This is a genomic window from Bifidobacterium thermophilum, from assembly GCF_002846655.1.
GTDB classification, from domain to species: domain Bacteria; phylum Actinomycetota; class Actinomycetes; order Actinomycetales; family Bifidobacteriaceae; genus Bifidobacterium; species Bifidobacterium thermophilum.
In genome coordinates this window covers 230,686-461,371 of record NZ_PCGX01000010.1, presented here as the reverse complement: position 1 = coordinate 461,371, position 230,686 = coordinate 230,686, and the positions used below count along the sequence as shown (strand labels likewise).

At 60.2% G+C, this 230,686-nt stretch carries 190 protein-coding genes, 12 tRNA genes and 1 riboswitch (1 of these 203 cut by a window edge); of the genes, 146 read left to right on the top strand and 56 right to left on the bottom strand.

The features are described from left to right. The 13 genes from CQR48_RS07415 to pstB form a co-directional block, all read left to right on the top strand. Nucleotides 1-707 carry the 3' portion of an IspD/TarI family cytidylyltransferase gene (locus CQR48_RS07415; RefSeq protein WP_244898966.1) on the top strand. 229 nt of this gene lie to the left of the window's left edge, so 707 of the gene's 936 nt are visible here — the last part of the coding sequence; the start codon falls outside the window, past its left edge; it ends in the stop codon at nucleotides 705-707. A gap of 65 nt (nucleotides 708-772) precedes the next feature. Further along, nucleotides 773-1,450, top strand: coding sequence for a pyroglutamyl-peptidase I (locus CQR48_RS07410; RefSeq protein WP_033506057.1), 678 nt, complete (start codon nucleotides 773-775; stop codon nucleotides 1,448-1,450). 144 nt (nucleotides 1,451-1,594) lie between these two features. Beyond that, nucleotides 1,595-3,007: a cell division protein gene (locus CQR48_RS07405; protein ID WP_101452477.1), complete on the top strand. Its 1,413-nt coding sequence runs from the start codon at nucleotides 1,595-1,597 to the stop codon at nucleotides 3,005-3,007. Nucleotides 3,008-3,240: 233 nt separating this feature from the next. Then, on the top strand, nucleotides 3,241-4,578 hold the full coding sequence (locus CQR48_RS07400) for a C1 family peptidase (RefSeq protein ID WP_101452476.1): 1,338 nt from the start codon (nucleotides 3,241-3,243) through the stop codon (nucleotides 4,576-4,578). 158 nt (nucleotides 4,579-4,736) lie between these two features. Then, nucleotides 4,737-5,873: a 3-deoxy-7-phosphoheptulonate synthase gene (locus tag CQR48_RS07395; RefSeq protein ID WP_101452475.1), complete on the top strand. Its 1,137-nt coding sequence runs from the start codon at nucleotides 4,737-4,739 to the stop codon at nucleotides 5,871-5,873. Nucleotides 5,874-6,000: 127 nt separating this feature from the next. Then, complete coding sequence (locus CQR48_RS07390) at nucleotides 6,001-7,299, top strand: 3-deoxy-7-phosphoheptulonate synthase (RefSeq protein WP_244898965.1); 1,299 nt, start codon at nucleotides 6,001-6,003, stop codon at nucleotides 7,297-7,299. 114 nt (nucleotides 7,300-7,413) lie between these two features. Then, nucleotides 7,414-8,109, top strand: coding sequence for a 5'-methylthioadenosine/S-adenosylhomocysteine nucleosidase (gene mtnN / locus CQR48_RS07385; RefSeq protein WP_015451013.1), 696 nt, complete (start codon nucleotides 7,414-7,416; stop codon nucleotides 8,107-8,109). 194 nt (nucleotides 8,110-8,303) lie between these two features. Further along, entirely contained in the window at nucleotides 8,304-9,761 is a 1,458-nt protein-coding gene (locus tag CQR48_RS07380; RefSeq protein WP_052401572.1) for an ATP-binding protein, read from the top strand. Then, nucleotides 9,739-10,443 carry a response regulator transcription factor gene (locus tag CQR48_RS07375; RefSeq protein ID WP_015451011.1) on the top strand — a complete coding sequence of 235 codons (705 nt, stop codon included), beginning with the start codon at nucleotides 9,739-9,741 and terminating at the stop codon, nucleotides 10,441-10,443. Before CQR48_RS07380 ends, CQR48_RS07375 begins: the two co-directional genes overlap by 23 nt. 388 nt (nucleotides 10,444-10,831) lie before the next feature. After that, nucleotides 10,832-11,962, top strand: a complete 1,131-nt coding sequence (gene pstS, locus CQR48_RS07370; RefSeq protein WP_015451010.1) for a phosphate ABC transporter substrate-binding protein PstS — start codon at nucleotides 10,832-10,834, stop codon at nucleotides 11,960-11,962. A 184-nt stretch (nucleotides 11,963-12,146) separates the two neighbouring features. Beyond that, nucleotides 12,147-13,100 (top strand): phosphate ABC transporter permease subunit PstC, encoded by a 954-nt coding sequence (gene pstC / locus CQR48_RS07365; protein ID WP_044091579.1) that lies wholly within the window; start codon nucleotides 12,147-12,149, stop codon nucleotides 13,098-13,100. After that, entirely contained in the window at nucleotides 13,100-14,110 is a 1,011-nt protein-coding gene (gene pstA, locus CQR48_RS07360; protein WP_371836387.1) for a phosphate ABC transporter permease PstA, read from the top strand. The genes pstC and pstA overlap by 1 nt, the downstream gene beginning before the upstream one ends. A gap of 48 nt (nucleotides 14,111-14,158) precedes the next feature. Then, complete coding sequence (gene pstB / locus CQR48_RS07355) at nucleotides 14,159-14,938, top strand: phosphate ABC transporter ATP-binding protein PstB (RefSeq protein WP_015451007.1); 780 nt, start codon at nucleotides 14,159-14,161, stop codon at nucleotides 14,936-14,938. An 855-nt stretch (nucleotides 14,939-15,793) separates the two neighbouring features. Here pstB and CQR48_RS07350 read toward each other — a convergent pair. After that, nucleotides 15,794-16,777, bottom strand: coding sequence for a hypothetical protein (locus tag CQR48_RS07350; RefSeq protein WP_101452474.1), 984 nt, complete (start codon nucleotides 16,775-16,777; stop codon nucleotides 15,794-15,796). Nucleotides 16,778-17,088: 311 nt separating this feature from the next. On the opposite strand from CQR48_RS07350, the gene CQR48_RS07345 reads away from it, so the two are divergent. The 9 genes from CQR48_RS07345 to CQR48_RS07305 all read left to right on the top strand — a co-directional run bounded on the left by CQR48_RS07345 (nucleotide 17,089) and on the right by CQR48_RS07305 (nucleotide 34,469). After that, a complete protein-coding gene (locus CQR48_RS07345; RefSeq protein ID WP_101452473.1) occupies nucleotides 17,089-18,483 on the top strand; it encodes an NCS2 family permease in 1,395 nt (464 codons plus the stop codon). A gap of 635 nt (nucleotides 18,484-19,118) precedes the next feature. After that, the gene (locus CQR48_RS07340) at nucleotides 19,119-23,582 is read left to right on the top strand and encodes a SpaA isopeptide-forming pilin-related protein (RefSeq protein ID WP_180335132.1); all 4,464 of its coding nucleotides are present in this window, start codon (nucleotides 19,119-19,121) and stop codon (nucleotides 23,580-23,582) included. Nucleotides 23,583-23,796: 214 nt separating this feature from the next. Continuing rightward, the gene (locus tag CQR48_RS07335; protein ID WP_101452471.1) at nucleotides 23,797-25,707 is read left to right on the top strand and encodes a SpaA isopeptide-forming pilin-related protein; all 1,911 of its coding nucleotides are present in this window, start codon (nucleotides 23,797-23,799) and stop codon (nucleotides 25,705-25,707) included. Nucleotides 25,708-25,882: 175 nt separating this feature from the next. After that, the gene (locus CQR48_RS07330) at nucleotides 25,883-27,001 is read left to right on the top strand and encodes a class C sortase (RefSeq protein ID WP_101452470.1); all 1,119 of its coding nucleotides are present in this window, start codon (nucleotides 25,883-25,885) and stop codon (nucleotides 26,999-27,001) included. Between the two features lie 231 nt (nucleotides 27,002-27,232). Next, on the top strand, nucleotides 27,233-27,754 hold the full coding sequence (gene rplJ, locus CQR48_RS07325) for a 50S ribosomal protein L10 (RefSeq protein ID WP_015451002.1): 522 nt from the start codon (nucleotides 27,233-27,235) through the stop codon (nucleotides 27,752-27,754). 112 nt (nucleotides 27,755-27,866) lie between these two features. Next, a complete protein-coding gene (gene rplL, locus CQR48_RS07320) occupies nucleotides 27,867-28,250 on the top strand; it encodes a 50S ribosomal protein L7/L12 (RefSeq protein ID WP_015451001.1) in 384 nt (127 codons plus the stop codon). 353 nt (nucleotides 28,251-28,603) lie between these two features. Next, nucleotides 28,604-30,643, top strand: a complete 2,040-nt coding sequence (locus tag CQR48_RS09350; RefSeq protein ID WP_244898964.1) for a variant leucine-rich repeat-containing protein — start codon at nucleotides 28,604-28,606, stop codon at nucleotides 30,641-30,643. Between the two features lie 7 nt (nucleotides 30,644-30,650). Then, entirely contained in the window at nucleotides 30,651-34,265 is a 3,615-nt protein-coding gene (locus CQR48_RS07310; protein WP_180334583.1) for a helicase, read from the top strand. Beyond that, nucleotides 34,266-34,469: a hypothetical protein gene (locus CQR48_RS07305; RefSeq protein ID WP_015450998.1), complete on the top strand. Its 204-nt coding sequence runs from the start codon at nucleotides 34,266-34,268 to the stop codon at nucleotides 34,467-34,469. It begins immediately after the preceding gene. Nucleotides 34,470-34,559: 90 nt separating this feature from the next. On the opposite strand, the gene CQR48_RS07300 is transcribed toward CQR48_RS07305, so the two are convergent. The 3 genes from CQR48_RS07300 to CQR48_RS07290 form a co-directional block, all read right to left on the bottom strand. After that, entirely contained in the window at nucleotides 34,560-35,426 is an 867-nt protein-coding gene (locus CQR48_RS07300) for an SAF domain-containing protein (protein WP_101452468.1), read from the bottom strand. A gap of 265 nt (nucleotides 35,427-35,691) precedes the next feature. Continuing rightward, a complete protein-coding gene (locus CQR48_RS07295) occupies nucleotides 35,692-35,883 on the bottom strand; it encodes an FmdB family zinc ribbon protein (protein WP_015450996.1) in 192 nt (63 codons plus the stop codon). 115 nt (nucleotides 35,884-35,998) lie between these two features. Beyond that, on the bottom strand, nucleotides 35,999-36,718 hold the full coding sequence (locus CQR48_RS07290; protein WP_052307700.1) for a 5-formyltetrahydrofolate cyclo-ligase: 720 nt from the start codon (nucleotides 36,716-36,718) through the stop codon (nucleotides 35,999-36,001). Nucleotides 36,719-36,871: 153 nt separating this feature from the next. Here CQR48_RS07290 and CQR48_RS07285 point away from each other — a divergent pair, with 153 nt between their 5' ends. From CQR48_RS07285 to dapC, 14 genes are all read left to right on the top strand, one after another. Next, on the top strand, nucleotides 36,872-37,549 hold the full coding sequence (locus CQR48_RS07285; protein ID WP_101452467.1) for a GNAT family N-acetyltransferase: 678 nt from the start codon (nucleotides 36,872-36,874) through the stop codon (nucleotides 37,547-37,549). Between the two features lie 276 nt (nucleotides 37,550-37,825). Then, nucleotides 37,826-39,043 carry a hypothetical protein gene (locus tag CQR48_RS07280; RefSeq protein WP_143252506.1) on the top strand — a complete coding sequence of 406 codons (1,218 nt, stop codon included), beginning with the start codon at nucleotides 37,826-37,828 and terminating at the stop codon, nucleotides 39,041-39,043. A gap of 186 nt (nucleotides 39,044-39,229) precedes the next feature. Continuing rightward, on the top strand, nucleotides 39,230-39,523 hold the full coding sequence (groES, locus tag CQR48_RS07275) for a co-chaperone GroES (protein WP_015450992.1): 294 nt from the start codon (nucleotides 39,230-39,232) through the stop codon (nucleotides 39,521-39,523). A 161-nt stretch (nucleotides 39,524-39,684) separates the two neighbouring features. After that, on the top strand, nucleotides 39,685-40,644 hold the full coding sequence (locus tag CQR48_RS07270) for an AAA family ATPase (protein ID WP_033492859.1): 960 nt from the start codon (nucleotides 39,685-39,687) through the stop codon (nucleotides 40,642-40,644). 5 nt (nucleotides 40,645-40,649) lie between these two features. Further along, nucleotides 40,650-44,978 (top strand): transglutaminaseTgpA domain-containing protein, encoded by a 4,329-nt coding sequence (locus tag CQR48_RS07265; protein WP_101452465.1) that lies wholly within the window; start codon nucleotides 40,650-40,652, stop codon nucleotides 44,976-44,978. Between the two features lie 100 nt (nucleotides 44,979-45,078). Next, entirely contained in the window at nucleotides 45,079-46,158 is a 1,080-nt protein-coding gene (locus tag CQR48_RS07260) for a histidinol-phosphate transaminase (RefSeq protein WP_101452464.1), read from the top strand. Between the two features lie 249 nt (nucleotides 46,159-46,407). Beyond that, nucleotides 46,408-46,489 (top strand) — tRNA-Tyr (locus tag CQR48_RS07255). A gap of 1 nt (nucleotide 46,490) precedes the next feature. Further along, nucleotides 46,491-46,562: transfer RNA gene (locus tag CQR48_RS07250), tRNA-Thr, on the top strand. Nucleotides 46,563-46,567: 5 nt separating this feature from the next. Beyond that, nucleotides 46,568-46,641 (top strand) — tRNA-Met (locus tag CQR48_RS07245). Nucleotides 46,642-46,692: 51 nt separating this feature from the next. Next, the gene (gene rpmG, locus CQR48_RS07240) at nucleotides 46,693-46,863 is read left to right on the top strand and encodes a 50S ribosomal protein L33 (protein ID WP_003814458.1); all 171 of its coding nucleotides are present in this window, start codon (nucleotides 46,693-46,695) and stop codon (nucleotides 46,861-46,863) included. A gap of 118 nt (nucleotides 46,864-46,981) precedes the next feature. Further along, entirely contained in the window at nucleotides 46,982-48,181 is a 1,200-nt protein-coding gene (locus CQR48_RS07235; RefSeq protein WP_101452463.1) for a UDP-N-acetylmuramate dehydrogenase, read from the top strand. Between the two features lie 232 nt (nucleotides 48,182-48,413). Beyond that, nucleotides 48,414-50,033 carry an amino acid permease gene (locus tag CQR48_RS07230; protein ID WP_101452462.1) on the top strand — a complete coding sequence of 540 codons (1,620 nt, stop codon included), beginning with the start codon at nucleotides 48,414-48,416 and terminating at the stop codon, nucleotides 50,031-50,033. A gap of 10 nt (nucleotides 50,034-50,043) precedes the next feature. Continuing rightward, complete coding sequence (fdxA, locus tag CQR48_RS07225; protein ID WP_015450985.1) at nucleotides 50,044-50,370, top strand: ferredoxin; 327 nt, start codon at nucleotides 50,044-50,046, stop codon at nucleotides 50,368-50,370. A gap of 157 nt (nucleotides 50,371-50,527) precedes the next feature. Next, nucleotides 50,528-51,706, top strand: a complete 1,179-nt coding sequence (dapC, locus tag CQR48_RS07220) for a succinyldiaminopimelate transaminase (RefSeq protein WP_101452461.1) — start codon at nucleotides 50,528-50,530, stop codon at nucleotides 51,704-51,706. A 159-nt stretch (nucleotides 51,707-51,865) separates the two neighbouring features. Here the strand turns inward: dapC and dinB are convergent, their stop codons facing one another. Then, nucleotides 51,866-53,218, bottom strand: a complete 1,353-nt coding sequence (gene dinB, locus CQR48_RS07215; RefSeq protein WP_101452460.1) for a DNA polymerase IV — start codon at nucleotides 53,216-53,218, stop codon at nucleotides 51,866-51,868. A gap of 119 nt (nucleotides 53,219-53,337) precedes the next feature. Here dinB and CQR48_RS07210 point away from each other — a divergent pair. Together CQR48_RS07210 and CQR48_RS09190 are read left to right on the top strand one after the other, a co-directional pair. Beyond that, nucleotides 53,338-53,425, top strand: a tRNA-Ser gene (locus CQR48_RS07210). A 1,774-nt stretch (nucleotides 53,426-55,199) separates the two neighbouring features. Continuing rightward, complete coding sequence (locus tag CQR48_RS09190; protein WP_155809071.1) at nucleotides 55,200-55,358, top strand: hypothetical protein; 159 nt, start codon at nucleotides 55,200-55,202, stop codon at nucleotides 55,356-55,358. Between the two features lie 91 nt (nucleotides 55,359-55,449). Here the strand turns inward: CQR48_RS09190 and CQR48_RS09185 are convergent, their stop codons facing one another. Further along, a complete protein-coding gene (locus CQR48_RS09185; protein ID WP_143252748.1) occupies nucleotides 55,450-55,734 on the bottom strand; it encodes a hypothetical protein in 285 nt (94 codons plus the stop codon). Nucleotides 55,735-55,926: 192 nt separating this feature from the next. Between CQR48_RS09185 and CQR48_RS07205 the strand changes: the two genes are divergently transcribed. From CQR48_RS07205 to rpsI, 5 genes are all read left to right on the top strand, one after another. Beyond that, entirely contained in the window at nucleotides 55,927-56,568 is a 642-nt protein-coding gene (locus CQR48_RS07205; protein ID WP_015450981.1) for an IMPACT family protein, read from the top strand. Between the two features lie 158 nt (nucleotides 56,569-56,726). Continuing rightward, nucleotides 56,727-57,506, top strand: a complete 780-nt coding sequence (locus tag CQR48_RS07200) for an AbrB family transcriptional regulator (protein ID WP_371836386.1) — start codon at nucleotides 56,727-56,729, stop codon at nucleotides 57,504-57,506. 73 nt (nucleotides 57,507-57,579) lie between these two features. Further along, a complete protein-coding gene (gene malQ, locus CQR48_RS07195; RefSeq protein ID WP_101452459.1) occupies nucleotides 57,580-59,745 on the top strand; it encodes a 4-alpha-glucanotransferase in 2,166 nt (721 codons plus the stop codon). A gap of 254 nt (nucleotides 59,746-59,999) precedes the next feature. Next, nucleotides 60,000-60,449 carry a 50S ribosomal protein L13 gene (gene rplM / locus CQR48_RS07185; protein ID WP_015450978.1) on the top strand — a complete coding sequence of 150 codons (450 nt, stop codon included), beginning with the start codon at nucleotides 60,000-60,002 and terminating at the stop codon, nucleotides 60,447-60,449. A 21-nt stretch (nucleotides 60,450-60,470) separates the two neighbouring features. Continuing rightward, complete coding sequence (gene rpsI / locus CQR48_RS07180) at nucleotides 60,471-60,962, top strand: 30S ribosomal protein S9 (protein WP_015450977.1); 492 nt, start codon at nucleotides 60,471-60,473, stop codon at nucleotides 60,960-60,962. A gap of 144 nt (nucleotides 60,963-61,106) precedes the next feature. Here the strand turns inward: rpsI and glgX are convergent, their stop codons facing one another. Then, nucleotides 61,107-63,758 (bottom strand): glycogen debranching protein GlgX, encoded by a 2,652-nt coding sequence (gene glgX, locus CQR48_RS07175; RefSeq protein ID WP_101452457.1) that lies wholly within the window; start codon nucleotides 63,756-63,758, stop codon nucleotides 61,107-61,109. 283 nt (nucleotides 63,759-64,041) lie between these two features. Between glgX and adhE the strand changes: the two genes are divergently transcribed. Continuing rightward, nucleotides 64,042-66,774 (top strand): bifunctional acetaldehyde-CoA/alcohol dehydrogenase, encoded by a 2,733-nt coding sequence (gene adhE / locus CQR48_RS07170; protein ID WP_015450975.1) that lies wholly within the window; start codon nucleotides 64,042-64,044, stop codon nucleotides 66,772-66,774. A 238-nt stretch (nucleotides 66,775-67,012) separates the two neighbouring features. Next, nucleotides 67,013-67,693 carry a TetR/AcrR family transcriptional regulator gene (locus tag CQR48_RS07165; protein ID WP_180334582.1) on the top strand — a complete coding sequence of 227 codons (681 nt, stop codon included), beginning with the start codon at nucleotides 67,013-67,015 and terminating at the stop codon, nucleotides 67,691-67,693. A gap of 14 nt (nucleotides 67,694-67,707) precedes the next feature. Here the strand turns inward: CQR48_RS07165 and CQR48_RS07160 are convergent, their stop codons facing one another. Continuing rightward, nucleotides 67,708-68,766 (bottom strand): alpha/beta hydrolase, encoded by a 1,059-nt coding sequence (locus tag CQR48_RS07160; RefSeq protein ID WP_015450973.1) that lies wholly within the window; start codon nucleotides 68,764-68,766, stop codon nucleotides 67,708-67,710. 441 nt (nucleotides 68,767-69,207) lie between these two features. On the opposite strand from CQR48_RS07160, the gene rpsJ reads away from it, so the two are divergent. The 31 genes from rpsJ (at nucleotide 69,208) to CQR48_RS07005 (ending at nucleotide 85,745) form a co-directional block, all read left to right on the top strand. After that, entirely contained in the window at nucleotides 69,208-69,516 is a 309-nt protein-coding gene (gene rpsJ / locus CQR48_RS07155) for a 30S ribosomal protein S10 (protein WP_003827292.1), read from the top strand. Nucleotides 69,517-69,533: 17 nt separating this feature from the next. Continuing rightward, nucleotides 69,534-70,184 carry a 50S ribosomal protein L3 gene (rplC, locus tag CQR48_RS07150; RefSeq protein ID WP_015450972.1) on the top strand — a complete coding sequence of 217 codons (651 nt, stop codon included), beginning with the start codon at nucleotides 69,534-69,536 and terminating at the stop codon, nucleotides 70,182-70,184. Nucleotides 70,185-70,188: 4 nt separating this feature from the next. After that, on the top strand, nucleotides 70,189-70,854 hold the full coding sequence (gene rplD, locus CQR48_RS07145) for a 50S ribosomal protein L4 (protein WP_101452455.1): 666 nt from the start codon (nucleotides 70,189-70,191) through the stop codon (nucleotides 70,852-70,854). Nucleotides 70,855-70,859: 5 nt separating this feature from the next. Then, entirely contained in the window at nucleotides 70,860-71,156 is a 297-nt protein-coding gene (gene rplW, locus CQR48_RS07140; RefSeq protein ID WP_015450970.1) for a 50S ribosomal protein L23, read from the top strand. A gap of 35 nt (nucleotides 71,157-71,191) precedes the next feature. After that, nucleotides 71,192-72,022 carry a 50S ribosomal protein L2 gene (rplB, locus tag CQR48_RS07135; protein ID WP_015450969.1) on the top strand — a complete coding sequence of 277 codons (831 nt, stop codon included), beginning with the start codon at nucleotides 71,192-71,194 and terminating at the stop codon, nucleotides 72,020-72,022. A gap of 15 nt (nucleotides 72,023-72,037) precedes the next feature. After that, nucleotides 72,038-72,316 (top strand): 30S ribosomal protein S19, encoded by a 279-nt coding sequence (gene rpsS / locus CQR48_RS07130; RefSeq protein ID WP_015450968.1) that lies wholly within the window; start codon nucleotides 72,038-72,040, stop codon nucleotides 72,314-72,316. 16 nt (nucleotides 72,317-72,332) lie between these two features. After that, nucleotides 72,333-72,692: a 50S ribosomal protein L22 gene (gene rplV, locus CQR48_RS07125; RefSeq protein ID WP_015450967.1), complete on the top strand. Its 360-nt coding sequence runs from the start codon at nucleotides 72,333-72,335 to the stop codon at nucleotides 72,690-72,692. A 2-nt stretch (nucleotides 72,693-72,694) separates the two neighbouring features. Beyond that, nucleotides 72,695-73,513: a 30S ribosomal protein S3 gene (rpsC, locus tag CQR48_RS07120; RefSeq protein ID WP_015450966.1), complete on the top strand. Its 819-nt coding sequence runs from the start codon at nucleotides 72,695-72,697 to the stop codon at nucleotides 73,511-73,513. A 6-nt stretch (nucleotides 73,514-73,519) separates the two neighbouring features. Beyond that, entirely contained in the window at nucleotides 73,520-73,939 is a 420-nt protein-coding gene (gene rplP, locus CQR48_RS07115; protein WP_015450965.1) for a 50S ribosomal protein L16, read from the top strand. Beyond that, nucleotides 73,939-74,196, top strand: coding sequence for a 50S ribosomal protein L29 (rpmC, locus tag CQR48_RS07110; protein ID WP_015450964.1), 258 nt, complete (start codon nucleotides 73,939-73,941; stop codon nucleotides 74,194-74,196). Before rplP ends, rpmC begins: the two co-directional genes overlap by 1 nt. Before the next feature lie 2 nt (nucleotides 74,197-74,198). After that, entirely contained in the window at nucleotides 74,199-74,465 is a 267-nt protein-coding gene (gene rpsQ / locus CQR48_RS07105) for a 30S ribosomal protein S17 (RefSeq protein WP_015450963.1), read from the top strand. 70 nt (nucleotides 74,466-74,535) lie between these two features. Then, nucleotides 74,536-74,904 (top strand): 50S ribosomal protein L14, encoded by a 369-nt coding sequence (gene rplN, locus CQR48_RS07100; RefSeq protein WP_015450962.1) that lies wholly within the window; start codon nucleotides 74,536-74,538, stop codon nucleotides 74,902-74,904. Beyond that, the gene (gene rplX, locus CQR48_RS07095; RefSeq protein WP_015450961.1) at nucleotides 74,905-75,240 is read left to right on the top strand and encodes a 50S ribosomal protein L24; all 336 of its coding nucleotides are present in this window, start codon (nucleotides 74,905-74,907) and stop codon (nucleotides 75,238-75,240) included. After that, entirely contained in the window at nucleotides 75,237-75,809 is a 573-nt protein-coding gene (gene rplE, locus CQR48_RS07090; RefSeq protein ID WP_015450960.1) for a 50S ribosomal protein L5, read from the top strand. Before rplX ends, rplE begins: the two co-directional genes overlap by 4 nt. A gap of 1 nt (nucleotide 75,810) precedes the next feature. Then, the gene (locus CQR48_RS07085) at nucleotides 75,811-75,996 is read left to right on the top strand and encodes a type Z 30S ribosomal protein S14 (RefSeq protein WP_003808046.1); all 186 of its coding nucleotides are present in this window, start codon (nucleotides 75,811-75,813) and stop codon (nucleotides 75,994-75,996) included. 88 nt (nucleotides 75,997-76,084) lie between these two features. Beyond that, on the top strand, nucleotides 76,085-76,483 hold the full coding sequence (rpsH, locus tag CQR48_RS07080) for a 30S ribosomal protein S8 (RefSeq protein ID WP_015450959.1): 399 nt from the start codon (nucleotides 76,085-76,087) through the stop codon (nucleotides 76,481-76,483). A 17-nt stretch (nucleotides 76,484-76,500) separates the two neighbouring features. Then, nucleotides 76,501-77,040 carry a 50S ribosomal protein L6 gene (rplF, locus tag CQR48_RS07075; RefSeq protein WP_015450958.1) on the top strand — a complete coding sequence of 180 codons (540 nt, stop codon included), beginning with the start codon at nucleotides 76,501-76,503 and terminating at the stop codon, nucleotides 77,038-77,040. A gap of 1 nt (nucleotide 77,041) precedes the next feature. After that, entirely contained in the window at nucleotides 77,042-77,413 is a 372-nt protein-coding gene (gene rplR, locus CQR48_RS07070; RefSeq protein ID WP_015450957.1) for a 50S ribosomal protein L18, read from the top strand. Further along, entirely contained in the window at nucleotides 77,410-78,138 is a 729-nt protein-coding gene (gene rpsE / locus CQR48_RS07065; protein WP_015450956.1) for a 30S ribosomal protein S5, read from the top strand. The genes rplR and rpsE overlap by 4 nt, the downstream gene beginning before the upstream one ends. Next, nucleotides 78,138-78,320 carry a 50S ribosomal protein L30 gene (gene rpmD, locus CQR48_RS07060; protein WP_015450955.1) on the top strand — a complete coding sequence of 61 codons (183 nt, stop codon included), beginning with the start codon at nucleotides 78,138-78,140 and terminating at the stop codon, nucleotides 78,318-78,320. The genes rpsE and rpmD overlap by 1 nt, the downstream gene beginning before the upstream one ends. A gap of 2 nt (nucleotides 78,321-78,322) precedes the next feature. Continuing rightward, on the top strand, nucleotides 78,323-78,781 hold the full coding sequence (gene rplO / locus CQR48_RS07055; RefSeq protein WP_015450954.1) for a 50S ribosomal protein L15: 459 nt from the start codon (nucleotides 78,323-78,325) through the stop codon (nucleotides 78,779-78,781). Nucleotides 78,782-79,010: 229 nt separating this feature from the next. Then, nucleotides 79,011-80,348, top strand: coding sequence for a preprotein translocase subunit SecY (gene secY, locus CQR48_RS07050; RefSeq protein WP_033491826.1), 1,338 nt, complete (start codon nucleotides 79,011-79,013; stop codon nucleotides 80,346-80,348). 200 nt (nucleotides 80,349-80,548) lie between these two features. After that, the gene (locus CQR48_RS07045) at nucleotides 80,549-81,109 is read left to right on the top strand and encodes an adenylate kinase (RefSeq protein ID WP_044091629.1); all 561 of its coding nucleotides are present in this window, start codon (nucleotides 80,549-80,551) and stop codon (nucleotides 81,107-81,109) included. A gap of 156 nt (nucleotides 81,110-81,265) precedes the next feature. Continuing rightward, nucleotides 81,266-81,484: a translation initiation factor IF-1 gene (infA, locus tag CQR48_RS07040; RefSeq protein WP_015450951.1), complete on the top strand. Its 219-nt coding sequence runs from the start codon at nucleotides 81,266-81,268 to the stop codon at nucleotides 81,482-81,484. A gap of 20 nt (nucleotides 81,485-81,504) precedes the next feature. After that, on the top strand, nucleotides 81,505-81,618 hold the full coding sequence (gene rpmJ / locus CQR48_RS07035) for a 50S ribosomal protein L36 (protein WP_003814578.1): 114 nt from the start codon (nucleotides 81,505-81,507) through the stop codon (nucleotides 81,616-81,618). Nucleotides 81,619-81,743: 125 nt separating this feature from the next. Continuing rightward, nucleotides 81,744-82,121: a 30S ribosomal protein S13 gene (gene rpsM / locus CQR48_RS07030; RefSeq protein WP_015450950.1), complete on the top strand. Its 378-nt coding sequence runs from the start codon at nucleotides 81,744-81,746 to the stop codon at nucleotides 82,119-82,121. A 77-nt stretch (nucleotides 82,122-82,198) separates the two neighbouring features. Beyond that, nucleotides 82,199-82,597, top strand: a complete 399-nt coding sequence (gene rpsK, locus CQR48_RS07025) for a 30S ribosomal protein S11 (protein WP_015450949.1) — start codon at nucleotides 82,199-82,201, stop codon at nucleotides 82,595-82,597. A 79-nt stretch (nucleotides 82,598-82,676) separates the two neighbouring features. After that, nucleotides 82,677-83,675 (top strand): DNA-directed RNA polymerase subunit alpha, encoded by a 999-nt coding sequence (locus tag CQR48_RS07020; RefSeq protein WP_015450948.1) that lies wholly within the window; start codon nucleotides 82,677-82,679, stop codon nucleotides 83,673-83,675. 77 nt (nucleotides 83,676-83,752) lie between these two features. After that, the gene (gene rplQ, locus CQR48_RS07015; protein ID WP_015450947.1) at nucleotides 83,753-84,400 is read left to right on the top strand and encodes a 50S ribosomal protein L17; all 648 of its coding nucleotides are present in this window, start codon (nucleotides 83,753-83,755) and stop codon (nucleotides 84,398-84,400) included. 194 nt (nucleotides 84,401-84,594) lie between these two features. Continuing rightward, nucleotides 84,595-85,494 carry a tRNA pseudouridine(38-40) synthase TruA gene (gene truA / locus CQR48_RS07010; RefSeq protein ID WP_101452454.1) on the top strand — a complete coding sequence of 300 codons (900 nt, stop codon included), beginning with the start codon at nucleotides 84,595-84,597 and terminating at the stop codon, nucleotides 85,492-85,494. Nucleotides 85,495-85,659: 165 nt separating this feature from the next. Beyond that, nucleotides 85,660-85,745 (top strand) — tRNA-Ser (locus CQR48_RS07005). A 677-nt stretch (nucleotides 85,746-86,422) separates the two neighbouring features. Here CQR48_RS07005 and CQR48_RS07000 read toward each other — a convergent pair. After that, entirely contained in the window at nucleotides 86,423-87,238 is an 816-nt protein-coding gene (locus tag CQR48_RS07000) for a hypothetical protein (RefSeq protein WP_101452453.1), read from the bottom strand. A 159-nt stretch (nucleotides 87,239-87,397) separates the two neighbouring features. Between CQR48_RS07000 and nusA the strand changes: the two genes are divergently transcribed. The 5 genes from nusA to ribF all read left to right on the top strand — a co-directional run bounded on the left by nusA (nucleotide 87,398) and on the right by ribF (nucleotide 94,682). Next, on the top strand, nucleotides 87,398-88,462 hold the full coding sequence (gene nusA, locus CQR48_RS06995; protein WP_101452452.1) for a transcription termination factor NusA: 1,065 nt from the start codon (nucleotides 87,398-87,400) through the stop codon (nucleotides 88,460-88,462). A 193-nt stretch (nucleotides 88,463-88,655) separates the two neighbouring features. Then, complete coding sequence (gene infB, locus CQR48_RS06990; protein ID WP_101452451.1) at nucleotides 88,656-91,454, top strand: translation initiation factor IF-2; 2,799 nt, start codon at nucleotides 88,656-88,658, stop codon at nucleotides 91,452-91,454. A 235-nt stretch (nucleotides 91,455-91,689) separates the two neighbouring features. Further along, entirely contained in the window at nucleotides 91,690-92,265 is a 576-nt protein-coding gene (gene rbfA, locus CQR48_RS06985; RefSeq protein WP_044091633.1) for a 30S ribosome-binding factor RbfA, read from the top strand. Further along, on the top strand, nucleotides 92,258-93,262 hold the full coding sequence (gene truB / locus CQR48_RS06980) for a tRNA pseudouridine(55) synthase TruB (RefSeq protein ID WP_101452450.1): 1,005 nt from the start codon (nucleotides 92,258-92,260) through the stop codon (nucleotides 93,260-93,262). Before rbfA ends, truB begins: the two co-directional genes overlap by 8 nt. Nucleotides 93,263-93,371: 109 nt before the next feature. Continuing rightward, a complete protein-coding gene (gene ribF / locus CQR48_RS06975) occupies nucleotides 93,372-94,682 on the top strand; it encodes a bifunctional riboflavin kinase/FMN adenylyltransferase (RefSeq protein WP_101452449.1) in 1,311 nt (436 codons plus the stop codon). Between the two features lie 35 nt (nucleotides 94,683-94,717). On the opposite strand, the gene radA is transcribed toward ribF, so the two are convergent. Further along, nucleotides 94,718-96,142, bottom strand: a complete 1,425-nt coding sequence (gene radA, locus CQR48_RS06970) for a DNA repair protein RadA (protein ID WP_101452448.1) — start codon at nucleotides 96,140-96,142, stop codon at nucleotides 94,718-94,720. 102 nt (nucleotides 96,143-96,244) lie between these two features. On the opposite strand from radA, the gene CQR48_RS06965 reads away from it, so the two are divergent. Then, nucleotides 96,245-96,883, top strand: coding sequence for a hypothetical protein (locus CQR48_RS06965; RefSeq protein WP_015450937.1), 639 nt, complete (start codon nucleotides 96,245-96,247; stop codon nucleotides 96,881-96,883). A 114-nt stretch (nucleotides 96,884-96,997) separates the two neighbouring features. After that, the gene (locus tag CQR48_RS06960; protein ID WP_004268639.1) at nucleotides 96,998-97,087 is read left to right on the top strand and encodes a 30S ribosomal protein bS22; all 90 of its coding nucleotides are present in this window, start codon (nucleotides 96,998-97,000) and stop codon (nucleotides 97,085-97,087) included. Between the two features lie 444 nt (nucleotides 97,088-97,531). Here CQR48_RS06960 and CQR48_RS06955 read toward each other — a convergent pair whose 3' ends face one another. From CQR48_RS06955 to CQR48_RS06935, 5 genes are all read right to left on the bottom strand, one after another. Continuing rightward, complete coding sequence (locus tag CQR48_RS06955; RefSeq protein WP_180335131.1) at nucleotides 97,532-98,845, bottom strand: O-acetylhomoserine aminocarboxypropyltransferase/cysteine synthase family protein; 1,314 nt, start codon at nucleotides 98,843-98,845, stop codon at nucleotides 97,532-97,534. Nucleotides 98,846-99,078: 233 nt separating this feature from the next. Continuing rightward, the gene (rpiA, locus tag CQR48_RS06950) at nucleotides 99,079-99,777 is read right to left on the bottom strand and encodes a ribose-5-phosphate isomerase RpiA (protein WP_015450935.1); all 699 of its coding nucleotides are present in this window, start codon (nucleotides 99,775-99,777) and stop codon (nucleotides 99,079-99,081) included. A 311-nt stretch (nucleotides 99,778-100,088) separates the two neighbouring features. Next, nucleotides 100,089-101,969 carry an ABC transporter permease gene (locus CQR48_RS06945; protein WP_101452447.1) on the bottom strand — a complete coding sequence of 627 codons (1,881 nt, stop codon included), beginning with the start codon at nucleotides 101,967-101,969 and terminating at the stop codon, nucleotides 100,089-100,091. Nucleotides 101,970-101,980: 11 nt separating this feature from the next. After that, nucleotides 101,981-102,790, bottom strand: a complete 810-nt coding sequence (locus CQR48_RS06940) for an ABC transporter ATP-binding protein (RefSeq protein WP_244898962.1) — start codon at nucleotides 102,788-102,790, stop codon at nucleotides 101,981-101,983. Between the two features lie 260 nt (nucleotides 102,791-103,050). After that, complete coding sequence (locus CQR48_RS06935) at nucleotides 103,051-104,166, bottom strand: ribonuclease H family protein (protein ID WP_101452446.1); 1,116 nt, start codon at nucleotides 104,164-104,166, stop codon at nucleotides 103,051-103,053. A gap of 263 nt (nucleotides 104,167-104,429) precedes the next feature. Here CQR48_RS06935 and CQR48_RS06930 point away from each other — a divergent pair, with 263 nt between their 5' ends. Both CQR48_RS06930 and CQR48_RS06925 read left to right on the top strand, forming a co-directional pair. Then, nucleotides 104,430-105,521, top strand: coding sequence for a zinc-dependent alcohol dehydrogenase family protein (locus tag CQR48_RS06930; RefSeq protein WP_101452445.1), 1,092 nt, complete (start codon nucleotides 104,430-104,432; stop codon nucleotides 105,519-105,521). Nucleotides 105,522-105,827: 306 nt separating this feature from the next. Beyond that, a complete protein-coding gene (locus CQR48_RS06925; RefSeq protein WP_101452444.1) occupies nucleotides 105,828-106,274 on the top strand; it encodes a MerR family transcriptional regulator in 447 nt (148 codons plus the stop codon). A 505-nt stretch (nucleotides 106,275-106,779) separates the two neighbouring features. Here CQR48_RS06925 and CQR48_RS06920 read toward each other — a convergent pair. Beyond that, nucleotides 106,780-107,526, bottom strand: a complete 747-nt coding sequence (locus CQR48_RS06920) for a GntR family transcriptional regulator (protein WP_101452443.1) — start codon at nucleotides 107,524-107,526, stop codon at nucleotides 106,780-106,782. 199 nt (nucleotides 107,527-107,725) lie between these two features. Further along, nucleotides 107,726-109,090 (bottom strand): aspartate aminotransferase family protein, encoded by a 1,365-nt coding sequence (locus tag CQR48_RS06915; protein ID WP_101452442.1) that lies wholly within the window; start codon nucleotides 109,088-109,090, stop codon nucleotides 107,726-107,728. A gap of 344 nt (nucleotides 109,091-109,434) precedes the next feature. Here CQR48_RS06915 and CQR48_RS06910 point away from each other — a divergent pair, with 344 nt between their 5' ends. Genes CQR48_RS06910 through CQR48_RS06890 form a run of 5 tightly spaced genes read left to right on the top strand, consistent with a single transcriptional unit; the run spans nucleotide 109,435 to nucleotide 114,650 of the window. After that, nucleotides 109,435-110,823, top strand: a complete 1,389-nt coding sequence (locus CQR48_RS06910; protein ID WP_180335130.1) for an amidase family protein — start codon at nucleotides 109,435-109,437, stop codon at nucleotides 110,821-110,823. Further along, the gene (locus CQR48_RS06905; RefSeq protein ID WP_101452440.1) at nucleotides 110,810-111,760 is read left to right on the top strand and encodes an aminoglycoside phosphotransferase family protein; all 951 of its coding nucleotides are present in this window, start codon (nucleotides 110,810-110,812) and stop codon (nucleotides 111,758-111,760) included. The genes CQR48_RS06910 and CQR48_RS06905 overlap by 14 nt, the downstream gene beginning before the upstream one ends. Nucleotide 111,761: 1 nt before the next feature. Beyond that, a complete protein-coding gene (locus CQR48_RS06900) occupies nucleotides 111,762-112,727 on the top strand; it encodes a choline kinase family protein (protein ID WP_101452439.1) in 966 nt (321 codons plus the stop codon). Nucleotides 112,728-112,760: 33 nt separating this feature from the next. Next, a complete protein-coding gene (locus CQR48_RS06895) occupies nucleotides 112,761-113,087 on the top strand; it encodes a hypothetical protein (protein WP_101452438.1) in 327 nt (108 codons plus the stop codon). A gap of 6 nt (nucleotides 113,088-113,093) precedes the next feature. Beyond that, a complete protein-coding gene (locus CQR48_RS06890) occupies nucleotides 113,094-114,650 on the top strand; it encodes a sodium:solute symporter family protein (RefSeq protein ID WP_101452437.1) in 1,557 nt (518 codons plus the stop codon). Nucleotides 114,651-115,516: 866 nt separating this feature from the next. Here CQR48_RS06890 and pgm read toward each other — a convergent pair. After that, nucleotides 115,517-117,166 carry a phosphoglucomutase (alpha-D-glucose-1,6-bisphosphate-dependent) gene (gene pgm / locus CQR48_RS06885; RefSeq protein WP_414625612.1) on the bottom strand — a complete coding sequence of 550 codons (1,650 nt, stop codon included), beginning with the start codon at nucleotides 117,164-117,166 and terminating at the stop codon, nucleotides 115,517-115,519. Between the two features lie 641 nt (nucleotides 117,167-117,807). Between pgm and CQR48_RS06880 the strand changes: the two genes are divergently transcribed. Both CQR48_RS06880 and CQR48_RS06875 read left to right on the top strand, forming a co-directional pair. Then, nucleotides 117,808-119,952 carry a glucose PTS transporter subunit IIA gene (locus CQR48_RS06880; RefSeq protein WP_101452436.1) on the top strand — a complete coding sequence of 715 codons (2,145 nt, stop codon included), beginning with the start codon at nucleotides 117,808-117,810 and terminating at the stop codon, nucleotides 119,950-119,952. Between the two features lie 26 nt (nucleotides 119,953-119,978). Beyond that, nucleotides 119,979-120,860 carry a PRD domain-containing protein gene (locus tag CQR48_RS06875; RefSeq protein ID WP_101452435.1) on the top strand — a complete coding sequence of 294 codons (882 nt, stop codon included), beginning with the start codon at nucleotides 119,979-119,981 and terminating at the stop codon, nucleotides 120,858-120,860. An 87-nt stretch (nucleotides 120,861-120,947) separates the two neighbouring features. Here CQR48_RS06875 and CQR48_RS06870 read toward each other — a convergent pair whose 3' ends face one another. Beyond that, nucleotides 120,948-122,183: a diacylglycerol/lipid kinase family protein gene (locus tag CQR48_RS06870; RefSeq protein WP_425513413.1), complete on the bottom strand. Its 1,236-nt coding sequence runs from the start codon at nucleotides 122,181-122,183 to the stop codon at nucleotides 120,948-120,950. A 144-nt stretch (nucleotides 122,184-122,327) separates the two neighbouring features. On the opposite strand from CQR48_RS06870, the gene serS reads away from it, so the two are divergent. The 3 genes from serS to CQR48_RS06855 all read left to right on the top strand — a co-directional run bounded on the left by serS (nucleotide 122,328) and on the right by CQR48_RS06855 (nucleotide 125,849). After that, complete coding sequence (gene serS, locus CQR48_RS06865) at nucleotides 122,328-123,614, top strand: serine--tRNA ligase (protein WP_015450904.1); 1,287 nt, start codon at nucleotides 122,328-122,330, stop codon at nucleotides 123,612-123,614. A 110-nt stretch (nucleotides 123,615-123,724) separates the two neighbouring features. Then, nucleotides 123,725-123,809 (top strand) — tRNA-Ser (locus tag CQR48_RS06860). Between the two features lie 1,344 nt (nucleotides 123,810-125,153). Beyond that, nucleotides 125,154-125,849, top strand: coding sequence for an HAD family hydrolase (locus CQR48_RS06855; protein ID WP_101452434.1), 696 nt, complete (start codon nucleotides 125,154-125,156; stop codon nucleotides 125,847-125,849). A gap of 89 nt (nucleotides 125,850-125,938) precedes the next feature. Here the strand turns inward: CQR48_RS06855 and CQR48_RS06850 are convergent, their stop codons facing one another. Together CQR48_RS06850 and CQR48_RS09345 are read right to left on the bottom strand one after the other, a co-directional pair. Continuing rightward, nucleotides 125,939-126,631 (bottom strand): LuxR C-terminal-related transcriptional regulator, encoded by a 693-nt coding sequence (locus CQR48_RS06850; protein WP_015450902.1) that lies wholly within the window; start codon nucleotides 126,629-126,631, stop codon nucleotides 125,939-125,941. Continuing rightward, nucleotides 126,628-128,295 (bottom strand): ATP-binding protein, encoded by a 1,668-nt coding sequence (locus CQR48_RS09345; RefSeq protein ID WP_244898961.1) that lies wholly within the window; start codon nucleotides 128,293-128,295, stop codon nucleotides 126,628-126,630. Before CQR48_RS09345 ends, CQR48_RS06850 begins: the two co-directional genes overlap by 4 nt. A 113-nt stretch (nucleotides 128,296-128,408) precedes the next feature. On the opposite strand from CQR48_RS09345, the gene CQR48_RS06840 reads away from it, so the two are divergent. Both CQR48_RS06840 and CQR48_RS06835 read left to right on the top strand, forming a co-directional pair. After that, on the top strand, nucleotides 128,409-130,277 hold the full coding sequence (locus CQR48_RS06840; protein WP_101452433.1) for a PspC domain-containing protein: 1,869 nt from the start codon (nucleotides 128,409-128,411) through the stop codon (nucleotides 130,275-130,277). Then, complete coding sequence (locus CQR48_RS06835) at nucleotides 130,274-130,975, top strand: hypothetical protein (RefSeq protein WP_101452432.1); 702 nt, start codon at nucleotides 130,274-130,276, stop codon at nucleotides 130,973-130,975. Before CQR48_RS06840 ends, CQR48_RS06835 begins: the two co-directional genes overlap by 4 nt. Nucleotides 130,976-131,111: 136 nt before the next feature. On the opposite strand, the gene CQR48_RS06830 is transcribed toward CQR48_RS06835, so the two are convergent. The 7 genes from CQR48_RS06830 to CQR48_RS06800 all read right to left on the bottom strand — a co-directional run bounded on the left by CQR48_RS06830 (nucleotide 131,112) and on the right by CQR48_RS06800 (nucleotide 141,932). Next, complete coding sequence (locus CQR48_RS06830) at nucleotides 131,112-132,803, bottom strand: alpha/beta hydrolase family protein (RefSeq protein ID WP_101452431.1); 1,692 nt, start codon at nucleotides 132,801-132,803, stop codon at nucleotides 131,112-131,114. Nucleotides 132,804-132,895: 92 nt separating this feature from the next. Next, complete coding sequence (locus CQR48_RS06825) at nucleotides 132,896-133,609, bottom strand: DUF4125 family protein (protein WP_371836384.1); 714 nt, start codon at nucleotides 133,607-133,609, stop codon at nucleotides 132,896-132,898. A gap of 293 nt (nucleotides 133,610-133,902) precedes the next feature. After that, on the bottom strand, nucleotides 133,903-136,068 hold the full coding sequence (locus CQR48_RS06820; protein WP_425513415.1) for a DUF4037 domain-containing protein: 2,166 nt from the start codon (nucleotides 136,066-136,068) through the stop codon (nucleotides 133,903-133,905). 109 nt (nucleotides 136,069-136,177) lie between these two features. Beyond that, nucleotides 136,178-138,292, bottom strand: a complete 2,115-nt coding sequence (locus CQR48_RS06815; RefSeq protein WP_101452428.1) for a DUF2207 family protein — start codon at nucleotides 138,290-138,292, stop codon at nucleotides 136,178-136,180. A 743-nt stretch (nucleotides 138,293-139,035) separates the two neighbouring features. After that, a complete protein-coding gene (locus CQR48_RS06810; protein ID WP_101452427.1) occupies nucleotides 139,036-140,322 on the bottom strand; it encodes a hypothetical protein in 1,287 nt (428 codons plus the stop codon). Between the two features lie 676 nt (nucleotides 140,323-140,998). Then, a tRNA-Pro gene (locus tag CQR48_RS06805) sits at nucleotides 140,999-141,075 on the bottom strand. Between the two features lie 71 nt (nucleotides 141,076-141,146). Beyond that, nucleotides 141,147-141,932 (bottom strand): SMI1/KNR4 family protein, encoded by a 786-nt coding sequence (locus CQR48_RS06800; RefSeq protein ID WP_101452426.1) that lies wholly within the window; start codon nucleotides 141,930-141,932, stop codon nucleotides 141,147-141,149. A 155-nt stretch (nucleotides 141,933-142,087) separates the two neighbouring features. Here CQR48_RS06800 and lysS point away from each other — a divergent pair, with 155 nt between their 5' ends. Beyond that, on the top strand, nucleotides 142,088-143,776 hold the full coding sequence (gene lysS, locus CQR48_RS06795) for a lysine--tRNA ligase (protein ID WP_101452425.1): 1,689 nt from the start codon (nucleotides 142,088-142,090) through the stop codon (nucleotides 143,774-143,776). A gap of 147 nt (nucleotides 143,777-143,923) precedes the next feature. On the opposite strand, the gene CQR48_RS06790 is transcribed toward lysS, so the two are convergent. Next, complete coding sequence (locus tag CQR48_RS06790; protein WP_101452424.1) at nucleotides 143,924-145,342, bottom strand: ATP-binding protein; 1,419 nt, start codon at nucleotides 145,340-145,342, stop codon at nucleotides 143,924-143,926. A 365-nt stretch (nucleotides 145,343-145,707) separates the two neighbouring features. On the opposite strand from CQR48_RS06790, the gene menA reads away from it, so the two are divergent. Together menA and CQR48_RS06780 are read left to right on the top strand one after the other, a co-directional pair. Next, nucleotides 145,708-146,646: a 1,4-dihydroxy-2-naphthoate octaprenyltransferase gene (menA, locus tag CQR48_RS06785; RefSeq protein WP_101452423.1), complete on the top strand. Its 939-nt coding sequence runs from the start codon at nucleotides 145,708-145,710 to the stop codon at nucleotides 146,644-146,646. Between the two features lie 101 nt (nucleotides 146,647-146,747). Beyond that, nucleotides 146,748-147,485 (top strand): phosphoglyceromutase, encoded by a 738-nt coding sequence (locus tag CQR48_RS06780; protein ID WP_015450890.1) that lies wholly within the window; start codon nucleotides 146,748-146,750, stop codon nucleotides 147,483-147,485. Between the two features lie 251 nt (nucleotides 147,486-147,736). Here CQR48_RS06780 and phoU read toward each other — a convergent pair whose 3' ends face one another. Continuing rightward, nucleotides 147,737-148,423, bottom strand: coding sequence for a phosphate signaling complex protein PhoU (gene phoU, locus CQR48_RS06775; protein ID WP_015450889.1), 687 nt, complete (start codon nucleotides 148,421-148,423; stop codon nucleotides 147,737-147,739). 247 nt (nucleotides 148,424-148,670) lie between these two features. Between phoU and CQR48_RS06770 the strand changes: the two genes are divergently transcribed. Then, nucleotides 148,671-149,957: a sensor histidine kinase gene (locus CQR48_RS06770; RefSeq protein ID WP_205827628.1), complete on the top strand. Its 1,287-nt coding sequence runs from the start codon at nucleotides 148,671-148,673 to the stop codon at nucleotides 149,955-149,957. A 167-nt stretch (nucleotides 149,958-150,124) separates the two neighbouring features. Here the strand turns inward: CQR48_RS06770 and CQR48_RS06765 are convergent, their stop codons facing one another. Then, nucleotides 150,125-150,379 carry a DUF2530 domain-containing protein gene (locus CQR48_RS06765; protein WP_015450886.1) on the bottom strand — a complete coding sequence of 85 codons (255 nt, stop codon included), beginning with the start codon at nucleotides 150,377-150,379 and terminating at the stop codon, nucleotides 150,125-150,127. A gap of 74 nt (nucleotides 150,380-150,453) precedes the next feature. On the opposite strand from CQR48_RS06765, the gene manA reads away from it, so the two are divergent. Then, nucleotides 150,454-151,881, top strand: coding sequence for a mannose-6-phosphate isomerase, class I (gene manA / locus CQR48_RS06760; RefSeq protein ID WP_244898960.1), 1,428 nt, complete (start codon nucleotides 150,454-150,456; stop codon nucleotides 151,879-151,881). Nucleotides 151,882-152,340: 459 nt separating this feature from the next. Here manA and serC read toward each other — a convergent pair whose 3' ends face one another. Continuing rightward, on the bottom strand, nucleotides 152,341-153,483 hold the full coding sequence (serC, locus tag CQR48_RS06755; RefSeq protein ID WP_101452422.1) for a phosphoserine transaminase: 1,143 nt from the start codon (nucleotides 153,481-153,483) through the stop codon (nucleotides 152,341-152,343). A 375-nt stretch (nucleotides 153,484-153,858) separates the two neighbouring features. Between serC and CQR48_RS06750 the strand changes: the two genes are divergently transcribed. Beyond that, nucleotides 153,859-154,815 (top strand): CHAP domain-containing protein, encoded by a 957-nt coding sequence (locus CQR48_RS06750; protein WP_015450883.1) that lies wholly within the window; start codon nucleotides 153,859-153,861, stop codon nucleotides 154,813-154,815. Here the strand turns inward: CQR48_RS06750 and CQR48_RS09030 are convergent. Then, nucleotides 154,802-154,996, bottom strand: a complete 195-nt coding sequence (locus CQR48_RS09030) for a hypothetical protein (protein WP_143252504.1) — start codon at nucleotides 154,994-154,996, stop codon at nucleotides 154,802-154,804. The genes CQR48_RS06750 and CQR48_RS09030 overlap by 14 nt on opposite strands. Before the next feature lie 47 nt (nucleotides 154,997-155,043). On the opposite strand from CQR48_RS09030, the gene CQR48_RS06745 reads away from it, so the two are divergent. Together CQR48_RS06745 and CQR48_RS06740 are read left to right on the top strand one after the other, a co-directional pair. Then, nucleotides 155,044-155,802, top strand: a complete 759-nt coding sequence (locus tag CQR48_RS06745; protein ID WP_180335129.1) for a C40 family peptidase — start codon at nucleotides 155,044-155,046, stop codon at nucleotides 155,800-155,802. Between the two features lie 209 nt (nucleotides 155,803-156,011). Continuing rightward, entirely contained in the window at nucleotides 156,012-157,049 is a 1,038-nt protein-coding gene (locus CQR48_RS06740; RefSeq protein WP_015450880.1) for a universal stress protein, read from the top strand. Nucleotides 157,050-157,150: 101 nt separating this feature from the next. Here the strand turns inward: CQR48_RS06740 and CQR48_RS06735 are convergent, their stop codons facing one another. Continuing rightward, nucleotides 157,151-157,564 carry an OsmC family protein gene (locus CQR48_RS06735; RefSeq protein ID WP_015450879.1) on the bottom strand — a complete coding sequence of 138 codons (414 nt, stop codon included), beginning with the start codon at nucleotides 157,562-157,564 and terminating at the stop codon, nucleotides 157,151-157,153. 288 nt (nucleotides 157,565-157,852) lie between these two features. On the opposite strand from CQR48_RS06735, the gene CQR48_RS06730 reads away from it, so the two are divergent. The 3 genes from CQR48_RS06730 (at nucleotide 157,853) to CQR48_RS06720 (ending at nucleotide 160,013) form a co-directional block, all read left to right on the top strand. Continuing rightward, the gene (locus CQR48_RS06730; RefSeq protein ID WP_180334579.1) at nucleotides 157,853-158,653 is read left to right on the top strand and encodes a thymidylate synthase; all 801 of its coding nucleotides are present in this window, start codon (nucleotides 157,853-157,855) and stop codon (nucleotides 158,651-158,653) included. A gap of 49 nt (nucleotides 158,654-158,702) precedes the next feature. After that, nucleotides 158,703-159,392: a dihydrofolate reductase gene (locus CQR48_RS06725; RefSeq protein WP_015450877.1), complete on the top strand. Its 690-nt coding sequence runs from the start codon at nucleotides 158,703-158,705 to the stop codon at nucleotides 159,390-159,392. A gap of 84 nt (nucleotides 159,393-159,476) precedes the next feature. Continuing rightward, complete coding sequence (locus tag CQR48_RS06720) at nucleotides 159,477-160,013, top strand: low molecular weight protein-tyrosine-phosphatase (protein ID WP_015450876.1); 537 nt, start codon at nucleotides 159,477-159,479, stop codon at nucleotides 160,011-160,013. Between the two features lie 683 nt (nucleotides 160,014-160,696). Here CQR48_RS06720 and CQR48_RS06715 read toward each other — a convergent pair. The 3 genes from CQR48_RS06715 to CQR48_RS06705 all read right to left on the bottom strand — a co-directional run bounded on the left by CQR48_RS06715 (nucleotide 160,697) and on the right by CQR48_RS06705 (nucleotide 163,742). Continuing rightward, nucleotides 160,697-160,768, bottom strand: a tRNA-Glu gene (locus CQR48_RS06715). 133 nt (nucleotides 160,769-160,901) lie between these two features. Beyond that, nucleotides 160,902-161,807 (bottom strand): tRNA (guanosine(46)-N7)-methyltransferase TrmB, encoded by a 906-nt coding sequence (trmB, locus tag CQR48_RS06710; RefSeq protein ID WP_180335128.1) that lies wholly within the window; start codon nucleotides 161,805-161,807, stop codon nucleotides 160,902-160,904. Nucleotides 161,808-161,846: 39 nt separating this feature from the next. Then, a complete protein-coding gene (locus tag CQR48_RS06705; RefSeq protein WP_180335127.1) occupies nucleotides 161,847-163,742 on the bottom strand; it encodes a glycoside hydrolase family 13 protein in 1,896 nt (631 codons plus the stop codon). A 178-nt stretch (nucleotides 163,743-163,920) separates the two neighbouring features. On the opposite strand from CQR48_RS06705, the gene CQR48_RS09245 reads away from it, so the two are divergent. The 5 genes from CQR48_RS09245 (at nucleotide 163,921) to CQR48_RS06680 (ending at nucleotide 167,286) form a co-directional block, all read left to right on the top strand. Continuing rightward, nucleotides 163,921-164,973 (top strand): DUF4190 domain-containing protein, encoded by a 1,053-nt coding sequence (locus tag CQR48_RS09245; RefSeq protein WP_101452420.1) that lies wholly within the window; start codon nucleotides 163,921-163,923, stop codon nucleotides 164,971-164,973. A gap of 137 nt (nucleotides 164,974-165,110) precedes the next feature. Next, nucleotides 165,111-165,184, top strand: a tRNA-Asp gene (locus CQR48_RS06695). 45 nt (nucleotides 165,185-165,229) lie between these two features. Beyond that, nucleotides 165,230-165,302, top strand: a tRNA-Phe gene (locus tag CQR48_RS06690). A gap of 708 nt (nucleotides 165,303-166,010) precedes the next feature. Beyond that, nucleotides 166,011-166,748, top strand: a complete 738-nt coding sequence (locus tag CQR48_RS06685; RefSeq protein WP_015450872.1) for a hypothetical protein — start codon at nucleotides 166,011-166,013, stop codon at nucleotides 166,746-166,748. 160 nt (nucleotides 166,749-166,908) lie between these two features. Next, nucleotides 166,909-167,286 carry a hypothetical protein gene (locus CQR48_RS06680; RefSeq protein ID WP_101452419.1) on the top strand — a complete coding sequence of 126 codons (378 nt, stop codon included), beginning with the start codon at nucleotides 166,909-166,911 and terminating at the stop codon, nucleotides 167,284-167,286. Nucleotides 167,287-167,418: 132 nt separating this feature from the next. Here the strand turns inward: CQR48_RS06680 and CQR48_RS06675 are convergent, their stop codons facing one another. Further along, entirely contained in the window at nucleotides 167,419-168,636 is a 1,218-nt protein-coding gene (locus CQR48_RS06675) for a helix-turn-helix transcriptional regulator (RefSeq protein WP_015450870.1), read from the bottom strand. Between the two features lie 354 nt (nucleotides 168,637-168,990). Between CQR48_RS06675 and fucO the strand changes: the two genes are divergently transcribed. After that, nucleotides 168,991-170,142, top strand: a complete 1,152-nt coding sequence (fucO, locus tag CQR48_RS06670) for a lactaldehyde reductase (protein WP_101452417.1) — start codon at nucleotides 168,991-168,993, stop codon at nucleotides 170,140-170,142. 143 nt (nucleotides 170,143-170,285) lie between these two features. Here the strand turns inward: fucO and CQR48_RS06665 are convergent, their stop codons facing one another. Next, nucleotides 170,286-171,233, bottom strand: coding sequence for a glycosyltransferase family 2 protein (locus tag CQR48_RS06665; protein WP_015450868.1), 948 nt, complete (start codon nucleotides 171,231-171,233; stop codon nucleotides 170,286-170,288). Between the two features lie 105 nt (nucleotides 171,234-171,338). Between CQR48_RS06665 and CQR48_RS06660 the strand changes: the two genes are divergently transcribed. The 11 genes from CQR48_RS06660 (at nucleotide 171,339) to CQR48_RS06610 (ending at nucleotide 183,785) form a co-directional block, all read left to right on the top strand. Next, the gene (locus CQR48_RS06660) at nucleotides 171,339-172,943 is read left to right on the top strand and encodes an AI-2E family transporter (RefSeq protein WP_101452416.1); all 1,605 of its coding nucleotides are present in this window, start codon (nucleotides 171,339-171,341) and stop codon (nucleotides 172,941-172,943) included. Continuing rightward, nucleotides 172,943-174,169, top strand: coding sequence for a glycosyltransferase family 2 protein (locus CQR48_RS06655; protein ID WP_101452415.1), 1,227 nt, complete (start codon nucleotides 172,943-172,945; stop codon nucleotides 174,167-174,169). The genes CQR48_RS06660 and CQR48_RS06655 overlap by 1 nt, the downstream gene beginning before the upstream one ends. Before the next feature lie 147 nt (nucleotides 174,170-174,316). Continuing rightward, entirely contained in the window at nucleotides 174,317-175,792 is a 1,476-nt protein-coding gene (dacB, locus tag CQR48_RS06650; RefSeq protein WP_044282242.1) for a D-alanyl-D-alanine carboxypeptidase/D-alanyl-D-alanine endopeptidase, read from the top strand. A gap of 63 nt (nucleotides 175,793-175,855) precedes the next feature. Continuing rightward, complete coding sequence (gene tilS, locus CQR48_RS06645) at nucleotides 175,856-176,959, top strand: tRNA lysidine(34) synthetase TilS (protein ID WP_101452414.1); 1,104 nt, start codon at nucleotides 175,856-175,858, stop codon at nucleotides 176,957-176,959. Beyond that, nucleotides 176,946-177,509: a hypoxanthine phosphoribosyltransferase gene (gene hpt, locus CQR48_RS06640; RefSeq protein ID WP_015450863.1), complete on the top strand. Its 564-nt coding sequence runs from the start codon at nucleotides 176,946-176,948 to the stop codon at nucleotides 177,507-177,509. The genes tilS and hpt overlap by 14 nt, the downstream gene beginning before the upstream one ends. Further along, nucleotides 177,506-179,560 carry an ATP-dependent zinc metalloprotease FtsH gene (ftsH, locus tag CQR48_RS06635; protein WP_044091698.1) on the top strand — a complete coding sequence of 685 codons (2,055 nt, stop codon included), beginning with the start codon at nucleotides 177,506-177,508 and terminating at the stop codon, nucleotides 179,558-179,560. Before hpt ends, ftsH begins: the two co-directional genes overlap by 4 nt. Nucleotides 179,561-179,564: 4 nt before the next feature. Then, nucleotides 179,565-180,596 (top strand): dihydroneopterin aldolase, encoded by a 1,032-nt coding sequence (locus tag CQR48_RS06630; RefSeq protein ID WP_101452413.1) that lies wholly within the window; start codon nucleotides 179,565-179,567, stop codon nucleotides 180,594-180,596. Continuing rightward, on the top strand, nucleotides 180,593-181,276 hold the full coding sequence (gene folE / locus CQR48_RS06625) for a GTP cyclohydrolase I FolE (protein ID WP_257468041.1): 684 nt from the start codon (nucleotides 180,593-180,595) through the stop codon (nucleotides 181,274-181,276). Before CQR48_RS06630 ends, folE begins: the two co-directional genes overlap by 4 nt. A 19-nt stretch (nucleotides 181,277-181,295) precedes the next feature. Beyond that, complete coding sequence (folP, locus tag CQR48_RS06620; protein ID WP_101452412.1) at nucleotides 181,296-182,159, top strand: dihydropteroate synthase; 864 nt, start codon at nucleotides 181,296-181,298, stop codon at nucleotides 182,157-182,159. A gap of 67 nt (nucleotides 182,160-182,226) precedes the next feature. Continuing rightward, nucleotides 182,227-183,249 (top strand): dihydroneopterin aldolase, encoded by a 1,023-nt coding sequence (gene folB, locus CQR48_RS06615; protein ID WP_101452411.1) that lies wholly within the window; start codon nucleotides 182,227-182,229, stop codon nucleotides 183,247-183,249. Next, nucleotides 183,249-183,785 carry a DUF3180 domain-containing protein gene (locus CQR48_RS06610; RefSeq protein ID WP_101452410.1) on the top strand — a complete coding sequence of 179 codons (537 nt, stop codon included), beginning with the start codon at nucleotides 183,249-183,251 and terminating at the stop codon, nucleotides 183,783-183,785. The genes folB and CQR48_RS06610 overlap by 1 nt, the downstream gene beginning before the upstream one ends. A 189-nt stretch (nucleotides 183,786-183,974) precedes the next feature. Here CQR48_RS06610 and CQR48_RS06605 read toward each other — a convergent pair whose 3' ends face one another. The 3 genes from CQR48_RS06605 to ettA form a co-directional block, all read right to left on the bottom strand. Beyond that, a complete protein-coding gene (locus CQR48_RS06605; RefSeq protein ID WP_101452409.1) occupies nucleotides 183,975-184,928 on the bottom strand; it encodes an acyl-CoA thioesterase in 954 nt (317 codons plus the stop codon). Further along, nucleotides 184,915-185,082 (bottom strand): hypothetical protein, encoded by a 168-nt coding sequence (locus CQR48_RS09175; RefSeq protein WP_168983664.1) that lies wholly within the window; start codon nucleotides 185,080-185,082, stop codon nucleotides 184,915-184,917. Before CQR48_RS09175 ends, CQR48_RS06605 begins: the two co-directional genes overlap by 14 nt. Nucleotides 185,083-185,404: 322 nt before the next feature. Next, a complete protein-coding gene (gene ettA, locus CQR48_RS06600; protein ID WP_015450854.1) occupies nucleotides 185,405-187,081 on the bottom strand; it encodes an energy-dependent translational throttle protein EttA in 1,677 nt (558 codons plus the stop codon). A 600-nt stretch (nucleotides 187,082-187,681) separates the two neighbouring features. Between ettA and CQR48_RS06595 the strand changes: the two genes are divergently transcribed. From CQR48_RS06595 to CQR48_RS06585, 3 genes are all read left to right on the top strand, one after another. Further along, a complete protein-coding gene (locus CQR48_RS06595) occupies nucleotides 187,682-188,554 on the top strand; it encodes a sulfite exporter TauE/SafE family protein (RefSeq protein ID WP_101452548.1) in 873 nt (290 codons plus the stop codon). 289 nt (nucleotides 188,555-188,843) lie between these two features. After that, nucleotides 188,844-190,964: a DEAD/DEAH box helicase gene (locus CQR48_RS06590; protein ID WP_101452408.1), complete on the top strand. Its 2,121-nt coding sequence runs from the start codon at nucleotides 188,844-188,846 to the stop codon at nucleotides 190,962-190,964. 84 nt (nucleotides 190,965-191,048) lie between these two features. Beyond that, nucleotides 191,049-194,801 (top strand): DEAD/DEAH box helicase, encoded by a 3,753-nt coding sequence (locus CQR48_RS06585; protein WP_101452547.1) that lies wholly within the window; start codon nucleotides 191,049-191,051, stop codon nucleotides 194,799-194,801. Nucleotides 194,802-194,957: 156 nt separating this feature from the next. Here the strand turns inward: CQR48_RS06585 and CQR48_RS06580 are convergent, their stop codons facing one another. Then, on the bottom strand, nucleotides 194,958-195,536 hold the full coding sequence (locus CQR48_RS06580) for a pyridoxamine 5'-phosphate oxidase family protein (protein WP_101452407.1): 579 nt from the start codon (nucleotides 195,534-195,536) through the stop codon (nucleotides 194,958-194,960). Between the two features lie 554 nt (nucleotides 195,537-196,090). Then, nucleotides 196,091-196,199: riboswitch (TPP riboswitch) on the top strand. Between CQR48_RS06580 and CQR48_RS06575 the strand changes: the two genes are divergently transcribed. Next, on the top strand, nucleotides 196,193-197,053 hold the full coding sequence (locus CQR48_RS06575) for a TenA family protein (protein ID WP_101452406.1): 861 nt from the start codon (nucleotides 196,193-196,195) through the stop codon (nucleotides 197,051-197,053). Its footprint overlaps the riboswitch before it by 7 nt. Before the next feature lie 215 nt (nucleotides 197,054-197,268). Here CQR48_RS06575 and CQR48_RS06570 read toward each other — a convergent pair whose 3' ends face one another. Then, nucleotides 197,269-199,137: a DUF262 domain-containing protein gene (locus CQR48_RS06570; RefSeq protein WP_101452405.1), complete on the bottom strand. Its 1,869-nt coding sequence runs from the start codon at nucleotides 199,135-199,137 to the stop codon at nucleotides 197,269-197,271. Between the two features lie 77 nt (nucleotides 199,138-199,214). On the opposite strand from CQR48_RS06570, the gene CQR48_RS09170 reads away from it, so the two are divergent. Continuing rightward, nucleotides 199,215-199,358: a hypothetical protein gene (locus CQR48_RS09170; RefSeq protein WP_160264769.1), complete on the top strand. Its 144-nt coding sequence runs from the start codon at nucleotides 199,215-199,217 to the stop codon at nucleotides 199,356-199,358. A 126-nt stretch (nucleotides 199,359-199,484) separates the two neighbouring features. Next, nucleotides 199,485-200,993 (top strand): Sau3AI family type II restriction endonuclease, encoded by a 1,509-nt coding sequence (locus CQR48_RS06565; protein WP_044288399.1) that lies wholly within the window; start codon nucleotides 199,485-199,487, stop codon nucleotides 200,991-200,993. Nucleotides 200,994-201,044: 51 nt separating this feature from the next. On the opposite strand, the gene CQR48_RS06560 is transcribed toward CQR48_RS06565, so the two are convergent. Then, nucleotides 201,045-202,511: a MutH/Sau3AI family endonuclease gene (locus CQR48_RS06560; protein ID WP_101452546.1), complete on the bottom strand. Its 1,467-nt coding sequence runs from the start codon at nucleotides 202,509-202,511 to the stop codon at nucleotides 201,045-201,047. A gap of 71 nt (nucleotides 202,512-202,582) precedes the next feature. Between CQR48_RS06560 and CQR48_RS06555 the strand changes: the two genes are divergently transcribed. Continuing rightward, entirely contained in the window at nucleotides 202,583-203,395 is an 813-nt protein-coding gene (locus CQR48_RS06555) for an HNH endonuclease (protein WP_244898959.1), read from the top strand. A 36-nt stretch (nucleotides 203,396-203,431) separates the two neighbouring features. On the opposite strand, the gene dcm is transcribed toward CQR48_RS06555, so the two are convergent. Both dcm and CQR48_RS06545 read right to left on the bottom strand, forming a co-directional pair. Beyond that, the gene (dcm, locus tag CQR48_RS06550; RefSeq protein ID WP_029575914.1) at nucleotides 203,432-204,739 is read right to left on the bottom strand and encodes a DNA (cytosine-5-)-methyltransferase; all 1,308 of its coding nucleotides are present in this window, start codon (nucleotides 204,737-204,739) and stop codon (nucleotides 203,432-203,434) included. Nucleotides 204,740-204,859: 120 nt separating this feature from the next. Then, nucleotides 204,860-205,981 (bottom strand): Gfo/Idh/MocA family protein, encoded by a 1,122-nt coding sequence (locus tag CQR48_RS06545; RefSeq protein WP_101452403.1) that lies wholly within the window; start codon nucleotides 205,979-205,981, stop codon nucleotides 204,860-204,862. Nucleotides 205,982-206,773: 792 nt separating this feature from the next. On the opposite strand from CQR48_RS06545, the gene CQR48_RS06540 reads away from it, so the two are divergent. The 6 genes from CQR48_RS06540 (at nucleotide 206,774) to CQR48_RS06515 (ending at nucleotide 214,055) form a co-directional block, all read left to right on the top strand. Beyond that, nucleotides 206,774-208,003, top strand: coding sequence for a pyridoxal phosphate-dependent aminotransferase (locus CQR48_RS06540; RefSeq protein WP_101452402.1), 1,230 nt, complete (start codon nucleotides 206,774-206,776; stop codon nucleotides 208,001-208,003). A 116-nt stretch (nucleotides 208,004-208,119) separates the two neighbouring features. Beyond that, a complete protein-coding gene (locus CQR48_RS06535) occupies nucleotides 208,120-209,118 on the top strand; it encodes a ketopantoate reductase family protein (protein ID WP_101452401.1) in 999 nt (332 codons plus the stop codon). Nucleotides 209,119-209,600: 482 nt separating this feature from the next. After that, the gene (locus CQR48_RS06530) at nucleotides 209,601-210,473 is read left to right on the top strand and encodes a MetQ/NlpA family ABC transporter substrate-binding protein (RefSeq protein ID WP_015450839.1); all 873 of its coding nucleotides are present in this window, start codon (nucleotides 209,601-209,603) and stop codon (nucleotides 210,471-210,473) included. Between the two features lie 6 nt (nucleotides 210,474-210,479). Further along, nucleotides 210,480-211,544 carry a methionine ABC transporter ATP-binding protein gene (locus tag CQR48_RS06525; RefSeq protein ID WP_101452400.1) on the top strand — a complete coding sequence of 355 codons (1,065 nt, stop codon included), beginning with the start codon at nucleotides 210,480-210,482 and terminating at the stop codon, nucleotides 211,542-211,544. Nucleotides 211,545-211,546: 2 nt separating this feature from the next. Then, a complete protein-coding gene (locus CQR48_RS06520; RefSeq protein WP_015450837.1) occupies nucleotides 211,547-212,206 on the top strand; it encodes a methionine ABC transporter permease in 660 nt (219 codons plus the stop codon). A gap of 331 nt (nucleotides 212,207-212,537) precedes the next feature. Continuing rightward, a complete protein-coding gene (locus tag CQR48_RS06515) occupies nucleotides 212,538-214,055 on the top strand; it encodes a replication-associated recombination protein A (protein WP_180335126.1) in 1,518 nt (505 codons plus the stop codon). 190 nt (nucleotides 214,056-214,245) lie between these two features. On the opposite strand, the gene CQR48_RS06510 is transcribed toward CQR48_RS06515, so the two are convergent. The 5 genes from CQR48_RS06510 to CQR48_RS06490 form a co-directional block, all read right to left on the bottom strand. Continuing rightward, nucleotides 214,246-215,547 carry a cysteine desulfurase family protein gene (locus CQR48_RS06510; protein ID WP_101452399.1) on the bottom strand — a complete coding sequence of 434 codons (1,302 nt, stop codon included), beginning with the start codon at nucleotides 215,545-215,547 and terminating at the stop codon, nucleotides 214,246-214,248. After that, nucleotides 215,544-216,398 (bottom strand): carboxylating nicotinate-nucleotide diphosphorylase, encoded by an 855-nt coding sequence (gene nadC / locus CQR48_RS06505; protein WP_101452398.1) that lies wholly within the window; start codon nucleotides 216,396-216,398, stop codon nucleotides 215,544-215,546. Before nadC ends, CQR48_RS06510 begins: the two co-directional genes overlap by 4 nt. Nucleotides 216,399-216,550: 152 nt before the next feature. Further along, entirely contained in the window at nucleotides 216,551-218,464 is a 1,914-nt protein-coding gene (gene nadB, locus CQR48_RS06500; RefSeq protein ID WP_244898958.1) for an L-aspartate oxidase, read from the bottom strand. Nucleotides 218,465-218,611: 147 nt separating this feature from the next. Beyond that, nucleotides 218,612-219,871 carry a quinolinate synthase NadA gene (nadA, locus tag CQR48_RS06495; RefSeq protein WP_015450832.1) on the bottom strand — a complete coding sequence of 420 codons (1,260 nt, stop codon included), beginning with the start codon at nucleotides 219,869-219,871 and terminating at the stop codon, nucleotides 218,612-218,614. 108 nt (nucleotides 219,872-219,979) lie between these two features. Then, nucleotides 219,980-220,897, bottom strand: coding sequence for an NUDIX hydrolase (locus CQR48_RS06490; protein WP_101452397.1), 918 nt, complete (start codon nucleotides 220,895-220,897; stop codon nucleotides 219,980-219,982). Between the two features lie 530 nt (nucleotides 220,898-221,427). Here CQR48_RS06490 and CQR48_RS09415 point away from each other — a divergent pair. Then, the gene (locus CQR48_RS09415; protein ID WP_101452396.1) at nucleotides 221,428-221,880 is read left to right on the top strand and encodes a very short patch repair endonuclease; all 453 of its coding nucleotides are present in this window, start codon (nucleotides 221,428-221,430) and stop codon (nucleotides 221,878-221,880) included. 444 nt (nucleotides 221,881-222,324) lie between these two features. Then, nucleotides 222,325-223,551 carry an aminotransferase class I/II-fold pyridoxal phosphate-dependent enzyme gene (locus tag CQR48_RS06480; protein ID WP_101452395.1) on the top strand — a complete coding sequence of 409 codons (1,227 nt, stop codon included), beginning with the start codon at nucleotides 222,325-222,327 and terminating at the stop codon, nucleotides 223,549-223,551. A gap of 209 nt (nucleotides 223,552-223,760) precedes the next feature. Here CQR48_RS06480 and CQR48_RS09450 read toward each other — a convergent pair whose 3' ends face one another. The 4 genes from CQR48_RS09450 to CQR48_RS06465 all read right to left on the bottom strand — a co-directional run bounded on the left by CQR48_RS09450 (nucleotide 223,761) and on the right by CQR48_RS06465 (nucleotide 225,420). After that, nucleotides 223,761-224,009 carry a GNAT family N-acetyltransferase gene (locus CQR48_RS09450; protein ID WP_101452394.1) on the bottom strand — a complete coding sequence of 83 codons (249 nt, stop codon included), beginning with the start codon at nucleotides 224,007-224,009 and terminating at the stop codon, nucleotides 223,761-223,763. Beyond that, on the bottom strand, nucleotides 223,943-224,344 hold the full coding sequence (locus CQR48_RS09165) for a hypothetical protein (protein ID WP_180334558.1): 402 nt from the start codon (nucleotides 224,342-224,344) through the stop codon (nucleotides 223,943-223,945). Before CQR48_RS09165 ends, CQR48_RS09450 begins: the two co-directional genes overlap by 67 nt. Before the next feature lie 19 nt (nucleotides 224,345-224,363). Next, complete coding sequence (locus tag CQR48_RS06470; protein ID WP_033491875.1) at nucleotides 224,364-224,900, bottom strand: NAD(P)H-dependent oxidoreductase; 537 nt, start codon at nucleotides 224,898-224,900, stop codon at nucleotides 224,364-224,366. Nucleotides 224,901-225,015: 115 nt separating this feature from the next. Continuing rightward, nucleotides 225,016-225,420, bottom strand: coding sequence for a VOC family protein (locus CQR48_RS06465; protein ID WP_033491876.1), 405 nt, complete (start codon nucleotides 225,418-225,420; stop codon nucleotides 225,016-225,018). Nucleotides 225,421-225,564: 144 nt separating this feature from the next. Between CQR48_RS06465 and CQR48_RS06460 the strand changes: the two genes are divergently transcribed. The 6 genes from CQR48_RS06460 to prfA all read left to right on the top strand — a co-directional run bounded on the left by CQR48_RS06460 (nucleotide 225,565) and on the right by prfA (nucleotide 230,650). Next, nucleotides 225,565-225,637: transfer RNA gene (locus tag CQR48_RS06460), tRNA-Arg, on the top strand. A 162-nt stretch (nucleotides 225,638-225,799) separates the two neighbouring features. Beyond that, nucleotides 225,800-226,843, top strand: a complete 1,044-nt coding sequence (locus CQR48_RS06455) for a bile acid:sodium symporter family protein (RefSeq protein ID WP_101452393.1) — start codon at nucleotides 225,800-225,802, stop codon at nucleotides 226,841-226,843. Between the two features lie 501 nt (nucleotides 226,844-227,344). After that, nucleotides 227,345-228,028, top strand: coding sequence for an ECF transporter S component (locus CQR48_RS06450; protein WP_240932121.1), 684 nt, complete (start codon nucleotides 227,345-227,347; stop codon nucleotides 228,026-228,028). 228 nt (nucleotides 228,029-228,256) lie between these two features. After that, a tRNA-Ile gene (locus CQR48_RS06445) sits at nucleotides 228,257-228,330 on the top strand. A 192-nt stretch (nucleotides 228,331-228,522) separates the two neighbouring features. Next, a complete protein-coding gene (rpmE, locus tag CQR48_RS06440) occupies nucleotides 228,523-228,735 on the top strand; it encodes a 50S ribosomal protein L31 (protein ID WP_029575932.1) in 213 nt (70 codons plus the stop codon). Nucleotides 228,736-229,531: 796 nt separating this feature from the next. Next, a complete protein-coding gene (gene prfA / locus CQR48_RS06435) occupies nucleotides 229,532-230,650 on the top strand; it encodes a peptide chain release factor 1 (protein WP_015450822.1) in 1,119 nt (372 codons plus the stop codon). Nucleotides 230,651-230,686 lie beyond the last annotated feature (36 nt).

Here is a 230,686-nt window from a genome sequence, read left to right as displayed (position 1 = left end):
CCAAGCAATTGGTCGCGGTGGCCAATAAACCGGTGGTGTGCTGGAGCATCGAGGCCTTCGAATACGACCCGAGAATCACGGATATCGTCGTCGTGGTGAACCCGCAGGTGCGCGACGAGGTCGAGCGTCTGGTGGACGAAGGCGGCTACGCGAAAGTCCGTGCAATCATCGAAGGCGGCGCCGAACGCGTAGACAGCACGGAGAGCGCGTTGCAGATGCTTGCGGATTTCGGTATCCCGCAGGACGCGAAGGTGCTGATCCATGATTCGGTGCGTCCGTTCGTCGAGCGGTCCTCGATCGACGGTTGCATCGACGCCTTGGATGAATTCGATGCGGCGACGGTCGCCATGGCCTCGACGGACACGATTCTCGTCACCGAAGATTTGGGCGACCGCAAAGTAGTGCATGCGGTGCCCGATCGCAGCGATATGTTCCGCGCCCAGACCCCGCAGGCCTTCCGCTTCAAGACAATCCGCCACGCATACGAGCTCGCCGCGCAAGACCCGGATTTCCATCCGACCGACGATACTCGCGTCGTCGTGGATTATCTGCCGGATACGCGTGTTGCGATTGTCGCCGGCAGTGAAAGCAATATGAAAATCACCACGCAGGACGATCTGGAGATGGTCAAGCGTTTCGCGTTCGAGGCGACCCGCAAACGCGCCATCGACCGCGTGCAGGGCATGGTGCGTCCCGACGAGGCGTAGGTAGGCGTATATCGGCGTAAGCCCGTGCTCACAGGAGTAATGCGGTTGTGGCTAGACTTGAAGGTATGAAGCAGATCAATGTGGTGATGTCCGGATTCGAGCCATACGAGGGCATCGACGTCAACCCATGTCTCGAGGTGCTGTCTGCGTTGGAACGCGACGGGCTTGCCGGGTTCGCCGAGCAAGACCGCCTTTTGGCTGATGCGCAGGTGACCATCCACACGGTGCTGCTCCCGGTCAGTTTCGCCAAGGCGTGGCCGATGCTGCTGGAGACCATCGAGCGCACGCACCCGGATATCGTCATCGCGACGGGTCTCAAACGTGCGGCGCGTGGCATGCAGTTGGAACGTTGCGCCACCAATCTGATGGACGCCGCCAAACCTGATGCAGACAATCGTCGCCCGCGGCGCATGCCGATTGACCCCGAAGGGCCGGCCGCATATTGGACGCGTCTGCCCCTGCGCTCCATCCTCAAGGATTTCGCCGATCACCATATCCCCGCGACTTTGAGCTCCGACGCGGGCACCTACGTGTGCAACTCGCTGTTCTACAACCTGTTGAACTGGGCTGCGACGAAAGACCATGTCATCGGTGGTTTCCTCAATTTCCCCACGGTCAACGAGCAACCGCACCCCCAGCATGGTCTGCCGCTCGCCCAACAGATCGCGGCGGCGCGTGATGTGGTCCATGAGACGGTGCGCTACTATCTGGAGCCTTCGTCGGGGGAGATTCTGCTCGCATAAGCGGCGTGTGTGCACCTGCGCCGGCGGGCTTCGAACGCAACTGTGAACATGAAGTGATGGCGTTCCTGAACGTCCTATTTTTGGGGTAGAGTTCAATCGGTTGTGTGTTGCGGAGCACTCGCTCCGTGGGCGAAAGGAATATTCATGGTTGATCGGTTCCCGATCGTGTTTCACGGTTACGACAAGGAGAAGGTCGACGAGGCCATCAATGCGTCGCAGGAGTCGCTGAATCGTCTGCGTGAGCAGGTCAAGTCAAGCGATGACACGATTCTGCAGTTGCAGGCGCAGTTGCAGGAAGAGAAAAACAACGTCAAGAAGGCGTCGAAGGGCAATTCCTTCGCTTCTCTTGGCGCAAACGCCCAGCAGATGCTCGCCTCCGCAGAGCAGACCAGCCAGGAGCTGCTCAACCGCGCCAAGCAGGACGCCGCCTCGACGCGCGCCTCAGCCCAGGCGCAGGCTGAGACCCTGCTGAACAACGCGAAGCTCGATGCCAAGCACATCACCGACGAGGCGAATGCGAAGGCGAAGGCCACGCTGGACAAGGCGAATTCCGAAGCTGCGACAATCACCGCGAACGCGAAGGAAGAAGTCGCGCAGATGCGTGCCGAAGCTGCCAAGGCCGTCACCGAGCAGCGCGACACCGTCAAGCTTGAGCTGAGCAACGCCCGTGAAGAGCAGAAGAAGCGTATGGCCTCCGATCTGGCCAAGCAGAACCGTGAGATCTCCGACATGAAGGCCGACGCCACGCAGAAGATTGCGGCTCAGCGTAAGGCTGCGAACGAAGAGATCGCGCATTTGAAGAGCGAAGCCAACGATCAGATTGAGAAGGCGCTCGCCGAGGCGAATAAGAAGCTCGCCGACGTGCGTGAGCAGGCGTCCCGCACGATGACCGAGGCCCAGCGCAAGGCCGGTGAAATCACCGATGCCGCCAGGGCCAAGGCCCAGGAGATCTCCGATCAGGCCGAGGTGTATCGTACGAAGACCATGAGCCAGGTCGATGCCGAGGCCGAACAGATTCGCGCTGACATCGCGGCCCAGCAGGACGATGCGACCAAGAAGGTCAACGAGCTGCTTGACAATCTCGAAGAGCGTCGTACCGCCGCCAAGCAGGAAGCGAACGATCTGATTGGTAAGGCGAAGAAGATCCGCGAGGAAGCCGACGCTTACGCCGACCAGAAGCGCAAGGCCGCCGATGAGCAGGCTGCGCAGATTCTCCAGAAGGCCCAGGAAGACGCCGCCAAGCAGATTGAGGAACGTCGCCAGGCCGCAAAGAGCGAGCTTGACGGGCTCCAGCAGCATATCGCCGAGCTGCAGCAGCGTGAATCCAGCATCACCCAGCGTGTCACCGAGCTGCGTTCGATGTTCGCCAACGCATTCTCCGGCTTCAACTTCGGTGCGCCGAAGGCTGAAAACGACGATGTCGCGGTCACCGGCGTGGTCGCCGACGGCGAGGGGGCGAAGCCCAAGGCCGCCGCGCAAGACCAGCAGTTGCCGGCTTCACAGCAGGCTCAGCTGCCCGCGTCTTCCGCGAACGAGGATGGTAACGCAAACAACTGATTGCTGAACCTGATATGATGTGCCTTGGAAAAGCCCGCTGACGCCGTCATCACGGCATCGGTCAGCCCATGACGTTCAAGGCATTGACACATGGAGGAGCGTCCGGATTCCGGCGCTCCTCCTGCCGTATGTACCACGCTCGCCATGCGCACGGGCGAAACACAGGAATACCGGAAATCGGGAATACTGGAATACAGACAGAAATCATCAATATGAACAGACAAGGGGTAGGAATGGACCAGATCACGCCGTTGAGCGCTGAAGCATTGGACAATCTGCGTCAGGAATTCGACGCGAGCGAGCATAATCACCTCGCCATGAATGCGGTTACTGTCGCCGGCATCCAGAATGTCGCACGCAACTATGACCGTGCCCGCCGCCTGCAGCGGCGCTTCTCCACGGTCGTTGACAACGGCACCGTCACCCATCAGGACCATTCCGGCCGCTGCTGGCTGTTCAGCTCGCTGAATGTCGCCCGCTTCATCGCGAAGAAGAACCTGGGGCTGAAGGAGTTTGAGTTTTCCCAGAATTACGCGATGTACTATGACAAGCTCGAGCGCGTCAACTACTTCCTCAAGGACGTCGCCGCGTTGGTGCGCGCCGGCGAGCCGTCGGATTCCCGCCTGATGCAGCATCTTCTGCATGACGTGATGGGCGACGGCGGCCAGTGGACGATGGCGATGAACGTGTACAAGAAGTACGGTGCCGTCCCCAAGGACCTGTTCCCGGAGACCGCGTCCTCGAAGAACACCGGCGAGATGAACACGCAGCTGCGTGCGCTGCTGCACACCGCGGTCGCGCATATGTACACGAACAAGGCGCAGATCGACGAGATTATCGCGCGTACGACCGACGCCGGGCATCGCATCCTCACCATCCACCTTGGCGAACCGCCGAAGAGCTTCGATTGGGAGTGGACCGACGCGGACGGCAATTTCCATCGTGACGGCGAGATTACGCCGGTCGACTTCTGGAAGAAGTATGTGAATGCTGGGCTCGAGGACTACGTGTGCCTCGTGGATGATCCGCGCGTCGAACATCCGAAGGGCCGCAAGATTGGTATCGAGCATTTGGGCAATGTCGCCGGGGGAGACCCGACCGAATACCTCAATGTGCCGAACGAGTTCATGAAGGACTGCGTGCGCCGGATCCTGACCGAGCAGGGCATCCCGGTGTGGTTCGGCGCGGATTGTCATCCGATGATGGACCGCGAGTCAGGCGCCTGGGCGACCGACCTGTTCGAGTACGGCCGTGTCTACAATGTGGACTTCGATATGAACAAGCAGGATCGCGTGCGGTTCGCCGATTCCGCGATGAACCACGCGATGGCGTTCGTCGGTGTTGACGTGGCCGATGACGGCAAAACGACCCGTCGTTGGCGTGTCGAGAACTCGTGGGGCGAAAAGATTGCTGACAAGGGCTACTTCACCATGAGCGACGACTGGTTCACCGAGTACGTGTACGAGGTGGCCGTGCCGCGCACGATGCTCCCGGCCGAATACCAGGCAGCGCTGGGCGAGCCCGCCATCATGCTCCCCGCCTGGGACCCGATGGGTGCTCTGGCCGACTGACGACACCTGTCATCTCACGTTCCCGCCTGCCGACGCTGAAACACCAGTAGCGTCGGCAGGCGGTTTGCGTTTCAGCATGCAATCACCCGATGGGCTAGCTCCGCGCCTTGCGATAGGGTGAGTAGTCCATGTCCGGAATGTCGAAAGGAGAGAGAGTGATGGCTGGTCTGCGTGGTCCCGATAGTGCTGAGGATGAGCGCCGATTCGGCGATGCGGCCGTGCTCCCCGAGACTGTGGACATCAACATACGCCAGCTTGACCCGATTCCCGCGCCGCGCGCCTTCCTGCGTGAGTTGCCGTTGACCGACGATGCGCGTGATCTGGTGCTGCGTTCGCGTCAGGAAATCCGCGATATTATGCACGGTCGTGATGACCGTCTGCTCGTGCTTGTCGGCCCCTGCTCGATCCACGACCCCAAAGCGGCCCACGAATACGCGACCAAGCTTGCCGCCGTCAACCGCGAGTTGAGCGACCGTCTGCTCATCGTCATGCGCGTGTATTTCGAAAAGCCGCGCACGACCATCGGCTGGAAAGGCCTGATCAACGACCCAGACCTCGACGGTCGGTTCAATATCCGCAAAGGCATGTGGCTGGCGCGCAAAGTCCTGACTGATGTGCTGGGTCTGGGCTTGCCGGCCGCCACCGAATGGCTTGACCCGATTACTCCGCAGTACTTGTGCGACCTGATCAGTTGGGGCGCAATCGGCGCCCGCAACACGGAAAGCCAGGTGCACCGCGAGCTGGCGAGCGGTCTGTCCATGCCGGTCGGTTTCAAGAACTCCACGGACGGATCGATTAAAGCGGCTGCGGATTCCTGCTATACCGCTGGATTCGAGCATCATTTCCTCTCGATTAATCTTGACGGCCGTGTGATTTCGGCTGAAACGAAGGGCAATCCCGACTGCCATGTGGTCTTACGCGGCTCCAGCCACGGCCCTAATTATGACCCCGAGTCTGTCGCTGCCGCGCTTGAGGCGCTCAAAGCCTCGAAGGCGACCGGTGTGAGCGAGGCCGGCGTGGTCATCGACGCCGCCCACGGCAACTGCGGGAAGAACGAGGTCCGCGAAGCCGAAGTGGTCGAGAATATCGCCGGGCGCATCGCACAAGGAGAGCCGGGTATTTTCGGTGTGATGATGGAGAGCTTCCTGAAAGGTGGTCATCAGAAGCCCGCCCCGCTCGACCAGCTTGTCTACGGCCAATCCGTCACGGACGCCTGCGTGCCGTGGGATCGCACCGACCAGCTGCTGCACACGCTCGCTGACGCGGTCACTGCACGCCGTTCCTTGAACCAGTAGCCTGGTGGTCCGGTAGTCCCGTGATCAGGTAGTCCGGTACTTCGGTAGTTCGGGCCTGCCGTCGGTCACTGTCTTGCCTGCCTTCCGCTCGGTGGCGTTATGCTTGAGTCAGTATGGACGAAAGGGCATGATGAACGACCAGAAGAAGGACCTGAGAACACCGTCGGCATCAGGGCGGCCGTCAGGCAGGCCAGGCAGCCAGGAGGCGCCGCAGCACGCGGCGTATCCTTTGCATGTCGGCCAGCAGCCGCTGAATTCGCCGGAGGATTTGCGCGCGATTCACGAGGCAATCAGCGAAGGCAAGAATCCTTTGGAAGCGACGGATGTTCCGCGCTGGGAGGATCAGGTCGGTGTCAGCCGCATTATCAACCGCCGTGTGCTTGAACTCGAGCCGCTGCCCACGCCGGCGCAGGTGCTGTCGTCGCTGCCGCTGTCGCAGCAGGCGGAGAATCTCGTCGCCTATTCGCGCGATGAGATCCGGGCGTGCCTGTACGGGCAGGACGACCGTCTGATGGTCATCGTGGGCCCCTGTTCGGTCCATGATCCCAAGGCTGCGCTTGATTACGCGCATCGCCTGTCCGCGCTGAAAGACGAGTTGGATGACCAGTTGCTGATCGTCATGCGTGTGTATTTCGAAAAGCCGCGCACGACAATCGGTTGGAAAGGTCTGATTAACGACCCCGACATCGACGGCAGCCATCAGATTCGCAAGGGCCTGCTGCTCGCCCGCCGCGTGCTGCTCAGCGTGCTGGACACCGGGCTTGCTGCCGCGACCGAATTCCTGGAGCCGACATCGCCGCAGTATATCGCCGATGCGATCAGCTGGGGAGCAATCGGCGCGCGTAATACGGAAAGCCAGATTCACCGTCAGCTGGCGAGCGGCCTGTCTATGCCAGTTGGTTTCAAGAACGCCACGGACGGATCCGTCAAGGCGGCGGTCAATGGGTGCTATGCGGCCGCCCAACAGCACACGTTTTTCGGTATCGACCATCTGGGACGCGCGAGCGCAGTCGAAACGCTCGGCAATCCCGACTGCCATGTGGTGTTGCGCGGCTCGAGCCACGGGCCGAATTACGATGCGCAATCCGTCGCGCAGGCGATGGCGGACATCCGCGCGATGCTGCCCGCTGATTCCGCGGCGGCGCATGGGTTAATCGTCGATTGCTCGCACGGCAATTCCGGCAAGGACGAGCATCGTCAGGCGCAGGTCGTGCGCGATATCGCCGCGAGGATCGCCCAGGGCGAGCGCGGCATCACCGGTGTGATGATGGAGAGCTTCCTTGAGGGCGGCAACCAGAAGCCTGCCCCGCTTAATCAGCTGGTTTACGGCCAATCCATAACCGACCGTTGCCTGTCGTGGCCTGATACCGAACAACTGTTGCGTGAATTGGCGCAAGCCGTCGCGCAACGTCGCTGGAACGAGTGATTCGGGCGGCAAATCAACGCACCAACGCACTAACGCGTCGGCACGGAACAACATCAGCGCATCAACACGTCAACACATCAAACCAACGCAACACACAAGAGCAAAGGAACAACAATGACCACCACCATCGCCATCATCGGGGCATTGGACGAGGAAGTCGCGCTCATCGCAGCTTCGCTGGACCACGTGGAGCACCACCGTGAGGCAAGTCTCGACGTCGCGCACGGCACCCTGACCACGAACGCTGGCGAACAGGTCCGTGTCGCCGCAACCGTCGGCGGTATGGGTCTGGTCAATGCGGCCGCGACCACCCAGTACCTCATCGACACCTACCATCCGCAGGCTGTGATTTTCTCCGGCATCGCCGGCAATCTCAACCGCGACCTGCATATCAACGATGTCGTCCTGGGCGGCACCTTGCGTTATCTGGACACTGATATGCGTCTGGTCGGCCAGTGGAAGCCGAAAACCGAGGAATTCCATTCCGATGTCCACCTGTTGGACGTCGCCTCGGCAGCCCTCGATGCGGCCGGAATCAAACATGTTGTCGGCACGATCGCATCCGGCAATTACTTCGTCGATTCGCCTGAGAAGGTCGAGGAAGTGCGGGAGACTACCGGCGCCGACGCGGTCGAGATGGAAGGCGCCGCTGTCGCGCATGTCGCTGCACGCAACGATGTGCCGGCCCTCGTGATCCGCGCGCTGAGCGACAACGCCGACACCGATTATGAAGTGTTCAAGGAATTTGACATCTCCGAGTACGCGGATACCGCTGCCCGCCTTGCCATCGACATCGTGCGCCGGCTGTAAGCGGCTGTAAACGCTGTCAGCGGCGGTCAGCGGGAATACGCTGCCGTAAGTCCGCCGTGCGCGACACAGCGCAGCAGCGGATTCGGCGGTGAATATGAACAGCAGGCGAACTTTAGTCAAACTCGGGTATGCCAAAGCATCTGTGAGGTTACGCTTGACATGGAGTCGCCGCGACTGCGGCACAGGGAGGAACGATGGACGCACGTCAATTGGCCATCGCCGTAATCGTTGTGGTCGCGGTGTCGGCGCTCGCCGTCCTGCTTGGATACCGTTGGGGACGCCGCGCGAGCGCACAGACCCGGCATGATGCGGGCGAATCTGGAGCTGGCACGAAGGGCAATCCGGCAGAGGAACCCGCCAAGGAGACTGCCGCCCAATCGAACGATGTCGGCGGCTTCACCCGGCAGCAGAGCGTGTTCGGCTGCGGAACGGTCCGTCAGGCGGAAGAACAGTTCATCAAGACGATGCCTGACATGCTGGTAATCGCGGATGATCAGGGGCATATCCGCTATGTCAGTCCCGCGGCAGAAGCGCTCGCCGTCGTCAAAGATGGTCAATTCGTCAGTGACGACATGGCGCAGGTTGCGGCGATGGTCGCGGCGGACGGGCAAATCCGGGACCGCGAAATCACCTTGGAAAGCCGGCAGCTGCTCGGCGAAGGAGACCGGCCGGGCCGCGGTGTCAAAGCAGGGACGGCAAGCCCGACGCACACGCGCCATCTCATGATTCACGCAGGGCCGATCGACGAGAGCCGTGTGGCCGTGTTCATCCGCGATATCAGTGAACGCCGCCGGTTTGAAATGATGCGCCGCGATTTCGTGACGAATGTATCGCACGAACTGAAAACACCTGCCGGGGCGATATCGTTGCTTGCCGAGACCATCACCGACGCGGCGGACGACCCGGATGCCGTGCGTTATTTCTCGGGCCGGATTTCGAAGGAATCAGAACGCCTGACCAATCTCGTCCAGCGTCTGATCGAGTTGCAGCGCGCGGAAAGCACGGCCGGCATCGCTTCCGCACGTCAAGTCGACGCGCTGGATGTGGTCAGGGACGCCGCCCAACAGAACGCCGTGCAGGCCGAGCACAAGAATATCGATATCCGTGTGACGCATACCGGTGGTCCGGCGCTTATCATGGTTGATTCCCGTGCGCTGACCACGGCGGTCAAGAACCTGATTGAGAACGCGATTCACTATTCCCCCGAAGGGACGACCGTCACCGCTGATATCGCGCGGCATGACGCCGAGGGGACGGTGACCATCCGGGTGATTGATCAGGGGATAGGCATTCCTGAACAGTCACTGGATCGTATCTTCGAGCGCTTCTATCGCGTGGACCCTGCCAGGTCGCGCGATACCGGCGGAACCGGGCTCGGGCTGGCAATCACGAAACATTGCGTCGAGGAGTGCGGCGGCACGATTTCAGCGTGGTCGCACGAGGGGAGCGGCTCGACGTTCACGATTGAACTTCCGTTGGCCTGTGGCGACGATCATGATGCGTCCGCAAGCAGCCAAGAGGCTGCTGATACGTCCATCCGGGCTGTCGGGAAGCCGCCGTCGCAAGAGCGGACGGACAGGCAGGCCGTAGAGACGGGACAGATGGAACAGCAAGGAGCAGAACAACAGCATGACACGCATTCTGATCGTTGAAGATGAGGAATCCTATCGAGAACCGTTGGTCTATCAGCTGACCCGCGAAGGATATGACGTCGAGGCCGCCGAAACTGGCGAGGAGGGCTTGGAACTGTTCACTCGCGGCGGCGCAGACCTGGTTTTACTTGACCTGATGCTTCCCGGCATCGACGGAATCGCGTTGTGCCGGCGCATCCGCGAGCAGAGCCGCGTGCCGATTATCATGCTCACCGCGAAAAGCGCGGAGATCGACAAAGTCGTCGGGCTGGAAATAGGTGCAGATGACTATGTGACCAAACCGTATTCGTTCCGCGAGCTGTTGGCGCGCATCCGTGCGGTGCTGCGTCGCAATCAGTCCGTAGAACAGGCGTCCGGCGCGCAGGATGACGATGTCGCGCTCGTCTGCGGCGATATCACCATGCATGTGGGCGAGCATCAGGTCACCGTGCGCGGGCAGGATGTGTTCTTCCCGCTCAAGGAATTCGAGTTGCTCGAATACCTCATGCAGAACAAGGGGCGCGTGATGACCCGACACCAGCTGATTGACCGTATTTGGGGGTCGAATTATGTCGGCGATACCAAGACGTTGGACGTGCATGTCAAGCGCGTGCGTTCCAAGATCGAGACCGATCCGTCCCACCCGCAGTACCTGACGACCGTGCGCGGCCTGGGCTACAAAATCGACGACCCCGCCAAGTGACCCCGCGCGCGTCCGCTTTCCCAAACTGGTTGCGCGGCGGGCCGTGTCGGCGTAGCTGGTTTGCGTGCTTACCCAAACTGGTTACGCGACGGGCGCTCCCAGCGTAGCCAGTTTGTGTAATTCCTGTTTCTGCCGATGCTCACACCGCCCTCAGCATCGGTAGAAGGTTGTGGGTGGGTAATTTGCAGGAGACGCAATCCTGCGGCGGCCCCCACGATATCGACAAGAGTTCATCTTCCGTTCACCTGATTTGGCCCGTAGCCCCCGCAATCTCCCATAGGCTTGAATTGTCATGAATGGAAAGGTGCCATGTTTATGATGCGGGGTACACGCTCCGAGGCACAGGGCGCAATCGCGCCCGTTGCAATGTTCAGAGGGATTAGAAGACATGCGTAAGAATTTGCTTGTACGTTCCATCGCAGCTGTTTCCGGTGTCGCCATGATCGCGGCACTTGGCGCCTGCGGAAACAACGAGCCTGCATCTGGTACTTCCAGCTCCGGCTCGTCCTCCTCTGCCGCCGAGAAGATTTCCGGCGAGTTCCAGGGTGCCGGCGCCTCCTCGCAGCAGTCCGCTGTCGAGGCTTGGATCGCCAGCTATCAGGAGCAGAATCCTGATGCGAAGATCTCGTACAACCCGAGCGGTTCGGGCGCTGGCGTGAGCACCTTCCTCACCGGTGCCACCGCGTGGGCAGGTTCCGATGCCTCGCTGAGCGATGACGAGGTCTCCCAGTCGAAGAGCGTGTGCGCTTCCGGCACCGCGTTCGACGTCCCGGTCTACATTTCCCCGATCGCCATCGTGTTCAACTTGAAGGGCATCTCCGGCAAGGACAAGCACCTCAACCTCGACGGCGAGACCATCGCCAAGATCTTCGACGGCAAGATCACCAAGTGGAACGATGACGCGATCAAGCAGCAGAACCCGAAGGTCAACCTGCCTGACACCGCGATCACCGTGGTCCACCGTTCCGATAAGTCCGGCACCACCAAGAACTTCCTGAGTTACGTCAAAGATGTCGCTCCGGATGCCTGGAGCTATGACCTCGGCGAGAACTGGCCGAACGAGGTCGGCCAGGGCGCCAAGGGCACTGATGGCGTGATCAACACCGTCAGCCAGGCCGACGGCACCATCGGCTACGCCGACGCCTCCAAGGCCGGCGATTTGGGCACCGTGGCCGTGAAGGTCGGCGAGAAGTACGTCCCGTATTCGGCTGAAGCCGCCGCCAAGGTCGTGGACGCTTCCCCGCTCGACGATTCCGCCAAGGGTGACAACCGTGTGGTCGTCAAGCTCGACCACACCACCAAGACCGATGGCGCCTACCCGGTCGTGCTGGTCTCCTACGACGTCGTGTGCCCGGCCTACAAGGACGCCAACACCGCGAAGTTCGTGAAGTCCTGGCTCACCTACGTGGTCAGCAAGGACGGTCAGCAGGTCGCCGCCGACAACGCCGGATCCGCCCCGATGAGCGACACGCTGCGCGCCAAGATCACCAAGTCGATTGACGCGATCAAAACCAAGTAACGCGCGCTGAACGGTTCGCCCGGGTAGGATTCCGGGCGGGCCGTGATACGCCCGTCAGACGGTATCATCGATAATGGAATGATGAAACGATTTCAGGCCGCGGCCCAGCTTCAAGCCGGGGCGCGGCCTGAAGCCGGTTCCACCATGTGCCCGATTTACGGGCGTAAGCCCTTAAGGAGAACCTGTGAGTTCCGAGAAATCCACGATCGACCAACCGGTCGGCGGTAAAGCAGCGGACAAGGTGTTCAGATGGGTCGCATTCGCATGCGGCACCCTCATCCTTGTCGTGCTTGCCGCGGTCTTTCTCTTCCTCTTCTTCCGCGCTTGGCCGCTCATCGGCGGCGACCAGAACGCCAACAAGGCGACTATCGAGTCGTTCACCGGCAGCAAGGCGCATAACTTCTGGCAATATGTAGGGCCTCTTGCGTTCGGCACCATCCTGGTTGCGGCGCTCGCCCTGCTTATCGCTTTCTTCGTATCCGTCGGCATCGCGCTATTCATTTCGCAGTATGCCCCCAAGGGATTGGCGACCGCGCTGAGCACGATTGTCGACCTTCTGGCGGCGATCCCGTCGGTTATCTACGGCCTGTGGGGCGGCATCGTTCTGGTGCCGGCCATCTACCCGTTCTGGAACTGGGTCGCCAAATACCTCGGCTGGATTCCGCTGTTCAAGGGACCTGCCGCCAACCCTGCCCGTACGGTCGCCACGGTGGCTGTCGTCTTGGCTGTCATGATTCTGCCGATTATCACCTCCATGGCGCGCGACGTCTACTTGCAGACTCCGCGTTTGCAGCAGGAGGCAGCGCTCGCGCTCGGTGCCACCAAGTGGGAGATGATTAAGCTCGCGGTGCTGCCGTTCGGCAAGTCCGGCGTCGTTTCCGCTTCGATGCTCGGTCTGGGACGCGCGCTCGGCGAGACGATGGCAGTCCTCATGATTCTTTCTCCCGGCCTGCATTACTCGTTCAAGATCCTTCAAGCGTCGCAGAACCAGACCATCGCAGCGAATATTGCCGCCCAGTATCCTGAGGCGAACTCGCTGGGCGTGTCCACGTTGATCGGCACCGGCCTTGTGCTGTTCCTGATCACCTTCGTGGTCAACTTCATCGCCCGCAAGATCACGCAGAAAGTGAGCGCATGATGACCGCTTCGGAAGAATATGCGAAAGCTGCTGGCGAGTCGCCGATGAAAGGCGCGCCAGTTATTGACTTTGACAAGTTCAAACCCACGCGTTCCATGGTCGCCCGCCGCAAGCGTCATGACGTCGCCATGGCGGCGCTGATTTCGGTCGCGTTCGTCGTCGCGCTCATCCCGCTGTTCTCCGTGCTGTGGACGACTATCTCCAACGGCGTGCAGAGGCTCAATCTCAACTTCCTGTCCTACAACATGTCCGGCGTGATCGGCGGGCGGCCGACCGCGTCCGGCGGGTATGGCGGCATCCAGCACGCCATCATCGGCACGCTGGAAATCACGCTCGGCGCGCTGGTCATTTCGGTGCCGATCGGCATCATGTGCTCGGTGTTCCTCATCGAATACTCGCGTGGCGGCAAATTCGCCAAGTCCATCGGCCTGCTTGTCGATGTCATGAGCGGTGTGCCTTCGATTGTCGCAGGCTTGTTCGCGTTCTCCATGTTCACGATTCTCGTCGGACCGGGTACGTTCAACGGTTTCGAGGGTTCTGTCGCGTTGTCTCTGCTGATGATCCCGACGGTTGTCAAATCCAGCGAGGAGATGCTCAAGATTGTGCCGAACGATTTGCGCGAAGCCTCGTACGCGCTGGGCGTGACCAAACAGCGGACGATTACCAAGATCGTGCTGCGCACCGCTCTGCCGGGTATCGTGTCGGGAGTAATCCTGGCGATTGCGCGCGTGGTAGGCGAAACCGCCCCGTTGCTGATGACTGCCGGCTACATCTCCACGACGAACGTGAACCTGTTCAGCGGTCAGATGACCACGCTGCCGGTCTACGTCTACCAGGAGTACAGCAAGCTCAAGGTCGCGTGCCCCGCGTCCGCCGGAGCTTCCTGCGTGACCGACATCCCGATGCAGCGTGCATGGGCTGCGGCTTTGATGCTCATCGTGATCGTGCTGATTTTGAACCTGATCGGTCGTCTGGTCGCCCGCGTGTTCGCGGTGAAGTCTGAACGCTGACGCGAATGCAATCGTTTCCGGAAATCCGGAACAAACTGAAGGAAAACAATGGGACAACGTATTGATGTCAAGAATCTGAACATCTACTACGGCGATTTCCTCGCTGTGGAAGATGTGAACATCAACATCGAGCCGAACAAGGTCACCGCGTTCATCGGTCCGTCCGGGTGCGGCAAGTCGACGGTGCTGCGCACGCTCGACCGCATGCATGAGATCATCCCCGGCGCTCACGTCAAGGGCGAGGTGCTGCTGGAAGGCCGCAACCTGTATGACAAGGATGTGGACCCGGTGGCTGTCCGCCGTGATGTCGGCATGGTGTTCCAGCGCCCGAACCCGTTCCCGACCATGTCGATTCGCGAGAACGTGCTTGCCGGTGTGAAGCTCAACAACAAACACCTGAGCAAGTCGGACGCCGATGATCTGGTCGAGTGGGCGTTGCGTGGCGCGAATCTGTGGAACGAAGTGAAGGACCGCCTCGACAATCCGGGTGTGGGCCTGTCCGGTGGGCAGCAACAGCGCTTGTGCATTGCGCGCGCTGTGGCTGTTCACCCTCAGGTGCTGCTGATGGATGAGCCGTGCTCCGCGCTTGACCCGATTTCCACGCTGGCCGTGGAGGATCTGATCAACGAGCTCAAGCATGATTACACGATTGTGATCGTGACCCACAACATGCAGCAGGCGGCGCGTATCGCCGACTTCACCGCCTTCTTCAACCTGAAGGCCGTTGGCCAGCCTGGTCATCTCGAGTATTTCGCCGACACGACCACGATGTTCAACAACCCCCAAAACGAAGAAGCCGAGCGATACGTATCTGGACGATTTGGCTGATTTATCAGCCAAAACGTAGCGTCGGCCCAGTGGACCGACGCAAGCCGGCTTCAGCCGGCCAGAAAATGTGGCCCCGCGCGCGAGCGCGGGGCTCAATAATTGCACGTGAGGCTGATTTTTCAGCCGAAACGTGGCGTCGGCCCGGTGGGGCCGCTGCAAGCCGGCTTCGGCCGGCCGGGAAATGTGGCCCCGCGCGTCGGCGCGGGGCGTATCCGTTGTCGGCTTTCAACCTGCATCTGACTCGGAGCACGTCGTCCGCTGCGCTATGCCGATTCATGGGAGCGCGCCGCCTATCCCGCCAATCCGTCCTAAATTTCCTTGCCAGGCGTCCTACGCCGGGAGTTTATGCGTGTTCTTCTATTTCCACCCTGTTCTCCCGCATCGGCGTGGGACTTCTCGCTTGATTTGCGATTGGGAGCGTAAACTCCCATTGGCGTAATTATGCTCGTGTTGGTATTTCAACGTTCTTCTTGTCGCATCTGTGCCAAATTTCGCCGTGGCAATCAAACTCCCGGGAGTTTAGTCGCTGTTCCGCGGATTTGTCATAAACTCCCACTGCCCTCATTGAGGGAGTGTTGGTATTCCAACGTTTTCTTTGTCACATGAGTGGCAAAACGCGTCCTTGCTCCTAAACTCCCGGGAGTTCAGCCACCATTGTGCGAATCTGCAAGAACTCCCGGGAGCTCGGCACTAGTTTGGCGAATCCGCCCGGGAGTCCCGCTAGTGTCTGCCACTGTCTTCGCTCGACTGCCTGCGTCTCTTTGATTTTTCTCCTCCCGTGCAGCCATTGTTGCCGCGCAACAGCAACATTCGCATCTACTGCGGATTCTGCCCCCACGCTTGATCGCTTCTCCTTCACAACGGCTTCGCAATGGGTCGGAATCCTGACATGACACCGCGCTGGCTGAGCACCCGCGCTACATTGAGCGCAAAGTGCGCCCGGGCATCAACGGTGTTGATGGTATCCGCGTCAATGGTGAAAATGTGCCATCCGTTCTGTTGCAAACGATTGCGTTTTTCGTGGTCGTTGCGCCATTGCCTTCGATCGGTGCGGTGGTGGTCTCCGTCATATTCGATGCCGACTTTTGCCTCAGACCATGCAAGATCTAGCGTGTACGGCACTCCTGAATTGAAGGTCAGAAGATTGACTGCAAGATTACAATCGGGTCGGGGCAACCCATGTTGAATCAGCGCAAGTCGTACTCGTGTTTCTTGCATGGACATCGATCCGCAAGCAATATATTGCGCGGCTCGGATGCATGCTTTTTTCCCGTGGTACCGTTCCGTGCGACTGACGAATCTACGGATGGTCTCGACTACTGTAGATTGAACCGGAATCTGATGTTGCGCAGTCTGTGATTGTAGCTCCGCTTGTGTGGCGCGCAGTTGCTGCGTCAACTCCTTGCTGAGGGGAGTATTGTTCTTTGCCAGGGTTGTGGCTACTGCATCACCGATGATGATGAGTTCTTCAAGCGTGCGCTGTGTGGCCAGTTGCGCCCACGAGTGGAGCGGATCAAGCGTGCGCAGCCCGCTACGGTGCCGGATCACAGATTCCTGAGTCCCGATGTGCCATCGGTGTTCTCTGATTCCCATGCATCGTGCGCGCGGCATACCGGGCAGACTGGTCGCGTCGAGAAGATTCAGCGTCTCGTCGGGATGTCGAAGTACTGGGATGCATTGAAGTTCCAGAGATGTCGCCGCTGCGAAGATGAGTTGCGCGCCGGCGTTGTTCGGTAGTGACAGACATTGTTGTTGTGCGGCGATACTTCGCGCCTGCAGTTGCTCGTGGAAGCCCTGTGTTTTCGGAGCGGGGTTCGGGGATCGCTGGGTAATATTCATGATGATGTTCCTGTTGTGATGTTCGTTCCCGGATTCTTTCTGATGCAATACATGTGCATATTACGAATGCGCTGCCGGTGGGTCCACCACGCCGGGCAAATGTGGTCGGAAGATGCCCCCGCGTCTTCATGACTTCTCCACATGCTATCGTGAGCATGTCCGATGGGTCGGCCCAGCGTCAAGGCGCTGCCCGCCCACCACGTGAACCTTGCCACCGGCCGTCTGTGCCGGCGACTGGGCGAGTCGCAGTAACCTCAGCGTGGCGCTCATCCGTCGCGCGCAAACCAAGAATCAAGGAGAGAGCAGAACTTATGGAGAAGTTCTTCCATCTCAAGGAGAACGGCACCACGGTATCCACCGAGATCACCGCTGGTTTGACCACGTTCTTCGCGATGTCGTATATCATCGTCGTCAACCCGCAGATTTTGAGCCAGACGGGTATGCCGTGGGGCGGTGTGTTCCTTGCCACGATTATCGCGGCGATTATCGGCACGCTGGTCATGGGCCTGTTCGCCAATGTCCCGTACGCGCAGGCTGCAGGCATGGGGCTGAATGCGTTCTTCACGTATACGGTGTGCTTCGGTCTGAAGTTCACTTGGCAGGAGACTTTGTGCATGGTGTTCCTGTGCGGCCTGATTAACATCATCATCACAGTTACCAAGATCCGCAAGATGATCATCCAGGCGATTCCTGAGGTGTTGCAGCACGCGATTGGCGGCGGCATCGGCCTGTTCGTGGCGTATGTCGGCATGCTCAATGTCGGCTTCATCACCTTCACCCCGAAGGATACGAAGTCCGCCGGCAAGGGTCTGGCAACCGCCGCGACCCCTGGTCTGGCCACGCTGAACAACCCGACGCTGTGGCTGTTCCTCATCGGCCTGCTGCTGGCCATCGTGTTCACGGTGACCAAGGTGAAGGCCGGCCTGCTGCTGACCATCATTATCACCACGATCATCGGCATCCCGATGGGCCTTACCACGATGTCGAATTCCGTGTCGATCGGCCAGACCTTCTCCCAGTTGCCGACCACCTTCTGCGCGATCTTCAGCGCCAAGGGCTTCCCGGCACTGTTCTCCGACCCGGCGCGTATTCCGCTGGTGCTGGTGACGATTTTCGCGTTCTCGATGTCTGATACCTTCGACACGCTGGGCACCTTCATCGGTACGGGACGCCGCAGCGGCATCTTCTCCGCTGAAGATGAGAAGGCTCTGGAGAACGGTTCCGGCTTCAGCTCGAAGATGGATCGCGCGCTGTTCGCCGATTCCATCGCCACGTCGATCGGCGCGATTTTCGGCACTTCGAACACGACGACCTATGTGGAGTCCGCGGCTGGTATCGGGGCCGGCGGCCGCACTGGCCTGACGTCGGTTGTGGTGGCGATCTGCTTCGCCCTGTCCGCATTCCTGTCCCCGGTGATTTCCGCTGTCCCGTCCGCTGCGACGGCTGGCGTGCTGGTGATTGTCGGTTGCATGATGGCCGCAAGCCTGAAGGAAATCGCGTGGGATAACATCGAGGATGCGATTCCGGCGCTGTTCGCCGCCGTGTTCATGGCGTTCTCCTATTCGATTTCGTATGGTATCGCCGGCGGTTTCATCACGTACTGCATCGTGAAGACCTGCAAGGGTAAGGCCAAGGAGGTTCATCCGGTGATCTGGGTGGTCTCTGCGCTGTTCATCCTTGATTTCGTCTGCATGGCGGTGCTGTGAGTTCCCGGTGAACGGGTTGTTGTCCGTTCGCTTGGTGTGAATGTGTAGCCAGCGGGGTCGTCGTTCAAGCGGCGGCCCCGCTGCCGTATGGTGACGGGTGCGGCCGGACGGGCATGCCCATGCGTGAGGGGGAGGGTGCCCCACGTCCATGGTCGGCACGTTCGCTGAAGGCATGCCGTTGCATGGGGGAACGATGAGGGGGTGCTGGCAGGTTGCGTATAGGGTGCGCTGTCGGCGAAATGTATGATTACGTTCGCAATTGTTGACCGTGCGCAATGCGTTGCATGGTTTCGGCCGCATAGCCGTAGATTCACCGTTGAAGCTAGTATTTCGCGTTTTGCGCTTCCGTCCGTTTCTGCTACATTGAATAGAATTGTAACGATTGCAGTAAGCGGATGTGAACGACGGTGGTGAAGCACGTCATCATTCGCTGAGATGCAGAATGTTTGATGGTGGCCAGTGTCGGCAACCGTCATAACGAGGGAAAGGAAACGTTGATGACGAATCGCAAGCGTTTGGTTCCCTCACGCCGTATGCATTCATCCCGGAAACGGTCTGTTGTGTGGTTCCGGTGGAGGCGGCACAACCCCAGCCATGCTCTCGGTCGTGTTGTTTCGAAGGCCCATGCCCATGTCGTGGTGCCGTTCATCGCGGTGAGTGTGGTTGCAGCGATTGTTGCGACATATCTGGTGGCGTTCTCTCCGGCTGGAGCTGCGGGGGCATCCGACGGCTTCGATCCGAATATCACCGCCGCGGGGTCGATTCACACGTCCGTGCCGCTGAAGATGGGCGATAACATTGATGGCACAAGCAACCCGGATACGGGTGTCGCCACGTATGTGGGCGGCAATATGTACGTGGGCAAGAAAATCGGCTCGGATTCGGGCACGGTGCAATCAAACCTCAACGGTGAGAACGGCATTACTGGATCGTATGCCGCCGAGGCCGAGGGCTTGACGCTGGTCAATGGGCGTCTGGCGATGCGCCAGCTGAAGAACAGCTGGGGTGGTCTCGGTTTCCGCTTCGGTGTCGTCGGCTTCGGTTCGCAGTATCGCCCCAAGGAAACGTATTCCGACAGCAGCGGCACCCATAACGCCAGTGTTTTGGCAGTCAGGGGCAGCGACCAATCCGATGTCACGGCGCTGATGAACTCATCTTCTGTCGATATCGCCGCGTGGCCGGCGACCAGCACCGGCAGCACCGTCAACTATGGCGGCGGCTGGATCGGCTCCTCGTATGGCGCGACGCGTGATTTCTCCTATACGGCGACCGTCTCCGGGTCTTCGTCCATCGCGAACGAATGGGGGCACGACACTGATTCATCCTATGCATCTCTTGCGAGTGTGAGCAGTACTGATGGCAAACGTAAAGCGGGTTCCTGGAGTACGTTCGCCGATGCGTCATCGTTCACGGTCAACGGCACGGACTATTCCGACTATCTGTCGCAGGTGCAGTCTGATTCCAAAAAGCTTGTCGCCTTGCGTGCCAATGGGACCTGCGAGGTGGATGATGTGGCGCCATCTCAGGACTTCACCCGCTACAAGTACGATTATTTCAAGCGCGAAATCTACAACACACAATCGGTCGACAGCTATAAATTCGTGTTCTCGTCGAGCAGCGTCAATGAGAAACTCATCACGTTGACGGGCGACGGCACGTCCAGCTTCCAGGTATTCGATCTGCCTGTATCCAAGCTCGATTCCACCGGCTATACCGGCATTGATTTCTGGTTGCGCGACATTCCGGACACCGCTTCGGTGATCATCAACGTCGTGAATGATGATGGCAGCACGGCCTCGAATACGGTGACGTTCAACAATGGCTGGCGCCTGTGGTGGGGCGGAACGAAGAATTCCAAGATCACAGACAGCGATGTCAACGAAATCGCCGGATGGTATGCGCGTGGCGCGAAGACCGACGGTGTGGGGGTATCCTCCACGTCCGAGGACGAGACCGAGGTCTTTGCTACCAGGGTGCAGCAACTGTTGTGGAACTTCCCGTATACGTCGCAGTTGACCATCAAAGGCGGCCAAGGTTCCGGCATGCAAACCGTCAAAAGCGGATCGACCGGTTCCGAGGGAACTGCCAAGGCCATGAGCACCACTGACGACCCGGCGGCGAGCTGGATGGGCAGCATCTACGTGCCCAATGGCAGTTTCCAGTCGCATGTTTCCACGAACGGCCGCGTCTATGTCGGCGGTGATTTCGAGATGGATAACCCGGCTACGGAAGTCGTATCGTACAGTGACGGTACCCAGTTTACGAATTTCGAGAACGGCAGCAGCACTTCGGTGATTGATATGGATCAGGAACGGCACAACCTGCCATGGTTCACGTCTGATGCTGCTTCTATCACCTTCGCCAAAGTCAGCGACACCGACGCCAAGCTGCTGTCGGGCTCAACGTGGACGGTCTACGGTTCGATCAGTGACGCCGAGAACCGCACGAATCCGCTCGTCACCGTCGTTGACAACGGGAGGAACGATACGAATGCGGCCGCCGGTGTCATCACGGTCCAGGGGCTGACGGCGAACGCAAACTATTACATCCGTGAGGCGGCCGCTCCCAGCGGATACCAGCTCAATACGAATATCTACACGGCGCAGACCAAGAGTTCAGGGTATTCCGGCGAGAACCATCTGACAGGACGGGTGTATACGGCTTCGGGCACCACCGACAACCGGTTGCATTCGATTACCGATTCGAATTCCGGTTCCGACTCCAGCTATTACGCGATTGGCGACGTGAAAACCGGACCGAGCGTCACGTGGCGCAAGGAAAACGAGTCCGGGCAGGCACTGCCGGGATCGCAGTGGAAGTTGACCTATACGCCGGCATCCGGCACCGCGGTCGACTATACGGTCAAGGACAACACGGTTGCTCCGAACGGTGTCTCCCTGGCTTTGAACGGCAATGATGTGACCGAAGGCTCGGCGAAGGTCAAGGAATACAGCAATATCGCACTGTCCGCGACGGTGGCGCCTGACGGTTCCAATCAGCAGGTGACATGGAGCACGAGCAATCCTGGTGTCGCCGTGGTGTCCGACGGCGTCGTCACCGGTATCGCTGCCGGCAAGGCGGTGATCAAGGCTTGCGCGGTATCGGATACCACCAAATGCGGGAGCGTCACGGTCACGGTCGAATCCACCGATGTCACATCGTTGACGGTGACACGCGACGGCAGCACGGTCGCCAAGGCGGCCGGTGCCTTGAACAGTACCGTGGTCACTGATGCGACTATATCTATGTTCAACGGCACTAGCGTTGATTTAGATGCTTCAGCTTCTCCAAGTTCGGTTGAGCCGGTGTGGTCTTCCAATGATACGAATGTGGTGACGGTATCTGATTCAGGCTTGATTACCGCCGTTGCGAATGGCACAACGATGGTGATTGTACAGGCCGGAAACAAATCTATCCGCTTCCGCGTCACCGTCCAGGACACGGATCCGACCAAGACCGTCGTGTACTTCCACCACACCGAAAACGGCTGGACTGGCGACGTCTACCTCAAGTATCAGGCCAATGACGGCACATGGCCGACAGTGGGCAATTACACCCTTATGAAGGCGGTGAGTTGCAGCAACGACTATGTGGCCACGGTAATCGACCTCGCACAGGCGGGTAAGGAATTCCTGTTCACTACCAGCAACACGACTGACAGCGGAGGCTGGTATCAGCCAAGCAAGAACAAGAACTTCACGTTCACCGGAGGCACGGCGATCACCGTGTCCGGTGGCAGCGCCAAGGATGGGGCACCGTCCGGGACATCATGCCCGGTGGCCGCGGACCAGACATTGGAAGGTTCGGATGCCACCATCAACGTGGGACAAACCACGACCACGTCAGGAACCGCAACGGAGAGCGACACGTCGTCGGGGTCGGAATTGACGACTTCCGGTTCGGCTTCCGGGGCGGATTCAGATTCAGGCACGACGGGTACGGCCAATACTTCAGCTACGCTTGACGATACCAATGCGACGGTCGGCGTCTTCACGCTCACCAATCTCGCCGACGGCACCTACAAGCTTACGGAAAGCGTTGCGCCGGAAGGCTACAAGCGGGACACCAAAGGCTACGGCTTCACCGTCACCAACGGCGTGCTGAGCTGGGACTCCGGTGTCAGCGCGAATACCGACGGCTCACTGACCGTCGTCAACAATCCGACTCAAGTGGTGTGGCGTAAAGTTGACGGCGACACCAAACAAGCCGGCGGCACGCTGACCGCGCTGCCAGGCTCGCAATGGAAGATTACCCTGCTGGATTCCAGTGGTGAGGCAACCGACACAACATACTGCATCGCGGACAACAATCAGACCATCGACACGACCCGATGCACCGGCAACGCCTCGACATACACCGACACCGATACTGCCGACGGCATCATCAACGTGCAAGGGCTTCCCGCAGGCACCTACAAGCTGTTGGAAACCGTGGCGCCGGCGCTCTATGACTTGCCCGACTCGTCCGACGCGTGGTACACCTTCACCATCTCGCCGGACGGTGACGCTTCGGACATCACGGATGCCTCAGGCCACACGACAATGCTTGCCGACGCGTCTGGAACATCCATGAATACCATCGGCGACATCAGGCAGACCGGTTCTGCCACCTGGAAGAAGACAGATATCACCGGCCACAATCTGCGCGGGTCGAGTTGGAAGGTCACGTTCTGTCCTGACAGCTCCCCGGACAGCTGCCAGAACGTCACCATCACGGACTGGGCCCCGACCGACGGCTCTACGACGAATACGGCATGCTCCACTACTTGGGCGTGCGACGTGGATCGGGCGGCTGGAGGCTTCAAGCTCGACAATCTGCCGTGGGGCACCTATACGTTGCAGGAGGACACCGCGCCCGACGGGTATATCGCGGATAAAACATCCCACACGTTCACCATTGTGCGTGCTAAGAGCACGAGTGCAATCGATGCGAACCTGCTCACTAAAGACGTTGGATCCATCGAAAATGAGATTTCCATCACATCGTTGCCATTGACAGGAGGTGAATGGACCCCAAGAATTGTGGCGATAATCGGCATATCAGTGCTCGCTGTCGCGGCGGTATCATATGGCATCGCAAAGCGGCGCAGACGCGGATAATGGCGGTTTTGCGCTATTGATCCCGGCAGGCAACGCTCCCTCACACGCCTGCCGCCGGCGGATGCAATGCCCTTGGCATGAGCTGAGCTGTTGCGGACGCAATCAGTAGTGGTACCGCTACGATAACTGAATATGTTCTCCAGCTGCGGAGGGTGTGCGGCTGGAAGGGGCGGGCGGCGACAGCCCGCGCAAACAATCACGAGCAAGGAGAATCATGAAGAGTTCAATACGCAGATTCCTCTCAGGCGTGGCCGCAGCGGCCATCGCGCTGAGCGGATTGGCGCTTGGAGTAGGTAGCGCCCAGGCGGAGACAATCGAATATCCAGGTACGATCACGGTCACTGCGAGCAACGGCACTGCCGGTCATACATTGACTGCATACAAAATCGCCGCGTATAACAGCGGAGAGTATGCCGCGACAGACGGCAAGCTGGACACCTCAACGTTCAAGTACATTGTCGACAAAAGTGATGAGAGCGCCATCGAGACCGCCCTCGACGCCACCAGCATTAAGGCGACCGCATCCGGCACGCTCACCAAAGCGGAGGAAGGGCTCAAGCAGCTGTCCGTGGATTCATCGCCGGCTACATACGGCTACTTGGAGGGTACGGATACCAAAACATCAGACGAGCGCAAATTCGCCGACAAGTTGGCTTCACTGAAATCCAGCACGTGGACACCGTCCTACAGCAAGGAACTGACGGCTGATACGAATACCAAGACGTTCACTGCGACGCTGCCCGAGGGCCTGTACCTGATTCTCGATACATATACCAGCGGTCAAGACGCGGCGAACAGCACCCAGTCGGTTCCCATGATCGTCGGCACGACTTTCGCCAATACTGCAATCACTGATCCCGGAGATGTCGGCAAGGTGACGCTCAAGGACACGACAGCCCCCATCACCAAGGAGGTCGTGACCAAAAACAGTACGGCTCAGGATAACGATCCGTCCTCCTTCACCACGAACAACGATCCGTCCTACAACACCACGGACACCGTGTATTTCAAGCTGACCACGACGATCCCGAACTACGACGGCTATGCTTGGGACCCGACACTCAACAATCCGAAGGCAACCCGCCAGCTCAGCATCGTCGACACCTTCGAAGCGGGCAAGTTCACCGACCAGACGGTCGTGTCCGTGTATGACACCACGAAGAGCCAACAGCTGACCGTCAAGTCCGACTTCACCACCAGCGCCGAGTCGACCACCAGCTCTGCCACTGATCTCAACAAGCTGACTATCGATTTCGAGCGGTTGGTCAACAAAGCGCAGGCGGACACTTCGAAAAACCTCGGTCAGGCATGGGACGGCTGGGAGAGCGGGGACACCATCACCGTGATCGTTTCCGGCAAGCTGTCCACCGCCGCCACGACCACCACCAAGGGTTCCTCCCCCGCCGGCACCGGCGCGGATTCCTTGGGCAACAACAACACCGTACGGCTCGAGTATTCGAACAATCCGTCCGATACATCCTCGAAGACCACGGTTCAAGGCCCGATCGTGAACGTGTACACCCACGAGTTCACCATCCACAAGGTCAATGCCGCAGGCGGCAATCTGCAAGGCGCGACCTTCCAGGTGTCCACCGGAGGCACTCCGCTCAAGTTCACCAAAGACACTACTGACGGGGCCTACGTCGTCGATAAAGACAGCTCAACCACCGACCTGGTCTCCGACAGCAACGGCTTGATCAAGGTTAAGGGTCTCAAGGCCAGCAAGGATGGGGTGACTTACACCGTCAAGGAAACCAAGGTGCCTGATACCTACCTCCGGGCGGTTGCGCCGACCTACACGGTCACGCTCAAGGACACCTTCGGCAATGACTACACCAATCCTGCCAGATCTGGTACCGCCACCAAAGCCGGTGATGATTGGCTGACTGATTTGTCGTATACCTACGACACCACTCAAGACGTGTACAAGCTGGTGACCGCGAGCACGAACGACACCAGCGCGCCCACCGGAGACACCGCGACGGTGAAGAACGTCACCTCCATCACCCAGCTGCCGAAGACCGGTGCCGCGGGCATCGCGATGTTCACCATCATCGGCGTGGCGGTGATCGCCGTGGCTGCGCTGTTCGCGGTGCGGGCGCGTAAGGCGGCGCAACGCGCCTGATGAGGTAGGCGCCATGTCCGCACTACGGTATGGCGTCCGCCACATCGGCTCATGATGCTATTTGACAGGCCCCGTCCCCGGATCGATCCGCTCGGACCATCCCGGAGACGGGGCCTGTCATGACTATCGAAGGCGGCCATCGGTTCAACTCCGCAGGCCGAGGCAAGGAGGTCCCATGGCGAATCGGGCCAAGCATACGCATGTGGTCTCATCGGCCCAGCCGTCGCTGCCTGCGCAACCCTCCAAATCAGTCCAGTCTGCTCAGTCTGCCCAGTCTGACAGGCCTGACCGCACCCATGGGTTCGTTGCCAACGCCTCTACCATGCCGGAGATTTTCACTGCCGAAGACCAACAGCGATTGCGCAAAGCCCGGTCGGCGCAACGTCAGGCTCAGGTGTTCACGGCTCTCGCCATTGTCTGTGCCATCGTCGGTTGCGCAATCATCGGATATCCATACGTCTTGCAGTTCATCGACCATCAACGCCAGGCGCGGCTCGCGGCTGAAGTCGTCAACCAAGTGGACGGGTGGCCGTATCCGAAAGCCAAGGAAGCCCTCGCGGCTGCACGGGCGTATAACAAGCAGCTCGCTGAGGGCGGGCAGGGCGATATCGGCGAGGAAACGGACCCCTTCACCACGAATGCCGGGCAGTCCACCACCAACGATGCCAGCGATTCAGCCTCGGCGAGGGATGCCACCTATATGGGTCTGCTCAACGCTTCGAACGACGGCATCATGGGCTCAATCGTCATTCCGCAGATCTCGGTGGATCTGCCGATTTACCACGGTACGAGCGCCAGTTCGCTCGCCCGTGGATCTGGCCACCTGTACGGCACGTCGCTTCCGGTCGGTGGCAAGAACACCCATGCCGTGCTCACCGGACATCGCGGCATGGTCAACGCGCTCATGTTCACGCGCATCGACGAACTCAACAAAGGCGACGACTTCTACATCAAGGTCATGGGGGAGACGCTCGCCTACCAAGTGGACTCGATCACCGTGATCCTGCCGACCGAAGGCGACCGGTATCTGCGCATCAGACCCGGCGAGGACAGGGTCACGCTCATGACCTGCACGCCGTACGGTGTCAACACGCATCGGTTGCTGGTTTCCGGGCATCGAGTGCGGATGCCGGTCCCGGCGCCATACCCGCAGGATGCGCGCGGAGATGCCCGCGTTCTGGCGGTAATCATCGGATTCGTGGCGCTTGCCGTGACCTTGGCCGGCTGGACGGTGCTGCACCGCCGGTTCCGCTGGATGCTCATGCGGCATGCCGCCGACCGCCATGGCTTCTAACGCGACACGCCGGTAGCCAGCAAGTCCGCGTCGCCGCGTATGCTACCCACTTGTAAACCACAGACCGTTGGTGTGACCGCGAGGTCGCCGAAATTGGTTCGCCAAGCCATCGCAGGTTGAACAGAAAGCCGCTGAAGCGGCGAGTGTGCTCTGCCTGTGTGCAGGGCTTTTTTATTGCCCGGCTTGGTGGGTCGGTTCCGAACGTCAACGGTTGACTTAGGAAGGAACGCCATGAAGAGGCCCGAAAAGGAAGCGGTGATCGCCGAGCTTACGGACAAATTCCGTAACGCTGACGCGATTTACCTGACCGAGTACCGCGGGCTTACCGTTCCGCAGATCTCTGAGCTGCGCGAAAAGCTAGGCCGCGATACTTCCTACGCTGTGGCTAAGAACACGCTGGCTCGCATCGCCGCAAAGGAAGCCGGTATCGAGGGGCTCGATGAGCTGCTCGCCGGCCCGACCGCCATCACTTTCGTGAATGGCGACGCCATTGCCGGTGCGAAGGTCCTGCGTGACTTCGCCAAGAAGAACAAGGCTCTTATCGTCAAGGGCGGTTTCTACGACGGAACCGTGTACGACGCCGAGGGCACAAAGCAGCTGGCAGACCTCAAGTCTCGTCCGGAACTGCTTTCCGAGATGGCCGGCGCAATCAAGGGCACCATGTCCAAGGCTGCGTACCTGTTCACCGCACTGCCGACCAAGGCCGTGCGCACCATCGACGCTCTGCGCGAGAAGCAGGAAAAGGCTGCCTGATTTCGCGCGGGCTCGCCCGTTACGATATCGGTATCTCACAAATAAGAAAACATGTAGGCCGCGGGACACCAACCCAAAACCAACCCGCTGCCATGATTGAAAGGAAGCCATTATGGCTAAGCTCAGCAATGAAGAGCTCCTGGATGCGTTCAAGGAAATGACCCTCGTCGAGCTCTCCGAGTTCGTGAAGGCCTTCGAGGATGAGTTCGACGTCAAGGCTGCCGCTCCGGCCGCTGCTGTCGTCGCTGCCGCTCCGGCTGCTGGCGATTCCGCTGAGGAAGAGAAGACCGAGTTCGACGTCGTCCTGACCTCCGCTGGCGACAAGAAGATCCAGGTCATCAAGGCTGTCAAGGCCATCACCAACCTCGGCCTGGCTGACGCCAAGAAGCTCGTGGACGAGGCTCCGAAGCCGGTTCTCGAGAAGGCCAAGAAGGAAGACGCCGAGAAGGCCAAGAAGCAGCTCGAAGAGGCTGGCGCTACCGTCGAGCTCAAGTAATGATCGCGGCTTGAGCCGCACCATTTCGCTTGAGTTTTGAGCGTAACGACCCCGTATCGTCCATTGGGCGGTCGGGGTCGTTTTTGTTGTGTCTTGGGTGTTGCATCCACCGGTATCGCATCCGACGGAATCACACCGAGCGGTCCCGTCCACCCCCTCTCAAACTGTTTACGCTGGGTGGTTGTCAGCGTAGGTAGTTTGTGGGTGTTCGCAACCTGATGGCGTCCGGAAACGACACGTCATTGCGTGGAACTTGTCAATACCTTCCAAGGCTATGAGCGATAATAGGGAGAGCATGGCACAATGGCAGGTAGTGTGCAATTGCGCGTACCAGGCGAAAGGAAGGCCGCAAGGTGACTGAGCAGCGATCCGGGCAGCAGTGGATCATCAAGGTCAATGGCGCCGAACAGACGGATGTAAAGCCGGGGGAGAGCATTGAAATCGGTCGTAAACCGTTGCGCCCGCTTGCCGATGACGGCAATCGAAGGCTTGAAGTCCCCGACAGCGAACGCTCCATGTCCAAACGCCATGCCTTGTTCACGGTGCATGAGGACGGTTCCGCGGACGTGCGTGATCTCAACTCCACGAACGGTTCGTATATGATCCGCGAGAACGGCGAACTGACGCGGCTGCAGCCCGGTGTGGAATGCGAGCTGAAATATTCGCCGATTCGCCTGCAATTCGGTGATATTCCCGTCGATTTCATCCGTGTGGACGCGCAGGAGCGGGTCGAGCCCAAGGTGACGGACCTGTTCTCCTATGCCCCTGATGACGCGAAGCAGGAGCCCGATCCGTCTGATATGTCCGTGGACGACATCCTCAATCTGCGCGCCGGTGAGCCGACTGCGATGTTTAGCTCGCAGAATGTCGCCGACCGCCTGCGTGAGTTGCGCGACGCCTCGCTGCATGTGCCGAAGCTCGCCGGCACTGAGCCGGAGCAGCCCGTGGATGGGAATGCGTCGGATGATCAGCTTCAGGCCCAGCCGGGGCAAGAAACAGTGCAAGAGCAAGCGTCCCCCGCCGGGCATACGGTTTCCGGCGCGGATGCCGGTCAGCGCGATTCCGCTTCTCGCCAGTCCGCCTCCGGTGCGATGCCTGTGCAGCGCGAGACTTCGCCGGCGCGTGCGTTCGGCGCGCAGCCCATCCTGCCTGATCCCGTGGTCACTGTCACTCAGCAACGTCAGTTCGCCGAACAGCATCCGCTCGAAGAGCTGCCGTTGACCGTGCAGCCGGGAGGCATGAACGAGCCTGGCCCGCGTGATTTGTTCGCCGATGCCGAGAAGCGCAGCAAGCAGGAAGATCAAGCCAAGCAGCAGCCGTCTGAGTCGGATGCCGGTTCGTCGGCATCGGGTCAGGACGGAGCTGAGGCTGCCGGCGGCCAGTATCAGGCCGAGAACACGACCGCCCAGGGAGATTCCGCAGACAACATGCCCACCGACATCGCCAATGGTGGCTCTGTTGCACCCGAGCAGAGCGAAGCCCCCGCCTCGAACCCGTCAAAGCCGGATGTGGTGTCAGTGCATGATTTGTTCAGCGCACAGCGAATTCATGAAGTACAGGCGGCGCGTGCCGCGAGCGACCGTGATGCACAGCACCAGCCGGTCAATGCACAACAACCGACCGCTGAGGGGCAGTCGGCCAATCAATCAGCCGATGAATCTTTGGCTGATCAGTCCCCGGCCCATGAATCCCCGGCATCTGCAGTACAAGCCCCTGCAGAGCAGATTGCGCAAGCCGGTCCTGGTCCCGTGGCGGCGCAACAGCCTGCTCAGGCAGCGCAACAGCCTACTCAACAGGCGGCGCGTGTGACCTTCACACCGATGGACGCTTCCGCCGCGCAGGCATCTCCAGCGGACCAGTATGCTCCAGCCGCGCAAGGCGCACAAGCTGTCCAGCCTGCGCAAGCTGTCCAGTCCGCGCAGGTCGCTCCGGTCATGCAGGCTACGCAACCCGTTCAATCCGCGCCGCAGCAGGCATCGCAGACCGTTGAATCGCAGGATTACAGCCGTTTCGCTCGTCCCACCGCAGGGCAGCCCGCAGCCCAACAGCCGGGTATGCAACAGCCGCAGGTATCTGCCGATCCGCAACAGAACTTCAAGCCGGTATTCGAGCCAGGTTCGGTGTTCGAACGTGTCTCCCGCGGGGATTTTGACAAGCAGGAGCAGATGGTGGAGGTCGGCGGATACACCTCGCAGCAGGCGAAGACCACCAGTGATTACACCGTCCAGTTCCAGATCGCGCGGCACGCCCAGCTGCTGCCGTTCCTTGCGATGAACCCCTCGCTGTACGATGACCTGTACACGTGGCTTGCGGCGCAGGGCAACGCCGATGTCGACGCGGCGCTTTCGCGCAATCAGGGCTATCAGGAATACCGCAAAGCGGTAGGGAAGTGAGTCGAAGGTGAGTGAATCCATCCAGTCTGAGGAAGCACTCAGGCGTATGCGTCATTGGCGTGACGACTATCGCAACGCCTTGGCGCCGTCTCCGCTTGAGGATATCAGCCAGCTGTCGGCGCAGCTTGATTTGACGCACGCGCATCCTTCAGGTATCGCCCAGCTGTTCGCCAGCGGCAAGGCGCCGCTTGATTCCCTGTTCCGTGACGCCGGCATGCTTCGGGCTGCAGGGCGTCGTCTGGAACGCGTCTACGAGGACCAGACCACGAAAAGCCGGCTCAGCGGAGTCGCCGAACTGTCCATGGTCGTCGGCGTGGCAACATGGTCGGGCAAATCAGTCCCGGTGTTGCTGTACCCGGTCGATGTGACGCGCAAGCCGGGCGGCGGCGAAACCGACGCAACCATCAGCTTCACGGGTCGCGGCCGGCTCAACCCCTCGTTCGTGACCGCCCTGCATGATCAAGGCGTCAACCTCGACGAAGACGAGCTGTTCGACGGCTCCAATTACCCCAACGGCACCCCGGAGACTTCCGCAGTGTTCGCCGCGATAGAACGGCAGGCCCGCAAGGCGTTCACCGATTTCAACATCGATCGGTACATCATCGTCGGCTGCTTCATGGATCCGAGCGCGCAGATTCTGCTGGAAAGCCAGCGGATCATCGATGCCTTGCGCCATGGGGCCAGCGGCAACACCATTCTTGACGCGCTTGCCGGCCTGCCTCAGGCGCTTCACGACATCGAAGCCGATAAAATCCCCGAATTCAGCCCGTTCGACGGCGATCCGCATGCCGAATTCGAAATCGGCGATGTGGACAACACCGTGCGGTATGCGGCCAATCTCGCCGCAGCCGGACACTCCATCATCGTGGATAGCGAGGTCGGCAGCGGCACTGCCGCCCAAGCCGCGGCCATCGCTTCGCGGTGCGTAATGAACGGCAAATCTGTGCTCTACGTCCCATGCGTGGCCGAGCAGAAGCGCCGCTTCACCCGGCTTATGGGCGCCAACAGCATGGGCGATATGGTTCTTGACATCGCCGACGAGCAGGGCAACACCGCCATCGACAAGCAGCTGATCGCCGCGGTGGGGTACCGTACGGGCAACGCGGCAAGCCGTTTCGACCAGCTGTCCGACGAGCTGGTGGGCGTGCGCTCGCGGTTGACCCGGTATCTGGGCGACCTGCACGGCGTCAACGAGCGTTGGGGGGTCTCGGCATACCAGACCATCCAGAACCTCGCGAGCATCGCGACATTGCCGACCCACCCGGCGACCCACGTGCGGCTGAGTCAATCCGCTGCTCGCACCCTCAACGGGCATATGGACGAGTGGGCGAACAAGCTCACCACCGCCGGCGAACTCGGCGAATTCACGATCGGCCCAGACGATACCGCTTGGTATCAGGCGTCCTTGACGACCGAAGACCAGGCTGTCGACGCGTATCAGCGGGTTGTCGATGTCATGCAGAAACTGCTGCCCGCCACCCGCGAGCAAGTGGCGACCACCGTGCAGACCTGCGGATTCCCTGTGCCTACGACAGCGCAGGAGTGGGGACGTCAGGTGACGGTGTTGAAGAATCTGCGCCGCGTGCTTGACGTGTTCCAACCGGAGATCTTCGAACGCGATATCGACGCGATGATTGAGGCGAGCAAATCCAAGCAGCAACGCAAGGCCGAAGGCTCCGATCTGGGCTTCTGGGAACGTCGCCGCCTCGTCAAGGAAGCCAAGAGCCTGCTGCGTGTCGGCGCCCAGGTTGAGAACTTGCATGACGCCCTTGTCGTGGTCGCCAAGCAATCCGAGCAATGGCATCTGTTCGTGCCTCACGGCGGCTGGCCGGTGCTCCCGCCGAAGCTGGACACGATTCTGGAAACCCAGGACGCTCTGATGCGCGACATCACCTCCCTCGATGCGGTGCTGGCTACCACGCCGAAGGGCGGCAACCTGGAATCGCTTGATTTCAACACGCTTGAGGAACGGCTCAAGGCGCTGTACAACGACCACATGGCATTGGATACCCTGCCCGGCCGGTGCCGTCTCGAACAGGACTTCCGCTCCGTCGGGTTGGATGAGCTGGTCGACGATTTGCGGGCGCGCCACGTTCCTGTGGAAGCAGTTGAAGGCGAGCTTCAGCTGTCGTGGTGGACGACCGTGTTCGAGGACATCGTCAAGGAATCCGCCATCATCTCGAATCAGGATGGGTCCGCGCTGCAGACAGCCGCCGACCGGTTCGCACAGGTCGATACCGAGCATGTGCGCTCGATCGGCCCGATGATTCACCAGGAATCCATCCGCAAGCTGTGCGATCTGCTGTTCTCGAAAACGCAGGAGGCAAACCAGCTGCACACTGTGCTCGCGGGCGGGCAGAACACCCCGTTCAACCGTGTGCTGCACGACCACCCGCAGATTATGGCGCTCGCCAAGCCGGTGCTTATGGGTACGCCGTCCACACTCGCGGCGCTGACCGATCCCGCCCCGCTCGCCGATGTGGTGATTATCGACGCCGCAGCCCATCTGCCGGCGATCGAACTGCTCACCATCGTCTGCCGTGCCCGTCAGGTGGTGCTCATCGCGCATTGTGCAACAGTAACTTCCCCGAGCGTGAAAGCCTTGATCGACATCCTGCCGCATGTTTCGGTGCGATCCCGCCTGACGCGGCGTTCCCCGCAGCTGTCGGTATTCCTGCGCAAGGAAGGCTACGGCGAGATTCGACATGCCGCGCCGACGGAAGGCATGCAGGGCACGGTTCGACTGCACCGGATCGAAGGCACGGGCGTGCCGGTCATCTCCTCCGGACTCGTAGAAAGCAGTCAGCAGGAGATTTCCACGGTCACTAAGCTGATTTGCGACCGTGCCGGGTCATTCACCGTGGTGCCCGTTGACTACATGCTCACCGTCGTGACGCTGACCGAAGCGTTCCGTTCCCGTCTGGGCGCAGAACTCAAGTCCTTGGCGACCAAGGACAAGGCGATGGGGCGGTTCCTCAGGCATGTCCGGCTGATCGGCATCGACGAAGTCGCCGGGGCGCAAACCACCGACGCCATCGTTTCGATGTGCTATGCGAAAACCACGCACGGCAGGCTGTTGCAGCAGTTCGGCCCGCTTGAAGGCGACGGCGGCAAGGGCATGCTGCTTGACGCGCTCGCGCTCGCCGACCGCAATCTTGATATCGTCTCCTCCTTCGGTCCTGAGGATCTGGATGATGAGCGTCTTCACCAGCCTGGCCCGCAGCTGCTCAAGCGATTGTTGCAGTGGGCGGAAACGCTGGATTCCGGTGCGTTGCGTCCGCAGCCTGCGTCGGCCGGCGACAATGTCCTGTTCAACGATTTGGCGGACCGTATTCGCGCCCGCGGGCTGGACGTTGCCGTGGATTACGGCTTCTCCGATGGCATGCGCATTCCGCTGGTCATCGGTGTCAAAGGCAAGCCATACGCGCTGGCCGTACTCACCGATGACGCCCAGTTCATGGGCATCCAGTCCACGCGTACCCGCCACCGCCTGCTTCCGCAGGAGTTGGCTCAGCTTGGGTGGTCGGTGATGACGGTATGGAGCGTCGCCGCATTCGTCAACCCCGATAAGGAGGTTGACCGCATGGTCGCCCGTATCGGCACGCTGTACCGGGAGGCGTGAATGCCTTCGTATGATGCGCACCGTCGCACGCCTCGCCGTCATCATCGTGTCACGATGAAGGGCACTGAACGCTTCGATGCTGATGGCGTCAAGCTGGAGCCTTCCGACGTGCAGACGCGCGAACAGCGCGATGCTGACGACGATCAGCGTATTCTCGGCGAATTGCCGCCGCACTGGGCCGTGTTCAACGAGCGCGGTCGGTAATTCGCCGATTTGCCGGTCGCATCGCCGGATTTCACGCGCGCCTGGGAGTTGCCTCTTGGGCGCTGCCTTGGGTGCTGTGTGTGTCGGTTGTCACTGAGCGCCCTGATCTGAAGCCGATTGCGCTGCACGTCGCGCCGCGATGACCGGCAGGCCATCCGGCAAACGCATGAGCGCGAGGGCCTCTTTGGGACGCATGGCGATGGCCGTCTTGCTGTCTGTGCCCGGCGCGACGCCGTCCGAAGTGTCCGAAGGGACAGCGATGACGGTGGCTTCTTGTGCAATCACACACGGTTGGCCGGGCTGGCTGTCGGTTCCCGCTGACACATCCGCGGGCGGATACTCCTCGGGGGTTTGCGAAGGTGCTTGAGCTCGCGGTTGTTGGGCTTGCGGTTGTTGGGCTTGCTGGCCGTCGTCGGTTCCGGCGTGTTCTGCAGTCGAAGATGAAGCCGAATACCCAATCGCATCGCAGGATTGGCCGACAATCAGGTCGACCGTATCGCCCGCAACCATACTGTCGGGTTGACTGGCCAGCGGTGTTTCGATGACTGTGGAGCCTTCCGGTGGTATAGGACGGCCGCGGATATGCGATGCCAGAATGAGTGTGCCGGCTGGCATATCGACGAGCGCGATTGACGATTCAACCTGAGCTGGTGTCGCCGGAGCCTGGGCGAACGAGGCATGCGCGGGCACGCTGATGGTAGCCAGTTGCGTGGCGTGAAGCCGTTCCCCGCGGCTGACGTGTGCGGTGGTGACGAGCATCGGCTGGGTGCGCACCGTCGCCATCACACATTGGAGCACGCTGAACATCGCCAGCCCTGCGAGTAGCGCGCTTGTCAGTCGTCGCATCCGGGCAATCAACCGCCGTCGGGCAAGACTCATCCCGCGTCGGTGCTTGCGTTTGGTGGCGTCCCCGGATTTGACAGAGGCGGCTGCGAATGCGGTCTGTGATGATTCCATGTCACCATCCGACCATGCCCCGACGCGGCTGCGCAACCGTCACCGGGGAATGTGGTCAAAAGTTGCGGATTTTTGATTACTCCGTCTGATGGAGTCTGGATTTCGGTTCGTCATCGCCTCCACTGCTGCCGGCGCGGAAACCACGTCCGCCTGAGCCGCTGCGCCTGCCGGTATCGTCGGATACGGCAACGCCCCCGCTGGATTGTCCGCGGGGGCGCCACATGATTGATTTCGCCGGAACCTGACGGTTCAGGACTCAAGGCGGTTACTTCGATGAGCTGCCGCTGTCGGTGCGGTAGAAGCCACTGCCCTTGAACTCAATGGACGGCGCGGCATAGACCTTGCGCACACGCTCCTGTCCGCACTGCGGGCATACGGTGATCGGGGCGTCGCTGAACGACTGCTGTTCGGTGAAATCATAGCCACAGTTCTTGCAACGGTAATGATAGGTTGGCACGGTGTTCCCTCCACGAGAATCGACAGGTCGGTACGTTTCGTAATCCGTACATATCCTAGTCGATTCGGTGACACTCATGGTGTTCTCGTATTGCGAACCGGGATAAGCGCGCGAATCAGTCAAATATCGTCAGGCTTTCCGGGGTGAGGATACCGCCGACCGGCACGTCATGCGGGTCGCGCGGCAGGTCGTGCACGTTCGCCTCCCATGGCCAGCACACGCCGATGATGGTGGCCTGGGGGGAGGCATGCAGCAGCGCCCGGTCATACCATCCTGCGCCGCGTCCCAGCCGCAAGCCGTGCGAATCGATTGCGAACGCCGGAACAAGAATGAGTTCGGCTTGCCCGAGGCTGTCCGACGCAAGGGCCGGACCTGAGGGTTCGCGTGGACGCAAGCCGCCGGAAGCGCTGCGCGGCATGTCGTGGAGCCGTTCAAGAGCGTCCAGTTCGCTCCATGCACAGACCAGTTCTTTGCTCGATCCGAGTCGGGGGACCAGCACCCGCATCCCTTGGCTGAGCAGGCGTTCGAGCACTCCGTCAATCGGAGGCTCTGTGCCCATGGATACGTACGCGGCGACGGTTGTCCCGCGGACAAGCGGCGAGACCAGCGGTTCGGCTTGACGGGCGAGCGAGGCACGCGCATCGGCGAAGGCTTGGGCGCTCAGCGTTGCTCGACGTTGCAGGGCTTGATGTCTTGCCGCGCGTTTCGCCTGTGCGCGTGCTGCCGCTAGGTTCGCGGCGGGCATTGCGGAGTCCGGCGTCGCATTTGGCCCAGTGGTTGTCGGTATTGCAGCGGTTGTCGCCGCCGATGCGTGGTCGCTCTGTGTGGTGGTCATACCTCACGGATATCACAACGCGTGGAGACGGCGGTTCATCCGCAAATCGTATGAAGAAACGGCAAGATGATGTCTCTGGATGATTTCGCACAATGATATCGCACGATGATTTGACGCGGTGCTGTGGCGCGACGGTGTGGCACAATGAAACCGATGTCTGTTCTGCAATCATTCCGCGGCATCATGCACGGCAGACCGCCGCGCGAATTCGTGATGCCGAAGTCCTTGACAGCTCCGGCCGGCGCCACGCCGATTGAACTGCGGCCCTGCACGCTTGACGATGAGGATGAGCTGCAAACCTTGCGCTGGCGTAACCAGGCATGGCTGTCCCCGTGGGATTCCGACGATCCGCTTGGCGGCCCGGGTCTGACCTTCAACCAGTGGGTGCGTGAATTGCGTAGGCGGGAACGCGACGGTTCGGGCGCGCTGTTCCTGATCACGGAACACGGGCGTATTGTCGGGCAGGTGTCGCTGGGCGCCATCACGTATGGCGCGATGCGTACCGGTCTGGTGGGGTATTGGGTTGATGAGGCGGTTGCCGGGCGGGGTATCGCACCGCTTGCGGTCGCCATTGTGGCGGATTGGGCCTTTGATTGCCCGGACGGACCGCGGTTGCATCGCATTGAAATCGCGATTATTCCGGACAATCATCGTTCCCGTCGCGTGGCGGAGAAGCTGGGCGCCATCGACGAGGGGGTGCGGCGGCAGTACATGCATGTCAACGGCCGTTGGCGCGATCACGAATCGTATGTGTTGTTCGCACAGGAGCGTCCCTCTGACGGTCTCGCTGCAGCGTTCGCCGCGCGTGGTCAGGTGCCGCCATCTGCCTGATGCGTGGCTGCACGACACGCCCCGGGACTGTGCTGCTATTTTCAGCTTGGTCACCTATTCTAGGTGATTATGGATTATGAAGGTGTCAGCGCTATTGTTGTGCTTGCGGTGCTGATACTTTTCATCGCCGGATGGCTGCCCACAAGGACAGCTGACAGCATGAAGCGGGTGATCAGGCGCCGCCAGGACAAATATTCGCCGTCGTTGCATCTGATTGATGAGCACAGCGGTACGAGGTTTTCGGACGGTCATTCGCCGGTGACGAAAGGGGCTGTGATGCGGCCAGCACAGGCAAAGGGGGCGCGGGTGTCCCATGAGCATATCGCCGAGGTTCGTCGTCTGCGTAGGGCGTCGATCCGCCGTCGTCGCATCATCGCATGTGTGTTGTTGCTGGCTTGCGTTGTCGTGGGTGTGCTGTCGTATTTGTTGCATTTCTCCCCGTTATATGTGTTGATTCCGGCTGGATTCCTGGTATTGACGATTGCTCTGGGAGCGCGGGCGAGCCGCCATGCGCGTGCGTGGGAGACCAAGGTATCCAAGCTGTTGGCGCAGGAGCGTCGCGAGCGCACGCGTTCCGGAAAACCGCAGACCGCAGCAGCGGAACATGTCGCGGCAGCCAAGGCTGTCGATGGTGTGTCGGGCAGCGCGTCCGAAGGTATTGAGGCCGCGGAGCATTCCGCCCCGGCGCCAGCCGATCAAGCGCCGGTCGATCAGACACCGGAAGCCCAGGCGGATGCCGTGGAGACATCGCTGATGGAACAGCAAGAGATTCATCGCGCAGTTGAACAGGGTATGGCCGAACGCGACCGCAGGTTGGCGCGCAAGGCGTTCCGTCAGTCCGTAGACGCTGAAACTGGTCCGGAAACCGGTTCCCATGACCGCAAGGATGCTGCAGGGCAAGGCGGGCAACAGTACGCTGATGCCGGGGCGGTGCGCGATATCCAGGGCGCTCGCGGAGCGAACGGGCGAGATGATGCTGATGCCGCCGCGCAAGCCGCGACCGACGATACGAACGCGCATAACACGCAATCTGCCGCACCTGCCGAGCCGGCTGCCGCCGAGCATGGCGAATCCGCCGGGCCTGCCGAACCCGGTGCGCGCAATGAGCAGGCTGAACAATCCGAGCCTGCCGACCAGACGCTTGAACTCAGTCAAGTGAGTCCTGCATCTTCGCTGGACGTGTTCGACATGGCTGCCGGGCGTCATCAGGACCTCATCTCCTTCTCGTGGGGCGCACCGCGCAACATCGAAGAACATGCGGAACAGGATGCCCCGGAAAGCTTGGAAATCAAGTCAACCCGGCAAGTCGCCAAAGCGGTTCCGGTCAAGGAACATGCGCATGAGCGTACACAGGGCAAGCACGGCGACACGCCGATGAACAACGCGGAAACCTTCCATCATGCCGAATCGAACGCGCATGTGGATGTGCCCGAGGAAACGACCGATTCGTTGGGTCACGATTTGCGTGCCGTGCTGCAGCGCCGCTCTTCTTGACTTCTGTAATCGTTGTGATTCCTAGGGTTTCACTCTCAGCGTTAGCACTCGAGTTGGCAGAGTGCTAACAACGCGCTACGATGAGGTGTAGCGCAAAGGGACGGCGCCGATAGTGATCGTCAGCCTCTTGAAAGCGATGTCCTGGCGCGGGAAGTATCGATTTCTCTTAGAAAGAGGAGGTCCACAGTGTCGATCTCACTCACACCGTTGGAAGACAAGATCATTGTCAAGCAGGCGGAAGCCGAAACCAAGACCGCTTCGGGCCTGTTCATCCCGGACAACGCCAAGGAGAAGCCGCAGCAGGGTGAAGTTCTGGCTGTCGGCCCCGGCCGTCGCGACGACAAGGGCGAGCGCATCCCGATGGATGTCAAGGTCGGCGATAAGGTGCTGTACTCCAAGTACGGCGGCACCGAAGTGCACTATCAGGGCGAGGATTATCTGATCGTCTCCGCCCGCGACGTGCTCGCGATCCTGAACTGACGTTCCGCGTCTTGTAAGGCCTCGGCTTATGCCGGGGCCTTTTTGTTTGCCCAGCCAGATCCGACGTGACACGCGGCGTGGACCGGGCGGTAAGATGGCTTTGGTCGTGTGTTCCGACACGACATCTGCTACGAGGCAGGGGACAACATATGGTCACTTCGATGGGAACCTCACAGGCGCGGGACGTGTTGCATGCCGTGGCCGACGCGTTGAACGCGGTGCTTGCATGCCCGCGCGAGACGGTGGAGACAACGGTTCTGACCTTCGCTGCCGGCGGTCACGTGCTGCTCGAAGATGTTCCGGGAGTCGGTAAAACCACGTTGGCGAGAGCTCTGGCTACGGCAATCGGCGGGACAGTACGGCGGATCCAGTTCACTCCGGATTTGCTGCCGGGCGATTTGCTCGGCATGAACGTGTATTCGCGCGCCACGGAGTCCTTTGCGTTCCATCCTGGCCCGATTTTCGCCAATATCGTGATCGCCGACGAAATCAACCGTGCCGATCCGAAAGTGCAGTCCGCACTGTTGGAGGCGATGGGCGAGGGGCAGGTGTCTGTGGACGGGCAGACGCATCATCTGGAGCAGCCGTTCATCGTTGTCGCCACGCAGAACCCGATTGAGCTTGAAGGAACCTATCCGCTGCCTGAGGCACAACTCGACCGGTTCATGATCCGCATGGGCTTCGGGTATCCGGTTGCCGGGACGGAGGAGCGGATGGTGATGTCGGATCATGCGTCCAGACCGCTTGAAGGATTGCATCGTGTCGCGGAACTCGACCAGATGCAGGCGATACGCGATACCTGCGCCGTGGTGAAGATTTCGCAGCCGGTGGCCCATTATCTGGTGTCATTGACGGCCGCTACCCGCACGATGGAGGGCGTATCCTACGGCGTGTCGCCTCGCGGCAGTCTGCAGCTCGCCGCTCTGTCCCGTGCGAAGGCGCTGTATGAGGGCAGAGGTTTCGTGCTTCCTGACGATGTGCGTTGGGCGGCGCCGTTCGCGTTGTCGCACCGGTTGGTGCTGGAGAACGCCGGATACGGTACCGCACCGACCGGTCTGGCGCGTCAGCTGGTGGAATCGCTGATTGAGCGCACCCCGGTCCCGCGGTCGTCTGACAGGTGAATCATATGACCGACGAATCGTCAGCTGGCGGCAAGCCCGCCCGCCACGCATCCAGCCAAGCTCGCTTGCGCAGGGCAGGGGTGCCGTGGAGAATGCGCCGCGGGTGCGTCCGCCCGGGTGCCGCGGGGCTGGTGGCCGGTCTGGCGATTGTGGCGTTGTGGCTTGTCGCGTTGACCTTCGACGCCCGTGTGCTGGTAGCCGCAGCCATCGCGTGGACAGCGGTGTGGCTGATGTCCGGGTGCTGGGGTGTTGTGCAATCGGTTGCAGTACGGCGTATTCAGTCTGGACGGCCGGTCGGGACGAATACAGCCGCGGACACGGCCGCGGGAACGGAACGGATTCCCCGCTGGCGTCGGCTCTGCCATGCGGTGATGCTGCCGCATGATATCCGCACCGTCGGCACGTACATCCGGCTCAATCCGGAGGAATATGTCGGCAGTGTCCCCGATCAGCGTGGATGGTATCGGCGTGTTGGCATGGTATTGTCGTGGCGCGAACCGCTCGGTCTGTTTGTTGTGCGTACGGTCATCCCCGATGATGCGGAACTGGTGATTCTTCCTGAACCGGGGCCCGTCAACGTGACTGCCGGCGAACCTGCGTCAGGTGCGCGTGGCGGGGGACGGGCGACCTTCGGATTTGCGGGTTTGCGTGAATATGAGCCCGGCGACCCCGTGCGCAGCATCGCGTGGAAACGTAGCGCCAGCGCGGGCCGTCTCGTGGTCAAACGCGCCCCGCGCAGCATGGTGCATGCGGTCATGCTCGTATGCGATATGGCCTCCTGTACTACCGGCGCCCAGGTTGATGCCGTCGCCTACGCCGCGATGAGCCGGTATGCCGGTCTGCGTGCCGGCTTGGAACGGCACGGCGGCAAGCTGATTGTCACTGACGGACAGGCAGTCGCCACATCCTCAGGCCAGACCATGCGGCTTATCGCCTCGCTACAGGCCGGAGGGGACGCCGACCATATGGCTGCAACCGTGTGCAATGCCGCTTCTGCGCAACATATGCCGGTCAACGTGGTCGTCATCACGGCAAGCACATCAAGCACGGCAAGCGGCGTAAATACGGCGAACGGCACCAACGCCACAACAGCCCAAGGAATCCGGCTCGTCGCAAGTCTGCGTGCCGCCGGGCAGCCAAATGTGCAAACGGTGTTGGTCCAGGGCGACCACGCCTCGTACCGGTTGCGCTCGTATGAGATGGATGACAGTGAGGATGATGCCGTCGAGGGCAGTGAACCCCTGAGCGGTCGGGCATCCGCGCGCAGACACATTCGTCGGGTCGGTGCGTGGCTGCCCGCCGCCCACGAATCCGGACCGAACCACGACCACACGCCTGCCGGGCAATCCGGCCGACGTCGGTGGGTCGCAGCACAAGTTGCAGGACTGCTTGTGCGAACCACAATCGTGGCGCTCACCATGGAACTGAGCGTGCAGTGGGCGCTGATGCTGGTCCAAGGGAAGGGGTTGTGGTGGCCGGTATTCGCGCGGATAGGCGTCGCGGCGCTTGCCATCACCTCGCAGATTCCGACACCGCGGCGGTTCAAGCACAGGCGGTTGGTGGCAGCGATTCGGGGCATCACATTCGTCCTGACAGCCCTTGTGACAGGGATTGTCATTGCAGGGCTACGGTTGCGTGAAACCCTCGGATTCCTGCCGTGGCATCCCGTCTACACGCAAGTGTCCGCAGGCGGGGAGCAGACCGTCGTGCACGTCCCGTTCACCCAGGTCTGGGGACGATTCGCGACAACGGTTGCATCGGGTTTCAAGCAGTTGTATGCGCAAGTGCCGCCGCTGAATATGGGAGCGGCGTCGGATGCCGCCGTCATCATCGCTGTCGTCGGGGTGATGCTGGTTGTCCGGCTGCTTGCCGGCATTCCCGCTGCAATCCCGTGGATGGGCATCCTCCCCGTTGTCGTGGGTGCGGCGGCGAATGTGTCGATGCTGCAGGAAGTGCCGTGGGTGGGGGTGCTGCTACTGGCGGCATCGCTCGCCTTGGCGTGGTGGTCGGTCCGTCCGCACGCCGCATCTCCGGTCATGCCGTGTGTCGCATCGGTGGTGACGATGGCCTTGGTGATGTCTTGCACGTCGGCGGGGCTTGCGTTCGCGCGGTCCGTCCCGCTCACCTTCGACGCGGGCAACGGCATGTTCAGTTCCACGACCATCAACCCGATGATCGATCTCAAACGCTCCCTGACGGCGGGCTCCTCGGCGACCGCCTTGACCTACCAGTCCAACAGGGCACGATACCTGCGTATGGCCACGCTTGATGATTTTGACGGCGATACGTGGAATTTCGATGCCACATTGTCGGCGAGTGCGAATCTGTATCGCCGCAGCTCCTCCACCGCATTCGTCAACTTGCAATCCGATGTGGACAAAGCCGCCTCCAAGCTTGCCGCGTCCTCAGGTGGATACTCGTCCGCAGCTCAGCCGTTGGCCACATATCTGACGTATGACAACGGGTCGCTTGATTCCGCGAACGTCGCGGATAGCTGGCTCGGTATCAAGATCGCTGAAACCGATGTCACCATCGACAAGCTCAGCACGCGTCTGCTGCCGGTCGGCGGCCTGCTGCTCGACTATTCCGGAGTCAGCGGCGACTGGACCGACAACTCCTCGGGCGGCATCACGTCGCGGAACGCCACCACGACACGGGGGCAATCCTATACGACGACGGGCATCTATATTGATCCAATCAGCTCGTCCCTAGGCTTCCAACAAATCGACACCATTGAGAAAGCCGTGTTGACCTTGCGCGACACCGGGCATCTGACTGTGCCGGATGCCGCCACGGCGAATACGGAACGCGCACGATGGGTGTCCTCGGGGGCCGCGCAACGCGCCGGTGATCTGCTGCTCATTCCCGTCACGAGCAGCGACGGCATCCTGACCGTCGCAAATTCCGACACTTTCGACGGAGCGCTCGCCTACGAATGGTCGAAAAACGGGTACAGCGGCGATGCGAATTCCAACGACCCGGGAAGTGCCAGTATGTACACGCTGAGCACGTCGTTCGCCAATGCCATCGGTTTCAATCCGAACAAAGACAGTGCCGTGCTCGTGCATGATTCGGGCGGCGGAACCTGGATGCTTGCGCTTCCCGCCACCGTGGGTGCAGCTGATTTCTCGGACGCCGATGCTGTCACGTCACTGTTCGCCAAGGCGGGGATGACCGTGTCGTCAGTGATATCGGTAGCGTTGGAAAGCGGGCTGGTCGACGGATCTGACCCGTTCGCCCGCATCGATGCTCTCGACAAAGCCGTGCTCGCCCGCTACCGGTCACTCCCGGCGAAGCTGCCGTCTGGCGTCAAGGCGGTGATCTCCCAAGCGAAGGCCGATGGCATACCATCCGAGGGATCCACCTTCAACGAGCAGGAACAGGCGTTGCAATATCTGGTCAGGTATTTCTCCTCGAACGGCTTCACCTATTCCCTGGACGTGCCGGGCGATGAAACCGGCGACGACAGCAATATCGCGATGGTCGGCAGCTTCCTCAAGCGCAAAAGCGGCTACTGTGCGCATTATGCGAGCGCATTCGCCATCCTCGGGCGAGCGCTCGGGGTGCCCACACGCATGGTGCTCGGCTACAGCACGAGCGGGGTGGTGGATGAGAACGGGTCGTACAGCGTCAGCGCGAAACAGCTGCACGCTTGGGATGAAGCCTACCTGTCGGGGGTTGGCTGGGTCCCGTTCGATGTGACCCCGGCTGCATCCGAGGAATCGTCCGATGCCGGCCAAAGCCCCTCTTCGGCTGCGTCGTCGTCAAGCCCGTCAGAGTCATCCTCGCCTTCAGCTTCACAGTCCGCTTCGCCGTCGGCTTCCGCCTCGGCGTCGTCATCGGGCTCCATTGGCGGGCCCAGCTCCCGGACGCAGGGTCGCGATGACGCTTCTCAGACGGGCTTACCGGTCCGCCAGTGGATGGTGTTCCTGGTGGCTGTCGCGGGGTTGGGGGCGCTGTGCTGCGTCCCGATGGGCATACGTTCGCGCAGGAGACGTCGCCGGTTATGGGCGTTCGATCGTGCGGCGTGTGGGGGAGCGGACGACGACACGCCGGTCCGGTCCGCGTGGATTGGCGCGTGGCGCGAGCTTCAGGACACCGCGTGGGATTGCGGGGCGCGATGGCCTGCAACAGCCACGGATCGGGATATCGCCGATGTCGTAGAGGCCGCGCTCGCCTGCGAGGCGGCCGGAAAGGTTGCCGGTCGGGCCGCCGCGTGCGTATTCGGGCACGGTGATGTTCCAGCGCCGTCGCTCAAGGATGCCGCCGATGTGCGCGCAGCTGTGGAAGGCCGCCGCCGGTTCATGCCCATGTCGCTGTTCCGTCGGCGGTGAAGACGTCTGAAGTGACACGCCGCGGGGCTGATGTCCGCATGGTGACCTTCCGGCGGGTATGTTACGGGGAGATTGACGCCGCCGCGTATAGGATTGAGTCATGGCATACCTACATCGTGCAATCATTGATACCATTCCCAGCTACAAGCAAGGCAAGCCCGCACCGAAGACGCCGGGTCTGACCGCGTACAAGATCTCCAGCAACGAGAATCCGTACGAGCCGCTTGCCAGCGTTAAGCAGGCCATCGTCGACAAGGCCGTCGGCCGCATGAACCGTTACCCGGACATGCGCGGGACAGCGGTTGTGGAGCGTTTGGCCGACCAGTTCGGCGTCAAACCGGAGAATGTCGTTCTGGGCTGCGGATCCACTGAAGTCATCACCCAGCTGGTCAATCTGGTCGCCGGTCCTGGAGACGAAGTCGTCTACCCGTGGCGCAGTTTCGAAGCCTACCCGATTATCGTGGCGAACGCGGGCGCGACCAGCGTGAAAGTACCGAACCGTCCCGACGGCAGCCATGACATCGATGCGATGATCGCCGCCATCAACGAGCGCACGCGCCTGATTATCGTCAACAATCCGAACAACCCGACCTCCACATCCTTGTCCGATGCGGATGCGCGCAAGCTCATGGCCGCCGTGCCCAAGGACGTGCTGGTTCTGTTTGACGAGGCGTATATCCAGTTCAATACCGCCGCCGACACGAATGTCGCGATGGACCTGTTCCGCGAATACCCGAATATCGTGGTTGCGCAGACTTTCTCCAAGGCGTACGGGCTTGCGGGTCTGCGCATCGGCTATGGTATCGCCCCGGCCGATGTGATCGACGGCATGCGCAAGGTGGCCATTCCTTTCGGTGTCACGGAGATCGCCCAGACCGCTGCACTCGCGTCCATGGATGCCTATGACGAGCTGGACGAGCGTGTCAAGGCGCTGGTTGCGGAACGTGCGCGTGTGGTCGCGGCCTTGCGCGCTCAGGGATGGGAGTTCCCTGAACCGTACGCGAACTTCTTCTGGCTGCCGATCGGTGAGCGTACCGACGAGGCGGCGGAACACTTCGTCAAGGCGGCGTTGTCCGTGCGCGTGTTCAGCGGCGAGGGCATCCGTATCTCGATTGGTGAGCGTGAGGCGAACGACCGGGTGATTAGCGTCTGCGCCGACCTCAAACGGCTTGGATTCTGATCGGCGGACGCGCTGCGGCGGTGTTTCGGACGTGCCGTGGTTGCGCTTGGACTGCTGGTGGCTGTGTTGTCGTCGTGCAGGTCTGATGCGCGGGCTGTACGGGCCTGGTGTGCGGCCACGGCGTGTCGCCTGAAATACCGCCGATTTGGCGGGGCGATTTCCGGCTTGCGACACGCCTGATTTGCATTTGTCCCGCAAAAATGCCATTATAGCCAAGTTGCCGGTTGCGGCTAGGTCGCTTGCGGCAAGGGCTGGTTTCCCAAGCGGTCAAAGGGACCTGACTGTAAATCAGGCGCTTCGTGCTTCAATGGTTCGAATCCATTACCAGCCACGCCTCGATAGCTCAGTGGTAGAGCACTTCCTTGGTAAGGAAGAGGTCGTGAGTCCAATTCTCACTCGAGGCTCTCATGGCGGGGTAGCTCAGCTGGCTAGAGCGTACGACTCATAATCGTAAGGTCAAGAGTTCGAGTCTCTTCCTCGCTACAAAGGCCGGCGACACCGCCGGTAAGCAATCGACCACAGAGGTGAACCAACATGGCAAGCAAGAGCGCCGACATCCGTCCGGGTATCACGCTGGCATGCACGGAGTGCAAGGAGCGTAACTACATCACGACCAAGAATCGTCGTAACACTCCTGACCGTCTTGAGCTGAAGAAGTTCTGCCCGCGTTGCGGCAAGCAGACGGTTCATCGCGAAACCCGCTGAATCTGTTCGAGCGTGGTATCACGCTTGCGAGAAAGCCTGACTTCGGTCAGGCTTTTTTGTTATCCACCGACCTCTGGCGGGACGCCGTCTCGGCAAGCCTGCGGCTAGTATTGCGGGTATGACCACAGAGCACAGCACCACGACGTTCGCCGACCTGACCACCATCGGTGTGGGCGGGCCAATCCGCACCTTCCTGACTCCCGACACCCGCGACGGTGTCATCGACGCCGTGCGGCAGGCCGATGCCGCAGGGTCTCCGCTTAGCGTCATCGGTGGAGGTTCGAATCTTCTTGCCGCCGACGTCCCCTTCGACGGTGTTGTCGTGCGGGACGCGCGCCAAGACATCCTTTTCGGCTCGCCGCAGGCGGATGATACGGTCGCCGTCAGCGCGGACGCCGGCTGCAACTGGGATGATTTCGTCGCCGAGAGCGTCGCCCATGGGCTTGAAGGCGTCGAGGGGCTCTCGGGGATTCCCGGTACGGTCGGCGCGTCGGTCGTGCAGAACATCGGCGCGTACGGCCAGGAGGTCGCCTCCAGTGTTGCCCAAGTCGAGGCTTGGGATCGCGAGGAATCACGCACGGTGACCCTTGACCCGCAGCATTTGCGTTTCGGATACCGCATGTCCGCGCTGAAAGCCAGCATGTACGACGCTCCTGCGCAGCCGTCCGACAGGTTTTTCCCGACACCGCGCTTCGTGGTCCTGTCGGTGACGTTCCTTCTGCACCGCGGGGCGGAAGGCACCGTCGGCTATGGGCAACTCGCCAAGGCGCTCGGCGTTGAGGTCGGAGACCGTATGCCGGTTGCGGCGATCCGCGACGCCGTGCTCAAGGTGCGCGCCGCCAAAGGCATGCTGGAAGACGCTCACCGCTATGGCATCCCGGTCATGGCTGGCGCCAAACGTGCCGACACCGTACAGGCGGCATTACAAGCCCAGCGTGAGGCGACCGGCTCGGACGGCCCGGATTTCAACCGGCACAGTTGCGGCAGTTTCTTCATGAACCCGATTCTTGACGACACGCAGGCGGCCAGACTGCCTCAGGACGCTCCGCGCTTCCCCGCCGTGTTGCCGTCGGGCGAGCCCGGCACCAAGACTTCTGCGGCATGGCTCATTGACCATGCCGGATTCCACAGGGGGTACGCCGTCGCAGCCGGCGCCCCGGCGAGCCTGTCCACGCTGCACACGCTCGCATTGACCAATCGCGGTTCGGCGCGCGCCGCGGATATCGCGGAACTCGCCCGGACGGTCCGTGACGGCGTCGAACAGGCGTTCGGCGTGCGGCTGGTACCCGAACCCGTGCTCGTCGGTGTCACGTTTTGACCTCCTGGGGTCACAGCGACCGTGGCAGACCGGATCCACCGGAACAGACCGGATCAGACCGGATCCGGCACCAGCCAATCCGGGCTCATCAGGTGACAATCAATCAGAAATCGCCGGATTGCGGCCATGACCTGCGCCCGCCGTTCAGACGGCAGTAGAATCAGACGCCGTGCGAACTGCCACCACCCGTGGCATACCACACAGCGCATTGAGGAGAGGATCTGAGAGCTGTATGCATCTTTTCAGAACGAAATCAGTTGAGCAGACGCTCGCGGAAACAGGCGACAGCGAGCGCAAGCTGGTGCGCACGCTCGGTGTGTGGGATCTGGCGATGATGGGTGTCGCGGTCGCGGTCGGCGCGGGCATATTCTCCGTGGGCGCCCAGGCGATCGCCTACCATGCGGGTCCTGCGGCGATTCTGAGCTTCCTGATTGCCGGTATCGTGTGTGGTGCAGCCGTCATGTGCTATGCGGAGTTCGCATCAATGATCCCGGTCGCCGGGTCCGCATACACCTTCACCTACACGACGATGGGGGAGCTGGTCGCCTGGGTTATCGGCTGGGATCTGATTCTCGAGATGCTCATGGCCGGTTCGGTCATCGCGAAATACTGGGGCGTCTATTTGAATGACTTCCTGCATCTGATCGGCTGGAACACCACCACGCAAGTGCATGTTGGCGGATTGACCATCGACCTCGCCCCTTTGGTGATTGTGGCGTTCTTCACCGTGCTGCTGGTGCTCGGCACCCGGTTGTCCACGCGCGTTGACGGCGCGTTGACGGTGCTGAAGATTGGCATCGTGCTGTTCGTTGTCATTGTTGGTTTCTTCTATGTCAAAGCGAGCAATTTCACGCCGTTCATCCCGCCTGAACAGCCGGCTTCGAGTGTTCGCGGCGCGTCGGCGAGCGGGGCGATGATGCAGCCGCTGTGGCAGTGGATGACCGGTATGAAGCCCACTGTCTACGGCGTGCCGGGGATTTTGTCGGGAGCCGCGCTGGTGTTCTTCGCCTTCCTCGGCTTCGATGTGGTCGCCACCGCTTCCGAGGAGACGAAAAACCCCGGCCGCAACGTACCGCGCGGCATCGCCTTGGGCATGAGTCTGGTCACCGTGCTGTACATGCTGGTCGCCGTGGTCACGACCGGTATGGTCTCCTATAAACAGCTTGCCAAAGCGGACAGTCCGTCCCTGGCCACCGGCTTCGAGTTGGCGGGGGCCACCTGGGCGGCGAAAATCATTTCGCTGGGCATCGTGATCGGCTTGACCACCGTGGTCATGGTGCTTCTGCTCGGCCTGACGCGTGTCGTGTTCGCGATGAGCCGCGACGGTCTGCTGCCGCGAGGCCTGTCGAAAGTCGGCAAACACGGCACTCCCGCGCGCTTGCAGATCGCTGTCGGTCTGATTGTCGCGCTGGTCGCATCCTGCTTCGATATCGATATTCTGGCGGATATGGTCAATATCGGCACGTTGTCGGCGTTCACTCTGGTGGCGCTCGGCATCCCGATCATGCGGCATAAACGTCCCGATCTGCCGCGTGCCTTCCGTATGCCCGGCAATCCGTGGGTGCCAGTGCTCATCGCGCTCGCGAACTTCTGGCTTATGCTCAATCTCAGCGTGTTGACTTGGTTGCGGTTCCTGGTGTGGCTCGCCATCGGCTTCATGATCTACTTCGGCTACTCGTATCGGCATTCGCGGCTCGGCAATGGCGAGTTGATCGATTATCTGCCCGGCGGAGCGGGTGTGCGGGCGGACGTGCCCACGTCGTCAGTGTCTGCGGCGTCTTCGCCTGACTCGTCGGTTCCCGCGTCCCCTGCGCTCACGTCCCCGACCGTGGGTAGTGTGGATGGCGAATGAGGAGGTAGCCATGGCCTATGTCATTGCCCAGCCGTGCGTCGACGTCAAGGACAAAGCCTGTGTCGACGAATGCCCGGTGGATTGCATCTACGAGGGTTCACGTTCGCTGTACATCAATCCCAATGAATGCGTGGATTGCGGTGCTTGCGAGCCGGTGTGCCCGACCGAAGCCATCTTCTACGAGGACGATCTTCCCGAGGAGTGGGCCTGGTACAAGGACGCCGCGGTGAGTTTCTTCGACGAAGTCGGCGATCTGGGCGGAGCATCAGCGGCCGGCCCGATCGGCAAGGACCCCGCGCAGGTAGCCGCCCTGCCACCGCAGAACCAGGAGTCCTGAGAACATTCAGGCGTGTTGGACGGCCGCCGCACTTTTCGTGTGACGGCCGTCCTCGTATATCTCGTCATCACCCGTCGCATCGGGCCGGGCTGAGCGTCGGCCGGGCGCGACGGAAACCCAGACGCAACCCCGCGCTGGGGCGGAGAGGAGTAACATCATGGGATTCGCGGCATTCGATAACACCTACGATTGGTCGAAACTCGCCACATACCGGCAAACAGCCATGAACACGCCGAACGGGCAGATTGACTTGTCCGTCGGTTCCCCGGTCGATCCGGTCCCGCAATCCGTGCAGCGTGCGCTCGCCGCGGCCGCCAACGAACACAACGCCTTCGGATACCCCAAGACCATTGGTACCGATGATTTGCGCGGGGCGATCGCCCACTGGATGCGCGTGTGCCGTGGTGTCGACATGGACGCGGTCGGCGCCGGTGCTGTCCCCACGGTCGGATCCAAGGAAGCGGTGGCGCTGATGGCCTCACTGCTCGGTCTCGGCCAGGGGGATGTCGTCATCCAGCCGAAGGTGTCCTATCCGACGTACGAAATCGGCACGCAAATCGCGGGAGCCTCAGTACACAAGGTCGACGATGTCGCCGACACGGATTCCTGGCGGACCATTCCGGGAGTCAAAGCCATCTGGATCAACTCCCCGTCCAACCCGACCGGGGCGGTGCTGTCCGCCGACCAGCTTGCCGGCATCGTCGCAGCGGCGCGCGAGATCGGCGCTGTCGTGCTGTCCGACGAATGCTACGCGATGATGGATTGGCGCACTGCTTCCACTCATGATGACTCCAACGAGGCGCAGGCTGCGAATTCCTTCTCGCTGTCCTCCACGCCGTGTGTGCTGTCGCCCGCGGTATGCGAGGGGAGTGCGAAGGGTGTTCTCATGCTGTATTCGCTGAGCAAACAGTCGAATATGGCCGGGTATCGCACCGCGTTCATCGCCGGTGATGCGGACATCATCAAGCACATGTCCGCATATCGCAAACAGCTCGGCTTGATTATTCCGGGACCCGTGCAGGCGGCGATGGCTGCCGGACTGCGCGATGTCGCATCCGTGCACAATCAGTGGAAGCGCTACCGGTATCGCCTCGAATCGCTTGTCAGCGCGCTGCGCGATTACGGCTATGACGCGCACATGCCGCAGGGAGGGCTCTACGTGTGGGTCAAGGCGTTGAGCGGTGACTGCTGGAAAGATATGGCGGCGCTCGCTGATTTGGGCATCGTCCCCAGCCCCGGCGAATTCTACGGTGCGCCGGATTCGTTGCGCTTCTCGTCCACCGCGGATGACGAGACCATCGAACTGGCGTGCTCGGCCTTGCGACACGCCGCCTGATTGACGGTTGATCGGGATTGCAAGCGAAAGACAAGCTAACGGCAGTGAGGCGGGCTCGACGGGTCTCCTGACCGGTCGGAACGTCCGCCGGGGAGACGCTGCTTGTCGGTTGTGGGCTGTGCGGCTGTGGTCATGTAGCGGTTAATCCCGATTTCGGGGCTAATCGAGGTTCGATCGATGCGAGTCTGGGGCGGTGCGCGAGTTGGATACCGCGCGATGCCGTGTATCCTGTCCCTCGCCAACGCCAAGGCTGACCGCGCCGAGCCCGTAGCGTTGCCTCACGGCATCCATCGCCTGTTCGGCGTCGCGCAGCCGATTCGACCGCGATTCTCCGCTTGCGGATTCATGCTCCTCAAGCATGTCCTCCAGTGTCGGTTGGATGACCGCACCACGTGCCTGAATCAGGCCGCTTGCGCTGATGCCCGCCAGTCTGATTTCCTTGGGGAGCGGGGTGGTGTCCGGTGTGTCGGGGGCGAGCCCCAGCGTGGTATTGAGCAGTTCCACTGCCTGGGGGTAGAGGGTGCTTGCCGCGTCCGCCGGATGATCCATGGTTTTTGCCCGTGTCGTGTATGACAAGTCGGCATAGCGCAGTTTCACGGTCAGGGTACGGGCCATCAGTCCACGTGTGCGTAGGGAGCGCGCGACCTCATCGCAGCAGCGTCGCAGCAGGCCGCGCACTTGGCGAGCGTCATGCGTGTCCTCATCGAAGGTGCTTTCTGAACCGATGGATTTCTCAGGCGTATGTGGGGTGACCGCGCGTTCGTCGAGCCCCCAAGCCGCCATGTGCAGATTGTGTGCAGCAATGGCCGAGCCGGTGGCTTGCGCGAGTGCGGTTTCGCTGGTGGTGGCGAGGTCGGCGACTCTGGTGATACCCCAGCTGTTGAGTTTGCGTTCCAAAGACGGCCCGATGCCTGGAATGCCGCGCAGAGGCATCATCTGCACGAACTGTGCCTGACGGTTGACCGGGATGAGCAGCATGCCGTCCGGCTTGGCGTTGGTGGATGCCATTTTGGCGACCAGTTTGTTCGAAGCGATGCCCACCGAGCAGGTGATGTGATAACGCTGTGCGACTTGGGCGCGGATCCAGGCGCCGATACGGCTTGGCTTGCCCCACTGGCGCAATGCGCCGGATACGTCCATGTAGCCTTCATCGACGGATACCTGTTCGATCTGGTCGGTGATTTGGCTGAACACTTCGTCGAAGATGCGCCGCGACATCATGCGGTAATAGCTCATATCGACGGGCAGGAACACGCCGTTAGGACATAACCGGCGGGCGCGTGCGGTCGCCATCGCGGAATTTACACCGTACGCGCGGGCCTCGTAACTTGCTGCGGATACGACGGAGCGTGTTCCGGTGCCGATGATCACCGGTTTGCCTTTGAGACGGGGATTGCGGGCGATCTCCAGTGAGGCGTAGAAGGCGTCCATATCGATATGCAGCACCGTGCAGCCGGTTTCGTCATGTCCCCAGTCTCGTTTGGCGGCTTGAAGTCGTGGTGCGGTGCTCATGCATCCATCCTAAGCCGGAGAGGGGTTTTCGGCTGCAGGTGGCGATGGGCGTGGCGTGATGTGCACTCGTCGGCGAAAGGTGGTATGGTAATGTGATGTTGCGCTCAGCGGCGCAACATGGAGTCATGCCTGAGTGGCCGATAGGGGCACCCTGCTAAGGTGTTAGTCGCATTTAGCGGCTCGAGGGTTCGAATCCCTCTGACTCCGCCCATGGGCTTCCGGATAATCCCGGAAGCCCTTTTTTCATCCCCGCAAAATCCTTGTAGAACCTTGGAATACTAACGATTTTCTGTTGATCGCCGGTGCTGTGGTCGCCAACTGTCCCAAACCCCCACATGGTCTGCGGACACCCCTGATTCCCAGGGACATGTTTGGTGCGTTGTTTGGTGCCATTCGAGGGTGCATAGGCCAACACGCGTACCGGCCCGGGTCTCCCGTAGCTCGCAAGCCGTGTGTCGTTTCTACCGACGCTGAGGGACATCTCAGGGACATCTCAGTGTCGGCAGAGGCGGAACAAGAATCTTCTGCCGGTGCTGAGTGTGCAGTGAGTGGCGGTAGACTCAGGCCGACGACCGGGGTTATCGGCGAAATGCGTGTCCGGCGGTGGAGCGCGTGGGAGTCTTGATTATTGTTCCGGTCTCCGTGCGTCCTGTATGCCGTGGCATGCGCGGCTGAGCAGATATTGACGGAAAGTCGCCGTGACTGGCCATGTTCTGCTGCTATCGCATGCCGAGACATTGTGCTTTGCAGGTTGACTTGTTTGGTGCCATCAATGTTGCCGGTCGGTATCGGTCCATTTGAATGATTTGAACGGCAGAGTGGAAGAGGGTTGACCGTGGGCAGGTTGGAAGCTAGGCGGGTAATCGAACATTCCTGCACTGAATCGGAGAATGCTGGGCGGAATCAGAACCGGTCCGTGTCGGCATTGGACCGGACCTGCCCGCCAATCATGGCAGCACAATAAACCCGCGGGATTCCAATGATTCGCCGATGACTTTGGGGTCGACCGTTGTCGCGACAGCCAAGCATCAGCCTAGGCTGATGGACTCAATTGCGAATCGCGCGCTGGAATCGGAACCGGTCCCTACCGGCGTCACAACGGACATGGCTCCCAGCCATGGTATCAACGTAAACAGGCGGAATTCCAGTGATTTGTATGCACTGCGATAATCAACCATTGCGCGGCGAGTCACTTGAGTCGCCCGGATCGCGGACCGAATCGGAGAATAATAGTCGAAAATCAATCCAGTCCGCAAAGGTGCCGATCATTACACATCCCACTGGTCACGCCCACGACGAAAACTGCAGAATACCAATACTCTTCCGGTGGGCCTGGTTCCAACCAAGTGACCCTTACCCACCCTAAGGGCCAAGTCCGCGGACTGGGTCGAAAATTGCGCGTCGGAATCGGAACCAGTCCACACCGGCGCCGGTCCGTCGACGACGGCAACACCGCAAATCCGCGGAATCCCAGCGCTCAGACCGCATTATCACAATCATCCGTCGCAAGTGTGGCTGCACGGATCGCCGGGATTTCCCAAATCGCGGACCGAATCGGAGAATGCGGACTGAAAACCGATTCAGTCCGTGCTGGCATTGGACTTGGCCTGTCCGTCGATCATGGCATCACTGTAAGACCCCGGGATTTCAATGATTCGTGGATGCCTTGGGGGCCTGGTCGTCGGCGCGACGGCAAGGCATCCGGCCGAGCCTGCGGACTGAATCAGAGAACGCGTATCGGAATCGGAACCGGTTCACACCGTCGCCGATCGGTATCAGACGACCGCCTGCGGCGACACCGTAAACCCGCAACGTGGAGCCAAAACTTGATACACGCAACAACAGATTCGACCTCTGATCTGCTCTGGGCGATGCAGATGCCCTATACCCAATTGCCCCGCTTTTCAGCGTCGAGCAGCCCTGCACGCGTGCATGTCCACGCCATCCCATCCACGGTCCCGACCACGGTTGTGGTGGTCGTATGCCCGAAGAAGTACCGGATGCAGAATCCGATATCTCGCGTTTCCGCAACGATTTCGCGAGATTTGGGATTATTTTGCGCGCGACCGATGCCATTACCCTCCGGTTCGCGTGGGAGATAGGATGCCGCGAGCGTGACATCGATGATCTGGCCAAGTGATACGTGGTCGGGGTTCGTTAGCCCTGTTGAGACGTGCGAGTCGCGAAATTGTCCGGGAATGGAGCAAGCCTCCATCACCTGATTGTTCCGCTCATTCGTCGGTGGACATGTGCCCGTGTATCCGGTTCATGCCTTTGAACGATAAACGATTGATTTGGCGGGCATCGTTGTCCGCCGGAACGTAGGGCGGAGCCGGAGGTACGCCTTTGTCCGCCGTCTCCGTACTTTTATTGTATCTACACAATGGCGGAATTTCAGCATTTTCTGATGGTCCATTGCTCGGTACAGCGGAAAAACTGCATTCGTTGTCATCCCGATTTCCCGCGTAAATATTCTGGTTTTGCGTTAACATTTTTCCGTTAATCAATACGTTCACATTCCGGTACTTCGTGCGTCGTGTCTCGGCGTGTCTCGGCGTGTCTCGGCGTGTCGGGCGGTGCCGCACCCCGTCGTCGCCCGACATCCGCCATGTCGCCCCGCTGTAATGCATTCGGTCCAGCGCATCAGGCCAAATCGAAAAACCAGTCGTGCGTTCGTCATCATCCCATGCGCTATCGTGGAAGCTGTTATGGCTGAATCATTCACAGTGCTCAACCCCGCATCCGCTCCCGCACAAGGGTCGCTGACGGACAAGAAGTCCGAGTTCATCGCCGACATCTGCCATGTCGACGAGCTTGCGCAAGCGGTGTCTTTCGTGGAGACGATTCGCGAACGCCACCCGAAGGCGCGTCATGTGGCCTATGCTGCGATATGCGGCGATCAAGGGCGGCTCGCAGAGCGGATGAGCGATGACGGCGAGCCCTCGGGCACTGCCGGCAAGCCGATTCTCGATGTGCTTCGCGCCAATCATCTTACGGATTGCGTGGTGACGGTTACCCGGTATTTCGGCGGTATTCTGCTGGGGTCCGGCGGCTTGACGCGGGCGTATTCTTCGGCGGCGTCATTGGCAGTCAAGGCGGCGGATACCGCGAGAATCGCCACCTGTGTGCGGTTGCGGATGACGGTCGGTTATCCGCAGCTTGACACGCTCACCCATCTCATTGCGCAATCCGACGGGGTGCGTGACAACGAACAGTACACCGATGTCGTTCGCCTTGACGCGCTGATTGAGCAATCGAAGGCACAGGCGTTCAGCGCGCGTGTCATCGAGGCCTTCAGCGGATCGGTGCACGCCGAGCGGATCGGTGTCGAACACCGGGCGATACAGTGAAGGGTGTGAGTGACGGCATGAGCGAGACGACATCATCGCAACACGAAGAGGCGGTTGCGGCCTCACAGGAGGGGCAGTCGCAGGAGGGGCAGCCCCAAGACGGGCAGCTTCAACATCAGCAATCCGAAGGTGGATTGGTTGCTGAGGCGCCTAACACTGTGGCATCCGATACCGACGCGCCTGATACCGATGCGCCTGACGTCAACGTATCCGAGACAGACACAGACACATCCGACGCCGGTACGCCGGCTTCCGACGCGTCTGATACCGGTACGCCGGATTCTGCCACACCCGGTGACTCCGCCACACCCGATACCGCAGCCGCGTCCTTCGAACCACTGACCGTCACCTACGAACGCCTGCGCCATACCGATGACGTCGCCGAACTGCATGAATACGCGCGTCGCCCATTGCCGGACCGTTCGTTGCAAGCAGCCTTCTCCCGCGCCACCGCACTGCTTGAGGCGGTCGCGGGCAATCAGCATACGCCGCTTGAAGACCGGGTGTTTTTGGCTACCGAGATGCCGTTCCCGAATATCCTGGTCAAACTCTCGGAAGATCCCGAACCTCAGGTGCGTCGTGGGGTCGCCGCGAATCAGGACGACAAGAACTGGCTGGTGGGGCGCCTGACCAAGGACCCCGACCCGTCGGTGCGGGACGCCGCTCTGCGCAACCCCCGTACATCGTGGAAGATGCGTCTTGAGGGAGCGCAGAACCCTGAAGTCGACGCGGATACTTTGGACTTCCTGTCCACGCTTGGCGTGTCGTGTGAACCCGGCGCCCCGGCCGTCCTCGCGGGCATGGTGCGACGCGCGGTCGCGCTCAACCCGCAGGCCTCGCGGGAGACCCTGCAACGCTTGAGCACAGACACCTCCCCGTCCGTGGCGCAATGCGCACAGCGCAGATTGGAAGCCGAACAGACGGGCGAATCGAACTAAAATCCCAGAAAACTGTCGATGAATCCGAGATTTCGTCTTCTTCCGGTCGCTTTTTGGGCTTACACTTAAACGTATGACAGAGAAGACCGAAAACGATGAGCGCCTCGCTCGTCCTCTGATTCGTCTTGCCAAGCTCGTCGGCATTGGCACCAGCTATGTCGGCCAAAGCAACGACTACCACGAAATCGAGGACGACGTCCTCGTGGCGGTACTCGCGGCGCTTGGCGTGGATGCGTCGGACGATGAGGCCATTGAACGTTCTATCCGCACCATTCTCGACGAACGCCACGCGCGTCTGGTCCCACCGACCGTCCTGCATACGGTCGGCAAGGAGGACTCCGTGCTGGTCAATACCGGCATTCTGGAGATTCCGTCGGCGACCATCACCTTGGAAGACGGCCGGCAGTATGACGGCGAGCTCGTCGCCGGGGCAGGCGACGGCTCTCAGGCGTATTCGTTGGACGGCAAGTTCGTCGCGACCGCCTCGCTGACCCTGCCGAAGGATCTTCCGATCGGCTACCACACGCTGCATGTCCGTGTTGGCGACCGCGAGCAGGACGCCACACTGATCAGCGCTCCGGAGAAGATCGAGCTGATCGACCCGATGAAGAACAACCAGCTGTGGGGCTGGATGGCTCAGCTGTATTCGATTCGTTCCAACGGTTCGTGGGGTGTCGGTGATTTCGAGGATCTCAAGACCCTCCTCGTGGAAGCCAAGCGCAAGACCGGTGCCGATTTCATGCTCATCAACCCGGTCCACGGCAGTGAGCCGGTGGCTCCGCTGACCCCGTCCCCGTATCTGCCGATCAGCCGTCGTTTCGTGAATTTCACGTACATTCGCCCGGAGTCCATTCCGGAATACAAGCAGCTTGATGACGCCGCGCGCAAGCAGATTGAGGAGCTGCATTCCCAGGTCGAACCGCTCAACGGCGACGCGCAGCTCATCGACCGCGACACCATGTGGCGTATGAAGATGCGCGCGCTGTGGCTGGTGTTCAAGGCTGGACGCTCCGCCGGCCGCCAGGCTGAATTCGACGTGTACAAGAAGGAGCAGGGCGCCGAGCTCGAATCCTATGCCACGTGGTGCCTGTGCTATGACAAGTGGGGCAAGCCCGAAGACACGCCGGACAACTGGGAGCGCAAGTACGCCAAGGATTCCGCGCAGGTCGCGGCGCTGCGCAACCAGTTCCCCGACACGCTTGAGTTCTATCGTTGGCTCGAATGGATTGCCGGCGAGCAGCTCGAATCCGCCCAGCGTGCGGCGAAGGACGCCGGCATGAAGATCGGTCTGATGGCCGATATGGCTGTTGGCGTTCATCCTGCCGGATCCGACGTGTGGTGGAATCCTGAGCGATTCGCCAAGGGCGCCACGGTCGGCGCGCCGCCGGATTACTTCAACCAGCAGGGTCAGGACTGGAGCCAGCCTCCGCTCAACCCAATCCAGCTGGAAAACACCGGATATCAGGTGTACCGAGAGATGGTGCACGGCATGTTCGCCCGCGCGGGTGCCGTCCGCATCGACCATATCCTGGGCCTGTTCCGTCTGTGGTGGATCCCGCAGGGCAAGGGCGCCAAGCACGGCGCCTACGTGTACTACGATTCCGAGGTTATGCTCGGCATTCTCGCCATTGAAGCGGCGCGCGCCAACGGCGTGGTCGTCGGCGAAGATCTCGGCGTGGTCCCCGATTTCGTGACGAAGTCGCTCGGACGTCACGGCGTGCTTGGCTGCGCCGTCGAATGGTTCGAACAGATGGACGGCAAGTTCAAGGCCCCGAAGACTTGGCGCGAGTATGCACTTGCTTCGGTTAACACCCACGATATGCCACCGTCTTACGGCTACCTCGAGTATGAGCAGGTGAAAATCCGCGAGAAGCTCAACTTGCTGGACTGCCCGGTCGAGGAATTCCAGGCATCCGCAACCAAGGAGCACAACGCGATGCTCAAGATGCTCGTCGACAACGGCTATCTTGACGCGGAACTGCTCAAGGACGAGAAGGCCAATGAGCAGCAGATCGTTGAGGCGCTGTACCGCGGGCTCAAGGATGCGCCGAGCAAGCTCATCGCGGCATCCATCACCGACGCCGTCGGCGAGAAACGCGCGCAGAACCAGCCGGGCACCAACAACGAGTACCCGAACTGGCGTATCCCGCTCGCGGATTATGACGGCAACGTCGTTCCGCTCGAGAAGCTCTTCGACAATGAGCGCCTGAAGTCGCTGACGAAGATCATGAATTCCTGACGTATTGTCGGGCGAATCGCGGTGGCCTGTCGGTTGTATGCCGGCAGGCCACCGTTGTATGTGCGGCGTGGTGGCGTGTTGCGTTTGGGCAGGGGAGGCGATATACTTATCGACTGTTGTGTTCCCAAGGGGTCCTTCAAAGCGCTTTCCCACTCGCCATCGAGGACTTTCAGGGAGCCCACGATAAGAAAACCGGGTCGTTTCGCGCTTGCGGGCGGTTAGGTTTGGAACACAATATGAGAAAAGGTACAATCGTGAAGACTTTCACACCGAAGCCAGATGATCTGACTCATGAGTGGTACGTCGTCGACGCCACAGACGTGGTGCTCGGCCGTCTCGCGACGCAGGTCGCTCTCCTGCTGCGCGGCAAGAACAAGCCGACGTACGCGCCGCATGCCGATTCCGGCAATCATGTCATCGTCATCAACGCCGCGAAGGTGGCGCTGACTGGTAACAAGCTCGACAAGGTGCTGTACTCGCACTCCGGCCGTCCTGGTGGCCTGCGTCGCGACAAGTACGCCGACCTGCTCGAGCGCAAGCCGGAGCGTATCATCACTGCCGCCGTCCGTGGCATGCTGCCGAAGAACCGTCTTGCGAAGGTGCAGCTCAACCGTCTGCACGTCTTCGCCGGTGAAGAGCATCCGCACACCCCGCAGAAACCGCAGGTCTTCGAGATCGCGCAGGTTTCTCAGCAGGCCAAGTGAACCGAAGGGAGATAAAGAAACATGGCTGAAAACACCAACGACTCCGCGGTTCTCGAGACCGAAGAGGAGCTCACCTCGTACACCACCGAAACCAACGCCGGCGCTGGTACCGGTACGTCCCAGATTGCACCTTGCTACGGCACTGGCCGCCGCAAGGAAGCCGTCGCCCGTGTCCGTCTGGTTCCGGGTACTGGCAAGTGGACGATCAACGGCCACACGCTCGAGGAGTATTTCCCGTCGAAGCTGCTGCAGCGTGAGGTGAATTCCCCGATCGTGCTGCTCAAGCTTGAGGGCAAGTTCGACGCCATCGTCCTCGTGGACGGCGGCGGCACCACCGGCCAGGCCGGTGCTATCCGCCTCGGTGTCGCCCGCGCCCTGAACGCGGTCGATCGTGACGCGAACCGTATCGCGCTGAAGAAGGCCGGCTTCCTGACTCGCGACTCCCGTGTCGTCGAGCGCAAGAAGGCTGGTCTGCACAAGGCACGTCGCGCTCCGCAGTTCTCCAAGCGTTAAGTTTGTTTGTGCGCGCTATTGCGCGTTGCAGATGCCGGTATCCCGAAAGGGTGCCGGCATTTGTCGTATCACCGCTGTGCTGGCTTGAGGCGTCGCCGCAACATGAATTTGCTGCGCCGCCGTTTTTTCCCCCAACCGGTTCGGTCAGTCTGCCTGATTTTTCGGCTTGATTTGCTGCATGAGCGTGATGCTGTACTCTGGCACCATCCACGACTCCTGCTCTGGCTTAGCGTCGTCATGATTGTCATGATGCTGCGTCGCCGACTTGGCGGTATTGCGCAAGGCTGTGCCAGGTGATGCCACATTGCCGGTCGTATCGACATCAGCATCGGCGTCAGCATCACCTGCGACGCCTGTCTGCGCGTTTGTGCCGGCAGGAACGCCTTGATGCGGGGCACGGAGCTGTTCGGTTGCCTCGGATTGCGCAATGACGCTAGGAACGGGTGGCGTCATCGCCGACGTCGAGTCATGCGGCGTGTTCTGTGCCTGTGCGATGACGTCGCTCAGGGGGTAGCGCGTCAGGTGCATCGCCATCCAATTCATGTCAGGCGAGTGCTGGGCCACACTGACTTTGGTGCCTGGGGCGGGCTCGATGCCTTCGGCTTGGGCCGAACTCCACACAGTCTGCCATGAGCTGTCGGCTGGCAGACGGAAGCCACAATCGCCGGCATCACCGTTGATGATGATGAGCAAATCTGCAGAATTGTGGGCGATCAAACGCATGGTGAACCGGCGTGCCGTTGGGTTTGACCAGTCACTGTCCACGGGTGTGGTGCCGTCAGGTAGGAACCATTGCACGCGGTTGGACTGCTTGAACAGCCCGATTTGTGTAAGACGCGTGTAGAAATCTTCGGTATGGAACAGCGAGAGGGATTTGCGTGCGGAAATCAGCCGCGACACAGATTCGAAAATCCGCAGCTGACTGTTCTTGCCGGTCGAGTCCATCCAATCCCATTGCAGCCATGTGATGTCGTTGTCTTGGCAGTAGGCGTTGTTGTTGCCTTGCTGGCTGTTGCCGAACTCGTCACCGGCTTGGAGCATCGGCGTGCCCAGCGACAGCAGCAACGTGCCGAGAAGATTGAGCGTGGCCCGTTCGCGGTGCTGGTTGATGGCGGGGTCGTCGGACGGTCCTTCGTGCCCGAAGTTGACTGAATAGTTCACATTCGACCCGTCGTTGTTGTCTTCGCCGTTGTCCTCGTTGTGTTTGCGGGCGTAGGCGGTCAGGTCGGCGGTGGTGAAGCCGTCATGACAGGAAATGAAGTTGATCGACGACGGAGCGCCGCGTCCTGGCTCGGTGGCGAAGAGGTCTGCGGAACCGCACAACCGGGTGGCCATCTCCTGCATGCCGGTTTCCCCGTTGCCCGGCCGGTCGACCGGATCGGTCAACCAGAATTGCCTGACCGAGTTGCGGAAGGCATCGTTCCACTCGCCGAAGGGCATACCGAACTGGCCGGTGCGCCACCCTTGATAGCCGACATCCCAAGGTTCCATGATGAGTTTCAGGTTGCCCAGCAGCATGTCGCTGCGCAAGGCGTACAGGAAGGGGTGATGCTTGGTGAAGTTGCCGTCGAGACGCGCAAGCGAGGCGGCCAGGTCGAAGCGGAAGCCGTCGACGCCGATCCGTTTGGCCCAGTACCGCAGGCTGTCGATGGCGAAGGTCACGACATGCGTGTTGGAAAAGTCAAGCGTGTTGCCGCAGCCGGTGGTGTCTTCCAACCGACTGGGATTGTTGCGCTGGTGCCGGTAGTAGGACAGCTCGTCCAGCCCCCGCCAGCATACGGTCGGCCCGTCGGTACTGCCTTCGCATGTGTGGTTGTAGACCACGTCCATGATGACTTCGAATCCGGCCTCGTGCAGGGCTCGGACCATGTCGATGACTTCCTGGCGAACCGCGCGCGGGCCTGAACGTTGTGCGGCCTGCGTGGCGTAGGACGGCTCCGGCGCGAAGTATCCGAGCGTCGAATACCCCCAATAGTTGTGCCGTCCGCGTTGCTGGAGAAACAGCTCATCCTGTTTGGCTTGGATTGGCAGCAGCTCAATCGAGGTGACGCCGAGCGTCTGCAAGTAGGACAGGGTAGCGGGGTGGGCGAGCCCTGCATATGTCCCGCGCAATTCCGGAGGCAGCCACGGCGCGTTCGCTGTGAAGCCTTTGACATGCAGCTCGTAGATGACGGTTTTGCTCCACGGCACGTGGGGGTGGGAGGGCTCGCCTTCGTGCTTGGTGGTGTCTCGGTCGTCGATGGCGACGGATACCGGCATGCTGCCGAGGGAGTCAAGTGTGCTCATGTTGCCGTCGGGGGATCCGTGGACGACCCCGTTGTCGACGGTGCACTCGTAGGAGAATGCGGAGGCATCGAGTTTCATGGTCCCGTCAATGCCTTTGCCATAAGGGTCAAGCAGGATTTTATGCGGGTTGAAGCGCACGTCGTGTGTTGGATTCCATTGCCCGTCCACGCGATAGGCGTAGCGCATGCCGTCCCAAGCCTTGGGCAGGTGGACATACCACAGGCCGTAGTTCGGACCGCTCATTGCGAACAGGGTTTCGCGCACGTACATGGATTCGATGATGCGCGAGCAGATGGGGAAGAGCCGCACTTCTTGCGTCCATGGGATGGGGGACCCCTTGAACAGGCGAACTGCTTCGTTGTAGAAGGCGGAAGGGCGGTCAAGCGGTTCGTAGACGCACAACCAGATACGGTCGGCTGTTTCTGATCTGACGACGGCATCCGCCCCGCCATCGTCGGTGAAGTAGAGACCTGGCCGTGTGGCGTAACGGTGCAATGGCGGATTTTTCATGGTGCCATTGTAAGGTCTGCGTAGCCTGTTTGCGCAAACATCGCACACGATATGGTCACATGTGGGGGTATTTGCCGCATTGTCGAGCGAAACTCACAGAATCGAACAAAAACCGTTCAGCTGATACCATGAGATGCTCGCCGATTCTCATGAAACGCTCAACACCACGCAAGCCGGAGAACGTACCGGTTATCCGCTACATTGTGATGAAGGTCACACATTCCGGTGACGAGCCGCCGACAGGCGGCGACCCCTTTTGCAGTACAGGCTCGAGGAGGACCAATTGGCAGAAGCAAAGAAAACAGAGGCTACCAAGCCAAGCCCCGAAGAGAAGCTGATCGCGGCTCAGGCCGAGGTCGACGAGCTGGTCAAGAAGGCCCAGGTTGCCCTGAAGGAGTTTGAGAAGCTTGATCAGAAGCAGGTCGATCACATCGTCGCGAAGGCTTCCGTCGCAGCGCTGAACAAGCATCTGCAGCTGGCGAAGATGGCCGTGGACGAGACCGGCCGTGGTCTTGTGGAGGACAAGGCGACCAAGAACATCTTCGCGTGCGAGCACGTTACCCACTATCTGGCGGGGCAGAAGACCGTCGGCATCATCCGTTCCGACGATGTCCTCGGTATTGATGAAATCGCCGAGCCGGTCGGTGTGGTCGCGGGTGTTACCCCGGTCACCAACCCGACTTCGACCGCGATCTTCAAGTCCTTGATTGCGCTCAAGACCCGGTGCCCGATTGTCTTTGGCTTCCATCCGTTCGCGCAGAAGTGCTCGGTGGCGGCAGCCAAGATCGTGCGCGACGCGGCCATCGCAGCAGGTGCCCCTGAGAACTGTATCCAGTGGATTGAGCATCCGTCCATCGAGGCGACTGGTGCCCTCATGCGCCACGACGGCGTCGCCACGATTCTCGCGACCGGCGGCCCGGGCATGGTCAAGGCCGCGTACACCTCCGGCAAGCCGGCACTCGGCGTCGGCCCGGGCAATGCTCCGGCGTACGTCGATGCCGATGTCGACATCGAGCGTGCAGCCAACGACCTCATCCTCTCCAAGCATTTCGATTACGGTATGATCTGCGCCACCGAGCAAGCGATCATTGCCCATAAGGACGTCTACGACCCGCTGGTCAAGGAACTCAAGCGTCGCAAGGCCTACTTCGTGAACCCCGACGAGAAAGCCAAGCTTGAGCAGTACATGTTCGGCTGCACCGCCTATTCCGGTGGTTCCCCGAAGCTCAACTCCGTCGTGCCGGGCAAGTCCCCGCAGTATATCGCCCATGAGGCTGGCTTCGAAGTGCCCGCCGACGTGACCATCCTTGCCGCCGAATGCAAGGAAGTCGGCGAGATGGAGCCGCTTACTCTCGAAAAGCTCTGCCCGGTGCAGGCCGTACTCAAGGCCGACAACAAGGAGCAGGCTTTCGAGATGTGCGAAGAGATGCTCAAGCATGGCGCCGGCCACACCGCCGCCATCCACACCAACAACCAGGATCTGGCCCGTGAATTCGGTCTGCGCATGCATGCTTGCCGTATCATCTGGAACTCCCCGAGCTCGCTCGGCGGTATCGGCGATATCTACAACTCCATCGCCCCGTCCCTGACTCTGGGCTGCGGCTCCTACGGCGGCAACTCGGTGTCCGGCAACGTCCAAGCCGTCAACCTCATCAACATCAAGCGCATCGCACGGAGGAACAACAACATGCAGTGGTTCAAGGTGCCGCCGAAGACCTATTTCGAGCCGAACGCGATCCGTTATCTGCGCGACATGTACAACCTCAACCGCGCGGTCATCGTGTGCGACAAGGTCATGGAGCAGCTCGGCGTGGTCGACAAGATCATCGACCAGCTGCGCGCCCGCCAGAACCGTGTCACCTTCCGCATCATCGACTACGTCGAGCCGGAACCGTCGGTTGAGACCGTCGAGCGCGGCGCCTCCATGATGCGTGACGAGTTCAAGCCCGACACCATTATCGCCGTTGGCGGTGGCTCCGCGATGGACGCCGCGAAGGTCATGTGGCTCATGTACGAGCACCCGGAGATCGCCTTCTCCGATGTTCGCGAGAAGTTCTTCGATATCCGTAAGCGCGCGTTCAAGATTCCGCCGCTCGGCGAGAAGGCAAAGCTCGTGTGCATCCCGACCTCTTCCGGCACCGGTTCGGAAGTCACTCCGTACGCCGTCATCACCGACCACAAGACCGGCTACAAGTACCCGATCACCGATTACGCGCTGACCCCGTCCGTGGCCATCGTCGACCCAGTGCTCGCGCGCACCCAGCCGCGTCGCCTGGCCTGCGATTCCGGCATGGACGCCCTGACCCACGCAATCGAGGCCTACGTGTCCGTGTACTCCAACGACTTCACCGACGCCATGGCGCTGCACGCCATCAAGATCATCTGGGACAACCTGTCCGAGTCCGTCAACGGTGAAGCCGGCCTTGAGAAGACCGCTGCGCAGGAGCATATGCACAACGCCGCCACCATGGCCGGCATGGCCTTCGGCTCCGGCTTCCTCGGCATGTGCCACAGCATGGCGCACACCATCGGTGCGCTGTGCCACGTGGTCCACGGCCACACGAACGCCATCCTGCTGCCGTATGTCATCCGCTACAACGGCCAGGTCCCGTCCGAACCGACCAGCTGGCCGAAGTACAACAAGTACGTGGCCCCGCAGCGCTACCAGGAGATCGCCCGTCTGATCGGCATCGATCCGGGCAAGACCCCTGAGGAAGGTGTGGAGAACCTCGCCCGTGCCATCGAGGACTACCGAGACAACAAGCTCGGTATGGACGCCAGCTTCAAGGCCTGCGGTGTTGACGAGGATACGTATTGGTCGCTTATCGACCGCATCGGCATGCGCGCCTATGAGGACCAGTGCACGCCGGCGAACCCGCGTATCCCGCTCATCGAGGATATGGAGGACATCGCCATCGCCGCATACTATGGCGTCTCGCAGGCTGAGGGCCACAAGATGCGCGTCGATCGTCTCGGTGTCGCAGCCACCGAGGAGGCTTCCGAGCGCGTGAAGTGATGCCCCGCGGGGCAGGTCCCCGCCCGGCATGGATCACCTGAATCCTAACCATTGCGCCGTCGTACCCAGTCGGGTATGGCGGCGCAACTCATTTCGGGGGCATGACTGGCTGCGGCCGGCCGGCATCAGCATCTGCTGGCATCAGCTTCTGTCGGCATCTGTCGGAGATGATATGGGTGGCACGGCATCGCTTGTCGTACCATCAGCCTTGCGTAATCGCGTGTTATCATACCTGCTTGTGACAGCCATTGAACAACAACCGACAGCTTCCCGTCGCCGTGCGAAACGCGGCAATTATGCCCCCAGCCGCGCCAGACGTGAACAGATAGCCTCATCCGTACTGCAGATTGTCGACCAATCCGGGTATGGCGACGTGACCGTCATCCGAATTTCCAAGGAAACCGGGATACCGCAGTCAAGCGTCCTCTACCATTTTCCTACCAAGGACCACCTGCTGGTCGGTGCGATGGAATACGCCGATTCGCTTGACGGCAAAGAGTACAACCTGGAAAGCGCATGGCCCGAGCTGGGCGAGGACATGCTCGACAAGCTCATCAGGATGCGGCTTTCGCGACGCAACCGGCTGTTGCTCATGACCTACCTTCGCGGGTTGGCCACGCAGCCGGACAATCCGGCGAGCAAGTACCTGGCGACCAAGGATATGCGCACCGTCGATCATTGGACGAAACTGTGCACGCAGTTGCAGCATCAAGGCGTGATGCACCAAGCCTTGGACGCCAAACGCACCGCGATGCAGGTTCTTGCGCTCTGGCAGGGTTTGGTGCAGGCGTATCTGCGTGACGATTCCCTTGATGCCGACACGATGCATGATCTGTTCATGGATGGCATGCGCCATCTGACGTGCAGGAACTGGCAGGAGTTCCTCACCTATCTTTCACGCCCGGACGTCGGTATCTAGGTTCGCTCCGGACGCTATGACAGCAGCCGGTACGAGAAATCGTGGATCTGGCGGAACACCGCCTCGCTTTCTTCGAGCCACGACATGCAGACGCTGTAGACATGGCCGAGCGGTTTGCCGGGCCGTGCTTTCACGTCGTGGAGTTCGAACTCCTGATGCGCGCGTGATAGCTCCGTCGCAAGGGCCAGGCTTTCATACTCGATGAAATCGTCGCTGCTGGTCGCCAGATACATGGGCGGTATCACGCTGTTGCGGACCAAGTTGGTGCTGAAGCGGTAGTCGGGGTCGACCTGCGACAGCCGCTTGAAGAAGTGGGGGCCGATAACTGACACGACGTCGTCGGGGCGTTCGTTGCGCGATTGTGCGTCCGTGGCTCCCGGTGTGAACGGCGAAAGATCGAAGACTCCCGAAACCGCAGCGACACCACGGATGTGCAGACCCGATGGGGTGACGCCGTATGCTGCGGCTGTTGCGGGGTCGCTTTGCAAGGCAGCCTGATAAAAGGCGAGTGCACCGCCGGCGGAATCGCCGGTGAGGAACACGTGATTAAGGTCGATTGGGTAGGCATCTCCATGTCCGGCAATCCAGGCGAGGCCCGCGGCGATATCGCGCAACTGTCCAAGGAAATCGGTCTGCGGCGCGGGGCGGTAGTTGAGCGAAAACACCGCGAAACCGTGTTGTGCGAGCGTTACGTTGAAATTGCGGTTGAGCTCCTTATACCCGTATACGAATCCGCCGCCGTGGATATCAACGTAGACAGGCAGCGTGCGGCCTTGGCGGATAACGGCGTCATGGGGTAGATACAAATCGAGCAGATGCCCGCGGATCGTGTCGTCGAGATAGGGGATGTCGGTAATCATATCGATGTCATCGGGCACTGACCAGTACCGTGAGCGTGGCAGATCGCTTCTCGCGAACGCGAGGCGGGTGTCGCGGATGGCCTGCACAGCGTGCTCGTCGTATCCGCAATCGGCGAGGTCGGCGTCGAATTCGGTCCAGCTCGCGGAACGCGGATTGCCGAAATCAAACTGTGGGGTGGCGCCGAGCGCCGACTCATATCTCAGATGTGCCATATCTGCCTCGATTCTCCAACGCCGTCGTCGTTGTGCGGTGGTGCGTAGCCGTATGGTCCAGTCTAGTCTTTCGTTGGACGGACAGGCGGATTGCGCGTTGCGCCACACCGTGGTGGCGGACGGCAGCTTGATGTCCTATACTCAGGTGGGCTCTTGTGATGGATGAGATGAGTGGTGTCAGCGCCCGGGGCGGAGTCCCGGAACTGCGACACGCCGCAGAAATCTTATACATGGCACGTGCTTTAATAATCAAGTTGCCTGTTTTAGGCTCGCATATTGGAATCAAAAAAGCGAGCGCGGCGTCGGCGGCTCCGAGTGGGTCGCTGTCTGGCTGCGCACTGATGTGGTTACGACCGGGGTGTTATGCCTTGGGTCAAGCTCGCCGGTGCCCTGCGACAGGTTGGTAAACAGTAAACGAATCGCTAGAAAGGGCGGACGGCAATGGCGGGACAGAAAATCCGCATCAGGCTTAAGTCCTATGACCATGAGGTCATCGACCAATCGGCGAAGAAAATCGTCGAGACGGTGACGAACGCGGGTGCCACTGTGGTGGGCCCGGTTCCTCTGCCGACCGAGAAGAACGTATTCTGTGTTATCCGTTCTCCTCACAAGTACAAGGATTCTCGCGAGCATTTCGAGATGCGTACTCATAAGCGTCTCATCGACATCGTGGACCCGACCCCGAAGGCCGTGGACTCCCTGATGCACATTGATCTGCCTGCGGATGTCAACATCGAGATCAAGCTGTAAGGGAGGAGGGAACCGCTATGTCACAGAACAAGAATCGCACTGCACTGCTCGGCCGCAAGCTCGGCATGTCGCAGGTCTGGGATGAGAACGGCTTCTTCGTTCCCGTCACCCTGGTCGACGTGTCCACCAACGTGGTCACCGCAGTCAAGACCGAGGAAACCGACGGCTATAAGGCTGTCCAGCTCGGTTACGGCCAGATCGATCCGACGAAGGTGACCAAGCCGCTCGCTGGTCATTTCGCCAAGGCCGGTGTCACCCCGCGTCGTCACCTCGCAGAGGTGCGCACGGAGAACGCCGAGGAGTACAAGCCCGGTCAGGAACTGACCGCCGAGCTGTTCTCCGAAGGTACGCTGGTGGACGTCACCGGCACCACCAAGGGCAAGGGCTTCGCCGGTACAATCAAGCGCTGGGGCTTCAAGTCCTATCGTCGTACTCACGGCTCTCATAAGAACGAGCGTCGCCCCGGTTCAGTCGGTGCATGCGCTACTCCGAGCCGTATTCTCAAGGGCAAGCGCATGGCCGGCCGTATGGGTCATGAGACCAACACCGTGCTCAGCCTTACCATCGTCTCCTCCGATGTCGAGAACGGCATCCTCGCCATCAAGGGCGCCATCCCGGGGCCCAAGGGCGGCATCGTTCTCGTCCGTTCGGCAGTGAAGGGAGCCTGAAACCATGGCAAACGTTACTCTGAACGTCCTTGACGTCAAGGGACAGGCCGCTGGCACCGTCGAGGCGCCGGCTGAGATCTTCGGCATTTCCGCTGAAGACGTCCACGCCCACATCCCGCTGATCCACCAGGTGGTCATCGCACAGCTTGCCGCTGCCCGTCAGGGCACCCATGCGGTGAAGAACCGTGCGAAGGTCTCCGGCGGCGGCAAGAAGCCGTGGAAGCAGAAGGGCACCGGCCGTGCACGCCAGGGCTCCATCCGTGCTCCGCAGTGGTACCACGGTGGTGTTGTCCACGGGCCGGTTCCGCGTGACTACAGCCAGCGCACCCCGAAGAAGATGAAGGCTGCAGCTCTGCGCTACATCCTCTCCGATCGCGCCAACGCCGGTCATATCGGTGTCATCGATTTCGGTGGCATTGAGACCCCGTCCACGAAGACCGCTGTTACCGCGCTGAACGCCGTGAGCTCCAACGAGTTCACCACCGTGGTGTTCTCCCGCGACAACATCAACGAGTGGCTGTCGGTGCGCAACATCCCGACCGTGCACCCGATCTTCGCGGATCAGCTCAACACGTACGACGTGGTCACCGCCAAGTATGTCGTCTTCTCGAAGGAAGGCTTCGACGCCTTCGTTGCAGCGAAGACGAAGTCGGCCACGAAGGAGGCCTGATCCACATGGTCGCTATTCACAAGCCAGCACACGACATCATCCTCAAGCCTGTTGTCTCTGAGAAGAGCTACGCCGAGTCCGATCGCGGCCGCTACACCTTCGTTGTGGCGCCGAACGCGAACAAGGTGCAGATCAAGCAGGCCATCGAAGAGATCTTCAATGTCAAGGTGACGAATGTCAACACCCTCAACCGCGCGGGCAAGCGCAAGCGCACTCGCACCGGTTTCGGTCAGCGTGTCAATCAGAAGCGCGCGATCGTGACCGTGGCCGAGGGCCAGACGATCGACATCTTCGGTAACTGAAGGCTAGCCGAGAAAGTCAAAGGAAGAACTACATTATGGCTATCCGCGTTTATAAGCCGACGACTGCAGGCCGTCGCAACGCGTCCGTGTCGGATTTCTCCGACGTCACGCGCTCCACGCCTGAGAAGTCGCTGGTTCGCAAGCTCACCAAGACCGGCGGTCGTAACTCTTATGGCCGTATGACCTCCCGCCATCGTGGCGGCGGCCACAAGCGCCAGTACCGTCTCATCGACTTCAAGCGTTGGGACAAGGACGGCGTGCCGGCGAAGGTCGCTCACATCGAGTACGACCCGAACCGTTCGGCCCGCATCGCACTGCTGCACTATGCAGATGGTGAGAAGCGCTACATCATCGCTCCGGAAGGCGTCAAGCAGGGCGACATCATTGAGACCGGCGAACAGGCCGATATCAAGCCCGGCAACAACCTGCCGCTGCGCAACATCCCGACCGGTACCATCGTGCACGCCATCGAGCTCCGCCCGCTGGGCGGCGCGAAGATTGCGCGTTCCGCCGGTGCTGCCGTTCAGCTCGTCGCTAAGGATGGCGCTTACGCCCAGCTGCGTATGCCGTCCGGCGAAATCCGCAACGTCGACGCTCGCTGCCGCGCGACCGTCGGTGAGGTCGGCAACGCCGATCACGCCAACGTCCAGCTCGGTAAGGCAGGTCGCGCCCGCTGGATGGGCAAGCGCCCGATCACTCGTGGTGAGTCCATGAACCCGGTCGACCACCCGCACGGCGGTCGTACTCGTGGTGGCAAGCCGCCAGTGTCTCCGTGGGGCAAGGGCGAAGTTCGTACTCGCCGTCCGAAGAAGGCTTCGAACAAGATGATTGTTCGTCGTCGTCCGAATGGTAAGAACCGCAAGTAAGGGAGTGTCGAGTAGATGACTCGTAGCATCAAGAAGGGCCCATTCGTCGACGCCCACTTGCAGAAGAAAGTCGACGAGCAGAACGAGAAGGGCACGCACAACGTCATCAAGACGTGGTCGCGCCGTTCGATGATCACCCCGGACTTCATCGGCCACACCTTCGCCGTCCATGACGGCCGGAAGCATGTGCCGGTGTTCGTTACCGAGGCAATGGTTGGCCACAAGCTCGGCGAGTTCGCCCCGACCAAGACCTTCAAAGGTCATGTGAAGGACGACAAGAAGGCACGCCGCTAAAGAGGAGACAAGACACATGGAAGCTAAAGCAATCGCTCGTCACGTCCGCGTGACGCCGCGCAAGGCTCGCCGCATGGTCGACCTCATCCGAGGCAAGCGTGCGACCGACGCCATTACCATTCTCAAGTTCGCTCCTCAGTCCGCCGCACTGCCCGTGCGTAAGACTCTGGAGAGCGCTATCGCCAACGCTCGCGTGAAGGCCGACAAGGCCGGCGAGCCGTTCCGCGAGAACGACCTGTTCATCAAGGAGACCTATGTGGACGAAGGCGTGACGCTCAAGCGTTTCCGCGCTCGTGCCCAGGGCCGTGCCGCTCGCATCAACAAGCGCACCAGCCACATCACGGTCGTTGTCGCTAGCAAGGAAGGAGCCCGCTAAAGATGGGTCAGAAGATCAATCCCTTTGGCTATCGCCTGGGTATCACTGAGAACCATCGTTCCAAGTGGTTCTCCGATTCCAACAAGGTTGGCGAGCGTTACCGTGACTTCGTGCTGGAGGATGACAAGATCCGCAAGGCGCTGAGCAAGGATCTCGAGCGTGCGGGCGTGTCCCGTATCGTCATCGAGCGTACCCGTGACCGTGTGCGTGTGGACATCCACACCGCCCGCCCGGGCATCGTGATTGGCCGCCGTGGTGCTGAGGCTGAGCGCGTTCGCGCCAAGCTCGAGAAGCTCACCGGCAAGCAGGTCCAGCTCAACATCTTCGAAGTGAAGAACGCAGCTCTTGACGCTCAGCTCGTTGCCCAGAGCATCGCTGAGCAGCTGACCAACCGCGTCACCTTCCGCCGTGCCATGCGCAAGGCGGAGCAGGACGCGATGCGTGCCGGCGCAAAGGGTATCCGTATCAAGCTCTCCGGCCGTCTCGGCGGTGCGGAAATGAGCCGTTCCGAGTTCTATCGCGAGGGTCGCGTTCCGCTGCAGACTCTCCGCGCCCTTATCGATTACGGCTTCTTTGAAGCCCGCACCACTTACGGCCGTATCGGCGTGAAGGTGTGGATCTACAAGGGCGATATGACTGAGACTCAGTTCGAAGAGCAGCAGGCTCAGCAGAACAACAGCCGTCCGGGTCGTCGTGGCGATCGTCGCCCGCGCCGTGGCGGTCAGCGTTCCGCTCAGACCAAGCCCGCGACCGAAGCCGCTCAGGCGGCCCCGGCTGCAGCCGAAGCTGAGGCTCCTGCCGCAACGGAAACGAAGGAGTGAGCTGGAATGCTTATCCCAAAGAGAGTTAAATACCGCAAGCAGCATCGCCCGGACCGTCATGGTATGTCCAAGGGCGGCAACGAGATCGCCTTCGGTGATTACGGCATCCAGGCGCTTGCCCCGGCTTATGTGACGAACCGTCAGATCGAAGCCGCACGTATCGCCATGACCCGCTACATCAAGCGTGGTGGCCGCGTGTGGATCACGATTTTCCCGGATCGCCCGCTGACGAAGCACCCGCTCGGCGCCCGAATGGGTTCCGGTAAGGGCGCGCCTGAGTTCTGGATCGCCGATATCCACCCCGGTCGAGTCATGTTCGAGATCGGTGGTGTCTCGGAGGATGTCGCTCACGAGGCTCTGCGCCGCGCTATCGACAAGCTCCCCATGAAGTGCCGTATTATCGCGCGTGAAGGCGGTGACATCTGATGCCAGTCGGAACTGCAGACTATTCCATCAAGAATCTCAACGAGAAGACCAATGCGGAAATCGAGGGCTTCCTCAAGAAGTCCAAGGAAGAGCTGTTCAACCTGCGCTTCCAGCACGCAACCGGCCAGCTCGAAAACACCGCCCGTCTCAAGGCCGTCAAGCGCGACATCGCCCGGATGTACACCGTCCTGCGCGAGCGCGAACTCGGTATCACCGAGGAGCCTGAGGCTGCGGATACGAAAGCTGAGGAGAAGTAAGCATGGCTGAAAAGCAAGAGCGTAACTTCCGCAAGGTTCGTCGCGGTTACGTCGTGTCCGAAGCTATGGACAAGACGATTACCGTCGAGCTCGAGCAGCGTTCGACCCACCCGCTGTACGGCAAGGTCGTCCGCTCTACCCGCAAGGTCAAGGCCCATGATGAACACAACGAAGCCCACGTTGGCGACCTCGTGAGTATTATGGAGACTCGGCCTCTGAGCAAGACCAAGCGTTGGCGTCTCGATAGCATTATCGAGCGCGCCAAGTAACAAGTTCGGCAAGGCTCCGCGATCACCCGCAAGGGTGCTCGGGGAGAACCAGCTCGGCTAAGGAGAATCAATGATTCAGCAGGAAACGCGGCTTCATGTCGCCGACAACACGGGTGCCAAGGAGATCTTGGCCATCCGAGTGCTCGGCGGATCGAAGCGACGCTATGCCGGCATCGGCGACGTGATCGTCGCCACCGTCAAGGACGCCATTCCTGGCGGGTCGGTCAAGAAGGGCGACGTGGTGAAGGCCGTTGTCGTCCGCACCGTCAAGGAACACCGCCGTGCGGATGGTTCCTACATCAAGTTCGACGAGAACGCCGCTGTGCTCCTCGGCTCTGGCCAGGAACCCAAGGGCACTCGTATCTTCGGACCGGTCGGTCGTGAGCTGCGCGATAAGCGCTTCATGAAGATCGTGTCCCTCGCTCCGGAGGTGATCTGAATGGTAGCCAAGATCAAGAGCGGCGACCAGGTCAAGGTCATCCGCGGCAAGGATCGCGGCAAGGAAGGCAAGGTCTTGCGTGTGCTGCCCAACGATCGACTGATCGTTGAGGGTGTGCAGATCGTCAAGAAGCATGTCCGTGCCACCCAGCAGGGCCAGCAGTCCGGCATTGTTCCGGTCGAGGCCCCGATCCATCGCTCCAACGTGATGCTGATCGACCCGGAGACCAAGCAGCCGACCCGCGTTGGCGTGGTCGTTAAGCAGGAGGCTCGTGACGGCAAGGTGAAAACCGTGCGCGTGCGTGTCGCCAAGAAGTCCGGAAAGGAGCTGGCATGACCGATACAACAGTCGAAGCGCCGGCAACTCCGCGCTTGAAGCAGAAGTACTTCGACCAGATCGTGCCTGAGCTCGAGAAGGAATTCAAGTATTCCAACCCGATGCAGGTTGCTCGTCTGCAGAAGGTCGTTGTCTCCATGGGTGTCGGTGCCGCTGCCCGCGACTCCAAGCTCATCGAAGGTGCTGTGAAGGACCTGACGGCCATCACTGGTCAGAAGCCGAAGATTACCCACGCGAAGAAGTCCGTCGCGCAGTTCCATCTGCGTGAGGGCCAGGCCATTGGCGCGTACGTCACGCTCCGCGGCGACCGCATGTGGGAGTTCCTCGATCGTCTTCTGACGCTGGCCCTGCCGCGTATCCGCGATTTCCGCGGCATCGACGGCAACCAGTTCGACGGCCAGGGCAACTACAACTTCGGTCTCACTGAGCAGTCCATGTTCCACGAGATCGATCCTGATTCCATTGACCACGTCCGTGGTATGGACATCACCGTGGTGACGAACACCAAGGACGACAAGGAAGCCCGCGTGCTGCTTAAGCACCTCGGTTTCCCCTTCAAGGAGAACTGAAATGGCAAAAACCGCTCTGAAGAACAAGGCGGCCGCCAAGCCGAAGTTCAAGGTGCGCGCCTACACGCGTTGCCAGGTTTGTGGTCGTCCCCACTCCGTGTACCGCAAGTTCGGCCTGTGCCGCATCTGCCTTCGCGAGAAGGCTCACCGTGGCGAGCTGCCCGGAGTTACGAAGTCCAGTTGGTAAACATCGACGCTGAAGGTCCGCGGCCCAATCGGGTGCACAGCACCCGTGAGGGCGGCGGAAACCACGGCGAGAAAGGGCGTTAGCCCACATGACAATGACAGATCCGATCGCAGACATGCTCACGCGTCTGCGTAATGCGAGCGCGGCAAAGCACCAGACCGTGGATATGCCGTACTCCAAGTTCAAGGCGAACATCGCCGAGATCCTCAAGCGTGAAGGCTATATCGCTGATTTCACGGCGAAGGAAGCCAAGGTCGGCCAGACCCTCGAAATCACGCTGAAGTATGGTCCTCACGGCGAGCGTTCCATCCAGGGCATCAAGCGTATTTCGAAGCCGGGCATGCGTCGCTATGCGAAGTCCGACTCCTTGCCGATGCCGCTCGGCGGCCTCGGTGTCGCCATCATCTCGACGAGCTCGGGATTGCTGACCCAGAAGGAATGCCTCGACCGGGGCATCGGCGGCGAAATCGTCGCTTACGTTTGGTGAGAAAGGAGAGCTGAAACATGGCATCGCATATTGGTAAGCTCCCCGTCACCATCCCGGCTGGCGTGGAAGTAAAGATTGAAGGTCAGACCTTCTCCACAAAGGGCCCGAAGGGCTCTGATTCCTTCGTGATTCCGGAAGGCATCACCGGCAAGGTCGAAGGCAACGAAATCATCCTGACCCCGGCCGACGATCTGCGTCCGACCCGTGCCAAGCACGGTCTGGCCCGCTCGATCATCGCGTCCATGGTCAAGGGCGTGCACGAGGGCTACACCAAGACCCTCGACATCGTCGGCACTGGTTATCGCGCGCAGCTCAAGGGCAAGAGCATCGAGTTCTCCCTCGGCTACTCGCACACCATCACCGTCGATCCGCCTGAAGGCATCGAGTTCGAACTGCCGAACGCCAACCAGGTGATCGTCAAGGGCTCCGACAAGCAGGCCGTTGGCCAGGCTGCCGCGAACATCCGCAAGCTTCGTGCTCCGGAACCCTACAAGGGCAAGGGCATCAAGTACAGCGACGAGCACATCCTGCGCAAGGCTGGAAAGGCTGGTAAGTGATATGAGCGTCAAGATTTTCGGCAAGGGCAAGAAGTTCTCCCGTCTTCGTCGTCACGCCCGCCTGCGCAAGCGCATTTCCGGTACCCCGGAGCGTCCGCGCCTGGTGGTCACCCGTTCCAACCGTCACATGGTCGCCCAGATTGTGGACGATACCAAGGGCATCACCTTGGCAAGCGCTTCCACTATGTCCCACGATTTCGATGGGTTCGAAGGCAACAAGACCGAAGCGGCCAAGAAGGTCGGTGAACTTGTCGCTCAGCGCGCCAAGGACGCCGGTATCACCAAGGTCGTGTTCGACCGCGGTGGCTACAAGTACCATGGTCGCGTCGCAGCTGTTGCTGATGGCGCCCGCGAGGGAGGTCTGGCACTGTGAGCGATAACGAGAAGGAAACCCAAGTGGCTGAAGAAACTCAGAACACTCAGGCTGCTGCAGAGAACAACGACGAGCGCAAGTCCCGTCGTGGCCAGCGCGGTGAAGGCCGTCGCGGTGAGCGTCGCAACCGTCGTGAAGAGAATCACGGCGACGAGCTGCTCGATCGCGTGGTCACCATCAACCGCGTGTCCAAGACCCACAAGGGTGGTCGTACCTTCAGCTTCGCCGCCCTCGTGGTAGTCGGTGACGGCAAGGGCACTGTGGGTGTCGGCTATGGCAAGTCCCGTGAGGTCCCGGCGGCTATCGCCAAGGGCCAGCTGGACGCCAAGAAGCACATGTTCACCGTTCCGCGCGTCAAGGGCACCATCACCCACCCGGTGATTGGTCATGACGCCGCTGGCACCGTGATGCTTCGCCCGGCTGCCCCCGGTACCGGCGTTATCGCCGGCGGTGCTGTCCGCGCCGTCATGGAGTGCGCTGGCATCTCCGACATCCTCACCAAGTCCATGGGCTCCGCAACCGCGGTGAACGTGGTCCGTGCAACCGTGGCTGCTCTCAAGCAGCTCGAAGAGCCGGAAGAGATCGCGGCGCGCCGTGGCCTCTCGCTCGAAGAGGTTGCTCCGGATGCTCTGCTGCGCGCTCGCGCCGAGGGCATCGCTGAGGCCCGCAAGGCCCGTGAGGAAGCCCAGGCTAAGGCAGCCGCTGAAACGAAGGATGGTGAGTGATGGCTAATCTGAAGATCACCCTGATCCACGGTGTGGTGAACACCACCCCACGCCAGCGTGCTACGGTGCAGACTCTGGGTCTGCACAAGATCGGCCAGAGCGTCGTCCGTGAGGACACCGCCGCCAACCGTGGCTTGGTCAACGCTGTGCGCCACCTGGTCACCGTTGAGGAGGCTGACTGATTATGGCAAACGAAGAAGCAGACATCCTGCAAATGCATGATCTGCACCCGGCTCCGGGAGCCAAGAAGGACCGTATCCGCGTTGGTCGCGGTGAAGGTTCCAAGGGCAAGACCTCGGGCCGTGGCGCCAAGGGCACTAAGAAGCGCTATCAGGTTCGTCCTGGCTTCGAAGGCGGACAGCTGCCGCTGTACATGCGTCTTCCGAAGCTGCGTGGCTTCAAGAGCCCGTTCAAGCAGGTCTACCAGGTCGTCAACATCGCTACGCTGAACGAGCTGTTCCCTGAGGGCGGCGAAGTCACCGTGGCTGATCTGGTCAAGAAGCGCGCTGTGCGTGCTGGCAACCCGGTTAAGATTCTTGGCGATGGAGACACCAAGCTGGCGTTCACCATCAAGGGCGTGAAGGCTTCGGCCTCCGCCAAGGCCAAGATTGAGGCCGCAGGCGGCTCCATCTCCGAGAACTGAACTCGGTGATGCTTGCCTGCTAGACAAGCTGATGTGACCCTCTCCTGTACTAGGAGAGGGTCACATCGTATTCTGTACTGTACCCGCGGTTTCGACCACACTGTCGGCGTTGCCTCGCGTGCATCGACGCGCGTCAGGTAGACGGCATAGGGTAAACTGTGGAACTTAGAGTGTGACATTGCACGTTCGCGTGGTTTCCTCGCGCAAGACATAAGGGAAGGAACCCCAGGTGAGGACGTTAATCCAGGCCTTCAAGACCAAGGAATTGAGGAACAAGATCCTCTTTGTACTTGGCATGATCATCATTTACCGTATCGGCTCATTCATCCCGACACCGGGTGTCGACGTCAAAGTCGTCCAGCAGTGCGTCGGCAAGATGAGCACGGTATCCGAGAACTTCATCGGTCTGGTCAACCTCTTCTCCGGCGGCGCTATGCTCCAGCTGTCGATCTTCGCACTGGGCGTCATGCCGTACATCACGGCATCCATCGTCATCCAGCTGCTGCGTGTGGTCATTCCTCGTTTCGAAATGCTGCACAAGGAAGGCCAGTCCGGCGAAGCGAAGCTCACCCAGTACACCCGTTATCTGACCATTGGCTTGGCGGTGCTCCAATCCACCACCATCCTGGTCACTGCGCGTTCCGGTGCACTGTTCAACTACCAGTGCTCGCAGGTCATCCCGAACGATTCAGTATGGAATCTGGTAGTTATGGTCCTCATCATGACTGGCGGCACCGGCTTCATCATGTGGATGGCCGAGCTCATCACCGATAAGGGCATCGGCCAGGGCATGTCGATTCTTATCTTTATGTCAATCTGCTCCGGCTTCCTGCCGCAGCTGTGGGAAATCGGCTGGGGCACGAATGGCAAGGACGGCAACTGGACCAAGTTCGGCATCGTCGTCGGCGTTCTGCTCGTCATCATGATCTTCGTCGTGTATGTCGAACTTGCTCAGCGCCGGATTCCTGTGCAGTACACACGCCGCATGATCGGCCGTAAGATGTACGGCGGTTCGTCAACCTACCTGCCGCTCAAGATCAACATGAGCGGCGTTATTCCGCCGATTTTCGCGTCCTCGATCCTGTCCATCCCGACACTGATTGCGCAGTTTGGCAACAGCGACCAGAGCTGGGTCAAGTGGATTAACACCAACCTTGCCAGCACCACCACCGTGTGGTACATCGTGCTGTATGCCATCCAGATTGTGTTCTTCACCTTCTTCTACACGTCCATCACCTTCGATCCGGACGAAGTTGCCGACAACATGAAGGATTACGGCGGGTTCATCCCGGGTATCCGTGCCGGTAGCGCGACCAGCCGTTATCTTGGCTATGTGATGAACCGTCTTGATACGGTGGGCGCCATCTACCTGCTGTTTGTGGCACTCATCCCGACTGTTCTCATCATGTCTATGCAGCTGAATAACCGTCTGCCCTTCGGCGGCACGACGATCCTGATCATCGCAGGCGTCGGCCTTGACACTCTGCGTCAGGCGAAGGCTCAGACCGAGCAGTTCCAGTACACCGGATTCCTGTTCGAGAACACCGAGCACGTCGAAGGCAAGTAATCACAACCACAACCGGGTACGGTCCTTGGGGCCGTACCCGAACTGTTATCCGTAGCCGCACAAAGTGAGCACAGATAACAGTTTCGCTATCACCGTGTATGACATGTAAATTGTGTGTGGCCTCATCTGAGTCTTAGGCTCCGGGCACGAGGTCGCGGATCATTGGCTTATCAAGCCAGCAACCACAGGAAAGGAACACCATGCGTCTGCTGATCATGGGACCGCAGGGCGTCGGCAAGGGAACCCAGGCCGCTCTGCTGAGTAAGCATTACAACATCCCGGCGATTTCCACCGGAGATATTTTCCGCTACAACCTGAAAAACCACACCGAGCTCGGCAAGCAGGCACAGGCATATATCGACAAGGGCGAACTCGTGCCGGACGAGCTGACGAACTCAATCGTCAAGGATCGTCTTGCCAAAGACGACACCAGCAACGGTTGGATTCTTGACGGGTATCCGCGTAACGCCGCCCAGGTCGCGGCGCTCGACAAGATGCTTGACGAACTGGGCACCCCCTTGGATTATGCTGTCGCCCTCGACGCGGCGCAGGATGTCCTGCTGGAACGCATGAAGAAGCGTGCAGCCGAGGAAGGTCGTTCCGACGACACCCCGGAAGCCATTGCGAAGCGTCTTGAGACCTATGCGAAGGAGACCGCACCGCTGCTTGACATCTACCGCAACCGTGGCAAGCTCGTCAGCGTCAATGGCGTCGGCGAAATCGAAGCCATCAACAAAGAGATCATCGCCAAGCTCGGCTGACGATCACAGGCGGTCCGTTATCCGACGAACCGCGTGATCATCGAAGCTGGTGGCGCAACACGCCGTATGTTGCACCACCAGCTTTTCGTGTATTATTGCAATTTGGTGTGTCTTCGGATACCCATAGTAATTCGTCTGAGGAACGGAACGAGGCTCATGGCAAAAGACGGTGTGATTGAAGTCGAAGGCAAGGTGGTGGAAGCACTGCCGAACGCGATGTTTCGCGTGGAACTTGAGAACAAGCACATCGTGCTGGCAACGATTTCCGGAAAGATGCGCAAGAACTACATCCGTATTCTTCCGCAGGACCGGGTTGTGCTGGAGATGAGCCCCTACGATCTGAACCGCGGGCGTATTACGTACCGTTACAAGTAAGGTACAAGCAAAGGAAAACCATGAAGGTCAGCCCTAGTGTGAAGAGGATCTGCGAAAACTGCCGCGTGATCCGTCGTCACGGCCGCGTCATGGTGATCTGCACGAACCCGCGCCACAAGCAGCGTCAGGGCTGAGCAGATTTCCAGCGGCATATGAACAGACACTGAATCACAGCGCAAGCTGAACCCCGGGTACGCAGGCCCGGGCCGGGAAACCGGGCGATTCGGTGTGAGACCTGCGCAAAACAAAAGGAATCGCAATGGCACGTCTTGCCGGAGTCGACATCCCAAATGAGAAGCGTATCGAGATTGCGCTGACCTACATCTTTGGTGTGGGCCGCACTCGTGCGAAGGAAACGCTTGCCGCGACCGGAATCAATCCGGATACCCGCGTCAAGGATCTTACGGATGAGCAGCTCATCACGCTGCGCGACTATCTTGAAGCCAACTACAAGATCGAAGGCGATCTGCGTCGTGAAATCGATGCGGACATCCGTCGTAAGATCCAGATCAACTGCTACCAAGGCCAGCGTCACCGTAGGGGACTTCCTGTGCGCGGTCAGCGCACCAAGACCAACGCCCGCACCCGCAAGGGTCCGAAGCGTACGGTCGCCGGAAAGAAGAAGGCCACCAAGTAAGGTGGCGTGCCCCGGGCCACGAGACGGACTAGCTCATCGCCCGGGCATTCAAGTTCGTTACTAGGAAACGAGGGTCAATGGCAGCCAACAAGCAAGCTGCGCGCAAGCCGCGTCGCCGGGACCGCAAGTCGGTGCCGGTCGGGCAGGCGCACATCAAGTCCACTTTCAATAACACCATCATCTCGATTACGGACCCGTCCGGAGCGGTTGTCTCCTGGGCGTCCGGTGGCGATGTCGGTTTCAAGGGCTCCCGCAAGTCCACGCCGTACGCCGCTGGCATGGCCGCCGAATCCGCTGCCCGCAAGGCGATGGAACACGGCGTCAAGAAGGTCGACGTATTCGTGAAGGGCCCGGGTTCCGGTCGTGAAACCGCCATCCGTTCCCTGCAGTCCGCCGGACTCGAGGTCGGTTCCATCACCGACGTCACCCCACAAGCGCATAACGGCGTTCGTCCTCCGAAGCGTCGTCGCGTCTGAGCACTTTTACAATCCACCCATCCAACCCGCTTATGGCCGGTGAGTGCACCACCGATCAGAAGCTGAAAGGATAACCACAGTGCTTATCGCACAGCGTCCGACACTTACCGAGGAATCTCTCAATCCACAGCGCTCACGTTTCGTGATCGAGCCGCTCGAGCCTGGCTTCGGCTATACGCTCGGCAACTCCCTGCGCCGCACGCTGCTCAGCTCCATCCCTGGAGCGGCAGTCACTTCGGTCCGCATCTCCGGCGCCCTGCATGAGTTCACTACTCTGCCTGGCGTGGTCGAGGATGTCACCGAGATCCTGCTCAACATCAAGGGCATCGTGCTGACCAGCGAATACGACGAGCCAGTGGTCATGTATCTGCGCAAAAGCGGTAAGGGCGAGGCTACGGCGGGAGATATCACGCCGCCTGCCGGCGTCACCATCGCTAATCCGGATCTGCACATCGCCACGCTCGAAGACGATGGTGAACTCGAGATTGAGTTCACCGTTGAACGCGGCCGCGGTTATGTGCCTGCTCAGATGAACAAGCAGGATAACGACGAAATCGGCCGCATCCCGGTCGATTCGATCTACTCCCCGGTTCTCAAGGTGAGCTACAAAGTCGAGGCCACTCGCGTGGAACAGCGCACCGACTTCGACAAGCTCATTCTGGACGTGGAGACCAAGCCCGCCATTTCGCCGCGTGATGCGGTGGCTTCGGCCGGCTCGACCCTGGTTGAGCTTTTCGGCTTGTGCCGTGAGCTCAATGCTCAGGCCGAGGGCGTCGAGGTTGGTCCGGCACCGGTTGCCGAAGAGACCAACCCCGAGATGTCCATCCCGATCGAGGATCTCAATCTCACGCAGCGCAGCTACAACTGCCTCAAGCGCGAGGGGATTCACACCATCGGCGAGCTGGTGTCCCACACCGAGCAGGATCTGCTCGATATCCGCAATTTCGGTATGAAGTCCATCGACGAAGTCAAGGAGAAGCTGCAAGGTTTCGGCCTGTCGCTCAAGCCTTCGCCACTTGGCGGATTTGATACCAACAACCTCGAAGGTGGCACGTTCTTCTCGCCGGAAGATGAGTGAACCGCACCTTTGACCAACCGTTCCTGATCGGATGTTCGGGCATCTGCCCACCTGAGCGGGAACAATAAGGAGTAAACATGCCAAAACCGAAGAAAGGCCCGCGTCTGGCGTCGAGCCCGGCACATGAGCGCCTGATGCTCGCGAACATGGCGACCAGCCTGTTCCGTAACGGCAGCATCAAGACCACCCTGCCGAAGGCAAAGCGTCTGCGTCCGCTTGCCGAGCGCCTGATCACCTTCGCCAAGCGTGGTGATTTGCACTCCCGCCGTCGCGTGATGCGCGTCATTCGTGACAAGTCCATTGTCCACAAGCTCTTCACTGAGATTGCCGAGCAGATGGAACAGCGTGAGGGTGGCTACACCCGCATCGTCAAGATTGCTCCGCGTCGTGGTGATTCCGCTCCGCAGGCCATCATCGAGCTCGTCACCGAGCCGGTTGCCAAGAAGGCCGTCGTGAAGGAAGCTGAAGCCGCTGCCAAGACCGCCGCGAAGGAAGACAGCGAGGCTGTTGCAGCCGCCGCCGATGCCGCGATCGCTGATGGCGCTGCTGATGATGCTGTTGAGCAGGCTGTGGCCGCCAACGAGTCCGGCAACGATGTCGCCGCTGCTGACGCCGCCGCTGTTGACCTCGACAAGACCGCGGATGCCGCGGATGCCGAGGCTGCTGAGCAGGCTGAGGAAGCTGACGTGGCTGATGACGCCGAGAAGGCTGCTGACGAGAAGTGAGTGAACCGTCACCTTCCGTGACTGTTGCACAACACTGATGACTGGGGTCGGATCCATACGGGTCCGACCCCAGTTGTCGTATATGATCGCATATCGGGGTATTGTCACGGGACGTATCCTGCAGATGTCTGTTCACTGTCGCATGCCCCTTGATTAACGGCACATATTTATGCCAAGGTCGTATACTTGAGCCGATGAGATTGAGAATTGACCTTTCCTACGATGGCGGCGGATATCATGGCTGGGCGCGACAGCCTGACCTGCGCACAGTACAAGGCGAACTGGAACACGCGTTGGCGACCATCCTTCGACTTGCTGACGAGCGGGAGGTTCGTGTCACTGTCGCCGGCCGAACCGATACCGGCGTGCATGCGTTGGGGCAGGTGTGCCACGTCGATATATCGCCCGAGGTTCTTGACTCATGCATCGGCCATATGCGGGCGAATGGTGTCGAGGCGTTGGAGCGTCGCCTCAGGCATGTGTTGCCCGATGATATCGTTATCCGCTCCATCAGCCGCGCGCCTGACGGTTTTGACGCGCGATTCTCTGCGCTGGAGCGAACTTACGTCTATCGGATTTGTGATGAAGGTCGGCCGGTGGACCCCAGGATGCGCGGATTTGTGACGGCAATCCCGGATCGTCTTGATTTAGGCCTAATGAACGAGGCAGCCCGGATGACCGTAGGCCTGCACGATTTCGGCTCGTTCGCGACACCCAATCCCGGGGGAACAACCATCAGGGAGGTCAAGCGCGCCCACTGGGACAGAATCCCGGATGCACCGTTGGTGTCGGAGGATTCCGATACGGCAGGGTATCGGGTGTCTGTTCTCGAGTCAGGGCTGGTCTGTTTCACGATCGTCGCTGATGCCTTCGCCCACAATATGGTGCGTTCGTTGGTTAATGCTTGCGTGCAGGTAGGCAGAGGTAGGAAAAGCTTGGACTGGTTCGCGCACAAAATGGCCGAGCCGGTTCGTGAGGGTTCAACCGGGCCTATCGATGCGCGCGGATTGACGTTGGAGCACGTGTCCTACCCTCCGGATGATGAACTGGCTGCGCGTGCCGAGGCAATCAGGGCGAAGCGCACCTTGGAATAGCTGTTCGGTTGCACGTTAGTCGCACATGCTTAAGTCGGCATGTGAGAACAGCTTGGCGGGGGTATATTCTCGCATCATCGCGACACGCGGGACGGATGTGCGTGAAATTGTCCTATAATAATCAGGTTGCATGTTTTCTGCAGTCATCGCAGTGACGAGCGACTTGGATGAGTGTCCGAGCGGTCGAAGGAGCACGCCTCGAAAGCGTGTGAGGGCGAAACCCTCCGCGAGTTCGAATCTCGCCTCATCCGCAGTACCCCGTGGGTTTCACCCGCGGGGTTTCTTGTTATCAAGTCGAAAACCGCGCGGTTCCAACGGTTTCACGGTGTGTCTCGCCACCAGGCAGGGTTGCGTCGAGGAGCATACGGATACATGTTACGGCGCATATTGGGGGACGCATTAGGGGCATGGTGGGCGCGTGCCGCAACGCCGTTGAGGATGATAGGCAATAACTTTGATTCCTATATGCCGCAGCGAGATGTATGGGAGACTGGAACATTGTTCAGGTCTGCGTGCGCATCGTGTATGCCGCGGCATGCGAAGCTGAACAATATCGTCGGAAAGCAGCAGCTCCGGGCTGTGCCCTGCGGTCTGCGCATTCCCGGACATACGCAACTCGCCATATTGCTCACGGATGGGGCATGGCGTCTCCCGTCTGCCATGCGGCGTATGCCGGGGCATACGTAAACCGACATTACGGCTCCTGGGCGGGCCTGAAAAAGTCGCGGATTTCGCATCATCGGAGAGATATTCAGAGATTATTCGAAAAATCTCTCTCGCGCAGGATTTTCGGCGTGATTTTTCGGACTTGCTGATACACAGGCATACAGAGACGAAGAGGACCGATGGGCCAGACGTATTTATCTGGCCACCCACAGTTCGTCGAGTCGTGGGTATTACGGGATCGCGAACTATGCCAGGTGTGGCGTCATTGCTTGCTGCTGCTTGCGAAAACCGCAAAATCGGCGCTCGGGTAGCCTTGCTCAAACGCCTCGTAGCAATGCCCCGTAATCAGACGCACCAACACGAGCATCTGATTGGTGCGGGTGCTGGCTGCTGTAGCCCCGGTGTTCGAGACGGTGTTGTCGGGGGATGCGAGGGCGGCCAACTCCTCCAACGCGCAGTCGATTTCGATGATGGACACTGTGGACGCCTGCAATCCTGTTGATTTGTCGGTTGCAGTGCTCGGATTGGCGAGCAGATTGGATATGTCGTATTCTTTCTGCCGCAAATCGCCGGTATTGCCCGCGATAGACATCAACTGCGACCCGGCGGCATGATGGTTGTCGCTTGCGGTGAGGGTCGCGCCGGCCACCCCCTTGGCGGCGAGCACTTGCAATGCGGAGCCTGCACGGTCTTCGGCAAGCGCGAGTTTGCGAAGAATTGCTTTGCTTAACGGCAGTGCTGTCAGCCCATCGAGACGCTGTCTGCGCAGGGCGTTGCCGTCGTGGGCGCTCGCCGTGTAGGTCTGTGAGATGCTTTGCGCGAGATTGTTGGCCAGCCATTGGGCTTGCGCGCTGCGGATGACCCCTTCTGAAATGCGTTGCGGACATGCTGCCGCGACGGTCTGCCAGTCTTGCGCCGACTGCGATGACGCCAAGTATCTGACGATGATTGGCCCGTGCTGTGCGCGGGAGTCGTTGTCGGTGGCGGAGCGGTAGGAGCGCTCGCAGTCGGTTTCCTGATATTCCGATTCGGCTCGTCCTGCGATTCTGGGGGATGAGCATGCAGTCGTGGCAGTCATCACCGCGATTGTGGCAACGCATATGGCGGCGTATCTGAAGATAGTGCGCGCACGGCGAAGGAGGGGGCTGCGTGTCTGCATAATCATCTAAAGTAGTACGTAACTGTGACTAATTGGGCAAAGCGCTCGGTAATAACTTCACATAGGAGGTCTTGCAGGATGGAACTGGACCTGGCAGGTATTCACCAGCTGGCAGCTGGTCAGGGAATTGACGCCGAGACGCTGGATGATGCACTTTCTGAGGCATTGCGACTGGCTTATCTCAAAACACCGCACGCGGCGAAGCATGCCCGCGTCGAGCTTGACGAGCGTGCAGGCACGTTCACGATCTGGGCTCAGGACGAGATTCCGGTCGAGCCGACCGAGGATGACCCTCATCCGGCGCCGAAGTTGGGGGAGGAGTATGACGACACCCCGCATGATTTCGGTCGTCTCGCCGCCGCGACGGCGCGTCAGGTCATCAGCCAGCTGTTCCGCAAGGCTGAGGATGACCGTGTGCTTGGCGCCTTCGCAGGGCAGAAGGGCAAGCTGATCACCGGTATCGTCCAGCAGGATGCTAAGGATCCGAGCAATGTACATATCGCCGTTGGCGATGTCGAGGCGTTGCTTCCCCGTCGCGAGCAGGTGCCGGGCGAGCGGTACCGTCACGGCGAACGTCTGCGCGTGTATGTGGTCAATGTCTCCCGCGGCCTGCGCGGACCGGAGATTGTCGTGTCCCGTTCCCACCCTGAACTCGTCCGTCGTCTGTTCGAGCGTGAGGTGCCTGAGCTGGTTTCTGGCGCTGTGTCCATCATGGCGATTGCACGTGAAGCGGGCGCCCGCACCAAGATCGCGGTCAAGGCGAACACCGACGGCGTCAATCCGAAGGGCGCGCTGATCGGCCCCGCGGGTTCCAGAGTGCGTGCCGTCATGGAGAATCTCGGCCATGAGAAGATCGATATCGTCGATTGGTCCGCAGATCCGGCGAAGTTTGTGGCGTCGGCGCTGTCCCCTGCGGTTGCGACGGATGTGCAGGTCATCAGTGAGAAGAACAAGACCGCCATCGCGTTCATCCATGACGACCAGCTGTCGCTCGCCATCGGCAAGGAAGGACAGAACGCCCGTCTCGCCGCGAAGCTGACCGGTTGGAAGATCGGCATCGAGTCTGCCGAGCAGCATAAGGCGAAGCTCGCAGCCGAACGGGCAGCCGAGGACGGCGCGTCACAATCGGCTGAAAACAAGTAGACACGGCTCGCGCCGCAATCCACAGTCTCCGGTATGCTGGATTGCGGCAATCCGGGCCCGGCAGTCCATACTTCCGGGTCGTGACACGGAGACGAGGTAACAGATCATGGTCGCACGATGAGACAAGGTAAGCTCGCCATCATCGAAGTGTGACTGCGCATATGCGCGCAGTCACGGAATAGGAGAAAACTGAGTGGCAAAACAGCGCGTATATGAACTGGCCAAGGAGCTTGGCGTTGACAGCAAAACCGTCCTTGAGAAGCTCAAGGACATGGGGGAGTTCGTCAAGTCCGCGTCTTCTACCGTGGAGGCGCCGGTCGTTCGTCGTCTGAAGGCATCCTTCCCGAAGCAGGATGCATCCAATAAGCCAAACGATAAGAAGCAAGGTGCAAAGGCTGCACCGCGTCCGCAACACTCCGAGCATCATCAGGAGCAGTCGCAGGCATCAAGCGAGAGCAATGCCGCGAAACCGGGGCCGGCACATCTGCATGTGCCGAAGCCGGGTGCACCGCATCCGGGGCCGCATGCCGGCCAGCGTTCCCAGCAGGGTGGCCGTCCCGACCGTCCCCAGCGTCGTGACGACCGTCGCGACAACCGCGAGGGACGCAATTCCCGTAACGGTGAGCAAGGCCGTCCGGGTCACAATCCGCGTCGTAATGGTCCTCGCCCAGGGGCCAGCGGTCCACACGCGTCGCGCGGAGCCCAAGGCGCCGCGTCGCAACAGCGTTCCGGAGCCCCGCATACCGCGACTCCTGGTCCGCGTCCGGGCAACAATCCGTTCAGCCGCAAGCAGGGCATGCACGTGCCCACTCCGGGTGACATCCCGCGTCCGCACCCCATGGCGCGCCCGACCGTCGAAGGTGGTCGTGGAGGCCGTGGTCGTGGCGGCCGCAATGGTTTCAGCAACGGCCGCGGTGCTCGTCCGGGGCAGTGGGGCCAGCATCGTCCTGGCCAAGGTGCCGGCGCAAACCGCGGTGGAAGCGGCAATCATTTCGGCGGCGGCTTCCAGAACGGCGGCGGCAATGCTGGTCCATCCCGTGGCGGCGGCCGTGGTCGTGGCGGTGCCGCAGGTGCATTCGGTCGTCAGGGCGGCAAGTCCTCGAAGGCACGCAAGAACCGTCTCGCGAAGCGTCATGAATATCAGGAGATGAAGGCCCCGGTCATCGCCGGTGTGCGCATCCCCGCAGGCAACGGCCAGACTGTGCGTCTGCGTCAGGGCGCGTCCCTTGCGGATCTTGCTGAGAAAATCAATGTCAATCCGGCGGCGCTCGTCACCGTCCTGTTCCATCTCGGTGAGATGGCCACGGCGACCCAGTCCCTCGACGAGGCGACCTTCCAGATTCTTGGTGAGGAAATCGGCTGGAACATCAAGATTGTCTCCGCTGAAGAGGAAGACAAGGAGCTGCTGCAGCAGTTCGACATCGACCTTGATGAGGAAGAGCTGCAGGACGACGAGAACCTCAAGCCGCGTCCGCCTGTGGTCACGGTCATGGGCCATGTCGATCACGGTAAGACCCGCTTGCTGGATACCATCCGCAAGACCAACGTGGTCGCTCGTGAGGCTGGCGGCATCACCCAGCGCATCGGCGCATACCAGGTGACGGTCAAGCTTGACGGCGAATCGCGCAAGATTACCTTCCTCGATACCCCTGGCCACGAAGCCTTCACTGCTATGCGTGCCCGAGGCGCCGAACTCACCGATATCGCGATCCTCGTGGTCGCCGCGGATGATGGCGTCATGCCCCAGACCGTTGAGGCGATCAACCACGCGCAGGCTGCGAATGTTCCGATTGTGGTCGCGGTTAACAAGATTGATAAGCCGGGCGCCAACCCGGAGCGTGTGCGCGGACAGCTCACCGAATTCGGCCTTGTGCCGGAGGAGTACGGCGGCAACACCATGTTCGTCGACATCTCCGCCAAGCAGGGCACGAATGTCGACAAGCTGCTCGAAGCGGTGCTGCTCACCGCCGACGCGGAGCTTGATCTGCGGGCCAACCCCGATATGGACGCCCGAGGTGCCACCGTTGAAGCCCGACTCGACAAGGGTCGCGGCGCTGTGGCGACTGTGCTCGTGCAGTCCGGCACCCTCCATGTGGGTGACGCTATCGTGGCCGGTACCTCGTATGGCCGCGTGCGTGCCATGCTCGACGAGAACGGCAATCATATGAAGGCCGCCGGCCCGTCCACGCCTGTCCAGGTGCTTGGCCTGACTTCTGTGCCGACCGCAGGTGACCTGTTCCTGGTCGCCCCTGACGACCGTGCGGCACGCCAGATCGCTGAGAAGCGTCAGGCCACCGAACGCGCGGCCCAGCTGGCCAAGCGCCGCAAGGTGGTTTCGCTCGAAAGCCTCAAGGAGCAGTTCGCCAAGTCCGAAGTGGATATGCTCAATATCGTCATCAAGGGCGATTCCTCCGGCTCTGTCGAGGCCCTCGAGGATTCGCTCATGAAGATCGATGTGTCCGAGGAAGTCGGCATCCAGGTCATCCACCGCGGTGTCGGTGCCATCACGCAGAACGATGTCAACCTGGCGAGCGTCGACAAGGCCGTTATCATCGGCTTCAACGTGCGCCCGAACCGTCAGGTCGCCGATCTGGCGGAACGTGAAGGCGTGGAGATCAAGTACTACTCGATCATCTACAAGGCCATCGAGGATGTCGAAGCCTCCTTGAAGGGCATGCTCAAGCCCGAATACGAAGAGGTCGTCACCTCGCACTCCGAGATCCGCGAAATCTTCCGTTCCTCCAAGTTCGGCAACATCGCCGGCGTCATGGTTCAGGACGGCGAGGTCAAGCGTGGTACGAAGTGCCGCATCCTGCGCAACGGGGTCGCCACGGTCAACGACTTGGAGATTTCCTCGCTGCGTCGTTTCAAGGACGACGTCCAGTCGGTCAAGGAAGGCTACGAGGCCGGTATCAACCTCGGCACCTTCAACGACATCGAGATCGGCGACATCATCGAGACCTTCGAGATGCGCGAAATCGAACGCAAGTAGCCGCGACGGACGGCCCAAGCCGCCCACAACGGTTCGGAACACCAGGTAACAGGCCAGTGCACTCCATGGCGCACTGGCCTGTTGCGCAACTGAAGACATGAAGACTGCCCGCGGGCGGTTACGCCCTCAGCCTGAAACAGGCACACGTGACTGGGCTGTGGGAATATCAAACCAACGAACGTATCAGACCGGCCTCGAACAGACCGGCTCCTAGAACTCTTAGAAAGGAACACCATTGGCAGGGACGAATCCACGGGCGGCGCGCATCGCGGCGCTCATCCAGCGTGTGGTCGCATCCGCGTTGGAACGCCAGCTGCACGACGAACGGCTCCACAGCGTGACCATCACCGACGTGCGGGTCACCAACGATTTGCAGATCGCTACCATCTACTGGACCCAGCTCGGCCACGACGGCAAGGAGCAGGGTGAACGCAAGCGCGCCCAGCAAGCGCTCAATCAGGCGAAAGGCCGTCTGCGCACGCTGGTAGGTCGCAAGGCGGGGCTGCGACTTACCCCGGAACTCAAGTTCAAGTTCGACGAGGTGCCGGGAGAGGCGACCGAAATCGAAGATATTCTGGTCACCGCCCGTCGTCGTGACGAGGAACTCGCGAAAAGCCGCGAACACGCCCAGTACGCCGGCGAGGCCGATCCATACAAGCATCCTGAGGAGCGGGAGAACCGCTGGGCCGAAGATGACGAGTACGATGCTTATGACGACGACAACTACGGTGAGGAATCCGACGACGCCGTCGATACCGGCGACGAACATGACGATACCGACAGCGGGCTGACAGGCGGGCAGGATGCCTGACGGCCTCATCGTCATTGACAAGCCGCAAGGGGTCACGAGCCATGACGTCGTTGCCGCGGTACGGTCGGTGCTTCACGTGAAACGCGTCGGCCACGCAGGCACGCTCGACCCGATGGCCACCGGCGTGTTGGTCATCGGGTTCGGCTACGCCACCCGGCTGCTCAACTACATCGTCGACCATCACAAGACCTATGAAGCGACCATCCGGCTCGGGATGCGCACCACTACCGAGGATGCCGAAGGCGAGGCCATCGAGTGGCCTGCTGAGGAACGCGAACACGTGCGCGCGCAAATCGCCGCGCTTTCCCGGGAAGTGATTGAACAGGCGATTAACACCCACCTGATGGGGGAGATCAGCCAGGTCCCGAGCTCCTACTCCGCGGTGAAAATCAACGGCAAACACGCCTACGATCTCGCCCGCGAAGGCAAGGAGGTGGCCCTCGAGCCTCGCAAAGTGACCATCGGCAGCTTCGACGTGCTCGCCGTCCATGAACCGGATGCGGCGCAGGGCACGCGCGATATCGACGTGTGCGTCACCTGCTCTGTGGGCACGTATATTCGGGCGCTCGCCCGCGATCTGGGCCATATCCTCGGGGTCGGCGGATACCTCACCCGGTTGCGGCGCACCCATGTCGGCGCGTTCAGCCTCAAAGGAACGCATGTCTTGCCCGCCCGCAGCGAGGAACACAGCTTCACCACGCGCGACGGACGGCACGAAACCCGCATGAGGGCCCGGCTTGATACCACGAAGGAGCAACTCCTGGACGCCGCCCTGACCATGGGGCAGGCCGCACGCATGACCATGCCCGTCGTGGATGTCAGTGACAAGCAGGCGCAGGATCTGCGGTACGGGCGCAGCATTGGCGTCACCGTGGCGGGTGCCACAGCCGCCATCGCGCATCCGACAGATACCAGTGAAGACGTGGTCGCCATCATTGTCCCCGACAGCGGGACGCCGGCGCAATCGCGCCCGACGGTGGTCTTCCCCGGCGCCTGACCTTTTGCTAGAGTAGACGCGGCAATCCAAGAATCCAAAACATCGAAGACAACCAAGACATCACAACCAAGACATCCAAGAGTTTCGGGACAACGACAAGAGGAACAGCATGAACATCACCAATCTGGTTCCCGACGTCAACGGGCTGGTCAACTGGCCGACCTTGAGCGTCAACCGTAAATCCGTCGTCACGGTCGGATCCTTCGACGGCATGCATCAGGGGCACCGTGCGGTGATTGGAAGAACCGTTGAATTGGCCAAGCGCAACAACGCCTTCTCGGTGGTCATCCTGTTCGACCCGCGGCCGAGTGTCGTCCATCAGTACGCAAAAACCCATCAGGGGCAGCAGCCGCCGGCGGATATCGCCGATCCTGAGCGGCTCATGGGCGTCGACCAGCGGCTGCGCGTCATGGACGAACTGGGTGTGGACCACGTGCTGCTCGTGCGGTATACGCTCGCGTTCGCCGCGAAATCCTTCCGTTTCTTCCTCGGCCAGCTGGTCGGCAAACTCGGTATGCGCACCCTCGTGCTGGGGCAGGACGCGCATATGGGGGCGGGCCGCACCGGCGATGTGAAAGCCATCGAGAATCTTGCGCTCGCCACCGGTGTGTTCGAACTGGACATCGTTGACGACCGCGGGCCCGGATACACGCGTATCCCGCAGAATATCGCATATGTTGCGCCTGAGGGACCGGGCGAGCCGAAAGACCCGACCGCCGGCATGACCAAGGCCAAGATGCGCGCGTGGAGTAAGAAGCATCAAGCCAAACAGGCGAGAGTGTGGAGTTCCTCGAATGTGCGCTATCTGCTGTCCCATGGACGGATCAAGGATGCGAACGCCATTCTGGGCGCGCCTCATGCCATCGAAGGCACGGTTGTTCACGGCGAGCAGCGCGGTCGTGGCATCGGCTTCCCGACAGCGAATCTGGACACGCAAATTGACGGATTCCTGCCTGTCGATGGCGTGTACGCGGGGTGGCTGGTTGACTTGGGTGAGTCGAAGAACGGCGATGATGCGCAGGATTCGACGACGTCAGCAGATGCGGCGGATCAGGCGTCACAAGACGCTGCTCGGCCCGATGTTGCGAATGCGGACGGCACCACGCCAGCCGCAAGCATCCCGCGGCCGCTGAACCTTGCCTCCATTCGATCGCGGCTTGCTCCGCACTCGCCATACCGTTGGCCGGCGGCTATCTCTATCGGCACCAAACCCACATTCGAAGCCGAAGCCGGCGAGCCGGAACGTGTCGTTGAAGCCTATGCGGTGACCGATGACTGGCTTGACCTGTACGGGCATCGCGTTCGCATTGAATTCACCGGATTCCTGCGTCCGCAAATCAAGTTCGATTCCGTGGACGCACTGAAAGCCGAGCTTGCGGTCAACGCCAAGCAGGCTGTGGAAGCCGCCCGGCAGGCCTGAAAGGCTGTTGGCGCTGGCATATCGTCAGCCGTCTCTCACCGGCGCTTCGTGAGTCCCAGTGCATCCAACGCATCCCGCAACGACGTCACCTCGACCAATTCAATCCCCTTCGGCGCGGAACCTCCCCGCCGCTTGCTTGAACGGGTCGCCGGAACCACGGCACGTGTGAACCCGAGCCGTGCCGCCTCGTTCAACCGGTGGGTGAGCTGGGGGACGGGTCGCACCTGTCCGGTCAGCGATATCTCCCCGATTGCGCAGGTCGACCGTGCGATCGGCGTACCGGTCGCTGCGCTCGCCAACGCCGCAACAATCGCCAAATCGCACGCTGGCTCTTTGGCCGATGCCCCCGCGATGGTCGAAACATAGACGTCGTTGGCAAGCAGATTCACCTTGCCATGACGGTACAGGACCGCGGTGAGCATCGCCAAGCGGTTCCCGTCCACACCGTTGACCGCACGACGCGGGGTGGGCAACACGGATTTCGTGACAAGCGCCTGCAACTCGATTGGCAGGCTGCGATGCCCGTCCAGGGTGAAGGTCACGCATGTGCCGTCTACCGTCTCCTGCGAAGCGGACAGGAACAGCCCGGAAGGGTCGGCCACCTCTTCTATGCCCTCGCCGCTCATATCGAAGCAGCCAACCTCGTCGGTGGGGCCGAACCGGTTTTTCACCGCATGCAGCATACGCAGCGCGGTTTGGGTATCGCCTTCGAACTGGCAGACCACATCGACCAGATGCTCCAGTGTGCGCGGTCCGGCGATTGAACCGTCTTTGGTGACGTGACCGACCAGGACAATAGGGATGTCAAGGGTTTTTGCGGTGTCGATAAGCGCACTCGCGACCTCACGCACCTGGGTGGAACCGCCCGAGATGCCATCGACATCTTGGGAGACGATAGTCTGCGCGGAATCCACGATGGCGAGCCGCGGATGTTCCTGAGCGATCAGCCCCAAAACGGTGGCCAGATCAGTGGTGGAGGCGAGCAGGAGATTGTCCTGCACCGCATCGATGCGTGAGGCGCGCATGCGCACCTGCGCCTGCGATTCCTCGCCCGACAGGTACAGTACGGTGCCATCCGGGTTCGTGCGCGCCACATTTCCTGCGGTTTCGAGCAATAGCGTTGATTTGCCGATACCCGGTTCGCCGGCGACCAGAACGACGGAACCGGGGACTATGCCGCCGCCCAGTACACGGTCGAATTCGCCGAATCCGGTGGGAATACGGGCAACGCTTTCCGTGCCGACTTCGCTGATTGGCTTGACCGTGCCCTCACCCACCACGGCCTGTGCCTGCGTGCGCGAGGTGCGGCCGGGAGCGGCGGTGCGCGATTTTGCGGCGGGACGCGCCTCATGGAACTCCTCGACCGTGCCCCATTGGCCGCATTCTGGGCAGCGCCCGTACCATTTAGGGCCGTTCCAGCCGCATTCTGTGCACACGTACTGCGTCGTAGTCTTTGCCATAGTGCCGAAGCTAGCGAACTTTCGCGACATTGCGCGGCGGGCTCAACGTGCGTTCCCGATGATGCCGGGCACGCGTCATGCCGCTGTGCGAGAATAAACCGTATGGCGAACACTCAACAATCCTCATCCCATGGCAAGCTCACTGCGGTCATCGCAGTGGCGGCGGTGGTTATCGTGCTGGCACTGCTGTCGGCATTCATCTGGCCCGGCTGGGCGCTCAACAAGACGACGACACCGGCGAGTGCGCCGACCACCAGCTCGACGGCGAGCGGCAAGAAGTCAGCGAGCGCGAAAGTTCCATCGACTCCGACCATTTCGGCGAAAGCTTTGCCCACTGACGCGACCAGTCTGCTGAAAGCCATGCCGGACAGCGTGGTCAATTATGCGCGTACCGACGCCAACCCGAGCGCGAACTGGACATCCACGTCACCGCTGGAAGAGTACACGATGACGTATTCCACTGGGGATGACACAAAGAACATCTCACTGATTACCGCACAATGGTCCAGTGCAGATGATGCAAAAAAGCAGTATGAGACGTTGACCGCCTCGCTGACTGGCGACGAGATCGCATCCGGCAATGTCAAGGTCAGCGGCAAGACTACCGGCAGCTATGTGATTCGCAAGGACGCCTCCGACAGCAAGAAGGCGGTCGCCGTCTGGCTCAACGATACCGCGGTATTTCAGGCGAACGGTCCGAGCGACGCGGTGACGACTTTCTGCCAGAAATTCCCGTTGTGACGATGCCGGAGCGCGTTTTCACGTGCGCTGTCGGAATGTCGTTATCCAAAGTCGCTGAATACGTGTAGTATTAGGCGAGTTGCAATCTTTCGGTAATAAGAATGGAGGCTTCAGATGGGTTCCGTCATCAAGAAGCGCCGCAAGCGGATGAGCAAGAAGAAGCACCGCAAACTGCTGCGTAAGACTCGTCACCAGCGCAAGTAGTTGCACCGGTGAAGCCTCGCGCGCAACATGCGAGTAGCTCACAGCTCAGGCCCCTCTTCGGAGGGGCTTTTTCTTTGCCTTACCGGAGCGGCTGCCTTGAACTGGTGACATCCGGACGCGGCTTCGGCGTAACCGGTTGGCGAGAGAACGCATAGGCATGTTGTGTATGTTGGGGGATGCGGGGTCCGTGGGATTGCTGTGGAGGCGGACGGACTCCGGTGGCATCTGTCGGGTTGTGTATGTCCGGGCGTACGGGGTCCGCGAAAACGCTGTGGAAGAAGGTGATGTCCGGTGGTATCCGTCGGGTTGTGTATGTCCGGGCATACGCAACCCGACATGGCGATCGCACGCCGGGAAAGAAAACCGCGAACGGGCGGGATCACCATCCGTTCGCGGTTCGGCTATTCACGTTATTACTGCGCACAGGCCCGTGCGCATGGGCGATTAAAGCACGGCGTCCAAGGCATGCTTCAAGTCGGCGATGATATCGTCGGCATTTTCTAGGCCGCAGCTCAGACGCACGAGGTCGATGCCGACGCCTGCTTCCTTGAGCTGCTCTTCGGTGAGTTGGCGATGCGTGGTGCCCGCCGGGTAGAGGATGCACGAACGCGAGTCCGCCACGTGGGTGGCGATGGACACGAGCTTCAAATGGTCGAGGAACGCGGAGACCTTGTCGCGGCCACCGGGCACTCCGAAGGCGATGACGCCGCACGTGCCGTTCGGCATGTACTTGCGCGCGAGCCCGTAGTATTTGTCGGTTTCGAGGCCGGGGTGGTTGACCCACGAGATGCGTGGATCCTCGTTGAGGAACTTCGCCACCTTGTAGCCGTTCTCGCAGTGCCGCTTCATGCGCAGACCCAGATCCTCAAGGTTCTGGCCGAGGATCCATGAGTTGAACGGCGAGGGGATCGAGCCGAAGTCGCGCATAAGCTGCGCCACGCATTTGGTGATGAACGCGCCGCCGTTGCCGAACTCCTTGGCGTAGGTCACGCCGTGGTAGGAATCGTCCGGGGTAGTCAGGCCCGGGAATTTGTCGGCGTGGGCCATCCAGTCGAAGTTGCCGGAATCCACGATGGCGCCGCCGACGCACGAGCCGTGACCGTCCATATACTTAGTGGTCGAATGCGTCACGATGTCGACGCCGTACTCGAACGGACGGCAGTTGACAGGCGTCGGGAAGGTGTTGTCGACGATTAGCGGCACGCCATGCTTGTGTGCGGCGGCGGCGAACTTGTCGAAGTCAAGCACCATGAGCGAGGGATTGGCGATGGATTCGCCGAACACGGCCTTCGTGTTGGTGCGGAACGCGGCGTCGAGCTCTTCGGGCGTGCAGTCCGGGTGCACGAAGGTGCAGTCGATGCCCATGCGGCGCATGGTCACGTTGATGAGGTTGTATGTGCCGCCGTAGATGGCGTTCGAGGCGACGATATGGTCGCCGGCGGAGCACAGGTTGAACAGCGCGAAGAAGTTCGCCGCCTGACCGGAGCTCGTGAGAATGGCCGCGGTGCCGCCCTCGAGTTCGCAGATCTTCTTGGCAACGACATCGTTCGTCGGGTTGGACAGGCGGGTATAGAAATACCCGGATTCGGACAGGTCGAACAGGCGGGACATCTGCTCGCTGCTCGTGTATTTGAATGTGGTGGACTGGACGATTGGGGGCGTGCGTGGCTCGCCGTTCTTCGGCTGCCAGCCGCCCTGGACACAGATGGTGTCAATGGAATGCGATTCGTCTGCCGTGTCGGCCGTCATATCGGTCATAGGGTTTGCCTTTCTGTGATAGGGCATCGTATCGGATGTGCGTCAACGGACCCTATTCAGTGTATCCCCAGCCATTCCACTGACTCTCATATGCGTGATGTGTAACGGATTCGGGTGGTTCTCGACGGCAATGGCTGTATTCTGGCGGATTTGTGCCGCAGATACCCGCTCAGGCTGTAAAAGAAACCCCCGTGGGTTGCCCCGCGGGGGTTTGAAAGGGAGGATTTACACGCTCACTTGTTCGGGTTGGTGAGCACGCGCGGGCCCGCCGGATCGCCGACGATGACCTGATCGACCATGTTGAGGAACAAGCCGTGCTCCACCACGCCCACGGTGTGGATGAGATCCTCGGCCAGCTCCTGCGGGTGGTCGATGCGCCCGAGGTGCAGGTCCACCACGTAGTCGTTCTCGTCGGTGAGGACCGGCTTGCCCTCGGCGTCCAGGCGCAGCGTCGGCTTGTAGCCCTTCGCCTCGAACTTGCGGATCACTTGGCCGTTGCCGAAGGGGATAACCTCGACCGGCAGCGGGAACTTGCCGATGGTGTCGACGACCTTGGACTGGTCGACGATCCACACGACCTTGTTGGAGTTGATCGCCACGATCTTCTCCCACAGAAGGGCAGCGCCGCCGCCCTTGATGCCGTTGAAGTTCTTGTCGACTTCGTCGGCGCCGTCGATGGTGATGTCGATGTGGTCCACATCGTCGATGTTCACAATCTTGATGCCGTAGCCCTCGGCCTGCTCCTGCGTGCGACGGGAGGTGGTGACACCGGTGAACTTGAGGCCTTCCTCCTGTACGCGGCGGCCGAGCTCATCCACCAGGAAGCGCACGGTCGAACCGGTGCCGAGACCGGCGATCATGCCATCCTGGATGAGCTTCGCGGCTTCGATGCCGGCCGCCTTCTTCAATGCGTCTTGCTGTGCCTTGTCCATAATGCTCCTTTGAGCTCGCTGAATGACAGACATCATGGCAGCCCGCCGCGGGTCGATTCCGGGCTGACTGTCACGATGTCGCTTCGCCTCGCATAATGCGCCGAAGTCTGCTTCTATAGTATCGATGCGGCGGTATTTCCGTGGGATTGTTGCAGACGCGAAATGTTCCTGTGCATGCGTTCACTTGGTGCGGGGCGGGAATGGCATTGGCTCACTGCGTATTACGGGCGGCGCCAATCCTTGCACGGCCATTGCACGTCTCACGGATCTTGCTTCTTCGTCGCGGCATGCAGTGGCGGCTTTGTCGCTCGTCATCCCAGCTCTTTACGCGTACGCGCCCCGCACACGACCCCTGTCGTCAGCAAACATACGAGCGTCAACACGATGAATGCCTTGGCGCTGATCGGCGGTCTGAACGACATACCCGATGATGATATGACAATCAGGGAACACCAGATCACGGCATAGACCACAGCGCTGAGTATCGCCGCGGCAATGACGTCAATGACTCCTTCAAGCGCTGATATGCCGACGATTCCTTGAGGCGTTGCGCATATCGTTTTCAGCATCCTGTCTTGTTCGAGATGCTCTCGTGCCGCCGTATCGGCCGCCTGGACAAGGAACAGGACCGCGAGCAATGCGGCGCCGCTGATGAGCAGCAATGTTCCGGACCTGCCTTCATTGCGGTATTCGATGAAATAGTCGATGAACCCTTGTTTGGTATATAGCTTGATGGTGTTGTCTGCGTGCGTTGCATTCCAGGTATCGACGACGTTGCGGCTGTGTGTTGCATTGATATAAGCCATCAACGGTTGTGCTTTCCCCTGTGAGTGCAAAGATCCCTTCAACGCGAGGTAGGAAGGCGACAATCCCGGGATGTCGTCGACAATTGCGACGATTGTCGCGGTGTGCGCGGTGTTGTCTATACCGCGGATGGTGATGGTGTCTCCGAGATGTTTCCCGTTCCCGACGGCCGCCACCTTGTTTTCGCCCAGATCCGCCAGATCCCCTTCCAATGCTGTCATGCCGCAAGCATTGGCCGTCAAGGATCGCCGATCCGTGAAAGCAATGGAATACAGGGTGGTGTCGTCATCGTCAACGGCGAACCCTTGTGTCGTGAACACCGTGGATGAGCTGATTGTCGATTCGTGTTGAAGGAACGTTGACAATGCCGGCTCATACGCTGAATCCCCGCGTGCGACGATGGACGATGGGATTGCGCTCATTTGGGTTGATACGCTTTCGGCGGTCGCGGTATCCATGAGGGTGAGGAATGGGCACACAACCAACATCAGAATCGTGACAGGGAGAGCGATGGAGGCTGTGCGGCTTGCGTTCCTGACGCTTCTTCGGCTCGCTACGACAACTGGGGCCGATGAGGTGAACGCGGCGGTGATGCCTCGCACAATAGCAGGGAATATCCCGGGGGCAGCGATGGCGGAAGCGATGATGAACAGGAGTATTTCACAGAACACTCTTGCTTCGGGCTGGATTTGCGTCGGCGCGAATCCAATCGCCATGCCGCCGATGGCCGGTATCGCCGCCACGACCATGCGGCGGGTATGTGTTCCTGTTTTTTCGGTGACCACTTCTCGAATCGCCTCCAGCGGCGACACGTTTGTGATGCGCTTGGAAGCATAGAGGATACCTATTGCTAGTGTGCAGATCATGATTGCCAGCGAGCCGATTGCCGCGGATGGATGTACGATTACGGTGAATGATGGTGATGCCCCGCCGGCGGACACGAGCAGCGCCGCAAGAGGGAAGCATAGAGCGCAGCCGGCAAGGCAGCCGATGACGGAACTCGCACTGCCGTATGCGCCGAGCGATCGAAGCAAAATGATGCGAATCTGTGTTGCGGTTGCGCCATTGAGATAGAGTAGAGCGTATTTTTTCCGCTGCTCTTCGACGACAAAACCGGTTGCGGAGACGATAAGCAATAATGCTGTCAGCAGTGAAAACAGCAGCATGATTCCCGTCAGCGTCTGCGAACCTGAATAGTAGGCGTTGGTCTCTATGCGCTGGATGATATTGCCTGCTGTGGCTCCGTCTTGAAGTTGGGCGGATTTCCATACGAGCGCACACGCGGTGACCAATGCCGACGTGGCAAACGTGGAGATGCACAGCGTCCGGTATGAGGAGGCGTGGCGTTTACGGAATTGTCGGGAAACCACGCTGAGTTGCGATGACATGGCGCACCTTCTTACTGAGCGTCTTCGGTTGTTGACGGAGTTGAAGCGAAGTTGCCGGTACTGAAGGCCAACGCGATATCTGCAGCGGTCATGCCGCGGTGGATGCCGACAACCGAACCGTCAACAAGGAAAATGACCTGATCTGCGCATGCCGCGACATTGGGGTCGTGTGTGACCATGATCACGGTCTGTTTTCTGTCGGATGCCATGCGGAAGAGATCCATCACTTCACGTGTCGTTTTGGAATCAAGTGCTCCTGTTGGCTCGTCGGCGAATAGGATATCCGGATGAAGCGCCAGTCCTCTCGCAATGGCGACGCGTTGCCGTTGCCCGCCGGAGAGGTCTTCCGGGTAGGCATCCGCGTACTGGTCCAAACCTACATCCGCGAGTGCACGGCGAGCGTCCTGCTCAGGTAGCGCGTGTGATCCAAACATGCTGGGAAGCAGGACGTTCTGGGTGGCGGTGAGTTCCGGGAGCAGATTGTAATTTTGGAATACGAATCCGAAATGTTCGCGGCGGAACGTTGTCAGGTCATTGCCTTTGAGCGTGGTGATATCGGTGGTGCCGCAGATAACATGCCCGTGTTGGGGGCTTAGCAGCCCGCTGGCGCAATAGAGTAGTGTCGACTTGCCTGACCCGGAGGGGCCCATGATTGCGCTCCATGAACCGCTTGGAAAGTCAAGTGAGATATCGCGAAGAATGTTCGTGTTGTTTGAATATGAAAACGTGATATCACTCAGTGACAGGACGATGCTCGGGTCAGTTGCTTGCGTCGGTGCAGGCGTGACGTCGTTGACGGTGTGTGGTATCGGCATGCTCATGGCCTCCTCGATGATTCGCCATTTGGCTTCCGTGTGAAGTGGCGCACTTCAGAAACCGTAACGCCAAGTATATCTCAGTGCGGAATGAGCGCTGCTTTTCGTATCGGTTCTTCCGGTCGGGGCGGGGATGGCCTGTTGTGTGGTGGGGGCGTTGGGGACGACACCTCAATTCTGGCTCGGCTTACAGCGTGACTATGATGTGATGACCTTTGATGCTTCGCAGCTCGGGCCCATGGTCCCACTGACTGCCGGCCGCCCGCCTACCCAAGCATGAATCGGGCGCCGTTGAGCTCGATGGAGCCGTCGCCTTGCACGTATCCGTCAATCTCCACCAGCCCGTGAATATGGCGGGGCTCACCGCTGAATGTCGGGCTGCTGGACGGAGGTGGGGAGAACCGCAACGTGCCGGAGAGCGTCAAGCCGGGGACCACGCGCGAGCGATTGCCGCCGGATGATGCGGAAGCGGTCGAGGAGGCCGTCGGTACGGTCTGGTTATCGGGGGTTGAGGCGGCTGATTCGTCGTCGGTTGAACCGGCAGGTTCGGCGGTGCTGGTGTCATCATCCGCGTCCGTTGTCGCGGCTTCCGCGGTCCTGTGGTAATCCGGCAGATCATCCGGAACGCCTTCCGGTTCGGCCAGCTGCTCAGCCAGCGATTCGGCGCGCCCGCTGCCGGAGGAAGTTCGCGAAACCGGCCCTCCGCCTGCGCTCTGTCCTCTGTCTGCGCGTTGCCTGCCATCCGCACCAGGCACGCCGCCGGTGTCTTCGGCGCGTCCCAGATGGTATTCGGCCGCGGAAATCTTCCCTTCCATCAGCATGTGCGCGTCTTCGGGTACGACGGTGCCCTTCGCGTATTCCGAGGCGAGCAGCGACTGCCAGCCCTCAAGCGGCAGATACCCCGGTTTGACACCGCTGCGGCAATCGCCCGCATACCCGTGGGCGAGGTGGTCGACTTTTTCGTTGCCGGGATTGTTATTATGCCCCTTGACCCACACGAATTTCACCGGTCCGGGCCGTTGCGAGATCTCATGGTCGATGGCGGCGATGAGCTCACGGTTCTTCACCGGCTTGCCCTGCGAGTTCTTCCAACCGTGCTTTTTCCAGCCGCGCACCCAGGTTGTGGAGCAGTTGATGGCGTACTGCGAGTCTGATTCGATCACGAGCGGCTCAGCGCCCGGGTGAGCGCGCAAGGCTTCAAGCACCGCGCACAGCTCACCGATCTGGTTGGTGCCGTTCGAGGCGCCGCCGGCGTCGCAATCGCCCTCGTGCTCGTGCCCGGGAGTCCCGCCCGCGTGCGGCGTATGGTCGGCCCATGCCCACCCCATCGGACCGTTCGGATTGCCTAGTGCTGATCCATCCGTCGAAACCGTGATTGTCATGCCTCCACCTTACGGACAGGTGGGGATACGCTGCAGCGGTCGCAGGAACGCTCAATCGGCGCGGTTCGTCCTGTCTGCCGTCGGGATGCGGCTGCCTGGCCATTCGGGCGTGTCGCCATTTGACTTGAAGTGAACTTGAACCTTTAGAGTGAAAGCATCACGACGCGGATAGGGAATCGTTCCGGACAGCGCGTGTTTGCCGGGCAACGCTCGCGGCGGCAAAACTGCGCGATCCGCGCCACAACACAAGGAGTGCAACCATCATGAAATCAACCATCTATTACGGTCCTCGTGATATCCGCGTCGAGGAACGCCCGATTCCCGCTATTAAGGATCCGGGCGACTTGATTATCCGTGTCGTCCGCACGTGCGTATGCGGGTCCGACCTATGGCCTTACCGCAGTCAGGACGTGAACTCCGCCGGTACCCCGATCGGGCATGAATCCATCGGCGTCGTCACCGAGGTCGGCGCTGACGTGACTGCCGCCAAACCCGGCGATTTCGTCATCGTGCCTTTCCCCATCAGCTGCGGCGAATGCGTGGCGTGCAAGGCCGGCTTCGAATCCAGTTGCTTGAACGGCGGGTACTTCGGCGGAGCCGAAGGTGAAGGCTGCCAAAGCGAATATCTGCATGTGCCGCATGCCAATGGCACGGTTGTCAACGTGTCCGAGGCGCTCGCCGCAGACGATATCCCCGGTGCGCCGGCGAGCCCGAAGGATTTCTCCGATGAGATGCTCGCCGACCTGCTGACCCTGTCTGATGTGATGGGCACCGGCTATCATGCGGCTGTCAGCGCCGAAGTCAAGCCTGGTGATACCGCTGTCGTATTCGGCGATGGCGCGGTCGGCCTGTGCGGCGTGCTGTCCGCCAAGCTGCTGGGCGCTACCCGGATTATCTCCATGAGCCGCCATGAGGATCGTGCCGCAATCGCCCGCGGATTCGGCGCCACCGACATCGTCCCCGAGCGTGATGACGCGGCGGTCGCGCGCGTCATGGAACTCACCGGCTCCGGTGCCGATGCCGTGCTCGAATGCGTCGGTTCCGCCCAGTCGTTCAACACCGCGTTGCGTGTCGGCCGTCCGGGTGCCGTCATCGGCCGCGTGGGTCTGCCCCACGGCGTGCAGATCCCGGCAGAGGCGACGTTCTACCGCAATATCGGTATCAAAGGCGGTCCGGCCCCCGTGCGCACCTACGCCCGCCAGCGCCTGCTGCGAGAAGTGCTCGCCGGCAACATCCATCCGGGACGCGTCTTCACCAAGACATACACCTTGGATGAGGTTCCGCAAGCCTACGCCGACATGGATGCACGCCGCGTCATTAAGGCGTTGGTGAAGGTGTCCGAAGTCGAAGGCTGACGGTCGACAACGAGCGCGATGGGTGGCATGATGCGTGAGCTTGATGTATCAGTTCGCATCCGCATCGGAGTCACGCCGGAACCGCATCTGAGCCGACATTGATATTGCAGCCACGTCGGACTCCCGCATTGTCTCTGCCGCCTAGGACCACAATCTTGGGCGGCAGGTGCGCGCCGGTGTTCTGCAATAGTGTTGCGATGGTGCGATATTGGGTTGTGGGGTTGTACTGCGTCGGTAGGATGTCTTCAGAATGTCAGGATTTCAAGGATTTTCGAAGAGGCAATCGGGGACGGAAAGGAGTCGTTGATGGCGACATACACCATCGGCCAAATGGCAAGCAAGCTTGGAGTATCCACTTCGACACTGCGGTATTACGACAGTGAGGGATTGCTGCCGTTCGTCGGGCGCACCAGCGGCGGGGCGCGCGTGTTCCGCGATGAAGACATGCCGATGATCAACATCATCGGATGCTTGAAGGCAGGCGGCATGCCGATCAAGAACATCAAACAGTATGTTGACTTATGCGACCAAGGTGATGCGACCATCGAGCAGCGGCTCGATATGATTCGCAACCAGCGTGACGCGGTTGTTGCCAAGATGCGTGCATTGCAGGACAATCTTGACGCGCTCGACTACAAGCTGTGGTACTACCAGACGGCCGACCGGCTGGGGTCGTGCGAGCAGGTTGATGCGCTGCCTGATGAGGAGCTGAGCCCCAAGATGCGCGAATTGCGGCACCGGCTGAGCCATTGAAATCATTGGATTGTGCCGCGCGGTGTGGATTATGGTCTGCGCGTGTGGCGTGATCGACGCGGAAGTTTGCGTCACGGAAGCGTGAAACCTGCTTATCTCCCGCGAACCGTGGGAGATAAGCCGCGAATCGGTGATTTGACAGAGAAGTCCCGGATTGCCGCGGGAGTTTATCGCGAATGCGCCAATCCGCCACAGTTCTCCCAAAACCTGACTCGGGACCGATTTTCAAGAATCGCGGGATTCCAACGTTTCCCTTGGGAGATTGTCCGCATGAACGCGTGATTCCCGCAAACTCCCACACCTCGCGCGGGAGATTAGCGCCCGATAGGCCGATTCGCGTTAAACTCCCGTCCGCCGGACAACAGCGTTGCTGCAAGAAGCTCGAACTTCGTAAAAGATCCCAGATGTCGCGTCGCTGGATTCGGCGTGGCGGCGGTCCGGACAATCATGTTCCGCAGGCTGATTGTGTCACGGAATAAGACGGGGCACGGCGAATCAGATCGAGTCACCCCGCAGCAGACAGCCGCACATATCCGGTCGCCTTGAGCGTGAATCGGATTCGCGATGCCGCGAAAAGATCGACCGCGTGCTCGACTATCCTGCCCTGGGTGTCGGATGCGTCGCGCCGGATGCGCACAACCGGCGAGCCTGTCGGGATATCCAGCAGCGCCGCGTGTTCGTCGGATGCCTCAAAGGTTTCCAATGTCTCTTCGGCATCGGATACGTCGACGTCATATCGCGTGTTCAACGTGCCGTACAATGATATGCCGAAATCAGGATACGTCAAGAGGTCGGGGAATAATGCCGCTGGCAGCGTGCTTTGCTCCAAGGACAGCGGTGTGCCATCCAGTCGTCTCAACCGGCTCATGCGGTAAATCGGGTCTCCCATCTGCAAACCGAGATGGCGCGCGTCGCTTGGGCCACAGGTAGTAAGTGTCGCGCTCAGCACGGTCGTATCCAGCGTGAAGCCTTGTCTTCTTGCGATATCGGGCAATGATTCGATGGTATCGATATTCCGCACGATTTTGCCATCTGAAACGACGATGCCGCCGGCCCGGCCGATGAGACGGACGATTTCGTGATTGCGCTCCATGGCGTCGAGAGCCGATCGCAGCGTCGATCTCGTGACGTTCAACCGTTGCGCAATCGCGCGTTCGGTGCCGATTCTTTCGCCGGCGGTCAGTTGGTTGGTTCTGATAATCGTGCGTATCCGCCGGATGGTTTCCGTGTGTTCCTCTCGAGGTGCTTCCATATCAATCTTCCCGATGGGTTGTGTTTGCGCAAACACTATCAGGTGAATATGTTGCGACGATTACGGTTGCATGCAACGATGCCCGGCCCCGTGAGTGGTTGCGGGTCCGGGCATCGTCGATGGATTTCGCGAGACCGGACTGACCGGCGCTCGCGTTCGGGTACACGAGCTACCGTACGTACCCGACGATTTCTTCTGGCTACAGCTTGAGCGTCGCCAAGGTCTTGGTGAACGCGTCCATGAACCAGTCCACGTCGTCCTCGCTGAACACCAGCGGTGGACGCAGCTTCAAGATGTTGCCGTACCGTCCGCACACCGAGGTGAGTACGTGGTTGTCGCGCAAGGTTTCAAGGATGTCCAGCGCTGCCTGCTGATCGGGATCTTTCGACCCGGGTTTGACGATTTCGCACCCGATGTATAGTCCCGCTCCGCGCACATCGCCGATGCATGGATGTGCACCTTGGAGTGAGGCGACAGCGTCTTTGAAAATCGCGCCGACCCGCTTGGCGTTGCCCATCGTGTCCTCGTCACGCATCACGTCGAGTGTCGCCTGCGCCGCGGCCATGCATACCGGATTGCCGCCGAAGGTGTTGAAATACGGGATCGAGCCGGCGAACGGTTCAAGCACCTCGTGGCGTGCCGCCATGAGCGAGGTCGGCAGACCGTTGGCCATCGGCTTGCCGGAAGTCACCAGATCAGGCACGATGCCTTGACGTTCGAAGCCCCAGAAGGCATCACCGGTTCTGGTGAAACCAGGCTGGACCTCATCGGCGATCCACACGCCGCCAAGCTCATGTACCGTGTCGATGACCGGTTGGAGATAGCCGACCGGGTCCGGGTACACGCCGTCGGAGGAGAAGATCGAATCGGCGAGGAACGCAGCGAATTTCACGCCGTGACGTTCCATATCGGCCACCGCCTTGCGTACCTCGGCGGACATCCATGCGCCGAAGGCTTCAGCGCTGCATGATTCAGCCGGCTCACCGTCGATTTCGAGACGATAGGTGTCCGGGGTGGGGACCATGCGCATCTTCAAACCGAGCGTCTGGGCGGTGCCGAGAGCGGGGGAGAGTTTCGACGTCAACGCCGAATTGCCGTGATACGCCTCGTGTGTGACAATAACCCCTTCTCCGCCGGTGTACGCCTGAGCGACACGCACCGCAAGATCGTTCGCCTCTGATCCGGTGCATTGGAACATGATTCGGTCGATTGGCCCGGGCATGGTGGACAGGATATCCTGCGCGTAATTGAGGATGTTCTCATGCAGATAGCGGGTGTGCGTGTTGAGCAGGGATGCCTGGCGCGTAATCGCTTCGACGACCCGCGGATGGCAGTGCCCCACAGAGGCGACGTTGTTGTAGACGTCTAGGTACTCCACGCCGTCGGCATCCCACAGGTGGGAGCCGCGACCCTTGACCAGATGCACCGGATTGCGGTAGAAGAGCCGGTACGCGGGGCCTAATACCTCACGTTCCTCGGTGAGCTTGCGCGTCTCGGGGTCCAGCGCGGCCGCCATTTCCGGGCGGAAACTATTGGTGTCCATGATCGTCGAACGGGTTGCCATGATGTCCTTCTTCCTGTTGTTTGCGGAAGGTGTTGCTGACAACTGCAAATATAGAGAAACACGCAAATGGCTTGCCGCCCGCCGATTACCGCGATGTAACAAAACATGGGATCCAGGTAAATGGCTATGGCTCGGGTACCTGGCTTTTCGCATACCGGCCCGAGAGTCCCGTGCCTTTTGCGGACGCCATGAAATATGCCATTAACACAGCCACGGATTTTCTAACTGTTTCGTAACAGATTCTCGGGGTGCCGTCGTGCGCCCGAATCCAATAATGTCAGGTAAATCCTTGGTACGACAGGCACACAGGCATGCTTGCCGCCAATCATGTGAAGGAGGATGTCATGTTCACCGTTGCCCAGTATCGTGCGGCATATCTCAATGGCAAGCTCAAGCCCAGCGATGTCATCTCCGGGCACCTGCGGTATGCGCATACGGTTGCGGACCGTGTGAATGCGATCAGCGCATACCGTGAGACTGCCGTGGAACAGGCGAAGGCGAGTGATTCCCGGTACGCATCCGGCAAACCCAAGGGGCCGCTTGACGGGGTGCCGGTCATTGTGAAGGACAGCTACCATGTGGCCGGGCTGCCCAGGTGGCATGGAAGTGCCATCCATGATGGCGATCCCGTCTCCTCGGCGTCTTCCGAACCGGTGATGCGGCTCGAGGAAGCCGGAGCAATCATCGTTGCGAAGGGCACGATGCCGGATATGGGCATGCTGGCCAGTGGCATCAGTTCGCAGTTCGGCATTGTGCGCAACCCGTGGAACACCGAGTTGAGTCCGGGGGGCTCGAGTTCCGGTGTCGGGGCCGCATTGGCGTGCGGCCTTGCCGCGTTCGGACTGGGAACCGACATCGCGGGTTCGGTCAGGTTGCCTGCCGCGCATTGCGGGCTTGCAGCCATCAAGCCCACGCAAGGGAGGATCGCGTATTCGCCGGCGAGCGTCATGCGGTCTTCCGGTGTGCTTGCCCGCACGGTTGCCGATGTCATCGAGGGCCTGTCCGTGGTCGGTCAGCAGGCGGACAGCGACCCGTGGTGCCTGCCCGGTGCCTTCGCTGCGGTTCCTGAGCAATCGGTGCTGGCGAAAACGCCTCGCGTCGGCGTGCTGCTGGACATGGGATATGGCCTGTCCCCTCAGCGCGCTGTGGCGGAAGCGGTAGAACGTGCGGCAAAGCGGCTCGAATGCTACGGATGCATTGTCAAGCCGTTGCGATTGCACTTGACCGACGCCGATTACGAAAACGCCGATCGGGTGTTCAAAGCCCACGCCGCCGCGGAAATTCGTGCATCCCGCCACCCGCAGGCTGTTCTGGATTTGGTCGCCGATTGGGTCAAAGAAGCAGACACACTGTCCATGGCTGATTACGAGGACGCGATGAACGGCCTGCTCACCACTGTTGCAGCCATCGAACGCGAACTTCAAGGATTCGACTATCTGATTAGTCCTGTCATTCCGGTTACCGGGTTTCCCGCGGACAGTCCGGGGCCTGGGGACGAATGCGAACTGCTCCATCACACGCAGTTCACGGCCTGGTGGAACCAGACCACACGGCCGGCGGCAGTGTATTGCGAGGCGATGGATGATGCCACGCATCTGCCGGTTGATGTGCAGGTGATTGGCCGCAGGTTCGATGACGCCGGAGTGTTGGCGCTCGCCGGATTCTTGGAACGGACTCGCGGCTTCGATATGCAGTTCCCGTCTTTCGAGGGGGTGCCCGATGACCATGAATGAGTCAGTCGCAGTTACAGCGAAGACTGATGAATCCTCCTGGATTTGGGGTGATGTGAAGGAAACTGATATCACCCCGAGCTGGGTCGGCGGTGATGGCATCTTCACCGAAGGCGCGGATGCCCACGGCGATGCCGTACTACGTCGTGTGTTCACCAAGGAGAGCCGGCCCTACGCCTCACCGTTCGAGAGCATCGCGACAATGATGAAAATCGCGGGTGATGCAGGTATTTCCCCGCAAGTGCTGTCGGTGGGCGATGACCAGATCATCATGCGTAAACTGCCTGCCACCTGGAGAAACGCGAAGCTTGACGAATTGCGTGATCCGTACGTGCTTTGGGCGGTGCTTGAACAGCATCGCCGGGTCCATGAACTGAGCATCCCCGACGGGCGGGAAGTCATGCACCGCGACTTGATTGAGGATGTGTTCGGCATGCGTGATCTGTATCGGCATACGGGCAAGCGCATGCCAAGGGATGTCGATGGCCTGTTGCATGACCTTGACAGCTTCATTCGACGCGTGGACGAGTTCCATGAGCCCGCCGTCCCATGCCACGGGGATGGTGCGGCTTCGAACATCCTGCTCGATCCCAAGGTGCGGCCCGGTGATGTTGCGATGCCGTTGCTGTCCGGCTGGACGGTCAGCGGCGTCATGGATCCGCTCGAGGAAGCGGGATCGGTGCTTTCCGAGGTCGGTCCGTTTTGTGGTGTGCCGGCCATGCTGATTAACGGGCTGGGTCTGCCGTCCTCGGCACTGCCGGTCGCCCAGTGCTTCGGCATTCTCGGCGACTTGTACTGGGCGTTGATTGGGCTGTGGCGTAGCGCCACGACCGACACCCCGGAAATCGATTTCGCTAAATACGGGTTATGGCGTCTCGTCAAGGCACGCAACCAGCTGCTGCTGCCGACAGGCCCGTCCGCTTGGCTGAAGGAGTTGTGAGATGAGCGATCAGCAAGAACAAGTTCCGATGGTTGTTGATGGCCGGGTGAAGCATTTCAAATACATCGAAGTGCCGGCTGAAGTTCGAGATGCGATTGAACAGGCGAAGATATGGCAAGGCCAGACCGTCTTCGCACAGCCGCTGAGCGGCGGGCTCACCAATGAGAACTGGAAAGTCACCGATGAATCATCAGCGCCGTACTTCCTTAAGGTTCCAGGCAAAGGCACCGGGTTCATCGACAGGTCCAATGTGGATGCCGGCACCATGCGCGCCTCCGACTTGGGCATTGGCGCGTCAGTCTATGAGTTCGATCCCGAAACCGGTATTGAGATCACCGAGTTTCTTGATGGCTGGGAGACCTGCACGACCACGTCTTTGCGTACGCAGGAGCAAGGTATTCAGGCCATGGATATCTACCGCAAACTGCACTCTGGTGAACTTTTCGCCAACACCAATACGTTGTTCGAGCAAATCGACCAGCATCTGGAACAGGTCGATAGCATGTCCATCGACCTTCCCGATTGGGTACACGGGCTGATTGGCGAATACCATGACGTGAAAGCACGATTCTTGGCTTCCGGGCTCGATATCGTCCCGTGCCACAACGATCCGATGCCAGGCAACTTCATGGTCAAGAACCATGAGATGCGCATCATCGACTTCGATTTCTGCGGTAACAACGAGGAAAGCTGCGAAGTCGCTTTGTTCCTCGCCGAGATGTTTTACGACGAGGAGGAGATGATGCCGTTGCTGGAGGAGTACTTCGGCAAGGTGGACGGGCACAAGCTCGCTAGGGTGCGGGCCGCGCGGGTCATCGGCGACGTGAAATGGGGATTGTGGGGAATCATCAACTCGGTTGTGCGCGATGTCACTTTCGACTACTGGAAATACGGCATCTGGAAGCTGATGCGCGCATACACATACAAGAAGCAGCTGGACTGGCCAAAAGTCAAAGATTCCATCTGAATTCACCATCAACCATTCAAGAAAGGAGTAGCCATGAAGAAGTTTGTCCGCTCGTGGTCCGTGAAAAAGAAGATCACGGTATTCGCCGTACTGTACGGCATTGTGCTCGCCTTCGCCATCCTGCCGCCGCTCTATCTGTGGGGCAGCGGGAAGACCGCGCTGTTCCTTGGCGCACCGATGTCCATCTGGTATTGGCTGTTCAATTTCATCGCATTGCTCATCATCATGGGCTTGTTCTATTGGATCGAGGATGTGCGCGGCGAGGTGGATCCCGAGGAACCATCCGCCAACGAAGCCTCACAGACCGCAATCGGAAACGCCGACGAATTCGCGGCGAACACATCTTCGGAAAGGAAGTGATGACCAATGGCTGTCATGTTCACCATGCTGGGACTGTTCTTCGCCGGCATCATTCTCATCCTGTATATCACACAGAAACGCTCCCACTCCTTTGACGACTACGCAGTGGCGGGAAGATCGTTCGGCCCATGGTATGTGGCCATGTGCTACGTGAACTCCTGGTGGCCGGGCACCGTGTTCATCTCGTTCGCGGGGCTGAGCGTGGCCTCGGGCGTCTTCGGGTTCTACGGTCTGGCATATTCGACCCTCGGCCTGTCCTTCATGTATTTCGTGGCAACGAGGGCTTGGCGATGGGGCAAACAGTACAATCTGGTGACCCAGCCGGATCTGATGCGGCTGCGGTATTCGTCCAAAGCTGTCGGCGTGGTTACCTCGCTGATTGGCGCGATTGCGATTCTGCCGTGGACTATTCTCGGCATGCAGGCGCTCGCCACGGTCTTCCATATCGCATCGAACGGCAGCTGGGCATTGCCGGTGTGTCTCGGTGCCGGTCTCGCGGTGATTCTGATTCGTCAAATCTGGACCGTGCAGATGGGTATGCGCGGACTCGTGTATACCGATATGTACCAAGGAATTTTCGCCTATGTCATCGCCGCAATCGTGTGCGTGTTCCTGCTGGTCTCGCCATCCTCTCCGGCGAATTGGGGCGACTTATCTCATATTTCCACCGATTTGCTGAAGGTTCCCGGCGATGGCGGCCAGTACGGACCGTGGTATCTGTTCTGCCAGATCTTCACTGGTGTAGTCGGCGCGTTGTGCTGGCCGATGAGCTTCGTGCGCATCTACACGGCAAATAACGTGAGATCTGTGAAGCAGTCCACCAACCGGGCGATTGTCATCTCCGGTGTGTTCTACGCGTTGCTGACTTTGGTCATGCTTGCAGCCGCACATATTTCAGCTGTTGCCAAGAATCCGCAGGCAGGTTGGACCACGTTGCTCAATCAGTGGGGCGGAGTATGGCTCTTGGGCCTTGGTCTGGTGATGATTTTCGCCGGATCCATCGGCCATATCGATGGCAGCATCCAGGCGGCCGGCACGCAAATCGCGAACGATATCATCGGCAACAAGGTACATCTTAACGATGCTACGAAGACCAAGGTATCGAAGATCTGCATGGTCATCTTCGTGCTTGTCTCCGCGGTACTCGCATATTTCACCAACGGCATGTCGCGGTTGCAGCTGCTCGCTCAGCTGTCTTACCAGGGCATCGTGCAGATTGCGGTTCCGTTGTTCTTCGGCATCTTCTTCAAGTTCGGCAACAAGTACGGCGCTCTGTCAGGCATGATTTCAGGCTTTGCCGTCGCTGCGGTGCTGACCGTCATCTATCCGGACGACATTGCGGCACTGGGCAGCCTGACTTCGGGCGTGGTCGGCATGATGGTCAATCTGGTGCTGTACGTGGTTGTCTCTCTGGCGACGCGCAATCGCATGAGCAAGCAGGAAATCGACCATGTCGATGAACTGTTCGAAGTCGCGTCCGCTCGGCGTTCCGCGCTGCCGGCTGCTGAAAGCTCGCAGGTGGAATCCGAGGTGATGGCTACTGAGGATGCTGTTGTGCAGTGACAGTGCCTCGGGGCGATCAGAGTCCCCTTCTATTCGAGCCTTGCTTTTCTCATTGCAGGAAGGCAAGGCTCGTTCCATATCGCCGGTCGGGATTGCCCGACGGGTCTGTGTGTGAGCGAATCCTCACATGGAGGGGACTGAGCAGCGTCGGGTTGTCGATTTGGTGCTGCTTGCAGGTCGTTGTGTGCGCCAATCCTCACACGATGGCGGTTGAACGGTGTCGCTCGGCGGGTTTCGGCCAGTAAGCAGGTCGTTGTGTGAGTGGATCCTCACACGATGGGGTGCGGACGGTGTTGAATCATCGATCCGGGATCGCCAATCGGTCGTTGTGCGAGCGAATCCTCACACAATGAGGGTCTGGGCGGTTCTCGTGGCTGGGGTTTGGCTATCCGATGGGTCTGTGTGTGAGCGGATCCTCACGCGGAGGAGTCCAGAGACGGCGGAGTGGTCGTGGTCATGCTGTTTGATGCTCGTTGTGTGAGTAAATCCTCACGCACCTCCCGTCTTGACGTTCCGACCGGCGGCTCGGGCCCCTTGAAACGGCCATCGTGTGATTGCATCCTCGCACGGCAGGCATATTGACCGCGGAAACGGCCGAGATAGCAGCTTACCTGCCCGCCGTGAGATTGAATCCTCGCATCCCGCCCCTCGCGCGTCGCCCCAAACCCAACCGCAGCCAACGCAAAAGACCCCGCCGCGGAGACATTCCGCAACGGGGTCCTTTCATCTGTAGGCCTTCTGGCCTGTCAGCCGTCAACTATCCGGCTTGTCCAACCTTCCAGCTTTCCAACCTTCGGTCTACCGGCATCAGCCTTCAGGCTGCCGCAATCAGCGTGTCTGACATATCGGCAGACACCGACCGGCAATCACTCAGCGAGCGCCTTGTCCACGACTTCGGTCGCTTCCTCGAGCACCTTGTCGAGGGTCTCGGGGGAGTCGAAGGATTCGGCGTACACCTTGTAGATGTTCTCGGTGCCGGACGGACGGGCGGCGAACCAGTTGTTCTTGGTCGTCACCTTGAGACCGCCAATCGGCGCGTCATTGCCCGGAGCCTTGGTGAGCTTCGCGGTGATTTCCTCGCCGCCCAGGGTAGTGGCGGTCACGTCGTCGCCGGTGAGCTTGGCGAACTTCTGCTTCTGCTCGAGAGTGGTCGGCGTGTCGATGCGCTTGTACCAGCTCTCGCCGAAGCGCGCGACCTGGTCCTTGTGCAGTTCGGCCGGGTTCTTGCCCATCTTGCCGGTGATTTCCGCGGCGAGCAGGTCGGGGATCAGGCCGTCCTTATCGGTGGTCCACACGCGGCCGTCCTTGCGCAGGAAGCTCATGCCGGAGCTTTCCTCGCCGCCGAAGGCGACTTCGCCGGTGAACAGCGGGTCGACGAACCACTTGAAGCCGACCGGGACCTCAACGAGCTTGGCGCCGATGGAAGCGGCCACGCGGTCGATCAGCGAGGAAGACACGAGGGTCTTGCCGATGCCGGTGCCTTCGGGCCAATCCGGACGGTTCGGGTTGCCGTTCTTGTCTTTGCCGAACAGGTATTCGACAACGACGGCGATGTAATGGTTCGGGTTCATGACGCCCCAGTCAGGGCACACGATGCCGTGACGGTCGGCGTCCGGGTCGGTGCCGCCGACGAGATCGTACTTGTCCCAAGCTCCGTTGTTGAGCGAGTCGACGAGACCCTTCATCGCGTACGGCGAGGACGGATCCATACGGATCTTGCCGTCGTGGTCGATGGTCATGAAGCGCCAGGTCGGGTCGACCTGCGGGCGCACAACCTCGATGGAGGTGCCGTACACTTCGTTGACCAGCGGCCAGTAGTTGACGGACGCGCCACCCAGCGGGTCGATGCCCAGACGCACGCCGGAGGACTTGATCACGTCGAAGTCGATGACGTTGCCCAGATCCTCGACGTAATGCTTGCGGAAGTCGAAACGCTCGACGAGATCGGACTTGACGGCCTGCTCAAACGGAACGCGCTTGACGTTCTTGAAATCAGGTAGCAGCTCGTTGGCGCGCTTGGCGATTGCGTTCGTCGTCTCAGCCGGGGCGGGGCCGCCGGTCGGCGGATCGTACTTGAAGCCGCCGTCTGTGGGCGGGTTGTGCGACGGGGTGACGACGATGCCGTCGGCGAGATCGTCGCCGGAGAAGCGCTGCGTGCCGTCAGCTGCACGGTTGTGCGTCAGGATAGCCTGGGAGACGACCGGCGTCGGAGTGAAATCGTCGCGCGAATCGATGCGCACACGCACACCGTTGGCGACCAGCACCTCGATAGCGGTCTTCCATGCCGGCAAGGACAGGGCGTGGGTATCGCGGCCGAGGTACAGCGGGCCGGTGATGCCGGCGGCCTTGCGGTGCTCGGCGATGGCCTGGGAGATGGCGACGATGTGGGCCTCGTTGAACGAGGTCTTCAGGGAGGAGCCGCGGTGGCCGGACGTGCCGAAGCTCACGCGCTGCTCGGGGACGTTGACGTCGGGGACGATGTCATAGTATTTGCCGATGACCTCGTCGACATCAATCAGATCAGCTGGGGTGGCGGGAAGACCCGCATTTTTTGCTACCATGTCTTCAATTGTGCCACGTCGTTTGGATGTTCGCCCGGAGGCGTCCCGACATATGGCAACGATCGCCGCTCTTCGCTTCTTACGTCAGTAATGAAACGTTTGCATTGGCGGTATCATCGTATTCTCCTTGATTGCTATCGTTTGCATATGATTGGCGACATACGGGCGTCGGGGCCGATTCGGTGATTGCGGCACCCGGCATCGTCTCGCACCTCCGACCGCTCCATGCCCGCACCTGTGGCACGGCATCCGGCATTCCCGCAGGTTCGCCTACATCCACCGGTTCACCTGTACCCGCAAATCTACCCGCGACCACGCACCCGCGACCTCGTGCCAGCAGCCACGCGCCAACGCGGCATCTTCCTTGAAAATCCACGGCTCGAGACGATTCAATCCAAAGATGCCTGCGAAGATGCTTGCAAGAAACGAAGTGCGGCGCTATAGTGTAAACGATTCGTTTATTGCAGGGTTGCAAGTCAAACAAGACGCAAGACCTGAGACACGATGGCAGTGTCATATCTGTCACCGAGCCTCGGGTCTTTTTGTTGACGCCTTGTGAATACGAAGTGGAAGAACAGCCCAAGGAAGGAAAGACGATGGCTGAATCAACTGCCTCGCAGATTATCGACGCGGTCGGTGGTCCGGGCAACATCAAGAGCCTGACGCATTGCGCCACCCGTTTGCGGTTCGAGCTTGTCGACGCAGGCAAGGTGGACCAGAACCGACTCGAGCACATGAAAGGCGTGCTCGGTGCCGTTCCACAGAGCGGTGACCGGTACCAGGTCGTCATCGGCGGCGGCGTCGCCACCATGTACGACAAGATCATGCAGCTGCCCGAAATGGCCAATATCGGCGGCGGCGAAGTCAACAACGACGGCTCCAAGAAACTGTCCAACGCCGAAGTCAAGGCCCAGGAGCGTTCCAAGGTCAAGGGCAAGCACGCGTGGGTGGACAACTTCTTCGAGTTCCTGTCCGACACGTTCCGCCCGATCATCAACGTGCTGCTCGGTGCGTCGCTGATCATCGCGATCCTCAACGTGCTCATCGCCTGCCATGTCATCTCCAATGACACGGAAAGCCCGACCCTGCTGCTGTGCAAGGCCGCGTACGAGGGTGTCTTCTACTTCCTGCCGATCATGATCGCCTACAACGGCGCGAAGAAGCTCAAGGTCGACGGCTGGGTCGGCGCCACCATCATGGCGGCCCTGATGACCCCGCAGTTCATGGCCCTGTCCGCGCCTGACAAGTGGGCGGGCATCTTCGGCGACAAGAGCGGTCTGTCCGCGGCCAAGAGCGCCCTCAACTGCGTGACCAATGCCACACTGGGCACCCAGTCGTGCTCCACCAAGGTGTTCGGCCTGCCGTTGCAGCTCAACGACTACTCCGGTTCCGTGTTCGTGCCGCTGTTCATGGTCGCCGTGCTCGCGCTCGTCTACAAGGGTCTCGAGCGGATCATCCCCGACAGCGTGCAGATGGTGTTCGTGCCGTTCCTGTCCATGATCATCATGATCCCGGTCACCGCCTTCCTGCTCGGCCCGCTGGGCGTGTGGGTCGGCAACGGCCTCGGCGTCGGCCTGGCATGGCTGAACAACAACGCGCCGTTCATCTTCGCGATCCTCATTCCTATGCTTTATCCGTTCCTCGTGCCGCTTGGTCTGCACTGGCCGCTCAACGCCCTCATGCTGGTCAACATCAACACGCTGGGCTACGACTTCATCCAGGGCCCGATGGGCGTGTGGAACTTCGCCTGCTTCGGCGCGACCGCCGGCGTGCTGGTCATCGCGATGCGCGAGAAGAACGTCGACATGCGTCAGACCGCGTTCGGCGCGCTTATGGCCGGCCTGCTCGGCGGTGTGTCCGAGCCGAGCCTGTACGGCATCCACCTGCGCTACAAGCTGGTGTACAAGCGCATGCTCATCGGCTGCTTCATCGGTGGCGTGGTCATCGCAATCCTCGGTTGGATCTTCCCGTCCACGCTCGCTAATGGCCAGGTCGTGCACGGCGTGACCACCACGGCCTTCGCCTTCACCTCGCTGCTGACCATCCCGGTGTTCAGCCAGATGTGGGTTTATGCGATCGCCATCGCCGTGGCGTTCTTCGTGTCCATGTTCCTGATTATCACGCTCGACTACCGCACCCCGGAGCAGAAGGCCGCCGACCATGCGGTGGAAGCCCAGCAGGCGATGGACGAGGTCGAAGCTCCAGCAGCCCCGGCCGCCGTGAACGACAATACTGCTGCAGTTGCAGCTGCAGCTGCAACTGCTACCGCTACCGCGACCAAGACCGCGACCGATACGGTTGTCGCCCCGGTTGCCGGCCACGTCATTTCCTTGGATGAAGCAGGCGACCCGGTGTTCGCCTCCCGCGCGCTCGGCGAGGGCGTCGGCATCCAGTCCACTGGCTCCACCGTGTATGCCCCGGTGTCCGGCGTGCTGTCGACGGTGGCCGAAACCGGTCATGCCTTCGGCATCAAGACCGATGACGGGGTCGAAGTGCTCGTGCACGTCGGCATCGATACGGTCAAGATGAACGGCGAGGGCTTCACCCCGGCCGTCACCAAGGGTCAACGCGTCAACGCTGGCGACAAGCTGGTGACCGTGGACTTTGATAAAGTCAAGGCGGCAGGTTTTAAGACCGTCACTTTGATGACGGTTCTGAACACCGCGGCGCTTGGCGGCGTGACCCCGAAGACGGGCATCGACGTCAAGCCGGGAGACGCCGTTCTGGAGATCTCCCGCTGAATCGCGGGCTGATCGGAAGGAACGTCGTGGACATTCTCCGCGTTTTCAACAACAATGTCGTGCTTGCGCGCGACGGCGACCAGGAGGTCATCCTCACCGGCCGGGGCCTTGGTTTCAAAGCCAAGCCCGGCCAGAGGGTTGACGACTCCAAAGTCGTGCGGAAATTCGTTCCTTCCGACGGCCGCGATCCCGATCATGTAGCCGAATTGCTCGCGGATATTCCTCCGGAGACGATTCGGCTGGTCACCGACGCCATGACGCGCGTGGGACTCGGCCAACAAGCCGAACAGACGCCTACGCTCGTCATGGCGCTCGCCGATCACGTGGTCGGCGCGTTGCGTCGGGCCAAGCGCGGCACCTCCGTGGAATATCCGCTCGACGCGGAGGTCCGTTCCTTGTACGCCAAGGAGTACGTCCAAGGGGAAGCGCTGGTTTCAGCGCTCAATGACAGTCTGCATGATGTCCTGCCCCGCAGCGAGGCGGTGGCGTTCGCGTTGCATCTGGTCAATGCGGGCTTTTCCAATGGGGATTTGTCGTATACCTATACCATGACGGGCGTCATCCAGCAGATGCTTGTCATCATCGAGAAGACTTACAATATTTCGCTCGGCCAGCACAATGTCAGTGTCGGCCGGTTCATCACGCATCTGCGCTACCTGTTTGTGCGCATCTATCAAGGCCGCCAATTGGACAGCGAGCCCGAGCCGGTAATCGAGGCGATCAGGCAATCCTATCCCGATCAGGTGCGGTGCGCACGGAAAATCGCCGATGTCGTCGCGCTCCGATTGGGCGCGGAGCTGACCCCCGCGGAAATTGCTTATCTGGCTTTGCACGTCGCCCGCGTGGTATCCGACGTCGATGAACGCGAACAAGACGACGTGTTGCCGGCGGATGATCAGCGCGATTGATTCAAATTGCTGTTGTCAGGCGCTGTCGCAGGTGCGGTTGCGGGGGCGGAGGCGCGTACTGATGGCGACTTGGGCGCGGAGCCAGACTCAGACTGCGGTGCCGATGGCAGGTACTGATGTTGGTGCCGATGCTGGCACGGTCACGGGCGCGGCCGTGGAGACGGAGGCCGTTCCTGACGCTGTTGCCGATGCAGATGCCGGCGCCGCTGCGCTCGCCTTGGCCGGGTCGCTTTCCGGGGCGCGCACGGTCAGCGATTGCCGATCAACGGTGATGAGGATATGCCGTGTGCGGCCGAGCATGTCGCCGTCCACCTCCGCAAGTGCCGACTTTTCCAGCTTGATTTCGGCGCTGACGCCCTGCATCTGCTCGATGGTCGAATTCGTGGACAGCGGGCTTTGCTGCGGCTTCTTGGTGATGGTCTGATGGACCACGTCATTGAACAGGTTCGCCCAGCCGAGCAGGCCACCGGTCGTGTCGATAATCTCGAAATCAAGTAGCCCGTCATCATAGGACGCGCTGGGCATCAGCGAAAACACCGGTATTTCGCCGCAATTGCCGGCCATGAACGTGCGGAACACGAGTCCGTCAACCGTGTGCGTGTTGCCGTGTGCGTCGGTCACGGTCACATCCGCCTTGAATTTCGGCGTGAACAGGTTCTTCGCCCCGCTGACGAAGTAGGCCAGCCAGCTGATGTTCTTCTTGAGTTGCGGATCGGTCTCCTCGATCATCTGCGCGTCAAAACCGACACCGCCGATAATCATGAACGCATGCGGGTGATCTTCGTTCGGGTCGTCCAGCAGGGATAGGCGTCCAACGTCGACCTTCCTTGAACCGTGCGATGTGGCGATGGTCAGGGCCGCCTCGAAGTCATCCACGGGAATGTTGAGATTGCGGGCGAACAGATTGCCCGTGCCGATCGGCAGGATGCCCATCGCGTGTCCGCTGCCCGACATCGCGCTCGCCACCGTACGCACCGTGCCGTCGCCGCCTACCGCGACCACGACGTCAGCGCCATGTCCGAGTGCTTCGAGTGCGCATGCGCGGCCGTCCTTGTCAAGCTGCGTGTCGATGAACTCGATTTGTTTGATGCCTTTGCTTTCGCAGAACGACTTGATTTGGCGACGCCGTTCGTTGGCCTGCGGTTTGGATGGATTGATGATGAACGCGTAATGGACTTGGTCGTCTTCCCGCTGTTCAAGTACCTTGGCGACATGCTGGCGACGCAGATGGCGGACAAGGAAGAACACGGCGACACCAATCGTTACGACAGCGACGATGATTGCGATAACAACAACCGCTATGGGCATCTTGGACGACTGCATAGGTTCCATTCTTATCTGTTTCGCTGGGATGTCCATGGGCAAATCTCGAGAATTTGACGGTCCCTCCACGAATTGTTTCGCGTTGTCGGCGCCGGCACCTACTGCCAGCAGTCACGTGTCGGCTTGCCGCATTAGTCTTGAACTATGCTTGATATTCAATTCATCCGTGAACATCCGGACATTGTGAAGGAGTCCCAGCGCAAGCGTGGGGAATCCGTGGAACTTGTTGACGAGGTGCTCCGCTCCGACGAAACCCGTCGTGAGTCGCTCAAGGCGTTTGAAGCCGCGCGCGCCGAACAGAAGGACATGGGCAAGAAGATCGCCACCGCCGCTCCTGAGGAGAAGGCGAAGATCATCGCCCAGACCAAGGAGCTGTCCAATAAGGTCTCCGAATACAAGGACACCGCAGACCAGGCCGCGGCCGAGTATACGACCGCGATGTGGAAGCTCAGCAACATCGTCGAGCCGGAAGCCCCGGAAGGCGGCGAGGATGACTACGTGGTCGTCAAGAAGGTCGGCACCATCCGCGATTTCGCCGCAGAAGGCTTCGAACCGAAGAACCACCTCGAGCTCGGTGAAGGCGTTGCCGGCATCGATATGAAGCGTGGTGTCAAGGTCTCCGGCTCCCGCTTCTACTTCCTGCGCGGTGCGGTCGCCCGACTGCAGATCGCTATGCTCACCATGGCCGTCGACCAGGCTGAGGAGCACGGCTTCACGCTCGCCATCACCCCGACGCTTGTGCGCCCCGAAGTCATGGCCGGCACCGGCTTCCTCAACTCCCATGCGGACGAAATCTACCGTCTGCGTGAGCCGGATGACCAGTATCTGGTCGGTACGTCTGAAGTCGCGCTCGCCGGCATGCACGAGAACGAGATTCTTGATCTTGACAACGGCCCGCTGCGCTACTGCGGCTGGTCCAGCTGCTACCGTCGCGAGGCGGGTGCCGCCGGCAAGGACACGATGGGCATCATCCGCGTCCACCAGTTCGACAAGGTTGAGATGTTCGTCTACTGCAAGCAGGAGAACTCCCGCGCCGAGCATCAGCACCTGCTGCAGATGGAGCAGGAGATGCTGGGCAAGGTCGAGGTGCCGTACCGCATCATCGACACCGCCGCCGGCGATCTGGGCGCTTCCGCTGCTCGCAAGTTCGACTGCGAGGCCTGGGTGCCGACGCAGAACCGCTACCGCGAGCTCACGTCCACTTCGAACTGCACCGAGTATCAGGCGCGTCGTTTGAACATCCGTGAGCGTACCGAGGACGGCTCCACCCGCGCGGTGTCTACGTTGAACGGCACGCTGGCCACCACCCGCTGGCTGGTCGCGATCCTCGAAAACCATCAGCAGGCTGACGGTTCCATCGAGATCCCGAAGGCCATGCGTCCGTACATGGGCGGCAAGGAAGTCATCGAACCGCGCAAGTGGGAGGCCTGAGCCTTTCTTTTGATTCGCGTTTGCACGCGTATCGTGCAGGTATGTTTTCGCTGGTCCGCAGTCTGATGCAGACCTTGTGATAACATAACCGTTTGTGCGTGCAAACGCATGGACAGGTGTCCGAGCGGTCTATGGAGACGGTCTTGAAAACCGTTGTGGTGCAAGCCACCGCGAGTTCGAATCTCGCCCTGTCCGCAATACCCCGTGGGTTCAACCCGCGGGGTTTCTTGTTATCAAGCGGAAAACCGCGCAATCGGGCTTCGGCCGACATGTCATGCAATTGGGGTCCGACGGACGCATCGTGAGATCGGGTTCCGGGCAACGTATCATGTGTTGTCCGACCTCGGGAACCCCGTGGCGTGTATCCCGTAACCCTCTACCGACGCTGAGGGGCGTCTCAGCGTCGGTAGAAGCGGAGAGGTGACTGCGCTTGCCGATGCTGACTTGATTGGCGTGAACAGTTTGAGCGGTCGGGTGTGTCCCGATGCCGGCGTGGACTGGTTCCGATGTCGTCGTGCGATTTCCAGTTTGGTCCGCGGGTTCGGATGGTTGCGTGGCCGGTGTCCCGGTGGCTGGTCTTTGTGGTGTCGGCGGATCGTTGATGTGCTGCGGTTTGCGGTGTGGCCGTGGTTGCATGGATGGTTGACGGCGGATGCCTTTGTGGACTGGATTGGTCTTTGGCTTGTATTTTCCGATTTGGTCCGCGACTCGGATGGTCGGGGTGGTCGGCCAGCCGGCGGCTGATGGTGATGGTATGAGTGGATTGTCGGAATTCCGCGGTTCTGTGGTGGTGCCGTGGCTGGTGGCCGAGGGCGTTCCGATTCCTGTGCGGACTGGTTCCGATATCGTCATGCGATTCCCGATTCGGTCCGTGGGGCTGGACGGTTGCGTGGCTGGTGTCCCGGCGGCTAGTCTTCGTGGTGCTGGCAGATGGTTGATGTGCTGCGGATTCGCGGTGCGGTCATGGTTGCGGGGTGCCAGATGGCGTGCACCTTTGTGGACTGGATCGGTTTTCGGCTCGTATTCTCCGATCTAGTCCGCATTTCGGGCACCCCGGGGTGATCCGGGCGGTGGTTGATTGTTGCGGTGCAAGCAAATCCTTGGGATTCCGCGGGTTCTCGGCCGCATCCCAGCTGGTGGCCGGGTGCGGTCCGGTGCCGGCGTGAACTGATTCCTATTCCGCCCGGCGTGCTCCGATTCGGTGCAGGGACGTGATGATGTCCGATTGCCCGTCAAATCCCATCCTTCATCCAGGAGCCACCATCCTCTAACGGCCCTGCCCCCCCCTCAAACCATACAGATTGAACGCCGAGGCAGCCCGGAAACAGTGATGGCACCGTATAAGCCAGATTGACACGATACAACCTGCCTCATCAAGCTCAGACACTCGGCCAAATCACTCGGCCAAATCACTCGGCCATACTACCCGGGAGTGTCGTTCTGCAGTGTCACCCAGCAGCATCGCTCGATAGCGCCACTCGATGCCACCAGCCGACACATCAATAATCATTGACACCGCTGTGCGCGACAATAAGAGTCATGAGCGAGCGTAATCACGAGAACATTGGCAACATCAACAATCAAGAGTCGCCATTCCATGCAGGCGAGACCATCATCGCCCCGCACGGCGGCCCGATCACCGACGTCATCTTCGATTATTGCGATGTTCTGCTGGATTGGCGTCCGTGGCGCGCGCTTGAGGGCTTGTATCCCCAAGACGTGATCGACATGTTCTTCGATTCCGCGGACGAGTGGGGCTACGATTTCATCGACCGCCTGCTCGATTCCGGCGTCCCGACGCAGGATGTCCTTGCCGAATACTCACGCCACCACGGTCCGGCGGTCACATGGGTGCTGCGGATGTGGCTCGAGCATGAGGAGCGGGCGATTTTCGGTGTGCTTGACGGTATGGAGCAGCTGGTCGATGACTTGCAATCTGCCGGCGTCGGGGTGTGGGGCCTGACGAATTTCACCACAGAGGCGGTTGATATCGCGCATTCGCGATTTGATGTGTTCAAGCGGTTGCAAGACACGCTCGTTTCGTCGCAGGAGCGTCTGCTCAAGCCTGACCCGGCGATTTATCTGCGCGCAATCAATCGCTTTGGTGTCGACCCGCAGTCCACCGTGTTTTTCGACGACAATCCCCGCAACGCGCGTGGGGCAAGAATCGCCGGTTTGCGCGGAGTGACGTTCACATCCGCCGACCAGGCGCGCGCAGTGCTTGGCTTATCCTGATCATCCCCGATGCGGTTCAATCAGCCGGTCCAATCAGCCGGTCCAAGCGGGCAGTTCAATCGGACAATCGGACCGCCATCGTCCGTCATTCACACGATGCGCCGGTCCGCCGCCCAACGCGTCAGCTCGGTCCTGTTGGACAACTGGAGTTTGCGCAGCACTGCGCTGACGTGGGTTTCCACAGTTTTCACCGAAATGAACAGCTCGGCTGCGACTTCCTTGTACGTGTATCCGCGGGCAATCAGCCGCATGACTTCCTGTTCGCGCGCCGACAGCCTGTCGAGCTCATCGTCGTGGATTTCGCCTTCGGGCGCGATGCCGCCGTTTTGAAAGGCGGATAGCACAAATCCGGCGAGTTTGGGGGAGAACACGGCGTATCCTTCGTGCACTTGTCTGATGGAGCTGGCCAAATCATCGCCGGTTATCGTCTTGGTCACATATCCGCGAGCTCCTGCCCGGATCACCGAGCCGACATCCTGAGGCGAATCCGAGACGCTCAACGCCAGGAACACGGAATCAGGGGAGAGCGGGTGCGAACGGGTGAGGATTTCCGTACCTCCACCACCTGCGCCGCCAGGCACATGCACGTCGAGGAGCACGACATCGGGCTTGATCTGCGCAATCATCTCGATGGCGCCCTCGACATCACCCGCCTGGCCGACGATATCGAAATCTGGTTGCAAGGTGGCGATAACGCCAGCCCTGAACATCTCGTGGTCGTCGACGACGGCGATGCGGATGTCGCTGCCGTCCGCGTTGCCGTCTTGTTCGCTATGACTCATTGCTCCTCGATTCCTGATGTCCTGTGCTGGTCGTTGCCTGCGCTGTCCATGATATGCGTGCGAGCGCCGGCAGGACTCGCAGTGCCGCCGATGGGCATGTGCATACGCACTTCGGTGCCCCAATGCGGCCGGGACACGATCTGCACTGTGCCTCCGCGGCGTTTGATGCGGCCGATGATGGATTCGCGGATGCCGAGGCGGCCTTCGGGTATGGCGTTCACATCGAAGCCTTCGCCGTGGTCGCGCACGTAGACGTCCACAGTGGTTGCTCCCGCCTCGCAATAGACGGAAATCGGCTCCCCGCCGTGCGTGACCGCGTTGACCAGCGCCTGCCGGGTGGCGTTCAGCAGCGCGTCGGTCTGGGTGCATGGCTGCGCGTCGCCGACCGTCACCACCTCAATCGCTTTGCCTGATTCGTCTTCGACTTCGGCGGCGATGTCCTTGATGCCTGCACTGACGGATTTATCGGGTGGAGTACGCTCCTGATACAGCCAGTTGCGCAGTTCGCGCTCCTGCTGGCGCGCCAGTGCGAGCACGGTCTGCGGCTCACTGCTGTGCAGCTGGATGAGTGCCAGCGTTTGCAATACCCCGTCGTGTAGGTGCGCGGTCATATCCGCGCGTTCTTCCTCGCGTTCTTTGAGTGCGCGCTCGGTGCTCAGGGAACGCGTCAATGACATGATCCACGGGATGACGGCGAGTGCGGTGGCAACCAGCAGGGCGACTGCGGCGAGGATGGTTTTGCCGTGCACCTGAGGTGTGCTGGGTTCCAAGAGTACGGTGATGCAGAACGCGCCGACGAGGAGCGCCAGCCCAAGTATCGCGGTGGGCCACTGACGTTGTCCATCGTTGAATCGCAGCCAAGCGATGAGCACACCGCTGACGGTCATAATTGCCGGGAGAATCATTGCGGTTTCCCCGGTATAGAGCATGACACCGCTGATAATCAGCATGATGACGCCTGACAAGGCGATGATTGCCGGTTTGGGGGCGCGGCGGATGGCATCCAGCAGACTTTCGCCGTTCTCCGTCGATTCGGCGGCAGGAATCGCGCGCTCATCGACCGATGCGTAGGATGTGCTCGGCGGTGCGGCGGCGGATGGCGTTGCCGCACCGGCCGCGGCTGCATCGGGTATGGCTGTGTCTGGCGTGGCAGTATTCAGTGTGGCAGTATTCTGTGCGGTCGGAAGACTCGTCGCCGGAACCGAAGCAGCAGGAGCGGGAGTCGGTGCAGGCGTTCGTGATGGACCGCCCGCTTGTCCCGGCACATACCCGGGAACAACCGTGACCGGCTGCGGTATAGCAGCGGCCGAGGCGCCGGGCATCGGGTAGGGGGCGTTGCCACGAGACAGCGGCGATTGGCTGACAGGGCTGATACGCTGCGCCTCACGCACCGGATCGCCGACCGGCACGGTCAGCCACAGGAAGATATAAGCGATGATGCCTGCGCCGAAGACAAACGAGGAGCAGATGAACGCGAGCCGGACCAGCCACACGGGGATGCCCAGATGCATGCTGATGCCCCGGCAGACACCGCAGAGCATCCTGCCGTATTTGGGCCTGAGCAGCGGCAGTTTCGCCGGCGCAAGCGGAGCCGGCGCCTGATATGGCCGCGCGTCGGCGGGCGGGGTGTTCGTCCGCTGAGGGGCGTTCGTGGTTTGCATCATGATTCCATTGTGCGCCCCTTGGGGCATATCATCGGGGTTCATACCCTGTTTTCAGGGATAAATCGGGTGTTTCCCCGATACTTTCGGCTGCGGGAGATTGCTGTAATGGAGGTATGAGCAATACACATGATCAATCGCAACAGCCGATGCCGCAGCGGCAGCCCGGCGGTGCGGCGGCACAGCCGCTGCAATCAACGCAGCCTGGGCAATCTGCGCAATCAACCCAATCAACTCAATCCACGCGGCAAACGCAACCCAGTGAGGCGCACGGTCGCGGCGCCCAACAAGGCCGTGACGACAGCGCCCAACGCCAATACGTCAATTCCACGGCGGCAGGCCAGTCCGGCTCCCGCAACGGCAATTGGTATCTTCCCAGCCAGCCCGAACCGCACGAAACAGCGAAACGCGACTGGCGTGACATGTTCTTCGGGTGGGTCAGGCAAAGCGGCCTGGTCCGCACCGAAGACCGGTATATCGGCGGTGTGTGCGCCGGTGTCGCCCACCGGTTGGGCTGGAGCCCCGCCTTGGTGCGTGCCATCGTCATCATCCTCGCCTTCTTCGGCGGTTTCGGCGTGTACGCCTACATTTTCGCGTGGCTGTTGATGCCGGATGTCACCAACGACGGCCATATCATCGCCGAGGATGTCCTGCACGGCGGTGACGGCTGGCAGTGGGTGTTCGCCCCAATCGCCATGTTTATCGTCGTCAGCACGGTCATGTCGTGGCTGATGAGTGACCGCTGGCGTTGGGATATCACCGGGTGGGTCTCGCTTGTTGCGCTCGCGCTGGTCTTGGTGATGTTCAACACAACGACGTATCGTTCCGGTCGCGTAAGGCCGATTGCGCCTCCAACGCCGATGCCGGGGGCGCCCATGCCGGGCAATCCTGCGATGCCGATGCAAGGGCAGGGACCTGTCCCGCCGGTGCAGCCTCAGCCGTACCCGCGGTATGTGGCTCAGCCTGCGCGTCCGGTCGAGGCCGCGCAACCTCGCACGGTACGCACTCGACGCAAGCCCGCAGGACCGCTTGTGGTGCTCGCCTCGTTCGGCCTGGTGCTGTTGTCGGCGGCGCTGATGGTGTTCTGGGTCATGAGCCATAATCATGGCGAACCCCGAATGGTCAGTATGGTCGCATCGGCGACCGGTTGGATCGGATGCGTCTGCGTCGCACTCGGCGTTCTGCTGGTCGTGCTTGGTGCCAAAGGACGCCGTACCGGCGGCTTGCACCCGCTGGTGTGGATGTCGGTGTTCATCACGGTAGTCATGGTGTTCACCGCGGGCGCCACCGGGTATTGCCTGACTGACATCAACCGGCAGGCGGAAGGCTACGAACGGGTGGATGTCAACGGTTCGACGACCCTGACCGCGACCAAGACGACGCTCAAACGCCTCAATGACGGCATCTATTTCGTTGGCGACAGCTATTCCGACGACAAGGTGACGATCGACCTGAGTGATTACGGTGAGCGTTACGGCACCCACAAGATGACCGACGTGGAGCATGACTATGAGTCGTACTGTCCGACGGGCACTTACCGGATTATCGCGAGCGACGTCAAGGTGGATGTGAAACTGCCCAAATACTGCACCTACCAGTTCAAACACGCCGGTTACATGGGCGCCAACGGAGTGGGCGGCGAATATCTGCTGGTTGACTCCCGATTCGTCCAGGTGGGATTCGACGACGGCGTGTACATCGATATGTCGGCGTCGGATCAAGGTCATGTGGCCAATCCTGAGCCGTCCGCCTCTTCGGGGTCTGACAGCAAATCTTCTCATTCGTCGAAGTCCGATTCGGACAGCGACAGCGATGATGAGGATGACGACGATGATTATGACGATGATTTCGACTTCGTGTCCACGCCGGAATTGACCATCGACGCTTCGACGATTCAGGGATGGGTTGGCGTGAGCTACGGGGGCAACGGCAAGGGGTATGTCCGCATCTCATCTGACAACGCCAAGAAAGAAGGTACGAAATGAGTGAAGCCAAGGATCGGGATACGGTCGAAACCGTAACCATGCAGCACATCAACGCGGACGAACCGGTCGCGGAGACCAAGGTCATGCCGCAGGCGGAGTCGGACGATGCCGCGCGTACGGAAGTCATGCCGCAGACCTCCCGGATGATGGATGCCGCACAGACGCAGGTCATGTCGCAGTCGGTTTCACAGGAGGACGCCACCCGGCCGGTGGCCCGGCGGCCTGAACCGGTTGAACAGTCTGAACCTTCTGAGCCCTCTGACTCGCATGAACCGTCCGGGTCGTCCGTTCCGCGTGGCGGCATTCCGCTCGATGAGTTGGCGCGCCGCCGGCAGCAGGCGGCGGATGAGGCACATCGCCAGTCACATCCGCTCGGCGACAACACCGTGCCGATGTACACGGGCGCACCCTTCAAGTCTGCCGAAACGACTGCCCCCGTCGAGCCGGCGTCTGTCATTCATACCCCGGCCCCGACGGGCGTCAGCGCCGGAACCGTGGTGCTCGGTGTGTTACTGGTCTTGCTCGGCGCGGTGGCGATCGTCATGGCCGGCATGGTTCCCAATTGGCCGTTCGGTGCAGTGGATCCGTGGGTCGCCGCGGCGGTCAGCATCGGTGCGGTCGGGGTCACGCTTGTGGTTATCGCCATCATTTGGGCGGTGACCAACGCGGTGTCCAGCCGTCGGCGCGAACGCAAGTAGCGCACAACGCGGGAACACGAGGCGTGTCCACGTCCGCGATACAGCACCGCCGCCACAAAGCCCGACACCCTGTCGGGCTCCCAGCTTCTGCTGACGCTGACGACTTGCTGAGCGTCGGCAGAAACAGGGGGACGGGCTATCGCAGGCCCCAGAACATGAATACGATGATGGACAGGGTCAACGCGGCGAGCACGAGCGCGGCGACGATAACATGCCCGGTGCCGGTCGCGATAGACGGCTCGTCGGGGTGTCTGCGGACATTGCGCATCACCATGGTGAACACCAGGAACAGCAACAACAGGCAGACGGCGGCGCCGATTTGCAACACCGTCCAACCAGGCCGCAGTACGTCGGCACGATTCGTCAGCGACAACGCCGCTTTCCCGAGCGTGACCAGATACCAGCCGAGTGTGCCGGCGACCAATACGGGAACCACGACGCAAGCGGCGAATAGGGGAGCCGTACCGCGCCCGAATCGCGGAGTACCCGCCGGCGTGCCTTCGGACTGATGATTATGCCCCATCAGCGTCTGCGTTCTCGATGTGCGCAGTCGTCCACTGACCCACAGTGCAACCGCCCCGATGACAGCGGCAATCACGCATAGGATTTGCGCTACCATCAACGCGAGCGCCAGAGAAACCGCCCCGATGATGCCATGCGGTGTTTTGGAAGGAGCCGCAAACCGTTGATGCGGCTGGCTTCCGGCGATCATCGGCGTGGCCCAGTCCGTAGCCGTGGCACCGGCGGCGATGGCGTTAGCCCAATCCTCGAGATTATGCGTGTAATGCCGTTCCAGTGGTAATCCAGGCAATGACAGCGATGAGCCGGTACGCATCTGATGATTCGTCGGGTAGTACCGTACCGTCACATTCGCATTGCCGTTACGTTTCGCTGCATCGATTAGCGTGCGCGCGCCCTGCTCGATGGGCATGGACGGGTCGATGGTTCCGTAATTGATGAGCAGCGGCATGGTGAGGGCAGCGTAATAATCCTGTGCCGGGAAATCCGCATACTCCAGCCCGATAAGCGAGAAATCAAGGCTGATCAGTGTCGGCAGCTCATCGACCACGCTTTGAGGCGCACCCGCGATGGTCGCATATGAGGTTGCCGCCATTGCCATCTGGTCACGCCCGGGCACCACCGGCGGGGATGTGAGGATCATGAACGCGATATCCGGCTGTCGTTTCGCCATGACGGTGGCGATCCACGTGCCTTCTGATTCCGCATACACGCCCACCTGCGAGGGGTTGACGTCGTTCAATCCGGCCAGCAGCTTCCATGAGGCAAGATAGTCGCGGGCCATGGCCTGATAGTCGCGGCTTGTCCATGAATAGTTGTCCAGCCGCTTGTCCGGCACCAACGTGACGATGCCCGCGGACGCCATCGCGGGGGCGATATCGCCGTACACTTCAGACGCCTTGCCGGTCCCGGCGCCATGCACGAACACGCACGCGGGGCGTTTGCCGGGGGCGCCAATCGGTTCGCGCAAGATCGCGTTCACGCTGACCGTGTCGGTGAGTTTGATGATGAGTTTCGTCGTTTTGACTTTGTAGGTGCCTTCTTGCGCGGTTGACAGGCCATTCGCCGCGATCGCGGTGCTGGACGAACCGACCGTGATATGGTCCGTATACGGTTCCACCCGCCAGTTTGCGCCGATTGCAGAACCGATGCCCGCGAGGATGATGAGAACCACGAGCGCCGCGCCTTCGACGATCATGAGCCGGTGACGTCCGCGCTCCTTCCGGGTTTCCGCGGCCGTTGCGGTTCCGGTGGTTGCGGTTCCGGCCGCTGTCTCGCGTTCTTCATGGTCTTCCGTTGTGGTGTCCAAATGCCGTTCCTGCCTTCGTGGTCTGGATTGTCCTGATTCTTGGATTGTCCTGATTCTTGGATTGTCCTGATTTCCCGGTTTCCCGTCGCCTTTCATGCCTTCGCACCGGATGGAGAATTTTGCGGATTGTGCGGTTCTTGCCTGCCGTGCTGGTAGTTCGCGCCCTGTGCCGCTGCCTGTCGCGCCTGTGCTGCTTGCGCTTCGTCGAGCCCCGCATATCCCTCCAGCCGGACCGTGTTGCGTACGGTCTGCTCGGTCAGGTTGCCGCCTTGTTCGGTGATATGCGCCGCCAGACGCTCGTATTCGTCGAAAGTGGTATCCGAATACGTGCCCAATTCGCCGCGCAGATAGGTCTCGAACGACGTCTGCTCAGGCGTATCCTCGGCGGTGGTCAGTACGCGCATCGCCTCCCCGAGCGCCGGCCAGCGGCCCGCGAATTCGCGCGCCCATGCGACTTGCCGGGCAATCACCTGCTCCTGGCGTGCCACCCGTTGTGCGGAAAGTCGGGGAATATACGGTTCGATGCGTTCGCGGTAGATGTCAGGCGCCGTGGAGGCCATCATCCGTGCGTATTTTTCGGTGACCAGATTGCGCCCGACGCGGTCCGCCTGCCGTAAATCGTTCTCGTAGCTTGCCAGCAGCGCCGGAGTCCAGGTGAGGAACTGGCTCAGCCGCATCTCGTGAAACATCGGCCAGTTGCCTTGACATGCCGCCCGGCCGCCCTCATTGTCCGTGCGTTGGAACTGGTCCCATTCCAGCCGAATCACCGTTTCAACCATCGGATCGTCGGCATGGACCGTGACCATCGGCGGCTGTTGGGACATGGCACCCTCTTTCTGTCGGATTCTATCTGATTTGCAGTGCGAACATTTGCCATGATATGCATGCCCATCCCGCTATGCATGGCCTGATTCGCCGCCGGCGCTATTGCGACACACTGAGCGCGACTGTGCAGACGGGGCAGTACGGATGCAACTGTGCAGATGCAACTGTGCAGACGAAACCGCTGGAAAACAATCACGCAGCCGCTGAACCGCCTACTGCCCAGTACCGAATGCCGACCATTCGGCACATTGCCGGCGGTTCGTCGAACTCCCGCCTAGATGCTGTGCAAACAGGCGGCATCACTGACGATATGCGCCTCGACATGCGGTCGCTGCCATTCGAGGAAGCGTTCGTTGCTGTGCGTCAATCCTTCACGTTGGAGTTCGGCGACGATATCCGAGCATATGGCATTGACCATAGTGCTGATTTCATCGGCGGCTTCACGCGATGGTGCCCCTTCGCCATAGCAGGCGTCGCCGGATAGTCGCAGAATCTGCTCCAACTGCTCGCAAACGCCGGCGAGCCGCGTACCCATGCGGGTGCTGAGGCGGCGCAGGGCGGCGAATCGCCACTTGTAATAGGGTGCGTATCCGGCAGAAACCGGCGTGTTGATGAGGAACACCAGCGAGGAGACCGCGTCCGTGAATTCGCTGATGGACAGCCATGCCGCGCTGCCATCACCGCGGCGCAGCATCCGGGGCAGATTGTATTGTCCGGCTTGGCTGATCATGCCCAATCGGCGCGAAATCAGCGACAACCGCACATCGTCAGGCATGAGTTTGAAACCTTGGCGAGTCTTGGAGAATGCGCCCAGCGGGTCGGCGAACACCTGGCCGTTGGTCGCCGTGGCGAGAGTCGCCTCGTCCAGCATCAGCCATTCATGCGGATGATTGGCACTAGGAGCTTGGCGGTATCCGGTCAGGGATTCGAAGAAGTCGCCGATACGGAACACGCCGACCCGCTTGCCAGCACCTTGCGCTCGCGGTGTGGTCTGGCGCGGTCCGAACCCGAGGAATCGCTCCGGCAAGGCGTCGTAGTCCGCTTGCAGGCGCTCGCCGATCCGCTCGTAATCCTCGTCGGTCAGCCACAGGCAGAAGCCAGGGCCGAAATCGTGGTCGCGGGAGAGCAAATCGTCAAAACCGTAGCATTCAGAGCCATGTCCGACCAATCCGGCGGCGATGCGACCTTGATACTCCGGGTAGCGTTCCGCGATTAGCGGCTTGCCGAATTCCGTCCAAGTGCGCCGAGCCAGTTGCAGGCCGGTGATCTCCGGTTTGAGATCAGCACTGTCCTTAGGGATGTTCCGCTTGCTATCGTGCCTGCGATTAGGTCGTGCATCATGTTGCCCTTGCGTTGCCCGGTCGGCGGCATGTGCGGCGGATGCCGATTGCTCGGCAAGCGCGTCTTTGGCGGCCTGGAGATTCTCGCTAGTGGTCCGGTAATACTCCGTGTCGGTGCCGTAGCATTCGGCGATGACGTTGAGCGCCTTGCCATACAAGGCAGCGGCATCTGCAAATGCGCCGTGCATGAAACGTACCTGTGCCGCAGCAGCCAGCGCGGAAGCATAATGCGCGCTGTGGGTCAGATCGCCTTCATCGTAGATTGTCAACGCATGCTGAGCGTCGTCGTCGGCTTGGTCAAGTAACACGGCAGGGGATTGCGCATTCGCTTCGCTCCTGCCCGCGGCCTCGTTCTTGCACGCCTCATGCCACAATTCCAGTTCGACTTGCGCAAGATTGACGTAGGTGGATGCGATGTCGGGGTCCGTGTGCCGGTCCGCGCCCGAATCCTCGAGGATGCCCATTGCCTGCACGAGCTGGTCGCGCGCCTCACCCAGACGGTTCGTCTCGCTGTAGAGCATGGACAGGTTGTTATGCAGCGCGGCAAGCCGCCTGTCGCGGGGTCCGTAGGTTGTTTTCGCGTTGTCAAGCGCCTGGCAGTACAGGTCTTCCGCTTGGTCGTATTGCCGTGCGGCGCGCATGGCAGTGGCGGCGTTGACGAGCGTCGTCGTCCACGCCTCGCTGCCGGCGATTCCCATGCGGATGCCCAGTTCGAGCGCCCGTTGCACAATCCACTGGTTGTCCTCGTGCCGTCCCTGGGAACGGTAGAATCCCATCGTTTCGTTGAGGACGGTCAACAATCCGGCGTTGTCGCCGGCGTTTTCGGCATCGGTCATTGCCTGTTGCAAGTAGGCTTCGGCGTCTTGACCCGCGCGATGCTTGTCATAGATGGCGTCCAGACCGGCGAGGAACGTGTCTACGTCAAATCGGTGGTGATGGCTGTCTGAGGCGTGATTGTCGGAATCGGCGGAATCGTTGGAATCGTTGTCATTCCGGTTTTCGGCATCATCCGAGGCTTCGGCATCTTCGTCATCGGCTGCGGTGCACGGCCTTGCGCCGAACAACGCAGCAGGATTATTTGCCGCCTTGAGCGCCGCCATCAACGCGTCCGGCGCCGGCGTGGAATCCGCGCCATCGCCGGGCATACTGCCGCGCCCAGGGATGCCATCGCCGGACATATCGTCGTCATCATGGGTGTGCGCCAAATCATTAAGATTCGTCATGGTCCCGCTTCTCCAATTCCTCATTGAGCCAACGCACGTAAGCCCTTACCGACTTCTGCGCCATATTGTCATCGGGCCTGGGCTCTGTCGCTTCCGATACTAGAGCAGCATACGCTTCGCGATCGCTGTTGTACGCTGCCGCCTTGATACCGTGTTTTTCCGCGGTCTGCACAACCACGTTGTCTATCTTGTGGCTCAGCTCTTCCGTTGTGATGTTGATTGGGATTCCCAACCGTCGCAAGTTATCGAAGGGATCGGGTTCTTTGGAGCTGGCAGATGCGTGACGGCCCACGGGTTCGCTCTGCGCGGTGGAGCCGGAGAGCTTCCACACGACGCGATCGACCGACGCGAGCTCGCCTTTCGCCAGACCGAGCGCCACCGCGTATGCGAGGTTCCAGCCGTAAAGTTGGGCGTCCCTCGTGGTGCCGCGCTCGCTTAAGTCGCTGTAGTCCTTGAGATACTTGCCCAGTCCGAGCACATGATGGTACAGCCGCATCATCGGCAGGTTGATGCGATTGGTGGGGATGTTCGCGTCGATGAGCAGATACCAGGCCAGCACCATGCCGACCGCGCGGACGGGGGATAGCGGCAGGGTGATCAGGCAGTACACCACGAGGAAGATGCGAAGGATATCGATCTGGCGTTTGCCGTCGGAGGCGGTAGTTCTGATGCTTTGCAGCCTGCGTTGATTGATGATCAGCACCGCAGCGGCCGCGACCGCATAGACGACAGACAACAGGTTCGCAATGGGTGCCATGATGCCGAGCCAGGTGAATCCCTCATATCGGATGAGGATCTGTGTCAGGCTCGCGCACCCGCCGGCTTCGGTGAATATCGATGTCCCGGCGAACATGCCAGATACCCCGGAGACGAATGCGCACCCGAGCAGCATGAATATGCGCGGCGTGCCCATGGAATACATGACGGTATTCGCTGCCCGGCTGGTCTCGGATTGGACGTCGGACAACGCTTTCAGGCCATTGGAGGAAAGATGGTCGGTCAGTTCGGCGACGCTCGGGTTGACCCGGGCGCCGGAACCGTCGGGAGCCCCGGCGAAATCAGGGTGTTCGCGATAGAAATCCTTGAAGGCGACGGCAAGGAAGTCCATAAGCTTGATTTCCGGAGGTGTCAATGGGCGCGAAGGCGTGCCGCGCAGGTAGATGTGGCCTTGCGGATCGACGCCGACGGCCCCCTTGTCGATGAGCGAAGCGATACCGGAGCCGAGGTAGGTCCGTTTGCCGAAGCCCCATGCCGCCACCATCGGTTCGATTTCCGGCCGGTCGCGCCAGTACGTCACTTTCGACGGATGGCGTCCGCGCATGCCGACCGCTTGGCATATCGGTGCGGCGATCAGGATGTTGATCAGGCCGAGGAGAAAGAACAGGTAATCGATGCCATCTGTGGTGACTTCGGGCTTCTGCGCGTTGTAGATTTCCTGGATGCTGCGGCCGCGGAAAATCATCAGCATGCCGCAGTAGTATGCGACATACAGGACGTACATCACTGCTGTTATGACCACGGTGACCAGCAGGATGCGCCCGAAGCACGACCAGTCGAATATCTTGTGATAGTTAGGATTGGTGTAATTGTCGTCCGGCGCTTTCTCCCAGTACCGTGCGGCCTTCCTGCCCTTGTAAGGCGGAATCGGGGGTAGTGGTTGACGGGCTTGGCGGGCATGCCCAGCGTGCGGATTTGCAGGGGATTGCGGATTGGCGGGCGACATAGGCTGGGTACGCTGTTGCGCGCTCGCCGCGGAAGATTGAAGAGGCTGCTGGGACGCAGGGGCAAGCGGAGTTTGCTGCACAGGGGGTTGTTGCGCTGCGGATTGTGGGTATGGCGCGATAATCGGGATGATTGGCATCTGCGTCATCGGGGATTGCTGCGCGGAAACCGTCGGGGACGCCTGCGGCGTAAGGGGCTGCGACGGGGAAGTCTGCGGTGTGGGGGAGGACAATACAGGTGGTTGCGTCATGGTCGTCGGTGAAGCCGAGGCATCTCCTTGGTAGGTTCCTGCAACGTCGAAGCTGATACCATCAAAGGAATTGTCTGCCGGGAATGCCGAAGTGAACGGTCGAGGACTGTTCTGGTCGTCGTGCTCCATGGCGTGTGTGCTCCTTTATCGCTGGCCGTCGGCCCGGTGTTGCATAGGTTTGCAGCATGGTCGGCTGGACTGTTGCTGCCTCGGTGCCGGCAGCGTTGGCAACGTTTGCATCCGTTGGTATCATCCTAACTCTCACACGGGGCCGATTGGGGGTATCGTCAATCCGGAGGTCGGTGCGGACGCCAATTTTGCATGCGTTCACCTGTGATTCATTCGCCGGATGCCGCGCGGCGGTGCGGGAGTACTCGCCGGATTTGGGAGAAAAACACCGGACATGGGTTTTCGTGATTTTCTCCCACGAAACACGTAGTTCTCCTGCACGCCGGAATCTCATGTCTGAATACCCCAATCTCTCAATATCTCTCATTCGTCCTTCGATTCGGAGAGTTGTTCAGAAAAAGTCTGAACAACTCGCGTCCGAAGGCCGATTCCGCGAGAAATTGAGATTCAGCGTGGTCCGAGCGGCGTGCGGCGGTCGTCGGGAATCCCGGGATATCAACGATTCTGGATTGCCGACGATATCGGACAACCCACGCGGAATCTTAATAAATTTCCAGATTGCGCTTCTACGGGAGATATTGAGACTTTTCTCTCAGTATTTCTCCGGAAACGGCATATTGCTCGAGTTTTTCACATTCCGCAGGTGGGGCGGTCGACTTGGCGCCACTCCGACAGAATACTGGTCTGCAACCAGACTCGCTGCGGCCAAACAGAACAGCCCGCAACCGGATGCAGCCCCGCGGTCAGGAGCAGGTGCCGTCGTAGATTTGTTGTGCGATGGCCATTTCCGTATCTCCTGCCGCGTATTCTTCGAGCCCGGACTGATGATGTTCGTTTCGCTGGCGGTTGACGCCCATGAACTGGTAAGCGTAGGCGTTGGTCACCGCCTCGTATCGCGCTCCTGCAATCTTCGGACGGGCTGTACCGCATGCGATGGAGATTGAACGATGCGCCAGCTCATGCTTGGCCGCGTCGAGCATCCAAGGGTCGCCGCGAGCGCCCAGATCCCACAACACATACCCTGTGTTGAACATGATCTTGTTGCGATAATCCAACGTCTCGTCCTGGCAGAAGAAGGCAACGGTGCTCGGATTGTTGCCTCCGCCGCCTCCGCCGCACGCCGAAAGGGGCTCAAAGCTGTATGTGACCCCCATCTCATTCGTAATGGTATCGATCGCAGCCCAGATTTCTTGTTCGCTGGCACGGTCGTCGGCTTGAATGCCCGCGATCTTGGCTTCACGGTTATGCAGGTCGGCGACCACGTCAGCGATTTTCGCCAGCACCGCGTCGGTTCCGGACTTCAGTTTCGCCGCTTGCTGCGCGGCATATGTTGGATTGTCGAACCATCCGGATGCGTCAAGCAGCGCCTCGAGCTCCTTGGGATCGACCGGCCACTTGCCGTCGATCCGGTACGTGATGGATGCCGATCGATACCGGTAGAACTCGACCATGTCGTCGTTCCATGCGAGCAACGCGTCGATGGTGTGATTGCTGATTGCGTCGAGGTCGGTGGACGACAGGTGTGAAAGATCGCCGGCACAGGCGGATTGGTCGTTGTTCAGCGTCGTCAACTCGGCAGGTGCCGTCGTGCCGTCGCTGTCGGCCCAGCCTTCGAGACTGGCTATCGCCGAGGACAGATTGGCGCACGTCTGTTCGGCTGACAGGTTCCAGGAACTTGTACTCGCCGAGCGTGACTCGCTGGGGGAAGCGCTTTGCTGCAGTCCGGTGAATTGCGTGTGATAGTTCGCCATGCCCGTCTGCACGTTCTGGACCGCCATGCCGCTTGCGAGGACCAGGACCATGACGAGGATGATTGCGATGACCGCACCGGCATGCGATTGTTGGCGGGCAGCGGTGCGCGCGCTTGTGCCGGTAAATGGTGCATTGCTGACCTGCGACGAGTACGGGCCGAAAGTGTTGCCGGGGTGTTGCCGAGTGAACGGACCCTGATGGCGGAACGCTCCACCGCCATTGCTTCCTGGACTTTTTGACCACGGGGAGGTCTGTATGGGCGCTGCTGGCCTCTGCATGGCCGGCAGCGTGACTCGAGTCTTGGGAGGCGCGGAGGGCGCGGGGGCAATAGGTCGCGCAGGAGGTGTGGATGCCGCAGAATCAGTAGGTTGCGTGGTGGTCATCGGGCGTGCGGGAGACATGGGGCGAGGGGGCTGCAGTATGGGTGTTTGCCGGGGCACTGCCGGCGATTGACGCGGTACGGCAGTGGATGCGGCCTGTGCGGGATTGACGGCAGTAGAAGGATACTGCCGGTATTCCATCGCTGCGGCGTTGCTGGATACCGGAGCATTGGCAACACCCGGTTGCGCATGATGTAGCGGCTGCATTCTGCTGGGTTGGGTACCGTAGGACTGCGTACTATAGGTTTGCGCCCCCTGAGTCGGCGCACCTTGTGGTTGAGCGCCGCGCGGGCTTGAACCAGAAGGGTGGATTCCATAGGGTTGCGAACCGGATGACTGGTACTGACGGCCGTCCATATAAAGTCCATTCTTTATTGCGCTATTGCTCGGTGTCATTATAGTGTGCACCCCAACCGCATGCAGACGCCCTGTTTCTGCCGATCACTCTACAAACTGGCTAAGCTGGTGGCTCTCTCAGCGTAGATAGTTTGTAGAAAGCCGGACTCGCATGTTGGGCTATCGTTCGGAAAAAAGAAAGGCCAAATCACTGGAATTCCAATGATTTGGCCTTTGATGGTCGGGCTGGCGGGATTTGAACCCGCGGCCTCTTCGTCCCGAACGAAGCGCGCTACCAAGCTGCGCTACAGCCCGTTTTGGCAACGTCCGCTATCATACAGCAATTACAGAACAATGCCAAATCGGTGTGTCGTCATTGTTCTGTGTCATTCATCGACGGCAGGATGTTCGTCCGAGATGGGATTGTTTCCGGGGAACGGACGAAACTCAGCCATGTCCGGCTGCCAATTGGACGGCATGAACTCGACGGATTCGTAGTCATAGGTATCTGTTGTGCTTCCTCCGGGCTGGTACTCGCATGTGACAAGGAAGACAGTGTTCCCCTGGCCGTTGAGATGACATGGATACCATACACCGGTCCGTATCGCCGTCATCCAGTTGCGGATGCGGTCGGCGAAAGTTTTCGGATATTCGGGACTGACCCAAGACTGGTTGCAATCGGTGATTCTGACTCCATAGGTCATGGTGTCTATGGCGTCGGGATCACCGCAATCGAAAATCGCACAGTAGCGGAAGCCCTCGGCTGTGTACAACGAAATATCGAATGGGGCTACGACGCCGCGCGCGCCATGATTGTATGTCAGGTCGCCGGTCGGATTGTGTGACTGGCACTCGCAGCATTCGTCCCATTCCTGCGGATCGGGTTCATGATCGAAGCTTTCGCACACGATTTCGCGATCTTCCTTGTGAGTTGCGAGCGTCTCGCTCAAAGATTGGAAAAAGCCCGGCATCGCAGAGCGTGGTTCGCCTCCGTTGTGCCATTGCCAGAAAGCTTTCGCATCTCGGGTCAGACGAATCTGGTACTGCTCCTCCAGATCAGCGATTTCCCGGTCGCTGATAGGAGGGGCGAGCCGTGCGGCTGTGTCGATACCGATGTGCTGGAGAAGCAATTCGTACTCGTTCAACAGATTCTGTACTTCTTGGTATGCCATGTCATCGCGCTCCGTGGTTGTCCCCGCCTGATGTTGTATCTTCGTGCACGTCGGCGTCGATGTGCACGACTTACAGGTTATTGTAGTCACATGCATGGCGTTGTGATGGATTCGGATGCTGCCGCGTGTATTGGCACTTCGATACACTGGGGTGCATGACGAATCCTGAACAATCCGCGGAAGACACCGCGGAACAGCATACTGAAGACGCGCCGGTCATGACGACCGTCGAACATGCAGAACTTCTGCTGGAGCAAGACAAGAAGATCCGCTCCAATATCGATGAAGGCAAGAGCCTTGACGAGGCGATCGACCCGAGTAACAAGGAATTCGGCCCGCTCGCACACCCCGAGCAGGTTCAGATGCGTGTCGCCAAGCGCGCGCTCATGCTCAAGGAAGGTGTGCAGCCGTACCCGGTCCATGTCGATGTGACCGCTACCATCGGCGAGGTACGTGCCAAGTACGACGGCAAGCTCAATGCCGGTGACGAGACGCAGGACGTCGTCGGCATCGCCGGTCGCGTGCTTTTCCTGCGCAACGGCGGCGGCCTGTGCTTCGTCAAGCTCGCCCAAGGCGACGGCACCGCCATCCAAGGTATGATCTCCAAGAAGGAGATCGGCGCGGATTCCTTGAAACAGTTCAAGCAGATGGTCGATTTGGGTGACCACCTGTTCCTCAAGGGCCGTGTCATCGCTTCGAAGACCGGCGAACTGTCCGTCTTCGCCAGCGAATGGCGTATCGCGGCGAAGGCCCTGCAGCCGTTGCCCGCGCTGCATAAGGAGCTGAGCGACGACACGCGCACCCGCAAGCCGTACATCGGCATGATCGCCGACGAACGCATTCGCGATATGGTGCGTAAGCGTTCCGCCGTGGTCTCCTCGCTGCGCCACACCTTCGAAGGGCATGACTTCCTCGAGGTAGAAACGCCAATGCTGCAGACCGTGCACGGCGGCGCCGCGGCACGCCCATTCACCACGCATATGAACGCCTTCGATATCGACCTGTATCTGCGCATCGCCCCGGAACTGTTCCTCAAGCGCTGCCTCGTGGGCGGTATCGACCGTGTGTTCGAAATCAACCGCGATTTCCGTAACGAAGGTGTCGACGCCACGCACGCCCCCGAGTTCACCATGCTCGAGGCCTATCAGGCGTACGGCAATTACGACACGATCGCTGCGCTGGTCAAGGAGCTCATCGTCAAGTCCGCGCTTGACGCCTTCGGCAGCACGAAGGTCACGCTGCTCAACGGTGAGGAATACGATTTCGGCGGCGAATGGAAGACCATCAGCATGTACGATTCGCTCTCCGAGGCGCTGGGCGAGGAAATCGTTCCGAACGGCGGGCCGGACAACCCCGGCACGTCGGTCGAGCACCTGGGCGAGATCGCCGACAAGCTGGGTGTGGAACGCGACGACGTGGAGAACCACGGCAAGCTGGTCGAGCACCTGTGGGAGCACTTCTACGAGGACAAGCTGTACGAGCCGACCTTCGTGCGCGACTTCCCGGTGGAGACCAGCCCGCTGGTCAAGTCCCACCGTTCAAAGCCCGGCGTGGTGGAGAAGTGGGATCTGTACGTGCGTGGCTTCGAGCTGGCGACCGGCTACTCCGAGCTCAACGATCCCGTGGTCCAGCGCGAACGGTTCGTCGCCCAGGCCAAAGACGCGCTCGCCGGCGATGTCGAGGCCATGGATATCGACGAGGACTTCCTTGAGGCGCTCGGCGTGGGTATGCCGCCGGCAGGCGGTACCGGTATGGGCATCGACCGTCTGCTCATCGCGCTGACCGGCGCGACCATCCGTGAAACGATTACCTTCCCGCTGACCAAGCCGCTGAACCTTCAGTAAGTCATTTAAGTAAGTCATCCGGGTTCCCGAACCCCAGGTTTGGCGGGTTTCCGGGTTTCCAAGCATCGGTGCCGGCTCAGGATTCTTGAGGATTCTCGAGGATTCTGAACCGGCATCAATGCTCAGTGGACGATGACGGCGCGCCTGTCATCTTTCGAGCATGTCGCGTGCCGACACGACGATGAAGAGCCCGTTGTTTTTCATGTCTCGCGCCTGTTGTGCCAACTTGTCTGTTTTGACGAATAACGCGTAATAGTGGTGTTTGTACCCGGGAATGCAATCGGTTCGTGATTGCAGCGCCGCAACGGTCTGGGTGATGTCCAGACTGTTCTTCCATTTGCATTCCCCCAAGAGAATGCTGCTGTCGGCCGCATTCGCCGCCACGACATCGATATCGGTGGTTTTCCGTGTCGCTGGATTGCCGCCCCACCAACTGCCGACGGACAAGGCAAGGAATGGCATTTGTTCAGTTCCATCGACGTGCCAGACCCACTGCTGGCATATCGTTTCGAATTGTTGGCCGACATAGGTATCGAGCACCGGTCCGAGTAGTGCGGCCTTGGCGACGAGCCTGCCTGTCCCGTTTTCCACGCTGACGATATTGGGACTGACGAAACGATACCAGAAAGCGAAAAACGGGTCGGCGGGCTTCCATAACCCCTTGCGGGAGTGAGCGGGATTGTCGCCGAAGGGGACGATTCGATCGATAAGGCCCAAATCCTTGAGAACATTGAGGTATTTGCTCACGCTGGTAATTGGTTGGATGCCTGCTCGGTCCGCTATGGTGTTTTGTCTGGTGGCGCCCCCTCCTATCGCTTCCATGATGGAACTGTATGTCGTCGGGTCACGGAGTTCCTGCCGTAGCAGCATGAGTGGTTCCTCGTAGAGCAGGCCGCTGGAGTCGAACAGGAGGTCGGACACGTTTTCCTCGTATGTTTTTCCCGGGTCGATCTGTTTGAGATAATACGGTGTGCCGCCGAAGGTCGCATAATACTTGATGATGTCCTCGACTGAAGCGAAATCAAGCATGCGCGCTGTATCGAAGATATCAAAAGGTTTGATTCGCAGTTGTCCTGTGCGACGGCCGTACAACGGGCTTTTATACCCCAGCACTTCGCTCTCCATGAAACCTTCGTTGCTGCCACACAAGATGATCATCGTGTTGGTGTTCTGGAACTCATGGTCGATGGCAATCTGAAGAACGGAGGGGAGGGAAGCGTCAGCCATCGCGGCATATGGGAATTCATCGAAAATCAGCAGGAAACGTTCGGTGCGATTGCTGATGCATTGTGCGATGAAGGACAACGCGTTCTGCCATGATGCGAATGGCGTGGTGCTGTCGGGCAGATTGAAAAATGCGAATATCGCCGCGGAAAAATCGCGAAGATTGTTCGCTGTCGTCTGTTGGCGCGCGGTGAAGTACAGTGCATGCTTGTCGCGTGAGAATTCGTCGAGCAGTGCGGTTTTTCCGACCCTTCGTCGGCCGAGCATGACCATCATCTGGAAGCTGTCAGTGCTCCACATGCGGTTGAGGGCTTGCAGCTCTCGCGTTCTTCCAATAAACATGGCGGCGAGCTCCTTTGGTAATGACGATTTTGGCTACACTTTTAATACTCATAAGTATTATACTCATGAGAATCTTATTCTTTCCAGGGAGCCTGGGCGACTGCTGATTTGCAATACAGGGTTTTCGACTGGTCGTCTGACGGCTGATTCCAAGGGTTCATGGTGTGAGCCAATCCTCACAAAACTCGGCCTGCGGGTGCTAGTGACGCTTGGTTCGGCAAGGCAAGGTGTCGTTGTGTGAGCGGATCCTCACACAACGCGTGCTGTTTTCGTGGCTTGCACCATTGCCTCGTCCGGCAGCAAAGGCTATAGTTGATGGCCTGTTGATTGGCGATTCCGTCAGAGCAGAGGAGTAGGGAGGAGGTATGAGAGAGATGAGATTCGCGGATTGGATTCGTGGAGCCCGGCCGAAAACGCTGCCATTAGCGGTGGCTCCGGTCATCACCGGCGCCGCTGTCGCCAGTGTGTCCGGCGCGCCGTATGATCCGCGGTTCCTTGCGGTGATGCTGTTGTGTATGGGTGTGGCGTTGTTCCTGCAGATTGCGGCGAATTTCGCAAATGATTACTCGGATGGCATCCGCGGTACCGATGAGCACCGGGATGCCGCAGGTGCGGCTGGACATGCGGACGATGAGCAAGCTGCGGTGCGTGCGCCAACCCGCTTGGTCGCTTCCGGCGTCGCTCCCAGACACGTGTTGTTCGCTGCAGGCATGAACGCGGCGCTCGCTTGTATCTGCGGCCTTTCGATATGCGCGCTGACCGGGTACTGGTGGTTCATCGCGGTCGGCGCGGCGTCACTGATTGCCGGCTGGTGTTACGTGGGGGGAAGTCACCCGTACGGGTATCACTATCTGGGTGAGGTCTTCGTCTTTGTGTTCTTTGGGCTCGTGGCGGCATGCGGGACGATGTTTGCGCTGTCCGGCTGCGTCACGGCGGGCGCCTTGTGCGCGGGAACCGCGAACGGATTGGTCGCGGTCGCCGTATTGTGCGTGAATAATCTGCGCGATATCGAATCCGACCGCGCGCATGGCAAACATACATGGATGACCGCGCTTGGCCGCACGCGGGGTACGGTGTTCGCCGATGCGCTGTTGGTTGCGGCCTCGATTCTTGCGATTGCCCAAGTCGCCGGATGGTTCGTGTCGGTTCCTGTTATCACTGCGGTGTGCGTGTTCATGTGCATCGTCCAGATAGCCGCTTGCGATGCGATTAGCCGCGTCGACTACCGACGTGCCCTGCCCCTGTGCACGCTTGGTTCCCTGTCGGTCTCGCTGGTCTTTGCAGCGGCTGCGTTCGTGGTGTAACCCACGCGCCGGAGCATGGTCGCGCAGCGGATGAGGGTGGCCGTGTCCGCACTTCGCGCAAGAGGACCGCATTTGGGAGGCCGAGGCGCTAGACTGGGACCATGACTTACAAACTAGTACTGCTCCGACATGGTCAGAGCGCATGGAACAAGACCAATCAGTTCACCGGCTGGGTGGATGTCCCGCTGACCGAGCAGGGCGTCGAGGAAGCCAAGCGCGGTGGCCAGCTGCTCAAGGAGAAGAACGTCCTTCCGGACATCGTGTTCACCTCCCTGCTGCGTCGCGCCATCAACACCGCGAATTACGCGCTTGACGAAGCCGATCGCCTGTGGATTCCTGTCCAGCGCAGCTGGCGCCTGAACGAGCGTCACTACGGTGCGCTGCAAGGCAAGAACAAGAAGGCTATCCGCGAGGAATACGGCGACGAGAAGTTCATGCTGTGGCGCCGCTCCTATGCCACCCCGCCGCCAGAGATCGATCCGAACGACGAGTACGCGCAGAACCATGATCCGCGCTACACCGGCGATCCGGTTCCGGAAGCCGAGTGCCTGGCCGATGTTGTCAAGCGCGTCGAGCCGTATTTCAAGTCCGCCATCGAGCCTGAGCTCAAGGCTGGCAAGACGGTTCTGATTGCTGCTCACGGCAACTCTCTGCGCGCCATCGTCAAGATGCTTGACGGCCTGTCGGAAGAAGAGATCGCCAAGGTCAACATCCCGACTGCTATCCCGCTGCTGTACGAGCTGGACGAGAACTTCAAGCCGATTAAGCCGCGTGGCGAGTACCTCGATCCTGAGGCTGCCGCTGCCGGCGCCGCCGCTGTCGCCAACCAAGGCAAGTAAGTCCGGTTTGCAGGCATGGCCTGAATTCTTTCGCAAGTGCCCGCGTCGCCTATATCAGGCGGCGCGGGCACTTGCATTTTGCGGGGGCGACGGTAGGAGACGGTAGCGGGAAAGGTACCAACAGCTATACGTGCGTGGCTGTACGTACGCGCAGCCACGCAAAATAACAGGCGGGCCCGCGCCCCCATATGAGACGCAGTCCCGCCTGTTTCAGAATCTGATTGACGGCACCCGCTGTTCAGCGGTTTTGGTCACAGGTCAACGACGGGCGTGTCTTCGTCGCGGCCGGGGTCCTTGCTCGGATCGAAGCCGGACACGATGTACACCACGCGCCGCGCAGCGGACACCGCATGATCGCCGAGCCGCTCGAGGAAGCGGCCGATTAGAATCACATCGATGAGCTGCTGCTTCGTGCCGTTCCACTGATCAGAGAGCACCAGTTCAAAGGTCTGATGGTGCAGTTGATCAAGCTTGTCGTCATCGAGGATGATGTTCTCCGCAATCTTCGTATCCCTGTCCGCGAGCATGTCCACAATTCGGTCAGCCGTGTTGCACAGGAACGCAACCATCTGCGTGAAGATCTCACGGGACTCCTCAGGCAACGCATTCTGCGGATAGGCGCGACGGGCAGCCTCCGCGATATGCCGGGCCAGATCACCCATGCGCTCGAAAGTCGAAGCCAGGCGCAAGGTGGAGACGACGACTCTCAAATCGGTCGCCACCGGGTTTTGCTTGGCCAGCAACCTCACGCACTGGTCAAGGATGCTGGACTCCAAAGCATCGATTTCGATATCGCCGTCAATAACCGCCTGAGCCTTGTCGATATCCGCGTTCATCAGCGCATCCCCAGCGCCGTTGATCGCCTTGCGGACGTCTTGCGCCATACGATCGAGATCGTCGGCGACGGCTTTCATCTCCTCATTGAAAATAACGCGCATTGCTCTGCCTTTCCGGGATTGTTCCATTCGCTGCGTGAGCGGTCGCGCATGCTTCCTTATTGCTCATCGGATGCTGTTGCCGCAGTCGCCACTCCTCCCAGTCTATTCGCAACACGCGCGGAATGCCACATCAGCTGGACGTAGTTGACGATGGTTCGTGTAGAATTCATGTAACCGTTCATCTGCGGTTCATCTTGGTGCCGTCTCGGTGTGGCATCACCACAGCAAACTGTGCGACAATGGCCGCATGGGTTCATGTTGGACTGTATGGTATTGCGTGGTCGTGGTGACGATCGCCGCCTGTGTGGCTGCCGTTATCGCCGTGACGTTGAACGATATTCATCATGGGGTCAATCCGTTGCGGCGGCTTACCTCTCACCCACAAGGCGGTTTTCTGGGGCTGGGACATCGCACGGACCAGCGGCAGGGGCGGCAAAACGTGGAAGACCTTGAGGATTCCACGCAAGCGCTTTTGGCAATGATTCCGGTTGCATCTGCCGTGGTGGATGACCACGATGACGTCATTAGGGCGAGCTCCGCCGCGTATACGCTCGGTGTGGTACGGGACGAGTCGTTGTGCAACGAAGATATCCTCGCGGCAGTCCATGAAGTGCGCAGCACCGGCGGGCGCAAACAGCTGGATATCACCACACAGACCGTCCCACAGCGTATCGTCGGGCCGAAAGGGGAGTCGGTACAGGATGCGGGATTACAGCAGGTTCGGGTCATCAACGGCGTATCGCGTCCGAATTGGCTGAAAGTCACCGTCGGCAGAATCAACTCGCGTTTCGTCGTCGTGCTGCTGGATGACGTCAGCGAATCAATCCGGTTCAGCCAAGTCCGCGAATCCTTCATCCAGAACGTTTCTGAACAGCTGATCGAGCCTTCGCAAGCGTTGGAGCGTCTTGCGGATTCGCTGGAACATGATGATCTTGACCGTGAGTCGGTCAAGCGGCAGGCCGTCGAAGTCAGACGCGCGTGCAAACACATGGAGCATATGGTTTCCGATTTGCTGCTGCTCATCCGCTCGCAGGAACCCGTCACCCCTTCGAGTCATAACCGGATCAATGTCATGGACCAGCTGCGCGATGTCGTGCAATCCCATCTCGGGCGGGCGCAGCAAGCCGGAGTGCAACTCGAGCTGTCCGGAGACGACAGTCTTGATATCAACGGCGAATCTGATCAAATCAAGGCCGCGGTAGGCAAACTCATCGAAAACGCTATCGGGTATTCCCCTCAAGGCTCGACGGTCGCGGTCTCGGTCAAGCGCTCGCAGGAGGGCGGGCACGCGTCTGTCAGCGTCATCGACCGGGGGTGTGGTATACCGAAGGCCGAACAAGAGCGCGTGTTCGAGCGTTTCTATCGTGGCAGCGAGCAGAACGAGCGGACCGAGCATGGCATTGGTCTGGGGCTTGCGATTGTCAAACATGTGGCGCTGACCCATCACGGCAATGTGACGGTATGGAGCGTTCCCGGGCAGGGGAGCACGTTTACGATGTCGCTGCCGCTTGCGCAGGACATAGTGACAGCCTGAATTTGCGAACCTGATTCAAGCGGGCAGACCGGGCACCGTAATCTGTGGATGCTCAAGGCACCCGGGGCGCACGGGTACTAGTGATGTTCGTGATATGTGGGTTTTCTGCGCCGTTGGTTACCGATTCGAGTCAGCGCCGCTGCAACAGCGGGAAGGTGGCGCAGCAGCTATTTTCCGAGCCTGCGATAATCCCAACGGTCGAAATGCTCCCAGACAAGCAGGATGATTCCGACGAGCACGCCGGCGACGCATACGACAAGCTCCTTGAGTGCGGGCACATGCAAGGCGAGGAGCATAGCGCACACAATCAATGCCGCCATCCACACCGCCGTACCAATGAGGAACACTTTTCTCAGGTCGACACGCACGGGCTTTGGCGACGGCCTGCGGGCCGCAGGATCGAAAATCGGAGCCAACTTCATACCATTACCATAACGTGCGGGGTAACCTTATAAGATGTTGTTCGCCGGAAGAAAGGATTGCCACAGCCGTGTATGTGATACGTCCAGTCCCAAAGCGCTATGCGTGGGGATCCTACAGCCGTCTGCAAACCCTGTTCGCCGACGAGCTTCCTGCGCAGATGCTGGACGACGGCCAGCCTCTCGCCGAAATGTGGTTCAGCGGGCACCCGCAGTCGCCCTCGCGGCTTGAAGCCCCGGACGGTTCGTTCACCACGGTGCCGCAGGCGATTCGAGACCATCCTGAAGCAATGGTCGGGCGGCGCGTATCCGAGCAGTTCGGCCCGGAACTGCCCTTCCTGTTCAAAATCATCGCCGCGCGCATCCCCCTGTCGTTGCAGGTGCATCCCGTGGATTTTGAAGCGCGCGCAGGGTTCAACGCTCAAAACGCGCAGGGTATAGCGATGGACGCCCCGGAACGCTCGTTCCATGACGCCGAAGCGAAAAGCGAGATGGTCGTCGCCCTAGAGCCGTTCCACGCTTCCGTCGGCTTTGGCACCATCCGCTTCATGTTGCGTAATCTCAGCATGGTCGGCCATCCGCTCGCATCGCGCATGGTCGAAGCGTTGACCGAACGGACCATGCGTATCGGACAGACGCCGGAGGGATTCGAGCAGGCCGATGCGATGATGCCGGTGTCCTCGATGGTCTGGCCTGATTCACGCCGACGCATTTTCCGGGCCTTCTATACAGCGATTACCGCTCCGCCAACGGACGACCTGCAAGCGCAGTTGCGATATGCCTCGCTGCGTGTCAGCGATCCTACCTCCCGGCTCGCGTTCCGGCATGCGCTCGCCGCCGCCGAGGCGTTTCCCGCAGATCCCAGCGTACTCACATTGCTGATGCTCAATCCGGTCTCGCTTCAGGAGGGTGAATCCGTGTTCATCCCTGCTGGGACCCCGCACGCGTACATCCATGGCACGGCCGCTGAAATCATGAACAATTCAGACAATGTGCTCAGAGCGGGAATGACCGTGAAACATAAGGACATTCCACGGTTGCTGCATACGCTCAACTGTCAGCCCGGAGCCCCGGTGGATCCTGCCGATTCGCAGTTCGGGGACATGGCGACGCGTGATGGCAACCTTATTGTGTACCGGCCGCATATCGATCAGTTCATGCTGGCGTACGGCACCACCGGTCCGCACGCCCAGGCGTGGCCGGTGATGGACAGGGTTCATCGGCGCTATGGTGCGTTGTTGCGGCAGCTGACCTTGGGACGTGTGAATCAGGGGCGCAACAAGCCGCGTATCGTGTTGTGTACCCATGGGATGGTGCGATGCTCCAGCGAACAGGAATCCCGCGTGCTTTCCGTCGGGCAGGCGGTGTTCGTGCCCGCCTGCGAAGGGTGGGTCACTGTGGAATCCGCCGGAGATGAAAGCGAAGGCGTGGCTGGTCGAGATGGCCAAGCCGGTCGGGATGGCCTGGTCGGCGGTTCCTTCCTCATGGCGACGACGCAGGTGTGACGCATCTTATGGTGCTGTCGTCGGCTGCCAGACAGAGAAAATCTGAAAATCTCGACGACAGCGTGGAATCGTCGAGATTTTCAGAGAAAAGTCTCATAATCTCTGTTAACGCCGCGATATCGAGATTTTTTCAGATTCCGTATGTGCCGTTCCGTTGGGCAGCTGCCGTAAAACGTTGAAATTCCAGGCTTTGAAAGCGTTGTGGCATGTGCGGGGCGCGTTGTGAAATCTCAAAATCTCTCGATATTCGCGAAACCGCCGAGTTTTTCAGATGTTTTTCTCAATATCTCGCCGCATCGGCGTATTTTGCGAGATATTGAGATTCCGGTACGACGTTCCGGTTTCGTTTTCTGGTTTCGTGTTTCGGTTTCGCCTATATCCCGATCCCACGAAAAACAAAACTGCCTACGCCCGCACCGCGGCAGACGTAGGCAGTTGAAATATTGGATGAATCGCCGATTACAGGTGCTCGACGATGTAGTCGACGCACTTGGTGAGCGCCACAATATCAGACGGTTCGACCGACGGGAAGACGCCGATGCGCAGCTGGTTGCGTCCGAGCTTGCGGTATCCGCCGGTATCGACGATTCCGTTGTCGCGAAGCGCTTGGATGACCTGCTTGGCGCTGATTGCGTCATCCAGATCGATGGTCACGGTCGCGGTGGACCGGGCGGATTCGTCCTCGACGAAGGGGTGTGCATATTCGCTGCGTTCCGCCCACTGGTACAGCAGCGACGCGGATTTCGCGCACCGGGCGTGGGCCCATGCCAGCCCGCCGTTGTCGTTGAGCCAACGGATCTGGTTTTCCAGCATGATCAGGTTCGCCACGGACGGCGTGTTGAGCGTCTGATCCTTGCGGGAGTTGTCGATTGCGGATTTCAGGGACAGGAAGGCGGGAACCCAGCGCCGCGCGCCCTCGAGCTTCGTGCTTTCCTCCAACGCATACGCGCGTTCGATGGCAGCGGGGGAGAGGATGGCGACCCACAGGCCGCCGTCGGAGCCGAACGCCTTCTGCGGGGAGAAGTAATAGGCATCGGTCTGGGAGATGTCGACCGGCAGGACGCCGGCACCGCTGGTTGCGTCCACCAAGGTGATGGCGCCCTGTTCAACGCTGCCGGAGATCCGCTTGACCGGTGTGGCCACGCCTGTTGAGGTTTCGTTATGAGCCCAGCAGTAGGTGTCCACGTACTCGGTGAGCTCGGGGAGTCGATAGGTTCCCGGTTCCGAGCGGAAAATCTCCGGCTTCTCAAGGAACGGGGTCTTGTCGGCCTCGATGGCGAACTTCTCGCTGAACGAGCCGTATACGCCGAAGGCCGCCTTGCGGGTGATGAGCGAAGCACACGCCATATCCCAGAATGCGGTCGCGCCGCCGTTGCCGAGAACGACTTCATAACCGTCGGGGATGGTGAAGAACTGAGCAAGACCCTCGCGAATGGACCCGACGAGCTGCTTGACCGGCGCCTGGCGGTGGGAGGTGCCGAGCAGCTTGGTGGCGCCGGCGTCGAGAGCCTGCACCTGCTCAGGGCGGATTTTGCTCGGACCGGAGCCGAACCGACCGTCCCGTGGAAGCATGGATTCGGGAATTGTTACTGTATTGCTCATGCTTGCTAGGGTAGCCAATCGGGTGGATTGCCGACATCCCCCGTACATATCGTGGTCATTGCCATGGATGCCCCCGATGGTTGCCGGCTACTGCTTGCCAGTCGGGGCGAGCAACGGGATTCGTGATTGTGGGACACGCCGATGCGGTCGTGCTTGCCGCCTGAAATCCGTTGAGCTTCGGTGGTTGTCGCGGTGTGGGTGACTTGAGTGCAACGTTTGACGTGTTGCCATGTGGGCAGGAGGGGTTGTAAGGTGGGACGGTAATTGATCACACCAGTCGTCTCCCGCCGTATGTGCGGTGCAGGTAGCGGCGGGTTGGTTCCGGCCTGTGGCTCCCGCGGGCTTTCAGGATGACGACGCAAGGAGTACTCGAGTATGAAGCATGCGGCACGAAAGACGACGCGAACGGGTCGTCATTTCCGCGTAGCCGATGTACTTGCGCCATCCCCCCGTGGTTCCCATGCGGCGCATGCCGTGCGTGGTGCGCGTGCCATGCGCGCCGATGGTTCCGAACAAACGCTGGGTCTTGATCCGGCGCTCGCGGCGAAACTCGAGGAAGTGGCGCCGCTGACCAGACGTGCCATTCGTGAATCGGCCCGTGCGGCCCGCCGCAAGTCCCGGTTCATGGCTTCAGGCTCCATGGTCGCGTTGGCCGGTGCGGCTGCGGCGGCCTTGAGCTTGAGCAATATGAACGCCACGACGTCGCTGGCTTCATCCGAAACGGGTATCACCACTGTCCAGACCACCAAGTCGGCGACGGGCAGTTCGGTGTCCCGTTCGCAAGAGCGTACGTCTCTTGGTTCTTCGGCCTCAGACAGCACGACGAGTTCAGGCAACTGGTCCTTGGGCGCTTCGAACTCCGAGCTTGACGTCGCGCAGATGTCGCAGACGACTGTGTCGAATCCTGCGGTCGCGGTGCTGTATGAGGCCGATAAGAGCATTCTTCCCTCCGGTTTCGATCCCAATCACGATTCGGGTGATTCCGGTAACCAGTATTCGTTTAGCCAGTGCACATGGTGGGCGTATGTTCGCCGACACCAGCTTGGGCTGCCGGTCGGTTCCCATCTCGGCGATGGAGCCCAGTGGGCAGCATCCGCGAAGAAGCTGGGCTATTGGGTGGATTCCACTCCGCGCCATGTCGGCGATGTCATCGTGTTCCAGCGTGGGCAGTTCGGCTCGAGCGCAGTGTACGGCCATGTCGCCATCGTCGAGCAGATCAACGCCGACGGTTCGATTGTGACCTCGGAATGCGGCGCGTCGCTCAACGGCAAAACGGTTTCCCGTACTTTCAGCGCGGACCAGGCTTCGCAATTGCAGTTCATCCATTACTGATTTTCCCTTGATGTTTCGCTGATTGCAGCTGATTGCTGGCGGGGATGCCCGAGCGGATTTCAGTCGTGTCGTCGTGCCTGATGATTGCGTTATCAGCGTTACGATTGGCAGCTTTTTCGGCGTGTCCTGCGGTATTGCGCGGGTGCAGCGCATAGGTCTCAGATTTCTGTAAGTCTGGCATGCTATTGTGCTGTATTGATGATGAAACTAGGTAGATCTCTTACAGCGATGGTCGCAGTTGCAGCCGCGTGTATATCGTTGGCGGCGATTGCCCCTTCAGCGTCCGCACAGTCCACGACGACCGACGAAGCGGTTACGTCGTCGCGTTCGTTCCCCAAGACCACAACCGTCAAGAAGAATCTGCTCGCCGAATCGACGTCGACCAGCGTGGATTCCTCCTCGAACTGGGGTGGTATTGAATCGTTGAATCCGCCGCAGACCAAGTCCACGGCAGAAAAGGAAGCTGAGGCCAAGGCCGCAGCGGAACAGGCTGCAGCACAGGCAGCGGCGCAGGCGGCCGCCCAGGCTGCGGCCCAGGCCCAGCAGCAGGCGGCGAGCCGTTCGCAAAGCCGCAGCAGCTTAAGTGCTTCTACACCAAGCCCGAGCAGCACTGCGACGGTCAACCCGCCTGACAGTGCATCGGCCAGCGCTCTGGTCGCATACGCTGCGCAGTTTGTGGGTGTGGTTCCGTATGTCTCAGGCGGCAATACTCCTGCCGGCTGGGATTGCTCCGGCTTCGTGCAGTATGTGTTCGCGCAGATGGGCATCAGCCTGCCCCATTATTCCGGTGCTCAGGCCGCGCTCGGTACGGCGGTGCCTTCTTTGGCCGAGGCACAGCCCGGCGATATCATCGCCAATGGTGCGCATTCGGGCATCTACGTCGGCAACGGCATGGTGGTCAACGCATTGAACCCGAAGGCTGGAACCGTGTACACACCGGTCGCGTACGCGTACAGCGGGTCCTACTCCATCCGTCGGCTGCTCTAGCGGCGGTTCTGACTCGCTGCCAGTGGCAGTATTCGCTGGTAAGGCGCCCCAGTCGGGCGCCTTATCTGTTTTCCGGGGTCTCAATCGCAGCTGTACCAGATTTCCGGGATTTTTTCTTGCGACACTTTCCCGGAAGACCCACAATGGTGGAGTAAGGTGAAAGTAGTGGTGGCGTACCGCTGCGCCGCCAATGAATGAAGGAGGTCGTCATGATTAACGACAAGGCAATCCTCGTTGGCGTGGATGGATCCCATGCAAGTTACAAGGCCACATGGTGGGCTGCGAACTATGCGAAGCATGCGGGACTGACCCTGCAGATCGTGTGCGCGTACTCGCTGCCGAGTTATGCCGCCGTATCATTCGATGCCACATACACCGCGATGGGCGACGACAACGCCGCGCACAATGATGCACAGGAAATCCTGTCCAAGGCGAAGGCCATCGCCGACGAGCAGGGTGTCAAAGCGGCGACACTGATTGTTACGGGCGATCCTGCATCGGTGTTCGTCGAGCTGTCGCGCAATTACAACCTCATCGTCATCGGAAACCGGGGCAAGGGCGGTCTTGCCGAGCGGCTGCTGGGCACCACGAGCTCCTCACTGCCCGCATACGCGTACTGCCCGATTGTTGTCGTGCCGTACACCGATGACGAAGGCAACCTCATGCACTTGAACAACAAGATCACGCGTGTCGCCGTCGGCTCCGACGAATCCAAGTGGGGCCTCAAGGCGCTTGAGATCGCTGCTGATTTCGCGTCAAGCTGGAAGGCTCAGCTCGATGTAATCTCCGCTGTACCAAATGTCAAGGGCGCCGCAGAAGACAAGGGTGTCATGGATTCGTACATGGATGACCTTGCCGTGCGCATCAAGCCGATTGAGCAGGCTCATCCCGACCTTGAAATCCACAAGGAGATTGTGCCAGGCAATGCGGTCGAAACGCTCACCAAGGCGAGTTATGACCATGACGTCGTGGTAGTCGGCTCGCGCGGTCGCGGTGGATTCACCGGGCTGCTGCTTGGTTCCACCAGCCAAGGTCTGCTCCAGCATGCGGTCAGCCCGGTGTATGTGGTGCCGCGCAAGTACGTGGAAGCGGCGGAATCCCAGCTCGACACCGTACCGAGCTCCCCGGCGGATGTCCCGACCAAGCCGATTGACGATATTTCCGGTGTCGAGGCCGTTCAGGTGCCCACCGCCGGCGCCGAGCAAGCCAGTGCCATCGAGTCGAAGATCGACCCGGAGCATAAGTAGGGATTTGGGTGTCCGGCAGCTTGCCTGACGCCCCTTCAATACGCTGATGCCGCCATCTGCAACACCTGCAGATGGCGGCATCAGCATATATAACCGGCTGATTACTTGCGCACCGTGACGTTCACGCGCACCGGCGTTTCCTGACGGTACGTATGGGCGACCGTGCAGCCCTTTTCGATGTGACGGGCGACACGCTCCTTGAGCTTGGCTGCATCTTCCTCGCTCAGATCGGCGGAAGTCGCATCCACGTTTACCTGCTCCTCGAAGGACAGGTAGGAATCGCTTTCCGGGTCATAGGTGCCGTCAACGACGATTTTTGCGCCCGAGCCCTCACCCAGCGTGTTCTCGACCGGGAACTGGCTGGACAGCGCCGCGCAGCCCGCTAGCGCGACCTTCATGAGGTCGCCGGGGGTGAACAGGCCTTTGCCGTGGCCGAACTTGAGGTGCGCGCCGTCCTCGCTGAACGCGTCCCATGAACCGTCCTTGTTGCGTTCTACCCAGAGTCTTTTGCCCATGTTGTGCCTCCTGGAGTTGCTGGCGCGCTTCTCGCGCCGATGCTTATAGATTAGCCCAAGCACCTGCCCGATATCCGCTCACAGCGGGATTCGTGGACTCGACCGCGTCTGCAGCGATGTCACACCCGGTATCACACGCCGGTGTTTGGGCTGATACAGAGTCGTTTGCAGGATGGCTACCGGCGTAAATCGGCGGGTCACTGCTACCATGGGGGCATGCCTTTGACCGCCGAACAGCTTGCTGATATTCGCACCCGTATTCCGGAACGCCCGCAGACGGACATTCCCATGCCCTACGAGGACTTGGTCCGCAAGATTCTCAAGGAGGGGACGCTGAAATCAGACCGCACTGGTACCGGTACGATTTCGCTGTTCGGTCAGCAGATGCGCTTCGATCTGAGCAAATATTTCCCGCTGCTCACCACCAAGACCGTGTTCTTCCGCGGCATCGCTTACGAGCTGCTGTGGTTCCTGAAGGGTTCCACCAACGTGCGTTGGCTTCAGGAGAACAACGTGCATATCTGGGATGAGTGGGCCGACGAGAACGGCGATTTGGGCCCTGTATACGGCGCACAATGGCGTAGCTGGCCGGCGCCGACGCCCGAGGACCCCAACCGCACCATCGACCAGATTTCCAATGTGCTTGATCTGATTCGCAACCATCCCGATTCCCGTCGTATGGTCGTCAGCGCTTGGAATCCCGCGGAAGTCGAGCATATGGCCCTGCCGCCATGCCATGCGCTGTTCCAGTTCTATGTGGCGGACGGCAAGCTGTCATGCCAGCTGTATCAGCGCAGCTGCGATATGTTCCTCGGCGTACCGTTCAATATCGCGTCCTATTCGCTGCTCACCATGATGATCGCGCAGCAGACCGATTTGGAACCCGGTGAGTTCGTGTGGACCGGCGGAGACTGCCATGTGTACGACAATCATATCGACCAGGTGCTCGAGCAGCTCTCCCGCACCCCGTACCCGTACCCGCAGATGGAAATCCGCAAGGCGGATTCGCTGTTCGATTACACGTATGACGACTTCAAAGTGGTCGGCTATCAGCATCATCCGACCATCAAGGCACCGGTTGCCGTCTGAAGCATCGTCTACACTAATCCCAGTCCATTGAGTTCAAGGAGTTTATGAAATGGGGTATGACAGTAGCCAAAGCGGCTATCACGAACGCAAGCCCGGTATGGCCGGGCTGGACGACACCGAGGATTGGGGTGATGATTATCCCAAGACCTTTACGGTAAATTTGATTTGGGCACAGGCGCGCGACAATGAGGGACGCGAAGGTGCCATCGGTTTCCAAGGCGGCATGCCGTGGCACTTGGCCGAAGATATGAAGCGGTTCAAGGAACTGACCGTCTCACATCCGGTCATCATGGGACGCAAGACCTGGGAATCGCTCGACCCGAAGTTCCGCCCGTTGCCGAACCGCGACAACATCGTCGTATCGCGCAACAGCGGCTATCAGGCGCCTGGGGCGACGGTGGTCGAGAACCTTGACGACGCCTTCGATTTGGCACGGCAGGAAGCGATTCCCGATGACGGGCTCGACCGCAGCGAAATCTGGGTGATCGGCGGTGCACAGATATTCCGTGAGGCCTTGCCGTTCGCCAAGCAAGTATTCGTCACGCGTATCCGTGCGACGGTGGACGCAGACACGTATGCGCCGGATATGGAGGAGCTCGCCTCCACCGGGTTGTGGAAACTTGTCGACGTGACGCCGTGGATGCTGCCGAAGCACCCGGAGAACGGCATCCGCGAGTACCGGTTCGAAACCTACCGCAAAACCGACGGCGAGACGGAGGACGACGAAGAAACTTTGTGATGCACGGTCGCGGACTGTTGTGTGCAGTCCGCGGCAATCCGTCTTGTCGATTCCGCATCCATAAATCGTGAAAGGGGCTGCTGCATGGCCGCTACTACGCAATCATCCCAGGACCCACGCTATACGGTGATGACCGTGTGCACCGGCAATATCTGCCGGTCGCCGATGGCGGAGATCATCCTGCGCGAACGATTCAACGAGCGCGGGCTCTCCGACCGGGTGCGGGTCATGTCCAGCGGTGTCAGCGACGAGGAATATGGGCATCCAATCGATCCCCGGGCGGTCGTGGTGCTGCGTGAGCGCGGCTATGAGATTCCGGCGCATCATTTTGCGCATCGCATCACGCGTCAGGAAATCAACGACAGCGACCTGTTCCTGCCGATGACCGCCTCGCATATGCGTGCGCTGGTCAGGCTGCTGCCGCCCGCCAAGCGTGCTGAAGTGCATATGTATCGCAGTTTCGACCCGAATCTGCCGAAGCCGCCTGCCGGGCGTGAAGATCAGATTGACCTGGTCGACCCGTGGTATGGCGGTCCTGAGGATTTCAACATCGCCATCGATCAGATTGAACAGGTCGCCCCGTACATCGTCGACTGGGTAAGCGAGCAGATCGGTCAGTGAATTCGCGTCGCGCGCTCTGCAGGCAATGCCGTGTCGGCGAGGAGCCGTTGTGGCGCAAGACTCATGAACGGGTCGAATGCGCTGCGCCGCGTATGCCATGGCATACGTCATACACCAGATGCAAGTTGTTCCGCCCTATCCGGGAGTCGGAATGTCGAGTTATGTATGCCGGGATATACGGTGCATGCAGGGCGGAAGTTGTTCTGCCCTAACTGAGAACCGTAATGTCAGTTTGCGTATGCCGGGATATACGTCGCATGCCGGAATGGGAGACACTTCACCCTGTGCGGGAGCTGTTATGCAAGAGGCGTATGTCCGGGCATGCGTAAACCACAGAACATTGCCCGTCGCTGATTGAAAACCGCCTTGGCCGAACCGGTACTGACCCGCTGAACCCGTGCCGTCCGACTGAGAGTCAGAGCCGGCCGGCCGAACCGGCGCTGACCTGCTGAACCCGTGCCGACCGGCCGAACTGGCCATTCATCCGGGTTCTGTTGACGCCGTCAAACCGGCTCTCTCTTCCCAAACTGGTTATGCTGGGAGCCCCCGGCGTAACCAGTTTGGGCTACCGCGGGGAAGCAGACGATGGCGGGATGCGGTATCTGTCCATGATTGGTGCGTCGCAGCAGCTGCATCATCGCAGAAAACAAAGAACCCGCCTTTTGTGGCGGGTTCAGTATCCGTACCCCCTGAGAGAGTCGAACTCTCGTTGTCAGATTGAAAGTCTGGTGTCCTAACCGTTAGACGAAGGGGGCGTCAAACAACTTAGCTATGTTAAACACAAAGCCGCCAGAATGCAAAATCCGTTGTTTCGGCGTGTCGTTTTTTGCGGCTTGCGGATGATGCATTGGCGGCATGGTTTTCATATCGGCGGCCATCCGCGCGGTATCAGCGGCTGCGGTAAGTGAAATCGTGTATGACCCGTCCGGCCTCGAGCCCTTTCTTTTCGAAGTTCGTCAGTACGCGGCCCTCGAAACGGCTTGATTCCGCGAAATTGGCGTGCGGCATATCGAGCGCGAGATCGGCGTTGCCCTTGCCGACATGCCCGGTCGGCAGACTGACGGTGATTTCGCCTATGTTCTCGAAGTCGTCACGTCCGTCCATCACCTCATGCACGTGCAGCGCATAATCCTCGATGTCCGTGGCGATACGCCACAGGCCGCCGGCGATTAACGCCCGGTGAATGGCTTCGGCCAGAGCAGGCTGGACGATCCGGCGCTTGTGATGCTTCATCTTGGGCCATGGGTCAGGGAAGAAAGTCCACACTTCGTCTACGGTCGCCGCATCGGCTTTCGCGAACAGTTCCGGCGCGTTGATCTGGGCGATGCGCAGGTTATTCAGATGTTGTTTGCCGGCGCGTAGCATGGTGTGGGCAACGCCCGGATCATAGACTTCAAGCGCCAGATAATTGGTCTGCGGGTGCTGTGCGGCGGCCGCGACAATGTTCTCACCCTGCCCGGTGCCGATTTCGATGACCAGCGGGTGAGCGTTGCCCCACGTGTCGTGGATCCACTCGCGTGTGAGCCTCCAGTCATCGCGGATGTCCAGCGACCCTTCCGCCGCATTTAACGGCAGCAGATATGTGCCGGCGTAAGTGTCCCATGCGCGTTGCAGACGCGCGTCCAGTCGGCCTGAACGGCGGACGAAAGACAGGACCTTGTGCTCATGCCGGATCGGCTGGGTTCCGTCCGCCGGTTGCGCGTGCTGTGCGTCCTGTGCGTGCTGTTGCGTGTGCTGTGCGTCCTGCGAGCCCGACTGCGCGTTCTGTGTGGGGTGTTCCTCGTGTTCTTGCATGGTTCCTTTATAGCGGCCGGTATCGGACACGCGCCGATGCTACCAGCGGGGTACCTCGAGGCCGCCCAGACGCCAGACGCCGTAGCCTGCGTCTGGAAGCGCGAATCTGGCACCATGGTCTGCGGCCGCAACGCTTCCTTCGCCGGCGACCAGCTGCGGATCGGCGTTGCCCAACAATTCACGCGTGACATGCACCTGCTGCCCGCCCTGCCGTGCGGCGACAACGAGCAGACGGTCCGTCACACCCTCGCGTAGATACGCGACCGCGTCCGCTTGCACGCTGACCCAGCGCAGGCCGCCGTGGGCGAGTGCGCTGGACGTTTTGCGCAGCTTCAGCAGTTCACGATAGCGAGCGATTGTCGCGCTATGGGCGCTCTCAGGCGCATCCCAGTCCATCGGGGTACGGCTTTCCTCTCCGGTGATACCGGTGGAGTCCCGTTCATCGCCGGCGAATACCATCGGCACGCCGGGATAGGTCATCATGATGCCGAGCGCCGCATGGGCCACTTGCGGGCTTTGCGTGAGGGTCAGGATGCGCGCGCTGTCATGGCTGTCGATGAGATTCCATTGGGATTCGGCGACTTTCCACGGGATTTGGGCGAGCAGTTCGCGCATGGTGTCTGCCATCGCTATGCCGCTGCGCCGCGGGAAGGTCTCATCGAAACCGAAGCGCTTGACATGGCTGTTCGGGTCGGCCACCCACATCCACAGCGGATGGGCGAACGCGGCGTAATTCATGACGCCTTGCCAGCCGTCGCCCGCAAGATCGCGTGTGGCATCAGGCATGTATTCGGCGATCAGTGTGCCATTGCCGCCGGTCAACTCGTCAATCGTAGCCCGGATGGTCGTGGCGACGGCGTGGTTCTCGTCCATCGCCGCCCAACGGCCCGTCTGATTTGCCACGTCGATACGCCAGCCATCCAGCCCGTCTTCGCCGCCGAGCCACTGTCCGGCGCTGCTGGATGCCCCTCGGATCATGCGGTCGACCAGCTTACGTGACGTCCAATTGAGTTTCGGCAGCGATTTGATGCCCATCCATGCCACGTAATCGTCCGGGTACCGGTTCCACAGGTAGTAGTCGCGTTCCTCACTGTCGGGGTCGTGTAGCGCCCGCTGGAACCATTCATGGCTGGAACCGGTGTGATTGAGCGTCAAATCGCCCATGATGCGCATACCGCGGGCGTGGCATGCGCGCGCGAGCGAACGAAGCGCCTCGTCGCCGCCGAGCAGGGGATCGATATGGTCGAAGGTCGAAGCGTCATAGCGGTGGACCGAACGCGCCGGGAAGCATGGCGTGAGATACACGGTGGTGAAGCCTAGATCCTGTATGTAATCGAGATGCTCCTCGATACCTTTCAAATCGCCGCCGTACCACTGGCGGCCGGTTTCAACACCGTAGGCGAGCGGTTTGGTCGACCATGCGGTCGGATGCGCCCAATCGGGTGCCTGCCGTGTGGCGGATTGCTCGGATCGGGCGAAGCGGTCGGGAAAGATTTGGTATGTGGCGCCTTCTCGATTCCATGCAGGCGATGGGGAGAAGGTGGTGATGCGAAAATCGAAGACGTCGCTGACTTCGCGGTCGAACACGCCGAGCGCGTTGAGCCAGTCGAATCCGCCGTCGCGCAACAGGGCGAAGCGGTAGCGGGTATCGGGATTGTGGATGGGCAACGGCGCCTCGTACCAGGTTTCGGTATCGGTGCTCAGAATCGGCCGGGCATTTTCTAGGTGCAGCTCGTCGTCGGCGAGTGAGTGCAGTACAACCGCGGTGTATGGTGCGGTTCGCGGAATGCGCACGCGGACGCGGATGGTGTCGCCCAGATTAGGGCAGGGGTTGGAAACATACAGCGTCGAGCCGTCATGATGGGGAAGCGGTGGCTGGGGGTCGTTGGCTTGTGTGCTCGTCGCTTGTGCTGGTCGAGGTGATGCTGTCGTCATGTCGGTCTCCGTTTCCTGCAAACGTTGTCTTTGCATCGAGCGCGTGATGCGCTTCGTCGCGTCGCGTATTTCATGATGTGCCACGAAGGGAACTAGGGCCGATGATACAACGGTGATGATGACGTTTGCATGGTGTGGCGAATATGGGAAAGCGGCATTCCGTCGGTAGAATACAAGCATGGATGACAATCAGAATCAGGCGATGCCGCCATCGGCGGACTATCAGCAGAATTTCATTCCTCCATCAGACGATGACTTGCCCATCGAGGCGACGCAGGTGTTGCACGGGGTCCAGGAGACGCGGGAAATGCCCAAGTCCCAGACGTTCCTGTCCGGGCTTTCCGAAGAGCAGACGCCGTCTGAGTCTGCTGGCTTCGGGCAGTCGCAGGATGCGCCTACGGTTCCGCTCGCCGTGGCGGATGTCCAGCCGGCATGGGCGGGCGGGGCGCCTGGCTATGGTGCCGAAGCGAATGCGCCAGCCGGGCTGTATGCTGCCGGCACGTACGGACGGCAACCTATGGGGGATGGTCAATCGGCGGCGCAGCAGGCGTCCTCGGGGCAGATTCCTCCGCAACAGCCGTATGCTCCCGGCGCATTTGCCCAATCGCCCTATGGCCAGCCGCAACAGGGGCATCCCGGATTCGGTCAGGGGTATGCGGTGCCTGCACAGGATCCATATCGGTACGTGCAGCCGAATCAGCCGTGGAATGTGCTCACGATTATCGGCTTCGTCTTTGCGTTCATCAATCCGTTGGTTGGCTTGATTTTCTCGATTATCGCTTTGGTCATGGTGCGCAAGTCGGGCGAGAAGAGCCGGGGATTGGCGATTGCCGGTATCGTCATCGGCGCGATTAATCTCGTTGTGGTGATTATCGCCGTGTGTGTGTTTGCATCGGCGTTATCTCAGATTGCGTCCGACTATGGCTCGGGCGCTGGGCAATCGGATGGATCTATGATGTGCATCGATGGCCAGTGCCAGTCCTTGCCGGGAATCGGGTCGAATGGCGGGGGTGCGAGTGGAAGTCTGCCAGGCGGTGATGCCGATGGTGCTGATGGGAATGGCTCCACCGACGATGGCGGGATTCTCGGTGATGGCGGCGAAGACTGGGATGATTACAGTGGTTTGCTCGGTGGCGATGTCGCCGTGGCCGACCCTGTGGCCGTTCATGTGTCGGGTCTTGGTGTCAGCGTCGTCACTGCCAGTGCGGCCGTCGCGACTGAAGATGCTTAAAACCGCTAAATCGCAAGGTTTTGCGATGCTGATTGGCGGGAGTGAAAAAAGCGACACGCCGAAGACAGTGCTCGATTTGCGCTCATCGTCATTCTGAGTAATATAAACACTCGGCTGCTCCACGGAGCAAACGCCACGGCCTCGTAGCTCAGTTGGTTAGAGCGCCGCCCTGTCACGGCGGAGGTCACCGGTTCAAGTCCGGCCGAGGTCGCGAATGGTAAAAACCCGGTTCATCCGGGTTTTTTTAACCATCCATGGCTCTGTAGCTCAGTTGGTAGAGCGAGCGACTGAAAATCGCTAGGTCAGCGGATCGATCCCGCTCGGAGCCACAAGAACCCCGATTCCGTATGGAACCGGGGTTTTCTCATTTCTGAGGCCTTGGCAGTCGCTTGGTGTCTGGCCGTCTCTCGCGTCGAACCTGGGTGATGGACAACGTGTGTCCCGTGGTTTGGCAGTGCGAGTGTCGTCCGTTATCCTCTACAAACTGTTTACGCTGGGAGGACTGTTCGCGTCACCAGTTTGTGGAGTGTTTCGAGCGAATTTGTATCTGTTCGTTGCACAATCGTGCTGTTGCATGACGGGTAGATACCGTCGGGATTCTCGGTTGGATTGGTTATACCGGGTCGTTGTGTCATTGGGCGGTTGCATGGCGGCGGGATAGACGCCAGTATCTTGGACTCAGACGATGTTTCTCTCCGCACTGCGATTGCGCAGTTGCACAGCAGGCAGATACCACCGCAATCCGTAACCCCCCGAGTGCAGAAGTCATAGGTGACCAGTTGGCGGTGCGGTCAGCATACCGTTCTGCAATCCCACCCGTACGGAAACCGGTGATATCTGCCTGTGGCTTGTGGCGCGCCATGGGCGTCGGATTCGCGGAATATCGCCATGTTCTAGATGTACGTCAGCGGGAATCCCAGCCGTCAATGAAGATTTTTCATCTTGTTCGCCTCGGCGTGTCGCGATGATGAAATGGATATCAGACGTGGCGACAAGGAACGGCCGTCTGTAAGAAACAAACGAGAAAGGCGCATGACATGAGAAACAACAACGGCAACATCAGTGACAACTCCATCAGCAATACCAGCGGCAATCTGGAACCGAAATGGGACGCCGAGGATTTCATCACTTTGCGCAAGGGCATGAGCATTGATGACATCCATGCGGCCATCGAGGCTGAGCTTGCCGGATTCGGTGATTTCCATCTGCCGGTGCAGGTGTGTGATTTCCGTGCGTCCACACCAAAGAACGAACAGCAGATTGTGTTTTCGTTCAAGGGCGACCAGTGGAAGCCCATGGACGTGTGGTCTCCCGGGGACGCCCGCATCTTCGAGCAGTTTGCCGAAATCCGCCTTGTGGCAAGATTCCGGATTGATGATTCTACAGGTGAGCCCGGCATGGAGCTTGACAAACGTGAGAGTTTCGGCGACGGTGTGCTGTTTGGCGATGATGCTTCGACGCGAAGAATGCTGCGCACCGGCATTGACGATCCATTGAAAGGAGTATACGGTCTGGCGGTCACCCCGTTGAACGCCATTATTCCGATTACCGATGACGCCGTCATCAGATTCCGTTCGATTGCCAACGGTCGTTGGAACTGCATCGATATCTTTTCGGGGGTGCAATGGCGTCATCGGCATCGCAAGTACGCGATGTTCTATCGCGACGACAAGAAGGACGAACCGTTGATCCGGCGCAGCATCGAGCTCTATGAGCAGCAGCTGCATATGCTCATCGTCACCGGAGCGAACCCGAAAATCGCGCTCGCAGATTAGCAGTCGGCGCTGCTGCGGTGGCTTGTGACTGTCGTTGTGATGAACCAATCACATGCCTCGGAATACTGCAATATGCCATACACATCACACACTACGCAAGAACCATCAATCTGATTCGCCGTTTACTAGGTATCGGCGGCGTTCATGGAAAGGGAATACCATGACAATTCACAACATGCAGGGAATGCAGGAGCGGACACGCCTCGATGCACAGCAGGAAGCTCGCACCGAGCCGATTGTGCGGCCGGTCGAACCGGATTTCCCTGATTTCGGGGATAGCGGCGACCGACATGGATGCGACTGGGATGAGTCGATCTGCGACGAGACGGCCACACACTACACGCACTGCATATGCGGCGACCCGGATTGCGAGTCGGACCACATCCAGTATTACTGCGACCGTCATTACGCTTTGACGCTTGCGCTTAGGCTGGATCATTTGCGTGAATGCAAAGGATATGAACATGACGAGCCGTGCGAGGATAATCGCGTGGTCACGCTCATGCATATCTCCGATTTTGGTCCACTGGCGGCCTGACGGGCGGAAGAGTCGCACACCTCGATGACATACTGACACGAGGTAAAACAAACGATAAAGCCAGTTTCCGGTGCGTCCTGCTGATTGAAGAAGCACCGGAAACCGGCTGGAATGGAGAAAGAGAGAAAGATGTTACTCGTCACCGTAACGCCGCGCCAGCTGCAAACCGGCTCGTAGGAGTTCGTCACGCACCGATTGTGGGGATTCGACCCGTACATCGGCGAGTGCGTACTGCAACGCCCACCAGATAATGCCCAACTTGGGACTGCGTACGCTGACCCGGTAGTGGAATGCCTGGACCCCTTCGTGGTCGTCATCAGGGTCAAAAGGCCCGTCGACACGTTCAACCTTGGGGTTGTCGAACCATTCATACACATTGGTGAGCACGCTCGGTCCGATGCTCATGACCACGTCGACCAGTGTGCCCATGGTCATGTGCGGGCGTTGTCTGGCGAATGCGACCGCGTCGAACCGGGGTGCGCCGGTCAGCTTCCGCGGCAACCCGTTCTCGTCCCAGGTATCGGCGGGTACGGCGATTCGCGTACTGGTGATCCGTAGATCGCGGATGCGATTGACGGCGAAACAGAATAGGTTGGTGTGATTCTCATTCTGGTCGGTGTTCTGGGGGACTGGGCAATTGTGGAAGTGCCCGAGCAGATAATACCCGCCCTTCTTGTACACCATGTTGTATGGATCGAACACATAGCGTCTCGGTTTGCCGGTCCGGCGGTCCAACCGCTTGACCAACCTGCCTTGCTCGTCATAGTCGCAGTAGGAGAAATCAACGGCCAGCTGGTTGTTCATGGCCTCGGTGATCTTCTCGATTGTGGCGAGGAACTCCCCGTTGATGTGCTCGTAGCCGTCGATGGAGATGTCCGGCAGGTCCGTGGAAGGGGCGCTGCCTCCGGCAAGCTGATACAGGCCAGAGATGACCCCTTGGAGTTCCTCCGGATCAATCCGGGAGAGCATCAGGCTGTCTTCGAGCAGACGAACTTCGGAAGGAGAGAGCACCGGTGCCATATACCAACGGCTGTCGTCGCTTTCTTCGTCAGCGGATGTCTCACCGTCGTCCGCGCGGCGGACCTCGCGGCCGAGAATGCGCGTGTACTCAAGGTATTGCAGCTGGTTGATCACGGTTTCCTTGGACGGCGCCTTGTAGAAGGAGTTCTGACGGTTATCGGCCTCGAGCAGATCGATGATGTCGTCAGGCGTCAGTGGGTGGTCATCGCTGCTGTGCCTCCACAGTGTCGCGAATACGTCCATTAAAGGGTTTGCGGCGCGGGTGTCGCGGATTTCCAGCGCTGACCGCCAGTCGTCAGCGCTTCGGATAGTGTCATCAGGTGTTGTCATGGTATCCCCTCCTGTGATGTAATTGCTCCTCGTTGATCCCCACTCCAGTATGCCATAAAGCATCTCGGCACATGGCGGTCAATCTGATACGCGACTGACGGCGATAGACGATTGGCGGTATGCGAGTGATAGCAGACGAGTGGCGGTGGAAGGAAAGCGGTGGTTGACTCTGCTGGCGGTACGTCTTGCAGGGCTGGTGGCAGACAACCGGCGGACATATGCTGCTGGCGGGGCATAGCAGGTGGCAGAGCCTCTCTCAATTCCGCTCTTCGCCGTGTCTTCCTGCTGAGTGACTACAATAAGCTTCGTCAATGGCGTTCCTACACAATGGGAACTGTTCGAAGGAGAACACACATGGTATACAGAATGATCTTTAATCAGACCGCATATTTTGGCCGTGGCGCAATCCGTGAGATACCTGTAGCCGCCAAAGCGCGCGGGTTCAAGAAGGCATTCATCGTCACCGACCCGGTGCTACTGGAAACCGGCACTGTGGCGAAAGTGACCACAGTACTAGACGAAGCCGGTCTGCCGTATGAGATCTTCGACAATGTCAAGCCGAATCCGCCGGTTGAATGCATCCAGGACGGCGTGAAGAAATTTGCTTCCGCTGGAGCCGACTTCCTCATTGGTCTCGGCGGTGGCTCGCCACAGGACACGTGCAAGGGCATCGGCATCGTCACCGCGAACCCACAGTTCGCCGACGTGCTGTCTCTGGAAGGCGTGGCGGACACCAAGAACCCGTCCGTCCCGATTTTCGGCGTGCCCACCACAGCAGGCACAGCGTCGGAAACGACCATCAACTATGTAATCACGGATACCGCCAACAAGCGCAAGTTCGTGGCAGTCGACCCGCATGACATCCCGGTTGTCGCCTTCGTCGACCCTGATTTGACCGACTCCATGCCTCGTGGACTGAAAGTCGCCACCGGTCTGGACGCGTTGACCCACGCGATTGAAGGCTTCATCACACCCGGCGCGTGGTCGCTGTCCGATTGCCTGTCCATGCAGACCATCCGCATGGTCGCCCAGAACCTTGCCAAGAGCGCCGACGGTGACAAGGCAGCAGGTGAGCAGATGGCATACGCAAGTTACATCACCGGCATGGCGTACTCCAACGTCGGGCTCGGTCTGGTTCACGGCATGGCACATCCGCTCGGCGGACGGCTCGGCGTTGCCCATGGTGTGGCCAATGGCATTCTGCTCGCCCCGGTTATGGAATACAACAAAGACTTCACCGGCGAAAAGTACCGTGATATCGCGCAGGCCTTCGGTGTCGCGGACGCGATGACCGGCGATTTGGAAACTGTGCGTGAGGAAGCGGTCCAGGCGGTGCACCAGCTGACCGTCGACCTTGGCAATCCGACCAAGATCTCGCAAGTCGGAGCCACCGAAGCCGACCTCAAGCCGCTCGCACATGACGCGTTCCACGACGTGTGCACACCGGGCAACCCGCGCAAGGCGACCGAGGAAGACATCCTCGCGATTTACACGTCGCTGATGTAACGGCTCATATGCACCGTTGCGGGACTGATTCCGTCCTATTACACGAACTGGTTACGCTGAGACATCTCCCAGCGTAACCAGTTCGTGTAATAGGACGGGTACGGATTCCGTTGTGTACCGGCGACCGCGGCACGCGCCAATCGCTATTGGTTCGAGCCTGCCAGCGTCAGTGTGCTGCCGTCGGATTCGGGCTGGCCCTCCGCATCCGCGTCGGCTTCGTCCTGCTCGTCGCGCTTGGCCACGTCGAACTGCTCTTTCAACCACAGCCGCTCCGCCGGGTTGATGTCCATACGATCGAGATACCGCTGATACATCGGGTACAGGGTGTGCATCCACGGGTACAGCGCGTACAGCGTATGCTCCGGCTTGCGTTTGCGCCAATGGTCCGGATGCGCGGCGAACGTGTTGCGGAAACGGTTCATGTAATTGCGGAACGACGTGAACGACGTGTCCATACGCCTCGCGGAAATGCCGCAAATCATGCGCTGGCAGTACACGGTTTTCATCGAGCGGCCAAGCAGATGCAGGGAAACGTCGATATCCTCATGCATCACGTCCTCACGGTCACGGCACACTTCGTTCGCAATCTGGCGCCATGCGCTCGCGCGCAATGCCATATTCGACCCGAACAGCAGCACCTGGTCGCCATCTGCCCGGTACATGTGCCGGCGCACGCTGTCATCGCCGCGCAAACCGACGCGTTTGGCAGGCATATCGTAGTAGACGACCGGCCCGGTCGCGCCCATCGCTTCGGGATCCTCGGTGAAAATGCCCGAGACCACTTCGACCCAGTCGGGTTTGAGCATGCAGTCGGCGTCCACGCGCCCCAACACGTCGCCGGTGGCGTGGTTCAGTCCGTAATTGCGCGTCGGGATGAGCCCTTGCTCATCATCCTGATGCAGCAGGCGGACCGGCGCGTCAGGATGTTCTTCCATGAACTGCTTGACAATGTCGACGGTCGCATCGGTGGACCGGTTATCCACCACAATCACTTCATGGGGCATCACGGTCTGCCGGGTCGCGTTCGTCAGACAGTCGGCGATGCGCTCCTCCTCGTTCCACGCGGGAATGACAATCGATACGGTTAGCATGCTTTCTAGGATAAGCAAGGACGTCTACAGTGCCGCGCCTGCACCCGACGCTACGCTTGCCGACAACTGTCGACGCTTCGTGTCGCCTATGTAGAATGGGGAGCCATGAGCCAACAAGAGGAACCGCAAATCGATCTTGCCTCGGTCTTCCCGCAAAAGGGTGACCCCCGGCGCCCGCCAGAATGGTGGGGGCGCGGCCTCTTCTATGCTGTCATTGCTGTGTTCCTCGCCGTATTTGTGTGGAATTCGTGGGGAAAAATCGACACCATCGTCCTTGATGTTGTGGTGTCGGTGTTTATCGCGCTCGCCATCGAACCGTTGGTGATCAGGCTGATTCGCCACGGTTGGAAGCGCGGCGCGGCCTCCGCGGTCAGTCTGATCGGTGTCGGAGTCATCGTGGTCGCCTTGATGGTGCTGTTCGGCAACATGTTCGTCCAGCAGGTCATCTCCATGGTGCAGAGCGTGCCCGCATATTATGACCAGATCACCGACTTCGTATCCAAGGAATTCGACTTCCAGCTGCCGCAAATGGAGAATCTCGGCAACGAAGTGATGAAGAACCTCAAGACATCATGGCTCACAGACGTCGCCGGCCAGGCCTACAACACCACGGTCGGGCTGTTCGGCTTCCTGTTCAACCTGCTTACGGTGCTCATGGTCACGTACTATGTCTCAGCCGCAGGCCCCCGCGTCCGCCGCAGCCTGTGCCAGTGGCTCGGCCCGTCCACCCAGCGTCGTTTCCTGTTCGCCTGGACCGTCGTGCAGGATCAGATTTCCGGCTTCCTGTTCTCCCGCACGATTCTCGCGGCCATCAACGCCACATGCACCGCGATTTTCCTTGATGTGATCCATGTGCCGTACTGGCTACCACTCGCGCTGTTCTGCGGTCTGACTTCGCAGTTCGTGCCCACGATCGGCACGTATCTGGGCGGCGCCCTGCCGGTGATTTTCGCGTGGGCGTCGCACGGGCCGACATACGCGGTGATTGTGGTGGTGTTCATCGTCGTGTACCAGCAGATCGAAAACCTGATTTTGTCTCCGAAGATCTCGCAGCGCACCATGGATTTGAACCCCGCAATCGCCTTCCTGTGCGTGCTGATTTTCGGCTCGTTGTTCGGTGCTCTTGGGGCTTTCCTCGCATTGCCGATCACCGCCAGCCTGCAAGCCATTTTCCGCGCGTGCACGAAACGCTATGACCTGATTGATTCCCCACTGATGAACGATCCGGAGCCGAAGAAGAAATCCAAGGTCGTCGAAGGTGCGGAGGCATTCAGCGAGCATGTCATCAAACCGATGAGCGAGCGAATGCCCCGCGTTGCGCAAAGCTCCGGCTCACATGTTCCGGTGGGCGAAGAACTGCGTGAATTGCAGGAGCAGATGTACCGGCATACTTCGGAAGCCACACCAGGTGACGATGTCCCGACCGTGGCGATTCCCAAAGGCGTAATCAGCCCCGAAGCCAAACCGCTTAAGGGCACTGACGAAACCGAAGACCATCAGCATGGAGTCCACGGTAAACCGAACCGCGATGTTGATGCGGCTCCAGAAGCTCACGCAGCACCCGAAGTTTCCCAGGCGTCCGAAACTCCCGAGATGCGTGAAGCCACCGGGGTTCTCAAGTCTGCCAAGACCCCTGACAATCCTGAGTCCCCGCACCGTGCGCAGGAACGCGCCCAAGCCGATGACAATCCCAGAAAGAAGTGGCACTGATGGTCCTGCTGTCCGTCCTTGATATTCTCCTGATGATCCTCGGCGGCGCCGGACTGGTGTACCAGGCGATTTGCGTGGTCGCCTCGCTGTTCGCCAAGCAGATCACCTTCCCCGACGCGCCCATGGACACGCGGTATGCGGTGCTGATTTCCGCCCGCAACGAGGAAGCCGTCATCGGCAATCTCATCAATTCAATCCGTTCGCAGACCTATCCGTCACAGCTGGTGGATATCTGGCTGGTGGCGGACAACTGCACCGACAACACCGCAGGGCTGGTGCGTGACATGGGATGCCATGTCATCGAACGCTTCAACAAGGAGCAGGTCGGCAAAGGCTACGCGTTGAGCTATCTGCTGGACCATATGATCAGCGAAGGCGTGACCGACCGCTATGACGCGTTCTTCGTATTTGACGCGGACAACCGTCTCGACAAGCATTACATCGAGGAAATGAACAAGGCGTTCCATGCCGGATTCAAAATCCTGACCAGCTACCGCAACTCCGTCAACCTTGCGGACAACTGGGTGTCTTCCGGTTCCGCGCTATGGTTTATCCGCGAATCGCGATTCCTCAACAACTCGCGTATGCTGTTCGGATCGAGCTGTCATGTGGGCGGCACAGGGTTCATGTTCTCCCAGGAAATCATGCGTCGCAACCGTGGATGGAAGTTCCATCTGCTTACCGAAGACCTTGAATTCAGTATGGACTCTGTTCTTCACGGCGACCGGATCGGGTACTGCGGCACCGCAATCCTCTACGATGAGCAGCCGGTCACTTTCGAGCAGAGCTGGCGTCAGCGTCTGCGCTGGAGCAAGGGATTCCTACAAGTGTTCCGCTATTACGGTCCGGCGCTCATCAAGCGTGCGGTGCGTGAACGTGACTTCTCCTGTATCGATTTCACCCTGGTGCTCTGCCCGTTCATGGTGCTCGGCATCGCACGATTCCTGCTGGGGTGCCTGTTCGCGGCATGCGGGTTCGTCACATGGCAGAGCCAGCTGAACTCGATTGGCGGTTGGACCTACGGTATCGTGCTCGGTGTGCTGGCCATGATGGGACTCGCGGCATTGACCTGCGTCGCCGAACGTGGACAGATCGGTGCCACCAACAAGGAGCTGTTCGCCTACGTGCTCAGTTTCCCGATCTATATGCTCAGCTATGTGCCGATTTCCTTCCAAGCGGTGTTCTCGAAAGCCGAATGGAAACCAATCGAGCACCGAGGCAAATAACCGACAGGCGGCTTGGGCTGTCACCGTACCGCTGCCACGCAGGTCGCACGACGACATCCGAAAAGCCCACGCTGACACGTTCAGCGTGGGCGCTAAGCTGGGTCTGCACCGGCCCGCCTGCGAATCACGCGGGGTGACCAAGGCGAAATGACCGTCCGACGGAAGGAGTGCGTGGTGGGAGCACGGGTGGAGCTGCGCAGGCAACAGCGGACACAAACAAACCGGCTGTTGCGTATCGCCATATCATCCGCCGTGACCATGCTGCTGGTCATTGGCTATGCCATCGGTGATATGACTGACGTCCTGCCCGGAGTGCTCACCTTGTCCGACGTCGCCAATCCCTCCTATGCAAGCCCACAATCTGCACGCGCGGCATCGGTCCTCACCGGCAAAGCCGACAGAACACGCGCCATCGACGCCACCGCTGCACAACAGCTGATTGACGCATTCGCCGCGGATCCCAGCGTCGGAACCGATTTCTCCATCGTCATCGCGGATGCGAAAGGCACTGTCGTCGCAAGCCATGAGCCACAAACCCAGCGCGAACCCGCTTCGACGATGAAAACGCTGACGGCGCTCGCCGCCTCATCGGTTTTGGACATGGGCTCAACGCTGGAGACAGGAGCCTATCTCGAAGGCAGCGGGCAATCCGCCACTGTGTATCTCAAAGGCAGCGGGGACATGCTGCTGGGGTCGGGGCAGAGCGACCCCAATCATGTCAACGGTCGCGCAGGCCTGGGAACGCTTGCGAGTGACACCGCCGCTGCGCTCAACCAACGTGGAATCACATCGGTCACATTGAAATATGATGACACGGTGTTCGCCGATCCGAGGTATCCCGCGACTATTGCGAAGAACAACCCGGGCAACATGTATTACACGGCGGTGTCCTCGATGGCGGTTGACGGTGGGCGCCAATGGACTGCCGACGACAAGCACGACCCCGACCTGTTCACCAGTTATCCGTTGCTCTCTATGACTCCGGCGGTGGATGCGGCATCGACATTCGCGCAACGCCTTACGCAATACGGCATCACGGTGAACGGCAGCCCATCCGCGCAGCGTGTGCCCCAGGGGTTGTCTCCGATTGCGACCGTCCAGTCCGCGACGCTTGCCGAAATCATGGCGTTCACATTGCGACACTCCGACAACACGCTCGCCGAGGAATTCGGGCGTCTGCTCGCCAACGCGACCGGCAACGAGAACAGTCCCACCGGGGCGACTACGGCCGTCAAACAGGAACTCGACAAATTGGGCGTGTCCACCAACGGGCTCGTGATGGCCGACTGCTCCGGTCTGTCCGACGGTTCAAGGCTCACCGCCACCACGCTGGTGGAGGTCCAGGAACGCAATGTCAAGATCGGCGCCGCGGTGGCACAGGCGGAAGGTCTGTCCATCCCCGGGCTCGTCGGCACCGCGAAGAACCGTCTGACCGATCAATCGGTGGCAGGCCAGTTGCGCGTGAAAACCGGCAGCCTCGCGCAGGTCACCTCCATGGCGGGCAATGTGTCCCGAACCAAAGGCGGGTTGCTGTCCTTCGCCGTAATCGTCAACAATCCAACGAATCTGTATTCGGCGCGAATCGCTATCAACACGTTCATGAGCTCGTTGGCCGGGCTGTAAGGGCTGTAATGGGCTGTAAAGATCGCATTGGGCTGTAAGAATCAGAAGCTGTAAGGAGTCGGCATGGCATACACGGCAACCTTGAAATCCGCCATTGGCAAGCTGCGCGGATGCTTGGAACGGGCCGGCCTCGGACGGCAGGGCGAACAATTCGCGCAGCACGGCACGCACACTCCTGCGGGCGATGCGCCCCTCGTGTTGGTCGCATGCTCGGGCGGCCGTGATTCCTTGGCGCTCGCCGCGCTCGCCCACATCGTGTGCGGAACCTTGGGATTGCGCTGCGGAGCCATGATTATCGACCACCGCATGCAGGAAGGGTCCGCCGGTGTGGCTGCGCAAGCGGCGAGCACGTGTGTGGATTTGGGGCTTGACCCGGTGATCGTGCGCATTGTGCACGTCAATCAAGACGGCAACGGCCCGGAGGCGGCGGCTCGGGACGCCAGATACGAGGCGATGTTCGACGAGGCGCGCGCGTGTGGAGCGCAGGCCATTCTGCTCGCCCACACGAGGGACGACCAGGCGGAGACCATCATCATGGGGCTGATGCGTTCAGGCGGTGTCGACGTGCTGGACGGCATGCGCGAATGTAACAACCGGTATGACGATGTGATGCTGTTGCGCCCGTTCCTCGGCATCACACGGAAGCAGACGACTGCGATATGCCGCGATTTGGGAATCAGCTGGTGGGATGACCCGACCAACGGCGACAACATCCCCCAGGGGGAGCGGTTGCCGCGTGACTACCCGCTGCGTTCCCGGATTCGGCACGACCTCATGCCGTTGCTTGACGACATCGCGGGCGGCGACATGGCCGGTCATCTCGCCCAATACACCGATATCGCCGCCAGAGACCGGGATTATCTCGAGTCCAAAGCACTGGTTGCCTACGATTCCGTCGTCACACCGGAGGAAACCGGGGGAAGCCTCGGGTGTTCGCTGGACGCGAAGGCGATGTTCTCCCTGCCTGCCGCGATCAGAATACGAGTTATTGCGATGGTGTGCGCGAATCTCGGCATTGCCGCGTCAATACAGCACATCGAATCGATTGAGCGTCTCATCGTTGACTGGCATGGCCAAGGTGTGGTGTCGCTTCCCAGTGGTTACCAAGCTTTCCGCAAGAAACACGTCATTCGCGTGTGCCAAGATAGTGGGCATGAAAATCGCTGATGTTCAGGACCGGATCGACCACGAGTTGATCAGCAAGGCAGATATCCACAAGAAAATCAATGAGGTCGCCGCGCAGGCGAGTGAGGACTACCGCGGCAAGGACCCTCTGCTCGTCGCCGTGCTCAAGGGGGCGGTCAACACCATGGTCGCCTTCTCGCAGGCGATGAGCATCCCGGTGCAGATGGATTTCATGAGCCTGTCCAGCTACGGGTCGGGAACGTCAAGCAGCGGCACGATTACGGTTCGCCAGGATTTGTCGACGGATGTACGCGGCCGCAACGTGCTCATCGTTGAGGACATCGTGGATTCCGGGCGTACGCTCGCATGGTTGGTCGAGGAACTCAAGCGCCGAGGTGCACAATCCGTGGAGGTCTTCGCGCTGTTGGAGAAGCCGTCCCGTCGTGAAGTCGACGTGCAGGTAAAGTACAAGGGGTACGAGGTCCCTGACGAGTTCGTCGTCGGATTCGGCCTCGATTATGACGAACGCTTCCGCAATCTCGATTCGATCGCGGTGCTGAAGCCGGAAGTATACCAAGGAGAACAGGCATGAGCTATCCGCAAGGCCCGCAGCAGCGGCCGCCTATGGGCGGAAACAACGGCAATCCATTCCGCCGTGGCGATTCCGATAACTCGCCGAAGGGAGGCAACGGGGATCACCCGTGGTGGCAGTCCCCTTGGCTGTGGGTCGTGGTGCTGGTGCTGCTGACCATCGGCGCGTTCCAACTCTTCGCCTCCAGCGGTACACAGACCATCAACACGCAGGACGGTCTGAAACTGCTTGAGGACGGGCAGGCCACCTACGCCGAAGTGATTGACAACCGGCAGCTGGTCAAGCTTGAGCTCAAGAACGACTACACGAAGACCGACGCACAGGGCAAGACGCATAATTACGGCAAGAACGTCCAGTTCTACTACACCTTCGCCCAAGGCGCGGATATCATCAAGGCCGTGCAGAAGGACGACCCGAGTGACGGCTGGACATCCAACATGCAGCAGACGAGCGCGATGTCCTATCTCATCACGTCCATCCTGCCGTTGATTATTTTCCTGGGGCTCCTGTGGTTCATGATGAGCCGCATGAGCAACGGCATGCTCGGCATGGGCGGGCGCAAGAACAGCGGGAAGCTGCTTGAAGGTCAGACCCCGAGCACCCGGTTCGCCGACGTCAAGGGTGAGGACGCTGCACTGCAGGAGGTCGAGGAAATCAAGGACTTCCTCAAGGATCCTTCCAAGTACAAGGCCTTGGGTGCCCGTATTCCTCGTGGTGTGCTGCTCTACGGTCCTCCTGGAACCGGTAAGACGCTGCTCGCGCGCGCCATCGCAGGCGAGGCGGGCGTGCCGTTCTACGCGACTTCCGGCTCGGACTTCGTCGAGATGTTCGTCGGCCTTGGCGCCTCGCGTGTGCGTGAACTGTTCGATGAGGCGAAGAAGAACGCCCCGGCCATCATCTTTATCGACGAAATCGACGCTGTCGGCCGCAAGCGTGGCTCTGGCATGAGCGGCGGGCACGACGAACGCGAGCAGACCCTCAATCAGCTGCTCGTCGAGATGGACGGCTTTGACAACGATACGAACCTGATTATTATCGCCGCGACGAACCGCCCAGATGTGCTTGACCCGGCGTTGCTGCGTCCAGGGCGTTTCGACCGTCAGGTTGCCGTCGAAGCCCCAGATCTTGAAGGCCGCGAGGCGATTTTGAAGGTCCATGCCAAGGGCAAGCCGTTCGTGCCGGACGTCGACCTGCATATGGTCGCCGTGCGTACGCCTGGTTTCACGGGCGCTGATTTGGCGAATGTGCTCAACGAGGCCGCGCTGCTGTGCGCCCGTGCCGGTGCCCAGCTGATCGACAACCGTGCCATTGACGAGGCCATCGACCGTGTGCAGGCCGGACCGAAGCGCCAGTCGAAGGGCATGGCGCTCAACGAGTTGCGCAACACCGCCTACCATGAGGGCGGCCACGCCTTGGTTGCCGCGTGCATGCACGACACGGACCCGGTCACCAAGGTGACGATTCTGCCGCGAGGCCGCGCCTTGGGCTACACGGCCGTCATGCCGACCTCGGACCGCTATTCCGAAACGCGTAACCAGCTGCTGGACCAGATGGCGTACGCGATGGGCGGGCGTACCGCTGAGGAGATTGTGTTCCACGACCCGACCACAGGCGCGTCGAACGATATCGAGAAGGCGACGCAGATTGCCCGCAAGATGGTGCTCGAATATGGTTTCTCTTCGAAGCTCGGCGCAATCAAGTGGGACAATGCGGACGCCCAGGACGATTACGACGGGTTGAAGCCCCGCCCGTACTCGGAGCGCACCGCTGAAATCATCGATGAGGAAGTTGACAAGCTAATCGAGAACGCGCATACCGAAGCGTGGAACGCGATTAACGACAACCGTGACATCCTCGACGAACTGGTCCGCCAGCTGCTGGTCAAGGAGACCCTCAATGAGAAGGAACTCGCCGAAATCTTCGCGAATGTGAAGAAGGCTCCGAAGCGCGAGGTATGGCTGTCTGACGAACGTAGGCCGGATTCCGACAAGCCTCCGGTCGAGATTCCGGACTCACTCAAACGCGGTGTTGGAATGAAGCCGGGCGAGTGACCATATGGATTCCATACGATTGACGGGGATTCGCACCGCCGCAGGGCAGGGCGGATCCCCGTCCGCTTGTTCTGGCCATGACGACGCGCCGCGGTGGCGTGATCTGCGTGCCGATGTCACGGTCACGCTTGATCTGCGGGAAGCCATCGCCGGCGATGACATCACACAAACCGTGGATTACGCCCAGCTGACCGATCGGGTGCGGCAGGTCATGGCGGCCGGCGCATACGAGTGTGCGCTAGTAGAAACGATTGCAGGACGCATCGCGCAGGCGGTGCTGCTGTCCCACAGGGTCCACTCGGTCGATGTCGTGCTTCATGCCGGTCACCCGCACGGGGCGGACATCGACGAAATCGTTGTGAACGTTCATCGTATGGCGGACGATGACAGCCGTGTCGGCGCTACGCCGGCGGCGCAGGCGAGCGGATTAGTGCCGAGGCAAGACAGCGGTGAGAGCGGCGGCGATGCGTACGCCGGCAACCCGTCAGATGGCGGACGACACAGCGCCAGCCAATCCGGCGTCACAGAAAGGCATGCCAATCCCACGCGAGTGCCGGCGCAGCAACCTTCCCACGCCGTAATCGCCATGTGTGGTGGCAGCGGGGACGGGGAACACCTGATGCGCGCCGCGGTTGTCGCCTTGGACAGTGTGCCCGGCAACCAAGTGACCGGAATCTCGCCGCTGTACCACGTCAGCGCCATCGACGGCCCGGATTCAATGTCAGCGGTGGTGCTTGTCGATACACGGCTGGACCTTGCCGCACTCAGCCACCTGTTGGCTTCCATCAACGACAAGCATCGCGACACACTTGCATTGCACGCAGTGACCATGCGCTCTGATGCCGAGGACGGCCGGCATGAACAGGTCGGCTGGCAGGAAGCGAAAACCAAGGCGTCGATCCTCGCTCCGTGGATGGATATTGAGCCGGATGCCAGCTTTGACGGCGACCCGCTGTCCTACCTGTTGGCACTCGCTCCGGATGCGACGCAAGTGGGGTTGCTGTCGGACAGCTGGATTCTAGGAGGAATGCAATGAACAGCACGGACGAAACGAACCGTCAAGCCGGTCAAGCCAGTCAGATTGCTACTGCCGCTACGACCGGCGTGGCCGGTGCTCCATGCGCGGCTCATCAGCAAGGCACACCCGATGATGGCATTGATGATGCGGCGATCCGCACCGCCGTGAGGATGTATCTCAAAGCAATCGGCGAAGACCCGGATCGCGATGGTCTGCTCGACACTCCCGATCGGATCGCCCGCGCTTCGCATGAGCTGTTCGCGGGTCTGCACAGCAATCCGCAGCAGGTCCTGGAGAAGCGATTCCCGGTGGACACCGATGAAATGGTTCTGGTACGCGATATCGAACTGTATTCGGTGTGCGAACATCATCTGCTCCCGTTCCACGGCGTCGCGCACGTCGGCTATATCCCCTCGCACGGGGCCGTTGTCGGACTGAGCAAACTCGCGCGGCTGGTGGACGTGTACGCGCGCCGCCCGCAAGTCCAGGAACGGCTCACCCAACAGATTGCGGACGCGCTCATGGAGTATGCGGATGCGCGCGGTGTCATCGTGGTCACGGAGTGCGAGCACTTGTGCATGTCCATGCGGGGCGTGAAAAAATCCCAAGCCCGCACCACGACATCGGCGGTTCGCGGAATCATGAAGGACCCGACGACCAGAGCCGAAGCGATGAGCCTGATCTTCTCGCAGCGGTGAACACGGAAAGAAGGCACACATGGACCAAGCATTGCAGGCGTTGCACGATGCCCCCAACACCATGGTGATGGGGGTGCTCAATATCACCGAAGATTCATTCTCGGACGGAGGCAAGTGGCTTGATCCCCAGGCCGCCGCCGAGCACGGCCATGCATTGGCTAAGGCGGGGGCGCAGATTATCGATATCGGCGCAGAATCCACCCGTCCCGGCGCCAAACGTGTCAGCGAGCAGGACGAGCTCAATCGCGTGCTCGGTGCGGTTCATGCGCTTGCAGACACCGGCGTGCCGCTGTCCATCGACACCACCCGCGCCAGTGTGGCAGAAGCGGCTTTGGAAGCGGGCGCGTCGATTATCAACGATGTGTCAGGCGGCCGTTTGGATCCACAGGTTCCGCATGTGGTCGCCGAACACGACTGTCTGTATATCGTCCAGCATTGGCGCGGCTGGCTTTCGGGCTCGCAGGGCGCGACCCCGGATGCCGATACCTCCGTGTACACGGGCGGTGTCATGCACGATGTCCGTGAGGAGCTGCTCAGACAGGTCGACGATGTGCTGGCCGCCGGAGTCAGGCCAGAACAGATCATCATCGATCCGGGGCTGGGGTTCTCCAAGCCGAGCGCGGCGCATAATTTCCCCCTGCTTGTCGGCTTGGATACCTTGCGCGCGAGCGGGTATCCGGTACTGATCGGCGCGTCTCGCAAGCGTTTCCTCGCTGATGCGGGGATTGACCCCGGCAATATGGCGGCGCGGGATGATGCGACCGCCGCATTGTCCGCCGTGTGCGCCGAACATGGCGCGTGGGCTGTGCGTGTCCATGATGTCGCCAAATCGCTGGCCGCCGTCACGATGGGCACCATGTGGCGGACCTACGCCAACGCGTGATGTGGGCTGATTGCGTGCTGAACTTGGGCTGAATGCGGCATTCGTTATTTGGAAAGGAGCTGCGCACATGGACACCATCACGCTCACAGGAATCCGTGCGCAAGGTACGCATGGCGTGCTGGAGCATGAGCATACGCGGCCTCAGCCGTTCATCGTCGATGCGGCAATCGAGCTTGATTTGCGCGCTGCCGGCCGGTCTGACGCGCTCGATGACACGGTGGATTATGGCCGGGCGGCGAAGGCGATCGTCGGGATTATCGAAGGGGAGCATGTCGATCTGATCGAACGGCTCGCCCAGCTTGTCGCCGACGCGTTGCTCGCATTTGAGCGGGTTAGGCGGGTCACGGTCACCGTTCATAAGCCGCATGCGCCGATCACCGTGCCCTTCACTGATGTGAGCGTGACCATCACCAGGGATGCCGAGGATTGCCTGACTGCCCCAGCGGACGATGACGTTGCGGTCGGTGATTGTGGAGATTACAGCAATCACAAGGATTGCGGCGATCGGCATGAGGGCAGCGCTCGGAGCGTTCACCACGTCGTGTTGTCTCTCGGTGCGAACCAGGGCGGAAATACCGCTGCCATCACCGGGGTGTTGCGCGACGCCGTCCGGCAGCTTGATGCGATCGAGGGCACGCAGATCACTGGCGTGTCGTCGCTGTATCGCACCAAGGCGTGGGGAATGCCGCAGAATACGCCGGATTTCCTCAACGCCATCGTGCTGGCATCCACCACGCGCAGACCGCGGGAGCTGCTGCAGACGATCCACGATATTGAGCAAAGCGCCGGCCGCGATCACGGCCAGCATTGGGCATCACGGCCGCTTGACATTGATATCATCGATGTCGACGGCATGGTGTGCGACGACCCGACGTTGACGTTGCCGCATCCACGGGCGTGGCAGCGTGCTTTTGTGCTTGTGCCGTGGGCTCAGGTCGATTGCGACGCGCGGCTCGCCGGCCCGCATGGCGGCAAGGTCACCGAACTTGCGCGCAATACCCCGGACGCGCACAGTGTGGAGGTCGTCTGTGACGATTGGATGGTTGCACAAGCGGACAACCTAGGGAATCCCGATACGCAAGGAGATTGATGATCATGCGAAGAACCCCGTGGTGGCAGTACGCGATTGCGGTGCTGGCAGGCTGTCTGCTCAGTGTGGGTGTGACGAAAGTCGCGGAAAACATCCAGTTTGACATGCTTGGTGCGCCGATTGTGGTGTCGGTGGTCATGCTGGTCATGGGACTGGTGGTGCTGGGGTTGGCGATCCAGGTGCGTATTTACGCGCGGACTGATCCGAAGAAACGTACACGCAGGCTTGATCCCGAGCGTGCGGTCAATACGCTGATCCTGTCGAAGGCGCTGGGGCTTGCTGCGGCGTTTTTGCTTGGCTGGTACGGGGTGCAGTTGATCATCGCGTTGCCACACAGCGATGCGCCGTATTATGCGGGGGCGATTCGCGAATGCGCTATCGCGGCGGCGGTCAGCTTGATTGACATGATCATCGGCATCATCAGCGAGTGGTTCTGTCAGTTGCCGCCCGATGAGGGGCCGGAGAACCCGAAGATCAAGGAGCGCCAGCGTCAACAGCGTCAACTCGTCCGTGGCGGCGTCGCCAAACGCAGCTAGTGTGCGTGCCGCTTCTGCCGACAGTGAGTGCGTCGTCAGCGTCGGCAGAAGGTTGGTGGTTCTCACCAAACTGGGTGTTTCCCAAACTGGTTACGCTTGTGCCCGGTTTTCTGTCACCAGTTTGTGAATATCCCCAAACTGGTGACGCTGAGAGTGGGTTTGCATAGCTAGTTTGGGAAAACGAACCGGCTACGCCGCGGTGTTGCTGGTTTCGCTGCCGGATTGCAAGGTTTCGAGGGTCTTGTCTGGGACGCGGATCATGGCTTCCTGTGCCATCACCGCGACCAGTTCGCCGTCGCGCGAATACACCTTCGCGAGCGCCAGCCCACGTCCATGAGCGGCGGTCGGCGTATCCTGCACATACAAATGCCACTGGTTGATGTCGATATCCCGATACCACCACATCGAATGGTCGATGGACGCATAGGAAATCCCAGGTGTCGAAATGCTCAGCCCCGCGCGCCGCAGCACCGGCTCCATCATGATCTGGTCGCAGCCGAGCGCCAGCATCGCCCGATGCATCACCTGCGGCACGTCTGCGGTCCCATCCGCCTTCATCCACACCATCTGACGCCCACTGTCCCGGTCCGCGGACTTGTGGTCGGCGCCCAACATGATGGTCGGCGTCACATGACGGATGTCGAATGGGGATTTGCTGGCGTAGAAATCAGCGAACGGAGACTTTTCCGCATACGGTTCCATCAGTTGTTTGGCGCTGGTCAGTCCTTCTGGACCCGGCACATCGGCCGGCATCGGATCGGCGAATTCGACACCCCGTTGGCCGGTTTCCTGGAAGCTCGCGATGGCGGTGAGAATCGGCCCCTGCGCCTGCGTGACATTGACGCGCCTAGATGAGAAGGAATGCCCGTCACGCAAGGTTTCCACATCGAAGAGCACATCCTGGTGAATATCGCCGGCGGCGATGAAATACCCGTGGACGGAATGGGGCAGACGTCCGCCGGGCACGGTTTTCGCCGCGGCAATGACGGACTGGGCGATCACCTGGCCGCCATAGACGCGCCCCGTGGGGAAATACAGGCTTTCCCCATTGATGTAGGTATGGTCCCGATGCGGGGAAGGGGTGCCAAGCTGCAGCACCTTCACCAGATGCTTCAGCGGTGTCATCGATTCACTGTGCGTCATAGTCGCTCTTTTCTGCATGCCCGCCGGCCAGTGCGGTGAGCGCGTATTCGGTCGGCGTCATGCGCCGCATGGTGTAGTCTAATCCGTTTGACGGAATATCTTCGGATTTCGCGGTGAAATCCGTTTTCGTCAACGAAATCCGCATCCTGCGCATGTGCCGAGTGTTATGACACAGTACAGCAGGTGTGTATTTCCGTTGCGATTCGACTTGTCCTCACGCGTGTAAACGCACGGTGGCGTCGGGTGAACATCCGGTGGCTGCAAGGTGAACCGGGCGCCGCCCCGTGCTTGATTCCGGTCGGATTCGACGAAAGAGCATACCAAGAAATCCAAGAACCAAACCCAAGACCAGAACCCAAGGCCCAAGCCCAAAACTCAAGAACCTCCCGGTCGGTTGCCCGACTGGGAGGTTCCATGATTGATTGCCGTTCGCCTATCGCACGATGTAGAGCACCGGCGAACGCATCCGCATGCTACTAACGCGTCAGCTTGCGATGCAGACGATGAGGCCGTGCCGCGTCCTCGCCGAGGCGCGCGACCTTGTTTTCCTCATACGCTTGGAAGTTGCCTTCGAACCAGTACCAGTGCGCCGGATTCTCGTCCGTGCCCTCCCACGCGAGGATATGCGTGGCGATGCGGTCGAGGAACCAGCGGTCGTGGGAGATGACCACAGCGCAGCCGGGGAATTCGAGCAACGCATTTTCCAGGCTTTCCAGCGTTTCGACATCAAGGTCGTTGGTCGGCTCGTCGAGCAGCAGCAGATTGCCGCCCTGCTTGAGTGTCAGCGCCAGATTCAGGCGGTTGCGCTCGCCGCCCGAGAGCATGCTCACGAGCTTCTGCTGGTCGGAGCCTTTGAAACCGAAGCTTGCCACATAGGCGCGGGTGGGCACTTCCACGCCGCCGACCTCGATGAAGTCAAGCCCGCCGGAGACGGCCTCCCACAGGTTCTTGTTCGGGTCGAGGCCCGCACGGTTCTGGTCGACGTAGGAAATCTTGACGGTGTCGCCGATGGTGAGCTTGCCTGAAGTGAGCGGCTCCAGACCGACGATTGTCTTGAACAGGGTGGACTTGCCCACGCCGTTCGGACCGATCACGCCGACGATGCCGTTACGCGGCAGCGTGAAGCTCAGATCGTCGATGAGCACGCGGTCGCCGAACGCCTTGTGAATATGTTCGGCTTCCAGCACCTGCGAGCCCAGACGCGGCCCCGGCGGGATCTGGATTTCGGAGAAGTCAAGCTTCTTGGAGTTGCGTGCCTCCTCTTCCATCTGGTCGTAGCGCTCGAGACGCGCCTTGTTCTTGGCCTGACGGGCCTTCGGCGAGGAACGCACCCAGTCGAGCTCGTTCTTTAGGCGCTTGGCGAGCTTGGCGTCCTTGGCGCCCTGGATTTCCATACGCTTGGCTTTCGTCTCCAGATACGTGGAGTAGTTGCCCTTGTACGGGTACAGGTGGCCGCGGTCGACCTCGCAAATCCATTCGGCCACGTTGTCCATGAAGTAGCGGTCGTGGGTGACAGCGATGACGGCGCCCTTGTACTGGTGCAGGAACTGTTCGAGCCACAGGATCGATTCGGCGTCCAGATGGTTGGTGGGCTCGTCGAGCAGCAGCAGGTCGGGGGCTTCAAGCAGCAGACGGCACAGGGCAACACGACGGCGCTCGCCACCGGAGCACACGCTGACCGGGGTGTCGGGGTCGGGGCACTGCAGCGCGTCCATCGCCTGCTCGAGTTGGGAGTCGAGATCCCAGCCGTTGGCGGCGTCGATTTCGGTCTGCAGCTTGCCCATTTCCTCCATGAGGGCGTCGTAATCGGCGTCGGGATTCGCCATTTCCTCGCCGATTTGGTTGAAGCGCTCAACCTTCTCGGCAATCGGACCGAACGCCATCTTGATGTTCTCGCCGACGGTCTTGTCTTCGTCGAGCGGCGGATCCTGCTGGAGGATGCCGACCGTGTAGCCCGGGGTGAGGGTCGCTTCGCCGTTCGAGACGGTGTCGAGACCGGCCATGATGCGCAGCAGCGTGGACTTGCCCATGCCGTTGGGGCCCACTACGCCGATCTTCGCGCCTGGCAGGAAGCTCAAGGTCACGTCGTCGAGGATGACCCGGTCGCCGTAGGCCTTGCGCGCCTTGATCATTTGATAAATAAACTCAGCCAAAGTTGTTCCGTTCTCCTGATGTGCGCCGGGGAGGCGCATATGGAATGTAATCGGTCACAATAACCCTTCCATTATGGCGTATACGGTCTACAGCGGGTGGGTCGCTGACGGGGCGCGCGGGTGGGGCATCGGGTTTCGGCGAGTTGTGTGATTGGTGGGTTGCATGGCGGGCAGATTTAGGTGGTTCGGAGAGTCTGATGGGTCGGTATCTTCCCGCGGTGCGACGGTGTGGTCGCATGACGGGCTGATTGGGTTGGTGTGGCGCGGGATTGGGCCGGTATCTGCCCGATGTGCGACATCGCGGTCGCCCCCGGCCCGTCGTTGCTGTTCGTATCTTGGACGGGAAAGTGGACGCCTCCTCGCCTTCCTCGTACTATCAATCGGCGGGACATGCGATTGACGGGATTATCCTTCGTCTGGACTTGCGATAGACAAGACTATCGATTGACAGGACTTGGATTAACAGGACTTGCGATTGGCGGGACGATCAATCGACTGGGCTCGATGATTCCGGATTCGCGTCTGTCAGTTGCAAACACTCGGAAATACTGCAACACCGGCAATCACATTGCCGTTGCGCCCGCGGAGGTGAGATACATCATGATTGCTGGATACTCGGTACTCACCCTGCTGTTGGTGGCGCTCGCCGGCGTCGGAGCCGGCTTCGTGGGGTACGCTGTGGGCGCATCATCGCTGATTTCCTACCCTGCGCTGTTGGCGCTGGGAGTGCCGCCCGTCCTCGCCAACGCGTCGAACACGGTTGGCGTGCTGGGCACGGGATTCGGCGGTGCGCTCGGTGCGCGCAAGGAGTTGCATGGATTGCACCTCAGGGCCGCGATTTACGTGTCGATTGGCGTGGTCGGCGGCATCCTGGGGGCGTTGCTGCTGCTTGAACTCGACCCGAAGGTCTTCGAATTCGTTGTCCCGCCGCTGATTGCCCTGAGCAGTGCCGCAATCGCCCTCAATCCGCGCGGGCGCGCCGAAGCCAGGCAGGCCGCCGCGGCAGCGCAGGCGCAAGCTGTCCAGCTGGGACTGAATGAGGCATCGCCGGACGGCAATACAGGGAAGCGGCGTTCCCGCCCGCTCGTCCGCACACAAACCGAGCCGCTCTCCGAAGACCCGTGGTGGGTCTGGCTTGGCGTGTCATGCTGCGCAATCTACAGCGGCTATTTCGGAGCCGGCGCGGGCACGTTGGTCCTTGCGGTGCTTGACGCCGCCGGCATCGGACCGTTCCATCAGGTCAACGCGCTCAAAACCCTGATCGGGTGGGGCGCGAATATGAGCGCATCCTTGGTGTTTATCGCGCGTGGCGTCGTCGATTGGCCGTTGGCCATCGTGATGTGCCTCGGCTGCTTCGCCGGCAGCTACATCGCCCCGCCAATCACTCGGAAAATCCCTGCTCGTATCATGCGCATCGCCGCGGTGATCGCCGGCATTGCCCTGACCATCGACCTGGCCATCAAGACTTACTGATTGTGGACTGCGCTCCAGATTTCCCGCCAACGTCCATCGCCCGTGTTCGCAGACCCGCGTTCACCGACCTGCGTTCGCCACTCCGCTTTCACACCGTCTTGCGTTCAACCCCGCCTTCACCCCGTCGCCACCGCTGTCATCGATGTAACCCACTGCTGCCTCGCCGCTTGAACCATCGTGCCAGCCGCGCGTCGAATTCGATACCTCGCGATAAACTGAAGTGTCTGAATAACGCCGCGGGAGTGCGGCTGGGTCGCGATTGCGACCGACATACGATCGAAAGAACATAGTGACTGATTCCAAATCTTCTCAGCATGCCCACAAGCACGACAACAAGCGGCATGGCAATTCCTTCAAACACCACGGCAAGGGGGAGCGCAAGGGCGGCAAGCGCTTCAATCGACGTGACGGCAAGAATTCCTCCTTCAAGAACCAGAACATCGAGGAAGAACTTCATGAGAGCAAGTACGTCGCGGCAGCAGAGGCTGCGGCGGCCGATTCCGCTGCACACCGCGACGAACCGCCGCGCACCTTCGCCGAGCTCGGGGTTCCGCGCGAACTGGTCGATGCGCTCGAACGTGACGGCAAAACCACGGCGTTCCCCATTCAGGCGGACACGCTGCCGGATTCCCTCGCCGGACGCGATATTCTCGGTCGAGGCCAGACCGGTTCGGGCAAAACCCTCGCGTTCTCCATTCCGTTGATCGCCCGCCTTGCGCAATCCAGCGACACGGATGACGCCATTCGTGATTTTCGCGCCATCAAGGACAGCGGCGACAAGGACGCTCGCAAGAAGGCCATGCTGCCGCATCCGCGCGCACTCGTCCTCGCGCCGACCAGAGAGCTGGTCAACCAGATTGATGAGGTCATCCGCCCGCTCGCTGAAGTGTACGGCATGCGTACCGTCACCATCTACGGCGGCGTTCGTCAGGGCCGCCAGGTAGATGGACTTCGCCGCGGCGCGCAAATCGTCGTCGCCTGCCCCGGACGCCTTGAGGATCTGCTCAATCAGAAGCTGCTCACCCTTGAATCCGTGCGTGTCGCCGTGCTTGACGAAGCCGACGAGATGGCGGATATGGGCTTTTTGCCGTCCGTCGAGAAACTCCTCGCGCAAGTCGCTCCGGACGGTCAACGTATGCTGTTCTCCGCGACCCTCGACCACGGTGTCGACAAGCTTGTCGATGAGTTCCTCCACGAGCCGAAGGTCCATGCCGTGGATGCCGCCGACGCCCAAGTCGACACGCTCACCCAGCACGTGTTCAAGGTCACCAAGGACGACAAACCTGAAGTGATTCGTGCGCTCGCCAGCGGCAACAGCAAGCGTATTATCTTCACCCGCACCAAGTATCAGGCCAAGGAGCTCGCTGAAAAGCTGGTCAAGCACGGCATCCCTGCTGTCGATTTGCAGGGCAACCTGTCGCAGAAGCAGCGTGACCATCATCTTGCCGCCTTCGAGCGGGGATTCGTTCGCGTCCTCGTCGCTACGGATGTCGCCGCGCGAGGTATTGACGTCAGCGATGTCGCCTTGGTGATTCAGACCGAGCCGCCGGCTGACCCGAAGTCCTTCCTTCACCGTTCGGGCCGCACCGCGCGTGCCGGCGAGCATGGCGATGTGGTCACGCTGGTGCTGCCGAACCAGCGCCGGTCTTCGCATCGTCTGTTCCGCAACGCCGGCATCGATGCGGAACCGGTTGCGGTCACGCCTGAATCTCCCGAACTGCTTGAACTGGTGGGCGAAACCGCGCCTGTTGTTGAAGGCTGGGATTTGGGTCAGGTCGATTTCGGCGACAAGCACGGCAAAAACGGCAAAAAGAAGGACGGCGGCAAACGCAAGGGCCGCCATGACCGCGACGATAAGGATCGTCGCGACCGTAAGAATCGTCACGACAAGGGCGGAGCACACGGCAAGGGCCATGCCCCGCACGGGCACAAGGGCGACGACGTCCGTGAAACCTTCGAAGGCTTCAACCAGCCGGGATCCGTTGATTTCACGGCGACCGAGGATTACCGCAATGCCAAGCATCACGGCCATAAGGACGCTGAGCATCGCAAGCACGGCAAGAACCGTTTTGATCGTGGCGCTGCGCATCGTGATGATGACATGCGTGATTTCGGCCGGGCGGCCTACCGTGATGTCGATCGTTCGTTCCGAGACGATGAGATGCCGCAGCGTCATTCCGGCCGTCGTATTTCGTCGTACGATGAAGGCCCGCGCAATCGCAAGCAGCGGCGTGAACGCGAGTTCGGCGAGCGTTCCGGCGGCTGGCGTCATGGGGGCAAGAAGCATCGCGACGATGTTCGATTCGTCAGCGCGAAGCATGAGAAGAAATCCAAAGCCTCGAAGAAATCAAAGCCCGCGGGGAAGCATAAAACCGGGCATAAGCATACCGGCGGCAAGAAGCATCGCTGAGTGACCAGACGGGCGGGAACGCAGATACGTTTCCCGCCCGTCTTGCGTTACGATGGAACGAGTGCGTGATGAAGGATGGTGGTCATGGACTGGCATGCATCGGTTTATGGGGGACGCGGCGGCAGCGGATACGACACGCCTCGCGATTTCGGCGGTGAATCCGGTTCTTCGTATGGTGCGCGCGACGAGGTTGTTCCTGAATCCAAGCTGAAACGGCGAGGGGGAGCCGCGTATTATCGTGCGTTCGATGTCCTTTCCAGCAATCGGATGCGTGATTTCACATGCACCTATACCGATGACGGCGAAACGCTTCACGCGACGGTCCACAGTACCGAAAACTTCTTGAGCGATTACGATGTCAGCACGCATATTGACGAGAATCGTTCAGATTTCACCGATTCTTCTTGTACCTGCCCCGCGTTCAGCAGATTCGGCGGCATCTGCAAGCATGTGCTGGCGTTGATCATTGCCTACAACGAAGATTCAGATTCGTTCACTGTAACAGGAGGCGGATCACAGCGGAGCGCTCGCCAGCGCCGCACCACGTCGCCGATGCTGGAACGGTTCATGTTCGACGAAGAGCGTCGTCAAGCCGATAACGCGAAAAACAGGCAGCTCGACCTGCTCAAACAGGTCAGCGCCGCGGAAAAGAACGGCGGAGTGCTTCCTGCTGTGCAAACCAGTCGTCATCTGCCGATTGGCAGCGTGCATTTGGAGCTTGTGTTCTCGAAATCATTGCGGATATCAGGCGGCACGATCCGTCTCAAACTCACCGTCCCCTCACTCAGACTCGGCTACGTCGTCAGCGGTATTCCCGAATTGCTGAGCGCTGTGCGGGAGCAGGAGTATGTCCAGTATGGGCAGAAACTTGCGTTCGTCCACACTCGCGACACCTTCGACGAACAATCGCGGAAGATGCTTGACATCCTTGATCGCGCGGTGCAGGTCAGGGAAAGTCTCAACGCGAGCATGTACTATCCGGCCACTCGTGTCGCTTCGGGCGGCGGATATCCGGTGGCTGACGACGAATTGGCGGAACTGCTTGGCTTGTTCGTCGATACCGGCGAATCCGTAGGGTTTGTCAGGAGCGGTTCGGCGTTCGCCAACGCGCGCGATATGCGCGTTGTGGATGCCGACCCTGATTTCGGACTGCGAATCACACCGGCTGCCGATGGCGGATACGCGATCACCCACACTGCCAGCGTGATTGCGGTGATTGACGGGCACCCCTCCTCGTATGTCATCGTCGGCTCCGCGATCGGGGCGGACCGTGAATGGTTCTCAGCCAACACGGATGGTCTGCCGATGATTTTCCGGTGTTCGTCGCAATTGGCTCGGCGCAAGCAGCTTGCCATCGCTTTGTGCGGGGAAGATCGCGAAATCGAACAGTATGTGAGTCCCCGGGATCTGAATGTATTCAGCCGAACCGTGCTTCCGCAGTTGACGGTCGGTGCGATTGACGGTGTGCCGGCCGGGCAGGAGTCGGATGATGGGCCGGTGGCCGAATCGAGCGACACCGCAGATTCTGTTGCGACGTCCGCTGATGATTCGAATAGCGAGACGGTGTCTGAGACGCCTCAGTCCGGCAATCCGAATGAGCTTGGGGCATCTGGCGTGTCCGGCAATCCGGCGAATGACTCGGACCGGGATCAGGATCAGGACCAGGACCAGCATCAGCGTCAGCCCCTGCGCGGCTTGATCGCTGATATTCCGGCGAAACTGCTGGCCACCATACAACAGCCGTGCAAGATCGAATTGTATTTCGACCGCGATCGCGATGGCATCACGTGTGATGCCCAAGCCAGGTATGGCGATCGCCGATTCCACATCTTCAACGGCAACGGCGCGCATGACGGCGTGGTGCGCGACACGGCGACCGAACGGCTTGTCGTGGAAGCGCTGCTGCATTATTTCCCGCGCCCGGACGGTCCGGTCGCGCGGTTGGCTGAAGATGACGACGAGGGCATCTACCGCCTGCTGACAGAAGGATTGCCAGTGTTGCGCGGTCTGGGAACCGTCTACTCGACACCGGCGTTCGACGGAGTGACATCCATGCCGTCTCCGGTCGTCAAAATCGGATTGTCCATGCGTTCCGATTTGGTGGAAATCTCGCCTATCGCCGATGAGGTCGATCCAAACGAAGTGCCGCAGCTGCTCAACAGCTACCATCAGCGCAAGCGATTCCATCGGCTGCGTGACGGCAGATTCGTCAACTTGGCGAGTATGGACACCAGCGAACTTGACACCGTTGCCGACGATTTGGGCATAGATCGGGATGAGTTCGCCGATGGAGCCGTGGACGTGCCCGCATTCCAGGCGTTCTATCTTGACGGGCAGGCCGATGATGACGATAAGGACGAGCGGTTCAGCCAGTATGTTGACAACCTCAAGATTATCGATCCGACCCGTTACGAAGTGCCTGACAGCTTGAAATCCGTGCTCCGCCCGTATCAGGTGGAGGGCTTCCGATGGCTCAACGCGGTGTGCGACAAGGGGTTCGGAGGTATTCTGGCGGATGAGATGGGTCTGGGCAAAACCGTGCAGATGCTCGCCATGCTGCTCAGCCGCTTGGATGAATCGCGTGAGCACGGGCCGAATCTGATCGTCTGCCCGGCGTCCTTGGTCTACAACTGGGTTGCGGAAGCGGAGAAATTCACTCCAGAACTCCATGTCGTCGCGCTGGCAGGAAGCAAAGATGAGCGTCAGGCGATTCTCGCCAGTGCGCGCAATTATGATTTGCTCGTCACATCATATGATTTGCTGCGGCGCGATGTCGATGATTATCGGGATATCACCTTCACATGTATGGCGTTGGATGAGGCGCAATACGTGAAAAATCATGCGACGAAATCCTCACAGGCGGTTCGCGCGATCCAAGCCAAACACCGGTTTGCGCTTACCGGCACGCCGATTGAGAACCGGCTGTCCGAATTGTGGAGCATCTTCGATTTCCTCATGCCGGGGATGCTGGGTAGTTACAAGCATTTCCGCGGTCGTTTTGAAATGCCGATTCTCAGCGGCGACGCCATCGTGCAGCGCAGGCTTCAGGTGTTCGTAGGTCCGTTTATTTTGCGGCGTCTGAAGAAAGATGTGCTCGGCGACTTGCCTGACAAGATTGAGAATGTCATCACTGTCCAGCTGGAGGGCGAACAGCGCAAACTGTATGCTGCGCTTGAGCAGCGGTTGCGCGCTTCCATCAACCGGGATGCCGATTTCGATTCCGGTGCCGGGAAAATCAAGGTGCTCGCCCAGCTGACCCGCTTGCGGCAGATCTGCTGTGATCCGCGGCTCGTGTACGAGAATGCGGGGAAGAAATCCGCCAAGCTTGACGCCATTGAGGAGCTGGTGGAGTCGTGCCGTGATGCGGGTCGTAAGATGCTGATCTTCTCGCAGTTCACCAGCTATCTGCATCTGATCGGCAAGCGGCTGCGCAAGAACGATATTGACTATGACGTGATTACCGGCGCGACCCCGAAGAAGAAGCGGCTTGAACTGGTCAACCAGTTCAACAAGGATGACACTCCGGTGTTCTTGATTTCGCTGAAAGCCGGCAACACCGGTCTCAATCTGACTGGTGCTTGCGTGGTGGTGCATGCTGACCCATGGTGGAATGCGGCTGCGCAGAATCAGGCGACCGATCGTGCGCATCGCATCGGGCAGACGCAGGATGTGAATGTGTATCAGATCGTGGCGAAGGACACGATTGAGGAGCGTATTCTCAACTTGCAGCACACGAAGTCCGATCTTGCGGCGAAATTCGTGGACGATGCCTCGACGACCGGTGGTAGTGCCATCAGCCGGCTCACCAAGGACGATCTGCTCGCGTTGCTCGGGTGAGTTGCCAGGCGGTCGGTCGGTGGCCGGTCGGGCGATGGTCGGGCGAGAACGCCGTTGCGGACGGCGACCGTATTGCGCTGCGAATCGCGCAAGTATCACGCGGCGCCCGAGCTGACGATATGCCAAGTTGCGAATCGGGCAGGGGCGCAAGGACAGTCACTTGCCGCCATGCGGGCGCGGAACGGTGTGGATTTTTCCGGTGAAGTTGGTCGAAGTGATTTGCCAGACGGTGACGCTTGCCATCTGCTGCGCGGTGAACGGCACGTGATCCATGCCGGCTTGCTTGCTCATCAGGGCTTGCATGGCTGTGATTTTCTCATCCAGATTCGTTATCACCGATGCCATACCCGTACCGACAATCGAGCGGAAGGACGCTGACCAGTTGCAAGGTGTGCGGCCTTCATGCACCTGATGGTCGCAGTCAAGCTCAAAGGCGACCGGAAGCGCGTTGCCGGCTGCACTGATGGCGTCGATTTTTCGTCCCTCGTGCGATGAATGCAGGAAGATGCGCAACTCACCGAAATCCGGTGGCAACGGTGTGCCGTCCGCTGACACGTTGACCGGAAGATCGTCTTCGGGGTGTGCAAACCGAGCGAGGCTGAAATCATAGCCGAAATTCATCGGCACGATGGTCAACCCTTCGGCATCCTGGTAGGCGATACGAACGACTTCGCACGCGTCAAGAATATCCTTGATTTGCTGCGGGGAGCGTACTTCGCGATCGGCTCGGCGCATCGGACGATGCACTCCGGGGGCCGTCGAGGCATGTACATGCGGCGCGCGGCGTAAAGAGCCGGATGGCGGTAATGGCGTCCTGAGTGGGGCGGGCGCGGCATCCTGCGGTGTTGGCGTGTGTCGTGGCGGCTGAAGAGCAGAATCGGTCATGAAATCCTCACAGTATGGTGATGCGGTGGCATACGAGTTGCATTCGGTACGGGACGCGCATCCAGGCGGTTGTTACAGTGCAGTATAGAACGTAGGGCGCCTCGCGACGTGATATGCCGCAATGATTGAACGCCCCAGGGCATGAAGTCGGTTCTCGTTTTCAATGATTCTCAATGCGCTGGTATCGGATGGTGCGACGCCCGACGGAATCCGACGGAATAGTGAACATTGCGCGGGATGACGGCAATCGTGCTGGTAGATGGGCATGGTGATGTTGGCCGGCATATGCCGCAGGGGCGCACGATGGTGCAATGACGGGCGAATCCCGGAACGCAGGGGCGGCGCAACTCGATGATGGGGGCGAAACTCGTGCACGTATGTCCCGGTGGCTGAGGTAGGGTGGCTGGGCAACCTAGGGGAGCTGCGGCGGGGCCGTGGCTGAGAGTGCGCAAGGCGCAGACCCTGTGAACCTGTCCGGGCAATACCGGCGAAGGAAAGGAACAGCCATGACGGCATTATCGTCTGCTCATTCGAATCATATTGCTGAAGCGACAATCGCATCACACGTCGCCCAAACCGGTGCGTCCGGTGCATCTGGTGCATCCGGTGTGCCTGGTGAAACGTCTGGATCTGCGGCAAAGCATGTCCCGCTCGCACCGGCCAGCGCAAGCGGTGATTACGCTTTTCTCGGTGCGACGCCCGGCAGTGTGGCTGACGCGTTCTACATGTCGGCCGCCGAGGATTGGCGGGCGGCGATTAATTCGCGGTTTGTCAACGAACTGTTGGATGACACGTTGCCGGACAGTGTGCTCATCAGCTATCTGATTCAGGATTTCACGTTCTTCACGCAGCCGACGTTGGAACGGTTGACCGCGCAGGCGCCGACGCAGGAGATTCGGGACATGCTCAACCAGCAGGCCGAGTTCTTCGCCGATCAGGAGAAGCCGTATTTCCTGCGGTTCCTTGAGGAATACGGGGTAGACGAGCGGCATCAGGCGAGCGTGCCACAAACCCCGGCGAACCGCGAATATTGCGCGTATCTCGACCAGATTGCCGCGACCGGCAGTTTCGCTCAACTCTTGTGCCTGATGTGCGCGATGGAATGGCTGTACCTGGCCTGGGCCAAGCGCACGGTGGATGCGGGTGTCGTCCAGCAGGTGCCGGCGCACCGCGGCTGGGTGGAGCTGCACGAAGGCGATCTGTTCCGCCGCTGGGTGGGCAATCTCATCGAGCTGGTGAACCGGTATGCGAGCGTCGACGGCCCGGAAGCCGCCGTATTCCCCGAAGTCGCACGGCTCGAGCGCGCGTTCTTCGAGGATTCGTATGCGTATGCGGTGGGGGAGCCAGAAGGAGAGCGGGAAAGCTGACGTCACGAACGCGTGCTGGCTGCCCTTGACGCGTTGGCGGCGGATGAAGATCCGCTGGCGACTGTTGATAATCCTCTGATCAGGAGATAACCCGAGCAGTTTAATCACGCAGGTGGCCGCTCGACTTATCTGAAAGCATATGGGGGGCGGCTCCCGCGAGGATTGGAATCCCGCTGCCGCGTAATTTCAATCACCACAGGAGCCGTTGCCACAACTCAATTCAGGCTGTACAGCTGGGCGATTTTATCGGCAAACCAAGCACTCCGGCGCTTGATGTCATCAGCGGTCCATGTCGTTTTCGACTCGAGTGTCTCGCCGTTCTCGACATCCGGTATGGACACGTTGATTTTCAGCGGCATCGCCAGACCTGTGATATCGCTGCTGGTCGGATCCTTGTACCGCTTCTTCTCGTCGAAGGTTCGTTGCCCCAGTTCGCTGTTGTATGGGGTGAGCGTGAGATTGCCGATCAGGTGGACGCATTCCGCTTGGATTTCCTTGGCTTGGTCTGGATTGTCCGGGCTGATCGCGTTGTTCCACGTATCAGGTAGGTTACCTTCCGGCAGGATGTGTTCGATGGACCAGCGACGTTGTTTGGTGCTGTTCTTGACGAAATCGTCAAAGGTGTCCGGGCGCGCTTTGCTGACGATACCTTCGCCCGGCAGGCGTCGTTCGAGGTCGATCAGGACAAAGCGCGTTGTCGCCTTGTTCTTGTCGTAGATGCCTTGCGTGCACAGGGTTGTACGGAGCACATTGTCGTCGACACTGATGGCGTTCAATCCTTGGATATCGCCTTCACCGTTACGAATGAGATTCAGTGCCGCGATTCCGGTGTACTTGTGTTGCTTGAGTTCGCGGGTCAGACGGATGATGCGGGCTCTGATATTAGAGGATTTTGGCACCAGTGTGATGTTTCGCCGCACGTAGAAGGCGATGAGATAGTCGAGAATCTGTGGGAGTGCATCTCCGAGCTCGAGGCCGGGATCTCCAAGCAGCTCCATCAACAGCGGGTACGACTGGGTCGATTCGAGTTGAACCAGCGCCTTCAGCCGCTTGGCGATGGTCTGGTCGTGATGCTCATGCTCGGGCAGACACAGAATCTGGGCATAGATGCCTGCACGTTCTTGGAGAACTGACAGATAGTCGGAGCGTTTTTCACTGTAGTACTGGCGGATTCGGCTGCGGTAGAGTTTGAGCGCGCTGCTCTTGGTGATGGATCTGTTGTCTTCGCTTTCGAACGCGTCCCAATTGTTCAGGAGGAACTGGGTGGTGATGGTGGTATCCGGCTCGCCGTCGCGGCTGAGGGTTTCGGACAATGCTATCCACTGGTTGGTGGTTTCTTCTGCCTTGCGGTCGAGGTATTCGCCTGCGTCCGAAATGAATTCCGCCTTCAGCAGGTCGACTAGTGTCAGCGGCAGGCCTTTCGAGTTCATCGAGGAGAACACGTTGAACGCGTCGGTGACATCTGACACATGGATGCGCAAAATGGTGACCTTGAGCAGCTTCTCATAGAATTTGTCCAGCTCGCCGATGGTCGGGAATGCGTCGGCTCCGAACAGTTTGCGAATGTACCCATACCGTTTTGCGAACGCCGTGCGTCCGGTGCGTCCGGGTTCTTTTCTGTTGAGAACACGCAGGAGGCTGCGGTAGACGGTGTCATCCTCCTCGAGCAGGTGGAGTCGAGGTTCTAGGGCATCGTCTGAATTGTTGAAAATCAGACGGCGCTTGATATCTGACTGGATGGTTCCGGTCTTCATGATGTCGTCTCTTGACGTATTCTCGTCATTGGAAATCTCTTGAGCCCGCTGCCAGATGGCCAGCAAGAACAACGAGACTGTGGTCAGGCGCTGCTGACCGTCAATCACGTCATACGCATCCGGGATGTTCTTTCCCTGCTGCTCATGCGGGACCACCAGCAGATTGCCGACGTAGTAGTTCTCGTCCTCGTAGCGGATATCGGCGAACAGCTGGTCGATCTGGTCGGTTTTCCAGCAATATCGATGCTTGAATGGAGGAATATACAGCTGTACTGTTCCTGCAATCGGGAGTGTTTCGTTGATCGGTTCTTGGTGTGCTTGAATGTCCATGGTCGTCCCCTGTATCCAAAGCCGTGGGCTTGTCCGGTTGCTGTCATTAGGTCATCTAATTGATGACCTAATGATCAATGATCCAGAAGATCTGGACAGAAACAGACAATCTGATTGATTTCTTTGAGCTGATCGGCGTGTTGGGGAATTGCCTGAACAACTGCTTGATGATGGAGCCTGTTTGGCGAGTGTTGGCTAACGGCAACCCGCCGACATGGTGAAAGCAACCAGAATGACAGCGTGCTGCCGTGCCATCGACGATGTTGCTGATTTGGCCCGTCGGGCGTGTTCGCCGGTTACACTGTAAACAATCGTCTCGTTATCAGGGGGGGTATACAGTGTCGTCGATGTTTGATGTATTGAGTCAACACACGCCGCAGAAGCATTATCCGAATCGGCGCGTCTTCTCGTCCATTGACGAGTTGCGAGAGAGACTGCGTGCGGCCGAGGGAAAGCCGATAAGGGAAATTGACGGCACCGGTCGTACGGTCAAGAAGAAGAACAAGGGAGGCCAAGGGGAGGCTCTTGAGGAATCCGTTGCCCAATATCGAATAAACTCAGATCCGAATCCGGATTTACTGGTCGGGGGAATCCCATATGAGTTGAAGATGACTCCACTGCGCCATTATTCAAAGAAGAGTAAGAAGCCAAGGGATTTCGACCTGTACGCGAAAGAGCGGCTGGTCATCGATATCATCAATTACCTGAAACTTCCGGATGAACATTTCGATACGTCCACGTTTTGGCGAAAAGCCAAGAATATGGTGATTATCTATTACATCGATGACCGCAAAGACCTGCAGCTTGAACCGCGTAACCAATGCAAGATATACAAATCGGTCATACTGGATTATCGCGACCAAGAGCTGGCGACTATCCGTGAGGACTGGCAGTTCATCCATGACAAGGTAGCTGCAGGTTACGCCGATTTGCTCAGCGAGTCAGACACGAATTATCTGGCTGCATCCACGAAAGGCAGCACCGCCGCGACTTCCATACGACGGGCGCCGGCTCCGGAGGGGTCTGCCGAACGGTACATCAAAGCGAAACAGCGTGCCTTCTCGTATAAGGCATCGTATATGTCGATGGTCGCGAAACGGCTGCTGGGCACGAGTGACGGTGAACGTCTCCAGCTGTCTGCTGACGAATCGTTGAGCCAATTTGTCAGATCCCATGCGAACCAGTATGTGGGCCATACCTGTCGGGAAATCGTGAGCAATCTGGCCGAGTATCATCTGCCAAGCGTGAAGGCCAATCAGTACAAGCAGCGCATGGTATTGGCGATGCTCGGTGTCAAGAGCAAGAACGTCGATGCCGTGGAGCAGTTCAAAGCTGCTGGAGTTACCCAAGTCAAGGTGGTTGAACGGTTTAATGATGAGTTGCCGAAAGAGAGCATGTCCTTCCCGTATATCACCGAAGACCAGTGGAATGAGCTCGGCGACCCGACGGCTACATGGCACGACTCGTTCATGTACCGGTTCTTTGAAGACAATCGAATGTTGATATGCTCGCTTCGTAACCGGGGGACTCGGACTCACAAGCGCGATTTCATGGATGATACTTTCGAAGGCGCATTCCTGTGGAATATGCCCGAAGAGGACATTGAACGGTATATCCGGCCGGTTTGGGAGCGCGTGCATCAGTTGATGGTCGATAAGGTGCCGTTGCATTACGGGGAGCGGAGAGGTTCGAACCTACTGCCTGACTCGTCGTTCAATGGCGTATGCCACATTCGCCCGCATGGCGGTGACGGTGCCGACCGCATATTGCTGCCTAATGGGGAGAGCATAACCAAGCAGGCATTCTGGCTTGACAGGCGGTACGTGGCGAAGATTATTCACGAGCATCTCGGATAGTGCCCTCGGCGGTATCTCCTGGCATTGCGACCCCAGGAGATACCGTGAGTATCACAGGAACGGCAGCATGTTGAGTTGCTCAGCGAGATATGTTCCCTTGATCCAGATATCTTGGCGATACATATGAAGCCCATTGACGACGACTGTCTTGAACTGTGGGCGCGAATCGTTGCCGGACCCGCGGACGAACACCGTATGTTCGGCGGATTTCGGCCAGTTGGGCGCTTCGCTTGGCACGCCTGTCTTGTTAATGATGGGCGTGCCATCCTTGTGCCGCTTCGGGACAATACGCAATTCATGGTTGAAAACGAGTTCTCTCATGCGCTCCCAGACCGCCCTTACTTCGGTGTTGATGAAGTCATCGGAGAAGGTGAAACGCTTGAATCCAAGGAAGACATTCTCGGCGAATGGTGCTTCAAAACTTGGTTCCTCGAAGACGCTGCATAGGAGTTGGGCCTCGGAGAAATACGTGTAGAACGACGATTCCTCAAACCCGACTGACGGGTCTTGCAACTCATCGAAGTCCACGGGGAACAGTTTCATATCCTCTGTCCTGCCGCCTTTCTTGGTGAGTACGAGTGATTTCCCGTGTACGCCGAATTTGGCGAAGGTCTCCACCTTGCCCATCTTCTTGGCTGTGCCGCCGAACATACGAACGGTCACGGCTTCGCCGTCGCTTTTTGCGGGCCTGTTGTCGATTCCGAATATCCGGAAAAGCTCCTCAACGGTTTTCCCGCCATATAGGTCGGTGATTCGATGGCATTCGTGATCTAGCTCGCCAAGGCTGCGAATATCATCGGGAAGGTCATCGAACGTGATTCCGGCGTATTTGTTGTAGATTGCCGTCACAAACGCCGCTTTCAGGCGGAATCGCGGCTTGTTCGGCCACTTGGGTGAGGTGTCGATGACTGAGAGTCTCTGCCTATTCAGTTCGCTGCTGATACGCGGGTACTGGGTCTCTGGGTCTTCAGGATGTTCTGCGTTGATTTGTATGATGAAATCTCGCACGATTTCCCAGTCGTGTTTCAGCAGTTCCTTGTCTTCCCCGATAAAATCGACGAACTGGTACCCCAAGAGGGGGAAATCGCCGTAGTCGGCAGGAGAATTGGTTTTGTGAGCGTAAAGGTAGTACACGAAGAGGAGATGCCGGGCCTTCTCCCAGAATCCGGAATGCTCGAAATCCTCGTCGCATATGTTGTCGAGTTGTACTGCAGTGACTGATACTGGCTCCTTCGCCTTGTATCCACTGTCGCCGTTTGCCTTGCTCTTTTTGGACGTGACCAATCCGGTCGTCTTCAATTCGACGGGCGTCCCATCCACAAGCAAATCGGGTCTGCGGTCGCTGTCGGCGGGATACCCGAGAACGGATTGTTCAATGATGGCGCCGGCGTATCCCTTGTTGCGTTTGCCGTTAAGGACATGCTGTGTATCTACTTCCTGCAAAGTCTTGCCGATGCATTTCGAAAGTATCTGCTCCAACTGGGATCGTGTGAAAACGTGCCGCTCATCAAAGGCCATACAGGTATTGTATGCCGGCCATGCCATCTCAGCGGTTACTGATCATTGCGTCTCGGGTATATCCTGGGCTTGTGAGTGAGCGTAGCGCAGCATCGACGAGGCGGAACTGGTCGCTGGACGAGACCATGATGGCCTTCGCGCTGTACTACGTTCTGCCGGCTCGCGAATGCGATGATAAAGGTGCTGACGTGCGCAGGCTCGCCAATCGTCTCCATCGCACGCCATCGTCTGTGGCGCTGAAGATATGGAACATCGCAGCGCATGACCCAAACCGCGTGGGTTTGGGCAAAGTCGGTATGCGTCATGGCAGCAAGCTTGACGAGCAGGTGTGGGAAATGTATGCCGAATCGCGGGATACGTTTTTGGAACAATGTTTGCAGTTGCTGTTCCATACGTATGGATCAGCTGGCCTTGAGAACGACGATATTGTCGGCACACCTTCCGTGCTGGAAACGACGCATATGCTCATGACGGGCGGCGAGCGTGAGGCTACTGTTATGCAGCGGATTCACCAACAGTATTTCAGGAACCTGTTGGTTAAGAATTATCATGGCCGGTGCTGTATGACGGGCATTGGGATTGACCAGTTGCTGGTGGCGAGCCATATCAAACCGTGGAATGTGTCGGATGCGGTCGAAAAAACCGCTGCGGGCAACGGGCTGTTGCTGAATGCGTTCCATGACAAGGCGTTCGACCGCGGGTTCATCACGATTGACGATGACTATCGTGTCCATGTTGCGCATTCCGCGGTGCCTCATGACGAGGCAAATGACCGATGGCTGTATCGCTTCGAGGGAATGCGAATCGAGTTGCCCGAGACGGGCAGACCATCCCATCGGTTCATCGAATATCACAACAAGGAGATATTCCTCGACGCTGCATAACGGCACCGGTATGCGAACGCGTTGGCGGAACCGCGCCTACTCCCTCTTGTTGTTCCGTTCCGCTTCGTCCTGCGCGATGACTTTGCCGATTCGGTGGGGGATTTCGGTAACGAGGGCGTTGCCCATGCAAAACGCACGATGTCCGTCGGTCATACCGTCCGCGGTCCATCCCTTCGGGAAGCACTGGAGTTGGTCAAGCTCGTCGGGTACGAGACGGCGAAGCCTGCCATCCTGCAGCACGACATGCTTTGTTCGGCTCGCCCCGGCACCGCCTTCCCCGGTAAGGATGGTCCTGCTCGGTCGATCGAGGGGATCGGGGAACGCGACCGGTCCTTCGGAGTACGTGTATTGGTAGCCGGTCTTCGTAGTTCGCTGCTCGCGTTTACCGCCCTTGAGATACTGCCATGTCGGCAGGTGTGCCTCGTCAATCCAGTATTCTGCAGGCACTTGGTCGGCGGGCACAAGGTACTCGCCGAGTGTGTGGAACGGTCCGTCGTACACGGCGTCGGTCTTGACGGTGAGCACATGCCCATTGACCATGACACCTGCATTCTGGAACGGGCTGGTCTTCTCGCCCTTGCCGAAGGTTTGGGTCGCCTTGTACGGGTCAATGCCGATTGTAAATGTCCGAGATACGGCGTTCTTCTCCGCCGGCGTGACAGGGAACGAGCGCGCGAGCACGCCCGACTCGAACAGCCGGGTATGCAGCGCTTCCGCAGTCGTTTCCCGTTCAGCCCCATCCGCGTATTCGGCGTAGATATACACGCGGCGGCGGCGCTGGGGCATGCCGTATTCGGCGGCGTTAATCACATGCCATTCGACGTCGTAACCGAGACGGTTCAGGCAGGTCAGGATGATGGCGAAGTCACGGCCGCGCTGGCTGGCGGGAGATTTCAGCAGCCGGTCGACGTTTTCGAGCAGCACGAGACGAGGATGACGCATCTCCAGCAGCCGGTTGATACTCCACCACAGGACGCCCTTCTTCCCGTCGATGCCTGCGGCCATGGAAAGCGGCTTGGCGACGGAATAGTCCTGGCAGGGGAACCCGCCCACGAGCATGTCGAACTCGGGAATCTGCCGTGTCCCAGCCTCAACCTCGTCGAGGGTCTTGGCAATATCCTCGTTAACGATTGAGTCCTCGCCGAACCGGTGCGCGTAGCACCGCGCGGCGAACTGCTTGCTCTCCTGCCCGTTGGGCTCCCAGTTGTTCGCCCACACCGTCTGGAACGGGCCGGCGGAATCCTTGTGGAACTCGGGATGCTCCGGGTTGTCGTATCCGTCCAGGCCGAGGCGGAAGCCGCCCACGCCCGCGAACAGCTCGGCAATACGAATAGTCTTGTCCATCAGTTCCACGCTCCTGTTCCAGTCAGAGCAGCAATATTATGCTAATCCCCAGATTCGATCAACCTGGGAAAGTAAAGGGCGTGTTCTTATATAAGAGATTTCTCGGCGCTTCACCCCACCTCACTCACACGGGTACCGCAGCCCCCAGCGCTCGCGGATCTGATCGAGCAGCCGCATCATCCGCAGGGTGTCGGCGTGCGGCATGTCCGGGCATTCGGTCGATCCGGCGGCGATGGCACTGGCGCAGGCGGCGACCTCATACTCGTAGCCGGTCAGCTGCGCGGGTACGGGGATGCTGCGAATCAGCGCGTGATCCTTGTCATACACGTCGATGCACTCCACATTGTTCACGTTGCGGCACATGAGGTACCCGTCCGTGCCCCAAATCGCCCCATCGCGGTCGGAAACGGCAAGCAGCGAGCAGGTGCTCACCGCCATCACGCCGTCATCGTAGAACAAGGTTGTCGTACTTTGCGCGTCCACGCCGGTTTTGTACGGGATCATCGCGGTCTCCATGCGGGCGATGCTGCGCCCGCCGCCGTCACCGCCGATCGCCATATCGATAAAATTCAACGGATACACGCCGACATCAAGCAACGCGCCGCCTGCAAGCTTCGGGTCGACGATTCGCTGCTTGCGTGTGGTCGGATAGCTCAGATTCGCGCTAATCGCGCACACATCGCCGATGGTGCCGTCCTCGACCAGCCGGCGAATCATTGCGCGCGACGGCATGTACCGCGTCCAAATCGCTTCGGCGCACAGCCGTCCGGTCTGCCAGGACATGTCAATCACATGTTGCGCCTGCTCGGCGTTGACCGTGAATGCTTTCTCCACCAGCACATGCTTGCCGGCTTCCATACACGCGATCGCCTGCTCGGCGTGCAGCGAATGCGGGGTCGCGATGTACACGAGGTCGACTTCCGGGTCATCCAGCATCTGCGCGTATGACCCGTACGCCACCGGAATGCCGTACTGCGCCGCGAATTCGTCTGCGCGCGCCTGGTCGCGGGAAGCGACGGCGTACGGTCTGGCATACGCGCGGTACGTCGGGTCTTGCGCCATCAGGGTGAGGGTGGTCGCCATCTTCTGAGCGATACGTCCTGCGCCAAGAATCGCCACATTAATCGGGCGTTCAGGTGCCGCGTACGGTGCCGGTGCCGGTACGGTTGCCGCCGTCGCTGCCGTTGCGATGCCGGACGTGCTTGATGCGATATCTGTGTGTGCGGTGGTGTGCTCTGCCATCGATGCTCCTTTGGTCCAGTCGTTGAATCACACCTTACGAGCACCGCCTGAACGAATGATGATGCCTCCCGACCGGCGGGGCTGCCCGTGGCGGTGCGGATGATTGACGGAGTACGTACGCCGGGGCATACGCAGGCTGGTTGTCGCTGCCGGGAATCAGCGGCGGAGAGAGAGGTTCGGCATGTTCCGCATGTCCCGACATACTTGCGCAGACAAATGACGGGGCACGCCGGCCGAGAGATGGGGCTGGCGTAGCTTGATTTGTCATGTCGCGTATGCGGCGGCATGCAGGACTTGCGGTTGCGGCGGAAGTTTGCGCGGCGAAGCGGACAAGCGTCAAGTTGTGTGTCCCAAGACATGCGTGGCGTGCTGTTTCTTGCGGTGATTTGGGACAGGGGATTGGGGCGTGCCGGTTTGCGTATGTCTGGGCATGCGTGGCGTGGCTGAGTGCCGGTCCGGGAGGCGGCGTCCTGTTTGGTCGCGCCGACCTGCGTATGTGGCCGCATACGTTGGAGGCGGCCAATCGGTCCGTTGCTCAGAACAATGCCGCAAGACACCGCCGTTCGTAACACTGCCGCTCGCAACGCCGCTACCAACAACACCGTCGCCCAGAACAACGTCGTACAACACGGCATCTGATAGTGCGGCATAGATAACGGCAATAGCCGACAAGGCGTTTCCGCCGCGCAATCGTGATTGCATACCATACAGGGCAACACGGCACATGGCAGGAATCGGGCTTTCCACCCGGTGACGTCCGTGTGAGCGGAACTCGCGAGAGGAGTGGGCGCAATGACACAGGCAACAACAACAGCAGCGACGGCAACAACAGCAACGACAGCACAAGACATCACCGCGAACATCGCCGATCGGGTGCGTGGCATCCCGGCGAATCCGTTTGCCGCGGCCAACGCGCGGGTCGCCAAATATCGGGCCGCCGGCCATGACATCATCGACCTGAGCCAAGGCAATCCGGACGGTCAGCCGCCGCAGTTCATGATCGATGCGGTCGCCCAGGCCGCCCGCGATCCCGCCGATTTCAAATACCCGTCATTCAACGGCAAACCGGCCTTCCTCAAGGCGGCGGCCGGCTGGTACCAGCGGGAATTCGGCGTGACCCTCGACCCGGCCACTCAGCTGCTGGCGACTGCGGGCGCGTCCGTCGGCATCAGCGCCGTCATCCAAACCCTCGTCAACGCCGGCGATCTGGTTGTGCTGGTCGGCCCGTATTACCCGCAATACGAGGGGTCAACCGCAGTGGCACAAGGGCGGGTGTACACGATTGCAACCAGCCCGGAGCGTGGATTCCTACCGGATCTCGACGCCGTGCCGGACGAAATCTGGGACGAGGCGAAACTGCTCATTCTCAACTATCCGAACAATCCGACCGGTGCCGTGGCGACCCGGGAACTGTTCGAAACGGCGGTGCGCATAGGCAAGGAGCATCATGTCGTTATCGTCAACGATTTCGCCTACGCCGGCATCGGCTATGACGAGCAGCCGCCGATCAGCCTGTTGAGCACCCCGGGAGCCCTTGACGTGTCGCTGGAATTGTGCTCGCTGTCAAAGATGTACATGATTGCCGGCTGGCGTGGCGGTTTCGTGGCCGGCAACACTCAGCTCATGGCCGCGGTGAAATCCGTGCACGCACAGACCAGTCTGCTGGTGTCCTCGATTGTGCAGGACGCGGGTGCGGCGGGGCTGAACAGCGACCAGTCGACGGTCCGCGTGCTCGCCGACCGGTATCACCACCGGTATCTCGCCCTGCGTGAGGGGCTTGCCGAAGCGGGACTGCACCTGACCGACTCGCATGGCGGCCTGTTCGCTTGGATGCCGGTTCCCGGCGGTGATGATCAGGCTTTCGCCCAGTGGCTTATCGGTCAGGCCGGCGTGGCGGTGATCGCCGGTTCCGATTTCGGCCCGACCGGCGCCGGATACGTGCGGTTCAGTCTGCTTATGCCGCAGGAGACGTTGACCCTGGCGGCACACCGTATCCGTGACACGCGCGGCGACGCTTGGTGACGTGCTTGATGACTTTGGCCGTCACGGTCCGCCGCCCGCATCCGCGCATTCGGCTCGAACCCCTGTAATCATCCGACAAACCAATCAATACAACCGACAACCCAGAGAGGAAACCAATGAAATACGCAATCATCGGCGCCGGCGGCATGGGCACGCAGTATGGCGTTCTGCTCCAGGAATTCGCCGGCAAAGACGTCGACTTCATCGATACGTGGCGTCCGAATGTCGAGAAAATCCGTGAACAAGGCGGCGTCTACTGTTCGCAGGACGAGAAGGACCGTCACCTCGTGCCGATCAGCGTCTACTACCCGGAGGAGTATCACGGTGACCCGGACGTGTGGATTGTATTTGTCAAGCAGATGCAGCTCGACGGCGTACTCAAGCGTTGTGCCCACCTGTTCAATGACCGGCAGTATGTGTTCTCCGCGATGAACGGGTACGGGCATTTCGAAAAACTCGCCGAATACTTCCCCAAGGACCATATCATCGGCGGAACCGCGTTGATCGGAGCGGTCGTCTACGGTCCGGGCGATGTGAACTTCACGGGCGGCGCCCACGCGAAAGCGATGAACATGTGCTGCTACGACGAAAACCAGACGACCATCAGCCCTGAGGAACAGCAGATATTCGACGATTTCAAGGCCGCGACCCTCAACCCGACGATTGTGGACAACTTCCTAGGCATGTGCATGGCGAAAATCGTGTTCAACTCGGTGCTCAACACCCTGTGCACCATGTTCCTCATCCGTTTCGGCGAATTCGAGGGTTCAGACGTGGCCAAACGTATGACCGAAGAGCTCGTGGACGAGGCTTACAGTGCGGCCGAACACGCGGGCATTAAACTGCTGGGGACCCGTGAATCGGAAGTCAAGACGATTCTGCACACCGCCGGCGTGGCCCATCCGCTGCACTTCCCGTCCATGTACCAGGACCTGACCAAGGGCAGGCCGACCGAGGTCGACTACATCAACGGCTACATCGCGCGTATCGGACGCGAGCATGGGTATGTGTGCAAGCTGCACGAGTTTGTCACCGATGAGCTGCATCTGGCGGAACGCGCGTTCGCCATCCACCATCCCGATGTCATCGCCGCCGAGGAGGCGAGCCTCAAGTAACAGGCGTCGCGTCCCGCTATCGCCGCGCGTCCCGGTATCGCCGGCAGGTTCGTCACAACACAATCCGACGAACCTGGCGAAACCGACGAAACCAACGAAACCGACAGAAAACCGACAAACCCAACCAACCACGGTGCGACCGGACAACCCGGCCGCACCGTGATATTTCCGGCCGATTTTTGCGCAATATCAGTGCAAGGCACCATGGTGATCGCCGATGTCGATAACGACGTCAAAAGAGAATCAATATCCGGCAGGCAATCTTGGAAAACCGCGAAATATCAAGGATTTCGACCTCTCGAACGCGCTTGGGGCGTGCGTCATAATCACAGCTGATAGCCACGCCGGCACATCCCGCCCAATGCGGTCATACATTACAACCAACGCCGCTCAACCAGCCGGAACACCGCTGGCAGGGGAGCGCGGCGAAACCGACAGCAAACCGTCCGGGCGCAGCTCGGGTGATTCAAGGAGAGAGAGCAATGTCAGTACGCACCGTGTGGAACACCAGTAGGAAACTCATCGCAGCAACGGCCGCCGGCATCATGCTGGCCGCCGGTCTCGGCGCATGCGGCTCGAGCAACGCCTCGACCGCCAGCCTCGACTCCACCAAGGGCAAGACCACGAAGATCGTTGTCGGCGTCTGCCCCGGTCCATACGGCGACATGGTCAAGAACGTGTTCGCGCCGCTGCTTAAGGACGACGGGTATGAGCTGACCACCAAGGAATTCACCGACTACGTGCAGCCCAACAAGGCGCTCGCCTCCGGCAGTATCCAGGCCAACCTGTTCCAGCACGGCAACTATTTGAAGAAGTTCACCGCCGACAACCACCTCGACCTCACTTCGCTCGGTCAGACCCCGACCCTCGGCCTGGGCATCTACTCGAACAAGTACAAGAAGCTCAGTGAAATCCCGGACGGCGCCACGGTTGCCATCGCGAACGACGCCAGCAATCTCGCGCGTTCCCTCGGTGTGCTCGAGCAGAACAAGCTCGTCACGCTGGACGGTGAAGTCGACGCGACCAAGGCGACCATCGACGACGTGAAGAGCAACCCGAAGAACTTGAAGTTCAAGACCCTCGACGCCGCCCAGCTTGTGCGCTCCCTCGACAACGTCGATTTCGCGCTCGTTCCCGGCAACTACTCGTGGGCTGCGAATCTCAAGCCGTCCAGTGCACTCGCCCTCGAAAAGCAGACCAGCGGCGTGATGGAGGTCTTCGTCGTGCGCACCAAGGACAAGAACAGCGACTTCGCCAAGAAAGTCAAGGCGCTGCTCACCAGCCAGGAGTACAAGGACGCCATCGCCAAGAGCGAGTTCAAGGACTTCGGCAAGCCGGCAAGCTGGAAGGCGTGAGGCCCCGTGAGCATCATCGAACTGCAGGACGTCCACGTCACCTTCCATGAGCGGCACAATACCGTAGAAGCGGTGCGCGGAGTCAGTCTCACAATCGAACAAGGCGAGATCTTCGGCATCGTAGGATTTTCGGGAGCAGGCAAAAGCACCCTCGTGCGCACCATCAACCTGCTTGAACGCCCCACGCAGGGCCGCGTGCTCATCGACGGCTCGGACATCACCGGCGCAACCGGCGACGAACTGCGCAAACTGCGCCGCAACATCGGTTTTGTCTTTCAAAGCTTCAACCTGATTGACAACATCACCGTGGGAGCGAACATCGTGTTCGCACTCAAAGCCGGGGGCGTCGACAAAGCCGCATGGCACGACCGGGCCGTCGAACTGCTTAAACTCGTCGGCCTTGACAGCAAAATCGACAGTTACCCGTCAAGCCTGTCCGGCGGGCAGAAGCAGCGTGTCGCCATCGCGCGGGCGCTCGCCAACAACCCGGAAATCCTACTGTGCGATGAGGCGACCAGCGCACTCGACCTCGAAACCACCGAGGAGATCCTCGCGCTGCTCAAACGCATCAACGTTGAGCTCGGCATCACCATCGTGTTCATCACCCACCAGCTTGATGTCGCCAAACAGATTTTCGACCATGTGGCCGTTATGGAAAACGGCGTGATTGTTGAGCAGGGTGAGACCTTCGACGTGTTCAGCGCGCCGAAGCATCCGACCACCAAATCCCTGGTTGACCGCTATCTCGGCATTGCGATTCCGCCGCAGCTGGTGCCTTCGCTGCCAGCGGGCACGATTGTGGAACTGCGCTACCGGGGTGATGGTGCGTTGGAACCGCTGATTTCGGACGTCACTCGAAAGTATGGGGTCAGTATCAACGTGCTGCATGGGGATGTCGAATACTTCGGTCCCAAGCCGATCGGCACGCTTATTGTGCTGATCGACGGGCCGGCCGAAGCGCTCGCCGCCGCGTTGGATACCTTGAAAGCGCACGTGTACAGCTATCGCGAACTCAATCGTGAACGGCTCGCCCGACCGGCGTACGGCGATGGCCAGCAAGGGGAGGAGTGAGTATGGATTCCACATGGCAGATTCTGCAGGAGCACCTGCCACAGGCGCTGATTGACACTGCGTACATGGTGGTGATCTCCGGTGTGGTCGGCGTGGTGCTCGGCTCGTTGGTTGGCTTGCTGCTGTACCTGACGGAAAACCGGCTGTTCCACCCCAATCACGTGCTTAACAGCGTGGTCGGTTTCATTGTGAACGCGATTCGCTCCCTGCCGTTCCTGATTCTGCTGGTCGTGCTGATTCCGGTGGTTCAGGCCCTGATCGGCGACCCATACACGCCGACCGGCGGCGCAATCGCGCTGTCTGTGTCTGCGGTCCCGTATTTCGCGCGAATAAGCGAAAGCGCGTTCTCGGAGGTCGATGACGGAATCATCGAGGCGTGCCTGTCCACCGGAGCTACCACAAGGCAAGTGCTTACGGGCGCGGTGCTGCCGCAGGCGCGTCCGAGTTTCGTGCGCGGCGTGGTGCTCATGATTATCTCGCTGATTGGCGCTTCTGCGATGGTCGGCACCATAGGAGCGGGCGGTATCGGCGACATGGCCATCCAGTACGGATACAACCGCTATGAAACCGGTGTGTTGCTGGTCATTGTGGTCATTCTGATTGTGTTGGTCCAGATTATCCAGTGGATCGGTGACCGGCGTGCCCGCCATCTGACGCACTGAATGCGTGGTCGCGATTGCGCGTCACTCGCCAATGCCCATCGTGTGAGCAATGCTTGCATGGTGGGCATTGTGCTCTGCCGCCGAGTGTTTTTCGATTCGATTGATGCCGATTGGCTCTGTGGACGCCGTGGGTGCCGTGACGCGGATGTTCCCATGGCACCTGCGGATGGGTCCACGATCGTTGCGCAATAGCCCGTGTCTTCTCCGGGCGAAGAAACGGTGCTGCGTTTTTTCGCGCGTTGTCGTTACAATAACATCCGGCTCGTTGTCGCGTATACGGGATTGAGAGAGCCCTGGCACGAGCGCACGCGCGAATGATTATGGAGAGACTGTGGATCTTGGTTTGCAATTCTCAGGCATGAATCCTGCCGGCATGAATCCCGCCGGTACCAACCCCGCCGGTATGGATACCGCCGGCATGAACGCGCCGATTGCTGGTATGCCGGTGGCCGGTCGTGTGACGGCTGCCGTACCCGGCACCCCTGCAAGCGACAATGTGATGCTGCGCCCGTTGGCCGACCGTATGCGCCCCAAGCGGCTTGACGATGTCATCGGCCAGGACCAGGTACTCGCTCCGGGCGCACCGTTGCGTCTGATGGCTTCCCCGACGACCTCGCAATCCGTGGTCGTCCCCGGCGCCGCCCTGCTGTACGGTCCTCCGGGAACGGGCAAGACCACGATTGCGCATCTAATCGCAGAGGAGTCGCATCGGCGTTTCATTGAGCTGTCCGCCGTCAATGCGCGTGTCGAAGAGCTGCGAAGCTCGCTGTCCGCTGCCGAACGGTTGAAGCGCCGCGGTGAGGAAACCGTGCTGTTCATCGACGAAATCCACCGGTATTCGCGCGAAGAACAGGACATTCTGCTGCCTGCGGTGGAAAAGCGTCTCGTCACCTTCGTCGCAGCCACCACGGAAGCGCCGTCCAGCACGCTTGCTCCGGCGTTGCTCAGCCGTTGCATCATCGTGCATTTGCATCAACTCGGTGTTGACGGCCTCAACAGGATCGTGGACAGGGCGGTCGCCTCGCCGGACGGTCTTGGCGGCTCGGTCACCTTGGATCCGGAAGCGCGCAAGCTGCTTGTTCTCAGCAGCGGCGGCGATGCGCGTCATGCGCTCACCACGCTTGAGGCGGCTGCTTCCCGTGCCGCAAGTCAGGCGACGCCCGGTCAGGTCGCGGTTGTCACATCCGACGATGTGCGCAGCGTCATCGACAACATTCCTTCCTACAGCGTCGATGACCATTACGATATGGCCAGCGCGCTCGTCAAATCAATGCGCGGTTCGAATCCGGATGCCGCCGTGTATTGGGCGACACGCATGCTCGACGCGGGTGAGGATCCGATGTTCATCGCTCGGCGTGTCGTGGTTTCCGCCGCGCAAGATGTCGGACTTGCCCAGCCGCAGGTGTTGCAGACTGCGGTCGCTGCGGCCCAAGCGGTCGAGATGGTCGGCATGCCGGACGCGCGCGTGCCCCTGATGGAAGCAATCATCCAAATCGCCGTGTCCCCGAAGTCAGATGCTGTTTTGAACGCTGCGAACGCCGCTCAGAAGGACATCAAGGACGGCAAGCTTGGCATCGTGCCGCTGCACCTGCGCAACCCCACGGATGCCGACCATCGTGCCGCGGGCAATGGCATGGGCTATATCAACCCATTGGAACACGGTGGGTTCGTAGCTCAGCAATACATGCCGATGGGCATCGAGGACACTGAATACTATCGGCCGAGAAATTCCGGTGTGGAAGCGAAAATCGGCCCATGGCTCGCGCAATATCGCGCCGCAATGCGCAACGCGAGCGGTTCCGCCGACGAAGGGGAGACCGGCACATCAGAGGCGGATGCGGTCAACTGATTCGCCGCGGTTGCCGCCGCGGTTGCGAAACCTGCGGGTGGTACCAGAGACAAGAGGCGCTGGTACCACCCGCAACTGCATGGTCTGCAACCGTTTACATCGGCGGGAGTAACCGCCGCCGGTCGTGTGCCAGCGAATGTAGCTACGTGCGGAAGGTAGCCACTTACGGACGAACTGCCTGCAACCGTTGTCACATCGCGTGCAGAGCGGTCATGGATGCGCGCAGCGCTTGCGCGATGCGCCGGATATCCGTGTGGTGCAGCGGCTCCCGGAATGAGAATCGCAACGCGGATTTCGCTTCCGTTTCGCTCAACCCCATGGCCAGCAGCGTGCCGGGGGCTTCGTGACGTCCAATGGCGCATGCCGAACCCGAAGACACTTCAATGCCACGCGCGTCCAAATCGACGAGCAGCGCCTCGCCATTGACATTCGGGAAGGTGAATGACGCATGGCCGGGCAAGCGATTGACCGGGTCTCCGGTGAGTGTGGCTCCCGGAACCGCCTCGCAGATAGCCTTGATCAGGGCGTCACGCGACGCGGCCAGAGGAGCGTCGCGTTCCTCCATTCCCGCGCATGCCTCATGGAGTGCGACCGCCAGTGCGATTGCTCCCGCGACATTCGGCGTGCCGGAGCGCAGACCACGTTCCTGCCCGCCGCCGCTGACAATCGGCTCGATGGCCACACGACTACGGGTGAGCAGTGCGCCCAAGCCTTTCGGCGCGCCGAATTTGTGTCCGGACACCGCGAGCGTGTCGGCATCAAGACCGCGGAAATCCACGGGAATTGTGCCGGCCGCCTGCACGGCGTCCACATGGACGGGCACTGCGGCATCATGGCAGATGCGTACCGCGCGGCTCACCGGCTCAATCGTGCCCACCTCATTGTTCGCCATCATGATGCATGCCAGGGTCGCACCCCGCCGGGCCTCGCGAGAGAGCGCATCAAGGTCGATATGGGCCTGAGCGTCGACCGGAATGCGCACCACCTCGAAATCGAAGAAATCATGCAGCCATTGCGCTGATTGCGCGACGGCCGGGTGCTCCACCGCCGAGATGAGGATGCGGTGGGCGGGGGAGTGCGGGGATGCGGATGCGGGTGTGGACGCCCGTGCCGGCGTCGATGCCGATGCCGCTGCTGCTCTCGCCTCCCGTTCGCGCCTGATCTGGGCGAGCGCGATGCCCTTGACGGCGAGATTATCCGCCTCGGTACCGCCCGAAGTGAAAATCACGTCGCCGGCGTGCGCGCCCAGATCGGTGGCGAAGGACGCGCGTGCCGCATCAAGGGCGCGCGCCGCCGTTTTGCCGCTCGCATGGACGCTAGACGGATTGCCGTATCCTTCGGTCAGGAAGGGGGTCATCGCGTCAATCACGCTGGCGGGCACGGCGTCGGATGCGGCGGCGTCAAGGTATAGTTCGCGTTCCGGTCTGTCCGACTGAACGGCTTGCGACTCCTGAGTTTGCGTGTCTTGGCTGGTTGCGTTCTGCCCGGTCATGCCCAATCCAATCCAAGGTCGATTGCGCGCACGGAATGGGTGAGCGCACCGACGGAAATCACATCCACGCCGGTCGAAGCAACTTGCGGGACACGCTCCAAAGTCATGGTGCCGGAGGCCTCAACAATCGCCCGGCCCGCGATCATGGCGACGCCTTTGCGCGTGTCCTCGAGTGAGAAATTGTCCAGCATGATGGTGTCCGCACCGCCTTCGAGCACTGCCGGAATCTGGTCAAGCCGGTCGACTTCCACCTCAATATGCGTGGTGTGGCCGACTTGGTCACGAATATGCTTGATGCCGGCTGTGAGGTCGAGTCCTGCGGCCCGCATGGCGGCGATGTGATTATCCTTGACCATCACTGCGTCGGACAGGCCGTAGCGGTGGTTGCGTCCGCCGCCGCAGACAACCGCGTACTTGTCGAAGGGCCTAAGCCCTGGCACGGTTTTGCGCGTGTCCGCGATACGGGCGTGCGAGCCGGGTGCCGCATCCACGGCGTCAACGAATGCTCGGGTCATCGTGGCGATGCCGCTCATGCGCTGGGTGAAGTTCAGAGCGACGCGTTCGGCGGTCAGCATGCCGCGTGCGTTGCCGTGGATGGTGGCGAGCGTGTCGCCGGCGGTGAAGCGTTCGCCGTCCTTGATGCACATGGTGACTTGGATGCCGGGGTCTACCTCGTGAAAGGCGGCGGTGAATACCTCCGCACCGCTGAATACGCCGTTTTCACGGGCGCTCAGCATGGCGGTCGCCGTTTCATCGGCGGGGATGGTCGTCGCGGCGGTGATGTCCCCGGTCGGCGCGTCCTCCATCAGCGCGCGGCGGACCGCGTCTTCAATGACCAGACGGGTGAGCATAGCTGGTTCTCCAATCTTGCATACGAGTGCAACTGTGTGGCGAGGGTGGTTGCCTGTCGGGACACCATGAGTGAAAGCGGTTGCAATGAGGCAATCACTTTCACCGATGGGTTCCGAGCGCGGCGGTGCCGGTATTAGGGTTGTGCCGGATATCAGCCGCGGATGAACGGCCGCGAGCAGGCCTGGACGCTGTCGGTGTCCGGGAAATCGGTGCGGGCGTGGGCGCCGCGCGATTCAGTGCGGGCCAGAGCCGCGGTGGCGGCAATCAGGCCGATAGCGGCGAGATTGCGGTTTTCCAATGCGGTCACGGTGTCCGCAATATCACCGGGTGCGGGCGCCGATGCGGTTGCGGGCGTGGTCGTGGCTGCGGTGGTGTCGTCGGTTGCGGTAGCGGTCGCATCGGTCTTCGGCTTCTTGGCTGTCTTGGCCACCTTGGACAGCGCAGCTTGCGCCTGTGCCCGCGTCTGCTCGACAAGGCCGGTCAGACGGCTTTGGGCGTGGCTCAGGCCGTCGGCATCGCGAAGTACGCCGACGCCGTGCCACATGGTCTGCTCGATGGTGTCGCGTACGTCGGCGGGTTTGGCGCTGGGTTCGGCTTGGGTGTCGGGGCTTGGCATGGCAAGCGTCTGCGGTTCGGTGATTTCGCGGGTTTGTGCGTTCGCCGCGCTGCCCAGCAGCGGCTGGGGGTTCCAGACGGTGTCCTCGCTGTCGCGTAACGCGGCTAGACCTGCGCGGCGGCCGTACGCCAACCCTTCGAGCAGCGAGTTCGAGGCTAGGCGGTTCGCGCCTTGCACACCCGTTCTCGCGCATTCGCCGGCCGCATACAGGCCGCGGATGCTGGTGCGCGCCCACAAATCGGTGCGGATGCCGCCCATCCAGTAGTGTGCCGCCGGGGTGACGGGAATCGGTTCGCGGCTCCAATCAAAGCCCATCGAACGGGTGTAGGCGTCGATGGTGGGGAAGCGGTGGGCGAGAAATGCGGCGAGTCCGGGCTGGTCCAAGCCCATCTTGCGCCCGATGGCCGTCGCATCCAGCAGTACCGGACGCCCGCCTTGGGTCATCATCTGGCGGAAGTTCTCGCGGGCGACCACGTCACGCGGGGCGAGTTCTGCACGCGGGTCGATTGCGGTCATATACCGTTCGCCGCGTTCGTTGAGTAGGATCGCGCCCTCGCCGCGTACCGCTTCGGAAATCAGGAAGTGCTCGCCCACGCCGAGTGCGGTGGGGTGGAATTGGTAGAACTCGAGGTCGGCGACTTGGGCCCCAGCGCGCCAGGCAGCGGCCAGACCGTCGCCGGTGGCGACCTGTGGATTCGTGGTGTACGGGTAGAGCCGGCCGGCCCCGCCGGTTGCGAGAATCACGCGGTCTGCCATCAGGGTGCGTAGTTCTCCGGTGGTGGTATCGAACAGGCGGATACCGCGAATCACGTGGGTAACGCCTGCGGCCTGCGCCTCAGACGCAGCCAGGGAGTGCGCATCAACCGGTTCAGTGACCAAATCCACGACGAAGGCATGCTCAATGATGTGGATATGCGGCGTGTTGCGTGCGATGGCACTGACATCAAGCTCGACGATCTTGCCGGTCGCATCCCCGCCCGCGTGTACGACGCGGCTGCGGCTGTGCGCGGCCTCCAATCCGCGCAGCAACGTGCCGTCCGGATGCTTGTCGAAGCGCACGCCGGCGGCGATGAGCCGGCGCACCTGTTCGGCGCCTTCACGGGTGAGAATATCCACGGCTTTCGGTTCGCATAGGCCAGCACCCGCGGCGAGCGTGTCCTTCGCATGCAGTTTCGGGTCGTCGTCAGGGAAGATGGCTGCGGCGATACCGCCCTGCGCATGGTATGTGTTCGATTCAACCAAATCGGTTTTCGTGATGAGTGCCACGTCCTGACCTGGCAGACCGGAATCTGGGTCGCCGTTCGCGACGGCGAGCGCGGCACTCAGCCCGGCGATACCCGCGCCGATGACGGCGATGGTCGGGGTGCCCGGTGTGCTGGATGTGTTGGGCGTGTCTGGCGTCTCCCCGAAAGGCGTGGTTTTGGTGTTGTCTTGGGTCAATGAGGTCATGATTGCCTACGATTCGTGTATTCCCGTTGAATTTCGGGCGTCATCGGCCCAGCTGGCAGGGTATATGGGGCCGCATACGTACAATACGTGCGATTCCGCCGCCTGTTGGCCGAGCCGGAAAATGAAATCAGCTGTGCCGCCGCAGGATCATGGGTGGACGCGTAGCATGCGGTCGAGTGCGATTTTCGCTTCGCTCGCGGTCTGCGGGTCCACGACGATCTTGTTGACGACCTTGCCGTCCACCAGGTTTTCCAGCGCCCACGCGAGGTACGCGGGGTGGATGCGGTACATCGTGGAGCACGGGCAGACGACCGGATCCAAGCAGAACACGGTTTTATCCGGGTGCTGGGCGGCGAGCCGGTTGACGAGGTTGATTTCGGTGCCCACGGCGATGGCGCTACCGGCTGGCGCGTTCTCGATCTCCTTGACGATGTAGGCAGTCGAACCGGTGCCGTCGGCGGCGTTGACCACGTCCATCGAGCATTCGGGGTGCACAATGACCTTGACACCGGGGTAGGCCTTGCGGGCGCGTTCGATTTGCTCAACGGTGAAGCGTTGGTGTACGGAGCAGAAGCCCTTCCACAGGATCATCTTCGCGTTCGCGTACTGTTCGGGCGTGGCCCCGCCGTTCGCCTTGAACGGGTCCCACAGGGGCATCTGGTCGAGGCTCATGCCCATGGCGAGCGCGGTGTTGCGGCCCAGGTGCTGGTCGGGGAAGAACAGCACGCGCTTGCCGCGTTCGAACGCCCATTCAAGCACGGCGCGCGCGTTGGAGCTCGTGCACACGATGCCGCCGTTGCGTCCGCAGAAGGCTTTGAGCGCGGCCGAGGAGTTCATATAGGTGACCGGGATGATCTGCTGCTTGCCATCAGCGTCCGGAGTGCTTCCGCAGATATCGGTCAGCTGCTCCCAGCAGTCGGTCACCTGGTCGATATTGGCCATGTCGGCCATTGAGCAGCCTGCGGACATATTCGGCAGGATCACGTTCTGGCGTGGGGTTGAGAGGATATCTGCGGTCTCGGCCATGAAATGCACGCCGCAGAAGACGATGTTGTCGGCTTCCGGGCGGGTGGCGGCATTCTTGGACAGCTGGAACGAGTCACCCACATAATCGGCGTGCACGATGATTTCGTCACGTTGGTAGAAGTGGCCGAGGATCAGCAGTTTGCTACCCAGCTTGTGTTTTGCGTCGATGATGCGCTCCTGGAGTTCCTCGTCGCTTGCCTCCGTGTACTCCTTGCCGAGCGGCTGCTGGCGCGGGGCGTTGCGCGGGATCATGTCGAGCGCGCTGGCACCCGGGCCGTACGACGGTTTGGTTGTGTCGAAGGCCCACGGGTCTTTGGTCAGGCCGGCGTCACAGGTGCGGGTCGCGCCGAGCCGTTCGATAATTGCGTCTACGGATGTCATGATGTTCCTTTCGATGGTGCCGCGGGCAGTGGTTGTTCTGCCATTCGCGGCGAAACAGGTTGGTTGTAGTGCTGTGAAGTCTGGCGTGGTGGGCAGGTTACCGTGGGGTCACTGTTGTGCCGTGCGCTGTGTCGGTATCGTCGGTATGTCCCGGCTGCCCGGTTTCGCAGGTTTTGTGGATTTTGCGGATTTCCCGGTTCCCGTGTGGGCGACGTACCGGTACAGGCAGGCCGGTCGGTGCGCGCCGCGCGCGAGTTTTTCACCGGTCGGCTCGACCATGCCGGTCGAGAGCATCCGCCGGCGGAAATTCGGTGCGTCAAGCTTCCTGCCGTAAATTGCCTCATACACGTTGCGCAGCTGGCTGAGCGTGAATTCGCTGCCGACTAGGCGAGTCGCGATATCCGAATATTCGATTTTGTTGCGCACGCGGGTCAGCGCGTATTCGATGATGTCCTTGTGATCGAAGGCCAATGGCGGCAACTGGTTCACGGGGAACCAGCGCACGTTCTGGGCTTCGCGGAAATCCTTCGCCTCGGTTTCGCCAATCAGCGCCCAGTACACGATGGATACCATCGGCAGTCCGCCGTGCGAGCGGCTTGGATCGCCGAAAGTGTACAGCTGCTCGAGATACTGCGGGTGCAGGCTGGTGGTGGATCGCAAGGCTTTTTCGGCTGCGTATTCAAGGGATCGCCCGCCTTGCAGGTCGCCGCCAGGCAGCGCCCAATCGCCGAGGAAAGGCTGGCGGATGCGGCGGACCAATGGGATGCGCAGCGTCGGAACGGCATCGCCGTTGGACGTTCGGCTTGCGGTGTGGTCGATGCCGTTGCTGGCTTCGGCTGTGTTTGCAGTGTTGGTGCGTGAGGCGGTGGCGTGGATGTCAGGGGCGGTGCCGGATGCGGTATTTGCTGCTGGCAGGTTGTCGGCGCGGCCATCCAGATCGGAGGGGCCGAGCGCGAGAATGACGACGGATACGCCGATATTCGGCGGTTCCTTGGCGCGCTCGCTGACATTCGCTGAGATGCGCATCGCTTCTCCTTTTCCCTGATTTCTTGCAGTTTCCCTTGGTTGCCATCACCATACGACTTATGGTCAACATGACTATAAGGGGGTGTGGCGTTTGCATGGTGCCGCCGTTCCTGGGTATGTATGATGACAATAAGTCATCATGACCATAAGTCGTTGTCGGCTGTTTCGGGCCGATCGAACATGGGCCAGGGCATAATGGGCGATGCAACGCGAATCATGCAGACTGGCAGGCGGGTGAGGATATGCGGGAATCAACGGACAAGGCTGGTCGCCATCAGTGTGACGACGCGGTGGCTGTGCGGGCGGTGCCGGTGACGCAACCTACGAGTGCTGTGTCTGTGGCGTCCGAAAACGCCGCAGCATCAGCGAAATCGCCGAAGTCAGCGCAATCGTCGGCATCCGCAGTGCGCTCGGCGTCGACGACGCGAGGCAAACGCAACCCCAGCCGCCGGGCGAGCCGCCGACGTCGATCTACGTCAAAAGGCCAATCCCGCCCAGAACGTTACGAACGCGGCACCAGAAGCTACACGATGTCACACATTCGCGGCAAGGACACAAGCATCGAAGTGCTCGTCCGCAGCTATCTGTTCAGGCATGGGCTGCGCTTCCGCAAGAACGACCGGCGCTATCCGGGACACCCGGATGTGGTGCTACCCAAGTGGCGCACGATTGTGTTCGTCAACGGTTGCTTCTGGCATGCTCACGCCAATTGCAAAGCCTTCTCCCGTCCCAAATCCAATGTCGAATTCTGGTCAGTGAAACTCATGCGCAACGGTGAACGCGACCGACTGCAACATGCCCAGCTCGTCGCCGACGGGTGGCGTGTGATCGTGGTATGGGAATGCGAGCTGGCGAAACCGGTGCGAGAGGTGCGTCTCGCTAGGTTGTACGACCAGATCACCGCGATGCCGGACGGGCAACCCGGCATCATCGACGACACGATTCCCGCCGGCGGCAAGGGTGAGCCTGGCGCCATCGTGTGAGGATTTGCTCGCATAGTGGCGGTCGGGGTGGTTCGGAGCCGTCCGCGTGGTTGAGTCTGGTGTCGTTATGTGAGGATTGGCTCGCACAGTGGCGGCTGGAGTGACTGGAATCAATCAATCGGCGGGTCAGGACGGTCGGTGTGTGAGGATTGGCTCACACGGTGTCGGTTGGGGTGGCTTCGGGTGGGTGATTTGGCTTGGTGACCCGTCGGTGTGTGAGGATTCGCTCGCACATTGACGGCTGGGGTGGTTCCGGGCCGTCCGTGTGGTTGAGTCTGGTGTCGTTATGTGAGGATTCACTCACACGATGATGCTTCGGCCTGGGGCTGTGTCGCTCCATCGTCGCTAGGTCGTCGCTATGCCGTCGCCGCACCGCCGCGCAATTATCGTCAATAACCCCCGGCGCACCCCGCATTTGTCGCATTGCGCCGATAGAACCGAATCATGCAGGAAAACTCAGCACAGCCCACCGCCGCAACCCATCCGGCGGCCTCCCTACCGTCCTTGTCCAAGCGTGCTCTGGAGTCCAACCCGTTCAGGGCTATGGCCATCGGCGAGGAAGCCGACCGGATGATCGCCCAAGGTGTCGATGTCGTCAAGCTCAGCCTCGGCGAACCGGATTTCGGCGCCCCGCAAGCCGTCCGCGATGCCATGCGCGAGCAGTGCGACGGCCGCCCGCTGCCGTATACCGCCGCGCTCGGCATCCCCGAACTGCGCGAGGCAATTGCACGATTTTATGAGCAACGCCATCACGTCAAACTCGACCCCAAGCGCGTGGTCATCACCGAAGGCGGTTCCGCGGCCCTCCTGCTCGCTCTGGCCCTGACCGTCAATGAAGGCGACGACGTGATTTGCGCCGACCCGTCCTACCCATGCAACCGCGAACTGGTGCGCACATTCGGCGGCAATATCATCGACGTGCCGACCAGCGCCGCCACCCGATTCCACCTCAACGCCGACCTGCTCAACGCGTATTGGACGCCACGCACCCGCGCGGTCATGGTCACCTCGCCGTCGAACCCGGCCGGCACGAGTATCGCCTTCGATGCGCTCAAAGGAGTATGCGACACCGCCCGCGCACACAACGCCTGGCGAATCGTAGACGAAACCTACCTTGACCTGGCCGATGCGGAACCCGACGGCAGCGACGTGCGCAGCGTCCTGTCCGCCGACCCGGACGCCATCGTGGTCAGCAGTTTCTCGAAATACTGGGGCATGACCGGCTGGCGTCTCGGCTGGGCCGTGTTGCCGGAAGCGATTCTGCACGAGGCAGACAATCTCGCCACGAATTATTTCTTGTGCGCGCACACCCCGACCCAGCATGCAGCGCTCGCCTGTTTCACGTCGCAGACGCTTGAGGAATGCGAACGCCGCCGCCAGGAATTGCTGGTGCGCCGAGGTTTGGCGCTTGATGGGCTTGCCAGCATCGGTCTGCCTGTCGAGGTCGAGCCGAACGGTGCGTTCTATGCGTATTTCAACGTGTCGTCCACAGGTTTGGATGCGTGGACCTTCTGCGAGCGCGCGTTGCGTGAGGCGCATGTCGCGTTGACTCCGGGCGCTGATTTTGGTCCGGCGACGGCGCACACCCATGTGCGCTTGTCGTATGCTGCCTCGCGCCAGGCGATCGGCGAAGGCATCGCACGCGTCGGCCAGTTCCTCAAGACGTTGTGAAACACGACGGCCGGACGCGGTCGGATGAGCAATAACACGCTATGACGCGTCATGACGTACCGTAATACGGCGGGAAGTGTCATAGCGCGGATTGAATCAGCTGATATCAGTTGAAATATGTTGATGTGGGCGTCCGGGGCATCTTCCGGGGTGCAGTCGCGCTAGTTGACTGGCCATCGGCTTGAAACGCCCACGATGCTGAGTGCAGGTCACAGGTCTTTGACGAACCAGTGTTCGGTCCCTGTCTTCGGATACCCCTCGATGTGGAATATCTCGCGATATCCGAAGCGCGGATAGTAATCTTTGCCTTGGAAACCGAATGTACAGAGCAGGCAGTGACGGCACCCATGGGCTCGGGCGGTGTCCTCGGCTTGTCTCAGGAGGCGCTCGCCTAGATGCTGACGGCGATGTGCCGGATCGATTGCGAGCACGTCGATTTCCAGCCATTGCCCGAACATCGTTCCGTAGATGCCGCCAATGATCTGCCCGGATTCGGTGCTTCGTCATCGTCGCCGGGCGATGTCGAAGATTTGGCCGAGATGATGTCTGCGGATGCGGTAGAGCCTTCGGACAAAGTTGCATCTTCGGCTGAGGCGGCAGACGCGTCAGCCACGGTTTCCGGCTCGAGCGGTAGCGGGCCACACGCCGTCAATTCGTCATCGCGCGCGACAATCGTGAACTCCTGCTCATCGGTCGTCTCAAAATGGGCGAGATTATAGCGTTGCAGAATGCGTCGAACACATTGCCGCTCGGCTTCACTTGGTCCGGAAAGGCTCTCGATGCGGATACTCATCGGCGGACGCGAATGTGACTTACTTGGCCGGCTCGTTGATGACCTGCGCGTAGCGTCGTGCGGTGGCGGCAAGCGTGTCGTCGTCGATGCCCGCGCCGACTCCGTACACCACGAACGGCGGCAGATAGCGCGCACCCACGTAGTCAGCCATGGTTGCGAACGGTTTGAGCAGCTCCTCCATGGTCGCATGGTGCGAGCCGTCATGCTGATAGTCCGCTTCGCCACTGCCGGCGGAAACGGCGAGCATGATTTCCTTGCCTTCGAACGCATGCCCGGTCGAGCCGTACGCCCAGCCATATTCGAGCACCTTGTCCTCCCACAGCTTGAGCAGCGAGGGGGAGCTGTACCAGTAGAAGGGGAACTGCAGGACGATTCGGTCCGAGTCCTCGACGAGACGCTGTTCGGTGGCGACGTCGATGCGACCGTCGGGGTACGCGGCGTACTCGTCGCGGACGGTCACGTCATGATTGGGGTCGTTGAGCACGGCTTGCGCGAGTTCCTTGTTGACGCGCGAAGTCTCAAGATTCGGGTGGAACAGAAAGATGGTGGTTTTCATATGATTCCTTCATCATGTCGGATTGCGGATGCTGTGATTGGGGATTGTACGCCGGGTGACGCGACTTTTCGCCGATTGATGACATATCGCTGCCAAGCCCGTTGCCTGCCGGGGCTCAATCGGTACTGCCGCCTGATGTGCTCTGATGTGACCAATCGACAACCGCCTCAATATTGTTGCCGTCCGGGTCGAGCACAAACGCCGCGTAATACCCCGGATGGTACGCGCGCGGTCCCGGGGCTCCGTTGTCGCTTCCACCGGCTGCCAGCGCCGCATCATAAAACGCCTTGACGGTCTGCTCGCTATCCGCGCGGAACGCGATATGGGTCGGTGCTGGAGTCGTCCCGGGCTGCGCGGGGGAGACGTAGAAATCGCTGCGCGGCGTGCCATCATCCACCCCGAAACCGATAGTCGGCTCGTGATGGGCTTTGGGAAGGTACCCGAGTGGTGCCAGCGCTTTCGTGTAAAACTCAATGGAACGGTTGGCATCGCTGACATGCAAGGTCATATGGTCGATCATGACTCCCACTATAGGAGGGATCCGGCGTGCTCTGCGCAGACGATTTCTGTAAGCGTTCGCAGGTGCATCGATCCGGGTCTCGCAAACACGGTGACAACGAGTGCGCACAGCTGGTGGGCGGTTGTGTGTACAATATCATCTGTTGCCCGGGTAGCTCAGTGGATAGAGCACCGCTCTCCTAAAGCGGGTGTCGCGCGTTCGAATCGCGTTCCGGGCACGATTTTCCCGCATGGTCCGGTGCACGTGATGCCTGGCTCTGCCCGGTCCGTCGTGTGTGCCAGAAGAAATTCCACATCCTGACCATCGTTGTCCGGATATCCTCATTCCGCCTAATATGCCCAGTACGCCTGCAGTTGAGGCGAAAAGAGGGTTATCCATTATGGAGAAAGTAAAACAAGCCGCGTCATGGCTTACGAAATGGTTCACGCTGATTGTCATCGTGTGGGCCGCAATCAACTATTTTGTGCCCGCGATCAGCGTGTGGGCGAAGGGATATACCGGTTATCTGCTGGGTATCGTCCTGTTCGGTATGGGCCTGACGCTGTCGGTCGATGATTTTGCGCGGATTGTCAAGCAACCGCTGATGGTTATTGTCGGCACGGTTGCTCATTACGTGATCATGCCGTTGATCGCCGTGTTGCTGTGCTGGATTTTCCATCTTGATGGTGCAATCGCCGTTGGTGTGATTTTGGTTGGATGCTGCCCGTCCGGCACGTCGTCGAATGTGATGAGCTTCCTGTCGCGCGGCGATGTTGCGCTCGATGTGTCGATTGGTCTGTTGTCCACGTTGCTCGCCCCGTTCATGATTCCGCTGCTCATGCAGGTGCTCGCCTCCCGTTATGTGGCGATTCCGTGGCAGTCGTTGTTCCTCAGCGCGTTGACTATCGTGCTAGTGCCGGTTGCACTTGGCGTTGCCTGCCACATGATTTTCAAGGAGAAGATCGAGAAGGTCACGCCTGTGCTGCCGATTGTCTCGCAGGTTGCGATTCTGCTGATTATTGGCGTTGTCGTGTCGGCGAACGCTTCCAAGCTGTTCAGTTCCGAGACGCTGCTGGCGATTCCAGTGGTGATTCTGCATAACCTGTGTGGCTATGCGCTTGGTTTTGGTTTCTCGAAACTCATGTACAAGGTGTATCCGAAAGGCTTCCGCTACGCGCAGCAGAAGGCCATCACCTTCGAGGTCGGCATGCAGGATTCCGGACTTGGCGCCACTCTTGCGTTGACTTCGTTCGCTGCAACGCCGGTCACCGCAATCCCGTCCACGTTCTTCAGCGTGTGGCACAACATCTCCGGTTCGGTGCTGTCTGCCTGGTGGCGTCGTCACGATGACAAGTACGGTATTCCGTGCGATTCCATCGACGGCAAACCGACCAAGCAGCCTGCTGCCGCAACCGCCGCTCCCGTTGCTGCAGCGACTGATTGAGCCGCTGTCTTTCGTTTTGGCCCCGCCTGTGCACAAAGCAGGCGGGGCTTCATTGTTGATGTGACGGGTTGCGTATGTTTGGACACGCTCAACATGACGGAAGTCCATCGGACTCTCGATTTCATACAGGATCTGACATGTTGCGTATGTCTGAGGATGCGTGACCTTGGACAAACCAGTCGGCGGTATTATCGGCGGTGGGTTTGATTTGGCGGCCGCCAAGGTCATCGCGGATAATGCGATGAAGATGTTCATCAACGAGCAGCAGTAACCGGGCTTTCCGGGAGAAATCGAGAACATGCCGGGGCATGCCGGGGGGCATATCGGGAACTGCCGAGAACGCGCCGGGAACGCGTCGGGAACACGCCGCCCCTGATTCCTGTCTGTGCATATACCCGCTGATACCATGGCTTGTGGCGTTCCCGCCCGAGCCGCACAGGTCAAGGAACGCCCGAGTTCCGAGACAATACTGTGTGCGGCCATGAGGGACAGGAGAATCCCATGGGCAACTTTGCTCGCAATCAGGTCGATTCGACCGAATCAACATATCCATCTTTCCAAGGCAACGGCGCCGTGCCATCCGCACGTCCGGTCACGTTGCGCTGGACTACTGCCGATATCGCTGTCGGTGCCGCGCTCGGCGTCGCATGCGGGCTAGTGTTCTGGGGATTTAACTTCGCATATCAGGCGATTTCGCCGGTGCTGGGCGCGCTGTTGCCAGGCATCGCGAGCGTGCTGCATGCGTTCTGGTATTTTTCCGGGCCTCTTGCATTGCTGATCATCCGCAAGCCCGGCGCCGCTGTGTATGTGAATCTTGTCGGCGCGGTCGCCGAAATGGTGTTCGGCAATAATTTCGCATTTTCCTTCGTCTTCATTTCCGCAGCGCTGCAAGGCGTGTTCGCAGAGATTCCGTTCGCGTTGGCGCGCTACCGCAAGTACAATCTGCCGATGAGCATCGCCTCAGGACTGTGCGTGGCGATTGAATACGGGTTCTATCTGCTGTTCTTCAGGTATCAGGGTGTTGCGCTGATCAGCCCTCGTGGCATCACACATATGATCAGCGAGATTGTCGGCGGCGTGGTGTTCGCCGGCATCATGAGCTGGTTCCTGTATCTTGCCATTGCCCGGACGGGTGCGCTTGACCGGTTCGCTTCCGGTCGTGCGGTCCGCGGATTGGCGGATTGACCTGCATGCGTTGTCGGCGATTCCGTCGACGTATGTGGTCGGTGCCGTTGTCGGTGCCTGTTGTTGGACTAGCCGGCTGATTCGGTAATGGCCGAATCCTTTGATTCTTGTCGTTGAATGCATAGGCGGAATCCCGCGTGTCGTCAGTATCCGTTTCTCGGAACTCCGGATACGGGCGCGTGCGGTTAGGGGATTTGCTATATTGGAAAAGTTGGTTTTCTCCAACGTGGGGCCTTAGCTCAGTCGGTTAGAGCATCGGACTCATAATCCGCCGGTCCACGGTTCAAGCCCGTGAGGCCCCACTACCTTTTCGGTGTTGTTATCGGCGTCGTTTCGGCTCGTGGTTTGATTGGCTGGTGCCGGCTGCGTTGCTGCTACGCCTTGGGCTCATTCGCGTGTCGTCCGTAATGGCGCGTACAATACTGACGGTTCCGGTTCACGCCCGCCATAGGGGTTGGCGACCCGGGTCCCCCGAATTCCATAGGAGACACACCATGAAGCAGGGTATTCATCCCGATTATCACGCCGTGCAGGTCACCTGCTCGTGCGGCAACACGTTTGTCACCCGTTCCACCGCCGCTGGCGATCACATGACGGTTGACGTGTGCTCGAACTGCCATCCGTTCTACACCGGCAAGCAGAAGATTCTGGATACCGGCGGCCGCGTGGCTCGCTTCGAGAAGCGTTACGGCAAGCGCAGCAAGTAAGGCTTCTGAAAACGCCAGTCTTCGGACTGGCGTTTTTTGTATATCTGGGGTTCCTGGGGTCGCCGGTCTGTGATCGTCGGTGGGGGCGGTATGACAATCTTCTGCCGACGGTCAGTGGTGTGCCGGCGTCGGTAGCGGCGGAGCCATGACCTTCTGCCGACGCTGAGAGGTTATAGATATCGCGGGCGGTTCGGGATTTCGCCGGTTCATTCAGCGACTGGCCATCGTAACGTCACATCCTCCCATCCTCTCAGTCGCACGGCATTGAGGTAGCCGACTTATGGCGTTGGATATTGACGGTATCTGATTGCGAAGTGACAGTGGGATCACACAATGACGAGATACCTGACCGATTGAGTTGGTTGTCGGCGGTATTGGCACGGCGTGTGACACTGTGGGCGCACAGCAGGCTGATATCAGTCTGATTCCGCCCGTTGCCATTGGTATCAATGCATGGTGTGATGGTGGCGTCGCACCGCGCCGGGGTAGTCGGGTGCTTCGGCCGTCTGCCGCCGCTATCGGTGAGCCGTGTGATTCTCTGGTCGCACAATGGGCGGGTATCCGTCGCTGGTGCAGCGCCCGGCGCCCGGCGCCCAGCTCTCGTCCGCCCCCTTTGGCCAAGCGTGACTATATGATAGTGAAGTTGACCAAGATGAAGCGTGATTGCCGATGTGTGACCGGCAGCCGCCGTTGAGCCTTCCGGCGCAGGGCCGGAGCGCAGACGGCTGAGGTCGACGGGATTGGTATGCAGACGCGCACAGCACGTGCAATGGCAATACGGTAACGAGGAAGATTTATGGCACAGGATCCACAGGATCAGTTCCCTGCGGCGCAGACCGCGGTGGAGGAGTATCACGATATCGAGCGGCAGATGGCGCAGCCGGAAGTCGCCTCCGACCCTGACAAGATCCGCAAGCTGGGCCGTCGCCATGCCGAACTCGGCACCATCGTCGCCGCATACACCAAATACCGTCAGATATTCGACGATCTCGAAGCAGCCAAGGAGATGGCGTCCGAGGACGAGGATTTCGCCGCTGAAGCGAAGCGTCTGGAAGCCGAACTGCCGAAGGCCGAGGAAGCGCTGCGCACCGCGCTGATCCCGCGTGATCCGGACGACGCCCGCGATGTGATCATGGAAATCAAAGCCGGCACCGGTGGTGAGGAAGCCGCCCTCTTCGCCGGCGATCTGCTGCGCATGTACCTCAGGTATGCCGAAAAGCGCGGCTGGACCACCACCATCCAAAGCGAGAACACCACTGAACTCGGCGGCGTCAAGGACGTCCAGCTCGCCATCCGCGCGAAAGGCACCCCTGCACCGGAGGACGGCGTCTGGGCGAGTCTCAAATACGAGGGCGGCGTGCATCGCGTGCAGCGCATCCCTGTCACCGAATCGCAGGGGCGCATCCAGACTTCGGCGGCCGGTGTCATCGTTTTCCCGGAGGCGGATGACGACGATGACGAGATTGAAATCGATCCGAAAGACTTGAAGATTGACATCTTCATGAGCTCCGGCCCCGGCGGCCAATCGGTGAACACCACGTATTCCGCGGTGCGCATGACCCATATCCCCACCGGTATCGTCGTGAGCATGCAGGACGAGAAATCGCAGATCCAGAACCGCCAGGCGGCGCTGCGTGTCCTGAAATCCCGCCTGTTGGCCATGAAGCACGAGCAGGAAGCCGCCGAAGCGGCGGATATGCGCCATTCACAGGTCCGCTCGCTGGACCGTTCCGAGCGCATTCGCACCTACAACTTCCCGGAAAACCGCATCGTCGATCATCGCACGAATTACAAGGCGTACAACCTCGACCAGGTGCTGGACGGCGATCTGCAAGCGGTAATCGACAGCGACATTCAGGCCGACGAGGCCGCGCGTCTCGAACAGCAGAAGCATCAAGGCGCGAACGCGGCCTGACCTGTACACTCGTATGGCGGTATGACGACATGACGG

What these genes read in the sequence shown, in the direction of transcription:
- CQR48_RS07375 (WP_015451011.1), top strand. Translation starts at nt 9,739, where the DNA reads ATGACACGCATTCTGATCGTTGAAGATGAGGAATCCTATCGAGAACCG.
- CQR48_RS06890 (WP_101452437.1), top strand. Translation starts at nt 113,094, where the DNA reads ATGGCTGTCATGTTCACCATGCTGGGACTGTTCTTCGCCGGCATCATT.
- CQR48_RS06820 (WP_425513415.1), bottom strand. Translation starts at nt 136,068, where the DNA reads ATGGCGGCGCTCAAGGCGGCAAATAATCCTGCTGCGTTGTTCGGCGCA.
- CQR48_RS06750 (WP_015450883.1), top strand. Translation starts at nt 153,859, where the DNA reads ATGAAGCATGCGGCACGAAAGACGACGCGAACGGGTCGTCATTTCCGC.
- CQR48_RS06730 (WP_180334579.1), top strand. Translation starts at nt 157,853, where the DNA reads ATGCCCTACGAGGACTTGGTCCGCAAGATTCTCAAGGAGGGGACGCTG.
- CQR48_RS09190 (WP_155809071.1), top strand. Translation starts at nt 55,200, where the DNA reads ATGCCCGAAGAAGTACCGGATGCAGAATCCGATATCTCGCGTTTCCGC.
- rplL (WP_015451001.1), top strand. Translation starts at nt 27,867, where the DNA reads ATGGCTAAGCTCAGCAATGAAGAGCTCCTGGATGCGTTCAAGGAAATG.
- serS (WP_015450904.1), top strand. Translation starts at nt 122,328, where the DNA reads ATGCTTGATATTCAATTCATCCGTGAACATCCGGACATTGTGAAGGAG.
- rpmG (WP_003814458.1), top strand. Translation starts at nt 46,693, where the DNA reads ATGGCAAGCAAGAGCGCCGACATCCGTCCGGGTATCACGCTGGCATGC.
- CQR48_RS06740 (WP_015450880.1), top strand. Translation starts at nt 156,012, where the DNA reads ATGATTAACGACAAGGCAATCCTCGTTGGCGTGGATGGATCCCATGCA.
- CQR48_RS06815 (WP_101452428.1), bottom strand. Translation starts at nt 138,292, where the DNA reads ATGGAGCACGACGACCAGAACAGTCCTCGACCGTTCACTTCGGCATTC.
- CQR48_RS07395 (WP_101452475.1), top strand. Translation starts at nt 4,737, where the DNA reads ATGGCTGGTCTGCGTGGTCCCGATAGTGCTGAGGATGAGCGCCGATTC.
- CQR48_RS07280 (WP_143252506.1), top strand. Translation starts at nt 37,826, where the DNA reads ATGCGGCCAGCACAGGCAAAGGGGGCGCGGGTGTCCCATGAGCATATC.
- phoU (WP_015450889.1), bottom strand. Translation starts at nt 148,423, where the DNA reads ATGCGCGTTATTTTCAATGAGGAGATGAAAGCCGTCGCCGACGATCTC.
- rplJ (WP_015451002.1), top strand. Translation starts at nt 27,233, where the DNA reads ATGAAGAGGCCCGAAAAGGAAGCGGTGATCGCCGAGCTTACGGACAAA.
- rplD (WP_101452455.1), top strand. Translation starts at nt 70,189, where the DNA reads ATGGCAAACGTTACTCTGAACGTCCTTGACGTCAAGGGACAGGCCGCT.
- CQR48_RS07330 (WP_101452470.1), top strand. Translation starts at nt 25,883, where the DNA reads ATGGCGAATCGGGCCAAGCATACGCATGTGGTCTCATCGGCCCAGCCG.
- CQR48_RS06945 (WP_101452447.1), bottom strand. Translation starts at nt 101,969, where the DNA reads ATGTCATCGCAACTCAGCGTGGTTTCCCGACAATTCCGTAAACGCCAC.
- CQR48_RS06745 (WP_180335129.1), top strand. Translation starts at nt 155,044, where the DNA reads ATGGTCGCAGTTGCAGCCGCGTGTATATCGTTGGCGGCGATTGCCCCT.
- CQR48_RS06905 (WP_101452440.1), top strand. Translation starts at nt 110,810, where the DNA reads ATGACCATGAATGAGTCAGTCGCAGTTACAGCGAAGACTGATGAATCC.
- CQR48_RS06585 (WP_101452547.1), top strand. Translation starts at nt 191,049, where the DNA reads ATGGACTGGCATGCATCGGTTTATGGGGGACGCGGCGGCAGCGGATAC.
- CQR48_RS06895 (WP_101452438.1), top strand. Translation starts at nt 112,761, where the DNA reads ATGAAGAAGTTTGTCCGCTCGTGGTCCGTGAAAAAGAAGATCACGGTA.
- CQR48_RS07405 (WP_101452477.1), top strand. Translation starts at nt 1,595, where the DNA reads ATGGTTGATCGGTTCCCGATCGTGTTTCACGGTTACGACAAGGAGAAG.
- CQR48_RS06470 (WP_033491875.1), bottom strand. Translation starts at nt 224,900, where the DNA reads ATGAAAACCACCATCTTTCTGTTCCACCCGAATCTTGAGACTTCGCGC.
- CQR48_RS06955 (WP_180335131.1), bottom strand. Translation starts at nt 98,845, where the DNA reads ATGACCGATATGACGGCCGACACGGCAGACGAATCGCATTCCATTGAC.
- CQR48_RS07045 (WP_044091629.1), top strand. Translation starts at nt 80,549, where the DNA reads ATGCGTCTGCTGATCATGGGACCGCAGGGCGTCGGCAAGGGAACCCAG.
- CQR48_RS06545 (WP_101452403.1), bottom strand. Translation starts at nt 205,981, where the DNA reads ATGGCAGAGCACACCACCGCACACACAGATATCGCATCAAGCACGTCC.
- rplW (WP_015450970.1), top strand. Translation starts at nt 70,860, where the DNA reads ATGGTCGCTATTCACAAGCCAGCACACGACATCATCCTCAAGCCTGTT.
- CQR48_RS06850 (WP_015450902.1), bottom strand. Translation starts at nt 126,631, where the DNA reads ATGAGTCATAGCGAACAAGACGGCAACGCGGACGGCAGCGACATCCGC.
- CQR48_RS06840 (WP_101452433.1), top strand. Translation starts at nt 128,409, where the DNA reads ATGAGCAATACACATGATCAATCGCAACAGCCGATGCCGCAGCGGCAG.
- CQR48_RS06935 (WP_101452446.1), bottom strand. Translation starts at nt 104,166, where the DNA reads ATGACAATCACGGTTTCGACGGATGGATCAGCACTAGGCAATCCGAAC.
- CQR48_RS07345 (WP_101452473.1), top strand. Translation starts at nt 17,089, where the DNA reads ATGGAGAAGTTCTTCCATCTCAAGGAGAACGGCACCACGGTATCCACC.
- truA (WP_101452454.1), top strand. Translation starts at nt 84,595, where the DNA reads ATGAGATTGAGAATTGACCTTTCCTACGATGGCGGCGGATATCATGGC.
- nadB (WP_244898958.1), bottom strand. Translation starts at nt 218,464, where the DNA reads ATGACCTCATTGACCCAAGACAACACCAAAACCACGCCTTTCGGGGAG.
- CQR48_RS06595 (WP_101452548.1), top strand. Translation starts at nt 187,682, where the DNA reads ATGATTGCTGGATACTCGGTACTCACCCTGCTGTTGGTGGCGCTCGCC.
- CQR48_RS09165 (WP_180334558.1), bottom strand. Translation starts at nt 224,344, where the DNA reads ATGAGTATCCGCATCGAGAGCCTTTCCGGACCAAGTGAAGCCGAGCGG.
- rpmC (WP_015450964.1), top strand. Translation starts at nt 73,939, where the DNA reads ATGCCAGTCGGAACTGCAGACTATTCCATCAAGAATCTCAACGAGAAG.
- rpsK (WP_015450949.1), top strand. Translation starts at nt 82,199, where the DNA reads ATGGCAGCCAACAAGCAAGCTGCGCGCAAGCCGCGTCGCCGGGACCGC.
- pstA (WP_371836387.1), top strand. Translation starts at nt 13,100, where the DNA reads ATGACCGCTTCGGAAGAATATGCGAAAGCTGCTGGCGAGTCGCCGATG.
- rpsQ (WP_015450963.1), top strand. Translation starts at nt 74,199, where the DNA reads ATGGCTGAAAAGCAAGAGCGTAACTTCCGCAAGGTTCGTCGCGGTTAC.
- nadA (WP_015450832.1), bottom strand. Translation starts at nt 219,871, where the DNA reads ATGACATCCGTAGACGCAATTATCGAACGGCTCGGCGCGACCCGCACC.
- CQR48_RS06530 (WP_015450839.1), top strand. Translation starts at nt 209,601, where the DNA reads ATGTCAGTACGCACCGTGTGGAACACCAGTAGGAAACTCATCGCAGCA.
- malQ (WP_101452459.1), top strand. Translation starts at nt 57,580, where the DNA reads ATGACAGAGAAGACCGAAAACGATGAGCGCCTCGCTCGTCCTCTGATT.
- pstB (WP_015451007.1), top strand. Translation starts at nt 14,159, where the DNA reads ATGGGACAACGTATTGATGTCAAGAATCTGAACATCTACTACGGCGAT.
- CQR48_RS06455 (WP_101452393.1), top strand. Translation starts at nt 225,800, where the DNA reads ATGGAGAAAGTAAAACAAGCCGCGTCATGGCTTACGAAATGGTTCACG.
- CQR48_RS07265 (WP_101452465.1), top strand. Translation starts at nt 40,650, where the DNA reads ATGACCGACGAATCGTCAGCTGGCGGCAAGCCCGCCCGCCACGCATCC.
- CQR48_RS07300 (WP_101452468.1), bottom strand. Translation starts at nt 35,426, where the DNA reads ATGGAATCATCACAGACCGCATTCGCAGCCGCCTCTGTCAAATCCGGG.
- trmB (WP_180335128.1), bottom strand. Translation starts at nt 161,807, where the DNA reads ATGCAAGAACACGAGGAACACCCCACACAGAACGCGCAGTCGGGCTCG.
- CQR48_RS06940 (WP_244898962.1), bottom strand. Translation starts at nt 102,790, where the DNA reads ATGAGCATGCCGATACCACACACCGTCAACGACGTCACGCCTGCACCG.
- CQR48_RS07285 (WP_101452467.1), top strand. Translation starts at nt 36,872, where the DNA reads ATGTCTGTTCTGCAATCATTCCGCGGCATCATGCACGGCAGACCGCCG.
- pstS (WP_015451010.1), top strand. Translation starts at nt 10,832, where the DNA reads ATGCGTAAGAATTTGCTTGTACGTTCCATCGCAGCTGTTTCCGGTGTC.
- CQR48_RS07085 (WP_003808046.1), top strand. Translation starts at nt 75,811, where the DNA reads ATGGCAAAAACCGCTCTGAAGAACAAGGCGGCCGCCAAGCCGAAGTTC.
- CQR48_RS06725 (WP_015450877.1), top strand. Translation starts at nt 158,703, where the DNA reads ATGGGGTATGACAGTAGCCAAAGCGGCTATCACGAACGCAAGCCCGGT.
- rpsS (WP_015450968.1), top strand. Translation starts at nt 72,038, where the DNA reads ATGACTCGTAGCATCAAGAAGGGCCCATTCGTCGACGCCCACTTGCAG.
- CQR48_RS06780 (WP_015450890.1), top strand. Translation starts at nt 146,748, where the DNA reads ATGACTTACAAACTAGTACTGCTCCGACATGGTCAGAGCGCATGGAAC.
- rpiA (WP_015450935.1), bottom strand. Translation starts at nt 99,777, where the DNA reads ATGGACAAGGCACAGCAAGACGCATTGAAGAAGGCGGCCGGCATCGAA.
- radA (WP_101452448.1), bottom strand. Translation starts at nt 96,142, where the DNA reads ATGGCAAAGACTACGACGCAGTACGTGTGCACAGAATGCGGCTGGAAC.
- CQR48_RS06665 (WP_015450868.1), bottom strand. Translation starts at nt 171,233, where the DNA reads ATGCTAACCGTATCGATTGTCATTCCCGCGTGGAACGAGGAGGAGCGC.
- CQR48_RS06680 (WP_101452419.1), top strand. Translation starts at nt 166,909, where the DNA reads ATGACAATTCACAACATGCAGGGAATGCAGGAGCGGACACGCCTCGAT.
- fucO (WP_101452417.1), top strand. Translation starts at nt 168,991, where the DNA reads ATGGTATACAGAATGATCTTTAATCAGACCGCATATTTTGGCCGTGGC.
- CQR48_RS06605 (WP_101452409.1), bottom strand. Translation starts at nt 184,928, where the DNA reads ATGACGCACAGTGAATCGATGACACCGCTGAAGCATCTGGTGAAGGTG.
- folB (WP_101452411.1), top strand. Translation starts at nt 182,227, where the DNA reads ATGGACACCATCACGCTCACAGGAATCCGTGCGCAAGGTACGCATGGC.
- lysS (WP_101452425.1), top strand. Translation starts at nt 142,088, where the DNA reads ATGACGAATCCTGAACAATCCGCGGAAGACACCGCGGAACAGCATACT.
- CQR48_RS06735 (WP_015450879.1), bottom strand. Translation starts at nt 157,564, where the DNA reads ATGGGCAAAAGACTCTGGGTAGAACGCAACAAGGACGGTTCATGGGAC.
- rplO (WP_015450954.1), top strand. Translation starts at nt 78,323, where the DNA reads ATGGCAAACGAAGAAGCAGACATCCTGCAAATGCATGATCTGCACCCG.
- CQR48_RS06465 (WP_033491876.1), bottom strand. Translation starts at nt 225,420, where the DNA reads ATGATCGACCATATGACCTTGCATGTCAGCGATGCCAACCGTTCCATT.
- CQR48_RS09030 (WP_143252504.1), bottom strand. Translation starts at nt 154,996, where the DNA reads ATGCCAGACTTACAGAAATCTGAGACCTATGCGCTGCACCCGCGCAAT.
- CQR48_RS06655 (WP_101452415.1), top strand. Translation starts at nt 172,943, where the DNA reads ATGGTCCTGCTGTCCGTCCTTGATATTCTCCTGATGATCCTCGGCGGC.
- CQR48_RS06490 (WP_101452397.1), bottom strand. Translation starts at nt 220,897, where the DNA reads ATGCGCATCTCAGCGAATGTCAGCGAGCGCGCCAAGGAACCGCCGAAT.
- rpmE (WP_029575932.1), top strand. Translation starts at nt 228,523, where the DNA reads ATGAAGCAGGGTATTCATCCCGATTATCACGCCGTGCAGGTCACCTGC.
- CQR48_RS09175 (WP_168983664.1), bottom strand. Translation starts at nt 185,082, where the DNA reads ATGCGCAGGATGCGGATTTCGTTGACGAAAACGGATTTCACCGCGAAA.
- rplX (WP_015450961.1), top strand. Translation starts at nt 74,905, where the DNA reads ATGGTAGCCAAGATCAAGAGCGGCGACCAGGTCAAGGTCATCCGCGGC.
- CQR48_RS06925 (WP_101452444.1), top strand. Translation starts at nt 105,828, where the DNA reads ATGGCGACATACACCATCGGCCAAATGGCAAGCAAGCTTGGAGTATCC.
- fdxA (WP_015450985.1), top strand. Translation starts at nt 50,044, where the DNA reads ATGGCCTATGTCATTGCCCAGCCGTGCGTCGACGTCAAGGACAAAGCC.
- rplV (WP_015450967.1), top strand. Translation starts at nt 72,333, where the DNA reads ATGGAAGCTAAAGCAATCGCTCGTCACGTCCGCGTGACGCCGCGCAAG.
- CQR48_RS07410 (WP_033506057.1), top strand. Translation starts at nt 773, where the DNA reads ATGAAGCAGATCAATGTGGTGATGTCCGGATTCGAGCCATACGAGGGC.
- truB (WP_101452450.1), top strand. Translation starts at nt 92,258, where the DNA reads ATGCCTGACGGCCTCATCGTCATTGACAAGCCGCAAGGGGTCACGAGC.
- CQR48_RS06920 (WP_101452443.1), bottom strand. Translation starts at nt 107,526, where the DNA reads ATGGAAGCACCTCGAGAGGAACACACGGAAACCATCCGGCGGATACGC.
- CQR48_RS06510 (WP_101452399.1), bottom strand. Translation starts at nt 215,547, where the DNA reads ATGACCGGGCAGAACGCAACCAGCCAAGACACGCAAACTCAGGAGTCG.
- rplR (WP_015450957.1), top strand. Translation starts at nt 77,042, where the DNA reads ATGAGCGTCAAGATTTTCGGCAAGGGCAAGAAGTTCTCCCGTCTTCGT.
- glgX (WP_101452457.1), bottom strand. Translation starts at nt 63,758, where the DNA reads ATGAAAAATCCGCCATTGCACCGTTACGCCACACGGCCAGGTCTCTAC.
- serC (WP_101452422.1), bottom strand. Translation starts at nt 153,483, where the DNA reads ATGAGCAATACAGTAACAATTCCCGAATCCATGCTTCCACGGGACGGT.
- rpsM (WP_015450950.1), top strand. Translation starts at nt 81,744, where the DNA reads ATGGCACGTCTTGCCGGAGTCGACATCCCAAATGAGAAGCGTATCGAG.
- hpt (WP_015450863.1), top strand. Translation starts at nt 176,946, where the DNA reads ATGAAAATCGCTGATGTTCAGGACCGGATCGACCACGAGTTGATCAGC.
- CQR48_RS06480 (WP_101452395.1), top strand. Translation starts at nt 222,325, where the DNA reads ATGCAGGAAAACTCAGCACAGCCCACCGCCGCAACCCATCCGGCGGCC.
- CQR48_RS06870 (WP_425513413.1), bottom strand. Translation starts at nt 122,183, where the DNA reads ATGCAGTCGTCCAAGATGCCCATAGCGGTTGTTGTTATCGCAATCATC.
- CQR48_RS06900 (WP_101452439.1), top strand. Translation starts at nt 111,762, where the DNA reads ATGAGCGATCAGCAAGAACAAGTTCCGATGGTTGTTGATGGCCGGGTG.
- CQR48_RS06565 (WP_044288399.1), top strand. Translation starts at nt 199,485, where the DNA reads ATGTTTGATGTATTGAGTCAACACACGCCGCAGAAGCATTATCCGAAT.
- CQR48_RS06520 (WP_015450837.1), top strand. Translation starts at nt 211,547, where the DNA reads ATGGATTCCACATGGCAGATTCTGCAGGAGCACCTGCCACAGGCGCTG.
- CQR48_RS06965 (WP_015450937.1), top strand. Translation starts at nt 96,245, where the DNA reads ATGGCGAACACTCAACAATCCTCATCCCATGGCAAGCTCACTGCGGTC.
- CQR48_RS06675 (WP_015450870.1), bottom strand. Translation starts at nt 168,636, where the DNA reads ATGACAACACCTGATGACACTATCCGAAGCGCTGACGACTGGCGGTCA.
- CQR48_RS07000 (WP_101452453.1), bottom strand. Translation starts at nt 87,238, where the DNA reads ATGACTGCCACGACTGCATGCTCATCCCCCAGAATCGCAGGACGAGCC.
- infA (WP_015450951.1), top strand. Translation starts at nt 81,266, where the DNA reads ATGGCAAAAGACGGTGTGATTGAAGTCGAAGGCAAGGTGGTGGAAGCA.
- folE (WP_257468041.1), top strand. Translation starts at nt 180,593, where the DNA reads ATGAACAGCACGGACGAAACGAACCGTCAAGCCGGTCAAGCCAGTCAG.
- CQR48_RS07380 (WP_052401572.1), top strand. Translation starts at nt 8,304, where the DNA reads ATGGACGCACGTCAATTGGCCATCGCCGTAATCGTTGTGGTCGCGGTG.
- rplN (WP_015450962.1), top strand. Translation starts at nt 74,536, where the DNA reads ATGATTCAGCAGGAAACGCGGCTTCATGTCGCCGACAACACGGGTGCC.
- folP (WP_101452412.1), top strand. Translation starts at nt 181,296, where the DNA reads ATGGACCAAGCATTGCAGGCGTTGCACGATGCCCCCAACACCATGGTG.
- CQR48_RS06705 (WP_180335127.1), bottom strand. Translation starts at nt 163,742, where the DNA reads ATGACGACAGCATCACCTCGACCAGCACAAGCGACGAGCACACAAGCC.
- dapC (WP_101452461.1), top strand. Translation starts at nt 50,528, where the DNA reads ATGGGATTCGCGGCATTCGATAACACCTACGATTGGTCGAAACTCGCC.
- CQR48_RS07160 (WP_015450973.1), bottom strand. Translation starts at nt 68,766, where the DNA reads ATGGCACATCTGAGATATGAGTCGGCGCTCGGCGCCACCCCACAGTTT.
- CQR48_RS06570 (WP_101452405.1), bottom strand. Translation starts at nt 199,137, where the DNA reads ATGGACATTCAAGCACACCAAGAACCGATCAACGAAACACTCCCGATT.
- CQR48_RS07335 (WP_101452471.1), top strand. Translation starts at nt 23,797, where the DNA reads ATGAAGAGTTCAATACGCAGATTCCTCTCAGGCGTGGCCGCAGCGGCC.
- CQR48_RS06810 (WP_101452427.1), bottom strand. Translation starts at nt 140,322, where the DNA reads ATGCAGAGGCCAGCAGCGCCCATACAGACCTCCCCGTGGTCAAAAAGT.
- CQR48_RS07290 (WP_052307700.1), bottom strand. Translation starts at nt 36,718, where the DNA reads ATGACCACCACACAGAGCGACCACGCATCGGCGGCGACAACCGCTGCA.
- rplC (WP_015450972.1), top strand. Translation starts at nt 69,534, where the DNA reads ATGTCACAGAACAAGAATCGCACTGCACTGCTCGGCCGCAAGCTCGGC.
- CQR48_RS07350 (WP_101452474.1), bottom strand. Translation starts at nt 16,777, where the DNA reads ATGAATATTACCCAGCGATCCCCGAACCCCGCTCCGAAAACACAGGGC.
- rplB (WP_015450969.1), top strand. Translation starts at nt 71,192, where the DNA reads ATGGCTATCCGCGTTTATAAGCCGACGACTGCAGGCCGTCGCAACGCG.
- CQR48_RS06855 (WP_101452434.1), top strand. Translation starts at nt 125,154, where the DNA reads ATGAGCGAGCGTAATCACGAGAACATTGGCAACATCAACAATCAAGAG.
- CQR48_RS09345 (WP_244898961.1), bottom strand. Translation starts at nt 128,295, where the DNA reads ATGATGCAAACCACGAACGCCCCTCAGCGGACGAACACCCCGCCCGCC.
- nusA (WP_101452452.1), top strand. Translation starts at nt 87,398, where the DNA reads ATGGAACTGGACCTGGCAGGTATTCACCAGCTGGCAGCTGGTCAGGGA.
- CQR48_RS06765 (WP_015450886.1), bottom strand. Translation starts at nt 150,379, where the DNA reads ATGAAGTTGGCTCCGATTTTCGATCCTGCGGCCCGCAGGCCGTCGCCA.
- rplF (WP_015450958.1), top strand. Translation starts at nt 76,501, where the DNA reads ATGGCATCGCATATTGGTAAGCTCCCCGTCACCATCCCGGCTGGCGTG.
- CQR48_RS09450 (WP_101452394.1), bottom strand. Translation starts at nt 224,009, where the DNA reads ATGTTCGGGCAATGGCTGGAAATCGACGTGCTCGCAATCGATCCGGCA.
- CQR48_RS06685 (WP_015450872.1), top strand. Translation starts at nt 166,011, where the DNA reads ATGAGAAACAACAACGGCAACATCAGTGACAACTCCATCAGCAATACC.
- CQR48_RS07235 (WP_101452463.1), top strand. Translation starts at nt 46,982, where the DNA reads ATGACCACAGAGCACAGCACCACGACGTTCGCCGACCTGACCACCATC.
- CQR48_RS07390 (WP_244898965.1), top strand. Translation starts at nt 6,001, where the DNA reads ATGATGAACGACCAGAAGAAGGACCTGAGAACACCGTCGGCATCAGGG.
- CQR48_RS06915 (WP_101452442.1), bottom strand. Translation starts at nt 109,090, where the DNA reads ATGGCAACCCGTTCGACGATCATGGACACCAATAGTTTCCGCCCGGAA.
- CQR48_RS06790 (WP_101452424.1), bottom strand. Translation starts at nt 145,342, where the DNA reads ATGTTTATTGGAAGAACGCGAGAGCTGCAAGCCCTCAACCGCATGTGG.
- CQR48_RS07205 (WP_015450981.1), top strand. Translation starts at nt 55,927, where the DNA reads ATGGCTGAATCATTCACAGTGCTCAACCCCGCATCCGCTCCCGCACAA.
- CQR48_RS06450 (WP_240932121.1), top strand. Translation starts at nt 227,345, where the DNA reads ATGGGCAACTTTGCTCGCAATCAGGTCGATTCGACCGAATCAACATAT.
- CQR48_RS06660 (WP_101452416.1), top strand. Translation starts at nt 171,339, where the DNA reads ATGAGCCAACAAGAGGAACCGCAAATCGATCTTGCCTCGGTCTTCCCG.
- ftsH (WP_044091698.1), top strand. Translation starts at nt 177,506, where the DNA reads ATGAGCTATCCGCAAGGCCCGCAGCAGCGGCCGCCTATGGGCGGAAAC.
- rpsC (WP_015450966.1), top strand. Translation starts at nt 72,695, where the DNA reads ATGGGTCAGAAGATCAATCCCTTTGGCTATCGCCTGGGTATCACTGAG.
- CQR48_RS06610 (WP_101452410.1), top strand. Translation starts at nt 183,249, where the DNA reads ATGATCATGCGAAGAACCCCGTGGTGGCAGTACGCGATTGCGGTGCTG.
- CQR48_RS09415 (WP_101452396.1), top strand. Translation starts at nt 221,428, where the DNA reads ATGTCACACATTCGCGGCAAGGACACAAGCATCGAAGTGCTCGTCCGC.
- CQR48_RS09245 (WP_101452420.1), top strand. Translation starts at nt 163,921, where the DNA reads ATGGATGACAATCAGAATCAGGCGATGCCGCCATCGGCGGACTATCAG.
- CQR48_RS06535 (WP_101452401.1), top strand. Translation starts at nt 208,120, where the DNA reads ATGAAATACGCAATCATCGGCGCCGGCGGCATGGGCACGCAGTATGGC.
- CQR48_RS06880 (WP_101452436.1), top strand. Translation starts at nt 117,808, where the DNA reads ATGGCTGAATCAACTGCCTCGCAGATTATCGACGCGGTCGGTGGTCCG.
- CQR48_RS06770 (WP_205827628.1), top strand. Translation starts at nt 148,671, where the DNA reads ATGGGTTCATGTTGGACTGTATGGTATTGCGTGGTCGTGGTGACGATC.
- CQR48_RS06835 (WP_101452432.1), top strand. Translation starts at nt 130,274, where the DNA reads ATGAGTGAAGCCAAGGATCGGGATACGGTCGAAACCGTAACCATGCAG.
- CQR48_RS06910 (WP_180335130.1), top strand. Translation starts at nt 109,435, where the DNA reads ATGTTCACCGTTGCCCAGTATCGTGCGGCATATCTCAATGGCAAGCTC.
- rpsJ (WP_003827292.1), top strand. Translation starts at nt 69,208, where the DNA reads ATGGCGGGACAGAAAATCCGCATCAGGCTTAAGTCCTATGACCATGAG.
- CQR48_RS06630 (WP_101452413.1), top strand. Translation starts at nt 179,565, where the DNA reads ATGGATTCCATACGATTGACGGGGATTCGCACCGCCGCAGGGCAGGGC.
- CQR48_RS06720 (WP_015450876.1), top strand. Translation starts at nt 159,477, where the DNA reads ATGGCCGCTACTACGCAATCATCCCAGGACCCACGCTATACGGTGATG.
- CQR48_RS06575 (WP_101452406.1), top strand. Translation starts at nt 196,193, where the DNA reads ATGACGGCATTATCGTCTGCTCATTCGAATCATATTGCTGAAGCGACA.
- CQR48_RS06825 (WP_371836384.1), bottom strand. Translation starts at nt 133,609, where the DNA reads ATGGTCACGGTCCATGCCGACGATCCGATGGTTGAAACGGTGATTCGG.
- mtnN (WP_015451013.1), top strand. Translation starts at nt 7,414, where the DNA reads ATGACCACCACCATCGCCATCATCGGGGCATTGGACGAGGAAGTCGCG.
- CQR48_RS06960 (WP_004268639.1), top strand. Translation starts at nt 96,998, where the DNA reads ATGGGTTCCGTCATCAAGAAGCGCCGCAAGCGGATGAGCAAGAAGAAG.
- rplQ (WP_015450947.1), top strand. Translation starts at nt 83,753, where the DNA reads ATGCCAAAACCGAAGAAAGGCCCGCGTCTGGCGTCGAGCCCGGCACAT.
- CQR48_RS07305 (WP_015450998.1), top strand. Translation starts at nt 34,266, where the DNA reads ATGCCTTCGTATGATGCGCACCGTCGCACGCCTCGCCGTCATCATCGT.
- CQR48_RS06800 (WP_101452426.1), bottom strand. Translation starts at nt 141,932, where the DNA reads ATGGCATACCAAGAAGTACAGAATCTGTTGAACGAGTACGAATTGCTT.
- CQR48_RS06930 (WP_101452445.1), top strand. Translation starts at nt 104,430, where the DNA reads ATGAAATCAACCATCTATTACGGTCCTCGTGATATCCGCGTCGAGGAA.
- rplP (WP_015450965.1), top strand. Translation starts at nt 73,520, where the DNA reads ATGCTTATCCCAAAGAGAGTTAAATACCGCAAGCAGCATCGCCCGGAC.
- menA (WP_101452423.1), top strand. Translation starts at nt 145,708, where the DNA reads ATGAGAGAGATGAGATTCGCGGATTGGATTCGTGGAGCCCGGCCGAAA.
- nadC (WP_101452398.1), bottom strand. Translation starts at nt 216,398, where the DNA reads ATGCTCACCCGTCTGGTCATTGAAGACGCGGTCCGCCGCGCGCTGATG.
- dcm (WP_029575914.1), bottom strand. Translation starts at nt 204,739, where the DNA reads ATGGACAAGACTATTCGTATTGCCGAGCTGTTCGCGGGCGTGGGCGGC.
- prfA (WP_015450822.1), top strand. Translation starts at nt 229,532, where the DNA reads ATGGCACAGGATCCACAGGATCAGTTCCCTGCGGCGCAGACCGCGGTG.
- rpsH (WP_015450959.1), top strand. Translation starts at nt 76,085, where the DNA reads ATGACAATGACAGATCCGATCGCAGACATGCTCACGCGTCTGCGTAAT.
- rpsI (WP_015450977.1), top strand. Translation starts at nt 60,471, where the DNA reads ATGGCTGAAAACACCAACGACTCCGCGGTTCTCGAGACCGAAGAGGAG.
- CQR48_RS07230 (WP_101452462.1), top strand. Translation starts at nt 48,414, where the DNA reads ATGCATCTTTTCAGAACGAAATCAGTTGAGCAGACGCTCGCGGAAACA.
- tilS (WP_101452414.1), top strand. Translation starts at nt 175,856, where the DNA reads ATGGCATACACGGCAACCTTGAAATCCGCCATTGGCAAGCTGCGCGGA.
- CQR48_RS06560 (WP_101452546.1), bottom strand. Translation starts at nt 202,511, where the DNA reads ATGGCCTTTGATGAGCGGCACGTTTTCACACGATCCCAGTTGGAGCAG.
- CQR48_RS07400 (WP_101452476.1), top strand. Translation starts at nt 3,241, where the DNA reads ATGGACCAGATCACGCCGTTGAGCGCTGAAGCATTGGACAATCTGCGT.
- CQR48_RS06540 (WP_101452402.1), top strand. Translation starts at nt 206,774, where the DNA reads ATGACACAGGCAACAACAACAGCAGCGACGGCAACAACAGCAACGACA.
- dacB (WP_044282242.1), top strand. Translation starts at nt 174,317, where the DNA reads ATGACCGTCCGACGGAAGGAGTGCGTGGTGGGAGCACGGGTGGAGCTG.
- CQR48_RS09170 (WP_160264769.1), top strand. Translation starts at nt 199,215, where the DNA reads ATGATCCAGAAGATCTGGACAGAAACAGACAATCTGATTGATTTCTTT.
- CQR48_RS07270 (WP_033492859.1), top strand. Translation starts at nt 39,685, where the DNA reads ATGGGAACCTCACAGGCGCGGGACGTGTTGCATGCCGTGGCCGACGCG.
- rpmJ (WP_003814578.1), top strand. Translation starts at nt 81,505, where the DNA reads ATGAAGGTCAGCCCTAGTGTGAAGAGGATCTGCGAAAACTGCCGCGTG.
- CQR48_RS07260 (WP_101452464.1), top strand. Translation starts at nt 45,079, where the DNA reads ATGGCATACCTACATCGTGCAATCATTGATACCATTCCCAGCTACAAG.
- rplE (WP_015450960.1), top strand. Translation starts at nt 75,237, where the DNA reads ATGACCGATACAACAGTCGAAGCGCCGGCAACTCCGCGCTTGAAGCAG.
- rpmD (WP_015450955.1), top strand. Translation starts at nt 78,138, where the DNA reads ATGGCTAATCTGAAGATCACCCTGATCCACGGTGTGGTGAACACCACC.
- CQR48_RS06580 (WP_101452407.1), bottom strand. Translation starts at nt 195,536, where the DNA reads ATGCGCCGAGCCGATCGCGAAGTACGCTCCCCGCAGCAAATCAAGGAT.
- dinB (WP_101452460.1), bottom strand. Translation starts at nt 53,218, where the DNA reads ATGAGCACCGCACCACGACTTCAAGCCGCCAAACGAGACTGGGGACAT.
- ribF (WP_101452449.1), top strand. Translation starts at nt 93,372, where the DNA reads ATGAACATCACCAATCTGGTTCCCGACGTCAACGGGCTGGTCAACTGG.